The sequence below is a fragment of the Paenibacillus lupini genome (genome assembly GCF_011761355.1).
Classification (GTDB): Bacteria; Bacillota; Bacilli; order Paenibacillales; family Paenibacillaceae; genus Pristimantibacillus; species Pristimantibacillus lupini.
Map to the genome: position 1 here is coordinate 403,700 of NZ_JAASRW010000001.1, position 230,686 is coordinate 634,385.

Annotated in this window: 218 protein-coding genes, 2 pseudogenes and 1 riboswitch (2 of these 221 cut by a window edge); of the genes and pseudogenes, 182 read left to right on the forward strand and 38 right to left on the reverse strand. The window is 46.1% G+C overall.

Annotation, left to right across the window (positions count from 1 at the left end):
* The 3 genes in view from FHS17_RS02055 to FHS17_RS02065 are tightly spaced (at most 1 nt apart) and all read left to right on the forward strand, a layout consistent with a single transcriptional unit that may run on beyond the window.
* A protein-coding gene (locus tag FHS17_RS02055) for an NAD(P)/FAD-dependent oxidoreductase (protein WP_167273531.1) crosses the window boundary here: on the forward strand, positions 1 to 98 show its end. The gene continues 1,090 nt to the left of window position 1, outside the view; 98 of the gene's 1,188 nt are visible here — the last part of the coding sequence; its start codon lies off the left edge, out of view; the stop codon is at positions 96 to 98.
* Positions 71 to 547: an SRPBCC family protein gene (locus FHS17_RS02060; RefSeq protein ID WP_167273536.1), complete on the forward strand. Its 477-nt coding sequence runs from the start codon at positions 71 to 73 to the stop codon at positions 545 to 547. Before FHS17_RS02055 ends, FHS17_RS02060 begins: the two co-directional genes overlap by 28 nt.
* A 1-nt stretch (position 548) precedes the next feature.
* The gene (locus FHS17_RS02065; protein WP_167273540.1) at positions 549 to 1,781 is read left to right on the forward strand and encodes a beta-ketoacyl-[acyl-carrier-protein] synthase family protein; all 1,233 of its coding nucleotides are present in this window, start codon (positions 549 to 551) and stop codon (positions 1,779 to 1,781) included.
* A 44-nt stretch (positions 1,782 to 1,825) separates the two neighbouring features.
* Here the strand turns inward: FHS17_RS02065 and FHS17_RS02070 are convergent, their stop codons facing one another.
* Positions 1,826 to 2,062, reverse strand: coding sequence for a helix-turn-helix domain-containing protein (locus FHS17_RS02070; protein WP_167273544.1), 237 nt, complete (start codon positions 2,060 to 2,062; stop codon positions 1,826 to 1,828).
* 190 nt (positions 2,063 to 2,252) lie between these two features.
* Here FHS17_RS02070 and icmF point away from each other — a divergent pair, with 190 nt between their 5' ends.
* From icmF to FHS17_RS02085, 3 genes are read left to right on the forward strand one after another with little or no spacing between them, the layout of a single operon-like run.
* Entirely contained in the window at positions 2,253 to 5,486 is a 3,234-nt protein-coding gene (gene icmF / locus FHS17_RS02075) for a fused isobutyryl-CoA mutase/GTPase IcmF (RefSeq protein ID WP_167273548.1), read from the forward strand.
* A 49-nt stretch (positions 5,487 to 5,535) separates the two neighbouring features.
* Complete coding sequence (locus FHS17_RS02080) at positions 5,536 to 5,994, forward strand: hypothetical protein (RefSeq protein WP_167273552.1); 459 nt, start codon at positions 5,536 to 5,538, stop codon at positions 5,992 to 5,994.
* A gap of 7 nt (positions 5,995 to 6,001) precedes the next feature.
* Positions 6,002 to 6,145 (forward strand): hypothetical protein, encoded by a 144-nt coding sequence (locus tag FHS17_RS02085; RefSeq protein WP_167273555.1) that lies wholly within the window; start codon positions 6,002 to 6,004, stop codon positions 6,143 to 6,145.
* A gap of 66 nt (positions 6,146 to 6,211) precedes the next feature.
* Here FHS17_RS02085 and FHS17_RS02090 read toward each other — a convergent pair whose 3' ends face one another.
* A complete protein-coding gene (locus FHS17_RS02090; protein ID WP_167273559.1) occupies positions 6,212 to 6,493 on the reverse strand; it encodes a YxcD family protein in 282 nt (93 codons plus the stop codon).
* Positions 6,493 to 6,921, reverse strand: coding sequence for a hypothetical protein (locus FHS17_RS02095; protein WP_167273562.1), 429 nt, complete (start codon positions 6,919 to 6,921; stop codon positions 6,493 to 6,495). The genes FHS17_RS02090 and FHS17_RS02095 overlap by 1 nt, the downstream gene beginning before the upstream one ends.
* 136 nt (positions 6,922 to 7,057) lie before the next feature.
* Here FHS17_RS02095 and FHS17_RS02100 point away from each other — a divergent pair, with 136 nt between their 5' ends.
* Positions 7,058 to 7,591 carry a DUF309 domain-containing protein gene (locus tag FHS17_RS02100; RefSeq protein WP_167273566.1) on the forward strand — a complete coding sequence of 178 codons (534 nt, stop codon included), beginning with the start codon at positions 7,058 to 7,060 and terminating at the stop codon, positions 7,589 to 7,591.
* Between the two features lie 25 nt (positions 7,592 to 7,616).
* Here the strand turns inward: FHS17_RS02100 and FHS17_RS02105 are convergent, their stop codons facing one another.
* Together FHS17_RS02105 and FHS17_RS02110 are read right to left on the reverse strand one after the other, a co-directional pair.
* Positions 7,617 to 8,186, reverse strand: coding sequence for a beta-class carbonic anhydrase (locus FHS17_RS02105; RefSeq protein ID WP_167273570.1), 570 nt, complete (start codon positions 8,184 to 8,186; stop codon positions 7,617 to 7,619).
* 28 nt (positions 8,187 to 8,214) lie between these two features.
* A complete protein-coding gene (locus tag FHS17_RS02110; RefSeq protein WP_167273574.1) occupies positions 8,215 to 8,535 on the reverse strand; it encodes an iron-sulfur cluster biosynthesis family protein in 321 nt (106 codons plus the stop codon).
* Positions 8,536 to 8,669: 134 nt separating this feature from the next.
* Here FHS17_RS02110 and FHS17_RS02115 point away from each other — a divergent pair, with 134 nt between their 5' ends.
* The 7 genes from FHS17_RS02115 (at position 8,670) to FHS17_RS02145 (ending at position 16,196) form a co-directional block, all read left to right on the forward strand.
* A complete protein-coding gene (locus tag FHS17_RS02115; RefSeq protein ID WP_167273577.1) occupies positions 8,670 to 10,184 on the forward strand; it encodes a carboxypeptidase M32 in 1,515 nt (504 codons plus the stop codon).
* A gap of 234 nt (positions 10,185 to 10,418) precedes the next feature.
* On the forward strand, positions 10,419 to 11,429 hold the full coding sequence (locus tag FHS17_RS02120) for an ABC transporter substrate-binding protein (protein WP_167273580.1): 1,011 nt from the start codon (positions 10,419 to 10,421) through the stop codon (positions 11,427 to 11,429).
* Positions 11,430 to 11,537: 108 nt separating this feature from the next.
* Positions 11,538 to 12,335, forward strand: a complete 798-nt coding sequence (locus FHS17_RS02125) for an ABC transporter ATP-binding protein (RefSeq protein WP_167273583.1) — start codon at positions 11,538 to 11,540, stop codon at positions 12,333 to 12,335.
* Positions 12,336 to 12,390: 55 nt separating this feature from the next.
* On the forward strand, positions 12,391 to 13,188 hold the full coding sequence (locus FHS17_RS02130) for an ABC transporter permease (RefSeq protein ID WP_415639904.1): 798 nt from the start codon (positions 12,391 to 12,393) through the stop codon (positions 13,186 to 13,188).
* 37 nt (positions 13,189 to 13,225) lie between these two features.
* On the forward strand, positions 13,226 to 14,194 hold the full coding sequence (locus FHS17_RS30990; RefSeq protein WP_167273592.1) for an aromatic acid exporter family protein: 969 nt from the start codon (positions 13,226 to 13,228) through the stop codon (positions 14,192 to 14,194).
* Positions 14,195 to 14,301: 107 nt separating this feature from the next.
* Positions 14,302 to 14,859 (forward strand): outer spore coat protein CotE, encoded by a 558-nt coding sequence (locus FHS17_RS02140; protein WP_167273596.1) that lies wholly within the window; start codon positions 14,302 to 14,304, stop codon positions 14,857 to 14,859.
* Positions 14,860 to 14,996: 137 nt separating this feature from the next.
* A complete protein-coding gene (locus FHS17_RS02145) occupies positions 14,997 to 16,196 on the forward strand; it encodes a putative amidoligase domain-containing protein (RefSeq protein WP_167273600.1) in 1,200 nt (399 codons plus the stop codon).
* Positions 16,197 to 16,213: 17 nt separating this feature from the next.
* On the opposite strand, the gene FHS17_RS02150 is transcribed toward FHS17_RS02145, so the two are convergent.
* On the reverse strand, positions 16,214 to 17,194 hold the full coding sequence (locus FHS17_RS02150; RefSeq protein ID WP_167273603.1) for a CgeB family protein: 981 nt from the start codon (positions 17,192 to 17,194) through the stop codon (positions 16,214 to 16,216).
* 4 nt (positions 17,195 to 17,198) lie between these two features.
* Positions 17,199 to 18,224, reverse strand: coding sequence for a CgeB family protein (locus FHS17_RS02155; protein ID WP_167273608.1), 1,026 nt, complete (start codon positions 18,222 to 18,224; stop codon positions 17,199 to 17,201).
* Positions 18,225 to 18,437: 213 nt separating this feature from the next.
* Here FHS17_RS02155 and mutS point away from each other — a divergent pair, with 213 nt between their 5' ends.
* The 14 genes from mutS (at position 18,438) to glnA (ending at position 35,632) form a co-directional block, all read left to right on the forward strand.
* Positions 18,438 to 21,140, forward strand: a complete 2,703-nt coding sequence (gene mutS, locus FHS17_RS02160; protein ID WP_167273612.1) for a DNA mismatch repair protein MutS — start codon at positions 18,438 to 18,440, stop codon at positions 21,138 to 21,140.
* Positions 21,141 to 21,172: 32 nt separating this feature from the next.
* Positions 21,173 to 23,188: a DNA mismatch repair endonuclease MutL gene (gene mutL / locus FHS17_RS02165; protein WP_167273617.1), complete on the forward strand. Its 2,016-nt coding sequence runs from the start codon at positions 21,173 to 21,175 to the stop codon at positions 23,186 to 23,188.
* Positions 23,185 to 23,979: a class I SAM-dependent methyltransferase gene (locus tag FHS17_RS02170; protein WP_167273622.1), complete on the forward strand. Its 795-nt coding sequence runs from the start codon at positions 23,185 to 23,187 to the stop codon at positions 23,977 to 23,979. Before mutL ends, FHS17_RS02170 begins: the two co-directional genes overlap by 4 nt.
* A complete protein-coding gene (miaA, locus tag FHS17_RS02175; protein WP_167273627.1) occupies positions 23,957 to 24,964 on the forward strand; it encodes a tRNA (adenosine(37)-N6)-dimethylallyltransferase MiaA in 1,008 nt (335 codons plus the stop codon). The genes FHS17_RS02170 and miaA overlap by 23 nt, the downstream gene beginning before the upstream one ends.
* Positions 24,961 to 25,203: an RNA chaperone Hfq gene (gene hfq, locus FHS17_RS02180; protein WP_015844208.1), complete on the forward strand. Its 243-nt coding sequence runs from the start codon at positions 24,961 to 24,963 to the stop codon at positions 25,201 to 25,203. Before miaA ends, hfq begins: the two co-directional genes overlap by 4 nt.
* A 154-nt stretch (positions 25,204 to 25,357) precedes the next feature.
* Complete coding sequence (locus FHS17_RS02185) at positions 25,358 to 27,946, forward strand: transglycosylase domain-containing protein (protein WP_167273631.1); 2,589 nt, start codon at positions 25,358 to 25,360, stop codon at positions 27,944 to 27,946.
* 17 nt (positions 27,947 to 27,963) lie between these two features.
* Positions 27,964 to 28,587 carry a peptidylprolyl isomerase gene (locus FHS17_RS02190; protein WP_167276303.1) on the forward strand — a complete coding sequence of 208 codons (624 nt, stop codon included), beginning with the start codon at positions 27,964 to 27,966 and terminating at the stop codon, positions 28,585 to 28,587.
* Between the two features lie 229 nt (positions 28,588 to 28,816).
* Complete coding sequence (locus FHS17_RS02195; RefSeq protein WP_167273635.1) at positions 28,817 to 29,368, forward strand: ribonuclease FAU-1 family protein; 552 nt, start codon at positions 28,817 to 28,819, stop codon at positions 29,366 to 29,368.
* Positions 29,365 to 30,024, forward strand: coding sequence for a YdcF family protein (locus FHS17_RS02200; protein ID WP_167273639.1), 660 nt, complete (start codon positions 29,365 to 29,367; stop codon positions 30,022 to 30,024). The genes FHS17_RS02195 and FHS17_RS02200 overlap by 4 nt, the downstream gene beginning before the upstream one ends.
* A 120-nt stretch (positions 30,025 to 30,144) precedes the next feature.
* Positions 30,145 to 31,125: an AAA family ATPase gene (locus tag FHS17_RS02205; protein ID WP_167273643.1), complete on the forward strand. Its 981-nt coding sequence runs from the start codon at positions 30,145 to 30,147 to the stop codon at positions 31,123 to 31,125.
* Positions 31,126 to 31,147: 22 nt separating this feature from the next.
* Positions 31,148 to 32,437 carry a GTPase HflX gene (gene hflX, locus FHS17_RS02210; RefSeq protein ID WP_167273646.1) on the forward strand — a complete coding sequence of 430 codons (1,290 nt, stop codon included), beginning with the start codon at positions 31,148 to 31,150 and terminating at the stop codon, positions 32,435 to 32,437.
* Between the two features lie 39 nt (positions 32,438 to 32,476).
* Positions 32,477 to 33,769, forward strand: coding sequence for a methionine gamma-lyase family protein (locus FHS17_RS02215; RefSeq protein WP_167273649.1), 1,293 nt, complete (start codon positions 32,477 to 32,479; stop codon positions 33,767 to 33,769).
* Positions 33,770 to 33,847: 78 nt separating this feature from the next.
* A complete protein-coding gene (locus FHS17_RS02220) occupies positions 33,848 to 34,258 on the forward strand; it encodes a MerR family transcriptional regulator (protein WP_015844216.1) in 411 nt (136 codons plus the stop codon).
* A 45-nt stretch (positions 34,259 to 34,303) separates the two neighbouring features.
* A complete protein-coding gene (gene glnA, locus FHS17_RS02225) occupies positions 34,304 to 35,632 on the forward strand; it encodes a type I glutamate--ammonia ligase (protein WP_167273653.1) in 1,329 nt (442 codons plus the stop codon).
* 108 nt (positions 35,633 to 35,740) lie between these two features.
* On the opposite strand, the gene FHS17_RS02230 is transcribed toward glnA, so the two are convergent.
* Together FHS17_RS02230 and lexA are read right to left on the reverse strand one after the other, a co-directional pair.
* Positions 35,741 to 35,959, reverse strand: a complete 219-nt coding sequence (locus FHS17_RS02230; protein WP_341805747.1) for a PspC domain-containing protein — start codon at positions 35,957 to 35,959, stop codon at positions 35,741 to 35,743.
* 85 nt (positions 35,960 to 36,044) lie between these two features.
* Positions 36,045 to 36,665 (reverse strand): transcriptional repressor LexA, encoded by a 621-nt coding sequence (gene lexA / locus FHS17_RS02235; protein ID WP_167273657.1) that lies wholly within the window; start codon positions 36,663 to 36,665, stop codon positions 36,045 to 36,047.
* Between the two features lie 168 nt (positions 36,666 to 36,833).
* Here lexA and yneA point away from each other — a divergent pair, with 168 nt between their 5' ends.
* The 4 genes from yneA to FHS17_RS02255 all read left to right on the forward strand — a co-directional run bounded on the left by yneA (position 36,834) and on the right by FHS17_RS02255 (position 38,952).
* Positions 36,834 to 37,196 carry a cell division suppressor protein YneA gene (gene yneA, locus FHS17_RS02240; RefSeq protein WP_167273662.1) on the forward strand — a complete coding sequence of 121 codons (363 nt, stop codon included), beginning with the start codon at positions 36,834 to 36,836 and terminating at the stop codon, positions 37,194 to 37,196.
* A 154-nt stretch (positions 37,197 to 37,350) separates the two neighbouring features.
* Positions 37,351 to 37,542 carry a DUF896 domain-containing protein gene (locus FHS17_RS02245; RefSeq protein ID WP_167273666.1) on the forward strand — a complete coding sequence of 64 codons (192 nt, stop codon included), beginning with the start codon at positions 37,351 to 37,353 and terminating at the stop codon, positions 37,540 to 37,542.
* A 78-nt stretch (positions 37,543 to 37,620) separates the two neighbouring features.
* Entirely contained in the window at positions 37,621 to 38,136 is a 516-nt protein-coding gene (locus FHS17_RS02250) for a hypothetical protein (RefSeq protein WP_167273669.1), read from the forward strand.
* A 27-nt stretch (positions 38,137 to 38,163) separates the two neighbouring features.
* Positions 38,164 to 38,952, forward strand: a complete 789-nt coding sequence (locus FHS17_RS02255) for an HAD family hydrolase (RefSeq protein WP_167273674.1) — start codon at positions 38,164 to 38,166, stop codon at positions 38,950 to 38,952.
* A 170-nt stretch (positions 38,953 to 39,122) separates the two neighbouring features.
* Here the strand turns inward: FHS17_RS02255 and FHS17_RS02260 are convergent, their stop codons facing one another.
* A complete protein-coding gene (locus tag FHS17_RS02260; protein ID WP_167273677.1) occupies positions 39,123 to 39,662 on the reverse strand; it encodes a 1,2-dihydroxy-3-keto-5-methylthiopentene dioxygenase in 540 nt (179 codons plus the stop codon).
* A gap of 146 nt (positions 39,663 to 39,808) precedes the next feature.
* On the opposite strand from FHS17_RS02260, the gene metH reads away from it, so the two are divergent.
* The 17 genes from metH to FHS17_RS02345 all read left to right on the forward strand — a co-directional run bounded on the left by metH (position 39,809) and on the right by FHS17_RS02345 (position 61,877).
* Entirely contained in the window at positions 39,809 to 43,255 is a 3,447-nt protein-coding gene (metH, locus tag FHS17_RS02265) for a methionine synthase (RefSeq protein WP_167273682.1), read from the forward strand.
* Positions 43,256 to 43,357: 102 nt separating this feature from the next.
* Complete coding sequence (gene rnz, locus FHS17_RS02270) at positions 43,358 to 44,287, forward strand: ribonuclease Z (RefSeq protein ID WP_167273685.1); 930 nt, start codon at positions 43,358 to 43,360, stop codon at positions 44,285 to 44,287.
* Between the two features lie 602 nt (positions 44,288 to 44,889).
* Positions 44,890 to 47,139 (forward strand): DEAD/DEAH box helicase, encoded by a 2,250-nt coding sequence (locus tag FHS17_RS02275; protein ID WP_167273690.1) that lies wholly within the window; start codon positions 44,890 to 44,892, stop codon positions 47,137 to 47,139.
* A 34-nt stretch (positions 47,140 to 47,173) separates the two neighbouring features.
* On the forward strand, positions 47,174 to 48,496 hold the full coding sequence (locus FHS17_RS02280; RefSeq protein ID WP_167273693.1) for a ribonuclease H-like domain-containing protein: 1,323 nt from the start codon (positions 47,174 to 47,176) through the stop codon (positions 48,494 to 48,496).
* Entirely contained in the window at positions 48,493 to 49,305 is an 813-nt protein-coding gene (locus FHS17_RS02285; RefSeq protein ID WP_167273697.1) for a TIGR01457 family HAD-type hydrolase, read from the forward strand. The genes FHS17_RS02280 and FHS17_RS02285 overlap by 4 nt, the downstream gene beginning before the upstream one ends.
* A gap of 31 nt (positions 49,306 to 49,336) precedes the next feature.
* Positions 49,337 to 50,152: a DNA-formamidopyrimidine glycosylase gene (gene mutM / locus FHS17_RS02290; RefSeq protein WP_167273702.1), complete on the forward strand. Its 816-nt coding sequence runs from the start codon at positions 49,337 to 49,339 to the stop codon at positions 50,150 to 50,152.
* A 5-nt stretch (positions 50,153 to 50,157) separates the two neighbouring features.
* Positions 50,158 to 50,991, forward strand: a complete 834-nt coding sequence (locus FHS17_RS02295; protein ID WP_167273707.1) for a deoxyribonuclease IV — start codon at positions 50,158 to 50,160, stop codon at positions 50,989 to 50,991.
* Complete coding sequence (locus FHS17_RS02300; protein ID WP_415639903.1) at positions 50,988 to 51,326, forward strand: cyclic-phosphate processing receiver domain-containing protein; 339 nt, start codon at positions 50,988 to 50,990, stop codon at positions 51,324 to 51,326. Before FHS17_RS02295 ends, FHS17_RS02300 begins: the two co-directional genes overlap by 4 nt.
* 41 nt (positions 51,327 to 51,367) lie before the next feature.
* On the forward strand, positions 51,368 to 52,387 hold the full coding sequence (locus tag FHS17_RS02305) for an SAM-dependent methyltransferase (RefSeq protein ID WP_167273712.1): 1,020 nt from the start codon (positions 51,368 to 51,370) through the stop codon (positions 52,385 to 52,387).
* A 139-nt stretch (positions 52,388 to 52,526) separates the two neighbouring features.
* On the forward strand, positions 52,527 to 54,125 hold the full coding sequence (locus FHS17_RS02310) for a serine/threonine-protein kinase (RefSeq protein WP_167273716.1): 1,599 nt from the start codon (positions 52,527 to 52,529) through the stop codon (positions 54,123 to 54,125).
* Between the two features lie 80 nt (positions 54,126 to 54,205).
* Positions 54,206 to 54,904, forward strand: coding sequence for a response regulator transcription factor (locus tag FHS17_RS02315; protein WP_167273720.1), 699 nt, complete (start codon positions 54,206 to 54,208; stop codon positions 54,902 to 54,904).
* On the forward strand, positions 54,901 to 56,256 hold the full coding sequence (locus FHS17_RS02320) for a HAMP domain-containing sensor histidine kinase (protein ID WP_167273724.1): 1,356 nt from the start codon (positions 54,901 to 54,903) through the stop codon (positions 56,254 to 56,256). Before FHS17_RS02315 ends, FHS17_RS02320 begins: the two co-directional genes overlap by 4 nt.
* 77 nt (positions 56,257 to 56,333) lie before the next feature.
* Entirely contained in the window at positions 56,334 to 57,194 is an 861-nt protein-coding gene (locus FHS17_RS02325; protein ID WP_167273728.1) for a carbon-nitrogen hydrolase family protein, read from the forward strand.
* 2 nt (positions 57,195 to 57,196) lie between these two features.
* Positions 57,197 to 57,862 (forward strand): GNAT family N-acetyltransferase, encoded by a 666-nt coding sequence (locus FHS17_RS02330; protein WP_167273733.1) that lies wholly within the window; start codon positions 57,197 to 57,199, stop codon positions 57,860 to 57,862.
* Between the two features lie 195 nt (positions 57,863 to 58,057).
* Positions 58,058 to 58,735 (forward strand): GNAT family N-acetyltransferase, encoded by a 678-nt coding sequence (locus tag FHS17_RS02335; protein ID WP_167273736.1) that lies wholly within the window; start codon positions 58,058 to 58,060, stop codon positions 58,733 to 58,735.
* Positions 58,732 to 59,514 carry an MBL fold metallo-hydrolase gene (locus FHS17_RS02340; RefSeq protein ID WP_167273739.1) on the forward strand — a complete coding sequence of 261 codons (783 nt, stop codon included), beginning with the start codon at positions 58,732 to 58,734 and terminating at the stop codon, positions 59,512 to 59,514. Before FHS17_RS02335 ends, FHS17_RS02340 begins: the two co-directional genes overlap by 4 nt.
* A 422-nt stretch (positions 59,515 to 59,936) precedes the next feature.
* Positions 59,937 to 61,877, forward strand: coding sequence for an endonuclease MutS2 (locus FHS17_RS02345; protein WP_167273743.1), 1,941 nt, complete (start codon positions 59,937 to 59,939; stop codon positions 61,875 to 61,877).
* A 19-nt stretch (positions 61,878 to 61,896) separates the two neighbouring features.
* Here FHS17_RS02345 and FHS17_RS02350 read toward each other — a convergent pair whose 3' ends face one another.
* Positions 61,897 to 62,538 carry a thiamine diphosphokinase gene (locus FHS17_RS02350; protein WP_167273746.1) on the reverse strand — a complete coding sequence of 214 codons (642 nt, stop codon included), beginning with the start codon at positions 62,536 to 62,538 and terminating at the stop codon, positions 61,897 to 61,899.
* 172 nt (positions 62,539 to 62,710) lie between these two features.
* Here FHS17_RS02350 and FHS17_RS02355 point away from each other — a divergent pair, with 172 nt between their 5' ends.
* Together FHS17_RS02355 and FHS17_RS02360 are read left to right on the forward strand one after the other, a co-directional pair.
* Complete coding sequence (locus FHS17_RS02355) at positions 62,711 to 63,334, forward strand: trimeric intracellular cation channel family protein (protein WP_167273752.1); 624 nt, start codon at positions 62,711 to 62,713, stop codon at positions 63,332 to 63,334.
* A complete protein-coding gene (locus FHS17_RS02360) occupies positions 63,331 to 63,804 on the forward strand; it encodes a low molecular weight protein-tyrosine-phosphatase (RefSeq protein ID WP_167273755.1) in 474 nt (157 codons plus the stop codon). Before FHS17_RS02355 ends, FHS17_RS02360 begins: the two co-directional genes overlap by 4 nt.
* A gap of 126 nt (positions 63,805 to 63,930) precedes the next feature.
* On the opposite strand, the gene FHS17_RS02365 is transcribed toward FHS17_RS02360, so the two are convergent.
* Entirely contained in the window at positions 63,931 to 64,668 is a 738-nt protein-coding gene (locus FHS17_RS02365) for an alpha/beta hydrolase (protein ID WP_167273759.1), read from the reverse strand.
* A gap of 292 nt (positions 64,669 to 64,960) precedes the next feature.
* Between FHS17_RS02365 and pdhA the strand changes: the two genes are divergently transcribed.
* From pdhA to FHS17_RS30785, 12 genes are all read left to right on the forward strand, one after another.
* Complete coding sequence (pdhA, locus tag FHS17_RS02370; RefSeq protein ID WP_167273762.1) at positions 64,961 to 66,040, forward strand: pyruvate dehydrogenase (acetyl-transferring) E1 component subunit alpha; 1,080 nt, start codon at positions 64,961 to 64,963, stop codon at positions 66,038 to 66,040.
* A gap of 58 nt (positions 66,041 to 66,098) precedes the next feature.
* A complete protein-coding gene (locus FHS17_RS02375) occupies positions 66,099 to 67,076 on the forward strand; it encodes an alpha-ketoacid dehydrogenase subunit beta (protein WP_167273765.1) in 978 nt (325 codons plus the stop codon).
* A 143-nt stretch (positions 67,077 to 67,219) separates the two neighbouring features.
* On the forward strand, positions 67,220 to 68,524 hold the full coding sequence (locus FHS17_RS02380) for a 2-oxo acid dehydrogenase subunit E2 (protein WP_167273767.1): 1,305 nt from the start codon (positions 67,220 to 67,222) through the stop codon (positions 68,522 to 68,524).
* Positions 68,525 to 68,529: 5 nt separating this feature from the next.
* Positions 68,530 to 69,945 carry a dihydrolipoyl dehydrogenase gene (lpdA, locus tag FHS17_RS02385; RefSeq protein WP_167273770.1) on the forward strand — a complete coding sequence of 472 codons (1,416 nt, stop codon included), beginning with the start codon at positions 68,530 to 68,532 and terminating at the stop codon, positions 69,943 to 69,945.
* A gap of 105 nt (positions 69,946 to 70,050) precedes the next feature.
* Positions 70,051 to 70,542, forward strand: a complete 492-nt coding sequence (locus FHS17_RS02390) for an acyl-CoA thioesterase (protein ID WP_167273775.1) — start codon at positions 70,051 to 70,053, stop codon at positions 70,540 to 70,542.
* 52 nt (positions 70,543 to 70,594) lie between these two features.
* The gene (locus tag FHS17_RS02395; RefSeq protein ID WP_167273780.1) at positions 70,595 to 71,557 is read left to right on the forward strand and encodes a thymidylate synthase; all 963 of its coding nucleotides are present in this window, start codon (positions 70,595 to 70,597) and stop codon (positions 71,555 to 71,557) included.
* 17 nt (positions 71,558 to 71,574) lie between these two features.
* Positions 71,575 to 72,066, forward strand: a complete 492-nt coding sequence (locus FHS17_RS02400; RefSeq protein WP_167273784.1) for a dihydrofolate reductase — start codon at positions 71,575 to 71,577, stop codon at positions 72,064 to 72,066.
* A gap of 217 nt (positions 72,067 to 72,283) precedes the next feature.
* Positions 72,284 to 73,774 carry a glutamate synthase subunit beta gene (locus tag FHS17_RS02405; RefSeq protein ID WP_167273787.1) on the forward strand — a complete coding sequence of 497 codons (1,491 nt, stop codon included), beginning with the start codon at positions 72,284 to 72,286 and terminating at the stop codon, positions 73,772 to 73,774.
* Between the two features lie 129 nt (positions 73,775 to 73,903).
* Entirely contained in the window at positions 73,904 to 74,224 is a 321-nt protein-coding gene (locus tag FHS17_RS02410) for a hypothetical protein (RefSeq protein WP_167273792.1), read from the forward strand.
* A 51-nt stretch (positions 74,225 to 74,275) separates the two neighbouring features.
* Positions 74,276 to 75,415, forward strand: coding sequence for a glucosaminidase domain-containing protein (locus FHS17_RS02415; protein WP_167273795.1), 1,140 nt, complete (start codon positions 74,276 to 74,278; stop codon positions 75,413 to 75,415).
* 18 nt (positions 75,416 to 75,433) lie between these two features.
* Positions 75,434 to 77,764, forward strand: coding sequence for a type IA DNA topoisomerase (locus tag FHS17_RS02420; RefSeq protein ID WP_167273799.1), 2,331 nt, complete (start codon positions 75,434 to 75,436; stop codon positions 77,762 to 77,764).
* 37 nt (positions 77,765 to 77,801) lie between these two features.
* On the forward strand, positions 77,802 to 77,927 hold the full coding sequence (locus FHS17_RS30785) for a hypothetical protein (protein ID WP_279590319.1): 126 nt from the start codon (positions 77,802 to 77,804) through the stop codon (positions 77,925 to 77,927).
* Between the two features lie 128 nt (positions 77,928 to 78,055).
* On the opposite strand, the gene FHS17_RS02425 is transcribed toward FHS17_RS30785, so the two are convergent.
* The gene (locus FHS17_RS02425; protein ID WP_167273803.1) at positions 78,056 to 78,793 is read right to left on the reverse strand and encodes an HAD family hydrolase; all 738 of its coding nucleotides are present in this window, start codon (positions 78,791 to 78,793) and stop codon (positions 78,056 to 78,058) included.
* 143 nt (positions 78,794 to 78,936) lie between these two features.
* Here FHS17_RS02425 and FHS17_RS02430 point away from each other — a divergent pair, with 143 nt between their 5' ends.
* The gene (locus tag FHS17_RS02430; RefSeq protein ID WP_167273807.1) at positions 78,937 to 79,074 is read left to right on the forward strand and encodes a hypothetical protein; all 138 of its coding nucleotides are present in this window, start codon (positions 78,937 to 78,939) and stop codon (positions 79,072 to 79,074) included.
* 74 nt (positions 79,075 to 79,148) lie between these two features.
* Here FHS17_RS02430 and FHS17_RS02435 read toward each other — a convergent pair whose 3' ends face one another.
* Positions 79,149 to 79,373, reverse strand: a complete 225-nt coding sequence (locus FHS17_RS02435; RefSeq protein WP_167273811.1) for a hypothetical protein — start codon at positions 79,371 to 79,373, stop codon at positions 79,149 to 79,151.
* 161 nt (positions 79,374 to 79,534) lie between these two features.
* Here FHS17_RS02435 and FHS17_RS02440 point away from each other — a divergent pair, with 161 nt between their 5' ends.
* The 11 genes from FHS17_RS02440 to FHS17_RS02490 all read left to right on the forward strand — a co-directional run bounded on the left by FHS17_RS02440 (position 79,535) and on the right by FHS17_RS02490 (position 89,899).
* Entirely contained in the window at positions 79,535 to 80,260 is a 726-nt protein-coding gene (locus tag FHS17_RS02440; RefSeq protein WP_167273815.1) for a phosphonate ABC transporter ATP-binding protein, read from the forward strand.
* Positions 80,257 to 80,769, forward strand: a complete 513-nt coding sequence (locus FHS17_RS02445) for a GNAT family N-acetyltransferase (protein WP_167273820.1) — start codon at positions 80,257 to 80,259, stop codon at positions 80,767 to 80,769. The genes FHS17_RS02440 and FHS17_RS02445 overlap by 4 nt, the downstream gene beginning before the upstream one ends.
* Positions 80,770 to 80,784: 15 nt before the next feature.
* The gene (locus tag FHS17_RS02450; RefSeq protein ID WP_167273825.1) at positions 80,785 to 81,396 is read left to right on the forward strand and encodes a DUF3298 and DUF4163 domain-containing protein; all 612 of its coding nucleotides are present in this window, start codon (positions 80,785 to 80,787) and stop codon (positions 81,394 to 81,396) included.
* Positions 81,397 to 81,449: 53 nt separating this feature from the next.
* Positions 81,450 to 81,749: a hypothetical protein gene (locus tag FHS17_RS02455; RefSeq protein WP_167273828.1), complete on the forward strand. Its 300-nt coding sequence runs from the start codon at positions 81,450 to 81,452 to the stop codon at positions 81,747 to 81,749.
* A 112-nt stretch (positions 81,750 to 81,861) separates the two neighbouring features.
* Positions 81,862 to 83,493 (forward strand): amino acid permease, encoded by a 1,632-nt coding sequence (locus FHS17_RS02460; RefSeq protein ID WP_167273833.1) that lies wholly within the window; start codon positions 81,862 to 81,864, stop codon positions 83,491 to 83,493.
* 285 nt (positions 83,494 to 83,778) lie between these two features.
* Positions 83,779 to 84,447 carry an MOSC domain-containing protein gene (locus FHS17_RS02465; RefSeq protein ID WP_167273836.1) on the forward strand — a complete coding sequence of 223 codons (669 nt, stop codon included), beginning with the start codon at positions 83,779 to 83,781 and terminating at the stop codon, positions 84,445 to 84,447.
* Positions 84,448 to 84,461: 14 nt separating this feature from the next.
* Positions 84,462 to 85,463 (forward strand): phosphotransferase, encoded by a 1,002-nt coding sequence (locus FHS17_RS02470; RefSeq protein WP_167273840.1) that lies wholly within the window; start codon positions 84,462 to 84,464, stop codon positions 85,461 to 85,463.
* A gap of 59 nt (positions 85,464 to 85,522) precedes the next feature.
* Positions 85,523 to 86,443, forward strand: coding sequence for a polysaccharide deacetylase family protein (locus FHS17_RS02475; protein WP_167273844.1), 921 nt, complete (start codon positions 85,523 to 85,525; stop codon positions 86,441 to 86,443).
* A 42-nt stretch (positions 86,444 to 86,485) separates the two neighbouring features.
* Positions 86,486 to 87,445 (forward strand): AAA family ATPase, encoded by a 960-nt coding sequence (locus tag FHS17_RS02480; RefSeq protein ID WP_208420196.1) that lies wholly within the window; start codon positions 86,486 to 86,488, stop codon positions 87,443 to 87,445.
* 10 nt (positions 87,446 to 87,455) lie between these two features.
* Positions 87,456 to 88,565 carry a DUF58 domain-containing protein gene (locus FHS17_RS02485; protein WP_167273851.1) on the forward strand — a complete coding sequence of 370 codons (1,110 nt, stop codon included), beginning with the start codon at positions 87,456 to 87,458 and terminating at the stop codon, positions 88,563 to 88,565.
* Positions 88,562 to 89,899: a DUF4129 domain-containing protein gene (locus tag FHS17_RS02490; RefSeq protein ID WP_167273855.1), complete on the forward strand. Its 1,338-nt coding sequence runs from the start codon at positions 88,562 to 88,564 to the stop codon at positions 89,897 to 89,899. Before FHS17_RS02485 ends, FHS17_RS02490 begins: the two co-directional genes overlap by 4 nt.
* Before the next feature lies 1 nt (position 89,900).
* On the opposite strand, the gene FHS17_RS02495 is transcribed toward FHS17_RS02490, so the two are convergent.
* Positions 89,901 to 90,878 (reverse strand): YpdA family putative bacillithiol disulfide reductase, encoded by a 978-nt coding sequence (locus FHS17_RS02495; protein WP_167273858.1) that lies wholly within the window; start codon positions 90,876 to 90,878, stop codon positions 89,901 to 89,903.
* Positions 90,879 to 91,078: 200 nt separating this feature from the next.
* Here FHS17_RS02495 and FHS17_RS02500 point away from each other — a divergent pair, with 200 nt between their 5' ends.
* The 3 genes from FHS17_RS02500 to FHS17_RS02510 all read left to right on the forward strand — a co-directional run bounded on the left by FHS17_RS02500 (position 91,079) and on the right by FHS17_RS02510 (position 95,493).
* Positions 91,079 to 91,612: an ADP-heptose synthase gene (locus FHS17_RS02500; protein WP_167273861.1), complete on the forward strand. Its 534-nt coding sequence runs from the start codon at positions 91,079 to 91,081 to the stop codon at positions 91,610 to 91,612.
* A 308-nt stretch (positions 91,613 to 91,920) separates the two neighbouring features.
* The gene (locus tag FHS17_RS02505) at positions 91,921 to 93,666 is read left to right on the forward strand and encodes an ABC transporter transmembrane domain-containing protein (RefSeq protein WP_167273864.1); all 1,746 of its coding nucleotides are present in this window, start codon (positions 91,921 to 91,923) and stop codon (positions 93,664 to 93,666) included.
* An 18-nt stretch (positions 93,667 to 93,684) separates the two neighbouring features.
* A complete protein-coding gene (locus tag FHS17_RS02510; RefSeq protein ID WP_167273867.1) occupies positions 93,685 to 95,493 on the forward strand; it encodes an ABC transporter ATP-binding protein in 1,809 nt (602 codons plus the stop codon).
* Here the strand turns inward: FHS17_RS02510 and xerS are convergent.
* On the reverse strand, positions 95,490 to 96,593 hold the full coding sequence (gene xerS, locus FHS17_RS02515) for a tyrosine recombinase XerS (protein ID WP_167273870.1): 1,104 nt from the start codon (positions 96,591 to 96,593) through the stop codon (positions 95,490 to 95,492). The genes FHS17_RS02510 and xerS overlap by 4 nt on opposite strands.
* Before the next feature lie 233 nt (positions 96,594 to 96,826).
* On the opposite strand from xerS, the gene FHS17_RS02520 reads away from it, so the two are divergent.
* The 21 genes from FHS17_RS02520 (at position 96,827) to FHS17_RS02620 (ending at position 121,299) form a co-directional block, all read left to right on the forward strand.
* Complete coding sequence (locus tag FHS17_RS02520; RefSeq protein WP_341805774.1) at positions 96,827 to 97,492, forward strand: cell wall hydrolase; 666 nt, start codon at positions 96,827 to 96,829, stop codon at positions 97,490 to 97,492.
* 181 nt (positions 97,493 to 97,673) lie between these two features.
* Positions 97,674 to 98,348: a ribose-5-phosphate isomerase RpiA gene (gene rpiA, locus FHS17_RS02525; protein ID WP_167273873.1), complete on the forward strand. Its 675-nt coding sequence runs from the start codon at positions 97,674 to 97,676 to the stop codon at positions 98,346 to 98,348.
* A gap of 18 nt (positions 98,349 to 98,366) precedes the next feature.
* Positions 98,367 to 99,116, forward strand: a complete 750-nt coding sequence (locus FHS17_RS02530; RefSeq protein WP_167273877.1) for a metallophosphoesterase family protein — start codon at positions 98,367 to 98,369, stop codon at positions 99,114 to 99,116.
* Positions 99,117 to 99,352: 236 nt separating this feature from the next.
* Positions 99,353 to 99,557: riboswitch (cobalamin riboswitch) on the forward strand.
* Positions 99,558 to 99,703: 146 nt separating this feature from the next.
* Positions 99,704 to 103,663 carry an S-layer homology domain-containing protein gene (locus FHS17_RS02535; protein WP_243865148.1) on the forward strand — a complete coding sequence of 1,320 codons (3,960 nt, stop codon included), beginning with the start codon at positions 99,704 to 99,706 and terminating at the stop codon, positions 103,661 to 103,663.
* 71 nt (positions 103,664 to 103,734) lie between these two features.
* A complete protein-coding gene (locus FHS17_RS02540) occupies positions 103,735 to 104,682 on the forward strand; it encodes a DUF4430 domain-containing protein (protein ID WP_167273880.1) in 948 nt (315 codons plus the stop codon).
* Positions 104,679 to 105,569, forward strand: a complete 891-nt coding sequence (locus FHS17_RS02545; protein ID WP_167273884.1) for an energy-coupling factor transporter transmembrane component T — start codon at positions 104,679 to 104,681, stop codon at positions 105,567 to 105,569. The genes FHS17_RS02540 and FHS17_RS02545 overlap by 4 nt, the downstream gene beginning before the upstream one ends.
* Complete coding sequence (locus tag FHS17_RS02550; RefSeq protein ID WP_167273888.1) at positions 105,542 to 107,221, forward strand: energy-coupling factor transporter ATPase; 1,680 nt, start codon at positions 105,542 to 105,544, stop codon at positions 107,219 to 107,221. The genes FHS17_RS02545 and FHS17_RS02550 overlap by 28 nt, the downstream gene beginning before the upstream one ends.
* Positions 107,203 to 107,940, forward strand: coding sequence for an ECF transporter S component (locus tag FHS17_RS02555; protein WP_167273891.1), 738 nt, complete (start codon positions 107,203 to 107,205; stop codon positions 107,938 to 107,940). The genes FHS17_RS02550 and FHS17_RS02555 overlap by 19 nt, the downstream gene beginning before the upstream one ends.
* A 226-nt stretch (positions 107,941 to 108,166) precedes the next feature.
* Positions 108,167 to 109,654, forward strand: coding sequence for a PTS mannitol transporter subunit IIBC (locus FHS17_RS02560; RefSeq protein ID WP_167273896.1), 1,488 nt, complete (start codon positions 108,167 to 108,169; stop codon positions 109,652 to 109,654).
* A gap of 85 nt (positions 109,655 to 109,739) precedes the next feature.
* The gene (locus FHS17_RS02565) at positions 109,740 to 111,818 is read left to right on the forward strand and encodes a BglG family transcription antiterminator (protein ID WP_167273901.1); all 2,079 of its coding nucleotides are present in this window, start codon (positions 109,740 to 109,742) and stop codon (positions 111,816 to 111,818) included.
* Positions 111,818 to 112,252: a PTS mannitol transporter subunit IIA gene (locus FHS17_RS02570; RefSeq protein ID WP_167273904.1), complete on the forward strand. Its 435-nt coding sequence runs from the start codon at positions 111,818 to 111,820 to the stop codon at positions 112,250 to 112,252. Before FHS17_RS02565 ends, FHS17_RS02570 begins: the two co-directional genes overlap by 1 nt.
* Positions 112,252 to 113,403 (forward strand): mannitol-1-phosphate 5-dehydrogenase, encoded by a 1,152-nt coding sequence (locus FHS17_RS02575; protein WP_167273908.1) that lies wholly within the window; start codon positions 112,252 to 112,254, stop codon positions 113,401 to 113,403. Before FHS17_RS02570 ends, FHS17_RS02575 begins: the two co-directional genes overlap by 1 nt.
* Positions 113,404 to 113,433: 30 nt before the next feature.
* Positions 113,434 to 115,152 (forward strand): phosphoenolpyruvate--protein phosphotransferase, encoded by a 1,719-nt coding sequence (gene ptsP, locus FHS17_RS02580; protein WP_167273912.1) that lies wholly within the window; start codon positions 113,434 to 113,436, stop codon positions 115,150 to 115,152.
* Positions 115,152 to 115,415, forward strand: coding sequence for an HPr family phosphocarrier protein (locus FHS17_RS02585; RefSeq protein WP_167273917.1), 264 nt, complete (start codon positions 115,152 to 115,154; stop codon positions 115,413 to 115,415). Before ptsP ends, FHS17_RS02585 begins: the two co-directional genes overlap by 1 nt.
* A 239-nt stretch (positions 115,416 to 115,654) precedes the next feature.
* The gene (locus FHS17_RS02590; RefSeq protein ID WP_167273920.1) at positions 115,655 to 115,981 is read left to right on the forward strand and encodes a DUF2087 domain-containing protein; all 327 of its coding nucleotides are present in this window, start codon (positions 115,655 to 115,657) and stop codon (positions 115,979 to 115,981) included.
* A 65-nt stretch (positions 115,982 to 116,046) separates the two neighbouring features.
* Positions 116,047 to 116,202: a hypothetical protein gene (locus tag FHS17_RS02595; RefSeq protein WP_167273925.1), complete on the forward strand. Its 156-nt coding sequence runs from the start codon at positions 116,047 to 116,049 to the stop codon at positions 116,200 to 116,202.
* Between the two features lie 36 nt (positions 116,203 to 116,238).
* Entirely contained in the window at positions 116,239 to 116,973 is a 735-nt protein-coding gene (locus tag FHS17_RS02600; RefSeq protein WP_243865149.1) for a metallophosphoesterase, read from the forward strand.
* Between the two features lie 237 nt (positions 116,974 to 117,210).
* Positions 117,211 to 118,089 (forward strand): DUF3885 domain-containing protein, encoded by an 879-nt coding sequence (locus tag FHS17_RS02605; protein ID WP_424992008.1) that lies wholly within the window; start codon positions 117,211 to 117,213, stop codon positions 118,087 to 118,089.
* A 76-nt stretch (positions 118,090 to 118,165) separates the two neighbouring features.
* Positions 118,166 to 119,203 (forward strand): hypothetical protein, encoded by a 1,038-nt coding sequence (locus FHS17_RS02610; protein ID WP_167273934.1) that lies wholly within the window; start codon positions 118,166 to 118,168, stop codon positions 119,201 to 119,203.
* A gap of 6 nt (positions 119,204 to 119,209) precedes the next feature.
* Positions 119,210 to 119,638 (forward strand): GNAT family N-acetyltransferase, encoded by a 429-nt coding sequence (locus FHS17_RS02615; protein WP_167273937.1) that lies wholly within the window; start codon positions 119,210 to 119,212, stop codon positions 119,636 to 119,638.
* Between the two features lie 281 nt (positions 119,639 to 119,919).
* Entirely contained in the window at positions 119,920 to 121,299 is a 1,380-nt protein-coding gene (locus tag FHS17_RS02620) for an ABC transporter substrate-binding protein (RefSeq protein WP_167273941.1), read from the forward strand.
* 61 nt (positions 121,300 to 121,360) lie between these two features.
* Here FHS17_RS02620 and FHS17_RS02625 read toward each other — a convergent pair whose 3' ends face one another.
* Positions 121,361 to 122,167: a helix-turn-helix transcriptional regulator gene (locus tag FHS17_RS02625; RefSeq protein WP_167273946.1), complete on the reverse strand. Its 807-nt coding sequence runs from the start codon at positions 122,165 to 122,167 to the stop codon at positions 121,361 to 121,363.
* A 64-nt stretch (positions 122,168 to 122,231) separates the two neighbouring features.
* On the opposite strand from FHS17_RS02625, the gene FHS17_RS02630 reads away from it, so the two are divergent.
* Positions 122,232 to 123,056: a sugar phosphate isomerase/epimerase family protein gene (locus FHS17_RS02630; RefSeq protein ID WP_167273949.1), complete on the forward strand. Its 825-nt coding sequence runs from the start codon at positions 122,232 to 122,234 to the stop codon at positions 123,054 to 123,056.
* Between the two features lie 259 nt (positions 123,057 to 123,315).
* On the opposite strand, the gene FHS17_RS02635 is transcribed toward FHS17_RS02630, so the two are convergent.
* Together FHS17_RS02635 and FHS17_RS31175 are read right to left on the reverse strand one after the other, a co-directional pair.
* Complete coding sequence (locus FHS17_RS02635) at positions 123,316 to 123,609, reverse strand: Dabb family protein (protein WP_167273953.1); 294 nt, start codon at positions 123,607 to 123,609, stop codon at positions 123,316 to 123,318.
* A gap of 184 nt (positions 123,610 to 123,793) precedes the next feature.
* Positions 123,794 to 123,886: pseudogene (locus tag FHS17_RS31175) on the reverse strand (YceI family protein); the annotation flags it as partial.
* Between FHS17_RS31175 and FHS17_RS30355 the strand changes: the two are divergent.
* The 7 genes and pseudogenes from FHS17_RS30355 to FHS17_RS02665 form a co-directional block, all read left to right on the forward strand.
* Positions 123,887 to 123,979 (forward strand): annotated as a pseudogene (locus FHS17_RS30355) (YceI family protein); the annotation flags it as partial.
* Between the two features lie 194 nt (positions 123,980 to 124,173).
* Complete coding sequence (locus tag FHS17_RS30790) at positions 124,174 to 124,392, forward strand: cold-inducible protein YdjO-related protein (protein ID WP_167273957.1); 219 nt, start codon at positions 124,174 to 124,176, stop codon at positions 124,390 to 124,392.
* A 75-nt stretch (positions 124,393 to 124,467) separates the two neighbouring features.
* Positions 124,468 to 126,429, forward strand: a complete 1,962-nt coding sequence (locus FHS17_RS02645) for an ATP-dependent DNA helicase (protein ID WP_341805749.1) — start codon at positions 124,468 to 124,470, stop codon at positions 126,427 to 126,429.
* 144 nt (positions 126,430 to 126,573) lie between these two features.
* Complete coding sequence (locus FHS17_RS02650) at positions 126,574 to 127,104, forward strand: hypothetical protein (RefSeq protein ID WP_167273965.1); 531 nt, start codon at positions 126,574 to 126,576, stop codon at positions 127,102 to 127,104.
* 24 nt (positions 127,105 to 127,128) lie between these two features.
* Complete coding sequence (locus FHS17_RS02655; protein WP_167273967.1) at positions 127,129 to 127,584, forward strand: GNAT family N-acetyltransferase; 456 nt, start codon at positions 127,129 to 127,131, stop codon at positions 127,582 to 127,584.
* Between the two features lie 197 nt (positions 127,585 to 127,781).
* The gene (locus tag FHS17_RS02660; RefSeq protein ID WP_415639868.1) at positions 127,782 to 129,365 is read left to right on the forward strand and encodes a spore germination protein; all 1,584 of its coding nucleotides are present in this window, start codon (positions 127,782 to 127,784) and stop codon (positions 129,363 to 129,365) included.
* Positions 129,362 to 130,585, forward strand: a complete 1,224-nt coding sequence (locus tag FHS17_RS02665) for a Ger(x)C family spore germination protein (protein WP_167273973.1) — start codon at positions 129,362 to 129,364, stop codon at positions 130,583 to 130,585. Before FHS17_RS02660 ends, FHS17_RS02665 begins: the two co-directional genes overlap by 4 nt.
* A 6-nt stretch (positions 130,586 to 130,591) precedes the next feature.
* On the opposite strand, the gene FHS17_RS02670 is transcribed toward FHS17_RS02665, so the two are convergent.
* Together FHS17_RS02670 and FHS17_RS02675 are read right to left on the reverse strand one after the other, a co-directional pair.
* Positions 130,592 to 131,677, reverse strand: coding sequence for a GerAB/ArcD/ProY family transporter (locus tag FHS17_RS02670; protein WP_167273977.1), 1,086 nt, complete (start codon positions 131,675 to 131,677; stop codon positions 130,592 to 130,594).
* A 437-nt stretch (positions 131,678 to 132,114) separates the two neighbouring features.
* On the reverse strand, positions 132,115 to 132,993 hold the full coding sequence (locus tag FHS17_RS02675) for a LysR family transcriptional regulator (protein ID WP_167273980.1): 879 nt from the start codon (positions 132,991 to 132,993) through the stop codon (positions 132,115 to 132,117).
* A 118-nt stretch (positions 132,994 to 133,111) separates the two neighbouring features.
* Between FHS17_RS02675 and zwf the strand changes: the two genes are divergently transcribed.
* The 3 genes from zwf to fsa are packed head-to-tail and all read left to right on the forward strand — an operon-like array spanning position 133,112 to position 137,297.
* The gene (zwf, locus tag FHS17_RS02680) at positions 133,112 to 134,623 is read left to right on the forward strand and encodes a glucose-6-phosphate dehydrogenase (RefSeq protein ID WP_167273983.1); all 1,512 of its coding nucleotides are present in this window, start codon (positions 133,112 to 133,114) and stop codon (positions 134,621 to 134,623) included.
* Positions 134,613 to 136,604 (forward strand): transketolase, encoded by a 1,992-nt coding sequence (tkt, locus tag FHS17_RS02685; RefSeq protein WP_167273986.1) that lies wholly within the window; start codon positions 134,613 to 134,615, stop codon positions 136,602 to 136,604. The genes zwf and tkt overlap by 11 nt, the downstream gene beginning before the upstream one ends.
* A 24-nt stretch (positions 136,605 to 136,628) precedes the next feature.
* Positions 136,629 to 137,297, forward strand: a complete 669-nt coding sequence (gene fsa / locus FHS17_RS02690) for a fructose-6-phosphate aldolase (RefSeq protein WP_167273989.1) — start codon at positions 136,629 to 136,631, stop codon at positions 137,295 to 137,297.
* 61 nt (positions 137,298 to 137,358) lie between these two features.
* Here the strand turns inward: fsa and FHS17_RS02695 are convergent, their stop codons facing one another.
* Entirely contained in the window at positions 137,359 to 137,976 is a 618-nt protein-coding gene (locus tag FHS17_RS02695) for an NUDIX hydrolase (RefSeq protein WP_167273992.1), read from the reverse strand.
* A 107-nt stretch (positions 137,977 to 138,083) separates the two neighbouring features.
* On the opposite strand from FHS17_RS02695, the gene FHS17_RS02700 reads away from it, so the two are divergent.
* From FHS17_RS02700 to FHS17_RS02740, 9 genes are all read left to right on the forward strand, one after another.
* A complete protein-coding gene (locus FHS17_RS02700) occupies positions 138,084 to 139,250 on the forward strand; it encodes a chromate transporter (protein WP_167273996.1) in 1,167 nt (388 codons plus the stop codon).
* 504 nt (positions 139,251 to 139,754) lie between these two features.
* Positions 139,755 to 140,153, forward strand: coding sequence for a hypothetical protein (locus FHS17_RS02705; RefSeq protein WP_167274000.1), 399 nt, complete (start codon positions 139,755 to 139,757; stop codon positions 140,151 to 140,153).
* A gap of 356 nt (positions 140,154 to 140,509) precedes the next feature.
* Positions 140,510 to 141,625 carry a nucleotidyltransferase domain-containing protein gene (locus tag FHS17_RS02710; protein ID WP_243865150.1) on the forward strand — a complete coding sequence of 372 codons (1,116 nt, stop codon included), beginning with the start codon at positions 140,510 to 140,512 and terminating at the stop codon, positions 141,623 to 141,625.
* Between the two features lie 14 nt (positions 141,626 to 141,639).
* Positions 141,640 to 142,083: an NUDIX domain-containing protein gene (locus FHS17_RS02715; RefSeq protein ID WP_167274009.1), complete on the forward strand. Its 444-nt coding sequence runs from the start codon at positions 141,640 to 141,642 to the stop codon at positions 142,081 to 142,083.
* 31 nt (positions 142,084 to 142,114) lie between these two features.
* Complete coding sequence (locus FHS17_RS02720; protein WP_208420201.1) at positions 142,115 to 142,666, forward strand: GNAT family N-acetyltransferase; 552 nt, start codon at positions 142,115 to 142,117, stop codon at positions 142,664 to 142,666.
* Positions 142,667 to 142,744: 78 nt separating this feature from the next.
* Positions 142,745 to 143,215: a pentapeptide repeat-containing protein gene (locus FHS17_RS02725; protein WP_167274013.1), complete on the forward strand. Its 471-nt coding sequence runs from the start codon at positions 142,745 to 142,747 to the stop codon at positions 143,213 to 143,215.
* A 12-nt stretch (positions 143,216 to 143,227) separates the two neighbouring features.
* The gene (locus FHS17_RS02730; protein ID WP_167274017.1) at positions 143,228 to 143,692 is read left to right on the forward strand and encodes a VOC family protein; all 465 of its coding nucleotides are present in this window, start codon (positions 143,228 to 143,230) and stop codon (positions 143,690 to 143,692) included.
* Between the two features lie 23 nt (positions 143,693 to 143,715).
* Positions 143,716 to 144,063: a VOC family protein gene (locus FHS17_RS02735; RefSeq protein WP_208420202.1), complete on the forward strand. Its 348-nt coding sequence runs from the start codon at positions 143,716 to 143,718 to the stop codon at positions 144,061 to 144,063.
* 23 nt (positions 144,064 to 144,086) lie between these two features.
* Complete coding sequence (locus FHS17_RS02740) at positions 144,087 to 144,446, forward strand: glyoxalase superfamily protein (RefSeq protein ID WP_167274023.1); 360 nt, start codon at positions 144,087 to 144,089, stop codon at positions 144,444 to 144,446.
* A gap of 57 nt (positions 144,447 to 144,503) precedes the next feature.
* On the opposite strand, the gene FHS17_RS02745 is transcribed toward FHS17_RS02740, so the two are convergent.
* From FHS17_RS02745 to FHS17_RS02755, 3 genes are read right to left on the reverse strand one after another with little or no spacing between them, the layout of a single operon-like run.
* Entirely contained in the window at positions 144,504 to 145,310 is an 807-nt protein-coding gene (locus FHS17_RS02745; RefSeq protein WP_167274027.1) for a DUF4097 family beta strand repeat-containing protein, read from the reverse strand.
* A complete protein-coding gene (locus FHS17_RS02750; protein WP_167274031.1) occupies positions 145,303 to 145,863 on the reverse strand; it encodes an HAAS signaling domain-containing protein in 561 nt (186 codons plus the stop codon). The genes FHS17_RS02745 and FHS17_RS02750 overlap by 8 nt, the downstream gene beginning before the upstream one ends.
* Complete coding sequence (locus tag FHS17_RS02755) at positions 145,856 to 146,179, reverse strand: PadR family transcriptional regulator (RefSeq protein WP_167274035.1); 324 nt, start codon at positions 146,177 to 146,179, stop codon at positions 145,856 to 145,858. Before FHS17_RS02755 ends, FHS17_RS02750 begins: the two co-directional genes overlap by 8 nt.
* A 257-nt stretch (positions 146,180 to 146,436) precedes the next feature.
* Between FHS17_RS02755 and FHS17_RS02760 the strand changes: the two genes are divergently transcribed.
* Positions 146,437 to 148,551: a WG repeat-containing protein gene (locus tag FHS17_RS02760; RefSeq protein ID WP_167274040.1), complete on the forward strand. Its 2,115-nt coding sequence runs from the start codon at positions 146,437 to 146,439 to the stop codon at positions 148,549 to 148,551.
* Here the strand turns inward: FHS17_RS02760 and FHS17_RS02765 are convergent.
* Positions 148,548 to 148,874 (reverse strand): DUF5658 family protein, encoded by a 327-nt coding sequence (locus FHS17_RS02765; protein ID WP_167274044.1) that lies wholly within the window; start codon positions 148,872 to 148,874, stop codon positions 148,548 to 148,550. The two genes, FHS17_RS02760 and FHS17_RS02765, sit on opposite strands and share 4 nt — an antisense overlap.
* Before the next feature lie 203 nt (positions 148,875 to 149,077).
* Between FHS17_RS02765 and FHS17_RS02770 the strand changes: the two genes are divergently transcribed.
* The 5 genes from FHS17_RS02770 to FHS17_RS02790 all read left to right on the forward strand — a co-directional run bounded on the left by FHS17_RS02770 (position 149,078) and on the right by FHS17_RS02790 (position 158,956).
* Positions 149,078 to 153,493, forward strand: coding sequence for a DEAD/DEAH box helicase (locus FHS17_RS02770; RefSeq protein WP_167274049.1), 4,416 nt, complete (start codon positions 149,078 to 149,080; stop codon positions 153,491 to 153,493).
* Positions 153,494 to 153,530: 37 nt separating this feature from the next.
* Complete coding sequence (locus FHS17_RS02775; protein WP_167274053.1) at positions 153,531 to 155,315, forward strand: ABC transporter transmembrane domain-containing protein; 1,785 nt, start codon at positions 153,531 to 153,533, stop codon at positions 155,313 to 155,315.
* A complete protein-coding gene (locus FHS17_RS02780) occupies positions 155,302 to 157,179 on the forward strand; it encodes an ABC transporter ATP-binding protein (RefSeq protein WP_167274058.1) in 1,878 nt (625 codons plus the stop codon). Before FHS17_RS02775 ends, FHS17_RS02780 begins: the two co-directional genes overlap by 14 nt.
* Positions 157,180 to 157,354: 175 nt before the next feature.
* On the forward strand, positions 157,355 to 158,656 hold the full coding sequence (locus FHS17_RS02785; RefSeq protein ID WP_167274062.1) for a stalk domain-containing protein: 1,302 nt from the start codon (positions 157,355 to 157,357) through the stop codon (positions 158,654 to 158,656).
* 126 nt (positions 158,657 to 158,782) lie between these two features.
* Complete coding sequence (locus FHS17_RS02790) at positions 158,783 to 158,956, forward strand: DUF2642 domain-containing protein (RefSeq protein ID WP_167274066.1); 174 nt, start codon at positions 158,783 to 158,785, stop codon at positions 158,954 to 158,956.
* A 45-nt stretch (positions 158,957 to 159,001) separates the two neighbouring features.
* Here FHS17_RS02790 and FHS17_RS02795 read toward each other — a convergent pair whose 3' ends face one another.
* Positions 159,002 to 159,205 carry a hypothetical protein gene (locus tag FHS17_RS02795; protein WP_167276324.1) on the reverse strand — a complete coding sequence of 68 codons (204 nt, stop codon included), beginning with the start codon at positions 159,203 to 159,205 and terminating at the stop codon, positions 159,002 to 159,004.
* Positions 159,206 to 159,302: 97 nt separating this feature from the next.
* Between FHS17_RS02795 and FHS17_RS02800 the strand changes: the two genes are divergently transcribed.
* On the forward strand, positions 159,303 to 160,181 hold the full coding sequence (locus tag FHS17_RS02800) for a radical SAM/SPASM domain-containing protein (RefSeq protein WP_167274071.1): 879 nt from the start codon (positions 159,303 to 159,305) through the stop codon (positions 160,179 to 160,181).
* A 50-nt stretch (positions 160,182 to 160,231) separates the two neighbouring features.
* Here FHS17_RS02800 and FHS17_RS02805 read toward each other — a convergent pair whose 3' ends face one another.
* Together FHS17_RS02805 and FHS17_RS02810 are read right to left on the reverse strand one after the other, a co-directional pair.
* Positions 160,232 to 160,825, reverse strand: a complete 594-nt coding sequence (locus tag FHS17_RS02805) for a hypothetical protein (RefSeq protein WP_167274075.1) — start codon at positions 160,823 to 160,825, stop codon at positions 160,232 to 160,234.
* 65 nt (positions 160,826 to 160,890) lie between these two features.
* A complete protein-coding gene (locus FHS17_RS02810; protein WP_167274080.1) occupies positions 160,891 to 162,108 on the reverse strand; it encodes a chloride channel protein in 1,218 nt (405 codons plus the stop codon).
* A gap of 155 nt (positions 162,109 to 162,263) precedes the next feature.
* Between FHS17_RS02810 and FHS17_RS02815 the strand changes: the two genes are divergently transcribed.
* The 11 genes from FHS17_RS02815 (at position 162,264) to FHS17_RS02865 (ending at position 174,472) form a co-directional block, all read left to right on the forward strand.
* Positions 162,264 to 162,821 (forward strand): GNAT family N-acetyltransferase, encoded by a 558-nt coding sequence (locus tag FHS17_RS02815; RefSeq protein ID WP_167274083.1) that lies wholly within the window; start codon positions 162,264 to 162,266, stop codon positions 162,819 to 162,821.
* A gap of 27 nt (positions 162,822 to 162,848) precedes the next feature.
* Positions 162,849 to 163,910, forward strand: a complete 1,062-nt coding sequence (locus FHS17_RS02820; RefSeq protein WP_167274087.1) for a M42 family metallopeptidase — start codon at positions 162,849 to 162,851, stop codon at positions 163,908 to 163,910.
* A 2-nt stretch (positions 163,911 to 163,912) separates the two neighbouring features.
* Positions 163,913 to 165,238 (forward strand): sensor histidine kinase, encoded by a 1,326-nt coding sequence (locus FHS17_RS02825; protein ID WP_167274091.1) that lies wholly within the window; start codon positions 163,913 to 163,915, stop codon positions 165,236 to 165,238.
* Positions 165,235 to 165,864 (forward strand): response regulator transcription factor, encoded by a 630-nt coding sequence (locus FHS17_RS02830; RefSeq protein ID WP_167274094.1) that lies wholly within the window; start codon positions 165,235 to 165,237, stop codon positions 165,862 to 165,864. The genes FHS17_RS02825 and FHS17_RS02830 overlap by 4 nt, the downstream gene beginning before the upstream one ends.
* A 354-nt stretch (positions 165,865 to 166,218) precedes the next feature.
* Positions 166,219 to 167,157, forward strand: coding sequence for a DoxX-like family protein (locus FHS17_RS02835; protein WP_167274098.1), 939 nt, complete (start codon positions 166,219 to 166,221; stop codon positions 167,155 to 167,157).
* Positions 167,154 to 167,828 carry a DUF4166 domain-containing protein gene (locus FHS17_RS02840; protein ID WP_167274101.1) on the forward strand — a complete coding sequence of 225 codons (675 nt, stop codon included), beginning with the start codon at positions 167,154 to 167,156 and terminating at the stop codon, positions 167,826 to 167,828. The genes FHS17_RS02835 and FHS17_RS02840 overlap by 4 nt, the downstream gene beginning before the upstream one ends.
* Positions 167,829 to 167,945: 117 nt before the next feature.
* On the forward strand, positions 167,946 to 168,992 hold the full coding sequence (locus tag FHS17_RS02845; RefSeq protein WP_167274105.1) for an HD-GYP domain-containing protein: 1,047 nt from the start codon (positions 167,946 to 167,948) through the stop codon (positions 168,990 to 168,992).
* Between the two features lie 13 nt (positions 168,993 to 169,005).
* Positions 169,006 to 169,902, forward strand: a complete 897-nt coding sequence (locus FHS17_RS02850; protein WP_167274109.1) for a GGDEF domain-containing response regulator — start codon at positions 169,006 to 169,008, stop codon at positions 169,900 to 169,902.
* Between the two features lie 23 nt (positions 169,903 to 169,925).
* Positions 169,926 to 171,716, forward strand: coding sequence for a GAF domain-containing sensor histidine kinase (locus FHS17_RS02855; RefSeq protein WP_167274114.1), 1,791 nt, complete (start codon positions 169,926 to 169,928; stop codon positions 171,714 to 171,716).
* Positions 171,717 to 171,741: 25 nt separating this feature from the next.
* On the forward strand, positions 171,742 to 173,409 hold the full coding sequence (locus FHS17_RS02860; protein WP_167274117.1) for a thiamine pyrophosphate-binding protein: 1,668 nt from the start codon (positions 171,742 to 171,744) through the stop codon (positions 173,407 to 173,409).
* Between the two features lie 130 nt (positions 173,410 to 173,539).
* Positions 173,540 to 174,472 (forward strand): glycerophosphodiester phosphodiesterase, encoded by a 933-nt coding sequence (locus tag FHS17_RS02865; protein ID WP_167274122.1) that lies wholly within the window; start codon positions 173,540 to 173,542, stop codon positions 174,470 to 174,472.
* On the opposite strand, the gene FHS17_RS02870 is transcribed toward FHS17_RS02865, so the two are convergent.
* On the reverse strand, positions 174,469 to 174,669 hold the full coding sequence (locus FHS17_RS02870; RefSeq protein WP_167274126.1) for a hypothetical protein: 201 nt from the start codon (positions 174,667 to 174,669) through the stop codon (positions 174,469 to 174,471). The two genes, FHS17_RS02865 and FHS17_RS02870, sit on opposite strands and share 4 nt — an antisense overlap.
* 93 nt (positions 174,670 to 174,762) lie before the next feature.
* Here FHS17_RS02870 and FHS17_RS02875 point away from each other — a divergent pair, with 93 nt between their 5' ends.
* The 5 genes from FHS17_RS02875 to FHS17_RS02895 all read left to right on the forward strand — a co-directional run bounded on the left by FHS17_RS02875 (position 174,763) and on the right by FHS17_RS02895 (position 181,681).
* Complete coding sequence (locus tag FHS17_RS02875; RefSeq protein WP_243865151.1) at positions 174,763 to 176,301, forward strand: MDR family MFS transporter; 1,539 nt, start codon at positions 174,763 to 174,765, stop codon at positions 176,299 to 176,301.
* Positions 176,302 to 176,435: 134 nt separating this feature from the next.
* Positions 176,436 to 177,665 carry an MFS transporter gene (locus FHS17_RS02880; protein ID WP_167274129.1) on the forward strand — a complete coding sequence of 410 codons (1,230 nt, stop codon included), beginning with the start codon at positions 176,436 to 176,438 and terminating at the stop codon, positions 177,663 to 177,665.
* 13 nt (positions 177,666 to 177,678) lie between these two features.
* On the forward strand, positions 177,679 to 179,124 hold the full coding sequence (locus FHS17_RS02885; protein ID WP_167274133.1) for a spore germination protein: 1,446 nt from the start codon (positions 177,679 to 177,681) through the stop codon (positions 179,122 to 179,124).
* Positions 179,121 to 180,566, forward strand: coding sequence for a Ger(x)C family spore germination protein (locus FHS17_RS02890; RefSeq protein WP_167274136.1), 1,446 nt, complete (start codon positions 179,121 to 179,123; stop codon positions 180,564 to 180,566). Before FHS17_RS02885 ends, FHS17_RS02890 begins: the two co-directional genes overlap by 4 nt.
* Positions 180,567 to 180,598: 32 nt before the next feature.
* Complete coding sequence (locus FHS17_RS02895; RefSeq protein ID WP_167274140.1) at positions 180,599 to 181,681, forward strand: GerAB/ArcD/ProY family transporter; 1,083 nt, start codon at positions 180,599 to 180,601, stop codon at positions 181,679 to 181,681.
* Here FHS17_RS02895 and FHS17_RS02900 read toward each other — a convergent pair.
* Complete coding sequence (locus FHS17_RS02900) at positions 181,678 to 182,712, reverse strand: ParB/RepB/Spo0J family partition protein (RefSeq protein WP_167274143.1); 1,035 nt, start codon at positions 182,710 to 182,712, stop codon at positions 181,678 to 181,680. The genes FHS17_RS02895 and FHS17_RS02900 overlap by 4 nt on opposite strands.
* 102 nt (positions 182,713 to 182,814) lie before the next feature.
* Here FHS17_RS02900 and FHS17_RS02905 point away from each other — a divergent pair, with 102 nt between their 5' ends.
* Both FHS17_RS02905 and FHS17_RS02910 read left to right on the forward strand, forming a co-directional pair.
* Complete coding sequence (locus FHS17_RS02905) at positions 182,815 to 183,825, forward strand: SDR family oxidoreductase (RefSeq protein ID WP_167274146.1); 1,011 nt, start codon at positions 182,815 to 182,817, stop codon at positions 183,823 to 183,825.
* A 135-nt stretch (positions 183,826 to 183,960) separates the two neighbouring features.
* Complete coding sequence (locus FHS17_RS02910) at positions 183,961 to 185,355, forward strand: YheC/YheD family endospore coat-associated protein (protein ID WP_167274149.1); 1,395 nt, start codon at positions 183,961 to 183,963, stop codon at positions 185,353 to 185,355.
* A 283-nt stretch (positions 185,356 to 185,638) separates the two neighbouring features.
* Here the strand turns inward: FHS17_RS02910 and FHS17_RS02915 are convergent, their stop codons facing one another.
* Positions 185,639 to 186,466, reverse strand: a complete 828-nt coding sequence (locus FHS17_RS02915; RefSeq protein ID WP_167274152.1) for a sugar phosphate isomerase/epimerase family protein — start codon at positions 186,464 to 186,466, stop codon at positions 185,639 to 185,641.
* A gap of 161 nt (positions 186,467 to 186,627) precedes the next feature.
* Between FHS17_RS02915 and FHS17_RS02920 the strand changes: the two genes are divergently transcribed.
* The 4 genes from FHS17_RS02920 to FHS17_RS02935 all read left to right on the forward strand — a co-directional run bounded on the left by FHS17_RS02920 (position 186,628) and on the right by FHS17_RS02935 (position 190,842).
* Complete coding sequence (locus tag FHS17_RS02920; RefSeq protein WP_167274155.1) at positions 186,628 to 188,196, forward strand: MDR family MFS transporter; 1,569 nt, start codon at positions 186,628 to 186,630, stop codon at positions 188,194 to 188,196.
* Positions 188,197 to 188,208: 12 nt separating this feature from the next.
* Positions 188,209 to 188,820, forward strand: a complete 612-nt coding sequence (locus FHS17_RS02925) for a PadR family transcriptional regulator (protein ID WP_243865152.1) — start codon at positions 188,209 to 188,211, stop codon at positions 188,818 to 188,820.
* A 311-nt stretch (positions 188,821 to 189,131) separates the two neighbouring features.
* Positions 189,132 to 190,196: a glucosaminidase domain-containing protein gene (locus FHS17_RS02930; RefSeq protein ID WP_167274158.1), complete on the forward strand. Its 1,065-nt coding sequence runs from the start codon at positions 189,132 to 189,134 to the stop codon at positions 190,194 to 190,196.
* Positions 190,197 to 190,281: 85 nt separating this feature from the next.
* Entirely contained in the window at positions 190,282 to 190,842 is a 561-nt protein-coding gene (locus tag FHS17_RS02935; RefSeq protein WP_167274162.1) for a LysM peptidoglycan-binding domain-containing protein, read from the forward strand.
* A gap of 54 nt (positions 190,843 to 190,896) precedes the next feature.
* Here FHS17_RS02935 and FHS17_RS02940 read toward each other — a convergent pair whose 3' ends face one another.
* A complete protein-coding gene (locus FHS17_RS02940) occupies positions 190,897 to 192,039 on the reverse strand; it encodes a hypothetical protein (protein ID WP_167274167.1) in 1,143 nt (380 codons plus the stop codon).
* Positions 192,040 to 192,148: 109 nt separating this feature from the next.
* On the opposite strand from FHS17_RS02940, the gene FHS17_RS02945 reads away from it, so the two are divergent.
* Complete coding sequence (locus tag FHS17_RS02945; RefSeq protein ID WP_167274170.1) at positions 192,149 to 193,117, forward strand: VanW family protein; 969 nt, start codon at positions 192,149 to 192,151, stop codon at positions 193,115 to 193,117.
* On the forward strand, positions 193,114 to 194,358 hold the full coding sequence (locus FHS17_RS02950; protein WP_167274174.1) for a TolB family protein: 1,245 nt from the start codon (positions 193,114 to 193,116) through the stop codon (positions 194,356 to 194,358). Before FHS17_RS02945 ends, FHS17_RS02950 begins: the two co-directional genes overlap by 4 nt.
* A 66-nt stretch (positions 194,359 to 194,424) precedes the next feature.
* Here FHS17_RS02950 and FHS17_RS02955 read toward each other — a convergent pair whose 3' ends face one another.
* Positions 194,425 to 194,571, reverse strand: coding sequence for a hypothetical protein (locus FHS17_RS02955; RefSeq protein ID WP_165930719.1), 147 nt, complete (start codon positions 194,569 to 194,571; stop codon positions 194,425 to 194,427).
* Positions 194,572 to 194,750: 179 nt separating this feature from the next.
* Between FHS17_RS02955 and FHS17_RS02960 the strand changes: the two genes are divergently transcribed.
* On the forward strand, positions 194,751 to 195,077 hold the full coding sequence (locus FHS17_RS02960; protein ID WP_167274178.1) for an L-rhamnose mutarotase: 327 nt from the start codon (positions 194,751 to 194,753) through the stop codon (positions 195,075 to 195,077).
* Positions 195,078 to 195,235: 158 nt separating this feature from the next.
* Positions 195,236 to 195,541 (forward strand): DivIVA domain-containing protein, encoded by a 306-nt coding sequence (locus FHS17_RS02965; RefSeq protein ID WP_167274183.1) that lies wholly within the window; start codon positions 195,236 to 195,238, stop codon positions 195,539 to 195,541.
* Between the two features lie 55 nt (positions 195,542 to 195,596).
* Here FHS17_RS02965 and FHS17_RS02970 read toward each other — a convergent pair whose 3' ends face one another.
* On the reverse strand, positions 195,597 to 197,030 hold the full coding sequence (locus tag FHS17_RS02970; protein WP_167274188.1) for a DEAD/DEAH box helicase: 1,434 nt from the start codon (positions 197,028 to 197,030) through the stop codon (positions 195,597 to 195,599).
* A 137-nt stretch (positions 197,031 to 197,167) separates the two neighbouring features.
* Between FHS17_RS02970 and FHS17_RS02975 the strand changes: the two genes are divergently transcribed.
* On the forward strand, positions 197,168 to 198,739 hold the full coding sequence (locus FHS17_RS02975; protein WP_167274193.1) for an ABC-F family ATP-binding cassette domain-containing protein: 1,572 nt from the start codon (positions 197,168 to 197,170) through the stop codon (positions 198,737 to 198,739).
* Between the two features lie 106 nt (positions 198,740 to 198,845).
* On the opposite strand, the gene FHS17_RS30795 is transcribed toward FHS17_RS02975, so the two are convergent.
* Complete coding sequence (locus tag FHS17_RS30795) at positions 198,846 to 198,980, reverse strand: hypothetical protein (protein ID WP_279590320.1); 135 nt, start codon at positions 198,978 to 198,980, stop codon at positions 198,846 to 198,848.
* A gap of 144 nt (positions 198,981 to 199,124) precedes the next feature.
* Here FHS17_RS30795 and FHS17_RS02980 point away from each other — a divergent pair, with 144 nt between their 5' ends.
* From FHS17_RS02980 to FHS17_RS03080, 21 genes are all read left to right on the forward strand, one after another.
* Entirely contained in the window at positions 199,125 to 199,892 is a 768-nt protein-coding gene (locus FHS17_RS02980) for a MerR family transcriptional regulator (RefSeq protein WP_167274197.1), read from the forward strand.
* Positions 199,893 to 200,062: 170 nt separating this feature from the next.
* Positions 200,063 to 201,178: an acyl-CoA dehydrogenase family protein gene (locus FHS17_RS02985; protein WP_167274201.1), complete on the forward strand. Its 1,116-nt coding sequence runs from the start codon at positions 200,063 to 200,065 to the stop codon at positions 201,176 to 201,178.
* Positions 201,179 to 201,192: 14 nt separating this feature from the next.
* Positions 201,193 to 202,371, forward strand: coding sequence for an acetyl-CoA C-acetyltransferase (locus FHS17_RS02990; protein WP_167274206.1), 1,179 nt, complete (start codon positions 201,193 to 201,195; stop codon positions 202,369 to 202,371).
* A gap of 21 nt (positions 202,372 to 202,392) precedes the next feature.
* Positions 202,393 to 203,256 (forward strand): 3-hydroxyacyl-CoA dehydrogenase family protein, encoded by an 864-nt coding sequence (locus FHS17_RS02995; protein WP_167274211.1) that lies wholly within the window; start codon positions 202,393 to 202,395, stop codon positions 203,254 to 203,256.
* A gap of 27 nt (positions 203,257 to 203,283) precedes the next feature.
* Positions 203,284 to 204,420: an acyl-CoA dehydrogenase family protein gene (locus tag FHS17_RS03000; protein WP_167274214.1), complete on the forward strand. Its 1,137-nt coding sequence runs from the start codon at positions 203,284 to 203,286 to the stop codon at positions 204,418 to 204,420.
* A gap of 14 nt (positions 204,421 to 204,434) precedes the next feature.
* Entirely contained in the window at positions 204,435 to 205,334 is a 900-nt protein-coding gene (prpB, locus tag FHS17_RS03005; protein WP_167274219.1) for a methylisocitrate lyase, read from the forward strand.
* Complete coding sequence (locus FHS17_RS03010; RefSeq protein ID WP_167274223.1) at positions 205,335 to 206,456, forward strand: citrate synthase/methylcitrate synthase; 1,122 nt, start codon at positions 205,335 to 205,337, stop codon at positions 206,454 to 206,456.
* A gap of 36 nt (positions 206,457 to 206,492) precedes the next feature.
* Positions 206,493 to 207,935, forward strand: a complete 1,443-nt coding sequence (locus FHS17_RS03015; protein WP_167274227.1) for a bifunctional 2-methylcitrate dehydratase/aconitate hydratase — start codon at positions 206,493 to 206,495, stop codon at positions 207,933 to 207,935.
* Positions 207,936 to 208,054: 119 nt separating this feature from the next.
* A complete protein-coding gene (locus FHS17_RS03020) occupies positions 208,055 to 209,611 on the forward strand; it encodes an ABC-F family ATP-binding cassette domain-containing protein (protein WP_167274231.1) in 1,557 nt (518 codons plus the stop codon).
* A 177-nt stretch (positions 209,612 to 209,788) separates the two neighbouring features.
* Positions 209,789 to 212,011: a heavy metal translocating P-type ATPase gene (locus tag FHS17_RS03025; protein ID WP_167274236.1), complete on the forward strand. Its 2,223-nt coding sequence runs from the start codon at positions 209,789 to 209,791 to the stop codon at positions 212,009 to 212,011.
* Between the two features lie 99 nt (positions 212,012 to 212,110).
* Positions 212,111 to 212,827 carry a YebC/PmpR family DNA-binding transcriptional regulator gene (locus FHS17_RS03030; protein WP_167274239.1) on the forward strand — a complete coding sequence of 239 codons (717 nt, stop codon included), beginning with the start codon at positions 212,111 to 212,113 and terminating at the stop codon, positions 212,825 to 212,827.
* 194 nt (positions 212,828 to 213,021) lie between these two features.
* On the forward strand, positions 213,022 to 213,960 hold the full coding sequence (locus tag FHS17_RS03035) for an aldo/keto reductase family protein (RefSeq protein WP_167274243.1): 939 nt from the start codon (positions 213,022 to 213,024) through the stop codon (positions 213,958 to 213,960).
* Positions 213,961 to 213,991: 31 nt separating this feature from the next.
* On the forward strand, positions 213,992 to 214,840 hold the full coding sequence (locus FHS17_RS03040) for an NAD-dependent epimerase/dehydratase family protein (RefSeq protein ID WP_167274246.1): 849 nt from the start codon (positions 213,992 to 213,994) through the stop codon (positions 214,838 to 214,840).
* A gap of 179 nt (positions 214,841 to 215,019) precedes the next feature.
* Positions 215,020 to 215,601: an RNA polymerase sigma factor gene (locus FHS17_RS03045; protein WP_167274249.1), complete on the forward strand. Its 582-nt coding sequence runs from the start codon at positions 215,020 to 215,022 to the stop codon at positions 215,599 to 215,601.
* Positions 215,570 to 216,562 carry a hypothetical protein gene (locus tag FHS17_RS03050; protein WP_167274252.1) on the forward strand — a complete coding sequence of 331 codons (993 nt, stop codon included), beginning with the start codon at positions 215,570 to 215,572 and terminating at the stop codon, positions 216,560 to 216,562. Before FHS17_RS03045 ends, FHS17_RS03050 begins: the two co-directional genes overlap by 32 nt.
* Positions 216,563 to 216,695: 133 nt before the next feature.
* A complete protein-coding gene (locus FHS17_RS03055) occupies positions 216,696 to 217,598 on the forward strand; it encodes an EamA family transporter (protein ID WP_167274256.1) in 903 nt (300 codons plus the stop codon).
* Positions 217,599 to 217,622: 24 nt separating this feature from the next.
* Positions 217,623 to 217,820 (forward strand): helix-hairpin-helix domain-containing protein, encoded by a 198-nt coding sequence (locus tag FHS17_RS03060; protein ID WP_167274260.1) that lies wholly within the window; start codon positions 217,623 to 217,625, stop codon positions 217,818 to 217,820.
* A 139-nt stretch (positions 217,821 to 217,959) separates the two neighbouring features.
* Entirely contained in the window at positions 217,960 to 218,127 is a 168-nt protein-coding gene (locus FHS17_RS03065) for a hypothetical protein (protein ID WP_167274264.1), read from the forward strand.
* A 90-nt stretch (positions 218,128 to 218,217) separates the two neighbouring features.
* Positions 218,218 to 219,012 carry a hypothetical protein gene (locus FHS17_RS03070; RefSeq protein WP_167274268.1) on the forward strand — a complete coding sequence of 265 codons (795 nt, stop codon included), beginning with the start codon at positions 218,218 to 218,220 and terminating at the stop codon, positions 219,010 to 219,012.
* Positions 219,013 to 219,027: 15 nt separating this feature from the next.
* The gene (locus FHS17_RS03075) at positions 219,028 to 219,189 is read left to right on the forward strand and encodes a hypothetical protein (protein ID WP_167274271.1); all 162 of its coding nucleotides are present in this window, start codon (positions 219,028 to 219,030) and stop codon (positions 219,187 to 219,189) included.
* Positions 219,190 to 219,263: 74 nt separating this feature from the next.
* Positions 219,264 to 219,713 carry a VanZ family protein gene (locus FHS17_RS03080; RefSeq protein WP_167274274.1) on the forward strand — a complete coding sequence of 150 codons (450 nt, stop codon included), beginning with the start codon at positions 219,264 to 219,266 and terminating at the stop codon, positions 219,711 to 219,713.
* A 47-nt stretch (positions 219,714 to 219,760) separates the two neighbouring features.
* Here FHS17_RS03080 and FHS17_RS03085 read toward each other — a convergent pair whose 3' ends face one another.
* Positions 219,761 to 220,342 carry a TetR family transcriptional regulator gene (locus FHS17_RS03085; protein ID WP_167274278.1) on the reverse strand — a complete coding sequence of 194 codons (582 nt, stop codon included), beginning with the start codon at positions 220,340 to 220,342 and terminating at the stop codon, positions 219,761 to 219,763.
* Between the two features lie 250 nt (positions 220,343 to 220,592).
* Between FHS17_RS03085 and FHS17_RS03090 the strand changes: the two genes are divergently transcribed.
* The 6 genes from FHS17_RS03090 (at position 220,593) to FHS17_RS03115 (ending at position 226,590) form a co-directional block, all read left to right on the forward strand.
* Complete coding sequence (locus tag FHS17_RS03090; RefSeq protein ID WP_167274281.1) at positions 220,593 to 222,068, forward strand: MDR family MFS transporter; 1,476 nt, start codon at positions 220,593 to 220,595, stop codon at positions 222,066 to 222,068.
* A gap of 158 nt (positions 222,069 to 222,226) precedes the next feature.
* Positions 222,227 to 222,502, forward strand: coding sequence for a chorismate mutase (locus tag FHS17_RS03095; protein ID WP_167274285.1), 276 nt, complete (start codon positions 222,227 to 222,229; stop codon positions 222,500 to 222,502).
* 117 nt (positions 222,503 to 222,619) lie between these two features.
* A complete protein-coding gene (locus tag FHS17_RS03100) occupies positions 222,620 to 222,886 on the forward strand; it encodes a hypothetical protein (protein WP_167274289.1) in 267 nt (88 codons plus the stop codon).
* Positions 222,867 to 223,961: a GerAB/ArcD/ProY family transporter gene (locus FHS17_RS03105; protein WP_167274293.1), complete on the forward strand. Its 1,095-nt coding sequence runs from the start codon at positions 222,867 to 222,869 to the stop codon at positions 223,959 to 223,961. The genes FHS17_RS03100 and FHS17_RS03105 overlap by 20 nt, the downstream gene beginning before the upstream one ends.
* Complete coding sequence (locus tag FHS17_RS03110) at positions 223,958 to 225,367, forward strand: spore germination protein (RefSeq protein ID WP_167274296.1); 1,410 nt, start codon at positions 223,958 to 223,960, stop codon at positions 225,365 to 225,367. The genes FHS17_RS03105 and FHS17_RS03110 overlap by 4 nt, the downstream gene beginning before the upstream one ends.
* Positions 225,364 to 226,590, forward strand: coding sequence for a Ger(x)C family spore germination protein (locus tag FHS17_RS03115; protein ID WP_167274299.1), 1,227 nt, complete (start codon positions 225,364 to 225,366; stop codon positions 226,588 to 226,590). The genes FHS17_RS03110 and FHS17_RS03115 overlap by 4 nt, the downstream gene beginning before the upstream one ends.
* A gap of 332 nt (positions 226,591 to 226,922) precedes the next feature.
* Here FHS17_RS03115 and FHS17_RS03120 read toward each other — a convergent pair whose 3' ends face one another.
* On the reverse strand, positions 226,923 to 227,543 hold the full coding sequence (locus FHS17_RS03120; protein ID WP_167274302.1) for a LysE/ArgO family amino acid transporter: 621 nt from the start codon (positions 227,541 to 227,543) through the stop codon (positions 226,923 to 226,925).
* Between the two features lie 120 nt (positions 227,544 to 227,663).
* On the opposite strand from FHS17_RS03120, the gene pdxR reads away from it, so the two are divergent.
* A complete protein-coding gene (gene pdxR, locus FHS17_RS03125; protein WP_167274305.1) occupies positions 227,664 to 229,106 on the forward strand; it encodes a MocR-like pyridoxine biosynthesis transcription factor PdxR in 1,443 nt (480 codons plus the stop codon).
* A gap of 157 nt (positions 229,107 to 229,263) precedes the next feature.
* A protein-coding gene (locus tag FHS17_RS03130) for an acyltransferase family protein (RefSeq protein ID WP_167274308.1) crosses the window boundary here: on the forward strand, positions 229,264 to 230,686 show its 5' portion. It continues 599 nt past the right edge of the window; only the first 1,423 of its 2,022 coding nucleotides appear in the window; the start codon lies at positions 229,264 to 229,266; its stop codon lies beyond the right edge, outside the window.

Genomic DNA, 230,686 nt, shown 5'->3' on the forward strand with positions numbered 1-230,686 from the left:
TGGGGGCAGTACCACTGCTTAGGAATAAGCTGGCGGAAGTAATAGGAGATTGTCCGAAGGAGGCACAGCCATGTATACCCGTAATGAAATCACCATAAATTGCGATCAAGAAACGGCTTTTCAATATGCTCGGCAGGTGGAAAGATGGCCATTGCTGCTTCCACATTATCGGGGAGTTCAGTTTGAAGAGGGCAGCAGCGATCAGGGCGGACTCGTGATGATGAAGGCGGTTAGACCGTTTAAGCCATTCGGATGGCCGGTATGGTGGGTCAGCCAGATGGATATCGATCAGCAGCGCCGCACGGTCTTTTACAAGCATGTTCGAGGTGTGACGGCAGGAATGGAAGTGGAGTGGCAGATTGAGCCGCAAGGGCAGAAGGATCAGGTGAAAGTCGTTATTATCCATCGTTGGCTGCAGCCTCCATTTGGCCGAAAGCTTGCTTCGGGGATGATTGGCGACTTATTCGTCTATGTCATAGCGGATCGGACGCTGCAAGGACTTAAGAGGCAAATCGAACAGCAAGAAAAACAGGAAGAGGTGAGCTGATATGGCAGAGATCAAAGCAGTTGTGACTGGAATAGGCTGTGTAACACCTATTGGTATTGGTGTAGAAGCGTTATGGACAGGGGTACAGCGTGGAGAGAGCGCGGTTAAGCCGATCGATAGGTTTGTACCGGAAGGGCTTCGCAGCCGGATCGCTGCGCAAATCCCGCAGTTTGACGCAACAGCTTTTATGGATAAGAAGCGTGCACATCGGATGGATCGTTATTCGCAGCTAGCGGTAGCGGGAGGCATTATGGCGCTTCGTGATGCAGGGCTGGATGCGCAAGATATAGAGTCGGAGCGGGCTGGCGTATTTATGGGATCTGCTCTTGGTGGAATCGCGTTTGCCGAAGAGCAGTGCGGCCAATATATGCAAGGTGGATTCCGTTCTGTATCACCGACACTTGGTTTCTCGGTATTCGGAGGAGCGGCTTCCTGTAATCTTGCGATGGAATTTGGTTTTACTGGTCCGAATGAGACCAATTCGATGTCCTGCGGCTCTGGAGCTGTTGCGATCGGACGAGCGCTACAGGCTATTCAACGAGGGGAAGCAGATGTTGTTATTGCAGGGGGCTCAGAAGCGCCACTTGCTCCTTTATCGTTTGGTGCATTTGATATGCTGCGCGCCATGTCCACACGTAATGAAGAGCCATCAAGTGCAAGCCGACCATTTGACCGGAATCGTGATGGCTTTGTAATGGGTGAAGGCTCGGCTATTCTCGTCATTGAAGCAGAGCATCATGCCCGTGCTCGTGGCGCACGAATTTATGGAGAGCTAGCTGGATTTGGGTTAACAAACGACGCTCATCATATGAGCGCACCTCTGCCAAGCGGGGCACAGGCGGCCCGAGCGCTGAAGATGGCACTTGCCAGTGCAGATATGTCGCCGGATGATGTCGGGTATGTAAATGCACATGGTTCTTCTACGATGTTAAACGATGTGACGGAATCGAAAGTGATTAGAAGTGTATTCGGCAGCCGGCCTGTTGCGGTCAGCGGTACGAAAGGATTGTACGGTCATCCGCTTGGCGCTTCCGGTGCGATTGAAGCAGCTATTACGCTGCTATCTCTCAGCAATGGCTGGCTTCCGCCAACGACGAATTTGCTTGATCCTGATCCGGAAGCGGAGATCGATCTGGTTGCACGACATGCAAGAGAGGTTCGAGCAGACGCGGCAGTATCTAATTCCTATGGCTTCGGCGGCGTGAACGCCGTGCTTGCGTTCCGCAGAGCATAAATAAAGGGCATCTTCCCAAAGGGAGATGCCCTTTATTTTTTACATTACCCGATACTCTGCGCTTCTTCTTTGAAGGTTGTGCCCTTCGCTGTTAACCGATACAGACCATATACAACAGGATTCACTTGTGCCAATCCTGCCTTCACTAAGTCTTTAAGTGACTGATTAACACTGTATAGATTTCCCGAATCTTTGGGAAGACGTTCGCTGAGCTGCACGGGTGACAACCATTCTTTTGTTAGGGTTAGCAACACGGTTTGTTGAGTTGGAGTCAAATTCATTCTTTCTTCCTCCTGCTTTGTTAGGTCATCATTTATAACTATACGTTCTGATTGACGGATAGATTCAAAGTATATTTAAGCTGCTCAATTAAGCGGCAATAAAGAATGTGAATCGCTCGGCCTGAACTCGAATATTGTAGGAATAAGGAGAAGGGCTGGTATTACTCAGATCGGAAGGGCGGGATTCAGTATGGAAATACCCGTTTATCGCCCGCAATGCCATGTTAGATTCATAACAGCAGCTGCTTTATTTGATGGGCATGATGCATCAATCAATATTATGAGGCGGATTCTGCAAGCATCTGGTGTTGAGGTTATTCATCTTGGCCATAACCGGTCGGTTCAGGAAGTGACGAGCGCTGCGATTCAAGAGGATGTACAGGGGATTGCAATCAGCTCTTATCAAGGCGGACATATCGAGTATTTAACGTATATGTACGATGTATTAAAGCAGGCAGGAGCCGACCATATTAAAATTTTCGCAGGTGGCGGCGGGGTTATTATTCCTTCAGAGATTGAAGCTTTACATCGTTACGGAATTGCAAAAGTATTCTCTCCGGAAGACGGTCGTATGATGGGGCTTCAAGGTATGATCAATTACATGATTGAGGCAAGTGATCATCCTACGCCAAGACAGGCTGAGCAGGATCTTAAGGGGCTGAAATCCAGAAATTGTGGAGCGATTGCTAGGCTTATATCGGCTGCCGAAGATAAAGCGGCCAATCTGTTTTTGGATCACACGACAACAAATGTCCTGCAACAGCTGCATGAGCAAATTCCTGAGACGCCGGTACTTGGCATTACAGGAACAGGAGGAGCGGGGAAAAGCTCACTCACTGATGAGCTGGTCCGCAGGTATCTTGATTATTTTCCATACCGAACCATTGCCGTTATTTCGATTGATCCTACCAAGAGGAAGTCGGGTGGAGCGTTGCTTGGCGATCGGATTCGGATGAATGCGATCCATGATCCAAGAGCTTATATGCGCAGTATGGCAACTAGAAACTCTCGTTTGGAGATTAGTGACGCCACGAAAGACGCCATTGCTGTCGTCAAACAAGCCGGTTATGACTTTATTATTATCGAAACGAGCGGGATCGGCCAAGGTGGTGCTTCGATCGTCGATCTATGTGATGTATCGATGTATGTGATGACGAGCGAATACGGAGCGTCTACTCAACTCGAAAAGATCGATATGATTGATTACGCCGATATCGTCATTATTAATAAGTTTGAACGCCGCGGCTCGGAGGATGCACTCCGGGATGTTCGCAAGCAGTTTAGAAGAAGCAGGCGGCGCCTTGAAGGGGTTCCTAACGAGCAGCTTCCTGTATTCGGGACTATTGCAAGTCAATTTAACGATCCAGGTGTGACGATGCTTTTTCATCATGTGATGAAGCTCATTGAGGACAAAGCAGGTGGAGATTGGCCGCTAATGCGAAATATCCCTTATGAGCAGGCTGCTAAGAAAAAGGCAATCATCCCTCAAGAGAGAACCGGATATTTGCGGGAAATTATACAAACCGTCCGTTACTATAAAAAATTTACCGAAGAGCAGATCGCCGTCGTCCGAACGATTGCCCAGCTGAAAGGCACGCGCCAACTGATTCACGCCAATCAAGGAAGGCTTCTGACAAATGAAGAGACCGTTCTTTTCGCTGAAAAGCTGGATGCCATGCTGATGGAATGGGAGGATGATCTGCATCTGGACTGCCGGAAACAACTGTCGGATTGGCCGGATGTCCGCAGGTCCTATCAGCAATATGTGATGGAATCGCTTTCTGGAAGTCTTGTACCGAAGGTCAGCTTACCAAAGTTTCATGAGGCAGGTGAACTGCTTCGCTGGCTGCTGAAGGAGAATTTGCCTGGTAAATTCCCTTATACTGCAGGCGTATTCGCCTTCAAACGAACCGATGAGGAACCAAAACGCCAGTTTGCAGGGGAAGGGACTCCCGAGCGGACGAACCGGCGTTTTCATTATCTATGCCGGAATGATGAAGCGAAGCGTTTATCCACTGCCTTCGATAGTGTGACCTTATATGGGCAGGATCCAGGCGACCGTCTCGATATCTATGGGAGAATCGGGAATAGCGGAGTTAATGTGTGTACGCTGGATGATATGAAAAAACTGTACGAAGGTTTTGATCTATGCCTTCCTTCCGTCAGCGTATCGATGACAATCAATGGCCCGGCTCCAATCCTTCTTGCCATGTTTATGAACACGGCTATTGATCAGCAGATTAATATATTTGCAAGTGAGCAAGGGCGTCAGCCGGATGAAGTGGAGTATGCATCAATCAAGGCGCGAGCGCTGCGTTCTGTTCGAGGGACGGTGCAGGCGGACATTCTGAAGGAGGACCAAGGACAGAATACCTGTATTTTCAGCACCGAATTTTCTCTGAAAATGATGGGTGACATCCAGCAATATTTTATCGATCATAACGTACGCCATTATTATTCGGTCAGCATCAGCGGGTATCACATTGCAGAGGCAGGGGCGAACCCAATTACACAGCTGGCTTTTACGCTGGCGAATGGATTCACCTATGTGGAATACTATTTGGCGCGCGGGATGCACATTGATGATTTTGCGCCTAACCTGTCTTTCTTTTTCAGTAATGGCCTGGACCCTGAGTACAGCGTGATGGGGCGGGTAGCGCGCCGGATTTGGTCGACTGTCATGAAATACAAGTATGGGGCAAATGAGCGGAGTCAGAAGCTGAAATATCATATACAAACTTCAGGCCGTTCGCTGCATGCGCAGGAGATGGACTTTAACGATATCCGAACGACGCTGCAGGCTTTAATGGCGACTTATGATAATTGCAATTCTCTTCATACGAATGCGTACGATGAAGCTGTTACGACGCCTACGGAAAGCTCCGTACGCCGGGCGATGGCGATCCAGCTTATTATTAATCGGGAGTTTGGGCTTGCGAAGAACGAGAATCCGCTGCAGGGTTCTTTTATCGTTGAGGAGTTGACTGATCTGATGGAGGAGGCTGTACTCGAGGAGTTTCAGCGAATCCATGATCGTGGAGGCGTACTTGGGGCAATGGAAACGCAATATCAGCGGGGCAAAATCCAAGATGAATCACTATTTTACGAGCAAAAGAAACATACGGGGGAGCTGCCGATTATCGGAGTGAATACGTTCTTGAATCCAGAACCGGGAGAAGAGCATTACGAGATGGAGCTTGCACGTTCCACGGAAGAAGAGAAACAAGCGCAAATTCGTCATTTGCAGGCTTTCCAAATGAAGCATCAGCAGAAATGTGCAGAAGCATTGGACAGTTTGAAGAAGGCAGCCAAATCAGACGAGAATCTGTTCGAGACTTTGATGGAGGTTGTGAAATTCGCGTCTATCGGCCAGATTACAAATACTTTATTTGAGGTTGGAGGGCAATATAGAAGGAATATGTAACTCAGGAATAGAAAATATAGGTAAAACAATTCGAATGAGAGGTGAAGACTTGAAACGAATTGTAGTTGGGCTAATGGTCTTCTGCTTAATTATTCTCAGCAGCTGCAGTCATGGTGAAAATGTCTACTCAGGTATTGATAGCAAAGATATTCCTCAAGTAGCGAAGTCCAAGGAAGTCTATTCGTTTCAAGGGCATAGTGATAACTGGGCTGTGTCGGTGTTTATTTATAAGCTTCCAGGAACTGAACGGTATGATTCTGTGAGCTTCTTAAAGTTTCTAGGGCCTAAACCTTTTCCAACAGGAGAAATCAGAACGAATTATGATGGCGGCAGCGGGTTTGTTGGCGGCAGTGGTGCGATTATTACGGAGGATGTAGCTGTAAGCGGGATTTATTTGTTGCTCTTAAACGTAGCGAAAGCTGTACCTGATAAGAATACGGTCATCAAATTACAGGTTATATGGGACGGACAATCCGACTATTTTGACCTAAAGCTTAATCGGAGGTAAATCAATCGTGCTTGTTCTTACATTTCTACTAACGGTTATGAACTCTATTTTATTATTTATCATTTATCTTAATCTTCCAAAACGGGATATTACGAAAGAAGCTATCGATCAAGCATGGGCGAATGACCGTGTGAAGCGGGAAGAGAAGTAGACAGGTATAGAAAAAGCCTCCAACCCCACTCTTGCAGTGGAATTGGAGGCTTCCGTCATTTCTAATCTAATCTTCGATGTCCGCCCACATCTCTTCGTCCACATCCAGCTTAATATTGGAGCGGAAGACGCGGCGGTTGTACTGCCGGTACATATATTGCTCAATCGCCTCGAGCAGATTTGCTTCGATAATATATTGGCTCCGACCTTTAACCCATACTTCTGCGGTGAAGCCGTACTCTTCATCCCAGGACAGCTGCACCTCCACGTCCGAAGGTTGCACGCCTCTGCGATCTGCCATATGCAGACAAACGGCATTAATAATTTCGTCCGTGTAAATTCTTGTCATTAGTAAGGTCTCCGTGTATCGGGATTATTTTTCTTCTTAAACATTCGGAACAGCGAGATAACAATTCTTACGAGCACGAAGATTGCAAGCAAGTTGATGATCAGACCAAAGAACTGACCCATACCGCCCATGCTGCCCATCATGCCGCCAAACAACATACCTGCGATTCCGCCTACGAGCATGCCTTTCATAAAGCTGCCTCCGCCGAAAAAGCCTTTGCTTGCCGTTGTGCCTGTTTTAGATGTTGTTGCACCAGTGTTTGTCTTCGTACCAGAAGTTGATTCTGATGCCGCTGGCTTCTTAGGTGTTGTCGTGTAGCTTTGTTTTGGCGATTTGAATCCGCCGCCTCGTTTTGCAGCATCCGCTTGACCAAGACCAAATGTCAGGAACAAAGCGAAAGCGATCATGACCAGTAACCCTTTTTTCATTGTGTACTTCTCCTCCTGCTTCGATGTGTAGAGTATTCGTTGCTATCATACACATTTACGGCTAATATTAACGGAGGTTTCAAAATTTTTTATACACAATGTTCCAAATCATATATATGAACAGGGGAGAACCCATATGTCTTATCCTTCAGCTTATATCTCCTACTTGGTGGAATTTAATGGTACACGGGATTTTTTCGAATGTCATGAGCTGCTCGAGGAGTACTGGAAAGAGCATCCGGATGATCCGCGGGCATCCATTTGGGTAGGTCTCATTCAACTCGCAGTAGGTCAATATCATGAACGGCGCGGCAACGAAAAAGGCGCAGTCAAGATGTACGAAAAAGCGCTAGAGAAGCTGGATGAACAGTCGATTGACGAATTAGGCCTTGATGGCAGCGATGTTATAGCCGAATTATCACGCCATTATGGTTATTTATCGCGAGGAGAGCGGACGCCTTATCAGGATATGACGTTAAAAGTGACTGATCTGGGTCTAGAACAGCATTGTATTCAGCTATGCGACACGTTAAATGTGCAGTGGGGGAGTATCAGCCCAATGGATGAGGAAGCGCTTATCCACCGACACAAATTACGTGATCGCAGTGAGGTAATAGCAGAGCGGGCCGCGGCAGCAGAAACGAAAAAAAGGAACCGTCCATTGCAATAAGCGCTGGGTCCGGTTCCTTTTTGTTTTATTTCAAATGTGTGTATCCATCTACGATCAGATCCAAAGCACCTGTATCCGGGTGAATGGCCATCCCGTGAACTGGAATATTTGGTGGCAGAAGCGGGTGGTTACGCACGATGCTTACGCTCTTTTCAACGCTTTCTTTCAAGTTGTCAAAGCCGGTCAGCCAGCGGTTAAGGTCAACACCGGAGTTGCGAAGAGTATCGATTGTTTGCTGCGGAATGCCGCGTTCCAGCATATGGCCTACTACCGTATCCGGGTTGATGCCAGTCATACCGCACTCGTGGTGGGCAATAATAAAGACTTCGTCTGCCTTGAGCTCATAGAGAGCAACAAGCACGCTTCGCATAATGTTGCCGAATGGCTGTGTGATGATTGCGCCAGCGTTTTTAATAATTTTTGCATCACCATTTTTCAAGTTCAACGCTTTTGGCAGCAGCTCGATGAGACGGGTGTCCATACAAGTGACTACTACAATTCTGCGGTCAGGAAATTTATCAGTCAGATACTGCTCATAATCTTTGTTTTCTACAAAAGCCTGGTTGTGAGTTAGAATTTTCTCTAAATTGTTCATTTGGAAAGCCTCCTAAATAAGTTGAATATTAGTTCTTTAAAAAACGTAGGTTCAGCGTGTAAATCTGATTGTCGCTCTTAAGACTGTAAAAACCGCTTGATACATTATAATCAATGCGAAGCTCTGGCTCAAAGAAAACTTCATGCCGAGGTTCATACCAGAACGGGAATGGATCGCCTTGTGTCAGCTTGTCATCCGGGCCGCCTTGCTCGATTAATTGGAGAGCCGGGACACCGCTGACCACACAGCCGCAGCCTTCGGTATCATGCAGCAGCTTGAGCTGTTTATGGCCATCCTCTATGTAAGGAGTTAAGGCCTCTACAGCAGGAGCAGTAAAAGTAATGCGCATCGTATGATCCTCTCTTTCTCTCTACTCTACTAAAGACGAAAAGGTTAAAGTTGATTATACGTTTTGTAATCGGTAAGATCAAGTTATGCTCTGCTGAAAATGAGCAATTCGAAATAGGGAAGGTGGATGGAACTATGACGGTACATAATGAAACAACAACAGCAAAGTTTATGGAAACAATCCGTAAAATTAAAAGCTATGAGGAAGCGCTTGGCCTTCTGTATTGGGATCTTCGGACAGGGGCACCGCGTAAAGGCATGGATACTCGTTCGGAAGTAATTGGCGTTTTGTCCGGGGATATGTTCAAGTTATCAACATCGCCAGAGCTTGGCGAATATTTGAACGAACTGGAGCAGCCTGCAGCGCAAGAACAGCTCTCCGAAATCGAGCGTAAACTCGTCAGCGAAACGCGGAAAGACTATGATCGAAGCGTCAAAATTCCTCCAAAGCTCTATCAGGAATATGTTGTCCTATCTTCGCAAGCAGAATCCAAGTGGGAAGAAGCAAAAGCGAATAATGATTATGCCAGCTTCCAACCTTACCTCGAAAAGGTTATCGATTACACGCAACAGTTTATTGATTTGTGGGGGCCAAAGGCAACCCGCTATGATACATTGCTTGATCAATATGAGCCAGGCATGACGACGGCAGAGCTGGACCGCGTTTTTGGCGGCTTGCGTGAACAATTGGTTCCACTTGCTTCTGCGATTGCAGCTTCACCACATCAGCCGGATACTTCATTCCTTGGTCAAAAATATGATAAACAAGCACAGAAAGCATTCAGCCTGTTCATTCTGAATCAAATGGGCTACAACTTCGAAGCCGGACGCCTAGACGAAAGTGTTCATCCATTCGCAACAGGTCTCAATCCAGGTGATGTCCGGATTACCACACGTTATCTAGAGGACGATGTAACGAGCGCACTCTTCGGTACAATTCATGAAGGCGGACATGCACTGTATGAGCAGAATCTGATGCCAGAGCTGATCGGAACGACACTTTGCACAGGTACATCGATGGGTATTCATGAATCACAATCGCGTTTCTGGGAAAATGTGATCGGCCGCAGCAAGCCGTTCTGGGAGCAGTATTTCGGCAAGCTGCAGGAAAAATTCCCTGGACAGCTTGATGTGTCCGTAGAAGATTTCTATCGGGGCATTAACGTTGTTGAGCCATCCCTCATTCGGATTGAAGCGGATGAGCTGACGTACAACCTGCACATTATTATTCGTTATGAGATCGAGAAAATGATCTTTAATGAAGGAGCTAAGGCTGCAGATCTGCCACAGATCTGGAACGACAAGTACAAGGAGTACCTTGGAATCGAGCCTCCATCGAATGCCGAAGGCGTGCTGCAGGATGTGCACTGGTCCGGTGGAGCATTTGGCTACTTCCCATCTTACTCGCTTGGTAACATGTATGCGGCTCAAATCGCCGATACAATGGAGCGGGAGCTGGACGGCTTCTGGAATCTGGTAGGGCGCGGCGAGCTGCTTCCGATCAAGGAATGGCTGACAGAGCGGATCTACAAGTTTGGTAAGCTGAAGTCGCCTTCGGAGCTGATCCAAGACGTAACCGGCAAGCCTCTTGATCCTCAGCATCTGGTTACTTACTTGGAAAGGAAATATAAAGATATTTATAAGCTGTAATTTATGGTTGTCTTAAAGGTGCCGCAGGAGAATATTCCTGCGGTTTTTTTTGTTTTAACGGAGCATTTTGAATGATTCTGTAGAAGCGTTAGCGTTTGTTTTTGTTCACGGATTCCATCCTCGATTTATTTATTCAAGGAATTCAGGAACAACGGCAATCGGAAGAACATTCAAAATGCGGAGTGCATAGGCTATTGTACTTACTTAATTTGAGTATCTACAGGAGGATTAGAGATGAAGAGAAAGCTATGGCTGTCGCTGCTCCTCATTGTGGCGTTGACAACAACGGCTGCATTGGCGGGCTGCGGCAAAGGAAGCTCGGAGAAAACAAAGCTGACCATTGGCGAAGTAACACGGTCGGTCTTTTACGCTCCAGAATATGTGGCTCTTGCAAAAGGCTTCTTTGCAGATGAAGGGCTGGACGTGACGCTGACGACAACAGCAGGCGGGGACAAAACAATGACAGCACTGTTGTCCAACTCGATTGATGTTGCACTTGTTGGTTCGGAAACATCTATTTATGTGTATCAGCAAGGCTCGGATGACCCGGTTATTAACTTTGCGCAGGTGACGCAAACCGATGGTACGTTCCTTGTGGCGCGTAATGATGCGAATTTTGATTGGAACAACTTAAAAGGTTCAACTTTCCTCGGACAGCGTAAAGGTGGAATGCCGCAAATGGCAGGTGAATTTACGCTGAAGAAGCATGAAATTAACCCTCAAGAAGATCTGGAACTGATTCAGAACGTGGATTTCGCGAATATCGCTCCTGCATTTGCTTCTGGTACTGGGGATTATGTACAGCTGTTCGAGCCAACGGCATCTGTATTTGAGAAAGAGGGTACTGGCAAGGTTGTCGCATCATTTGGTGTAGAGAGCGGTCATCTGCCTTATACCGTGTTTATGACGAAACAAAGCTATATTAAGAAAAATACAGCTGTGATCCAATCGTTTACAGATGCTATTCACCGTGCGCAGCTATGGGTACAGGAGAATGACGCCGCGACGATAGCAGAAGTTGTTGCGCCTTACTTCGATAATGTGGATAAAGACATTCTGATCAGCTCGATTGATCGTTATAAGCAGCAAGGCTCTTATGCTACTGATCCAATCATTGATGAAGGCGAATGGAATAACCTGCTGGATGTCATGACTTCGGCTGGAGAGCTGAAGGAACGTACAGAGCATGACAAAATTGTTGATAACAGCTTTGCAGAAAAAGCAATTGAAGATGTGGAGAAGTAAGGCCACTTATGTGGTAATTCTTTAATATGATGCTTACGAAGTAAGAATCACCACAAAATGGCTAATATCAAGCCATTTATGTGGTAATTCTTTTTGGGAGGGACTACAATGGCTGGCGAAGATTATCGACTCGAGCTTAAGGACGTATCCCATGTTTATGTCAACGAGAAGGGGGCTTCCTTGGCCGTCGAGAAATTAAATTTGACGGTACGGCGCGGCGAGTTCGTCAGCCTCGTCGGTCCTAGCGGCTGCGGCAAAACGACCATTCTTAGTATGCTGGCGGGTTTATTTCCTCCAAGCAGCGGACAGGTGCTTCTTGCTGGGGTGCCTGTCCTTGGTCCGTCAAAGCTGGTTGGCTATATGCTGCAGCAGGATTTTTTGTTTCCATGGCGGACGATTCGAGACAACGCTGCGATTGGACTTGAAATAACCGGCGGTAAGACAGCAGCAGCCTTGAAGGAAGTAGATCGGCTTCTGACCGAGCTGGGATTGCCAGGTTCAGGGACCAAATATCCGCATGAGTTGTCTGGCGGTATGCGGCAGCGCGTTGCCTTGGCGCGTATGCTGGCAACCAATCCGGAGGTTATGCTGCTGGATGAACCCTTTTCTGCGCTTGATCTGCATATTAAGCTTCAGCTTGAAGATCTAGTTGATGAAACGCTGACACGTCTAGGCAAAACGGCAGTTCTCGTTACCCATGATCTGGCGGAAGCCGTTGCCATGAGTGATCGAGTGATCGTGCTTGCCGCGAACCCAGGAAGAATCGTAAAGCAGCTTGAAGTACCGGAGGAGATCCGGCAGGTTACCCCGATGGAGGCACGTAAGCTGCCGGGCTTCCAGGATGTTTTTGATCAGCTGTGGGCAGAGCTTAATCGTGTGGAAGGAGGCGGCGGGCATGCCGAATAAATGGCCTAAAAAGAATATTTCGTTATCCGGTATTCAAGAGGATCGCGTAAGTGATATGAAGGAACTTCATACGCAGTATAAGCAGAAGGCAAGACGGCTTACCGCAGCTGTTGGAACCACTCAAGCTGCGATTTTACTGCTGTTCATTGCCCTATGGGAAGCAGCAGGCCGACAAAGATGGATTGACCCGCTGCTGTTCAGTTATCCTACCAAGCTTATTAAGCAGCTGTGGAGCTCCATGGCTGACGGATCCATCTGGCCGCATATTGGGATGACGGTATCAGAGACGATTATCGGATTTTTACTGGGTACACTGGTAGGTACAGCGATTGCTGCACTGCTTTGGTGGTTTCCTTTTCTATCAAGGGTACTTGATCCTTATCTTGTCGTATTGAACAGTTTACCGAAGGTAGCGCTTGGACCACTGTTTATTGTCAGTCTCGGACCGGGTTTCACTTCAATTGTGGCGGTAACCTTATCGGTGACCGTTATCATTACAACGATCAATATTTATAACCGGTTCAGAGAGATAGACGCCGGTTATATAAAGGTTGTCCGATTGTTTGGTGCGAATAGGGCACAGTTGTTCCGCCTTGTAATTTTGCCAGCGTCCTTTCCTGTGATCATCTCAGCGTTAAAAGTTAACGTAGGCCTTGCCTGGATTGGTGTAATTGTAGGGGAGTTCCTCGTTGCGAAGCTTGGACTCGGTTATTTGATGATTTATGGATTCCAGGTATTTAACTTTACCCTCGTACTATCGACCCTGATTGTAATCGCGGTCGTTGCGACCATCATGTATCAACTTGTGTCGATATTGGAACGGAAGTTGACGTCAGGCTGGCGCGAGCGTTAGGATAAGGTATTAATAAATCCGAACGTGAGGGAATTTAGTGGGTATTCGCATTATCAAAACAGCTCTAGCAGCCATTATAGCCATTTATACGGCTGTATATTTTCATTTGGATCCGCCGCTTGGTGCGGGTATTCTTGCTATTCTCGGTGTTGAAGTCAGCCGGATGAAAGGGCTGAAGAGCGCTATTGAGCGTTTCGTCGCTTCTTCACTGGGACTTTTTTTTGCCTCTTTGGCATTTATAATTTTTGGTTTTCATATTTGGGTCGTGGCGTTATTTATCTTAATGACGTTCCCGGTATTGGCACGGTTTAACCTAAAGGATGGAATTGTGACAAGTGCGGTTATCGTTTTCCAGCTGTTTGCTCATGGTGAAGTAACGGTTGATGTGCTTGTGAATGAAGTCCTTCTTATGCTTGTTGGTCTCGGCTGGGCGACGGTCATTAACTTTATCTACATGCCGAAGGATCAACATCTGCTTGAATCGCTCAAAGGTTCCGTAGAACGGCTATTTGGTATTGTTTTTACCGAGATGGCTTTAACACTGCGTAATCCTTCTCACATCTGGAACGGAAGTGAGCTGCTTGAGGCTCACAGGATAATAGAAGAAGGCGCGCGTAGAGCGGTGCTGAACAAGGAAAATCGTTTAATCGGCCAGGAGCATTATTGGTCTACTTACTTTGAGATGAGACGTCTGCAGCTGGAATCGGTTCAAGGGATGCTCGAGGAACTTGCGCTTGTCTATGAGAAGCTGCCGCAGAACGAACCGCTGGCAGAAATATTGGAGCTGCTCTCTGAAGAAGTCAAATCTGAGGTCTACCGGGGGATTACGGAGCAACGCTTGTCCGATCTTAGGCAGATGTACCGAGCAATGGAGCTCCCAAGAACACGTGATGAATTCGAAGTTCGTGCTGCCATTTTGAAGATGAGGATGGAGCTTGAAAGATATTTGGAGATTGCGAAGAGATTAAAGAAAAGAAATGTCATGTTAGACAAAGCGGTGCCATAAAATAAAGAGGGATAAAATTCGTGGCGGCGCGGGAAAAGATTCAGTCACCCTAGACGAATGACCTGCATACACTTTAATTGAATGATTGTATGGAGGAGGTTAAATCGATGACATTTGCAGATAAACAGCTACAAGGTAGAGAGATTATAACGAAAGCTGTCTGCGGGAAAGGTCGTAAGTTTTCCACTGTCTCTCATACCGTAACACCGCCTCATCATCCGACTAGCATCTTAGGTGCATGGATAATCAACCACCAATATGAAGCGGTCAGATCGGGCGACGGCATTGAGGTAATAGGTACTTACGATATCAATATTTGGTATTCGTACAGCAAAAACTCGCAAACGGACGTAGCAAAAGAATCCGTACATTATGTTGAGCATGTTCCTCTTTCTTATCTGGATCCGAAGCATCGGTCTGCTACAGAAGAAGTATCTTCCGATTGCATCCAAGAGCCAAACTGCATTGAGGCGAACATCTCATCGAGCGGTTCAGGTGTTACGGTTCGTGTTGAACGCGAATTTGCCGTAGAAATGATCGCCGAAACGAAGGTTTGGGTAGCCTGCTTCCCAGGCGGCTACGACGACGGTAAAGAACTTGACTTCGGTCTCGGCGACGGGGACTACGAGGATTTGGATCCGGATTTACTGGACGACGAACTGTAATCCGGCTTTCCGCTTCTGTACTGTAAGATATGCCGCGAGAGCGGCAAATTCGAGGGCGAAAGCCCTCTTTTTGTTGAATTCGCACAATTTGGGCATGGGTTACGGGGATTCGAATCGAAGCAGAAGAAGGTGGCGGGATGGCTGGAAACCGGCTGAACCGGCTTGATGCAGCAGTCATGACTGACCAAGAGATGCTCCGCAGGTGGCACCGCGCCGGCCTTTCCCGTGAGCAGCAGGAAGACGAGAGGTTATTTCGTGTTGGTATTGCTAATTTGGCTCTCCTTGAGCTGAGAAGGATTAACAGGTTAGGAAAGCCGATAGGAAGTGAAGAGGCGATTGTGCAGGCTCTAGACCGTCCTGCTGAGTGGCCGGAAGATGGGATGCTTCGTCGTGTCATCCGAACAGCTATTGCCGGTTTATACGCCGTAGGCATTGATATTGGAGAGGCTGATGTTGCACTTGGTACGGACGGACGCGCATCGATGAGAGCAGCACGAAAGATGCGGAAGACTCCTCCAGCAATATGGGAAAAGGATAGCTTACCGCAGCATGCTAAGCTTCTTATCGGGGCTGATCCGGAATTTGTACTGATTCGGCCAGATGGCAAAATCGCACCTGCCTCACGGTATTTGGGTGAAGGCGTTGGCGGTGCTGCGGGCAGCGACGCGATGCTGGTTGGGCGGCGGCTTGTTTATCCCGTCGCCGAGCTTCGGCCTGAGCCAGCCGCCGATGTGGCGGGGCTCGCCGCTAATGTGCGGCGGCTCTTGTTTCGCGCCGCCGAGCTTGTCCGCGACCCGAGCCTCCGCTGGGCCGCGGGTGCCATGCCCGTGCCGGGGCTTGCGCTCGGCGGGCATATCCATCTGAGCGGCGTGCGGCTGACGCCGCGCCTGCTCAGGCTGCTCGACAGCTACGCGGCGATGCCGCTGGCGCTTGTCGAGGATCCTGCCGGACGCGGGCGTCGCCCCCGCTACGGCATCTTGGGCGATTACCGCCTGCAGCCGCATGGCGGTTTCGAGTACCGCACGCTGCCGAGCTGGCTCGTGTCGCCGGCAGCGGCAAAAGCCGCCTTCGCGCTTGCGCTTCTTTGCGCGCGCGAGGCGGATGCCCTGCATGACATACCCGCTCTTGATGAGCGGTATGTCGAAGCTTACTACGCCGGCGACCGCACAGAGCTCGCCGGCTGCCTGGACCGTGTCGCCGCAGCAATGTCGGCGACAGACAGCTACGCCGCGCTGGCGCCGTACATCGAGCCTGTGCTCGATGCGGCGAAGCGCGGCGTTACTTGGGATGAGCGGGCTGACATCCGCGTCAAATGGCGCATCCCGCGCCCTGAATAAGCTTCATTTTTTCAATATTACTTAATAATGCCATGCTTCTTAAGGGCATCAAGCATTTTGCTCGCGCGCTGGGTATACGTATGCGAAGCGATGGCCTGGCGTCCGTTTAATCTTACCCGTTCACGTTCTTTTGGATTGGCCAAATAATGCCGGACTAGTCGAAGGGTTTCTTGAGGAGAAGAAGAAAGCGCCGCATCCCGCCCCGATTGTAGAAGCTTTCTCACTCCACTGGTATTACTGGTGAGCAGGAAACCACCCGAGCCTACGATTTCATAGGTTCGCTGAGTGGCCATATCCGTATAATTTTGCAGTCCAAGCATAATCTTCGCAGAGCTGTATACTTGATTGGCATTTTTGTAGGGAATAGGCTTCTTAATCCAGGACTTCGGTAATGATCGTCCCAGGAAAGGCTTCATCAGATGCCAATTACGTCCGTAGAAATCGATCCGGTATCCCGCCTTGATGAGCGGCCGGATCAGGATATCGATCGTTTTGCGCCTGTATAACTTAGGGTAACGCTTTAGAACATCGGGATAGGCATTGGCTACAACAGCAATGTCTGCTTTATATTTGGCTATTGGACGAACCCGCCTGTGAATATTGGAGTGGAAGCCAAAATCCATATAATCACACGGATAGCCTAATTTACGGAAGGTTACAGCGGTCTTGGCGGAAATGGTGAACACATACTCAGGCTTCATTCGTTTCAATAAAGGCAGTGTAAATTCTTCAGTGAAATTAGGGTCTTCCACCGACCAATAGATAATCGGAATTTTGTGTGTATCAGCTAGCTTTCGTATGAGTGTTTGCTTGGCAGGCGTATGATCATAACCCCACCCCACATAAAAAAACAGATCAGGTTTAAACTCATTTATTTGGGTGGTAATGGAGCGTAAGGTAACAGGTCCTGACATGCGAACCTCATGCCCCAAATCCCTCAGGCCATCGGGGAGTCCGTACCGCCATATCCCGCCGCGTTCCAGGAACAGAATTTTCATACTCTCACCGTCCCTTTGCAGATAATCCGATCTCCTTCTTGCCTAAAATACCTTCCTCATAAAGCTTTTGAAGGATAAAGCCAGCCCGAACCGTGTAGGAGTAGGCTGCCGCGGCTTTAACTGCGTTTGCCCGTATACGCTCCCTCAGTTTGGGCTTTGTTTTGTAATACGCAATTAATCTGGCGGTTTCTTGTTCAGAAGAAGTGACAAGTAAATCCTGCCCCGGCTTGAACCATTTGCGAACTTCTGGTGTGTCATCGGTGATCAACAACCCGCCCGAAGCCAGAATTTCATAGGTACGCTGAGTAAGGCGGTCTCTCGCATTCTGCGGTCCAAGCACGTAGTCGACAGAGCTGTATACTTTACTCGCCTCTTTATAGGGCAAATAGCCATGAATACGGTTCGCGGCAATGGGGCTCTTGAAGATCGATTTCATTTCATTCCAGTACCTGCCATACAGATCGGTCTTATAGGCAGAAGAGAGGAAGGGATTAACCAGCCTTCGCAAAGATTGAAACCGATAATTATGCGGGCGTGTCTTAAATAAATTCGGATACCCGTTTGCAACTAGAGCTGCGGTCCCTTTGTACTTCTGCAGCGGCTTCATACGCCGGTGTACGCTTGAATCACTTCCGAAATCCAAATGGGCGGCTCTTATGCCTAATTGCTTAAACTTAGCGACAGTCGGCCGGTGTATTGAAAATACAAAGTCCGGCTTTGTCCGTTTAATTAATGGAAGGGATACACGTTTCGTAAAACCTGGATCCTCGGTGGACCAGTAAATATAGGGTGCTTTTGCATGCTGAACAAGAGACGCAATTCGCTCTTGTTTTTTTGGCTTGTCATTTGAAGGTGTCCAGCTGATCGCTATGATCAGATCCGGTTTAAATTTATCCAATGCTGCATATGTCATCGTTTGAGGCAAACTGGTCATAACCTCATGTCCCAATTTGCGAAACCCGTTAGGCAGACCATGAATCCACATGGGGTGGTTTTCCAGAAACAAGATGTTAAGCCGATGTTTGCTCATTTCTTCTCCCTCGATTTCGGACCTAGTTACTGGACATTGTATTCATTGACAAAGTTGAGGTATAGGCAGCTTCCCAGCCTGGGAGCGCTTTTTCTGACAATCACCTGTATGGCTCGGACCATCGCAGGTTGGCGCGCCGCAATCCGCTTGGTATAATAGCATGATGATGTTTATATAGGATCAAATAATGCTATTAACCTGGGAGGGGCAACAGTGGCTGGCTATACCCCGATGATTCAACAATATCTTGCGATTAAGGAACAAGCGAAAGATGCGTTCCTCTTTTTCCGTCTCGGCGATTTTTACGAGATGTTTTTCGATGATGCCATTCATGCATCACGTGAACTTGAAATTACATTAACGGGCAGAGAGGGAGGCGGCACGGAGAAAATTCCGATGTGCGGCGTCCCTTATCATTCTGCAGAGAACTATATTGCAAGGCTTGTGGAAAAAGGCTATAAAGTCGCGGTCTGTGAGCAAGTAGAGGACCCGTCCGCAGCCAAAGGCGTTGTACGCCGTGAAATTGTACGAGTAATTACGCCAGGCACGGTGATGGAGACCAAATCACTATCCGACAAATCTAATAACTTTATCGTCTCCGTTGGATCGGTCTCTGCTTCCGCGATGGGGCTGGCTGCTTGTGATTTATCGACTGGCGAGCTGTATGTAACCTCACTTGTGTACAACCTTGATACGCTCATTGATGAGATTAACGTTTACCAGCCGGCAGAAATTGTTGGTGATGAGGCATTACTTACGCAGCTGCGGGAGAATGCGGTCTGGAATCGTCCTGTTCTGCTAACCGCGCGGGAGCCTATGGCAGAGGACAAGCTCATTGAACAATTTGATCGCTCACAGCTCGAAGGTTTGAATGATGCCCGATATCGTGCAGTCAGCCTTTTGACGGGATATCTTGAGGAGACGCAGAAGCGTTCACTTGGCCATGTTCGTACCATACGTACTTATGAACCCAATCAATATATGATTCTCGATCACTATACGCGCCGTAACCTGGAGCTTACTGAGACGGTGCGCGACCGGAGCAAAAAAGGCTCTCTTTTGTGGCTGCTGGACCGGACGCAAACCTCGATGGGGGCAAGGCTTCTCCGCCGCTGGATCGATAAGCCGCTTCTTAACCGTTCCAAGATTGAAGAGCGTTACGAAGCGGTTGATGCTTTATATCGGAATTTAATTGCAAGGGACGATATTCGTTCTGAGATGAATCATATTTATGATCTTGAGCGTCTAGTTGGACGGGTTGCCTTCGGCAGTGCGAACGGCAGAGATATGAATGCACTTAGGAGCTCCATTCGCCGCACGCCTCAACTGGTGGAGCTAGCAAGGAATGCGGGTTCCGAACGGCTTCGCCTGCTTGTGGATGGACTTGATGATTGCACGGATCTCGCGGAAATGATCGAGACGGTCATTGTGGACGAGCCGCCTGTATCGATTCGGGAGGGCGGATTAATTCGTGCCGGTTACGATGATTACCTGGACCAGCTTCGTGAAGCAAGCACCAACGGCAAGAAATGGCTGGCTGAGCTTGAGCGTCAGGAGCGGGAAGCAACAGGCATCAAGACGATCAAAATCGGCTTCAATAAGGTATTTGGTTATTTTCTAGAAGTATCTAAGGGTAGTCTGGCGCTGCTGCCAGAAGGCCGTTACGAGCGCAAGCAGACACTCGCGAATGCGGAACGGTTTGTCACACCGGAGCTGAAAGAGAAGGAACGGCTGATCCTTGAAGCAGAAGACAAAATGGTCGATCTGGAGTATGCACGCTTCATTGAGCTTCGCGATCATCTGGCTTTGCAGCTGCACCGACTGCAGCGTCTTGCAGAAGTAGTTGCTGAGCTTGATGTTTATCAGTCGCTTGCAACAGTTAGTGCAGAGAGAAGATTCACTCGTCCAACCATTACTGATCAGTTTAATTTGGTTATTGAAGAAGGAAGACATCCCGTTGTTGAAGCGATGATGGAAGGTATTCCATTCATCTCTAACTCTACTGCACTTCGTCACGATGAGCAGTCGATGCTGCTGATTACTGGTCCAAATATGGCAGGTAAAAGCACCTACATGCGCCAAGTAGCACTGATTTGTATCATGGCGCAGATTGGCTGCTTTGTACCAGCGAAAGCGGCAGAGATTCCGCTCATTGACCGTATCTTCACACGGATTGGCGCAGCGGATGATCTCATTGGCGGTCAAAGTACGTTTATGGTCGAGATGAAGGATATCCAGCTGATGACGGAAAAAGCGACCGAGAACAGTCTCGTTATCATTGATGAACTTGGCCGAGGGACTTCAACAAGTGAAGGCATGTCGATCGCTCAGGCTGTTATTGAATTCGTCCACCATCATATTGGCTGTAAAGCACTTGTCTCGACGCATTTCCATGAGCTGTCGCATCTGGAAGCCACATTACCGAAGCTTGCGAACGCCTGTATGGCCGTTCAGGAAAGCGGCGATCATGTGACGTTCCTGCGTAAGCTGATTCCTGGTGCTGCAAGCACGAGCTACGGGATTTATTGTGCAAGACTGGCGGGTTTGCCGGATTCAATTATCGACCGTGCTTACGTCTTACTGGAGCACTTGGAAGCCGATGCTGAGAACTTGCTGCAAGTTTCAAGTGACAAGAAGCAGCCCGTGTACAAAGTGGCCGAAGCTCAGACCGTTCCATCTTATATCACCGCGCCTGAACCTGAACTAGCAATCAAAGAGACGGCAGCTGCTGTTCAGCTCTCTATCTTTGATGAGCCTGGTGTGCCTGCGGTGCATCAGCAGGAGCAAGGACGCCGCAAAGCGTCGCCTAAGGCCGAGCAGCTTGCAGATCAGCTTCGGAAGCTGGATCTGTTTAATATGACGCCGATGCAGGCGATGCAATGGTTGAATGAAATGAAACAAAAGATAAATGATTAATTGTAAGTGATTGAGGAAGGAGGGATTTAAAGATGGGGAAAATCCAGGTGCTTGATGAACAGCTTGCGAACCAGATCGCGGCGGGTGAAGTCGTGGAGCGTCCGGCATCGGTTATTAAGGAATTAGTGGAAAATGCAATTGATGCGGGGAGCTCCGTCATTGATATTACGATCGAAGAAGGCGGATTATCGTACATTCGGGTAACGGATAATGGCTCGGGGATCGAGCCAGCCGATATGGAAACGGCGTTCCAACGCCATGCGACCAGCAAAATCTCTTCCAGCAGTGATCTGTTCAGAATTGCAAGCCTAGGTTTTCGCGGCGAAGCGCTGCCAAGTATCGCGGCTGTGTCGCGGCTCGAGTGCGTCTCATCAATTGATTCGAGCGGCCTTGCACAGCGCCTTTATATTGAAGGCGGTACGGTAACGGCTAACGAACCAGCCAATGCTCCTCAAGGCACCGATATGTCGGTGCGGGATTTATTTTATAACACGCCGGCAAGGCTGAAATATATGAAAGCTATCCAAACGGAGCTTGGTCATATTACCGACTATGTCTACCGAATAGCGCTGGCTCATCCGGGTATTGCCGTGACCTTGAAACATAACGGTTCCGTTCTGCTTCGTACGCTTGGTACCGGAGATCGGCAGCAAGTTATTGCAGCTGTGTATGGAACGAATACGGCGAAGGCGATGCTGAAGGTGGAAGGCGAGACATCCGATTATGATCTGCGCGGCTATATTTCGAAGCCGGAGCTGACTCGGGCGAATCGCAACGGGATGACTGTTATCGTGAACGGACGGTATATCCGCAGTCATACGGTGAACCAGGCGATCCTGCAGGCTTACCATACGCTTTTGCCGATTAACCGATTCCCAATTGTTGTACTGGAGATCGGAATGCATCCAAGTCTGCTTGATGTTAACGTGCATCCGTCCAAGATGGAGGTTCGATTCAGTAAAGAAACCGAGCTTCGTACGTTAGTAGAGCAGGCGGTGAAGGAGGCCCTTGGGCAAGTTCGTCATATCCCAGGACCTGCAGAGAAGCAGGAACGCGAGAAGCCGTTATTCGTGCAGGATGCGATCTCTTTCCATCGGCCAGACCCAATGAATCAGACTCAACCGTCCGGTCAGGAGCGGTCACCGTTTGCAAGCCCAGCCCCTTCATCCGGAGGCGGGTTTAGTCCAAATCGTCAGGCATCTTCTTCCTATTCAAGCGGCAGCAGCTCCTCTTACAGCTCAGCTTTCCCGCAGCCTCCAAAGCGTGATTATGTGCCAAAGGATGCAACGGAAAGGCTCTATAAGCCTGCTGAGCAGCGTGAAGTATCGGTGCATGAGGCTGCAGCTCCGTGGGAGCAGGCTGCTCCGGCACTCCAGCAGACGGAAGAGGCATCACAATTACCAAGTAATAATGGAGAGCATCCTTCTGCTAGCGATTCAGAATCAGGGCAGCAAGGCTCTACATTCCCAGAGCTGTACTGGATTGGGCAGCTGCACGGCACGTACATTGTGGCGCAAGCAGAAGAGGGATTGTACCTCATCGATCAGCATGCCGCCCATGAACGGATCAATTATGAATATTACTATCAGAAGTTTGGCAATCCTGAAGCGGCCAGCCAACAGCTGCTTGTTCCATTAACTCTTGAGTTTACTTCAGGAGAATCGGAGCAGCTGCGCGGTATGATTGGATTATTTCAGGAGGCAGGAGTGGAGCTTGAGCCGTTCGGACAGCAGACCTTCCTGGTACGTGCTTATCCGGAATGGTTCCCGCAAGGTGAGGAACAGGCCATTATTGAGGAAATGGCAGAGCTGCTGCTAAGCGAGCGTAAGTCGATTAATATCGCAAAGCTCAGAGAAAAAGCGGCTATTATGTGCTCTTGTAAGGCTTCGATTAAAGCCAATGACCGGAAGACGCGTGAGGAAGGCGAGGTATTGCTTGCTCGTCTTGCCGCGTGTATTCAGCCTTATACCTGTCCTCATGGACGCCCGATAGTAGTCCACATCTCTACTTATCAATTGGAAAAAATGTTTAAACGGGTGATGTCATGATTGTAACAACTTCCGACAAGCCGTCTCAGAAGGCGCTAGCTACCGCCAAGCGGCTTGCGGATGAACTATCAGCTCCCTATGTTGTACGAGGCAGACAGACGCTTCGGCAATTAGCGGAGAAGATGGAGAAAATTGAGCTGATTGTGGTAACGGAGAAGGAAGTCCGATTTTACGACGGTCAGACGGAAACGCCGTTATATTTTCATCCAAGCATGGCTTTTGTTCGCGTGAAGAGGCTTCGCAAGGGTGAGAGCGATCCTCTTATCGATTTGACCGACTGCAAGCCCGGAGATCGTGTTATTGACTGTACAGCAGGACTTGCGTCAGATTCACTGGTATTTTCTTATGCAGTAGGAGAAACGGGAGCCGTAACCGCTATCGAGAGCCAGGCAATCCTCTGTGCAGTTGTACGTGAAGGTTTAGCGGTCTACCAATCCGGCTTGCCGGATGTGGATGTCGCGATGCGGCGTATTCAAATGATAAATGTGAATCATGCGCAATATTTGACCGGACTGCCGGACAAGAGTGTAGATATCGTCTATTTCGATCCGATGTTTCGCCAGCCTATTCATGAATCGAGCGCACTTGAGCCTTTGCGGAACCTCGCTAATGACAGTGAGTTAACAGCTGATGCCGTTCGAGAAGCGATAAGAGTTGCTCGTAAGTCGGTTGTAATGAAGGAGCATCGTGACAGCGGAGAATTCGCACGGCTTGGGTTTGAACGGCGGCATGTGAATACGTCGAAAATAGCTTATGGAGTGATAGAGGTTGCAGGAAGCAGGAACGAATGACCGCAAGCAGCCGCTGCTTGTGCTGGTTGGACCAACAGCTGTAGGGAAGACACAGCTTAGTCTGGATCTGGCCAAAGCTTGGAATGCCGAGATTATTTCCGGTGATTCTATGCAGGTGTACAAGACGATGGATATCGGTACGGCAAAGCTGCCGTTTGCCGAGCGGCAAGGGATCATCCATCATTTGATTGATATTAACGAGCCTGAAGAGGCTTATTCCGTTGCTGACTTCCAAGAGCAATGCCGAGAAGCGATTTCGGATATAGCGGCGAGAGGGAAGCTTCCTTTTATCGTAGGCGGAACGGGCCTTTATATTGAATCGGTCTGCTATGATTTTGAATTTGACGATAACGGGGCAGATCCAGCATTTCGCGAGGAACAGCAGCTTTACGCAGAAGAAAATGGAGCAGAGGCACTTCATGCCCGGCTGGCTCTTGTTGACCCCAAATCTGCGGAACGGCTTCACCCGAATGATCAGCGCCGTATTATACGCGCACTCGAGATTTACCACCTCTCAGGTGAGACAATGACGGCTCAGCTCGAGCGACAGAAAAAAGAATCGCCCTACGAATTATGTATTCTAGGTCTGAATATGGACAGGGAAGTGCTGTATTCACGGATCGAGCAGCGAATTGATCAAATGCTGGAGGAAGGTTTGGTCGAAGAAGTGAAGGGTCTGCTCGAACGTGGTGTACCTGCGGATGGTGTTGCCATGCAGGGGCTAGGCTATAAAGAAATCGTCATGTATTTACGTGGGGATTGCACACTTGAAGCGGCCGTAGAGCTGCTTAAAAGAGATACACGGCGCTTTGCTAAGCGCCAGCTTTCCTGGTTCCGCCGCATGAAGGATATCGAGTGGATTGATATGGGGGAAAATTTTCACAACAATTTACTTCGGATTCATGATATAATAGCAGGAAAGTTTCAAGTCAATCTTGAATATACTTCTAATCAATCTTTTTTAGACGGGGGTAACGTCCAATGAACAAATCGATCAATATTCAAGATACTTTCTTGAACCAACTGCGCAAAGACAACATTCCGGTTACGGTTTTCTTAATGAATGGTTTTCAAATCAGGGGCGTTATTAAAGCGTTCGATAACTTCACGATTATCATTGACAGTGAAGGTCGTCAGCAAATGGTGTACAAGCACGCGATCTCGACGTTTACTCCACAACGTAATGTTTCATTAATGCAAGACAACAGTGCTTCGGAAGCATAGAACGTAATGTTATTTGTGAAACCTTCTATTCACGGATAACGTTTAACTTGATAGCGGAAGGCAAGAACAACCCGCTCCAGCAGGGTTGTTCTTTTCATTCCAGGGTATATTGAAGAATAGAGAAACAGATTTTGGAACAACAGGAGGGAGCCAAATGGCTGAACAACCTAGACGTAGCAAACCTAAGGAGATGAAGCGGGGGACGGCAAAGAAAAAGAAAAGGATGACGCCTCGTAAATGGTTTTTTGCGTTCTTCTTTACCGTCGTGTTTGCAATCGTCTGTGGCATCATCGGATATTTGTTTATTACTCTGAACGGCGAGCGAATCTTGACTGAGAAGGCGGATAAGCTTGAACTTGGCGAAGCGTCGATTATATATGATATGGACGGGAAAGAGATTACAAAGCTCTATGACGCAAACCAGAATCGCGAGAACGCCGAGTATAACGAAATGCCAAAGCTTCTGCTAGATGCTTTCGTAGCAACGGAGGATCAGAGGTTCTATGAGCATTCCGGGATTGACTTCTTCTCCATCGGACGTGCTGTCGTGAAAGACGTTATCGCTAGAAGCAAGGTGGAGGGAGCAAGTACCATCACCCAGCAGCTGGCGAAAAATATATTCCTGACTGCGGACAAAACCTTTTTCCGTAAAGCGACAGAAGCATCCATTGCGGTCGCGCTTGAGAATAAATACTCTAAGCAGGAAATTCTGACGATGTACCTGAACCGAATTCCTTTCGGTAAAGGGATTTATGGCATTAAAGGTGCCGCGGATTTTTATTTCGATACGGACCTGAAGGATTTGAAGATTTGGCAGATAGCGACACTCGCTGGCATGCCGAAGGCGCCTAACCGCTATAATCCAATTAATGATCCAGAGTCCTCTATGGCACGCCGGGCTGTCATTTTGAAGCTGATGTATGACCAAAAATTGATTACAGAGCAGGAAATGGAAGAAGCGAAAGCGGTCGTTTATGAGCCGCCTGCTAATCTGGAAGAAAAGAAAAGCGATCCATATAAAGCTTACGTCGATTATGTAATCGAAGAAGCCGTTAAAGTCATTCCGGATATGACGGAGGAAGAGCTGCGGATTGGCGGTTATAGGATCTATACATCGCTTAATCCAACCGCACAGACGGCCGTTGAGAAAGAATTCGCTGATGATGATAACTTCGAGAAGAGTCCAGACGATCAGAAAGCGCAAGGTGCTATGATCATCATGGATCACCGTGACGGAACAATACAGGCGATGGCTGGTGGACGTGATTATGTCCGTAAAGGCCTGAATCGTGTAGAGGTTCAACGTCAACCGGGTTCTGCGTTCAAGCCGATCGTATCCTATGGTCCGGCGCTTGAATCTGGAGATTATTATCCTTGGACAGTACTTAATCAGGATTCACAAAAATGCTTTGGCGATTATTGTCCGAATGACAGCCATGGTTCAAGTCCAGTGACGATGCAGCAAGCGATTAAGGAATCTCGCAACCTGGCAGCCGTATGGACGTTGAATCAAGTTGGAATCGGCAACGGTATTGCGTTTGCCAAGAAGCTGGGCATGGAGCTGGAGCCGGAAGACCGCAACCTGGCGATTGCGCTTGGCGGCCTTTACAAAGGGGTTACACCTCTGCAGATGGCAGAAGCCTACAGTGTATTTGCCAATGGAGGCAAATCGGTTGACCCGCATACAATTACGAAGATTGAGAACACAGCTAACAAGAAAGTATACACGTACCGTGCTCCACAGGCGAAACAGTTGATGAAGCCGGAAACAGCGTGGTACATGACACAAATGATGCAAACCGTTCTGGAGAAGGGCGGTACAGGTACAGGTGCCCGTATTGACCGTCCTGTAGCAGGTAAGACAGGTACATCACAGCATGGTATACCTGGCTTTACTTCTAGCGCGAATAGGGATGCTTGGTTCGTTGGTTATACACCAGAGTGGACCGCAGCTGTCTGGATGGGCTATGACAAAACTGATAAGCAGCACGTAATTAAGAAGAGCAGTGCGCAATCGGCTGCGATGTTCGGCAAGGTAATGTCTCAGGCGATGAAAGGTGTTCCGAAGTCATCGTTTGTACAGCCTAGCGGCATTAAGCAGGAAGTGAAGGAGCAGGCAGCAGTAAAGGGCTTTAAAGCGGAGTTCCTGCCGGATCAATTGAAAGTTCAGATGTCCTGGACTGCTCCCGCAGACAGCAAAGGTGTAACGTACCGGGTATATCGTAAAGACTCATCTGAATCCGAATTCTCGGTATTCGCTGATGCAGTTACACCACAGATGGATGATATGAGCGTATTCCCTGGCATGTCGTACCAATATTATGTGGTAGCCTATAATGCGGAAGACGATAAAGAAAGCAAGCCTTCTGAAACGGTTACAATCGAAGTGCCGGAGATAGATGTTGAAATTCCTGAACAGCCGATGGAACCGGATCAGCCGAATGACGGCAACCTGCCAGATATTCCGGATGACGGGACGAATGGCGGAATAACGCCAACCCCTACTCCTGATCCGAATCAGCCGGTTGAATCGGAGACGCCAGATAATGGCGGAGTTGATTCACCGGATCCTGGCAACGGTGCCGGTAATGGTAACGGAAATGGGAATGGCAATGGCAATGGGAATGGAGAACCAAGTGAAGGTGCTGGGGGTTCGGTCGATCCGACCGATCCTGGCACCGGCACAACGGGCAAAGGCACTACCGATAAAATTGAAGCCGGAAGTGCTGGCGGCAAAACGTAAGGAGCTGGACGTTGAAGATGGGCAAGCTCAAGAAGATAAGCTGGAGCATCGTCGTGACTTTTACAGTTATCGCTGTATTATTGACGGGCTGCGGCTCATCCGGTAATTCGTCTGATAAACCGATGAAGTGGGACAAAATGCCGGAGATGTCAATCAATTTGAATAAGCAGTATTCGGCCAAATTTACAACCAGCAAAGGTGATTTTACCGTTAAGCTATATGCGGCAGAATCACCGGTTACGGTTAACAATTTTGTTTTCCTCGCCAAGAGCGGTTATTATGATGGTCTTACTTTTAACAGCATTATCGAATCCTTTATGATTCAAGGCGGCGATCCAAAGGGGAATGGCACGGGTAATCCGGGGTACTCCATTCCTGATGAATTTGATACAAGTAACAAATTTGAGCCTGGCGTTGTTGCGATGATGAACAGCGGTAAGCCAAATTCGGGCGGCAGTCAATTTTTTATCTGCACTGGTCCTGATGCGGTCAATCTGAACCAGACACCTACTTATTCGATCTTCGGAAAAGTAGACAGCGGCATGGAAACGGTCATGAATATTGCGAAGACACCTGTCAACGACAAGCATGTACCGAAAGAAAAGGTCATCATCAATTCGATTACGATCTTGGAATCATAAGCTGGATAAGGGATATAACGGACAATCCGTTCTATCCCTTTTTTTTGTTTTTTGGGCAAAAGAAAGTGGCATACATGCTATTTCACATGGAAAAGTGGGGGATGGCTTGGTTTATTTTGCATGCGTGCTGGAGAAGAGCGTTAAGTTATGGTAAGCTTTTTACAACGCTATCCATCATCATCGAAAGCCAAGCATCAAAGGCTTATCTCAACGGAAAGGTACGTTCCGTATGAAACGAAAATTTTCAGACCGGGCTAACTGGCGTCGCATTATACGCAAAAGTTACAATTGTCTGGTGCTCGACAGTGATGAGTTCAAAGGCCTCGTTACGTTTTACCGGATTCATGAGTTGCGCGAGCCGCTTTGGAAGGAATATAACGGGCGGCGTTTATGTCTGGCAGACCGCGGTTATCTTTGGATGCAGCATTTCCCGCGGGGAGAGCATTTTGTCGTAACGACGATGTTTGACGATAAGGGCCGTGTTGTACAATGGTATATCGATATTTGCAAGACGCAAGGGCTGACGGATCAGCACGTGCCTTGGTTTGATGACTTGTATCTGGATGTGGTCGTTCTGCCAAGCGGAGAAGTATTCCTGCTTGATGAGGATGAACTGGAAGACGCCCTGCGTCAAGGAGAGGTAACCGGGAAAGAAGCGGCACTTGCCCGCAAGACAGCTGGAAGATTGCTTTCGAGTATTCGCAATGGCCGATTCCGGTATTTTACACTCAGCTTGAAGCATCGTAAAAGCTTGACGGAGAGAGAGCTTAGAGAATCATGAAAAGTATTGTTCATACGAGGAGCAAGTCACGCAAACGTCGCGGATTGCTCCTGTTTCGTATCTTTGCAGCATTCGTATGTTTGGGAGTATTGTTCTTCGGTTATTTGATTTGGCAGATCAACAGCTATGATGAATCCCAGCCGATTGAACAGGCTGATGCGGCGATCGTGTTAGGTGCTTCATTATGGTCAGACAAGCCTAGTCCTGCACTCAAAGAACGGCTTGATTATGCGGACAAGCTTTATAAAGATGGAAAAGTTCAGATGCTTATCCTGTCCGGCGGTCTTGATCGTAATGGTTCGAAGCTGACCGAAGCGGAAGGGATGCAGGTTTATTTGATGGCGAAGGGTATTCCAGCAGATAAAATGCTCCTGGACAATGCAGCAAGAAGTACATATGAGAATCTGCTGAACAGCAAAGTGATTGCTGCTGATCAACATTTGGATAAGCTCCTTATCGTGACACATGACTATCATGCGCCAAGGGCGATGGAAATAGCTCGTTATCTAGGCTACAAGAATACGCAGGCTGCAGCCTTCCATTCTGAGGTTTTGAACCCATTCCGCAATCAATCACGGGAAGTACTTGCTTACACGAAGTGGAAGGTGGATTCTGTTCTCTTGAAGTTCGGATACCGCTCTCCAGACTCCCTGTAATAAAATCTGTTAATATGACCGATTCCGATAGAATACACTTGTTAGAAGCGGGATATGCCGGGGTTGTTTTCTTTGGCGTACCCAAGCTAGTGACGGTGCGAAGGATAGGTGATGCGATAGATGAGCGGACATGTCATATCGGGATCGAATAATGGAGCAAGGCCGTCCCGTCAGATCAATGTAGTCCTTAGAAGTCAGGAACCCATTCAAATGACGGCTTCTGCGCCTGTAGTTGATAATGAGCCGCTGCCAGCCGTTAAGCCGCTCCCTCCCGGGGATCATTTTGCTGATATTCAGAAAGAGCTGGAACCCATGGTAGGGATGGACAATGTGAAATCTCTTATATATGAAGTCTATGCGCTTTTATATATAACCCGAATGCGTTCGGAAGCGGGCTTGTTTGGCGGATCACATGTCTATCATATGATATTCAAGGGGAATCCAGGGACCGGCAAAACGACAATTGCCAGAATCGTTGCGAAGCTGTTCCAGAAGATGGGTGTACTTTCCAAAGGTCATCTGATTGAAGTAGAGCGGGCAGATCTGGTCGGAGAATATATCGGGCATACAGCACAGAAAACGCGGGATTTGGTGCGCAAAGCGATTGGCGGCGTTTTATTCGTGGACGAAGCGTACAGCCTGGCGCGCGGCGGAGAGAAGGATTTCGGCAAAGAGGCAATTGATACTCTTGTAAAAGCGATGGAGGATCATCGTAATCAATTTGTGCTCATTTTAGCGGGTTATCCTGCTGAGATCGATCATTTCCTCCTGACTAATCCAGGGTTGCCGTCACGTTTTCCGATTCAAATCGATTTTCCAGACTATAATATTGATCAATTAATTCAAATTTCTGAGCTGATGGCGAAGGATCGAGATTATTATTTGATGCCGCAGTCCATATTTAAACTAAGGCAGCATTTAATCCAAGAGAAGATGAATGACTTGTTCTCGTTCAGTAACGCCCGTTATGTGCGGAATTTGATTGAGAAGGCTATCCGATATCAGGCTGTCAGGCTGCTGAATCAATATTCGAACGGGATTCCGCCAAAGCAGGAGCTTATGACGATTAAACCGGAAGACTTTAAATGGGAAATAAAATGACGCCACTTTAGAAGGAGCAATCATGCGAGATAAAACACATAATACGACAATGACTATGCTGGAACGTGCCGTGCTGGTCAGTTTGGTTACACCCGATATTAAGCGCAGCATTAGTGATCCGGAGCATTCTCTGGCGGAACTGGTTGCGCTGGCTGAGACAGCGGGAACTGAAGTGCTGACCACCATGACGCAAAATAAAGAAGCAAAAGATACAAAGTGGTTCATCGGTAAAGGCAAAGTGGAAGAGTTAAGAGCGATTGCTGAGGAAATGGGTGCGACTACTGCGATCTTCGACCAGGAATTGTCTGGCGCACAGGTTCGGAATTTGGAGGAAGCTCTAGATTTAAAGATCGTAGACCGTACACAGCTTATTCTTGATATTTTCGCACAACGGGCTAAGACTCGTGAAGGTATTATTCAAGTTGAGCTGGCGCAGCTCAGCTATTTACTGCCGCGTTTGTCCGGTCATGGCAAGAACTTGTCACGGCTTGGCGGCGGTATTGGTACAAGAGGCCCGGGTGAATCGAAGCTGGAGACGGACCGGAGGCATATCCGGGGTCGTATCACTGATCTGAAAGCCCAGCTTGATGAGCTTGTTCGTCACCGGAAGCTTCATCGGGAGAGACGTAAGAAGTCTGGTGTTATTCAAGTAGCATTGGTCGGTTACACGAATGCCGGGAAATCAACGATGCTTAGGGAGCTTACTAGTGCAGATGTCTATGTAGAGAACCAATTATTTGCAACGCTTGATCCTACATCTCGTACGCTTGAACTGCCTAATGGCCGAGAAGTTATACTGACGGATACGGTAGGCTTCATTCAGAATTTGCCTCATGACCTTGTTGCTGCATTCCGCGCGACGCTTGAGGAAGTACTGGAAGCAGACCTTGTGCTCCATGTCGTGGACGGCAGCTCACCAATGCGCGATGAGCAAATGGCGGTTGTAGAGAAGATCCTAGGTGATCTTGGAGCAGCGGGTACGCCTAATCTAACGATTTATAATAAGAAAGACCTATGTGAAGAGAATAACGTGGATATGCCAATTGCAGGTCCAGATACGCTTGTTATTAGCGCTTATCAGGAAGCCGATTTGACGCTGGTACGGAATAAAATTCAAGATAAGTTGACAGGTGATACGGTAACTTTCACCTTACCTGCAGACCGCGGAGATTTGATTGCACTTGCTTATCGAAGTGGGGAAGTAGTAGAAAATGATGTTAGCGAAGATGGCGAATCGTTACGATTGACCGTTCAGGTCAGCCGTCAGGCATATGAATTACACGGATACAAACTACAGCCCTATATAGAATAAGGATTTGGGTTACGATAACAAAGGGAGAGACAGGCTAGAATGATTGACCATCAGGAGCAAGAAAATGAATCAATATGGAATGATCTGGAGCAATTAGCGGAAGAAGCGGAACAACTAGCTAGCGAGCAGCTGCGCTTGATTGACCGTATTGCTGAACGTAATCAATGGAAAGTAATCCGAGCGTTTCAGCGGCATCAAGTAAGCGATTTTCACTTCACAGGCTCGACGGGCTATGGATACAATGACCGCGGCCGTGAAGTGCTGGATCTTGTATACGCGGATGTATTTGGTGCCGAAGCGGCACTGGTACGTCCGCATTTCGTGTCGGGCACACATACAATTGGCTGCGCTCTGTTTGGAGTGCTGCGTCCTGGAGATGAACTGCTATACATTACAGGGAAGCCATATGACACCTTACACAAAGTGATCGGCAAGCCAGGAGATGGGACAGGCTCCTTGCAAGACTGGGGAATCCGTTATAACGAAGTGGACTTACAGGAAGACGGCAAGCTGGATTGGAATAGTATAGAAGCCGCAATTAATGAGCATACGAAAGTAATTGGTATTCAGCGCTCAAGAGGGTACAGCTGGAGAGCATCATTTACTGTAGATGAGATTAGCGATATGGTTCAGAGGGTTAAGCAAATCAAGCCTGATGTGCTTGTGTTTGTTGATAACTGTTATGGCGAATTTACCGAACTGCGTGAGCCAACTCAAGTAGGTGTAGATTTAATGGCAGGTTCTCTCATCAAAAATCCCGGCGGCGGTCTTGCAGCAACCGGTGGTTATATCGTTGGAACTGCCGCTGCAGTCGAATCGGCAGCCTTTCGTCTGACTGCGCCGGGCATTGGGGGCGAAGTTGGCGCTATGCTGGACACGCTTCGCGGAATATATCAAGGGTTGTTCCTTGCACCACATCTAGTTGGACAAGCTGTGAAAGGAAGCGTCTTCGCCTCGGCAATGTTTGAACAGCTTGGCTTTGAGACTAAGCCTCATTGGTCCGAGCCTCGAACAGATCTTATTCAAGCGGTTAGATTTGGTAGAGCAGAGCAACTGATAGCGTTTGTACAAGGCATCCAACAGGCTGCTGCGGTTGATGCGCATGTCGTACCTGAGCCATGGGACATGCCAGGATATGAACATCCTGTTATTATGGCGGCGGGAACGTTTATCCAAGGCGGAAGCCTTGAATTATCCGCTGATGCACCGATACGCGAACCATTTATTGCTTACATGCAAGGCGGCTTGACGTTTGCCCATGCGAAGTTTGGTGTACTTACAGCGTTACGTCGACTCATTAAGAACGGACTTATCGCAATTAAACGTAATTAAACCTAACACAACTTGACACGTTTTTGGTAGGTGGGTTATTATATACGTATAAATGAGCGACTGGAAGGTTGATGTGAAATGGGTGACGATATACGTAGAAACATGGCCTTATTTCCGATCGGTATCGTAATGAAGCTTACGGATCTAACGGCGCGTCAAATTCGTTATTACGAACAGCATGAATTGATTGTACCGGCAAGAACAGCCGGCAACCAGCGTCTGTTCTCTTTTAATGATGTAGAGCGTCTGTTGGAAATTAAAGCATTGATTGAAAAAGGCGTTAACATTGCTGGCATTAAGCAAGTCATGAATCCGGTTTCAAAAGAATCGGACGACGCTACAATCGTAAGTGAGCAATCAGAAGTGAAACGTAAGGAGCTGTCCGATGCGCAGCTGCATCGCTTGCTGAAGCAGCAATTGCTCGAGAAACGTCCTGGCCAAGCATCCCTTATTCAAGGTCAGTTGTCGCGTTTCTTGAACAAGCGATAATCTAAGTCTTACTAATTTATGAACCAGCAAAAGGAGATGAACGGTGTGAGTTACACGAAAGAGGATATTAAACGCATTGCAGAGGAACAGAACGTTCGATTTATCCGTCTTCAATTTACCGATTTGCTTGGTACAATCAAGAACGTGGAAATTCCAGTAAGCCAGCTCGATAAGGCACTGGACAATAAAATGATGTTTGACGGATCTTCCATCGAAGGTTACGTTCGTATTGAAGAATCTGACATGTACTTATACCCTGATTTGGATACTTGGGTTGTATTCCCTTGGGTTGCGCAAGATCGCGTTGCTCGTCTGATCTGTGATATCTATATGCCTGATGGCACACCATTTGCAGGTGACCCGCGTGGTATTCTGAAACGCTCCCTGCTTGAAGCAGAAGAGATGGGCTTTACAGCGATGAACGTAGGTCCAGAACCGGAATTCTTCCTGTTCAAGACCGATGACCGCGGTGAGCCTACAACAGAACTAAACGACCAAGGTGGATACTTCGACCTTGCTCCTATGGATATGGGCGAGAACTGCCGTCGCGAGATCGTACTTACGCTTGAAGAGATGGGCTTCGAGATTGAAGCTTCTCACCATGAGGTAGCTCCAGGTCAGCACGAAATTGACTTTAAATATGCAGATGCTATTAAAGCGGCTGACCAGATTCAAACATTCAAGCTTGTTGTTAAGACGATTGCGAGACAACATGGTCTTCATGCAACCTTTATGCCAAAACCATTGTTTGGCGTGAACGGTTCCGGTATGCACTGTCACCAATCGTTGTTCCAAGGAAGCACAAACATGTTCTATGATGAGAAAGATCGTCTTGGCCTTAGCCAAACTGCACGTTACTACATGGCCGGTATTCTGGAGCATGCACGTGCAATGGCAGCTATTACGAACCCAACGATCAACTCTTACAAACGGATGGTTCCTGGTTATGAGGCACCTTGTTATGTAGCTTGGTCGGCAAGTAACCGTTCGCCGATGATCCGTATCCCGGCATCCCGTGGCCTCAGCACACGTATCGAGGTTCGTAACCCGGATCCAGCTGCTAACCCATACCTGGCACTTGCCGTTATGTTAAAAGCTGGCCTTGACGGCATTAAGAATAAAACTCCGCTTCCGGCACCAGTAGATCGTAACATCTACATTATGACGGAAGAAGAGCGTTTGGAATCGGGCGTGCCAAGCCTTCCATCCGATCTGAAGGAAGCTCTCGACGAAATGCTCCGCAGTGATGTTGTCTGCGAAGCACTTGGCGAGCACGCTCTGGCTCACTTCTATGAGTTGAAAGAAATCGAGTGGGACATGTACAAAACACAAGTCCACCAATGGGAACGCGATCAGTATCTGACGCTGTACTAGGATTTCTATTATGATGCAAAACACCCTCGACGCTATGTCGAGGGTGTTATTTTTTGTACAAAGAAGGGGGAGGATCAGGAATGATGTTAGCAAGAATCATATAGAAAATTAGATTGGCTGGGATAAAAATGAGAAGATAACTCTCACAAACAAAGCGGAAATATCAAAATAATTAGTGATCCCACCGCACACCCCAGATATTGATCTATTGAATTCTGATTTCGTTAATCGCTTCTTCAATCGCAGCCACCTCTCGGTCAAGAGATCTAATTCCATCACAGAAATAATACCATATAAAGGTAGTTGGGTAATACTATGATTTTCCATTCTAATCCAAATCTAAAAAAGAGGCTGTTCTCACTATCCGAATGAAGCAATCGGATAAGCGGGAACAGCCTCTTTTTGTTAGTCATTAGTGGAAATCACGGAACAACCCAACCACTTTACCGAGAATCGTTACTGTGTTCAAGCGGATTGGCTCCATTGTGGAGTTCTCCGGTTGAAGGCGAATATGGTCTTTCTCTTTGTAAAAGGTCTTCACAGTCGCTTCGTCATCTTCCGTCATAGCTACAACGATATCACCGTTGTTCGCCGTTTGCTGCTGGCGTACGATGACTAGGTCACCGTTATGTATGCCGGCTTCAATCATGCTTTCGCCGATGACATTCAAGATAAATACTTGATCATTTCCGACGAAATGAGCGGCTAATGGGAAATAATCTTCAATATTCTCAGTCGCAGTAATCGGCACGCCTGCCGTTACCTTACCGACGATTGGTACTTGTGCTACAGCAGGGAGGATGATACCGTCAACACCGTCTTGATCTAAAATTTCGATCGCCCGGGGTTTAGTAGGATCGCGTCTAATGAGGCCTTTCTTCTCTAACCGATCCAAATGCCCGTGTACGGTGGAGCTTGATGCCAGGCCAACCGCTTCGCCGATTTCACGAACAGAAGGCGGGTATCCTTTGTCCCGAACCTCATTCTTTATAAATTCAAGAATCGACTGTTGGCGGTTCGAAATCTTAGACACTGAAATCACTCCATTAATATATTTGAAGCAAATTATAACATAGAACCGGAGTTCGTACAAACATAAGTTCCTAAAAACAAAAGTTCGCATTTTTGTTGACTACAAACATTTGTTCGTGTTATTCTAAGAACAGAAGAAAACAGAACAAACGTTCGGGGAGCGATAATAATGATGATGAATCCAGCTTTTTATAAAAGTATCCATAAGGAAGAAGCCGTTAAACCTTTCGAATCGCGAGGCCATATTGTTAAGCGACATGCGTTTAAACTTATAGTAAGTGCAGCCGTGTTCGTCCTTCTCTTTACAAGTTTCCTAATGATGCGTACGAACGCATCATCCGATCATATAGAAGCAGCAGCCTTGAATGAGCAGACTGTGGTTGTTACAGCAGGTGATACACTTTGGGGAATTGCAGACCGTTATCTAGATGGCTCCAAGGATATTAGAAAGTACATCTATAAGATCAAAGAACGTAACCAATTAAGTACCGTTGAGCTGAAGCCAGGACAAGTCATAATTATTCCTCAATAACCTATTTATAAAGATGGACAGGGAGTAGCGCACAGGATGTGCGTTTTATTCCCTGTCCATTTGTCTATTCTTATATCATTACCTTGACAATTGCTCGCGTAAAAAGTCAAAATAGGTAAGAAGAGATGAGTAATGTACAAAAGAGGTGAAGGCAGTGGAAGAAATCATCGCGCGTATTAATGAATTATCCCGCAAAAATAAAACAGTTGGTTTAACTGAAGAGGAAATTGCTGAACGTGCCGTATTGCGTCAACAATATTTGGATAATTTCAAAAGAAATTTCCGACAGCAGTTGGATACGATTGAAATTGTGGACGACGACGAGCAAAAGGGTGTAACCCATTAAGTTGGTCTGTATTTTATATAGTTAGCATTGGCGCCGTTCCATGAACGGCGCCTGCAATATACACTAGGAGGAATAGGCTTGTCACGTACGTGGGAGCGCAAAGTGCGCAAAAATACGAACCAAATTAATAAAGCGCGTAAAAAGCATGGTGTTTCACAGATTGGTACTACATCATCTGGAAAACCCAAAACGGATCGCTTTACCGGCCGTAACTACATATTTCCAATCGTTCTCGTATTGATGATCGGTATGTATACCTTTATGGTAACGTCTGCTCCTGATTTTGAGCCATCAACGATGTTATGGGTAACGATCGGCTGTTATTTATTCCTGGCATTGATCTTCTTACTGCGCCGTCCGTATATTTCGATTGGTAAGGATTATATCCAAACCCGCAAAATGACAGGTGATAAACAGCTTCCAGTGTCGAATATTAAGGGGATCAGCGTACAAAAAGGTGCAGTTATCATCATGCAGCATAAAGGTGCCAATTGGGTATTCTCTCGTCTGCTGAACCGTTATCCTACGGATGAAATCAGCGCTAAATTAAAGGATTTTGCTAAAACACACAATTTGCCTTTTGAAGAAAAATAAAAGCAGAGTAGGAGAGTTATGCGAATTATGGGGAAGCAAGCCGTTTTATTTGATCTTGATGATACTTTGCTGTGGGATGACCGCAGTGTAAAAGAAGCATTTGAAACAACATGTAAAGCTGGAGCTGAAGCTGCTGGTGTAGATCCTGAGCAATTGGAAGAATCCGTACGCAAAGAAGCGCGTGCGTTGTACGAATCCTATGAAACGTTCCCGTTCACGAAGATGATTGGGATTAATCCTTTCGAAGGGCTTTGGGCTAACTTCCGCGAAGGAGAGCATGAGGAGTTCCGTAAGCTTGAGAAGCTTGCACCTGGCTATCGTAAAGAAGCTTGGACTCGCGGCCTGCGTGCGCTTGGTGTAGAGGATGAAGTACTCGGCGCTAAGCTCGCTGAACAATTCCCTGCAGAACGCCGCAGCCGTCCTATCGTATATGATGAAACCTTCCGTGTGCTTGATGCACTAAAAGGAAAGTACAAGCTGCTCCTGCTGACGAATGGTTCGCCTGATCTGCAGCGTGAGAAGCTGGCAGGTGTTCCTGAGCTTGTTCCTTATTTCGACCACATTATTATTTCGGGAGAATTCGGAGAAGGTAAGCCCGCTGCATCGATCTTCCGTCATGCATTGGAACGCCTTGGCATTGAACCGGAACACGGCATCATGGTTGGCGACAAACTGACGACCGATATTCTCGGAGCTAACACCATTGGTATGACATCCGTTTGGGTGAATCGTCATAGTGCTGTCCGCAATGATGACATCATCCCATCGCATGAAATCGCTCATTTGGAAGAGCTTCTGCTGTTGCTGGAGCAATAATGGACAAGACAAAGCCCCTAGAGCCATCTGATGATGGTGCGAGGGGCTTTTTGATTTCCACAATGGAATTTATAAATTTCTGAAATAATAAAATTTGAAATTCTATTTGGCGATAAAACCAACCTTTAAACGCGGTCGCTCATCATCGAATGACTACGATATAGGTTTTCTCATTTTACGAATGCAGGGTCTTCGAATGGATGTGCAATCCAGCCTTCTGTTTCGATGAACAGACGTACCGCTACGATTTGGCGATTGTCCATCAATGTGAAGAAGTGAGGGATTCTCTCTGGTACGGAAATAACGTCGCCAGCTTCAAGCTCAACGTCGAAGTAACCAACTTCTTCTGTACCTTTGATAACGAAGATGCCTTTACCAGCTGTAATGGCACGTACTTCATCTTCCGTATGTGTGTGTACGGATTCGAATTTTTTCAGCAGTTCATCCAGGTTAGGAGTAGCATCGGACAACGTGATGATGTCCCATGTTTTATAACCGCGACGACCAGCGAGATCTGTAATCTCATCGTTAAAGGTAGACAAGACTTCAGCCTTCTCTTCATCGGAGAGAATAAACTTCTCTTTCAATTGTGCAGGCAGCTTAGTAGCGTCCCAATGTTCATACAAAACTTCTTGATTTTCTAAAAATTCACGAACGTTCTGTTCACCAGAAATACGCTCATTTGTATTGCGAATGCGAATTTCAGCCATTCTCAATCCCTCTTTCCCTATAGAAATTAACTGATAAGCCCAATTATAAAGCAAATGTAGTCAAATGTCGATGGATTGCCTTTTCAGCGAGCGGCTATTCTGTTACACTATTTGTTAATGATTTTCGGAGGAAGGGTGTACGAAATTTGTTGAAACCGACCATGCAAGAATTGATGCAGCAACGCATCCTCATCCTTGACGGAGCGATGGGAACGATGATTCAGCAGGCAGATCTAGTTGCTGATGATTTCGGCGGAGAAGAGCTGGATGGCTGTAATGAAATGCTCGTATTGACACGTCCAGATGTTATTTCGATGATCCATGAGAAATATCTGGAGGCTGGAGCAGATATTTTGGAAACGAATACGTTTGGTGCGACAAGCGTCGTACTGGCGGAATATGATATCCCGGAAAAAGCCCGTGAGATTAACCTAGCAGCGGCAAAGCTAGCAAGAGATGCAGCGGATAAATTCTCGACACCTGACCGCCCCCGGTATGTAGCCGGTGCGCTAGGCCCAACAACGAAAACGCTGTCGGTAACAGGCGGTGTTACATTCGATGAGCTCGTTGACAGCTATTATGAACAGACACTTGCGCTCATTGAAGGCAATGTTGATGCCATTTTACTTGAAACATCGCAAGACACGCTGAACGTTAAAGCAGGCAGTATTGGTATTCGGAAAGCGTTCGAGGAACTTAATCGCGAGCTTCCGATTATGATTTCCGGCACAATTGAACCAATGGGAACAACACTTGCGGGGCAATCCATTGAGTCTTTCTATATTTCACTTGAGCACTTGAAGCCAGTCTCGATTGGTCTGAACTGTGCGACTGGACCGGAGTTCATGCGTGACCATATCCGTTCGCTTAGCGAAATTGCAGATTCGGCTGTTAGCTGTTATCCTAATGCAGGTCTGCCGGATGAGAATGGTAATTATCATGAGTCACCTGAATCTCTCGCGCGAAAAATGTCGGCATTTGCCGAGCAAGGCTGGCTGAATATTGCCGGCGGCTGCTGTGGAACAACCCCAGCGCATATTAAAGCGTTGGCTGAGACGATGGCTACTTTCGCGCCTCGTACACAATACGGCACCCATCCTGCGGCTGTATCTGGTATTGATACAGTCTTTATCGAAGAAGACAATCGCCCGATTATGATCGGGGAACGGACGAACATTTCCGGTTCACGTAAATTCAAACGCCTAATTAAAGAAGGCAAGTTTGATGAAGCATCGGAGATCGCCCGCGCGCAGGTCAAAGGCGGCGCACATATTATCGATATTAACCTGCAGGATACGGATATCGATGAAGCTTATGCGGTTCATGAATTTTTACCGCAAGTTGTAAAGAAAATTAAAGTTCCTCTGATGCTCGATTCGACGTACGACCATATTATCGAACTTGGTCTGAAGTACTCGCAGGGTAAAGCCATTATTAACTCGATCAACCTCGAGGACGGCGAATCGAAATTCGAGAAAATCCTTCCGCTTATTCACCAATATGGTGCATCGGTTGTCATGATCCTAATAGACGAACGCGGACAAGCGGTATCCCGCGAAGCGAAGATGGAAGTGGCGGAGCGTTCTTATAATTTGCTCGTTAATAAATACGGTATGAATCCGGAAGATATTATTTTTGACCCGAATATGTTCCCGGTTGGTTCTGGTGACCCGCAGTATATTGGTTCAGCAGTAGAAACCATCGAAGGCATTAAGATGATTAAAGAGAAGTTCCCGAAAGCGAAGACGATTCTTGGCCTAAGTAATATTTCGTTTGGTCTGCCAGATGCTGGCCGCGAAGTGCTGAACTCGGTTTATTTGTACCATTGTACAAAAGCCGGCCTTGACTATGCGATCGTAAATACGGAAAAACTGGAACGGTACGCTTCGATCCCTGAAGAAGAGCGCAAGCTGGCAGAAGACCTCATCTACAACACGACCGATGAGACGCTTGCTGCATTTGTCGCTGCATTCCGTGAGAAGAAAGTCGTGAAGAAAGAGAAAATATCGAATCTTTCTCTGGAAGAACGTCTTGCCTCCTATATTGTTGAAGGTACAAAAGAAGGGCTTATTCCTGACCTTGACCTTGCGCTTCAGAAATATACGGCGCTGGAAACGATCAACGGACCATTGATGCGCGGGATGGAAGAGGTTGGCCGACTGTTTAATGGCAATGAGCTGATCGTAGCAGAGGTGCTTCAAAGTGCCGAGGTTATGAAAGCATCGGTAGCTCATCTCGAACAGTTTATGGAGAAAAATGAATCTTCCGTGAAAGGCAAAATCATTCTGGCAACGGTAAAAGGCGATGTACATGACATCGGTAAAAACCTGGTTGAGATTATTTTGTCAAACAACGGTTACAAAATTATTAACCTTGGGATCAAGGTACCGCCTGAACAGCTTATTGAAGCTTATCGTAAAGAGAAAGCGGATATTATCGGCCTCTCCGGCTTACTTGTAAAATCTGCTCAACAGATGGTGATAACAGCGCAGGATATGCGTAATGCGGGTATTGATGCTCCAATTATGGTCGGCGGTGCAGCACTAACGCGTAAGTTCACAAAGACAAGAATCGGCCCGGAATACGATGGTCTTACGCTGTATGCGAAAGATGCTATGGACGGTCTTGATATTGCGAACAAACTGATGGACAGCACACATCGCAGCAGAATGGAAGAAGAAATGCGTGCTTATAAGGAATCGGGTATAGATGAAGCTGAGGAGAAAAAAGTGCAGCCGCAGCTTACTCGCGTAGCTCGTTCCAAGATCTCGGTTGATGCGCCTGTCTTTATCCCGCCGGATACCGACAGACATATCCTTCGTGATGTACCGATTCCGCATATTATTCCTTACATCAATATGCAGATGCTGCTTGGCCATCATCTTGGTCTTAAAGGCAATGTTGACAACCTGCTGCAAGAAGGCAACGAGAAAGCCGTTCAATTAAAAGAAACGGTTGATGCTATTCTGCAGGAAGGCACAACTAGCGGTATTTTGAAGGCGAATGGGATGTATCGTTTCTTCCCAGCTCAATCGACCGGTAATGACATCATTATTTATGATCCACAGGATCATACGAAAGAGATCAAACGTTTCACCTTCCCGCGTCAGCAAGTGGAGCCTTTCCTTTGTCTTGCTGATTATCTGAAGCCAGTTGAGAGCGGCGTAATGGATTATGTAGGTTTCCTCGTCGTGACAGCAGGGCAAGGCATTCGCGAGCTGGCAACTGAGTGGAAGGATCGTGGCGATTATCTGCGTTCACATGCTTTGCAATCAGTTGCGCTTGAAACAGCAGAAGCGATGGCAGAACGTGTCCATCATATGATGCGTGATGTCTGGGGTTACCCGGATCCAAGCACAATGACGATGAAGCAGCGTTTTGGCGCAAGATATCAGGGCATTCGTGTATCCTTTGGTTACCCGGCATGTCCGAACCTCGAGGATCAAGGACCTCTGTTCGAATTAATGAAGCCTGAGGATATTGGTGTCGAGTTGACGGAAGGCTTTATGATGGAGCCTGAAGCATCTGTATCAGCAATGGTATTTGCTCATCCAGAGGCACAGTACTTCAACGTTGAAAAAGTAGAACGATAGATGCAAGCTAAGCCTCCGTAAGTGGGAGCTGGTATATCCAGCTTCCCTGCGGGGGCTTTCATCCTATATTGCGCAGACTATTTGACGCGAGGTGACAGCAGAATGGAAGTTTGGTTTCTGGGAACAGGCGCAGGCCGGCCGATGAAGCATCGTAATGTTACATCCATTGCACTAAAACTGCCAGACCCGGATTGTTCTTTATGGATGTTTGATGCAGGCGAAGGTACCCAGCATCAGCTGATGCGAACGCCGCTTAAGCTCGGAAAGCTCGAAGCCTTATTCGTAACACATTTGCATGGCGATCATACATACGGAATCCCCGGATTGCTTAGTACACGGTCATATGTAGGCGGCAACGGTCCGCTTCAACTGTTTGGTCCTCCAGGTATCCGGGAGATGATTGAGACAGCATTAACGTTAAGCAGCACGCATCTTGATTATGAGATTACTTACCATGAAGTAAGCGAAGGGGTTATTTTTAAGACGGAGCGATATACCGTTGAAGCGCTGCCGCTTGAACATCGAGTTCCTTGCTTTGGTTACCGTATTACCGAATGCGAGAGCCCAGGGAAACTAAATGTTGAGATGCTTCAGCAATTAGGAGTTCCGGCAGGTCCGTTATTTGGCCGTATTAAAAAAGGGGAGGACATTACGCTGCCAGACGGTACATTGATTCGTGCTGCTGATGTGGCGAGTACCCCGTTATGCGGCAGGACCATTGCTATTGCTGGGGATACCAAGCCATGCGACAACGCAATGCGGCTGGCTCGAAATGCGGATTTGCTTATCCATGAAGCAACCTTTGCTGCAGGGCAAGAGGAGAAAGCCCATTTATACGGTCACTCCACAACCGTTGAAGCGGCGAGAACAGCACTTGAAGCGAATGCTAAGCGACTAATCATGACCCATTTCAGTACACGATTTGGCGATGATGATATTGCCGCTTTGGAAGAGGAAGCAAGGACAATATTCCCAAATTCCTCGGCAGCGTATGATCTCTATCATACTGAGGTTCCTCGAGCTAAGGGATAAGCATCTCCTTACAAAATCATCATTGTTACTAGGCTTCGCTGATCACGTGCATCTCCATGTACAGGAGCATCAGGACGGCTTCGAGGTATCCTGGAAAGACGTCCGCTTCTGGGGTACAATCAAATGGCGTTTGGCTTAAATGTCACGCTGGACCGCGAAATGAACGTTCTGAGGCATCATTTGGGCTGGAGTAAATGTTCAATGGAATCACCACATGTATGGAATTTTTATTAACGGTCGTGTAAAACTACATGGCCGTTTTTTCTGTTGTTTCCTTTCACATATTTAATAAATTTTGTGATGGTTCATAGGTTAATGGCAACGGAGTAATTCGAATGATTCTGGAGAAACAAAGTGTATGCTTACGATGGAGCTTTCTTGCAGAAAGCTTTTAAACGTTCGCTTTTGCTCGGGGATTCCAACTACTTTGATTAATCCATAGGAATCCCCGAGCAATGGCGATCGAAAGAACATCGAAATGCTTAGTTTGCTTTTTAACCTAATCGTAATCACAACTCTCCGGCAAAATATGTCTTTCCCTTCCTCTAGCCAAGCGAACAAATATTCGCTAAACTGTTGGTATCAAGGGGTGACGTCCGATTATGTTCAAGAAGAAAACTTTACCTGAATTAATAGATGAATTACGTTCCAATGAAAATATAGTGAACTGGTACGAGATGCAGCCACAAGAGGCGAAAACAACGCCATTCGACGATAGTGTGGATCCTCGCATTCGTGCAGCATTACAAAAACGCGGGATATCAGACCTTTACACCCATCAGGGAACGGCATTCCGCCTCGCTTCCAAAGGGGAGAATATCGTTGCAGTAACACCAACGGCCTCAGGCAAAACGATGTGCTACAACCTGCCTGTGCTGCAGGCGATTGCGAAGGATGATACAAGCCGAGCGTTGTATCTTTTCCCGACCAAAGCACTTGCGCAGGATCAGAAAAGTGAGCTCAATGAGATCATCAACGAGATGGGGATCGATATTAAGAGCTACACCTATGATGGTGATACCTCTCCGGCAATCCGACAGATCGTCCGGAAAGCCGGTCATATCGTCATTACAAATCCGGATATGCTGCATTCGGCTATTTTGCCTCATCATACGAAATGGGTAAGCTTATTTGAAAATTTAAGATATATCGTAATCGATGAACTTCATACGTACCGGGGCGTGTTCGGCAGCCATGTTGCCAATGTTATTCGTAGACTAAAGCGGATCTGTAAGTTTTATGGAAGCAATCCTACTTTCATTTGTACATCCGCTACGATTGCAAATCCGAAGGAACTGGCTGAACAGCTGACTGGCAGCCCTATGCGGCTTATTGATGATAATGGAGCGCCAAGAGGGCGAAAGCATTTTGTATTCTATAATCCGCCAATCGTGAATGTACCCCTAAATATCCGCAAGAGCGCAACAGTTGAGGTTAATCATCTGGCAAGGGAATTCCTCAAGAATAAAATCCAGACGATCGTATTTGCCCGCAGCCGGGTGAGAGTTGAAATCATACTCAGCCATATTCAAGAGCTTGTGAAGAATGAGATTGGTACGAAGTCAATCAGGGGATACCGAGGCGGTTACCTTCCTAAGCAGCGCAGGGAAATCGAGAAAGGTCTGCGTGATGGTGAAATTCTTGGCGTTGTCAGTACAAATGCCCTGGAGCTTGGCGTAGACATCGGGCAGCTGCAAGTTTGCGTGATGACAGGTTATCCGGGCAGCATCGCGAGTACTTGGCAGCAAGCTGGACGTGCAGGAAGAAGGCATGGGGAAGCGTTGATTCTTATGGTAGCCAGCTCTACACCAATCGATCAGTATATTGTGCAAAATCCGGAGTATTTCTTCGACCGAACGCCTGAATCCGCGCGTATTAATCCGGAGAATCTGATCATTTTGGTTGACCATATCCGCTGCGCAGCTTATGAGCTGCCGTTCAAGAATACAGAGGAATTTGGTCCAGTAGAAGTAAGCGAGATTCTGGAGTATTTGCAGGAGGAACGTGTATTGCACCGCAATGGAGATACGTTCTATTGGGCGAATCAGGCATTCCCTGCAAGTGAGATCAGCTTGCGTTCCGCATCGCAGGAAAATGTCGTTATTGTGGATCAATCCAATGTAGCCGATGTGAGAATTATTGGGGAAATGGACCGGTTCAGCGCGATGACGCTGCTGCATGATGAAGCGATCTATTTGCATGAAGGCGTGCAATTCCAGGTTGAGAAGCTGGACTGGGATCATAAGAAAGCTTATGTGCGTGAAGTGGACGTCGAGTATTACACAGATGCTAATCTGGCAGTGAATCTCAAAGTTCTGGAGATCGATAAGTCAAGAATCTCCGGTCATGGTGCGGTTTATCAAGGTGATGTAGCCGTTACGATGATCCCAACGATATTCAAGAAAATCAAACTAACGACGTTTGAGAATATTGGATCAGGACCCATTCATCTGCCTGAGCAGGAGCTTCATACCCGTGCAACGTGGCTTGAGTTGAAAGATACGGACCCTGAGCTGGGGACGAAGATCCTGGAACAGCTGCTGCTTGGTATCGCAAACGTGATTCAGCATATCGTTCCCATAATGGTTATGTGCGACCGCAGTGACGTCCATGTTACTTCACAGATCAAGGCTGCTCATACAGGGCTGCCAACTATTTTTATATACGACCATTATCCAGGCGGGATTGGGCTTGCCGACGACGTATACAAACGTTTTGACGAAGTGAAGCAGGCCGCTGCCAATCTAATAAAAAAATGCTCATGCAAGGATGGATGTCCATCATGTATTGGAAACGAAATCGAAGGAATAAACGGGAAACAGAAAAGCATTCAGCTTTTATCTTATTTATAGATATCATCCAATTGAATGAAATGGAGGGAGCACGATGAGCAGTTTACGTGACCGTATGAACCGGCTTCGCGGGAACAACGCATCCGCAGCTCCCGCGGTAGAAACGGTTGAAACGGTTGAGGATGTCGTAGCAGCAGAACCAACACCTTCTCCGGCTGCTGCTCAAGATCATTTGGAGACCTTAACTGAGGAATGGTCATCCATGGGGGTAAAGCTTCTTCATAACGAAGCGGGCAGCTTCCTGATTCGCCGACAGATCTATCCTGCTGCTCATAAGCACGGAATACACGGTCTGGATGAGCTTTCTTCATCTGTTGCGGGACTCGCTGCCTTCCATCAGGAGGCGTCTCCGCTGGAAGCAGAGCAACTGCTCTACTTGGATCTAGAGACTACAGGACTTGGTGTAGGGACAGGTAATATTCCGTTTATGGTGGGTCTGGCTTATTGGTCAGGAACAGAATTGATTGTTGAGCAGGCGGTAATCCGTCATCCCGCGGAGGAGCGGGCAATGCTGTTCTATTTGAGCGGAAAACTTGCAGGATATCGATACCTGGTTAGTTACAATGGCAAAACCTTCGATTGGCCCGTCATGCAAACCCGGTTTATTATGAATGGCTACAATCGCAGTTTATGGCAGCCTCTCCATTTAGATTTCCTACATCCCTCTCGAAGCATATGGAAAAATACATTAACCTCCTTAAGGCTTAGCCACGTTGAGGAAGAGAGGCTTGGCATTGAGCGGGTGGATGATGTACCCGGATCACTGGCTCCGCAGCTTTATTTTCAGTTTCTAGCTGATGGTAATCCAGAGCCTCTTAGAGGAGTGTTTGAGCATAATGAAATCGACATGCTTTCTCTCGTCTGTTTGTCTATTCGATTCGGCCATCTGCTTAATGGGGCGGAAGGCGGATATCAGCTGCCAATGCCGCAAGAACCGGAAGAGCTCATAAGGACAGGTTTATGGCTGGAGAAGATGGGACATACAGAGCGTGCGGAGCGGATGTTTGAACTTGCTGTTCAGTCCGAGCGTGCTGCCGCAGCACCACTTTCCATGCTGGCTGCCAGAGACAAGAAGGCTGGAAATTGGGAGCGAGCTGTGTTATTGTGGCAGAAGACTGTTATACAATCCGTCCATTATGGATCTGCTGGTATCAACGCGAGTGTTGAACTAGCCATGTATTATGAACATAAGCTGAAGGATTATGATTCAGCTCTATCATATGTGACAGAAGCACTAGAACAGGCACTTAGCGATCCCCTTGGACGGCGGGATGCTAAGCGCCGCGCCGAACTTGATAGCCTTCGTAAGCGTAAAGAGCGGCTTCTGCGCAAGACGGGAAGGAAGCTTGCTGAATGAATGAACAACTAGCCTCGATGAAAGGCCTGCTCCTAGATTTGGACGGCACTTTATATCATGGTACTCAGCGAATCGATGGGGCAGATCTGTTAATCAAGCAGCTGCGGGAGTGGAAGCTTCCTTATCGTTTCGTGACGAACAATTCGACCGTTTCCCCGGAAACCGTTGCTGAACGGCTGCGGAAGATGGGGATCGATGCCGAGCCTGATGAGGTGTGTACCTCAGCACAGGCTGCGGCGCAATACATAGCAAACAAGAAGCCTGGCGCAGCCGTCCTTGTTATTGGTGAGAGTGGACTGTTAGAAGCGGTTGAAGCAGCTGGGCTTCAGCTTGTTGAAGACCATCCTGATTTTGTCCTGCAAGGACTCGACCGGCAGCTCTCTTATGAACGGTTGACGAGAGCTGTACGTTCGATCCATCAAGGTGCCGAATTTGTATTAACGAATCCGGATTTGCTTTTGCCTGGCGAAGGCGGGTTATTCCCGGGTGCAGGTTCGATTGGCGCGATGCTGACGGCGGCTGGAGGGAAGGAACCAACCTTGATCGGCAAACCTTCAAAGATATTGATGGATTACTCGCTGCGTCAGATTGGCCTGCCTGCTGAACAAACTTGGGTTATTGGCGACAATATGGCGACTGATATCGCTGCTGGTCATGCCACCGGCTGCGGGACACTGCTCGTATTGACCGGATTAACGAATGCGGATAACTTCGAGCATTACGCGGAGCGCGCAGGGTGTAAGCCGAATGTCATTTGTGAAGATCTACATAAGCTTCTCTCGTATATTTCGTCCTCGATCGGGATATAAGAGAAGGAAGACAGGAAGGAAGCGAGCTTGAATGCCTGAACTACCAGAAATGGAAAATTACCGACTGCGTTTATCGGAGCTTATTATCGGCTCGCCGATTTTAGGCACAGAGGTTACGCGGGACAAATCGATTAACGTAAGTGCCGATTTATTCGAAACTGAGCTTGTCGGACGGACGATATGGTTCGTCGAGCGTAGAGGCAAGCATCTTTTATTTCACCTCGATAACGGCAAGCGCCTTGTGCTCCATCTGATGCTTGGAGGCACGATTTTTTATGGAACGGATGAAGAACGTCCAGACCGTACTGTACAGGTGACTATACGGTTTGCCGCGGGGAATTTATACTTTATCGGCCTTCGATTGGGTTATCTCCATCTCATGTCTGTGAAGGAAGCAGATGCGAAATTGTCAGAGCTTGGACCTGATCCTTTTGATAAGAGATTGACGCTGGACCGCTTTAAAGCTCGCTTTGATAAAAAGAGAGGCGCGATTAAGACAGCTTTAGTCGACCAGCATGTGTTGTCCGGAATTGGCAATTGCTATGCGGACGAGATCGCTTTCTCGGCAAAGATTCGCCCAGATGCAAAAATTCCTTCCTTGACAAGTGATACATGGGAACGACTCTATGAATCGATGCATAGTGTGTTAAAGGAAGCGATTTCAAAGGGCGGTTATATGGAACAGCCATTAACGACAGATGATACATTAACCGGTGGTTTTAACGACCATTGCCAAGTGTATGACCGTGGAGGCGAGCCTTGTTTCGTGTGCGGAATGCCAATCGAGCAGATTGAAATTTCGTCACGTAAAGCATTCGTCTGCGGTACTTGTCAGAAGGAACAATAGAACTTATGTATCTCGGCCGTCATCTCAGTATAAAAGAAGGCTACGCTGCCGCTGCCAAAGCCGCCTATATGGGCGGCATTAGTGCTTTTCAGTATTTCCCCAAAAATCCTCGCAGTCTCGGTCTGAAATCATTCGATCGAAGAGATGCTGAGCGTTGTGCGGAACTGTGCAAACAATACGACATCGTTACGATTGCACATTCCCCATATCCAACGAATCTTGCATCTGAACGCGAGGATGTACGCCAAAGAACTGTTGAGTCTCTGCTGAATGACCTGGATATCGCAAACAGCTGCGGCTCAATTGGCGTTGTGGTTCATTTTGGCGTCTATAAAGGGAAAGAACCACTTCTTGGCTATCAGTCCATTATCAGGTCTCTTGATGAAGTGACCAGCAGATGGGACGGAGATGCCAAGCTGCTGATTGAGATTCAATCAGGCGAGCACACCTTTATGGGAACGACCATAGAGGAACTGGCGCAAATTCGGGGGTTATGTTCGCAGTCAGAGAAGCTGGCCTTTTGCCTCGACACCTGTCATATGTTCGCAAGTGGACTCTGGCATGGGGAAGAAGGCGCCGTGTGGCTGAATAAAGCGGCAAAGTTAGGTGTGCTGGATCATGTGGCAGCTATCCACTTTAATGATTCGATGTTTGCTGCAGGAGCTCGCCGGGATCGGCACGCAGCGCTTGGAAGCGGGCATATCGGTGAAGCGGGATTGAAATGGCTTATGACTGTACCGGCGCTTAATAAGGTTCCTTTTATACTGGAAACGCCTTCAGATGAAGACGGCACTTATGCTAGACAATTGAATCTGATGCGCGAATGGGGGACACAATGATGATTCATGTGTATTTGGATGATTACCGCCCATGTCCAAAAGGCTTCGTGCTCGCTAGAAATGTGGAAGAGTGCAAGCTTCTTATCGATTCCGAGTCAATTGATATATTATCTCTTGATTATGATTTGGGCTGGAACGAGCCTACAGGATATGAAGTTGTTCGACATATGGTGGAGTCGGCACGTTACCCGAAGAAGGTATATCTTCATACTTCCAGTACGGCAGGAAGAATGCATATGTATCATATGCTGTCCTCCCATGGGCCAATTGAAATGAAGATAATGAACGGACCTATGCCGGATTCGCTGCTGGATGAGATTGCGGCGAACGGCTAATATAGATTGTTGTTTTGGTGCAGCAACGGAGGGGTGTAGTAGTGAGCCGATGGATTGGTACGGCTAATCAGGGGTATTCCCCTTATGCAATTGAAGAACTTCGGCGGCTGTTAGATGGCGTGAAAGTAACGCCTCTAGCCGCCGGAGAGACTTTTTTATTCGATAGTGAGCTTTCTGCTGAGGAAGTGATCTCAGCAGTTGTGAAGGAACAACCGATTTTCCTGCGGCATTTACAGCCTGTTGACCGGACAATCGAGATCAAAGGCAATGCAGACGATCTGCAGGAGTTGTCGGAGACCGTAAGACGTTCTCAACTGTTGTTTGAGGACAAGCAGGTAGCCATTCATGTTCGCCGAGTCAATAAGACAGCATTCCCTTATTCAGCATCAGATACGAAGGCCGTGCTGGATGCGGTATTAGAGGAAATCGATGCGACACCGGTTGTTCAACAGCCGGATATTATTATTGCTATTTATGCGGCAGCAAGCGAGCTTTTTGTAGGCTTTGGCAAACCGCAGGACATGCTGTCTGATTGGCCAGGTGGAGCCGTCCGCTTCCAGCGGGAGGATGGCCAAATTTCCAGAGCCAAATTCAAACTGCTTGAAGCAGAACGGGAGTTTGGACTGAATTATGCCACATTCCGCAATGCAGTAGATATTGGGGCTGCGCCAGGCGGCTGGACATCGCTTTTACTCGAAAGGGGATTACGCGTTACAGCCATTGATCCAGGGGACATGCATCCATCCTTGGCAGGTCATCCTGCTCTTACTTATCTCAAGCGTAATGCTTCAGATGTTAAGTTCCAAGCAGGATCATTTGATCTGCTCGTGTGCGATATGAGCTGGAGTCCGATGCAGATGTGCCGGTTAGTATTGGATCTGGAGCAAGCCCTTGCTCCGCATGCAACAGCTATCATTACAATAAAACTGATGCATAAGAAGCCTCTGCAGACGATCCGAGAAGTAAAGGAACGTTTCTCAACGGCATTTATTATTAAGCGGGCGAAACAGTTGTTCCATAACCGTGAGGAGATCACTCTCTATCTCGAAAAGAAACAATAGGCGAGCTAAACTGCCCTTTGCTGCGATACTGATATAACGTAATACAGCGGGAAAGCATCCCGGTTTGAACAGGAATCCATAGCGGATTCTTCGTTCAGGCCGGGATTTTTTGTGGATTAATAAAGAGGAGGATGGTTGTATGAAGATAGACGGAATCTGGGGATCCGGGACGATTCTGGGGGAACGGTATCGAGTATTAAGTAAGCTTGGCAGCGGCGGCATGGGAGAAGTATATGCGGCTGAAGATATAAGGCTTCAAGGAAAGCTTCGAGCTATTAAAGTAGCTGAATCTGCACATGCTTCTGAGGAAGCCAAGATGCTGATGCGGCTTAGCCATCCAAGTCTTCCGCATATTATTGACAGCTTCACCCTTGATCGGCAAGGGACGGAAGCCATTGTGATGGACTATATTCATGGCTTAACCTTAGGAGAGTTATTTAACCGGCAGGGAAGGAAGCTTTCTTTTCGTGATGTGCTGCGTATGGCTATTCCTTTATGTTCGGCATTAGTTTATTTGCATCGCCAGTCACCACCTATCATTCATCGGGATATTAAGCCATCGAATATTATGGTTGAAGATAACGGTCATGTTCGGCTTATTGATTTCGGAATAGCGAAGTCAAGAGTGGCCGTTCAGACCCAAACGACGATGAAGCTTGGTACACCTGGCTTTGCTGCACCGGAGCAGCATATGGGACGAAGTGAAGTCCGTACCGACATTTACGGATTTGGTGCATTGCTCTATTACTTACTGAGTGAGGGCAGCTATATTAACCATGCTGCATTCAAGAGGAGCAGCTTTCTGAAGCCGCTGCAGACGGATGTTCCGGGTCAATTTGCAGAGATGATGTGGAGAATGGTTCAGCCGAGTGCAGACGATCGATTTGCACTGATGAGTGAAGTGGAGAAAGAGCTTCAGACTTTCGCTTCCTATTTGCCTGACGGGGAAAACGTAACAAACTGGATGGATTCAGGTAAGTCAAGCTCCTATGGCAGAAGCCGCAATTATAATCGCCTACTACAGATTGCAGTCGTATCATTATCTCCGGGAGCAGGGGCAACCTTTATAGCCATTACACTTGCGAAATTGCTTGGAGCTCGAGGGCTGACCTGTACAGCAGCAGAATTTCCTACAGAACGGCCTGAATGGGCAACTCTGTTACGAAGCAATATGAAGGGACGCGGTCAACGAGAAGATAAGTATTACAGCTGGAACGAGCAAGGTGTATGGTGGCATGCACAGCAGCATCCTTTCCATTTGGCTCAGAGGGATGAGATGGATAAGCTTCACCTTCGGCAGAAAGGGGGAGAAGCGGAAGTGATTATTACCGATCTTTCTGGAGGAGCCAGCCCCCTTCATAAGGAATGGATGCTTCAATCCGATGTCGTGCTTACTGTTGCAGACCCCTATCCTTCCAGATGGAGGACGGAGCAGCTTAAGGAACTGATGCAAATAAGCAGTCAACTGTCCGCAAATGGAGGCACGATGTTGTGGATTGCTAATAAAGATACAAGGTTCGCTGGACGGAACGAATGGATGAGTATGCTGCCGGAATACCCTATAGCGGCAGTTCCTCTATTGCCTGCAGCTGATTGGCTTGACACCATGTGGCGAGGTCAATGGGCTACAGATAAGAAAGTTCTTTGCAAACAATTGGAAAAAGCATTCCTGCCATTGCTTGAATATGCAGCAAAGGAACTGCAAAAGAAAGTTGTTCATGTCAGCTTTAGGCGCTGACCTTGCTTGCATTTGAAATAAACCTTCTTTATGATGAATACGAGTCCATAAGCATATTTGGAAGCAGGTGAACATCCAGAATGAATGAACGAGTTTTGGTAGTGGAAGACGAGGCGGGCATTTCCCGCGTGTTACAACTTGAGTTAGAACATGAAGGATATACGGTCGGTACAGCAGCCGACGGACGTACGGGATATGAGATGGCTTCAACAGGTGAGTGGGAATTAATTCTGCTTGATGTGATGCTGCCTGAATTAAATGGGATCGAGGTGCTTCGCCGACTGCGTCAGGCGGGCAACCCCGTACCTGTTATTTTGCTTACGGCAAGAGATACAGTACCCGATAAGGTAAGTGGCTTCGAGCATGGCGCAAATGATTATATTACGAAGCCATTTGCTATGGAAGAGCTGCTTGCGCGTGTCCGTAACATTTTGCGTATATTCCAGCAGTATCCGAAGGAATCTGAAGGCTCAGATTTGATCAAGGTAGGGGATTTGACGATAGAGCTGCGGACACGGAAGGTGTATCGCAAGGATATTGTTATTGAGCTTACACCACGTGAATTCGAACTTCTTGTCTATTTGGTCGAGAATAAGAACGATGAAAAATCACGTGAAGATATTTTATCAGAGGTTTGGGGTTACGATTTTATCGGAGAGACGAACCTGGTCGATGTCTATATCCGATATTTGCGTCAAAAGCTGGACAAGGGATACCGTCACAAGCTGATTCATACGGTTCGCGGCGTTGGTTACATGATAAAGGAGCCTGACGCATGACGCTTCGCAAACGATTCACGCTTTTTACGATTTTCTGGCTAATCTTTATTCTTATATTGTTTAATATCTTTGTGTACTTCTACGTCATTAAGATTACGACGGAGAGCGAAGAGCGAGTGATTGGGAATAAGGTAAATCTCATGCTGGAAAATCCGAACATCCAAGACGGCAAAGGGATATTCGACCCTGATCTCTTAAACGAATATTATAATGTGAATGAAATGATACGTATCATTAAGCCTGATGGGAAGATTGTTAATATTACCGGCTCGGATCCTGTTTTATTGAATCTTCCGGCGTCCTTTCAGAGCCATCACGATACGGGTATGATCAAAAAGGGTAGCGAGCGGATTATGTATATGCGCGTTCCTATTTATGATGGGGCTAATCTCGTTGCCATGCTTGAGATCAACCGTGTTCTGAACGAGCTTGATGATTATCTGCAAATCTTGGTTGCTGCATTGTCCGTTACAAGTGCGGGTGCTGTTCTATTTGCTATATTCGGAACGTATTGGTTCACCTCCCGGCTTACATCGCCGATGCAGCAGATGATCAATACGATGCGGGAAATTGACCGAAGCGGAAAGCTACGCAAGATTGAGCCGTCAAGTCATGAAGAATCAGCCGAGCTGCAGCAGCTTGTACGTGCGTTTAACCAGATGATAGACAGGCTGGACCGTACTTTTGCGAGACAAAAGCAGTTTGTCGCCGATGCTTCCCATGAACTGAAAACTCCGCTTACCGTTATTAGCAGTTATGCAGGTATGTTGAAGCGCTGGGGACGTGATGATGAGAACATCCGTGATGAAGCGATTGAAGCTATCGATAAAGAAGCAAACCGTTTGCAGAACTTGACGAAGTCCATGCTTATGCTAGCTGAAGCTGAGCAGGAGGATTGGCTGAATCAAGAGATGTTTGACGTGGTTCAGGTTGTGGATGAGCTTGCTGTTATGCTGCAACAGACTTTCCAGCGTCCAATTCGAGTGAAAGCAATGTCCCGTTCTGTTCGCTTGTATGGAGATAAGGATAAGATCCGGCAGCTGCTTGTAATCTTGCTCGATAATGCCATTAAATACAGTAAAGATCCGATTGATGTCACGGTCAGCCTGATCAGAAACATCGTTAAGATCGAGGTCAAAGATAAAGGGATCGGCATACCGGAGAATGAGATTCCGCATATGTTCGAGCGCTTCTACCGGGTAGATGGTGCAAGAAGCCGCGCGACAGGTGGTGTTGGTCTAGGCCTGTCGATTGCCAAACGTATTGTTGACCTGCATGAAGGCAAGATTGATGTATTTAGTCTGCCGGATCTCGGGACGACCATTTCGATTCAGTTCAAACAAAGAAAGTAAAGGAATTAGATACAAGCTTACGAAGTAAGAATTGCCCGCCAAAAGCAGCGGAAATTCTTTTGAAGGGGAGAAGTCTGTTGAAATACCGTGTTGCCTCTGTACAATATCATTTGGAAGACATTACATCATTTGACCAATTTGCATCGCAAGTTACGCATTATGTCCGGAATGCTTCGGAATACGGAACGCAGATTATTTTGTTCCCGGAGTTTTTGACGACACAGTTATTATCAATTGGTGATGAGAACGGAAAGGCACTGTCTATCGACCGTTTACCCGAGTTTACTGAGCAGTATGAAGGATTGTTCCGTTCCTTGTCCAAAGAATACGATATGTATATTGTTGGCGGTACACATGTTGTGGATGCCGGTAATGGCAAACGCCAGAACACGGCTCACTTATTCCATCCGGATGGGAAAATTGATCGTCAAGCCAAAATTCATCTTACACCAACGGAAGTAACCGAGTGGAACATGACACCTGGTGACGGACTTCAAGTGTTTGACACTCCATTTGGCACGATAGCCATGTTGACTTGCTACGACATTGAGTTTCCGGAAATCGTCCGTATGGCGCGTGCCAAAGGGGCGGACGTTATTTTCTGTCCATCCTGTACGGATGATCGTCATGGATTCTACCGCGTACGGTATTGCTGTCATGCAAGAACCGTTGAGAATCAAATCTATATCGTAACGACAGGAACAGTCGGTTCGCTGCGCAAAGTTGATTTCATGCGTGCCAACTATGGTCAAGCAGCGGTAATTACACCTAATGATATTCCATTCCCGCCAGCAGGCATTTTGAGCGAAGGTGTCATTAATGACGATATGCTTATTGTAGCGGACCTGGATCTCCAGCTGCTCGAGGACGTTCGTGCTGCAGGATCGGTGACGACCTGGAGAGACCGTCGGACCGATCTCTATACGGATTGGACATAATTATGCGCAAGCAGTTGTTCGTTATTCATGATGGCGTGCCAACCGAAGCTATTATTCGCACTTATACTTCACAAGATTTTAAAGCCTTAATTGATGTTCAGAGTGAAAGCTTCCCGCCTCCCTACCCGGAGGAGCTTTGGTGGAACGAAGAACAGCTGACCGAACATATTACCCGTTTTCCTGAAGGGGCATTATGCTGTGAAATCGGAGGGAAAGTGATCGGGTCCATGACCGGGCTTATTGTAGATATGTCTCATTATCACGAAGCGCATAGCTGGGAGCAAATTACGGACAGCGGCTATATCCGCAATCACAATCCAGACGGTGATACCCTGTACGTTGCCGATATTTGTGTCGTTCCCGCCTATCGGAAGGCCGGTATTGGCAAATGGCTTCTACAGTCGATGTACGAAACGGTAATACATCTCGGTCTCAAGCGGCTTCTCGGAGCTGGCCGTATGCCGGGTTATCATCACTACGCTGCTGCCGAGACACCTGAGCAATACTTGGAGAAAGTGATGAAGGGCATTTACAAGGACCCTGTGATCACCTTCCTTCTCCGCTGCGGAAGAACTCCTGTAGGAATCGCTGCCGATTATCTGGACGACGAAGAATCCTGCAATTACGCTGCGCTAATGGAATGGCGCAATCCGTTTTTGCAGGTTTAAAGCTGTTATTAAGTTAATCATATTTTTGAGCCTTTGCACGGAGAGAAAGTTTGGAGTTTTCGGAGTGCAAGCGTCCGCCTTTGTTTTTGAAGGTCTAACCGCTGAAAATTTCAATCGAAGACATTCAAAAACAACAGCGGCCGAAAGCCCAAACTTTCTCGTAGTGCATCCCAGCTCAAATTAGGAGTGTTGTTAATGCCATTAGATTATCATCGGATTACATCCATCAACGATCCATACTTCGCATCACTTCACGCGCTGCTCAAACGGATCTTCCCACCTGAAGAGGTGTTGGCATACGAGCTGTGGAAAGAGCCTCTCGAAGACGCAGGCATTCATGTCTACGTAGCCATTGAGGACGGTGAAGTAGTCGGCTCCACAGAGTACCGCTATTATCCAGAGCTTCGTGTAGCGATGACCGACTTTACTATTATCGGCGAGCCAAACAAAGGGATCGGCCGTTTCCTGATGCGGGGACGTGAGAAGGATCTTGCTCGATTGGCACAAGAGTCAGGTACATCCCCAATCGGCATGTTCGCAGAAATCTATAACCCCTATGAAAGTGGAGAGCATGAGTTCGGCGGAGTTACACCGATGAATCCGTATGTACGCCGTGAAGTGTTATCGCACATCGGATATAAAATGATTAATATCCCTTACGTGCATCCGTCCTGGGAGCTTACAGGAGAGGCAGTGGAAGGTCTTAATCTATGCTTCCTGCCTGCTGATGAAGAGTTAACGGCCATTCCAGCAGCGCTAGTCGTTCAGTTCTTAGAAGGCTACTACTCTGCACTTCCTAATAAGCCGCAAGAATGGCTCGATATGATCGAAGGGCTGCGCGGCAAGGAGCAGATCGAGCTGCTGCCGATATGATGAAGATAATTTTCCGGGGAACAGGGGATGCGATGGGTGTTCCTCGTGTTTATTGCGAATGCGAGGTATGCACTGAAGCGAGAACTAGCGGCGTCAATCGCCGCTATCGTTCCCTTGTACAGCTTGAAGATGCTGATATTGGAACCATGATGATTGACTGCGGGCCAGATTGGCGAACACAGATGGAGTCAGCTGGCCTTCATTTTGTGAATCGGATTCTTGTGACACATGCACATTTCGACCATATCGGGGGTCTTCCCGAGTGGGCGGATGCTTGCCGATGGCTAGGGGTAAAAGGTGAAGCTTATGCTTCCGAAGAAGTCATTGCGGAAATTATGCAGCGTTTTCCTTGGCTGGATCGTAATATTCGCTTTATTGCGATCGATACACCTTGTGATTTTGGCAGCTGGCGTGTCTCAACATGGAAAGTTAATCATGGTAAGAACGGTTATGCTTATGCTTTTCGATTTGATCATCAAGAGTCAGGTGAAGCATGGGCTTATTGTTCCGACTCAATTGGGTTAACAGAAGAGCAGCAGAAGCCGCTTTACGGGCTGGATCTGCTTGTGCTTGGGACAAGCTTTTATATAGAAAACTTCGCTTATGAGACACGGTCCGTCTACGATGTGACGGAGGCTCTAGTTTTGCTTCCGATATGGAAGCCCAAAAGAACCTTATTTACGCATATGTCTCATGATATCGATCTGAGGCGAACATACCCGTTGCCTGACTATGCGGAATTTACTTATACAGGTTTGGAAGTTTCTGTAGGGAAATGAATTGACAAATCGTAAGCCTTTAGCGTACATTGTGATTATAGCTAAGAAATTAGCTGCTTAATTGATTGTGTGATTTCGGAAGGGGAAATTTTAATGTTTGCTGGTGTTCTTAACTTCTAATTGGATAAATCGGTTTTGTTTGTTCGTCTGATTGGCTTGCTGATGCAAATTTTTGTCATCATGCATGTCTTCTATTGTGACGTCTCCAGACAAAGACCGATGCCAAGAGTTAAGAACATGAGGATTTCCGCCTGAAGATATTCGGCTGGCTATCACCGTGCTCTTGCAGCACGGTTTTTTTGTGCTTCAAGGGCATTCAACGGGATTGGTCTAGGCCAAATCGATAACAGGAACGGAACGCTTCTTGCGTTCTGTTCCTGTTTTTTTTATACCCAAAAACGATTAAAGGAGCATCTAAAAACATGAATGAAGCTGTATTTCAAAGACTGGAATATGACAAATTGAAGGATAAAATGATCGGATATACGGTATCACCGGCAGGTCAATTATTGGCTGAGCGACATGTACCAAGCACGAACCGGAAGCAAATTAGAGCTTGGCTGAATGAAACAGAAGAGGCAGCGGCCTTGCTCGCAACAGGTGCGAGTGTACCCCTTTCGGCTATGGAGGGAATTGATCCTTTTCTGTCTCTGCTTGGTAAGGGACGAATCTACACGGAATCGGAGCTGGATCAGCTGTTAGCATGGCTCGTATCGATCGCGCAGATGAAGCGTTACATGGATAATAAGCGAATGATTGCACCTACGATTGCCGCCTACGCCGATTCGATGAATGATTGTCCTCGGCTGAAGCAGGAGCTCGACCGCTGTATTCGGTATGGAAGTCTTACGGATCAGGCAAGTGCTGATCTTGGCATGATTCGCCGTCATCTGATCGCAGTGGAAGATAAAATTCATAAGAAGCTGGAAGCTTCGCTTTCCAAGTACAAGTCGGCACTGCAAGATCCGATTATAAGTAGAAGAAGAGGCAGGTCAGTTATTGCGGTCAAGCGAGAACATCGGAAGCTCGTTCCAGGCACGGTGTGGGATGAGTCATCAAGTGGTCAGACGCTGTTTATTGAGCCAATTGATGTTGCAGAATTGCAGCAGGAATGGCAAGAATGGAAGGCGGAAGAGGAAAGGGAAAGAACGATAATTTTATCGCGGCTGTCAGATGAAGCCGAACTGTATAAGCTGGATCTGTTCCAGAATCGGGAGGCGATGGCATCTTTTGATTTCATGCTGGCTAGAGGTAAATTGTCACTTTCCTATAATGGTCAGCCTGTGACATTAAGCGATGAGCCTATAATTAAGCTGGTAGAGGCTCGCCATCCATTGCTGGGGCAACAAGCGGAGCCCATCCATGTAGAGCTTGGCGTTCGTTGGAAACAGCTCATTATTACAGGGCCAAACACAGGAGGTAAGACGGTAGCCCTCAAAACAATCGGACTGCTCGCGCTGCTTGTCCAATCCGGCCTACTTGTCCCGGCTTCACCGGACAGCCGATTTGGAGTGTTCCGGCATATCATGGCCGATGTAGGCGACGGACAAAGCCTTGAGCAGTCATTATCTACATTCTCTTCACACATTGCCGTTCTAAAAGAAATGCTTCATTCAGCAGATGAGCAAACGATTATTCTGCTCGATGAATTGGCAGCAGGGACTGACCCCGGTGAGGGAATCGCCTTGTCGATCGCCGTGCTGGAGGAGCTGCTGCAACGTAAAGCACTAACTGCGGCGACTACCCATTTTAATGAGATTAAGAAGTTTGCAGCAAGTACTGCTGGCTGCATGAATGCGAGAATGGCTTTTGACTCGGAGACATTACGCCCTCTCTATCGTCTTGAGGTAGGGGAAGCGGGAGAAAGCCATGCTTTTGCGATTGCTCGGCGTTTTGGACTTCCAGAGCATGTTATGAAACGGGCAGAGAAGCTGGCAGAAGGTCGAACAGTGATCCGTTTGGAATCCTCTTTGTCCGGGTATGAAGAGAAGACAGTAGGAGTGGTAGTAGAAGAAGCTGTCGATACTATGAAGAGTCCAGCTGTACAAAAAGAAAAGTCCCCAGCGCCTGTTTTCCTCAAAGGTGATGCGGTGTGGATTTATCCCCTTCGACGAGCGGGAATTGTCTTCCAGCCGGCAGATGATCGGGGCGAAGTAATTGTTCAGGTGGAGGGTAAAAAAATGGGCTTTAACCGCAAACGATTAAAGCCTTATATCAGCAAGGATAAACTGTATCCTGGATCTGATTATGATATGGATATTGTGTTCGATACGAAAGATAATCGAAAAAAACGGAAGCTTATTGGTCGGAAGTATGTAGATGGCTTGACGATTGAGACTAAGTCGGATGTGACAGAGAGTTAAGCTGCTTCTCTAATACAGGTTAGTCTTTGCTCTGAATAACGAGCAAGATACCAGTTCGGACGGTTAAGGTACCTACGGGATCTGCAAGTATATTGCTGATCCCTAAGGACTGGCCGATCTGCAGCGTTGCTTCATGCAGCGGATAGGCGAACCCATGGAGAGTAATACCGGTAACCTGTTCAGATAAGGGGAGAAGTGAAATATGGCTGTAATCACTTTGATGAAGTTCTGTTGTTCCAATCTCAGCTAAGGTGATCGTATTATGCTCGTCAGTAATAGATGCTTTAATTCCTTTCTCCAGTGCCAGCTTGAGCAGATGCACATTCGCAAGGGAATGATCGAATCGGCTCCCCAGCGCTCCGAGCATAACGATCTCAGAGGGGGACTGGTCCAGAGCATGACGGAATGCAAGTTCTGTATCGGTATAATCCTTATCAATCGGATCATAGGCAAGTGACTCCCGGCTGTTTGAACGGATAAGCTCAAGTTGCTCTGGAGTAACCGAATCGAAGTCGCCAAGCGCCAGATCCGGTGTAAATCCATGCTGCACGAGGAACAAAGCACCGCGGTCTGCGCCAATTAATGTATCTCCGGGATGGATCAATGGAACCGTCCAGCTACCCAATTGACCGCCAGTACAGATGATGATGCGATTATTCATTCTTTCTCTTCCTTTCGAACTTCAGGTGTTGAAGCCAGTATAATGCGAAAGTTATGTGTAAAACAATTGTCAAACCGAATAAGCGCGGCTAAAATGATGAAGGACAGTACCGACAGGATCGCGTTAGAGAACGCGGATGGGCGGTCATCATGGAAGCGGAGGAGTAGGGAGCTTGGACATCTTTGGCGTTTTCAGTATTATTGGAACGGTCGCTTTTGCAGTCAGCGGAGCGATCGTTGCTATGGAGGAAGAATACGATATTTTGGGCGTATTCGTGCTAGGTCTTGTGACAGCGTTTGGCGGCGGTGTTATAAGAAACTTGCTGATTGGCCGGCCGGTTACGACCTTATGGAATCAAGGTAACTTGCTGGAAATCGCTGTGATCGCCATGACAGTAGCTTTTCTGCTGCCAGTATCATGGATTCACAAGTGGAGGAAAAGCGAGTCATTCTTTGATGCTATCGGATTGTCAGCATTTGCGATTCAAGGCGCTTTGTATGCGACCGAGATGAATCACCCGATCAGTGCTGTACTCGTTGCGGCTATGTTAACAGGTATCGGAGGAGGCATCATTCGCGATGTATTGGCAGGTCGGAAGCCACTTGTGCTCAAGGATGAGATTTATGCGGTATGGGCGATGCTCGCAGGCCTAGCAGTAGGCGAAGGCTGGTTCCATACAACGTTTGAACTCTTGGTCTTGTTCGTTATTGTTATCGTGTTCAGAATGCTGTCGGTATACTACAAATGGAGACTGCCTCGCCGGTCGCTTAATCAGAAGGGAGGAGGCATTATATGAGAAAAGTACGCGTAGTGTTTGTTTGTCTAGGCAACATTTGCCGCTCGCCGATGGCAGAAGCCGTATTCCGCAGTCTGGTGGAGAAAGCTGGTCTTGTTGATGTGATCGAGATTGATTCTGCTGGTACAGGTGATTGGCATATCGGCAAAGCGCCTCATGAAGGAACCCGCAAGCAGCTAGACCTTCACGGCATTTCTTATGCGGGCATGAAAGCCAGACAATTTACAGCCAAAGATGAAGGTTTTGATTACATCGTCTGTATGGATACGAAGAATGAAGCTGATGTCCGTCGTATTATCGGAAGCGCAGCAGATTCGGCAAAAATCATTAAGTTTATGGACATGCTCCCACAACATGCCGAAGACGATGTTCCAGATCCGTATTATACAGGCAACTTCGACTATGTCTATGAACTAGTCGTCGAAGGAAGCGAGAAGCTTCTTGAACGAATTGTTAATGACCTGAAATAAAATGAAATAGTTGAAGTTAGTTGCGAGAAAGCTCGGTCAAGGCATACCTGTCCGAGCTTTTTCACGCTTTATGGCAAAAAAAAAGGGGTGTCTCATCATGTATGATGGTACACCCTCATTCCTACGTTATTCCACTTCGATAAAATGCATCAAGCCATCCGGCAGTTCCTTTTGCCAGAAGCCCCATTGATGACCGCCGTCTTTTTCGAAATAAGTCAGCGTAGCCCCTCTTTCTTCAAGGATGGAGCGGGCTGTACGGTTGATGTCGAGGAAATCAAAGATACCGTGTCCGGTATCATAGGCTGTCTCCCCAAAACCTGCGATCATATAGATCTCTAACCAAGATAGGTCCTTTTGAGCTTCCATAATTTCACGAGAACGGTCATAATAAGCACCGGATAGCGACAATATGCGAGTGAACAGCTCAGGATACGTCAAAGCGAGGTGGAAAGAGATCGTCCCGCCGAGGGAGTCGCCAGCAAGCAAGCGATGCTCAGGTGAAGTGCGCACCGGATATTTACCTTCTATAAAAGGAATAAGCTCTTCGCCGAAGAATCGGACATAAGCTTCATGTCGGTTGCCATCGGGCGAATATTCAGCTGTTCTATACGTCTTGTCGACATCAACGCCAACTATAATGAATGGTTCTATACCCTCATCGAGAATAATGCGGTTCGCCGTTGTTGCAATCCGTCCAAAGTTGAAGAAGTCTTCACCATCTTGGCAGTAGACGACAGGATAGCTGAGCACTTCGTTATAACCTGGCGGTAAATAGATACGCAAACTGCGTTCGCCTTCTGGTAAGTAGCTGCTTTTTACAATTTCTTTCACCACGGTGCGTTTTAAGTAACGTTGATCAGTCATATGTGAATCCCCCTGAATGGAATGGTTAGCTTGTGGGTAAACAATAGTAAGGTAATGAGAATCTGCCCGTACCCAGTCATCATCTGGTTTTGAACCCTGATTGTATTATGCTGTTATACAGAAAAAACAAATCTGTTACATATACAATTCATTGGTGAAATCGGCCAGATTAGCGAAAAAACAACGGTTTTTTTGTTTTTTTCTTTGACCATCTTTGGTAAACAGGTGTATTATGATTCTATAACAGAGAGCTCCGATTTTCAAATATTAATGATCGAGGTGAGCGTTCAAAATGAGCAAAGTGCTTAACAAACTGCCATATGAAGTTCAAACGGAACCTGTAAAACCATTATCCGTGTTGTCGCTCGACGGCGAAGTAGTTAACCCGGAATATATGCCGGAACTGACTGACGACCAATTAAAAGAAATAATGTACCGCATGGTGTTTACGCGCACATGGGATGAGCGTGCCGTTAACCTTGGCCGCCAAGGCCGTCTAGGCTTCTATGCACCGGTATCCGGACAAGAAGCTTCGATGATCGGCAGCGAATATGCGATTAATAAAGATGATTTCATTTGCCCAGGCTACCGGGATATCCCGCAGCTTGTATGGCATGGTCTTCCTATGTATCAAGCCTTCCTTTATTCCCGTGGTCATCAACATGGCGGCCAAATTCCAGCTGATGTACATGTGCTTATGCCACAAATCATAATCGGCGCACAAGTGCTTCATGCAGCAGGCGTAGCAATGGCATTCAAGAAACGCGGCGAGAAACGTGTAGCAATCACTTATACAGGTGATGGCGGTTCCTCTGAAGGCGACTTCTACGAATCTATGAACTTTGCTGGAGTATTCAAGCTTCCAGTTATTTATGTCGTACAAAACAACCGTTATGCCATCACAACGCCGTATGAGAAACAAACAGCAGCTTTGTCTGTTGCTCATAAATCGGTTGCAGCTGGTATCAAAGGTGTTCAAATTGACGGTATGGACGTTCTTGCTGTTATTAAAGCAGTATCTGAAGCGGCTGAACGCGGCCGTAACGGTGAAGGTGCAACATTGATCGAGATGTTGACTTACCGTTTCCGTCCGCACTCCCTGTCTGATGATGCAACGAAATACCGTACGAAAGATGAAGAAGCGGAATGGGGCCTTAAGGATCCTCTTATTCGTTTCGGCAAGTTCTTGGAGAAGAAAGGCCTTTGGACAGAAGAAGATACAGCTCGCGTGAAAGAAGAAGCGAAAGCAGCTGTTAACGAGAACATCAAGAAAGCAGAAGCAACTGAGAAAATGACAGTTGGCGGCTTGATTGATTCTATGTTCGAAACAACGCCTCAGCATCTGGAAGAGCAAAAGGCTGATTTTCAATAATACCCTTGCCTGACGATGGGATTTTGCACGAGCAAAAATGAAGGAGGATCTGACGATCATGGCTCAAATGAATATGTTGGAAGCAATCCGCGACGCTATGCGTGTGGAGCTTAAACGTGATGAGAACGTACTTATCTTCGGTGAGGACGTTGGTAAAGTCGGCGGTGTATTCCGCGTAACAGAAGGTTTGCAAGAAGAATTCGGCGAGGAGCGCGTATTCGATACGCCACTTGCTGAGTCCGCTATCGGCGGTTTGGCAGTTGGTATGGGTATCCAAGGTTTCCGTCCAGTTGCTGAAATTCAGTTCGTTGGCTTCATCTATGAAGCAATGGACCAAATGTTTATTCAAGCGGCGCGTATGCGTTACCGTTCCGGCGGCCGTTACAACTCGCCAATCGTATTCCGTACGCCATTTGGCGGCGGCGTTAAAGCAGCAGAACTACACACGGACTCCCTGGAAGGTCTTGCTGTTCAAACACCAGGTATCAAAGTTGTTATTCCATCCAACCCGTACGATGCAAAAGGTCTTATGATCGCTGCAATCCGCGATAATGATCCTGTATTCTTCATGGAGCACCTGAACTTGTACCGTGCATTCCGTGCTGAAGTACCAGAAGGCGAGTACACAGTTGAGATCGGTAAAGCAAACGTGGTTCGTGAAGGTTCGGACGTAACAATCATTGCTTACGGCATGATGGTTCACACAGCTGTGAAAGCAGCGGACGAGCTTGAGAAAAACGGTATTAAAGCGGAAGTTATTGACCTTCGCTCCCTGGTGCCGCTCGATATCGACACTATCGTTGCTTCGATCAAAAAAACAAACCGCGCAATCGTTGTTCAAGAAGCACAAAAAACTTCCGGCGTAGCAGCAGAAGTTATTGCTCAAATCAACGAAAAAGCGATCCTGCATTTGGAAGCTCCTGTACTTCGCGTTGCTGGTCCGGATACAGTATATCCGTTCGCACAAATCGAAGATACTTGGCTGCCAACACCAGCTCGTATCGTAGATGCGGCTAATAAAGTCCTGAACTTTTAATGTTATTCATCCTCATGGATGATGGATATAAATTGCCCGCTTAATAGCGGGCAAAGTCGTCATTAGGCGACAATAGATGTGAATGCTTACGAGGTAAGAATCACCGCAAAGAGCACGGCAATTCTTTTTAGGAGGATACTACAGTGGCGAAATTTGAATACAAATTTCCAGAGCTTGGCGAAGGCTTGCACGAAGGCGAAATCGTTAAAGTGCATATTAAAGTCGGCGACAAAGTAACGGATGACGATATCATCATGGAAGTACAGAACGATAAGGCAGTTGTAGAAGTTCCTTGTCCTGTAAATGGTGTTGTTACGGAAGTACGCATGAAGGACGGCCAAGTATGCCATGTCGGCGAAGTTGTAGCGATTATTGATGCAGAAGGCGATATTCCTGAGCAAGATACTCCTGCAGCAACTGAAGCTCCAGCGGCAGCGGCTCCTGCAGCACCAGCTGCTCAAGCAGCGGCACCAACTGCAGCTCCTGCTGTACCAGCAGAAGCACCGAAAGCAACAGGCGGCCAAGTACTGGCTACACCTAGCGTTCGTAAATTTGCCCGTGAACAAGGCGTTGACCTGACAACGGTTGCCGGCACTGGCAAAAACGGCCGTATCACGCGTGAAGATGTAACTAACGGCGGAGCAGCAGCTCCGGCAGCGGTTGAAGCTCCAGCAGCTGAAGCAGCAGCACAAGCATCTGATGCACCTGCAGCGGCTAAACCAGCAGCAGCGGCAACTGACGCATACCGTCCAGAAGAGCGCGTACCATTCAAAGGTATCCGTAAAGCGATCGCTAACGCGATGGTTAAATCGGTATATACTGCTCCACACGTTACAATCATGGACGAAGTGGATGTTACAGAACTGGTTGCTCTTCGTACGAAATACAAACCATACGCAGAGAAAAAAGGTTCCAAGCTGACTTACCTGCCATTCATCGTGAAGGCACTTGTTGCGGCATGCCGCCAGTTCCCAATCATGAATGCTACGCTTGACGAAGCTAGTCAAGAAATCGTCTACAAGAAGTTCTACAACATCGGTATCGCGACAGATACAGACAACGGCTTGATCGTTCCTGTTATCGAGGACGCTGACCGTAAAAATATCTTCATGGTTGCAGACAAAATCCGTGACCTGGCTGCTAAAGGCCGTGAAGGCAAACTTACTGCCGCCGAGCTTAAAGGCAGCACAATTTCAATCTCGAACATCGGTTCCGCTGGCGGTATGTTCTTTACACCAGTAATCAACTTCCCTGAAGTTGCAATCCTGGGTACTGGCCGTATCTCTGAGAAACCGGTTGTTCGTAACGGAGAAATCGTGGCAGCACCTGTAATGGCACTGTCGCTGAGCTTCGACCACCGTCTCATCGACGGCGCAACAGCTCAAAACTTTATGAACTATATTAAACAACTTCTGGGTCAACCAGAATTATTCATCATGGAGGTGTAACTACAATGGTAGTAGGAGATCCGTCTTTAGATATTGATACTCTAGTCATCGGTGCAGGTCCTGGCGGTTATGTTGCCGCAATCCGCGCAGCACAACTTGGTCAAAACGTTCTGGTTGTTGAGAAAGAAAATGTGGGCGGCGTTTGTTTGAACGTTGGCTGTATTCCTTCCAAAGCGCTTATCTCGGCATCACATCAATATGAATCCATTAGCCATGCATCGGCGTTCGGCATTACTGCTGGCGACGTGAAAGTGGAATGGAACAAAGTACAAGAGTTCAAGAACGGTATCGTTAAAAAACTTACCGGCGGTGTTGCATCGCTTCTGAAAGCGAACAAAGTGCAATATTTCAACGGTGAAGTTATGTTCATTAACGAGAACGAAGCACGTGTCTTCAACGATCAAGAAGCACCGCGCTACCGTTTCAAAAACTGCATTATCGCAACTGGTTCCCGTCCAATCGAGCTGAAAGCATTCCCGTTCAGCGGCCGTATCGTTTCGTCGACTGGTGCATTGTCCCTGCCTGAGATTCCGAAAAGCATCATCGTTATCGGTGGCGGCTACATCGGTATCGAGCTTGGTCAAATGTACTCCAAATTCGGTACAAAAGTAACAATCATCGAAGGCGGCGACGCAATTCTGCCAGGCTTCGATAAAGATATGGGTTCGATCGTTGCTAAGAAACTTAAAGGCACTAACGTTGATATCGTTACTGGCGCAATGGCTCAAGGCGCTGAGCAAACAGATAAAGACGTTACACTGACTTATAAAGTTGGCGACAAAGAAGAGAAAGTAACAGCAGACTACCTGCTCGTTACAGTTGGACGTCGTCCTAACACAGACGGAGACCTTGGTCTTGAACTGGCTAACGTTAAAGTTGGCGAGCGTGGTCTGGTTGAGGTTGACGCACAATGCCGTACAAGCAACCCGCATATCTATGCAATCGGCGACATCATTGCTGGTCCCGCGCTTGCTCACAAAGCAATGTACGAAGGCCGCATTGCAGCTGAAGCAATCTCTGGTCAGCCAAGCGTTATCGATTACAAATGTGTGCCTGCAGTATGCTTCTCCGATCCGGAATGTGCAGCAGTTGGTCTTTCCGAGAAAGAAGCAAAAGACAAAGGCTACAAAACAAAAGTGGGCAAATTCCCGTTCGCAATCAACGGCCGTGCAATGTCGCTTAACGCGACTGAAGGCTTCGTGAAACTCGTTTCCGATGCTGAGACTGGCCTTGTTCTGGGCGCACAAATCATCGGTCTTGAAGCTTCCAACATGATTGCTGAGCTCGCTCTTGCAATCGAAATGGGTGCTACACTCGAAGATATCGCTCTGACTATCCATGCGCATCCTACACTGGGCGAGATCGTTCTTGACGCAGCAGAAGTAGCGCTTGGTCACCCGATCCACACAGTAGCTAAATAATAGCTCCTCTACTTGATATTTAATCGAAGAGGCCCCGCAGCTTGAACAGCATGCGGGCCTCTTTTTGCATATTATAACTGTACATAGCGTAAGGAGCGGTTGTTTATGGAAAAGCCGGCTAGTGCATCCAGAACGGTAATGACGCAGATCATTTTCCCGCTGGATACGAATCATCATGAGACGATGTTTGGCGGTAAAGTAATGGAGTATATGGATAAAGCAGCCGCTATTGCAGCGATGCGCCATGCTAGAATGCAGGTTGTTACAGCTTCGACGGACAGTATCGATTTTGTAGCTCCGATTAAAGTTGGCGAAGTCATTGAAGTGGAGGCATTCGTCAGTTGGACGAATGACAGCTCAATGGAAGTATGTGTTACCGTCCAATCCGAGAATCTGTATACAGCACAACGAACGACGACGGTCACAGCATTTTTCACATTTGTAGCCTTAAATGATAAGGGCAGGCCAACCAAGGTGCCGAAGGTGTATCCGGAGTCAGAAGGAGAAATCCATTTATTTGCAACGGCTCCTGAACGATATGAATTACGAATGAAGAGAAAACGGGAAAGACAACACGCGGCGAAAATGTTAAAATAGTTAAATAGTTTTGTTCCCTTGTAGATCGAAATTCAAGGAGTTGAAAGAAACCGTGACTGTTCAATCGACAGAAGTCGAATATTTGGAATTACTGCGTCATGTATTAGCTACTGGTGTAAAGAAAGAGGATCGTACCGGTACGGGAACGATCTCGACCTTTGGCTATCAGATGCGTTTTGACTTGAATAAAGGTTTTCCGCTTTTGACGACAAAGCGTGTGCCTTTTAAATTAATCGTAAGTGAATTGCTATGGTTTATAAAAGGGGATACGAACATTCGATATCTTCTGCAGCATAACAATCACATTTGGGATGAATGGGCGTTCAAGAGGTGGGTGGAGAGCACCGATTACAATGGTCCTGATATGACCAATTTCGGCTTACGCTCACAGACGGATGATGGTTTTAATGGCCTTTACAAAGAGCAGATGGAGAAGTTTATCCAGCTTGTGCTGACAGACGATGAGTTTGCAGCCAAATACGGTGAACTTGGCAATGTATATGGCAAGCAGTGGCGGGAGTGGCGTACGACGCAAGGGGAAACGATTGATCAGCTTAAAGATGTAATCGCAACGATCAAGAAGAACCCTGACTCGAGACGATTAATTGTATCCGCATGGAATCCGGAGGATGTACCTTCGATGGCGCTGCCTCCATGTCATACGATGTTCCAATTCTATGTTATTAACGGTAAGTTAAGCTGTCAGCTTTATCAGCGCAGCGGAGATATTTTCCTCGGTATACCATTTAACATTGCAAGCTATGCCTTGCTTACACATTTGGTGGCGCAGGAATGCGGGCTGGAAGCAGGAGAGTTTATTCATACGCTTGGGGATGCTCATATTTATATGAATCACTTGGATCAAATTGATATTCAATTACAGCGGGACATGCGTGACCTTCCAGTCCTTGCGATCAATCCAGATGTGAAATCGATCTTCGACGTTGAGGTAGAAGATATTACGATTGAGAACTATCAGCCACATCCAACCATTAAGGCTCCGGTAGCCGTATAAGAAAGCAGGGTCGCATTATGTCGATTACGATGATTGCAGCCATGGATCGCAGCCGTACGATCGGAATCGGGAATAAGCTGCCTTGGCGCTTACCTGCTGAGATGGCGTTCTTTACCCGTCATACAACAGGCAAAACGGTCGTTATGGGTCGTAAAACCTTTGAATCGCTGCCGAAACCGCTGAAGGACCGCGTCAATGTCGTTATTTCCAGACAATCGGATTACGCCAAAGAAGGCTGTGAAGTCGTTCATTCGGTGCAGGAAGCGATTGACCGCTATGGGGAAGGCGAATTGATGGTTATAGGCGGTGCGGATATTTATAAACAATTTCTCCCCTATGCGAACAAACTGCTGCTCACGGAAGTAGATACTGAAATTGAAGGCGGAGACGCTTTCTTTCCCGAGTTCTCATCCGATGAGTGGGAGCGGGTAGATGCTGAGCAAGTTGAACGAGACGAACGGAACGCCTTTTCTTTTACCTTCCAAACTTTTACTCGTCAAAAGTCGTAAGGAAGCAAAAATAAAGAAATGACGAACGATATGTCATAAAGTGCAAATGATTGTGCGGATAATCCATTAACGACAGAAGACAACAATGATAGGCTTTTTTAATATAATATTCGCGTGTTTAATGAAGTTTTTTGTTGAAATATTTAAAGATACCCGATATAGTTTTAAGAGAATAATATATAGCTTTTCGGGAATATTGGATGGAGGAAATTCGCACATGTCTACACCTACAGGTTTTATGCAGTATCAACGTGAATTGCCGGCCGATCGTGATCCGCTTGAGCGGATTAAGGATTGGAATGAATTTCATAAACATTTGTCGGAAGAGCAGCTGCGTACGCAAGGCGCTCGCTGTATGGATTGCGGAACTCCTTATTGCCATACTGGCATGGAACTTGCAGGCTCGGCATCCGGCTGCCCGGTTAATAACTTGATTCCAGAATGGAATAACTTGATTTATCGGGGATTGTGGCGTGAAGCACTTGACCGTTTGCACAAAACGAATAATTTCCCAGAATTTACTGGCCGTGTTTGTCCTGCTCCTTGTGAAGGATCTTGTACAGTTGGCCTGATCGGTGATCCGGTAACGATTAAGACGATCGAAAATGAGATTATCGAGCGCGGCTTTGCAGAAGGATGGGTTGTTCCTCAACCTCCTAAAGTCCGCACAGGTAAAAAAGTAGCCGTAGTTGGCTCTGGTCCTGCAGGTCTTGCAGCAGCAGCTCAATTGAACAAAGCGGGCCATAAAGTAACCGTATACGAACGTGCTGACCGCTTGGGCGGACTTCTCACTTACGGTATTCCTACAATGAAGCTTGAGAAGCATGTTGTAGATCGCCGCGTGAACATCATGAGAGAAGAAGGTATTGAGTTCGTAACAAGTACTGAGATCGGCAAAGATATTTCAAGAGACGAGCTTCTTAAGGAATTTGACGCTGTCATTATGTGCGGCGGCGCAACGAAAGCTCGCGACGTTGAGATGGAAGGCCGCAGCTTGAACGGCATCCACCTTGCGATGGATTATCTGAATGGAACCATTAAGAGCTACCTGGATTCGAACCTCGAAGATGGCAACTACATCTCGGCTAAAGATAAAGATGTTATCGTTATCGGAGGCGGCGACACTGGTACAGACTGCGTGGCAACGGCACTGCGTCACGGCTGTAAATCGGTTACACAATTTGGTACGGTTGCGAAAGCACCACTGGAACGTGATATCGTGAACAACCCTTGGCCGCAATTCCCTAATGTGTACACGCTTGATTATGCACAAGAGGAAGCAAAAGCCCTATACGGTGAAGATCCTCGTGCATTCTCCGTACTGACGAAGAAATTTGTTGGCGACGAGAATGGCAACCTGAAAGAGCTGCACACGGTACAAATCGAGCGTACAGTTGATGAAGAAACTGGCCGCAGAATTTATAAAGACATCCCAGGCACAGAAAAAGTATGGCCGGCTGATCTTGTCTTTATCGCAGTGGGCTTTGAAGGTCCAGACAGCTCGCTCATCGATTCATTTGGTCTTGAGCAAGACCGTCGTACGAATGTGAAAGCAACTTACGGCAAATATAAAACAAACGTTGATAAAGTATTCGCAGCAGGCGATATGCGCCGCGGACAAAGCCTTGTTGTATGGGCAATCAACGAAGGACGCGAGGCAGCTCGCGAAGTGGATAAATATTTGATGGGATCGTCGATGCTGCCTTAAGCAGGAAGTTAATGTCGATAACTATCTTTAACAGAAAGCGCCTACGGGCGCTTTTCTTGTCGAATACGGATATAAGCATTTGCTTACGAAGCAAGAATGGCTAACCATTCTTTTGCAGGAGGACAGTTGATGATTAAATATGGATTAGATCGTGTAACAGAACTGCGTTTCGAAACGATTAAGGCTGAGATGGAGCGCAGAGACCATCAGTGGGTTGATATTACCCTTCGATTCGAGGTAACGGATGAAACACCTATTCCCGAAGATCTAATTGATTTTAGCGGACTAGTTATCTGTACGTTAGGTGGCGCAATCGCGCAAATCGTCCCTCAGGATGAAGATATCGATTGCGAGTATCAATTTACGACTTTCGAAAAAGAACAAATTCGTATCCTTATCGAAAGTGACGAAATACAGCAGCGTATTGCAAATCTATCCTCCCCGTTGTAAGGAAACTTGTGGTAAAATCGGTTTGAGATGACGTAAAGGGGAGAATTCGTCATGCCGGCCGAACAAGCAGAAGCTTTTGTGTTAACCCCAACCGATGTACGCAAAATCAGACAATACGTTCAGCATAAATATGCGGCTATGCCGCAAGATAAGCGGGCAGAGATTGTAGCAGATGCTGTCAGCCGCATTATCCATAAGCAGCTTCCTTCCTTCGAGGAAGCGATTAAACATGAGGTTACAGCGAGACTGATCCGGACAACCGTGTTGGAGAAGCAAATGCCGGTCCGAGCGGATGATATCTTTGAAGCTTGCTTATCCCTTGATATGACGGATGCCAAAGTAGTTACGCCGCTTCATCAATGGGTAGAGGAGCAGACTGGTGCCGAGCTGGCTTGGGACTTGTTTCATATTCAATTGGACAAGCTGGTGCAGCATCAACAGCCTTCCATACAAGGTGCATGGGAGCAGTTGAAGGAATGGATGAGGTCTGAGCATCTTATAGAGGTGAACATAAGACCGCCGGTTGCTGAACTGGCAGAGGTAGTTCCTCTTCCATTACAGAATGATGGCAGGAAGTTTGCGAAGCCGTATAGGTCGAAGCAAACCTTGACTTATCTTCTTTTATCTTTATTACTGGTTTGTGCATCCCTGCTGTATGGCTGGTCATTATTGAAGCCGTCTCCTAACAAGCTTCAGCCACCTGTAAATTTGCAATCCTTCGAAAAAGCAAAGCCGGTGGTAAAAAATAACGAATTACCGGAAGAGCTTCGTTATGCTGATGTGGACAAGGTCAGTCTTGTTGATTTTTTAAACAGCAGAGATTCGTTATTAGCTGAGCAGCCTTATTTGGATGCCATTATTGATGCCGCTAGAACATTTGATATACATCCCCTCTTTTTATTCGCGATTACCGGTCAGGAGCAGGCTTTTGTGCCGAAGTCGAATAAACAGGCGAAGAAGATCGCCAATAATCCGTTCAATGTTTTTTATAGCTGGAAAGACTATAATACGACCATTCATGACTCAGCACGGATCGCTTCAGAGACTGTCTTGAAATGGAGCAGGAATCGGCCGGAGGGCAAGGACCCGATCGCATGGATCAACCGCAAATATGCGGAGGATCAGCATTGGGCAGATGGCGTGAGTAAAATTTTTGCAACGATGAAAAGCAAAGTGGAACGAACAAGCTAGAGTTAGAGAGGCGATTTGTTGAAGACATTAATTATTGCGGAAAAGCCGGATATGGGACGGACGATAGCTGCGGTTGTTGAACCAAAGGCATCTAATAAGCGGACGTACTTGGAAGGTGACCGTTTTATTATTACATGGGCGATCGGTCATCTGGTTACTTTAGCGGAGCCTGACCAATATGATGCCCGCTATAAAAAGTGGAATGATCAGGACTTGCCAATCATCCCGCAAACATTCAAGCTGTGGCCAAATGCCCGGACAAAGGATCAATTAAAGACGATCGGTGAGCTTGCGAAGCGATGCGGCCGTCTCGTTAATGCCTGCGATGCCGGGCGAGAGGGACAGCTTATTTTTCATCTGATTAGACAATATTTGAAGCTTCCTCAGCCGACAGACCGTCTCTGGATCTCTGATTTGACGCCTGAGACGATTCGGAAGGGGTTTGATACCCTTCGGAGTGATGAAGAGTACGCACCGCTGACGAGGGCAGCACGGGCGCGCAGTGAGGCAGATTGGCTGATTGGGATGAATGCTTCGCGTGCGTTTACAATCCGTCATAAAGCTCTGCTGTCTGTTGGCCGAGTACAGACACCTGTACTTGCGCTGCTGTATGACCGCCATAAGGAGATTACTGCTTTCCAGTCAGATATGTATTATGTGGTGAAAGCTTCCTTCGATCAGAGTGGATTTGGTTACTCCGGTATATGGCAGGGTGATCGGTTAACAGATAAAGCAAAGGCGGAGACATTAGCAGCCAAGACTCAAGGCAAGCCTGGCATTATTAAAGATTATCAGACAGCGGAGAGCAAAGAGTATCCGTTCCGTCTTCATGATCTTACGCTGCTGCAGCGGGAAGCCAATGGCCGTTATGGTTATTCGGCGAAAAAGACGCTTGATATTGCGCAGGCTTTGTACGAGAAGCATAAAGCAATCACTTATCCGCGTACGAACTCTAACTACGTAACGGAAGAAAATTTACCTGTTATGCAGAAGGTGCTTTCGATGCTGCAAGGCAACGATACGTACAGGGAGCTTGCGAATGGTGCAGACCGCAGCCGGGTGCATAAAGGCAATAAGGCTGTTTGTAATCCGGCAAAGGTCGAGGATCACCATGCGATTATGCCAACGCCAAAACGGCCTTCGGGACTTAACCCGGAAGAGCAGAACATCTATGACATGATTGTCAGACGTTTCTTGTCGCAATATTACCCGCCGGCAGTTTATAAGAACCATACGGTGTTAACAGAAGTAGAAGGCGAAACCTTCCGTACGAAAGCGAAGGAATTGCTGGATATTGGCTGGAAGGTTGTACAGCAGGATCAAGCACAAACGGCGAAGAAGACGAGCAAGCGTAAAGGCAGCGAGAAGGACGAAGCTGAGGCTGATGAAGAAGAACTGCTAATGGATAAACCCTTCTCTATTGAGCCGAGCCAAGGTGTACGCTGTGTGAAGTCGGAAGCGCACGAGAAAACAACTCAGCCGCCGAAAGCCTATACTGAGGGGACTTTGCTTAAAGCAATGGAAAGTGCGGGCAAGTCGATGGAAGATGACGAGCTTCGTGAAGCAATGAAGGATACCGGCTTAGGGACGCCTGCTACACGTGCAGCAACGATCGAGCGTTTGAAGCAGGTTGGTTATGTTGGACTAACCGGCAAGAAGCTTGAGATTTCCTCAAAAGGCTGTGCAGCGATTGAATTGATCCGTGGAGCTGGCGTAGATCTGCTGGCATCACCGGAGATGACAGGCCGGTGGGAGCAGCGTCTCCATCAAATTTCACGTGGTGAAGCATCTGATGATCAATTTATAATGAAAGTGAAGCAATTTGCTGCTATGATCGTCGATAAGGTGCGTCAGCAGCGTCCAGCGGCGCCAGGTACGTTCGAAGAACGGGAAAGCGGCGGTAAGCGGACAGCTGCTGCTGGTGCGAAGAAAGGCAACCGTACGACTAAGACAGCCAGCGGAAGTAGAGAGCGTTCTACAGCAGCTTCTGCCTCATCCTCGTCCAGAGCTACATCATCTGGTACACGGACAGCAGCAGCTTCCTCCAGCAGGCAAAGCGCAGCAAGTCCATCATCGACACGAGAACCCATAGCAGCTTGTCCGAGAGCCGGCTGCCATGGTCAAATCATTGAGGGTAAACGTGGTTTTGGCTGCAGCGCGTTCCGAGATGGCTGTACCTTTGTTATCTGGAAGGAGCAGCAAGGGAAGACGATATCGATCACGATGATTAAATCCCTGCTGGAAAGAGGGGCGACAAGTCAACTGACCTTCAAGCGTCCAGATGGCAGCAGCACCAAGAGCAAGTTCGTGCTTATGGACAGGGATATAGGAACGTTAACCGTCCAGTAGATCAGTAGGTGCATGCAATAGGAGGGACGATATGATAATGAGAAAGCTTGCTCGAATAGCTGTAAGCACGGTTATCGTAGCAGTCATTCTGTTATTTGTTCTACTATGCTTAGGCGGGATTCTTTTCTTTTCCGGGGTTTGGTACGAAGCATCGTTTATGTGAGAAAAACTCCTATCGGAGTACTTCGAGGAAGAGCGACCGCGTTTAAGCGGAAGTTTTTATCGCCAATCGGAATGATTTCTTAGTAAAAAAGGAGTAAAGCAGCCAAGGCCGCTTTACTCCTTTCTTTGTTACCCACGGTTAATGTAGTCATGGATTGCAGGAGGGACCTCCAGCAGGTTATTTAAGGTGAAGAAAGCGCCCTTTGGCTCTACTTCGATATTGATAACATTATACTGCCATTCCGATTCTGCCATCATATGGATGGCGTGAATGCCAGCAGTTAACGCCGGAACAACATCCGTGCGGATAGAGTTGCCAATCATCCAGGTTAAGCCACGGTCGTAACCGCCTTGAGCCAAAATTTGCTCCAGTGCCTCGCTGTTCTTATGGCGGCGGATATAAACCCGATTATCGAAGTAGCGTTCCAGATGCATACGTTCAATCTTACGGCGCTGGATCGTCAGCTCACCACCGGTATAAAGATGGAGGATATGACCATCTCCAGCTAGCTTATCAAGCGTAGATTCCATATTGGGATAAGGCTCAGTCTCATGCTCGTAGACGCTAAGACCAAGCTTCCACAAGAAGTCCTGCTCCGTGGAGGAGCGCTTGCGGCCGGTCAGGTCACTGTAGTAGTTATATGTATCGATAAAAGACTGCGGGAAATGCTCGCTCTTAAATCCGAGCACAGCTACACCCGCAATATCAATTTCTGTCTGTTTATTACGCACGGCTTCGGCACTAACGCCTTCGTAACCGGCAAACCATGTCGTCATCGCATCAACAAACTGCTCGATAACGAAATAGAAATATTTATTACAATGGATTAGAGTGTCATCCAGGTCAAAAAAAAGGTTTTGCTTCATATAAAGCACGGCTCCTTTAGTGAAGTTCATCGTATGAACAATCTACCTCATTAGAAGCCCTACGTCAACGAAGGGGCAAATCGGATGTTTAATTCAGGTGAATTAAGCTAATCATTCTCATACAGAGCAGGGAGGTGATGAGCATGCCGTTTAATAAAGCTGATAAAACGCAGAACCGCCAAAACCAATCCAGCAGCAAGTCTGAAGCCATTGGCCTCAAGCTGAACAAAATTGCAAACCGACCTTCAAGTTTAAATGGAATTAATAAACAACTGCCATAACGAAGGCAAACGGAATGCAGGATGCCACTTAAGGTCATCTTGCATTCCGTTTTACATAAATGTATTTAAGCATATTAAGCATATTTCATCTGAGCATTGGTCAATTTATTCTTAATAAAGGCGATACGACGCCGAACATAAAAGTCCATGCTGTCTCCCTTCAAATCATTTGGCGAAATCACCTCCTCTGCAAGATTATCGATAATCTTTAATGTTCCGTCCGTATAAAATTTAAACGTTAAGTCCCGGCGCGGCCATCCTTTCTCTAAATAACGAAAGTTTTCGCAGCTCTTATTCATGGTGATTCAGCCTCCTTCAAATGATTATGGGATGATGGATATTAAGAACACTTGTTCTGTTTTTATTATAGCAAACATTTGTTCGCGTGGAAACTATTTTTTGTTTCTCGTAAACTAGATTTATAGAGTTGCGAAGCGTTTACAAAAAGGGGCATGGACTAATGTTGAAAATAATGAATCTGACACAGCAAATTCCCGGCGGGCCTACCATTCTGAAGAACATCAGCTTTGAAGTATTGCCCGGCCAATTCATTGCGATAAAAGGGGCTAGCGGGAGCGGGAAGTCGATGCTGCTCAAATGTCTGGCATTGCAGCAAAAGTGGACGAGTGGAAATTACTTTTTCGAAGGGGAAGATATATTCAAGTCAGGCCTTTCAGGTAAGCTGAAGATCCGCCGGGCAGTAGCTTATTTGGAAGAGAAGCCCGCACTTCATCAGAATAAGACAGGCCTTAAGAATGTAAGCATCGGGGCGGTTACTCAAACACCGGCATGGCGCAGATGGACAGGGATGCTGCGCAGCGACGATTATATGGGTGCAATGGATACGATTGAAAAGTTAGGCTTGATCGATAAAGCACATCAGAAAGCTAGCACAATGAGTGGCGGCGAACGGCAACGTATTGCCATTGCCCGGGCATTGGTGCACGGCGCGAAGGTTATTGCGGCAGATGAGCCAGTAGCCGGCCTGGATCCGCATACCGCTGACCGGGTGTTATCTGATCTGAAGAGACTTAGCCAGGAGCAGGGAGTGACCGTTATTGCCGTGCTTGATCAAGGGGATTGGGCAGAACGGTTTGCCGACCGGATCATTGGCTTGAATAATGGTGAGCTTGTTCTTGATGTAAAAGGCAGAAGATTGACTGAACGGGAGAAAATGCTGCTGTGAGCAATATCGAGCTTAGACTGATTAAGGAAGACGAACTGGAAGAAGCGCTTTATCTGGAGCAACGCTGTTATGTACCGGATGCTGCGGGCACGCGGGAAGGGTTCCGTTATCGCTTTGATCATTACCCTGGATACTTCTGGTCGGCATGGTCGGGAGATAAGCTGCTTGGCATTACGAACGGCATTCTTACTTCGGCATGGTCCTGCGGCGATGAAATGAAGGGCGACCAGCAGGATGATGAACAAGGGAATAACTTCTGCATCCTGACCGTTGCAGTAGCGGATGAAGCAAGACGGCAGGGGATTGGAGCCATGCTTTTGAACAAGCTGGTTAAGGAATGTGATGCGGCAGGACATGACGCCATTATTCTCATGTGCGAGCCTCATCTTATCCGATTCTATGAGCAAGCGGGTTTTACGTATATTGGAGTATCTTCATCATCACATGGCGGGATAGAGTGGCATGAAATGAGACGTACCCTGCATATAATGGAGCATCTGACCAAATAGGTAGGTGTCTTCGAAATGGCATTTCAGTCTCCAGTTATTGTCCAATCGGCAAGAGCGGCTTCCCCCAAAGCGGAGCTATGGATTCCTTATGTAAGCGGCGGTCCGAATGATGATGCGATCAAGCGAATCAATGAATCCATTCGAAAAGCGGCTCAACAGCTGGTAGACGAGCAGGGCTCGCTGGACGATCCCCGGGCTGAAATGACCGGGTATTACGAAGTGAAGACCAACGAGAGAGATATTCTCAGCCTATCATTATTTAATTACACCTATTCGGGGGGCACGCATGGATTAACGCTGCAGGTATCGCTCACTTTTCGTGTATCGACTGGACACGCCTACAGTCTTCCGCAGTTGTTCAAACCGGGGAGTGCCTACATTCACCGGATATCCGAGATCGTCGATAAGCAGATTAAGGATCGGGACATTAGTACTCTGGAACCGTTCCAATCGATTCGGCCTGATCAGGATTATTATATTGCGGACCGTTCGATCGTCATTTATTTTTCGTTGTACGAGTTGACCCCTTATGCTTATGGGTTTCCGTATTTTCCGATTTCGGCTTATGATCTCCAGGATATCGTGAGTGAGAACGGGCCATTAGGTGTTATGGTACCAAACAACTAAAGCAGAGACGGCAATGGACATGCTAGGGGAGTTGCCAGAAGGAGCTGATCCGAATGGCCAAAAAGAAATGGCTTGGCTTAATCGCACATCTTGTGCTTGGCGCTTTGTTTCCCTACGTACTCATTGGCGGTATTGTACTACTCTATGGATTTATGGCACCATCAACCGGATCCCAAAAGGCATATGGTTTAGTTATAGTTTCGGTCTACACCTTACTCCTTATCGGGGTCAATGTTTGGACACTTAGAAGACTGGATTTTCGGGCTAGATGGCGATGGCTGATCATTCATGTTTTGGCATGGGCGGCGGCTGTTATTACATCATTCGCAATGCTGCGATTCTCGGAATTATAAAAGCCCGGCTGCTTGCCGGCATGGAGGGCTGTCCTTATGGGCAGCCCTCTTCTTGTTGCCTGACATGACCGATCTTACTCCCTCATACATTATCGTAGTAGGGAGGGGTTCGATGATGGTCGCCGTTTGGATTGGTCTCTTGCTGTTTGCTATTGTTTGTGTCTGTGCCTTGATGATTACGGCAAGGGCACAGAATAGTATTTGTGCTTCGAAGCACATAAGTATGATTGCATATGGCGAATATGCCCAGTCACAGCAGGATAAGCATGATCTTAATTTATTTGGGCTCGCCCAACAGCTGCGGAGGCGGTTAGGCGCCGCCGCGTCATTTGGCCTTTCATTTCAATCCATGGGCTTCATTGGAGCCATATTTCTGTTAGCTGGTCCTGCTCTGAAGCAGGGGGGACCCTCAGTCGTCAGCATTGGATTACCGATCCTTGCGTTGTTTGGTCTTCTCGTTAGTGCTTCACTTGCGGAGTTGTCATCAGCCGTACCGACTGCTGGTGGTGTCTATCATTGGTCGTCAGCACTTGGAACAAGGCGGTGGGGCTGGTATGCCGGATGGTTCCATCTCGCCGGACACCTTGCCATCATGACGGTTATGAATGGGGCATGTGCATATATATTGGATAAAATGCTGGCTGTATGGCTCGATTATTCTTCCTCGTGGCTATCAACGGGATTGCTTCTAATCGGGATTACTGCCCTTCAAGCTGTGGTGAACCATTGGGGAACAGGCCGTCTCGGCTCTATGCTGGAAGCAGGGATATTGCTGCAGGCTGCGATTCTTGCAGCCATTATTGGCGGGATCTATATTACTTTCGGGCAAGGCGTGTATTCGCCTGAGCTGCTATATTCCTTTCAAAAATCCACGCTGGACGGTCATGTCACGCCGTGGGCTTTTATCACTGGTGTATTTGTACTGCAGAAGCTGTTTCTAGGGATGGATGGAGCCGCCCAGGCGTCTGAGGAAATTAGGGATCCAAGAGTTCGTGTTCCGTGGGCGATCTATTTTTCATCGGTGTACACGATGATTGGAGGATTCGTTCTCTTGATGTGCCTTACGCTGGTTCTTCCGGCGATCGTGGGAACTACCTTATTTAGCAGTAGTGACAACCTGTTCGCGGCTGCTGCGCTCGATGGCTGGCAGGGCAATTCACTTATTGTTCTGGTTATTGCTGCTGCTTTATGGGGGAGTGGGAACAGCGAGATGCTTGTGTGCTCGCGGGCTGTCTTCTGTTTGGCAAGAGATCAGGCACTGCCATACAGCAGAGTGTTATCTCAAATAACTAGGAAACTTCAAACACCTTTACCAGCCATACTAGTTGTTTCTGTTTTATCCGTTATTTTGTTTGGAGTAGGGAGACTGGTCGATGGGGGAGAGGTGGCTATCTCCAGCTTACTTGGATTAGGAGTATTATGCTTGCAGCTGGCCTATGCGATTCCAATTGGGATTAAGTTAAGATTGCATGGAAGGCATCGCTTGCTGGAGGATGCTCCCTGGCATTTAGGTGCATACAGTCCATTCGTTAATTGGTCGGCGTTTGTATGGCTGATCGTCTCGGGAGTACTTTCTGTCTTTGCGCTTGGGATATGGGGAGCGGTTGGAACGGGGGTGCTGCTTGTGCTCATCATGGTCATGGATCGGAAATACCGGAAGCAGCATCTGGCGAAGCTTCAAAGTCGGTTAAAGCGGCCAAGAGGCGAAATCATCAGAATTGAGCGAAAATTCCATATTCACTGAAAACTTTGGGAAATGAGGAAATATTGCGCCTGATATTTCCCGGGGAAGCGCATAAAACTACACAAACAAAACGTTTTCGACATTACAGGCTCGAATGCTACAAAAGGTGTCGAAGAGTAGTCTTGAAAGACTAGTTACTCATGGCTGAAAAGACTGGTTTTATAGGTGTTTTAGGCTGATTAATGGCATTAATAATAGACAGGCAAAAGATGTTTTTGCCATCTTCTCCCTAATAAGATTATAATAGTGGAAGAGTAGATTAGGACAGGAGGCTAAGAGAAGCAAATGTCTTGGGAAATAAAGAACAGCCGTATTGTATCTCTAAACGTCGGAATTCCTGTAGAGGCCATGCATGGAGCAAAGCCTATACAGACCGGTATTTTTAAGTCGGCATCGAATGACAAACATTATTTAAGCACTACCGGATTGTCCGGTGACGGGCAGGCAGATCTTGTTCATCACGGCGGGCCGGACAAAGCGGTTTGCGTCTATTTCGAGTGTCATTTTCCCTATTGGGAAGAGTGGCTGGGAAATAAACTGAGCTATGGTGCTTTCGGAGAGAACTGGACATTATCGGAATGGTCAGAGCAGGATTTATGTATTGGAGACGTCCTTCAGGCAGGGAATGTTGTCGTGCAAGTCAGCCAGCCTAGACAGCCATGCTTCAAGCTTGGCATTCGTCATGAGCGGCCTGAGCTGACAGCCCATGTTCAGCAGACCGGATTTACAGGCTTTTATTTCCGAGTGCTGCAAGAAGGAGAAATTGGTGCAGGCGAAGACCTCAAGTTGGTTAAGCGGCATCCTGCAGCGATCTCTCTGGCGGAAGCTAATCGCGTCATGTATGAAGGAAAGACTGACCTCGAGGGCATGACTGCTTTGCTTGCGGTAGATGAGCTGTCAGACAGTTGGAAGCAAACGTTAAAGAGCCGTGTGGAGCGGCTGCAGCAAATGTAAGGAGGAAGCACGGTTTGAAAGAGTACGAAATCGCTGCGCTGATTGAGCAGTACCGGCTCGATTCCGATTGGATGATTGTGCCGGGGGACAGCGGGATGAACAACACAACAAGAATGATCAAAGCAGGCGATGAACGTTACGTGCTTCGCATCTACAACAATCACCGGAACAGGGATATTGTTAAGCTGGAGCATCATGTGTTATATGCTCTTCACGAGCAGGAGCTTGGATTTCAAATCCCAGTTCCCGTGTTGAATCAGTCGGGTGAGACAATTTCCCAATGTGAAGATGGGGCACTTGCAGCCATGTATCGATATATTCCGGGAGAACGGCCGAAAGCTGATCACAAAGCACATATTCAATCGCTTGGTCAAATCGCTGCTAGATTGTCTAAAGCTCTTGGGAAACTATCGATTCAGCAAGCTCCTATCTATGATCCGTATTACTTAATTGAAGAGACTTACTCTTCCCTAATCCAAGATGAACTTCCCATGATTATTCAGTCATCTGAGAAGTTTGTGAATCTGGCGGACAAAGCTGCTGTAATCATGACTCAATTAAAAGGTCTATCCGTCAAAATGAGAGAATTGCGAGGATTGCCACATCAATGGATTCACGGAGATCTAAATTTCAGCAATACAGTTGCTGACGGCGATTCCATTATTGGTGTTCTGGATTTTGAGTTTTGCACGATTGATGTAAGACCAATGGAGCTGGTTGTTGCTCTCATTGACTTTTTCAAAGGTGAGGATTCAGAAATTTGGGAGTCGATTCAGCTATTCTGTGAAGGGTATGGCCCAGAAGGCAGTCTGACACAGGAAGAGTTGGAAGCGTTACCGCTTCTCATTAAGCTTCGTGTGCTGGATGTATTTCTCCACTTCACGAACCGCTTCAAGGAAGGGCTCGATGATGCAAACATTCTAGCAGGCTTCATCGATCAGACATACCGGATTTGCGAATGGGTAGACAATAATGAGAAACAGTTGCTCGAGCTGTTTCAAAGTAGGCTTATGTAGGGCAGATCAAGTCAGGCATAGTTCGTTAATGTTGCTAATTGTAGAGAGGATGAGTCGATATGAACGTCGCAGCATCACTTGGATATGGCAGCCAGGAACGATTGTTAATTATTAATGCAGATGATTTTGGGTTATGTCCATCCACGAATAAAGCAATTGAGCAGCTGCTTCAAGAGAATGTGGTAAGTTCGGCAACGATTATGATGCCTTGCAAGTCCTCTAAGGAAGCGGCTCTTTGGAGTGCCAAGCATCCGGGGTACGATGTCGGCATTCATTTTACTTTCACGAGTGAGTGGGATGCTTACCGGTGGGGGCCAGTCAATAAAGGCAGTGATACGCAGTCGCTTATTACTAGTGATGGCTATTTTCCAAAAGATTGTAGAACCTTTGAATTGCAAGCTGATCCGCGGCAGGTAAAAGACGAAATGATTGCCCAGATCGAGGCTGCTCTCGCTCATGGGATAAAGCCTACTCATGCGGATAATCACATGGGAAGCTTGTATGGACTTGAAACAGGCAGACATTTTCTGAAAGAAGTGTTTGAAGTGTGTGCGGCATATGGCTTGCCTTTCCGGCTGCCTCGTAAGGTTGCTGCAGCTAATGAACAGATGGTCCCGCAAGAGCTTGTGGAACAGGCAAGGCAGCTTGGCTTATTAGCACATGCAATGGGCGTTGTCGTCCTTGACTATTTGCTCGGATTACCTTTCCCGCTAAAACCAGGTGAGACGTATCAGTCCGTCAAAGCGGATCTCAAGCAGATGCTTCATCATCTTCAGCCTGGTGTTACGGAACTGTTATTCCATCCATCGCTCGTGACTGACGAGCTGCTTGCTTTCCATGGTCAACCTGAGAAGCGGGGAATGGAGTTTCAATTGTTCCGAGACCCGGAAATCCAGCAGACGCTTAAAGCGGAAGGGATTCGGGTTATTCATTGGAGAGATCTTCAGCAATTGCAGAAGACAGTTTACGGCAGGGCGTAATCACAACTGGAGTCATTCGATAACGAAAAAGGAGTCTTGCACATGTCATTCCAATCGATCAACCAATTAGCAGAGAAGCTGAATACGAATATTGGCCGGGTTATTGTCGGCAAAGATAATGTTACTGAGCTGTTGTTTATCGCATTAATTACTTCTGGTCATGTCCTGCTCGAAGATGTCCCTGGCACGGGAAAAACTCTGCTCGCGAAATCACTCGCACAATCGCTTAAGCTTCAATTCCGAAGGGTACAATTTACGCCGGATTTGCTGCCTTCTGACCTTAGCGGTATTCAATATTATAATCAGAAAGATGGCGGCTTCGAGTTTCGTCCGGGGCCGCTCTTCACTAATCTGCTGCTTGCCGATGAGATCAATCGGGCGACTCCTCGTACGCAATCCAGTCTCCTCGAATGTATGGAGGAGCGCCAGATCAGTGTGGATGGTGAGACCAAACGATTGGACAAGCCATTTATGGTTATTGCTACTCAAAACCCAGTGGAGCATCAAGGGACATTCCCTTTGCCAGAAGCTCAATTGGACCGGTTCTTATTCAAGATCCAAATGGGTTATCCAACAACAGAAGAAGCTCTTCAAATTCTTAAACGATTTAATAATGCCGATCCGCTGGGCCAGCTTGAGCCGGTAGCGACAGCAGCAGATATTGCAGAGGCACAGCGTCGTTACGCGGAGGTTCGTGTATCCGATGAAGTGCTGCAATATCTCTTGCAATTAATTGAACGTACTCGTTCCAGAGAAGATGTTAATATCGGTGTCAGTCCACGTGGCAGTCAAGCTTTACTTCGAGCATCACAGGTGCATGCAATCTTGCGAGGTAGGGATTACGTAACGCCAGATGATGTGAAAGCAATGGCAAAGCCGGTTCTTGCCCATCGTTTGTCTCTTAAAGGTATGCACAGATCTCATAAGCAGGCGGAAGTCATCATCGAAGATATTATCCGGCAAACCGCAGTACCTGCGGAAGCTGGGATCGTCTCCCGATAGTGGTGAGCGGATGATTATATTCTGGGTCGCATTCGCAGCTATTCTTGTGTTTTTTCTGCAGGCAAAATTATTTCATAGTTATGGCTTAAAGCAAATCGGTTATGAGCGAAAATTTCAAAAGAGAGTCAGCTATCGCGGCGAAACCATTGAACTAGTCGAGCAGCTGACGAATGCCAAATGGCTGCCTGTCCCATGGATGAGGGTAGAATCACAATTATCGTCGGACTTATTATTCCATCGTCAAGATAATCTCGAAGTGAGCAGCGGTACGCTGTCTCAAAATCATAAAAGCTTCTTTACCTTAATGCCAAATACTAAGATTACAAGAAGACATCGCATTGTTTGTACGAAGCGTGGCTGGTATAAACTGCAATCGGTTACAATGACAGCCGGCGATCTTTTAGGCTTCATTCATCAAACAAAGCAGATTGCCTTGAATGGCGAGCTGATCGTATATCCTACGCCAGCTGATGTACCCGTTCATGAGCTTCCTTCGCATAGCTGGCAAGGGGAATTATCGGTCAGGAGATGGATTGTTGAGGATCCGTTTGTCGTCATGGGAACACGGGATTATCGTTCCGGCGATACGCATAAGATGGTGAATTGGAAGGCGACGGCTAGAGCAGGTAAGCTGCAGGTGCATCAATATGATTACACCGCTGATCGCAAGCTTATGATTTATTTGAACGTGGAAGACAATGAGAATATGTGGCGGACCGTTAATGATGAAGAACTGATCGAACATGGAATTGAATGGGCAGCTGGAGCTGCTCAATCGGTTATTCAAAGCGGGATGGAAGCGGGCTTCTGCACGAACATGCCGATTATCGGTGAGTTTGGCAGCACACTCATTGAACCGCGCAGCGGCGGCGGACATTTGTCTGAAATATTCGAAGCGATGGCGAAGCTGGAGCTGCTCCGGACAGAGCCGTTTATCGATCTGCTGACTCGGGAAGCAGATAGCGGATATGCGCAGCGTGATGTTTTGGTGATCTCAACCTTCTGGAACGATCAGCTGGAATCTCAAGCTGACAGATTACGGCGTAATGGCAATGCAGTTGTTCATTGGACTCTTACCGAACAGCCTAAAGCAGAGCAGCAGGAAGGTGAAGCGGGATGAACCAATCTAATTCGCATAATCTGATAGGGCTGCGACTGCTTCAAGGAAGTATAGAGACATTATTCTACTTGCCGCTTCTATTTATTGCCGCTTTCTATGCTTCAACCAGCAGCTTTATGGTTTCATGGCTGCTTACGCTTCCAATCGTATATACTTTAGGAGCGTTATGGATTCGCAAAGTGAAAGTAAATCGCAGGATTTACCGTTTGCTTATTGCTATCTTGCTCGGTGCGGGGCAGACGATACTATTATTAGCTGTATTAATAGCATTTAATGCTGAGCTTTCAGGCATAACGGTTCTTATTCTAGGCCTCCTAGGAGCTTTCATTTCTACAAATGGGATGAGAGCAGCTACAAAAGGCTGGTATGTAGCATTCCCGAATACGCTTATGTTTGTAAGTGTCATATTGTACGTGATTCTAACGATCGCAGCTCATCTACGTGAGCAGCTTGAGCCGTATTTTACCTTCCTGACCATATGCGGGATTGCAGCACTCGTTCTTTTACTTTATATCATTAATGAAAGACTACTTACGTACGAGACTCATTCCGGCGGAGCAATCCAATCTGCTACGACTAAGGTATTCAAACGACAAAACCGGTTTATGCTTAGTATCGTAGCTGTATTATTGCTCATTGCAGGGTTGTTCCGTCAGCTCCAGAGCTCCATCGAAGCATTCTTTCACGCTGTCATGAATCGGATCATGGATTGGTTGAACAGATCAGAAGAACCAGTCCAGGAGCCACCTGCAGATACACCACCTCCAGAGCAAAGTATTCTGCCTCCGGTAGAAGCTAATCATCATCCACAATGGTTGATATGGCTGGAGCATCTTGCTAAGTATATTGGCATAACCTTGTTGATCATTGGCGTCGCGGTCCTCTTATTCTTTGTTGGGCGTAAGCTTTATCAGCTCATCAACAAAGCATTGGGCCGGATATGGGAACGTGCAAGTGATAGGAAGGACAGTGCTGAAGGGTATACCGATGAGGTGGAAAGTCTCGTGTCACAGTCCAAATGGACTGACAGGTTCCTTAAACCTGGCAAGAAGAAAGAAGCCCGCTGGGAGGAACTGCGTACTACGGGAGATAAGGTTCGTTATCTGTACCGTTGGTTCGTTGCTGGTGCGACGGGGAAGGGATACTCGTTTAAGCCGCATTTTACCGTTAAAGAAACGGGCTCAGATATTCTTGCTTGGCGTAATAAGCCTCAGACCAATGCAGATGTTGAGCAGCTGACTAGCTTATATGACGAAGTACGGTACGGGGGACAGGAGCCAAACGAAGAACTCGTCCAATCCCTGAGAAAGAGACTGGACGAGCAAAGGAAGTAACTTATTTAAGCGATGCGATATATTGGGCGATCTTTGTACCATGAAAGCGTCCGGATTCAATGAAAATTTCATTCGCTTCATGCTTGGAGGCGACGACACCAGCCAGAAACAGGCCAGGGACGTTCGTCTCCATTGTTGTTTCATCAAAGTAAGGGAAGCCTTCTTCCTCAATCTTCACGCCTGAGCTTGTCAGGAAATCACGGTCAGGATGGAAGCCTGTTAAGGCAAGTACAAAATCATTGGCTACAGAATGACGGCCTTCCGGATTTTCTACGATCACATGATGACTGTCGATTTCAACGACACGAGAATTAAATAGCATACGAATGATACCGTTGTTAACTTTACCTTCAAAGCCTGGTCTTACCCAAGGCTTAATGCTCCTTGAGTAGTCGGCACCACGATAAATTACGGTAACCTTTGCACCAACACGTTCAAGCTCAAGTGCGGCGTCAATGGCTGAGTTGCTTCCACCGATGATCGCAACCTCCATGCCGGTATAGGGATGAGCTTCACGGAAGAAATGCGTCACCTTATCCATTTGCTCGCCAGGGATGCCGAGATAATTCGGATGATCGAAATACCCGGTTGCGACAACGACATAACGCGCTTCATAGTGCTTCTCTACGCCGTATCGATCGGTGCTTGTTAGATGGAATTGGCCGTCTTCCTGGCGTTCAACCCGAAGTACAGTCTCATACGCATTCACGCGAACATTGTTGCGCAGCGCTGCCATCCGATAGTAATTGATCGCTTCGAGGCGGGATGGTTTATCATTTGGGGTTGTGAAGGGGATATCCCCGATTTCCAACTTTTCCGGTGTGCTGAAGAAATGCATATAAGTAGGATACATAGAGATAGAATGGGCAATATTACTCTTCTCAATAATAACGGGATGAAGTCCGATCCGTTCAAGCTCGATAGCAGCAGCGAGGCCGCATGGTCCTGCTCCGATAATGATTGCTTCTTCTTTTATCATGCATGGAACCTCCTCAAATGATAATTTCAAATATAGCGCTGTTGAGCTATATTTAATTACTCATAATTCGTAAACATAGTAACGTTCATTGTACCGCTACCTGCGGATTTAATGCAAATTTGGCGAATGGCTATCTTGTACAGGGTTTGGAATATTGTATAATAATGTGGAACCGTGGTTAGCAGAAGGAGGGGTCAAACATGCGACGGCGATTTGTTATAGAAGCAGTAATGGTTGCAACGTATGGACATCTTCTCATTCCGAGCCGTCCAGTTGATTACGTCGTGCCTTATTCATCGATACTTGAGCTTTACGATATGAGAGACGGGGCGGAACCCGTCATGGATGACTTGGATGACGATGCGCATGTGAAAAGTAAAATTGGGGAGCTCATTACCTTTTTCGAAGATCCTTTGAATCGAAAAAAAATCGAGCGCTCGATGCAGGTGCCGTGGAAAGAAAGCTCTCCGCTCATTTTGAATGATATGATTCATTTCACGATTGTGCATGCTGTAGATAACGCACATTATGGAGAATATTTCGATCCAATCGAGACAGAGCTACTTCTGACAAGTTCGAAGCTGCAAATCCCACTCTTGTCTGATCAGTTCGAGTTTCAAGATAAGCTGCTGGAAGCAAGAGTCCCTGTCCAGATCTATGATATCGAAGACTTCGAGTTTGCGGTGGAAGAAGGCATTTCCATGACGGACGCAAGTCAATTGGGCGATTTGTAAAATAGATAGCGATTCGACAAAATCAGCTATTGCGTTAGTAAGAGTTAGTCTGTTACGATACGAACAGATTATATGAAAAATATTCCGAAGGAAAGAGGTGTCCGGCATGTGGAATCAACAACAACAGGCAATGATTGTTTATGTTCGTTCTTCCAAGCATGCCGTACAGGCCGCCTTCGCGATACGACCACATTAAGCGGGTAACTTCTGCTTTTTGCTGTTCGATCGGTACGAGGATCTCGAGCCTATTTACGGCTCGAGGTCTTTTTTTGTTCTTTTTTAAGCAGAGAGGGGAGGCAGAAACACAAGTGAAAGTACTATTGCGTGTATTAGCTTATGTAAGACCAAGCGCGAAATGGGCGGCTGTAGCGATCGTTATTATGATTTTCGCCACGATGTTTGACCTGGTAGCGCCATGGATATTACGGGAAATCTTCGATGAAGGTATTAAGAAGAGCAATGTATCTGTCATTATGTGGCTGACATTACTCCTAGTTGGTGTTCAGGTGCTCAAAAGTGCAGGGATGTTCCTGCAAGGTTACTCCCAAGAGCTCGTTGGGCAAAACGTAGTGCTTAAGCTTAGGGAGCAGATGTATGCACAGCTGCAGCGGTTATCCTTCTCCTATTATGACAAAGCGCAAACTGGGCAGTTAATGTCACGAATGACTGGTGATATCGATGCGGTCAAGAACTTTGTTGGCTTTGGTGCGATGGGGCTGCTGACAGGATTATTAACCTTTGTTGGTACGATGATCTTTATGTTATGGATGAACTGGCAGGTAACTCTGATCAGCACGGTGACAATTCCGCTTATTCTGCTTGTATTGTGGTGGTTCAGTAACAAGGTAGGTCCGGCATGGTCCAGTATTCGGGAACAGACCGGACGACTGACGACTACGCTGCAGGAAAATATCGCAGGCATCCGTGTTGTGAAATCGTTTGCAACGGAAGAAGCCGAACAGAAGAAATTTGCTGAACGGAACAAGCAAAACTTTGATACCAATATGGAACGTGCAAAGCTGGAAGCGAAAGCCTTCCCTTTAATGGGCTTGTTCGGCGGCCTGACATTTGTCCTGATGATCTGGCTGGGAGCTGTCTATGTCGCTCGTGGTGAGATGACACTGGGAACATTCATGGCATTCCAATGGTATACATGGGGCATTATTTGGCCGCTCAATATGTTAGGCTGGCAGATCAATATTATGCAGCAGGCCATTAAGGCGGCACCACGCGTATTCGAAGTGCTGGATACCCCTTGCGATATTGTATCGCCAGAGGCTGGTATAACGACAGACAATATGCGCGGGAAGGTCTCCTTCCAAGACGTGACTTTTTACTTTAAAGATCAAGATCCCACAAAGGATAATCCTATACTTAACGAGATTAACTTCGAAGTTAAGCAAGGTGAAGTTATCGCCGTACTGGGAGCAACCGGTTCGGGTAAAAGCAGCTTGATCGCCTTGCTCTCGCGATTCTATGAAGTGTCGTCAGGCCGGGTGTTGATCGACGGTGTAGATGTAAGGGAATATGAGCTCGACGGCTTGCGCCGCAGTGTCGGCATCGTGCCGCAGGAGACCTTCTTGTTCTCCGCATCGATCCGAGACAACATCGCATACGGGTATCCGGATTCCACAATGGAGCAAATCGAGCATGCGGCAAGAAAAGCACAAATTCATGATTTTATCGTAACGATGCCTCATGGCTACGATACTTTAATTGGTGAGCGTGGCGTTGGACTATCCGGTGGACAAAGACAACGTGTTGCACTTGCTCGGGCGATCTTAATGAATCCGCCGATTCTGGTACTAGATGAAGCAACCGCAAGTGTTGATACCGCGACGGAGTCTGCCATACATGAAGCGCTGCTCGAAGTTATGAAGGGCAGAACAACCTTTATTATCGCACAGCGTTTATCCTCGATTCAGCATGCTGACCGTATCCTTGTTCTGGAGCAAGGACAGCTAATCGAGCAAGGTACACATAAGGAATTAAGCGAGCGGAATGGATTCTTCCGCCAATTATTTGAGCGCCAGAAGCTTGCAGCCGGACGTTAAGGGACAGGAGGGGAATACATGAGTCAAGTGGAATGGGATGACGACAACGAGATTGAGGAGAAACCGTTTAATCTCGTCTATATGCGAAGGCTGCTTGGATATTTGAAGCCATATCGGAGGCTGCTCAGCATCATTATAGGCGTTGTCCTTATTAATATGATCTTAAGCCTTGCGGAGCCTTTGCTGCTTGGGTATTTGATCGATGAAGGCATTACAAAAGGGGATTTTACAGCTATCCATCTATTTGGTATATCCTTGCTTGGTATCAAGCTGGTCGGCTGGGCCTGCGGCTGGGCGCATACGAAATATATTAACTTTACGGGACAACGTATCTTGTACGATCTGCGCCAGCAGCTGTTTAATCATTTGCAAAAGCTGTCATTCCGATTCTTCGACGGACGTCCAGCAGGTAAGATCATGTCTCGTATCACGAACGATACGAATGCGATCGGCGAGCTTATTAACGGCGGTCTGATCACCACAGTTATGGAAGTCACACATCTTGTGGGGATCGTTGCAATCTTGCTTTGGATGGATTGGAAGCTGGCGTTGTTATCCTTTATTATGATGCCGCTGCTGTATCTGATTGTGAATCGGTTACGTCCTCGGATTGAAGGAGCATGGACTCGTTCGCGTAAGACGATGTCAGCGATTAACGGGCATCTGAACGAAACGATTCAAGGTATTCGTGTTGTGCAAGCGTTCTCTCGCGGGCAAAAGAACAGTATGCGCTTCGAAGGAATCAACCTCCGCAATAAGCAGGCTTTTATGCGGGCCATTATGCTTGAATCTACCGTATACCCGCTTGTTGAGTTGGTCGGGATGATTGGTACATGTATCGTGATCTGGTTTGGAGCGCAACAAGTGATGGATAATGCGCTGACAATTGGTTTCGTCATGGCGTTCATCAACTACTTATGGCGTTTCTGGGGACCACTTAGCGCATTGTCCAAGGTATACAGTCAAGTACTCTCGGCAATGGCTTCTGCAGAGCGGATCTTCGAAATTCTGGATACCGAACCAGAGGTGACAGACGCGGCAGACGCTCGCCGCCTGCCAGCGATTCGTGGTGAAGTGACATTCGAGAATGTATCATTCCGATACGAAGACACGAAGCCGGATGTGCTTCATGGGGTAAGCTTCACCGTCCGTCCGGGACAACGAGTGGCATTAGTTGGTCCAACCGGAGCGGGGAAAAGTACAATCGTCAATCTGTTAATGCGATTCTATGACTCAACCGACGGTAAGGTGAAAATCGACGGGTTAGATGTGAAAGACGTTACGCTGGAATCTTTGCGGAGACAGATGGGTATCGTGCTCCAAGATTCGTTTATTTTCTCAGGGACGATTGAGGAAAACTTACGTTACGGCAATGACGGGGCTACAAGGGAGCAAATGCTGCAGGCAGCTGAAAGTGTAAGGCTGGACCGGGTTGTTGCTCATATGAATGAGGGATATGAGACCGAGGTGGAGGAACGTGGTTCGAAGCTATCCGTAGGTCAGCGGCAATTACTTGCCTTCGGCAGGGTGCTCTTGTCAGATCCTCGAATTCTTATTTTGGATGAAGCCACATCAAGTGTTGATACGGAAACGGAGCAGCATATTCAAGAAGCACTTGAGACTTTGCTGAATGGCAGAACGGCCTTTATTATCGCGCACCGTCTGTCGACAGTACGCGATGCGGATCTGATCTTAGTTGTTGAAGATGGACGAATTGCTGAGCAGGGCTCGCATAATGAATTAATGAGACATGGCGGTATCTATGCAAAGCTTGTGAATACGCAGCTTAACATGCAAGAAGCGGTATTATCACAGGTGCAGGCTTAGTTGGCATTCGCTGCTTCGCTTGCTTGCTTGATCCGGTCGATCGCTTCAGCCATAGTTTTATCTGTAAGGTGGGCATAGATTTGGGTCGTCTCGGGAGAGGCGTGCCCAAGCTGCTCCTGCGTCATATAAATATCATTTCGCAAGTAATAATCGGTTGCAAAAGAATGGCGAAGCTTATGTACACTTAAGTAAGGTTTGCCGAATCGTTTCGCATATTTGATCACCATTTCCTGAATGGCACGTTTCGTCATTCGAGAGCCTTCTTTTTTGCCATTCGCAATGGCAAGGAAGAGGGCTTTTTCGCGTTTTGGCGCTTTGTAATGAGAATCACGCATTTGCAGATAAGCAGTAAGTGCTTCTACGGCTTCCTGACGGAAATAGACAGGTGTCTTGAAGGTATCATCGTTTTTACCTTTGCGATAAACGTAGGCGAGCTTCTTTTTCACATCAATATCGTCCGCGTTCAGATTCACAACCTCCGATACCCGAAGACCGGAATGCAGAATTAAGCTGATAATACAGCAGTCCCTCGTCTGATTCAGCTTGTATGAATAAAGGGCTTGTTTATTAGAAGCAATATCTTTCTCATAGTCAGCATGGATATAAGCGAGGAACTCGGATATCTCCTCTTCCTGCAGCAGTTTCCCCTCTAACTTGGCTGCTGTATCCTTTGGCTTATGTGTCCGCTTAATTGAAACTTTGGCCATCACGTTCCGCTTCAGAAGTGGGTAGAACTCTTCATCCTCCGCAATCTGACTCAAATAATGAAAGAGTGATCGAAGAGAGGAAAGCTTGCGCGTAATGGTTGTTCTTGTATTGTTGTGATTTGGATTGGTCGCAAGAAACATCCTGAAGCTGTCTATGCTGTCCATATGAAGTCTCTCCAGCTCAATGAGTTGAACATCCTTCACTTTCTCCGCGTCAGATAATCCCTCTCCAATAAGCCATCCCATAAACGTCTCGTAATCTCTTATATACTCCAGCAAAGAAGAGGGAGACAAGTCCGGAAGCTTAAAGTTAATAAATTTCTCCACATACCAGGGCATCAATGGAACCCGGCGGTCAAGCTCCTGCCGATCCTTGATTTTGATCACATTCAATGCTGTTCACCTCGCTATCTTTCTTCCTATATTGTACCAATTCAAGCGAAACGGGACAATGCAGGTAAAAGGAAAGCACGGTAAAAGTTAGCTTAGCAAATAAATGTAATTAATGTATTCGGGTTACTATTCCTAATTATCTATGTTAAACTCGTTTGAAACCAGCCGTTACACATCAAAATAATACCAATTCATGATTTCATACAATTATTAATAAAATGAGAGGGGCATTAATATTGATTAATAATCAAATTTATAAATATAGTATTACCATTATTCTAGCATTTATTATGACGGTAGGGCTTCCGCTTCAAGCGGCTCAAGCTGCTGCGCCAGCTACTTTAGGCTATGGCAATTCCGGGCCAGATGTACCGGATTTGCAGTTCCGTCTGAAGACGCTTGGTTATTTCGATAACACAGCGATCACGACATTTTATGGCAAGATGACAGAAGAAGCTGTTCGTAACTTCCAAGCGGATTACGGCTTGCAGCCGGATGGTGTTGCTGGCAAGAGAACATGGAAGGAACTGAAGAAAGCATCCGTTAACCAGGAAGAGCTAGATTTGCTGGCACGGATTATTTATGCGGAAGCACGTGGTGAATCGTACAAAGGCCAAGTGGCTGTTGCCGCCGTTGTGCTTAATCGTCTTGCATCTGACCAATTCCCGAAAACATTAAAAGGTGTTATCGAACAATCTGGAGCTTTCACAGCAGTTGATGATGGACAGTATTACATGAAGCCTAATTCAACAGCCTATAAGGCAGCATCAGAAGCGCTTGAGGGCAATGATCCAACGCAAGGCGCGTTGTATTACTTCAATCCGAAGACGGCCACTTCGAAGTGGATTTGGTCGCGTAAGCAAACCGTTCAGATCGGCAATCACATCTTCGCGGTGTAAGTAGACAAATGTGGGGCTTTGTATGAAGGTTGCCCTAGCTCGGCTTGGTTTATGTGTAAAATAAAGCACATTGCCGCTCTTGGAGTGGTAATGTGCTTTTTGTTATTGTATTTCCTATTATTCACCGCTTTGTTATACTAAAAATTAAATCATTTAAACAAATTATAAAAGGTGATCTAATATGGAATCGAAACGTATTGCAGCAGAAAAAGCAGTTGAGCTTGTGAAGGACGGTATGAAGATCGGATTAGGGACTGGCTCGACCGCCTATTGGGCTATCCAAGCCATTGGCCGTTTAGTGAAAGAACAAGGGCTTGGCATACAGGCCGTTGCTACATCTGTACAATCGGAGCAGCTTGCGAAGGAATGGGGCATTCCCATGATGCCTTTTGCAGAAGTGGATATGCTAGATCTGACGATTGATGGCGCGGATGAGGTGGATGCTGAGCTTAACTTGATCAAAGGCGGAGGCGGCGCTCTGCTGCGTGAGAAGATTGTCGCGGCTGCCAGTAAGCAGCTGATTATTATTGTCGATGAGAGCAAGGACGTTCAGCAACTCGGTAAGTTTCCGCTTCCAGTCGAAATAGTGCCGTTCGCCTATGAACTGACGGTCAAGAAATTGCAGCAATTGGGCTGTGAGCTGAAGCTTCGTCACAACGGTGAAGAGTTATTTGTGACGGACAATGGTAATTATATTGCCGACTGTGAATTTGGTGATATTAAAGACCCTGCAGCACTGCATGATGATCTGAACCGCATTCCAGGTGTCGTGGATAATGGACTATTTATTGATATGGCTAGTCTTGTCATTATAGGTTCCGCTGATGGAGAGATACGGAGCAAAACCCGCCAATAAGATGGGAGGGTACGATTGATGAGCACAAAGATTGCAATTATAACGGATATTCACGGGAATTGGCCTGCGTTAAGAGCTGCTCTCTTTGAAATTGATTCTTTGCATGAGGTCCAGCATATTTACTGTTTGGGGGATATGATCGGTATTGGGCCGGATACGAACGAGGTATTGCAAGCCTTGTTCTCTCGGGTGGATATGTCCTATGTGTCCGGTAATCATGACGAGGCTGTGCTTGCTCTGATCAAGGGGGAAGCTTACCCGGAAAGTCATTTTCATTCCAAGCGGCATCATGAATGGATCGCGGAAAGAATGGACAAGTCATTTGTTCCGCTGCTGGATGGGCTGCCTCGCGTGATCAGAACAGTTGAAGAGGGACAAAGTCAGCTGTTCACCCATTATCATATCGATCGCGATAAGCTTAAGGATCCCATCAGTACCGATCCGTTCAGCCCAATCGTTGAACCAAGTTTGCGAAATTTAGAAATGCTCTTTGACGGATGTCAGGAACAATTAATAGCTTTCGGCCATCATCATCCCATTCATTATTTCCGAAGCGATAAACAGGTGTTTGTGAATCCAGGTTCTTTGGGATGTAATGATAAATCAACCGCAAGATATGCGATTATAACCCTTAGCAATCAGGGGATAGAAGTACAACTGAGGGAAGCAGAATATGATAATTCCGCATTTTTGGCATCGTATGCCAAACTCGATGTCCCGGAGCGGGAATTTATATTACGAATCTTTCATGGGAATCAAGTTCGGTAGAGTATAGGGTCGATGGTGGTACTTGGATTGGATTTTTATGGTCGGGGATGCAGTTTGGGGGACCTTACTAGGTCCTAGCTTAATCGGCTGCTTTCTCTTTTGGCTGTGTGGAATAGTTTTGATCTTAATAGAGATAAAAGAAACGTGGAGTCTCTGTTTTCCTGAGTATGTTTATTTGTTTAGTAAAATTTGCATGACAAAACAGGAATAATTCGTTATGATGAGCAAGCAAATTGAATACGAGATAAGTTTCAGGTGCCAATAATAGCATTCGTCTGATCGATGATGCTATTGGATTGGTTAAAAGGGAAGTGGGTGCAAATCCCACGCGGTCCCGCCGCTGTAAGAGACGAGTCTATGCAAATATCCACTGGGTAACCGGGAAGGGTGCATAGGCGATGACGCTTGAGCCAGAATACCTGCCTGAATCTTTTTACACCACAATTCTACGAGCGATAGGAGGGTGTTCATTGTGCATGCTTATTTTGACATGTTTACATGATGGAACCCTTCAACTGTATTGAGTTGAAGGGTTTTTTGCGTGTTTTTTTATTGTCAAGTGAGAAGATAGAGAGAGGGAGTTTTCAATGAGAAAGAATAGAATTGTAATTTGGATGCTCATTGCGGCATTGATGTTATCTGTATTTTCAACACCGTTGCGTGTAAGCTATGCCGGTCCATCAGATAACCCTGAGGGATACGTCACGTTGGATGTAGAGAATTTGACACTGGCGCAGGATACAACAGCTCCTACAATTACAGTGACTGGTCTGACGAACAATCAGGTTGTTACGGAGCAGCAGCTTGCCTTTACTTTGGATGTAGCGGATAACGTTCCCCAGACGATTGTTCCGGAAGTTACTCTGAATGGTAACTTACTGCAGCCATCAGAAAATCAATATACAGCTGATCTTGTATCGGGTCTGAATACGATCATCATCAAAGCAACAGACAGCTCAGGTAATCTAGCATCTCAAACATATTCCATTGCCTATAAAACAAGTACGGCCGCAACTATTGAGCAATATGTGGACCGTAATTTGGCTTATATATTGTCCCACGCAACCGAACCGATCTTCGGAACACTGAACGGCGAATGGTCTGTTTTGACGTTAGCACGTGGTAATTACCAAGTTCCAGACGGCTATTATGACAGTTATTACAACAAGGTTGTATCTGCCGTACAAGATAAACAAAACGTACTTGATGCAAGTAAATATACCGAGCACTCCAGAGTTATTCTTGCTTTGACTTCCATTGCCAAGGATGTGACGGATGTAGGTGGTTATAACCAATTAGAAAAGCTTGCTGATTTCAATAAGGTTATCGTGCAAGGGATTAACGGTCCAACCTTCGCTCTCTTGGCATTGGACAGCCATGATTATGAGATTCCTGTCGTTGAAGGTGTACCGGTTCAATCAACGAGAGAAAATCTGATTCAATATATGCTGGACAAAGAAGTGAAGAAAGACACTGAAAATGCAGGTGGATGGGGCTTTGGCAATTTTGTTGATGTGGACCTGACCTCGATGGCGCTTCAAGCATTGGCACCTTATTACACCACCAATCCTGATGTCAAATCGGCGGCTGACCGTGCAGTTGCTTGGCTCTCCAAGTCACAAAGCAGCAATGACGGCGGCTATTCCTCAAGCGAAAGTATCGCTCAGGCTATTGTTGCGCTTAGTGCACTGGGGATAGATGCTAATACAGATCCGCGTTTTGTGAAAAATGGCAATTCGCTTATTGACGCCTTCCTGTTATATGCCTTACCGGATGGAGGCTTCAGACATACAAAGACAGGCGGCGTTAATGGGATGGCGACCGATCAAGGCACCTATGCCCTGGTCGCTTATGCTCGCTTCCTGAAACAACAGCATTCGCTGTATGACATGACGGATGTAACCCTTTCAATTGATCCTGACCAGCCTGAAAACCCGGGCGATCTGATTTTGCCTGCAGGTGATTCACCGCAAGTAATGGTTCCTAGTGATTCCACGGATTACCGTATACCGGTTACTGCTGCTGACAGCGGCAAACAAATCAGTATTATAATTCCTAGTGATAAAACATCTGAGGTCAAATTAAGCCTACCACTCAATACGGCGCTTCCGCAGATTGAAGCGGTAAAAGGAAATGCGTCGTTATTGATTCCACAAGGCGCACAAGTAACAGCCGGAGATTCGGGCAGCATTCATTTGTTTACTACATTAAATACATCCGATTCAGCACTGCAGAATCAGATCAAAACGATAATCTCGAATGGCAAACAGCTGGATCAAGTATCACTAGCCTTCTCGATGGGTGGCAATGCTCGAGTTCAATTCAATCAGTTTGTTACACTGACATTCAAAGGAATGAGCGGGAAAAATGCCGCCTACATCGAAGGTGGCGTAGCAACAAAGGTCACCCAATATGCAAGCGATGCATTAGGGCTCGCCAGCGGTAAAAGCGAATATGCCTACAATAACGGTTCTGATCTTGTAATTAAGACAAATCATTTTACGGACTATGTTGCTTTCGCTGAAAGCACAACAGTTGTGGATGGAGGAGGCAGCAATCCTCCGCCGACAGCAACGAAATACGTCACGTTATCCGTTGATAAATTGACGATCAGCAAAGGGTATACCGTTCCAAGTACGAAGATTGAGCTGCGTACAGGTGATAACGCATGGAGCGTACTCAAACGGATTTTGGACAGCAAGGGTATTTCATACGATTACACCTTTACTCCTAAATATAACAGTGTCTATGTACAGTCCATTGCTGGTGACGGGGAATTTGATCACGGTGAAGGCAGCGGCTGGATGTACAACGTGAATGGGGTTTATCCGGACTTTGGGTCCAGCCTATATGAACTTAAAGACGGAGATAAGCTTCAATGGCGTTATACAACGGATCTTGGTCTCGATCTAGGTGTTGAACCGGGAGACTGGGAGACGCCAGATGAAGATGGCGGCAACAACAGTGAAGGTAACGGAAATACGGATGGCGATGGCGAAACAGGGGGTACTGGAGGTACCGTTACACCTCCAGCCTCGAGCGACTTAGAGAAGCTCTACTCAGATGCTTCCCAAATCTCGGATTGGGCGAAACAGGAGATTAAACGGGCATCGGAAAAAGGCATCGTACAAGGAAGCAGCGGCAAGTTCTATCCGCAGGCTTCGGTTACAAGAGCGGAATTTGCCAAAATGCTAGTGTCGGTCCTCACTCTTCCGACGACAGCGCCTGCAGCTGATTTCACAGATGTCACGGCTAAAGACTGGTATTATTCCTATGTGAATGCCGTTGCGCAAGCCGGCTATATGAGCGGTTATGACAAGCATTTTAATCCGAATGCAAGCATCACCCGTGAAGAGATGGCTGCGACAATTGTCCGTGCACTAGGCATTAAAGCTTCAAAACCAAATTCGGCGATTAAAGATCTGCAGAACGCATCCGTCTGGGCGCAATCGGATATTGCGACGATTGTAGAAAGTGGCTTGATGACGGGAGCAAATGGCAAGTTTGATCCACATGCGAAGGTAACTCGCGAGATTGCTGCTGTTGTGGCTATGCGTTCTTATGACTACAAACAATCCGGAAATGGCAGTACTAAGCCGATTGACGCAAAACAGCTCGAAGTACAAGCAAAGATCAAGACGACAGCTGCGTTCCTGCAGCAAGCGGTAACCGACCCTGTCATTGCGAGTGTTGGAGGGGAGTGGACGGTATTAGGCTTGGCGCGTTCGGGCCTTCCAGTATCGGATGCCTATTATTCCAAGTATTACTCGAATGTCGAGCAAACCGTGAAAGAGAAGGAAGGCAAGCTTCACTCGGTAAAATATACCGAATATGATCGTGTCATTCTGGCTCTGACCGCAATTGGCAAAGACATTCACAATATTGCTGGCTATGATTTATTGAAGCCTCTGGCCGATTACGAAACAGTAATCAAGCAAGGGATTAATGGTCCGATCTTTGCACTTATTGCATTAGACAGTAACGGCTATTCCATCCCAACCGATAGCAGCGTAAAGACTCAGTCAACTAAGGAGCTGTTGGTTGATTTTATTCTAAACCGTGAGATTGCAAGCGGCGGATGGGCGCTCGGAGAAAATCCTGATGAAGCAGACGCGGATATAACGGCGATGGTCTTTCAGGCATTTGCACCGTATTATTCAACTGATACGAAGGTGAAAGCTGCCGTTGACCGCGGACTTGCCTGGCTCTCGAAAGCTCAGCAAGCGGATGGAGGTTATGCAAGCGGTGGTGCAGCTAATTCAGAAAGTGCAGCTCAAGTTGTTGTTGCTCTAACGGCACTCGGCTTGGATCCACAGACCGATGACCGTTTTGTGAAAAATGGTCATTCGCTTCTGAATGCATTGCTCAGCTATGCGGCAGCAGGCGGCGGATTCTACCATGTGAAATCTGGAAGTGCGAGTAATGGAGGAGCGCAGCCAGGTGAAGTGGATTTAATGGCAACTGATCAGGCCTTTTATGCGCTTGTCGCTTATGACCGCTTCAAGAGCGGAAATACCCGACTTTATGACATGTCAGACGTACAATAAGCTTGATCTTAGCAAGGGCATTCATATGCCCTTGCTTCGTTATTTTCATCAATGAAAAGGTGGGAAATAGGTTGACGAAGAAAAAATGGCTGTCCGCCTGGCTCATCATTATCGGAGTTTTGGCGGTTGCTTACTTCTGGGGAGGGGATTATGCGAAAAACCCTTCATCCGATTCTACTGGTGTTATTGTCTCAAAGGAAGAACCACTCCCTACTTCGACTCCGATCGAAAGTGCTGATCCGGAGTTGGATTCTAAAGGCACTCCAAGCGCAATAGAAACTTCAGAGGCAACAGCAACTCTGAATGAGCAGCAAAACGGTAACAAAGAGGAACCAGCAAATACCAAGCAAGACAGCCATACAGGTAAAGATCCTGTTAAGTCGAACGATGAGACTAAAGCTTCAGCTTCTCCTTCTTCGACGAACACCCCGGCTGACAGCGGTTCTGGAGCCGTGAAGGAGCCAGATCCGACTTCAACAGCGAAGCCTCCGGCAGCTTCACCAGATGAGAATAAGGATAAATATCAGACGGATCCTGTGCCCTTAGGCAAACCTAAGCCTGTTGAACCGCAGGATACCATTATCGATAAAAAGAAGGCGTTAACCGTTACTTTATCGGTATCAACGGCAACTATTCTGAACAATTTGAACAGCTTCAACAAAGATAAGCTGGAGGTACTGCCGAAGGATGGCGTCATTTATAAAGCGCAGAAGGTCACCTTGTATGAAGGGGAATCGGTCTTTGATGTGCTGCTGCGGGAAATGAAAAAGAACAAGATACATATGGAGTTTGAGATGACGCCTATCTATAACAGCAATTACATAGAAGGCATTAATAATATTTACGAATTTGACTGTGGGGAGCTTAGCGGTTGGATGTATAAAGTAAATGGCTGGTTCCCCAACTATGGAGCAAGTCGGTATGCTTTGAAAGATGGAGATGTAGTGGAATGGGTATACACCTGTGATCTGGGGCGTGACGTAGGCGGTTATGTGGCTGGAGCGGGTGGCAATTCATGAACAGCGGCTTCGCGACCTTTCATCCCTTTGTGAATTTGGTTTATTTTATCGCCGTGCTGCTGTTTGGAATGTGGTTCATGCATCCAGACTTTCAAGCAATCGCACTCGTTAGTGCTATCGTGTATGCCATTGTTCTTCGGGGAAGAGCAGCAGTGAAATTTCAATTGATCTATATGCTGCCACTATTGCTTGTAATGGCGTTAATTAATCCAGCGTTTAATCATGCAGGTGTGACGATACTGTTCTACCTGAAGAACGGGAATCCCATCACATTAGAATCCATTCAATACGGGCTCGCATCAGCTTGTATGTTCGTTACGGTCATTATTTGGTTCTCGTGTTATAACGCAGTGATGACCTCCGATAAGTTTATTTATTTGTTTGGCAAAATCATTCCGGCCCTATCGCTTATTTTCTCAATGGTGCTTCGGTTCGTTCCAAGATACCAGAATCAATTAAAGCGGATTTCATTCGCACAAAGAAGCATCGGCCAAGATATGAGCCAAGGCAACTTGCTGTACAGAGCAAAGAACGGTCTAACAATCTTATCGATCATGACGACCTGGGCGCTCGAGAATGCGATCGAAACAGCTGATTCCATGAAATCCAGAGGCTACGGGCTGCCGGGAAGAACAAGCTATTCCCTATATCGGTTCGATAATCGGGATAAAGGGTGCTTGATTATAATGTTCATTCTTGTCGCAGTTGTCTTGTCAGGACAGGTGAAAGGTGAGAATACAATGCGATTTTTTCCTTCTATAAAAGTGGCAGAGGTTACTCCATTTAGTATCCTCGTCTACATCGCTTACTCCGGTCTATGTATGCTGCCGGTTATTCATTATATTTTGGAGGGAATAAAGTGGAGATCTATCACATCCAGAATGTAAGCTTTACGTTCCCGATGCAGGAGAAGAAAGCGCTTGAAGGCATCAATCTTACCATTCAAGGCGGAGAGTTTATTACGATAGGTGGAAAATCCGGAAGCGGCAAAAGCACGCTGCTTCGCCAAGTGAAGCCTATTTTGTCCCCGCATGGTAAAAGGGAAGGTACACTAACCTATCGCGGAAGACCGATCGAAGACGTCGACCAGCGAACACAAGCTTCGGATATTGGCTTTGTCCTGCAAAATCCAGATAACGGAATTGTAACAGATAAGGTATGGCATGAGCTGGCTTTTGGACTCGAAAGCTTAGGTCTTGATCAACAAACCATTCGGCTTCGTGTAGCGGAGATGGCAAGCTTTTTTGGGATTCAGACCTGGTTCCATAAGTCAGTTACGGAGCTGTCTGGTGGACAGAAGCAGCTGCTCAATCTGGCTTCGATTATGGCGATGCACCCATCCGTACTTCTGCTTGATGAGCCTACCTCCCAGCTTGATCCGATTGCTGCAGCCGATTTTATTGAGACGCTTCGGAAAATCAATCAAGAGCTTGGTACAACCATTATTTTGACCGAGCATCGGCTGGAAGAAGTACTGCCGGTATCCGATAGATTCATCGTCATGGATGAAGGTCGGGTTATCGTCGATGGTACCCCAAGGGAAGCGGGAGAAGCCTTATGGTGTATGGGTCATCCGATGTTTACTGCGATGCCCTCGTCCATGCAAATTTATGCTGGAGTAACGAAGGACACACCATTTCCAGTTACGGTAAAAGAGGGGCGTCAGTGGCTGGATCGGTACTTGGAAGACAAATCGAATGTTCGAGAAGAGGTTACGTTAAATTCTCAAACTTTGAATAATACCAATCAGCTGCCTGCTCTGAGGTTTAAGGATGTATGGTTCAAGTATGAGAAGAACGGGGTTAACATCATTAAAGACCTGTCATTCGAAGTAGCCGAAGGGCAATTGTACTGCTTGGTTGGTGGAAATGGGACGGGCAAGACAACGGCTTTATCACTAGCTGGTGGACTTTATCATCCATACCGGGGGAAAGTGTTAATCGGCGGGAAAAACATTTTATCCATGCAAGCAAAAGAGCTGTTCACGAACAATATCGCCTATCTCCCGCAAAATCCACAGCACTTATTCGTCAAGAAGACCGTCGAACAGGATTTATATGAAATCTTGTCTCGATCGTCAATGTCAAAGGAAGAGAAGGCTAGGAAGATTACCGCTATGGCAGAGTTTCTAGAGCTGGAGCCGCTTTTTGCCATGCATCCGTATGATCTGAGCGGGGGAGAGCAGCAGAGAGCGGCGCTTGCAAAGGTGCTTCTTCTGGAGCCGCGTATTCTCTTGCTAGATGAGCCTACTAAAGGGCTGGACAGCTTCTTCAAAGCAAAGCTTGCTTCTTATTTGAAACAGCTGAATGCAAACGGCGTTACCATTCTTATGGTGTCACATGATATTGAATTTTGTGCAAAATACGGGGATGTGTGTGCATTGTTCTTTAATGGGAGCATTACGACAAGTGGTGCGGCGAAGCCGTTTTTTGCCGGGAATCATTTCTATACAACTGCGGCTAATCGAATGGTACGTCATGTGTGGCGTGAGGGCGTAACGGTGGAGGATGTGATTGCGTTATGCAAGAACACCAGATAGATAACCGAAACGGATGGAGGAATAAACGGACACTAATATCCGCGATCCTCATTCTGCTTGTTATTCCGGCAACTATTATGTTTGGCGTATTTGCTCTTGATGACCGGAAGTATTATTTCATCAGCCTGCTCATCATTCTTTATACGATGCTGCCCTTTACTTTGGTGTTTGAGCGTAGAAAGCCGCAAGCACGCGAGCTGATTGTAATTGCTGTACTAACGGCTATTGCTGTTGCTGGACGAGCTGCCTTTTTTATGATCCCACAGTTTAAACCTGTTGTAGCCATTGTTATTATTGCAGGAGTTAGCTTTGGTCCGGAGGCAGGTTTCCTGGTTGGTGCGACTACAGGGTTTGTCTCTAATTTCTTTTTCGGACAAGGTCCCTGGACGCCTTGGCAGATGTTCTGTTTTGGCATTATTGGATTTCTAGCTGGTATTCTGTTTAGGCGTGGATGGCTAAAAACCAGTAAGCTGGCTTTATGTACGTTTGGCGGGTTAGCGACTTTTTTCATCTATGGGGGCATCATCAATATCGGTTCATTACTAATGTTCACACCTGTACTATCGAGAGATGCTTTAATCGCTACTTATGCCTCTGGCTTCTGGTTTGATATGGTTCATGCCATAGCAACCGTGATTTTCCTTTATTTTCTCTCTCGGCCGATGATCGAGAAGCTGGACCGGATTAAAGCGAAATATGGATTGATTGAATCTAAATGATCGAATGTACATGATGTCTGCCGATTACCTGAGGCCATTCCTTAAATAAAGGAGTGGCCTTTTAGCTTTCTTTTATAAACTTCTTAAATCTTGTCAACAGTATGATTGACAAAACCTCTTTTTCCTTTTGTTGTTCTGGCAGCACGCTTGTTTTACGATGATAGTGGTCAGGCGGCACTGTTGGCCCGACAAAAAGAAAGCGATTTTATAGAGGAGGAACTCCAATATGCAGCAAGCGCAAAATAACTCTCCAACCGGGGGCATTCGGGTGGGAGTACAGAAATTTGGACGTTTTCTAAGCGGCATGGTCATGCCCAATATTGGCGCTTTTATAGCATGGGGTATTATAACGGCGTTGTTCATTCCTACGGGATGGCTGCCGAATGAAACTCTTGCAAAGCTTGTTGATCCGATTATCAAATATCTGCTGCCGCTCTTGATCGGGTATACCGGCGGCACGATGGTTCATAAGCAGCGCGGCGGTGTAATTGGTGCTCTAATGACAATGGGCATTATCGTCGGTACAGATATCCCGATGTTCCTTGGAGCTATGATTTGCGGACCACTCGCCGCATGGGTGCTGAAGCAATTCGATAAATCGATCGAGGGGAAAATCAAGTCCGGCTTTGAAATGCTGGTGAACAACTTCTCACTTGGTATTATCGGCGCCATACTTACTTTAATTTCTTATTCCGGTGTAGGACCCGTAATCGAACAACTAACCAAAATTTTATCGGACGGCGTGGAATTCCTGGTTAATCATAACTTGATTCCGCTGGCCAACATTATTATTGAGCCTGCAAAAATTCTGTTCCTCAACAATGCCATTAACCATGGCGTGCTGAGTCCAATTGCCTTAGAAGAAGCTTCACGTACAGGCAAGTCCATTCTCTTCATGCTCGAGTCCAATCCAGGCCCGGGTCTTGGCATCCTGCTTGCCTACATGATTGCAGGCCGGGGTACAGCGAAGCAATCCGCTTCCGGCGCAGCGATCATTCATTTCTTCGGCGGGATTCATGAGATTTACTTCCCGTATATTCTGATGAACCCGCGTTTGATTTTGGCTGTAATTGCTGGCGGCGTAACCGGTACCTTGACATTCTCGATGTTTGGCGCGGGTCTTGTCGCACCACCATCGCCGGGCAGTATCTTTGCTTACGTTGCAATGGCTCCAAAAGGCGGTCTTCTGGCAGCCTTGAGCGGCGTAGTAACAGTTGCCATCGTTTCGTTTATTTTTGCGGCTCTGCTGCTCAAGACATCCAAGAAAGAAGTTGAGGATGAGGATGGGTTGGAAGAGGCTTCGGCAAAAATGAAGCAAATGAAGGCGGCAGGCAATACAGCTGCAGCAGCAAATGTGGTTGCCGTAAGTGCACCTTCGGAAGCCGGTGAACAAGACATTCAGCCTACTGAAGCTGCGAATGATACGCACAAAGCCAAAGAAGATGTTCAAAAAATCGTCTTCTCGTGCGATGCCGGCATGGGCTCGAGCGCAATGGGGGCATCGATTCTTCGCAAGAAGATGAAAGCCGCAGGTTCGGATGTGACTGTCATCAATACGGCTATCAGTGATATTCCCGGCGATGCCGACATCGTTATCACTCATAAAACGCTGACAGAGCGGGCTATAATTCAGGCACCAAATGCTGAACATATCTCGATTGATAATTTCTTGAAAAGCCCGGAGTACGACAAGCTTGTAGACCGGCTTTCGTAACGGATCCTTTCTCATCAAGGCTGCCTGCGCTGGAGATTATTTTCCGGCGCCGGGGCCATTCTATCGTTATAGGAAGGTTTTGTGAATGCGTATATCCAGCCGGTCACGCCGTATTCTAGAGCTGCTGCTTCGGAATGATCAAGATCTGACAGCGGCACAAATTGCGTCAGAGATTCAAGTTAGTTCAAGAACAGTTCATCGTGAATTGGAAGCGGTCGAGGACATTCTGTGCACGCAAGGTGTTGAACTGATCAAGAAATCGGGTTCAGGCATTCGGCTGCAGGGTGACAAGGCTGCGCTTAATAGATTAGCTCAACTCGTCACCGTGTCGGAGGATATCGAACTTTCTCAAGAGGAAAGACAAATTTACCTGCTATGTTTACTTCTCGAGAGCGCCGAGCCGGTCAAACTATTCACATTAGCGCATGAATTGAAGGTGACGATGCCTACCGTAGCGCATGATCTGGATGATCTTAGCGATTGGGTGCGGAAATTCGAGGTTACCTTGACCCGTAGAAGGGGTTATGGCATAGAGCTTTCCGGCGAGGAGGAGCAACAGCGAGAGATGATTCGTCAAGTCATCAAGTCACGATTTGATGATACGGAGCTGATCTCAAGCCGTAACGAGCCTCCGGCTCATCCGCTTGACCGCAGGTTGTTTGCCATTGCGGGTCAATCGAAAATAGAAGCCGTCGAGAAGATCTTATGGAGCTGGGAAGAGCATGGAGGCAGCCACTTAAGCGAGGATGCTTATACAGATTTGCTAATCAGGCTGTCTATTGCCTTGCAGCGAATCCAGACGGGGAAAACCGTTAAAGTATTTTCCGTCGTCTATCAGGGCAATAGCTTGGTAGTACCTCATGAGTCTGATACGGTGTACCTCACGAATCGGTTAGCGGAGCTTACGGAACAGGATTTTACGCCGGAGGAGACGGCTTATATCGGCAGACTGCTTCGTTCAGCGCAGACAGAGGATCTCTTGGTGCTGCCGGCGGATGACCTGGCCTTAACCGAGATGGTGCGTTCTCTTATCGAGCACGTCCAGAACGCAGTCGGGGCCGAATACAACAAGGATCGTTCTCTACGGGATGGACTAATCCTTCATTTGAAGGATGCCTTGCAGCGGCTCGACGAAGGGACGAATATCCGCAATCCGCTTCTTGATCAAATAAAGAAGGATTACAAATCGCTGTTTGTCATCGTTCGCGAAGCGGCAAATGATGTTCTCTCGGATGTTGTTGTGCCGGATGAGGAAATCGGTTTCCTGGTCATGCATTTCGGAGCATCGCTGGAGCGGCTGAAGCAGCTGCGGCACAATGTTCGTGCCATTCTGGTCTGTTCCAGCGGAATCGGATCCTCTAAGCTTCTGCAGATCCGTCTGCAGAAGGAACTGCCGGAGATTCATATCGTCGACCGCGTGTCTTGGTATGAAGCTTCACGGACGGAGAAAGAAAAATACGATCTGATTATTTCTACGGTGGATCTGCCTCTTGCCAGCGAGCAGTATATCAAGGTCAGCCCACTATTGACGCAGGCAGAGGTGGACAGACTGCGGTCTTTTATCCAAATCGGACTGGGCCATTCGCGAGAAGGTATTCTTGTCAGGGAAGAGAAGATCGGGGCAGAAGCCTCGACCTTCGAACAATTGGTCAGTCTTAAGACCACGCTGGACGAGATGGTGAGTTTGATCGGGCGCTTTGAGGTTGTGCAAATCAAGAAACAGAGCGGAGATTTGCCCGTTATTCTGCAAGAAGCCTGCTCACATGAAGAAGCCAAAGGCGTGCTTGCAGATGCTGGCTTGGTAGCTCAGCGGCTTATACAGCGCGAACAAAGCGGTAGTCAGATGATACCGGGAACGGCGGTTGCCTTATTTCATACCCGCGGTGAAGAGATTATACGTTCTTCGTTGTCATTATACCGATTGGAAAATTCACTTATCATCGAAACGGCATCGCCGTCGCGGTTAAGTCATTTTTTGTTAATGCTGGCACCACGAACCTTATCCAAGGAAGTGCTTGAGGTATTAAGCGAAATAAGCGCCATGCTGCTTGATACGGTCATGATTGATTTGCTTGAGGCCGGCAATGAAGCAGAAATTCGAGACTATTTAACCATACATCTAAGACAGTTTTTCAATATAAAAGCGGAAGCGAGTGACGTATAATGAGTATTTTATCTACAGATAAAGTGAAATTGAATGCGGCGGTAAAGGACAAATATGAAGCTGTTCGTATAGCCGGTCAATTGCTGGTCAATGCGGGCCATGCTGATCCAAGCTATGTTGAAAGCATGGTTGTTCGTGAGCAATCTCTCTCCACTTACATGGGCGGCGGCCTTGCTATTCCTCACGGGACAAACGAATCGAAGGGCTCGATTAAGTCGACGGGCTTGTCCATCGTTCAAATCCCGGAAGGAGTGGACTTTGGCGAAGGAAACATCGCGCATCTGATTATTGGAATTGCGGCTTCAGGAGACGATCATCTGGATATTCTTACGAACGTAGCGATGATTTGCTCCGATGATGACAGTCTGGAACGGATTTTGAAAGCTTCCACAGCTGAAGAAATGATTGAAATCTTCGAAAGCGGGATGGAATAATGAAAGCATTGCATTTTGGAGCGGGTAACATTGGACGCGGATTTATCGGATTGCTTCTGTCGCAGTCGGGATACGAAGTGATCTTCTCCGACGTGAACCAGGCGCTTGTCGCCGAACTTCAGAAGCGCGGAGCTTATACGGTGACGCTCGCTAATGCTGACAAGGATCAGCTGCAGGTAAAAGGCGTAACGGCCATCGACGGGACAAGAATTGACGAGGTGGCGGCAGCAGTGGCAGAAGCCGATTTGGTGACCACAGCCGTAGGCGTCAATATCTTAAAGCATATTGCTGCGGGTATTGCCCGTGGTATCGAGAAGCGATTGGAAAGCGGAAAGGGCCCGCTGCATATCATCGCATGCGAGAATGCGATAGGCGGCAGCACTCAATTGAAAGAGCATGTATACGGGCATCTGGATGCAGAGACACAAGCAAAAGCGTCCGAATGGATTGCTTTTCCCGATGCGGCTGTAGACCGGATTGTTCCCATCCAGCATCATGAGGACCTTCTTGCGGTAACGGTTGAGCCGTTCTATGAGTGGGTTGTAGACGAATCGGCGATGTTCGAAGGGTACAAACCGGTGGAAGGCATCCATTACGTCAGTAATTTGATGCCTTACATCGAGCGCAAATTGTTCACCGTAAACACGGGACACTGTGCTGCTGCCTACTTGGGAAGCCTTCAAGGTTATGAGACCATTCAGCAGGCAATGGCCGATGAGGTCATCACAGACGTAGTGAAGGCGACGCTGAAGGAAACGGGCGCTGTTCTGGTTGCCCAATATGGTTTTGATCAAACTGAGCATGACCAATATATCGAGAAAATTATCGGACGATTCCGTAATGATCAGCTGACAGACGAGGTTACTCGCGTCGGACGGTCTCCTATCCGTAAGCTGTCGCCCAATGACCGTCTTGTGAGGCCTGCTTTACAGGCCCATGAGAAAGGAATGAGGCCTATATATTTGGCAAAAGTAATGGCGGCGGCGCTTTGTTTCCATAACGCCGATGATCCAGAAGCTGTCGAGCTGCAGCAATCGATTAAGGAGAAGGGTGTCGGGAAAACCGTTTCAGACTATACTTCTATTCCGGAGGGACATCCGGTCTATGAATTGATTATGAAAAGCTACGATGCCCTTGCAGACCAGGCGTAAGAAAAAACAAACAGTAGAGAGGTATATCGTATGGCAAATCTAATTACCGGTGTTGCTGCATCACCCGGAATAGCAATCACTAGGGCATTCCGGTACACCAATACACCCTATATCCCGCAACAGCAAACCATAACAGACGCTGATGCAGAAGCGGGCCGCTTCCGGCAGGCGATCGAGAAAGCAAAAAGCGAGATTGAAGAGATCCGCTCTTTAACTGAGCAAAGATTAGGCGCGCAAAAAGCGGAAATATTTGAAGCCCATCTTTTTCTGCTGGAAGACCCTGACCTTGTGGATTCTGTACTCGATAAAATTACTGATGAAAAATCGAGCGCGGAATATGCATTATACGAAGTGACAGCAGGTGTTGTGGCGATGCTTCTTGAGCTTGACAATGAGATGGTCCGCGAGCGTGCAGCTGATGTAAAAGACGTATCCGGGCGGCTAATGAGTCAGTTGATCGGCAAACCGTATGCCTCGTTGACTGGTATTTCCGAGGAGACCATCATTCTGGCTGAGGACTTGACACCATCGGATACCGCGCAGCTGGATCTGAATTATATTCGCGGCTTTGTAACAGAAATCGGAAGCCGAACTTCACATTCCGCTATTATGGCCCGGTCCCTTGAGATCCCAGCGATTGTTGGCGCTGGCGCAGCATCTGCAGCGGTTGCGGATGGAGCCCTGGTCATTATGGATGCAACGGAAGGGAAAGTGATCGTCGATCCTTCGCAGGAAGTGCTGGCCCAATACCAAAAGAAAAAGCAGCAATATGATGTGCGCAGAGTACAGTTGAAACGTCTGGCGCAGCAGCCTTCCGTCACGGCGGATGGGGAGCATCTTGAGCTTGCAGCTAACATTGGCAGTATTGAAGACTTGGACAAAGTGCTGGAGAACGGTGCCGACGGCGTTGGTTTGTTCCGCACTGAGTTTCTCTACATGGGACGAAGCTCCTTCCCGACGGAAGAAGAGCAATTCCAAATTTATAAGCATGTGCTTGAGAAATTAAACGGCAAACGTGTCGTTATTCGTACGCTTGATATCGGCGGAGACAAGGAGCTTCCTTACCTGGAGCTGCCGAAGGAAAGCAATCCGTTCCTTGGACTTCGTGCGTTGCGGCTATGCCTCACGCGGGAAGACTTGTTCCGTACTCAGCTTCGGGCATTGCTGAGGGCAAGCGTATTCGGCAAGCTGAATATCATGTTCCCGATGATTGCGCTACTTAGCGAGCTTCGCGAAGCGAAACGTATTCTTGAGGAAGAGCGCATGAAACTGGAGCAGGAAGGGGTACAAGTGTCTAACTCAATCGAGGTAGGCATGATGATCGAGATTCCGGCCGCTGCAATTGGTGCCGATCATTTCGCGAAGGAAGTGGATTTCTTCAGCATCGGCACAAACGACCTGATTCAGTATACGATGGCGGCAGACCGAATGAATGAATCGGTGGCTTACCTGTATCAGCCGTATCATCCTTCCATCTTGAGACTTGTGAATATGGTCATTAAAGCAGCTGATCGGGCGGGCATTTGGACTGGCATGTGCGGAGAAATGGCTGGCGAACAAACGGCGATACCGCTTCTACTCGGGATGGGATTAAAAGAGTTCAGCATGAGTGCCGGTTCCATATTGCCTGCACGCGAGCTCGTGGGTCTTTTGTCCAAGCAGGAATGGGCAATGCTGTCGGAAGAAGCACTCGCCATGAGCACGCAGGAAGAAGTACAACAATTTGTCAAGCAAAGGAGAACATTATAATGCAATCGCAAACGTATACTGTCATTCATCCGTCCGGGTTCCATGCCCGTCCGTCGAAGCTTTTTGTTCAAGCTGCAACGGAGTTCCCTTGCAGCGTTAAGCTGATTAAAGGCACAAAAAAAGTGAACGGTAAAAGCTCACTTGGCTTATTGACTTTGGGCTTGGCAAAAGGCGATGAGGTTACGCTGGAAGTAGACGGAGAGCGTGAGGAAGAAGCGCTTAGCGTGCTTGGCGCTATGTTGACCAAGATTTACGAAGAGTAGGGTGAATACTGCAGGGGGTGTCTCATAAGTCATTAATATGACGATGGGGCACCCTTTTGTTTTTTGGTTAACCAGCAAAAACTACACATTTAAATGTTCTTCCGATCGACTAGACAGACCCTTTTTGTATGGGTAGACAAGCTGAAATACGGCGAGCAGCGCTAGAATTCTTGACAACCGAATCTAATTTAATTAATATCTAATTAGATACTAGTTAAATTAGTTGGAGGGTACATTAAATGTCGGAACAAGTTACAAACGAATGGTCCAAAAATGAGAAGTTGAAGAACGCCGTCCTGCGGAATTTTTTCACCGAGCAAGGCAGTATAAAGCAGCTTCCATCCCAACTGAAAAAAAGGTTAATTGTACTCGAGCATTTAGCCAACCAGCTTAATGCCAATATTAAGTACACTGAAAAAGAAATAAACGAATTCATTAGGCCTTTCAATGAAGACTTCGCTACGATACGCAGGGAACTTTTTATACACAAATTTGTAAACCGAAATAATGATATATACGAAGTAAACGAACCTGGAGAATGGCGGGATTGGAAAACGCTCAAGTAGCTGCGTGTTCTACTGGATTAATATGGTATTATGGATTGGAGATGACGATTGGATAGGAGGATTATATGAGTATCATTCTTATTATTGCGTTCGTTATTATCACTTTAGGCATAATTAGTATTGATGGGAAGTTGAAGAAACGTTTAGATAATGATGAGCGAATCATTGAACGGCTTGAAATTATAATTCATAATCAAAAGGAAAAGGAAAAGATGGAGTGAAATTGCTCCATCGTTTTTTTATTGGATTAAAAATAAATGAAAAATGACCGAACAGGTTGTGGTGAGATGATCTATATAACGGGAGACATTCATGGAACAATCAGTGTTGCCAAACGTTTAAATATTAAAAACTTCCCGAAACAACGTATGTTAACAAAACAGGATTACGTAATTATCACAGGAGATTTCGGTTTAGTATGGAAGCTTGACGCTGAAGATAAATTCTGGCTAAAGTGGCTCAATAAACAAAAAACATTCACCACACTTTTCATTGATGGTAATCATGAGAATTTTGATCTATTAGAGAGTGCCTATCCTATAGAAGAGTGGAATGGTGGAAAAGTTCATAAGATTAACGACAGTGTTTTTCACCTAATGAGAGGGCAAGTATTTCATATAGATGGTTTGAAATTCTTCACTTTCGGTGGTGCTGCTTCACATGACAAGGAATATCGTACAGAGGGAAAATCTTGGTGGAGTAGAGAGATGCCTTCAGAGGCTGAATATGAAGAGGGAATTCAAAATCTTGATAGGCATAACTGGGCCGTTGATTATGTCTTAACACATACATGCTCAGTTGATGCTTTGGAGTGGCTTACACACAGATTTGGTTTAAAATATGAGGTAGATCATATGCATAGTTACTTTCAAGTAATTCAGAAACGCCTCAAATATCGTAAATGGTACTTTGGGCATTTTCATCAAGATACTGAACTAACGCATAATCAACGTTTAGTCCATAACGATATTATTGAAGTAAATGGAAACTGAATTTCAAGGAGCAGTCAAAATAAATACTTTAGAAACAAAACCCTCAAGTAGATCTGATTTTAGGCCTATTGGCGAATCGGAGAAAAACACAAAATTTGCTGATTTAATAGTTGATGGGAAATCGCTTTGTAGGTTAGCACATTTGGAACTGCAGGAATTCAATAATTAGTAACTCAAGGCGAAAGGAATATTTGGATTGAATAAGTAAAAGAAATAAGTGCTCATAATGGTCCCTACATTCGTTTTGAACTAGGACTCGCAAAGTTGAAGGATGAGGTTTATCGCCGCGAAAGTCTTCGTCGCGCTTATGTTATTTATCGTTCCATTTTCTCTCCCGAGGATGATGTGATTTTTATTCATCGGACTTACTATAGAATAGACGAAAAACGATTCAGTAAAATACGATTAAAGCGATTTTTCATCACGAGTTTGGAAAATCTGCGATCGTGCATTTGGCCCTATGAATTTGATGAATCCGATGAGGAGTTTTACACGAAAGAATGGTCAGTTGCAGTAAAAGCGAAAGAAATCCGTATGCCATATGTACTTGAATGTATTGTAAATGATGACTTTATGCGTAAACCGAATTCCGGTGGCCGGGTTTACCTTTATAACCAAACAAAAGGCATTTTATTTCACATGTATGACGATCGTGGTTGTGATATTTTTAGTGCCAACAAAGATACTCTATTACCTTTCTACCATTTACACCGAAAATGGATACTAGATTATAATCGATATCAAATTGATCATCTATTAGATGAAGGGCTTGCCGGTATCAATGAAACAGACGATGAACGGAAGGTTCGATCTGAACTTAACGATAAAAAAGTCATTGATTCAAGAATCAATTTCGGGCAAAACAATACATGTCACATAATGCATCATTTCGAGGTTCCGTTCGTAAACGCCGATAAGTTTGAAAAAGAGATCTCTTTTACATCGTTTGTGATTCGGCGTAGTTCCATAATGAATGACATGGTCACTTTTTCAGCGGCCAAAACGGAGGCCCTAGCTCTAATAGATTACCAAACACATCTGATGAGCATGTACGGAAAAAAATATGGCACCTATATCGGTTGGAGCTATGAAAGGCTTGATCAAAATAAGGAGTAGTTTGCTGCGGCAGCTGCTCCTTTCTTTATTCAACTAAACTAGTCGCAGTCATAAATAGAGGATATACTGTTAATATATGGAGGCGTTTGCGTCGAGAAAGCTAATTCTATTAATCGGAATAAGTATTATAGTCATTCTTTCTGCTGGTTTGTATATTCGTCAACAGTATGTATTTAATCCTATTTCATTCAAAAAAGATGATGTTGTTATTCATGATTGGTCTGATTATCGGTATCCTCTCGTCATGGAAATCTCCAATGTAGATGAGGGCTGGACATCAACGTCCATATCAAATAGGAAAGATATCAAATTTGTTTACAATGAGCTGCGTTCAGCGAAAATGTTATCAGCGAATACAGATGATACGTCATCAGGCACTCATTTTGCAATCACCATTAAGAGTTCCGGATCAAAAGGCCATATTCTCGATCAATTCGATGGTTATATGGATGGAATTACACGCATTAATAATGGGAAAAAGATTGAAGTAACAAAAGAACTACGTAAATACATAGAGGATTCCTTTAATTCCAATGAGACTGTAATGAAAGATATAAGCAGAAAGTTATCCGTTGAGGAAGCGGAAAAACTTATAGCAGCAAGTCAAAATATCGCTCAGTCGAGCGATAAGAACGCTGAAATTAAAGAAATTACTTCCGCTGATACTTGGGATAAAACAAAGGTTCAGCTGTTTAGGATTGCAGAGGAAACTTTTATCATAAAAAATCAAAAAGTTATTCATATAGGTAATGGATTTGGTGGGAATGGCGTCACTAGCGCCGTGCCTTACGATGTCAATAAGGATGGGATAACGGATATTATTTATGCCTACTCATTTGGTTCAGGTATGCATAGATCTATGATTTCGTGGATAGATTTAAAAAGTTTTGAAGAGCATATGGTAGGAGACAAGCCTAAGAAAACAGAGTTTAGAATGTATGATTTGATATTAAAAAATGAGAAGGATACAACAGTGGTTTATCGAGTCATGAATCCAAGTGAAATAAATACGTATCCAACTGAACAGGAGATAAGTCAAATGTCATTACAAAGGGATGGGATTCTGATTTGGGAAAACAACGAATTATACAATAAACAAGATATAAAGGAGTAGCATTCAATGATTCGAGTGGCAGAAAGATCGGATAGGGACAAATTATATGTACTCTATAGAATGCTGGTGCCGAACAGTAAGAGAATGACTGTCATAGAAGATCAAATTGAGGCAATCAGACTAGACTCTAGTAACTTTTTGCTTGTATATGAGGAAAACGGTGAGTTGCTCGGCACCGTCACATTGAATGTATGTATGCAGGCTCTGTATGGCTTTAATCCTTATGGAGTAGTGGAGAATATCGTTGTGCATGATGATCATAGGGGCAAACATATCGGACAAAAATTGCTGCAGTACATTGAGGATTACTGCAGATCAATTGATTGTCATAAGATTATGTTATTAAGCAATTCTACACGTCATAGGGCACATCAATTTTTTGAACGAGAGGGATATAGTGGTTCAGTCAGTAAAGGATTCAAAAAGTATTTGTGAGTGGTTCGTGGAACTTTAGAAGATGGGAAGCTGCCGGCGTTAGTTACTTATATCTATTAGAAATAAAATAAGCCTGTTCCTTTGGAACGGGCTTATTTTATGTTTGTAAGTCAATATGAATGAGTCTATTTGCCATTTTCAGTTTTGATATGGAACCAATGTTTAAAACTTACAAATTCAATTTAAATTCTCCATGGTTTGTTTGCCGCAAAGCAGATAACATTCTATTGTAAGCGCTGTACTTTAGCCGAGACAGCCAAATTATAAGGGGGATGTTACATATGCGGAATAGTAAATTTCTGCTCCTGTCTTTCGTTCTGATTCTGCTATTTGCTTCAGCATGCAGCAGCAACGGTAGCAGTAACAAGAATAACAACACAGGAGTTAACAGTACGCCTTCACCTTCGGAATCGGCGGCCAACGAGGCGGCTCCTGAAGCAACCGAGGAGGAGAGCGGAACCCCTGAGATGGATTTCGACATGGGCGGGAAAACGATTAAATGGGTTTCCTGGTATGATGAGTCCATTAAGGAAGATAATCCGGACAACATTCAGCGCAAGCAGAATCTAGATGAACTCATGAAAAAGCATAATTTCAAGATTGAATATGTCACGGTCGATTATGCGGAATACGCGAGTAAGGTTACGGCGTCCCTCCTAGCAGGAGAGCCAATCGGTGAAATCATTCGCATGGCTAGGCCTTGGATGATCCCATCGCTTGCAAAGCAGGATCTGTTCCACCCAGTAGATGAATATACAAAAAATGATAAGGTCTTTATTCAGCAATATACTAACGATTATTCGCAATATGAAGGAAGAGGTTACGGATTCCGCTCTGGAATTAACGGTGCAGCATCAGGAATTTTCTATAACCGTACTCTGATGAATAAATTAGGCATGAAACCGCTTCAGGATTATGTGAATGATAACGACTGGAACTGGGATACTTTCATCCAGGCAGCCAAAGAAGCAAACAAAGATACGGACAATAACGGCAAGCTGGATACATGGGGTCTAAGTACCGCTTCTATTTTGGTACAGGCATTAGCTTCTAATGACGCCAATCTAGTTGCTGGTGATAAACAGAATCTGGAGGATCCTAAAACAAAGGAAACCTTAGAATTTATAGGTAAGCTAGCAACGGAGAATATTGCAAGACCAACTGAAGGCGGAGATTGGACAGAACCTGGGCAATTCTTCCGTCAAGGTAATACTTTGATGTACGCGGGCAGTGATTATGAGATGGATTCCTTCAAAAAGGATATGCCAGATTTGGACATCGGCTTCGTTCCATTTCCCAAAGGGCCAGATGCTTTGGAATATTATTCTCATCTGACGATTCCGAACTACTTGACCATCCCAAAAGTGGTCGATCATCCAGAACAACTGGTCTATATTTACGAGAAAATTAATGATATCGATTCTATTTATGATTACCCGAAGCAAGCATCACTGGAAACATTATTCAGCAACGAGGATGATATCAATAATGCCAAGACAGCAGGGGAGATTATTAATAGAGTAGATGGTACGGATGGATACCCCAACATGCCTTATTATGAATTAGTTGGAGAAATTCTGGACGGTGTATCGGTATCTACCGTAATTGACAAGTACAAAGTGCCATTTCAATCATCTATTGATGAGGTATGGAAGAAATAATGAACGTTTGGAATGACATAAAAAAAAAGCAGGTCCCCTTTACAGATAATGGGGGCCTGCATTACTGGTAGTTCTCAAGTACAAATTTCATTTTCTTGGCATTAGACGGAGAATATCCCTTCAACTCCTTGAATATCTTGCTGAAATAATAGATATCAAGAATTCCGCAGCGCTCTGCGGCTTCCTTTACGGTGAAATCACCGGAAGATAGCATCATCTCTGCATTATTAATCCGGATGCGATTAACATATTCCTTAAACGACAGTCCGGTATTTTGCTTGAATAACTTGCCAAAGTAGACGGGATGAAGCCCTAACCCTCCCGCCAGATCATTAATAGCAATATTTTCAGAATAATGCTCCGTTATATAGGTTGTTAGCTTCTTTATCCGAGGATCAATAGTGTTAGGAATATTTCGGTAAAAATTGCACAATAGACGGTGGAGGATTAATTCAAATATTGCGCGTGCTTGAATTTGATAATAGGGCTGCTTATTCATCCAAACATGATTAAATTCATGCAAATAGCTTAGAATTTCTTTCGTGACGGCTCTTTTTGTTACTCCCCTGAAGGGGAGCTGAACATGATTATGAGGATCTGCCCAATAGAAATTAAAGGGATAGGAATGCATTGGAGATTCATTGAACGTATGAGCCTCTCGGATGCTTCCCCCGGGCACATAGATGAGATCTCCTGCTTCAACGGTGAATTTCTCTCCGTCTATGTAATAACTAGACTTTCCCTCGACAACAAAGGTAAGATCATGGAAACTAATTCTTGATTTTTGAATGGTCCAATTCGGAAAACATCTTCTGTCAACAAACAAAAAGATATTGGGAACAAGATAGGGATGATATTCTAGTTCCATCCTGGTTCGCCTCCTATGCAGATGAAGTAAGCATACTGTCTACAATGAAAGGGAGATCATTCGTATGATAACGCTAACAGGTTTTGCTGATGAAATATCAACTGATTTGGAAAAACAGCTAAATGTTCTCGAATCGGAACAAATTTGTCATCTTGAGCTTAGAGGAGTATGGGGTAAAAACATTTTGCAGCTTACGGATGAGGAAGCCTTTAAAGTAAAAGCAATATTGCAGAAGAGGGGATTTAAAGTATCATCTATCGGCTCTCCTATTGGAAAAATCAACATAACGGATAATTTTGAGCCGCATTACGAAGAGGCTAAGAAGGCAATTCGGCTGGCTGCTTTTTTTAATGCCCCATACATCCGTATTTTTTCTTTCTATATTCCTGCAGGTGAACATGTCCACTATCGATCGGAAGTGATTTCCCGCATGCAGAGTCTTGTACAACTGGCGGAGAGAGCGGGCATCGTACTGCTGCATGAGAATGAAAGCCATATTTATGGAGATACCGGAGAACGCTGCCGTGACCTGTTGGAATCCATTGCTTCATCTCATTTGAAAGCAGCGTTTGATCCGGCTAACTTTGTGCAGTGCAAGGTAATGCCCGTATCTGAGGCATATCCGTTATTGGATGAATATATTACTTATATTCATATTAAAGATGCTAAACTGAATAATGGTTCCGTTGTCCCATCGGGTGAAGGGGACGGACAGATAAAGCAGCTTCTTCAGGTGCTGGATCACAAAGGCTACCATGGGTTCATGTCATTGGAGCCGCATTTGCAAGCCAGTGGTAAGTTTACCGGATTTAACAGAGCAGAATTATTCATTGTTGCAACAAGAGCGATCAAGCAATTATTAAATGAACAGAATATAGCTTGGTCATAATGTTATAAAACAACAGGTAATCTGCGTTAGGATGTTTTGTTTTATTTCTTTTATGATATGGTTGCAGTTATAAGATTTCAACATTTTCAGGAAAACCCTATAATTGCTGAGGTGAAAAAGCTATAATTCCTCAGGTGAATGGCTTATTCTAACCCAGGCTATTGATGTTGTTGGGTTCGGAGTCTGGAAGAAAAAGGGTGAAAACTTACTTGCAAATAAAAACAGCGAACGCTTCGTAAAGCGCATCGCTGTTTTTGTGTTACACTTCGATATTGGCAGCAATGCTATCCTCTCGGCCGTACTCACGGATGAGTGCTGCTACCTCTTGGTGGTGCGGGTTCGGGCCATATGCTTCAAGCGCTGCTTGGTCTTCAAATCTGACACGTAGCACGAGTTGGTAGCCTTTGTTGTTGTCAGAGAAATTAACACCTGCGTTTACTTCTACGACACCAGTCAAGTGTTGTTTCAATGCTTTAAAACGCGCAACGATTTCCTCCAATTGTGTGAGGGTTGTTTGCTCGCCGAATTTTACTAAAATAGTGCGATCGATCATATAAAGATCCTCTCCTTCCTCAAAATCTATAGCCTTAAGCAATATAGCATGAAAAGTGAAAGCTTTTCCAGCTCATTATACGAACATCTAATAGGAACGGCTTAATCTTGAAAAATAGAATAACAATTCGTTTGTTGTTATCGACGTATTCGGATTGTGGTCAATTGTGTCTGCATTGGAAGTGTAGGTCGTAATCGCTGCGTTTGATGGAGCCTTTACCGCTGAAGCAGGCTTTCTCATTACCCCAAGGATCTTTGCCCGCACCTTCAAAGGTTACTTGACTTATAATGCAGCACTGGAAACAAGCGGCGTACTGATTGGTGACGAAGTGAAAATTTCGATCGAAATCGAAGTCGGAAAACAAGCATAATTCTGAATAAATGACAAGGGGATTCACCTTATATAGAGGTGAATCTTTTCTTTATTTAAGGCGTAAGCGGTACCTATTATGAACGGTGCTGCCGTTTACGTTTTTCCTGCGAAGATCCTTTGACTTAAGCGCCTTTAAAGTGATATATTTAGCGGAGTTTGTTTTTACGTGTTAAGGAAAGGGATGCAAAACGAGTGACCACAAGCGAAGACATCACGAAACCGAAATTAATACCTACAAAAATTTTAAAATGTAAAAATCCTGAATGTAAAGCATGGATCAGGGACGAAATGGCAGCGGGAGATGCATTATGCCCGATGTGCAAAGGTCCTATGGCCCGAAGCATGAAACACTTGCCGGCTCTACAAAAGAAAGCAAAGCCAAAGCCGCGTAAACCAAAATCGGATTTTTAAACTTTCAACTATGGGGGAAAAGCCGGACGGCTGCGTACGAGACGCAGCCGTTTGTGCGTTATGGAGGGACGATTAGTGAGTAGTCATTATCCATTTGAGTTTGATCCGAAGCTGCCGTTCATTCAGCAGGCAAGTGATTGGATTGCGGACGTCTTTTATGAACAATTGCCTGAAGCGGGATTCGAAGTTCGCGATGAACAGATCTATATGGCATTCCAGCTCGAGAGAGCCTATGCCGAGAAACAGACGATCTTCGCAGAAGCTGGAGTAGGCACGGGGAAAACACTTGCTTATTTGCTGTACGCCATCAGCTATGCCCGTTATACAAGAAAACCGGCCATAATTGCCTGTGCCGATGAATCACTCATTGAGCAGCTTGTGAAGCCCGAAGGGGATATCGCGAAGCTGGCTCGGTATTTGGACTTTACGATTGATGCAAGGCTTGGAAAATCACCTGATCAATATATTTGTTTAAATAAATTGGATGATGCGAGAGCTGCGTTTGATGATGATGTTGAAGCTTTTGATGAAATATTCCGTGGGCTGCCGTCTTTCGTGCATGCCCCGGTAACGATGCAAAGCTTCCATCCTTACGGCAACCGCAAACAATATCCGGAGTTAAATGATGGGCAATGGGCCAAGCTGGGTTGGGATGTATTCCAGGATTGTCTCGTCTGCAGCAGAAGACATCGCTGCGGTCAGACGTTGTCACGTGATCATTACCGCAAAGCTGCCGATCTCATTATTTGCTCGCATGATTTCTATATGGAGCATGTGTGGACTTACGAAGCACGTAAGCGTGAAGGACAGCTTCCATTGCTGCCTGAACATAGTTCGGTAGTCTTTGACGAAGGACATCTGCTCGAGACGGCTGCTCAGAAGGCACTAACTTATAAGCTGAACCATGGAGTGTTCGAGAGTATCATTACTCGACTTCTGCAGGACGAGATCCGGGAATCTCTTGCGCTGGCAGTTGAAGAAGCCATTGTACAAAGTGATCATTTATTCGCATTAATTGCTCGCCAGAGTAAGGCCGTACCGGCTTCTAACCGCAAGGAAGTACTCTGGAATGATGAGTTAGTCCGCGAAGTGAATCGTCTGCAGGACATACTTAGCTCGATCGAAGAGGAGCTTGTCTTTGAGAGTGGTCTGTTCACGATCGATGATTATCAGCTTAAGATTGTTGAAGAGCATATCGAAATGATCCAATTCGCTTTGTCTCTGTTCAAGAGAGATGAGAAACCGATTAGCTGGGCTTCGGAGGACAAAGATGGTTTCACACTTGTCATCATGCCAAGATGGGTGAAGGAAGTGCTGAAGGAGCAGGTCTTTGCGAAGAAAATGCCTATCGTCTTCTCATCGGCTACCTTATCTGTCGGCGGTTCTTTCGATTATATCAAGGACAGTCTAGGGATTGATCAGGCTATGTCATTCTCTGTTCCATCTCCGTATGAATACGAAGAGCAGATGAAGGTCTTGATGCCAAATGAGTCTGAAGCTGAGATGACATGGACGGACAAGATGAGTACGGCAACGAAGCTGCTGGAGCAAAAGGGCGGACGTACCTTGTTCCTATTCCCATCCATGGAGGAGCTGGTGAATTTCCGCGAGCAAGCGTCTGAGCTTGGTTTGACGAACGGCTACCGATTCTTGTTCGAGGGTTCTGCTGAGATCAGCCATCTGATCGCAGAATTCCAGAACGACGAGACCAGCGTACTATGCGCGGTTACCTTGTGGGAGGGACTGGATATTCCAGGTCCATCCTTATCACAAGTCATCATGTGGTCGCTGCCATTCCCGCCGAATGATCCGGTCTTCCAAGCTAGACGCAGTGATGCTGCGAATCCGTTCGCAGATGTGGACATGCCATACATGCTGCTGCGCTTAAGACAGGGCATAGGCCGACTCATAAGAGCGCGTGAAGATCGTGGCTCGATTGTTATTTTCGGACATGAGCTGAAGGATGAAGCCGTGCGTACGCAGGTGCTGAGTGTATTGCCAGCAGGTGTTTCAATCGAGGATGTCAATCAAATTTAACATTAAAGTGACCAAGAAGAGCCTTGTGCTGTTCTTGGTTTTTTTGTATCTACTCAGAGTATATCCGTATTGGGAGTTATTTGGTAAAATGTAGGAGGCACAAAACAATTGATTAAGAGGTGACATTTTATCCGGATTATAATATTGTTATTGCTTACCCTAACTGTATTGTCAGGATGCAGTTACTCGACACTAGATGAGGCCATTCAGAAGAAATGGGATGACCGTATTGAAGTGCTTTACGTTGATGAAGAACATCAAAGTGTCATTTTTCTTGATCCGTCGAAAGATAACCCAAACCATAGTGTGTATGTGTATAGTACATATAAGAAAAGCGGGAATGCTTACCGGTATTCAACGGACCCGGAACATGGTACTTCATTCAGTGTTTCAAGCGATCTGATCCCATTTTTATTCAAATGGAACGGTGGAGACAAGAAGACGGATAATGTGATCTGGGGAGCGATACGCTCCGATATAACGGTGAAAGAAATTGCGGTTACATGCACACCAAGAAATGATGAAAGCAAAGAGATTAAGTTTAAGATTCCTGTTCATAATCAAGTTTTTATCTATTATCCAGAATTAGATTTTCAGAATTCCCCATACTCGTGGAGAGTCAAAGCGGAAGCCCTTGATGAGAACGGAAAAGTGATCGCTGATTCGGGGTATTAGGACGGAGAAGAAAGGACGATATACATGATTCAATTGGAAAGAGTTTCTGCTGACCATACTGATTTTCAAGAATTAATAACACTTCTGGACAAAGACCTATGGAGCAGATATCCGGATACGCAGCAGTTTTTTGATGTGCATAATAAGGTCAGACTTGATGCAAAAGCGGTTGTTGCCTATGTAGATGGAATACCTGTAGGCTGCGGCTGTTATCGGGAGATGAGAGATGAACAAACCGTTGAGATCAAGCGGATGTTTGTAAGCGAAACAGCAAGGGGCAAGGGTATAGCTCAATCCATTGTTAGAGAGCTTGAAAAGTGGGCGGTAGAGGAAGGAAAGCAGCAGGCACTACTAGAAACAGGGACTAATCAGCCTGAAGCCATATCGCTGTATAAGAAATTAGGGTATGTACAAATCGCTAACTATGAGCCTTATATTGGCAGTGAAGAAAGTGTTTGTATGGGAAAAGAATTGGCATAAAGAAAATATCACCATGATTATAAAAGAGAAGCCTGAGGGGTTTCTCTTTTATTTGTGTTTACTACTAAAAATTTTATAATTTAAGATTATTGAAAGTGATTTCAAATGTCAGCACAATAAACTTTGGAACTATTGGATATAATACACAACTGGACGCTTGCTTAAACGTTTTGAGGAGGGATATACGCGTGCGGTGGATAAGAAGTCGAAAAAAACTAATTCGTAACAAAAACTCTAACCGGTTTGGATCGACATTTCCTTCCCTTTCTCCCGATCAAAATGCAGAATTAAGCACAAGTCTCACTATAAACGAGATGATGCTCAGAGAAATTTTTCTCAATAGTTCCGATATCATTTTTCGTTCAATCAGCAGCAATCCCGAAGTACTTATCATATATATTGATGGTTTAATTGACACAACAACGCTGGATAAAGTTATGTTAACGCCAAACCTATTTGAAGAAACACCTAGCGGGTTGAATGCAACTTCTATTTCAGGGCAGATCATTCAAAAGAAACTCGTGGCTATCTCCCAGATTAAAACGGTTTCTACAATCAACGAAGTAACGGATGGAATTCTGAAGGCGAATATCGTTCTTCTTGTCGACGGAGAAAACAAGGCTATTGTAGCTGATCTTAAAGGATTCGAGAAACGCGGAATTGAGGAGCCGGCCGCCGAAGTTTCTATCCGCGGTCCCAGGGACGGATTTACGGAAACGTTACGAATCAATACAAGCTTAATCCGCAGACGAATCCGTAGTCCAAAGCTGAAAATTGAATCCATTACAATTGGTCAGGTTTCCCAGACCGATGTTGCTATCGTATATATTGATGGAATTGTCTCGAACACGGTCCTGAAGGAAGTCCGTGATAGAATTAGCCGAATCGAGATGGACGGGGTACTGGAATCTGGATTTATCGAAGAGTTTATTGAGGATGCCCCTTGGTCTCCTTTCCCGCAAATTCAAAATACCGAGCGGCCCGATATCGTTTGCGCAAGTTTACTTGAAGGGAAAGTCGCGATCCTTGTCGATAACACCCCGTTTGTGCTGATTGTTCCTATGACTTTTTGGACTGGTTTACAGGCGGTAGAAGATTATTACGAACGATCAATCTATACGACATTTATTCGATTCGTCCGATACTCCTTATTTAATATCGCACTGCTTCTTCCGTCTTTGTACGTGGCACTCTCAACCTTTCATCAACAGCTTATCCCAACGAACCTGCTCATCAGCATTTCTAATTCCAGAGAAGGAGTCCCATTTCCGACGTTTGTCGAGGCATTGTTGATGGAGTTTATGTTTGAGGGGCTTCGAGAGGCTGGAATTCGCATGCCTAAAGCCGTTGGTTCGGCGGTCAGTATTGTGGGTGCGCTTGTCATTGGACAGGCTGCCGTACAAGCAGGTATTGTATCCGCCCCTGTTGTTATTGTTGTGGCAACGACCGGGATCGCATCGTTTGCCATCCCACGATATAATTTCGGTACCGCCTATCGACTTCTTCGCTTCCCGATGTTGATATTAGCGGGAATGCTGGGCTTATATGGCATAATAAGCGGAGTATTTCTGTTGATTATACATCTTCTAGGCTTGCAGTCGTTTGGAGTTCCGTACATGAACCCGGTAGTTCCGAGTATACCTCAAGGCTTGAAGGATGTATTATTACGTGCACCAAGGTGGAGTATGACCCGGCGTTCCGCACTTTTCTCAGGGAAAAATAAAACTCGCATCCCCGAAGGCCAACAACCAATTTCAAAACAAGGGAAGACAGACGAATGAAAAAGTTACGCAGGACCAGCTTGATCTCCCTGATTCTTTCTCTTACATTTGTTTCTGGCTGCTGGGATAATTCGGAAGTAAATGAGATTGCGATTGAACTTGCGTGGGGGATTGACAAAGCCGAAAATAAGAAAATTATGATCAGTGCTCAAGCCATCCTTCCGATGAGAATTAGTGGCGGACAGGAAAGTATAAGCGGAGAAAGCAAGAATAAGCCGTTCTTTGTCGTCTCGGGTAATGGAATGAATACACTCGATGCAGTACAGCAGATGCAGACTAAGCTGTCCAGGCAAGTGTTTCGCGGTCACCGTCGGGTCATTGTGATAGGCGAATCTATGGCAAGACAGGGGGTTAAGGAGGTGTTCGATACCTATACGCGCGATCCGAACCTCAAACTCCGAACCGATATATTTATTGTCAGGGGAGGCACTGCAAAGAATTTTTTGGAAAAATCATACCCATTAGAAAATATTTCTGCTCTTGGGGTTTTGGGAGAATATGGTCAGATGGGAACACCTGTAGAAATGGGATTGTTGAACTTTTTACATGCTGCAACCAGTGATGGAGCTTGTCCAGTCGTACCTGCAATTGCCATTGGTATGGACACTAAGTCACAAGATCAAGACAACCAGAATGAGCAGACGAATTCGGACAAGGAAGGATTCCGGCTTGCAGGAGCAGGGATATTTAATAAAGATTTGAAATTGGTTGGTTATTTGAATGCAGAGGAAAGCCGGGCGATGCAATGGGTAACCGGGAATTTAAATAAGCTGACGGTTCCTGCAACAATACCTCATGAAGGAGGTAATGTCAGTATTATTCTCTATAGGATGCACAGTAAGATTCAGCCGGATATCCAAAGCGGAAAGCTTAAAATTCTTGTTACGTTAACAGGGAAAGGCGCTATTCGTGAGAATAACACTAGGCTTGACTTGACACAGACTAATAATATTAGCGTAGTGCAAAACGCATTAGAACATCACGTCGAAGAAGCCGTATTACGGACGATTACCAAAGTGCAAAAAAAGTACGGGACAGATGTGTTCGGATTCAGCAGTACTATTAAAAGGAAAAACCTTACATTATGGAAATCGATAAGGAATGATTGGGAAGAAGAGTTCCGGGAAGCAGAAATTTCTGTAAATGCGAACATAACGGTTCGACGGATTGGTGTAACGGGACCAGCATTGCAATTAAAAGCAAGCGAGATTGAGAAATGAAGATGTTCATTTCATTGATTGCCGCAGCCAAGTAACAATGAGAAGAATCGTAGGCAAGACCAAGTACATGGGCACCCACACATAAGGAACTAGTATTTCAAAGTGTTGACGGTAAATGTGCTCCGCAATATTTTTGGACATCGTCATTCCAAGAATGAGGGAGAGCGCGCAGGACGGGATGACTAGTACACGGTAGCCCTTCATATTCGTTAATTGTTGAATGCCTTTGACCGCTGCGAACATTAAGACAATGCATTTTAAGAGCGCCGTCATTAATAAATAGAGTACACCGAACATTTGTAAGTTTTCAATAAATTTTCCGATACTGATCAAACTAAGCAAGGTGTAAAGAGGGTACAGGAAACCCGAGAACATATCTCCAAAAACGGAAATAGCCATCACATCAAATAGAGTAACCATAATTCCGGACAGTAAAGTAGCGAGAATCGTAATTTTCATTACTTTATTAGGCTCTTTGGTCTCCGTCCAAAACATAGCAAATATGATGGTTTCTCCAAAGGATTGAGTGATACCAGATGGGTAAACGGTCTTCAAGACAGGCTCCCACCCATATTCCAAAACAGGAAGTAAATTATGGACATGCATAACTTTAGAGCCTAAAAGAAGAATGACTTCAATACAAAACATGAGCAATACGATGGGGAGAAACACTTCCCCCAACCGGGAAACGCGTTCAAGTCCGCCATATACGCAATAAGCAATAATAAAGACAAAAACTCCTGAGATGATGATAAGCGGTGTATTAAATAAGATGGTTGTTGAAACCATATCCCTGATATCCGCTATAACCCGTCCAACAATATATATAAACAAAACGGGGTACAGAAAGGCAATTGGCGTTCCGATCCAGCGCCCAAATTGTGCAGGAAACCATTGGACAAGAGTTAGCCCCGGATTCATTCGCATTAAGGCGATGTAGATCAGAATCAAAAAAACCCCAAGGAAACAGGATATTAATTCTCCAATCCATGCATCCTTTCCGGCATGACCGCCAAAACCGAATATAATAGTAGTGCCTAATTGAAAAATAAAAGTGATTGTAAATAACTGATAGACCGTAATTTTACTCATAGGAACCTAGTAATATCTTGAATGTAACAGCCATTAGTATCAGATAAAGAACAAAATTTAGGATAAGATCAACTCCATAGATGAATTGGTAGGGAATATCATTACTTATTTTACCAATTTCAGCCTATTTTATTCTGGTCGGTGTAAGTATAATGGGAGTGGAAAGTATGGTTGTATTCAGATGAAGCAGAAGTGGGATTAGAGGCTTTAATTTCATAACAAAGGAGAATTTCATATGGGTTTCAGTATCACCGCAGCGATTGCACAATTTGTGTTCGTAGGAATTCCAATCATCCTATTGGTATTATACTTCGTTAGAAAAAGTCAGAAGAAACGGAACATGAAAGATGCTTAATGATGACGCGCATCGTTAAGCATCCTGTTGGTAATTGTCAATGAGGTCACCAATCGTTCATATTAATGACTATGGGATTCCATTACCTGAACTGCTCAATAAACTTCGTGGCTGCACTGGACAGCGGCATATTCCGCATATTCATCATACCGATGTGAGAAGGAGGGAGCGGGATGTCCAAGTGAATCTCGAACAGGGAGCCTTCCGCAAGCTCCTTCGCTATAAAATCACGCGTTACATACGAAATGCCAAGGCCTCTCCGTGCAAATTCGATCAGCAGATCGACGCTTCCGACCTCAATCTCCGGTTTGATCATATATCCATAATGATTAAAAATCTCTGTTATGGCCATCCGAGCCCGGCTGTTACGGGAGAACAGGATAATGGGATATTGCAGAAGCGTACTGAGCGACAGCACTTTATTTTTCAAGTCACTGTATACAGCCCCCGCAACAAAACAGTCTTGCAGCTGGATGCTTTCTTTTACTTCAAGCTGTGGATCGACGATTGGCATACGAACGACCCCTAGATCTATTTTGCCCTCTTTCAGGAAAGTAATTACTTCTGGCGTAGTGCCATGATTTAGATGGAGCTTAATTCCGGGATATTTCTTGATGAAATCCTCAAGATAAGGCAGCAGATAATGCTTGAACAAGGAGTCACTCCCTCCAATTCGAAGCTCACCATTGTCCAAATTTTTAAGGGCGATCATTTTTTCCTCAGCGGAATTGATCAGAATATGAGATTGCTCGATGTAGGAGTACAGAATGGTCCCTTCCTGAGTAAGGGAGACGCCTTTGGAGGTCCGATAAAACAGCGTCAGCCCAAAGCTTTCCTCGAGCTGTTTAATGGCATGACTAACACTTGGCTGAGTGAGGTACAGCATCTTGGCGGCCTGAGTCAAACTTCCTGTTTTGGCTGCCCAATAGAACACTTTGTATAGTTCATAGTTATTGGTCATAGACGTGGTCGATAGCTCCTGTAAAATATATTAATTACTTGTATAGCTCCTAAACGTATTATAGTGGAATTACAGAAAAAAAACAGAACTTTTCGTTCTGCTGGAGGGAGAAGAAACGATGGAACCCGTAACGTATGTGTTATTTGGTGCAACTGGCGACTTAGCTAAAAGAAAAATATATCCTGCATTATACAATTTATTCGTTGATGGAAAGCTTCCGGATTCTTTTTCTCTAATAGGTCTTGGAAGAAGAGACTGGTCGGATGAGTATTTCCAGACTAGTGTGGAGCAATCACTCCGGAATTTCTCTAGACGTGAACTTGTAAATCCGGAACTTGTACAATCATTTATCAGTAAATTCCGCTACTCGGTTCTTGATATCGGCCGTACAGAAGACTATAAGAAATTGCTCGGAATTATTGAAGAACGCGAGAGCACGCTGGGGCTTACGCCAAACCGTCTCTTTTATTTATCAGTAGGTCCAGAATATTTCACAACGATTGCTTCAAATATTGCCGAGAGTGGCCTTGGCTCCACAGCAGGCTGGAAACGCCTCGTTATTGAAAAACCATTTGGCCACGATTTGCAGTCAGCTCGGGAATTGAATGAGCAGCTTAGCAAATCGTTCACTGAAGACGAAATATTCCGAATTGATCATTATCTTGGTAAGCCAATGGTTCAGAATCTTGAAGTGTTGGAAAGTGCGAACCCGATCATTCAAGCTCTGTGGAGCAATCGATATATAGCTAATGTACAGATTACTGCAAGTGAGACCGTCGGCGTTGAAGAACGGGCAGGCTACTACGATCATGTTGGTGCTGTGAGAGACATGTTCCAGAATCACATGCTTCAAATGCTTATGATGCTCGCGATTCACCTGCCACATAACAGCAACGCTCAAGAAGTACGGAAGCATAAGAAACAAGTCATGGAGGCACTCATTCCTTTATCGAAATCGGATGTGCGTGCGAATGTCATTCGCGCTCAATACGCAGAAGGTTCCCTTGGAGGCAATCCGGTGAAAGGATATCGTGCTGAGCCGGGTATTGCAGCTGCCTCTATGAATGACACTTACATCGCGGCTAAGATTCAAATTGATGATTTCTTCTGGCGGGGAGTACCGTTCTATATCCGGACCGGGAAACGAATGAAGGAGAAATCAACTCGTATTGTGGTGGAATTCAAGGAAGCTTTAAACCAAGCCTCCTCAGTCATTAACGGCGGAGCACCAAATCTTCTTCATATTGAGATCAGCCCGAACGAAGGTATTATGCTGCAGCTCAATACGAAGGAGAACGGAGAACTGAAACCAGTTCAAATCCAGCTGCATGAAAGCAGCAAGGAGATTCCGGAAGCTTATGAAAACCTGATTTACGATGCGCTTGTGGGCAATCCTACGTTCTTTGCGCATTGGGATGAGGTGGAACTCGCTTGGGCTTGGGTGCAGCCGATCCTGGATGCTTTCCAGGATAACCAGGTTCCGCTTCACTCCTATGAAGCAGGTTCTAATGGTCCAGCTGAAGCTGATGCTTTATTAGCAGAGGATGGCTTCCATTGGTGGTTTGATACGAAGGATGAATCGAAGGAAAAGCAACAAACGAAACGGAAGGATGAAGAATATGCTTACTAAATTGGACATTGATCAACTATCCGTCGATACGATCCGTACTTTATCGATCGATGCGATTAACGCTGCAAACTCCGGTCACCCTGGTCTCCCGATGGGAGCGGCACCGATGGCTTACGCACTGTGGGGCAAATTACTCTCCCACAATCCAGCGAATGCCAAATGGTTCAACCGCGACCGGTTTGTATTATCTGCAGGTCACGGTTCGGCCTTGCTTTACAGCCTTCTGCACTTGTCGGGCTACCAAGTATCTATTGATGACTTGAAGCAATTCCGTAAGCTGAACAGCAAGACGCCGGGACATCCGGAATTTGGTCACACAGATGGCGTTGATGCAACAACTGGACCGCTTGGTCAAGGGATTGCGAATGCTGTTGGTATGGCGATGGCGGAAGCTCACTTGGCTGCGAAATATAACCAGGAAGGTTTCCCGGTTGTTGACCATTATACGTATGCGCTTGTTGGAGACGGCTGCTTGATGGAAGGGATCTCTTATGAGGCGATGTCCATGGCTGGACATATGAAGCTTGGCAAATTAGTTGTCCTGTATGATTCGAACGATATTTCGCTCGATGGTGATCTTAACTTGTCCTTCGGTGAGAATGTAAGGAAGAGAACAGAATCTGCACAATGGGAATACTTACGTGTAGAGGATGGCAATGATCTTGCTGCGATTACGGAAGCAATCTCTAAAGCGAAGCAAAATCAATCCCAACCTACTCTCATCGAGGTTCGTACGACCATTGGTTACGGCAGCAAGGGAGCAGGCACGCACAAGGTGCATGGCAATCCACTTGGCAAGGAAGAAGCGATCGCTACGAAAGCCGTTTATGGCTGGCAGTATGAAGAAGAATTTACTGTTCCTGAAGAGGTAAAAGCTCATTTTGCTCAATTGAAACAAAATGGCGGAGAGAAAGAAGCAGCATGGAATGACCTGGTTGCTTCGTTCAAAGCACAATATCCTTCGCAAGGCAGTGAATTCGAGAAGGTGCTGGACGGTTCATTAACCCTTGAAGCAGCAGACATTCTTACCTTTGATACTTCGAAGCAAATCTCGACTCGTGTAGCAAGTGGTGAAGCGATTAATCATTTTGTGAAAATTGATCCTTCGATCTTCGGCGGCAGTGCCGATCTCTCGCACTCGACGATGACGGATATCCGTGGAGAAGGCAAATTCGCCGTTGATTCCTATGCAGGACGTAATGTTTACTTTGGTGTTCGTGAGCATGCAATGGGCGCTGCCGGCAACGGTATGGCACTGCATGGCGGCGTAAAACCTTTCGTCAGCACGTTCTTCGTATTCAGCGATTACTTACGTCCGTCGATTCGTCTTGCTGCCCTGCAAAAGCTTCCTGTGATTTATGTCTTCACACATGACTCCATTGCAGTAGGGGAAGATGGACCTACCCATGAGCCAGTTGAGCAGCTTGCTGCTTTGCGTACGATTCCTGGTCTTACTGTCATTCGTCCATCCGATGCTAATGAAACAGCAAGCGCTTGGGCTTATGCGCTGCAGCAGCAGAATGGTCCTGTAGCTTTGGTGCTCAGCAGACAAAATCTTCCGATCTACGAAGAAACAAAGGCTAACGTTGAGTCCGTTGCAAAAGGCGCCTACGTCTTGACGGAAACAAACAGCCAGCCGGATGTCATTCTGATTGGTACAGGCTCTGAGGTTTCACTCGCTGTAAACGCGAAAAAAGAGCTCGAGCAAGAGAATATTTCCGTTCGTGTCGTTGCAATGCCAAGCCGAGAGCTGTTCGACCGTCAGTCGGAAGAATACAAGCAAAGCGTGCTTCCTGATGCAGTAACGAACCGAATTGCGATTGAAGCGGGTATTTCGTTAGGCTGGGAACGCTACACAGGTAAACAAGGCAAAGTGTTATCGGTTGAAACCTTTGGTGCTTCGGGTTCAAGTGCAGATGTGCTGGAATACTTTGGATTCACAACGAAAAACGTAGTAAGCTTGGCAAAAGAATTCAACTAATAATATTATTCGGAGGTTGTTCATATGAAATTTTTCATCGATACAGCAAACTTGGAAGATATTAAAAAGGCTTATAAAGTCGGCGTTTTGTCTGGTGTTACAACAAACCCTTCGCTCGTAGCAAAAGAAGGCGTGAAATTCGAAGATCGTATTGAAGAAATTTTGCTTGCAGTACCAGAAGTTGAATCGGTATCTGCAGAAGTAACACCTGACGCTTTGACAGCAGAAGAGATGATTGCGCAAGCTGATGAATTGATCAAGATCAATAACTACGATAAAAACATTACGATCAAATTGCCAATGACACTTGCTGGTCTGGAAGCTTGCCGTTACTTGACGCAAAAAGGCGTGAAAACAAACGTAACGCTGATCTTCACTGTTAACCAAGCTCTTCTCGCTGCTCGTGCTGGCGCAACTTATGTATCGCCATTCCTTGGACGTCTTGATGATATCTCGGAAGACGGCGTTCAATTGGTAGCGAAAGTTGCTGAACTATTCCGCATTCATAACCTGGATGCTCAAATCATCGCTGCATCTGTTCGCCACCCGGACCATGTTACTCGCGTAGCAATGGCTGGAGCACATATCGCAACGATTCCATTCTCCGTTATCGAGCAAATCTCCAAACATCCATTGACGGATCAAGGTATGGAGAAATTCGCAGCTGACTGGAAGAAAACAACACAACTGTAATCTTTATGACTTAAAAAAACACGCTGATCATATGATCGGCGTGTTTTTATATTCTAAGCTATTAATCAACAATGACTTCTTTATTCGGATTATGTAAATATTCAAACATCAGCTGTACCTGCTCCAAGGTATTTCGTTCAACGGATAGCTCAGGCAGTTCGTCTAATCCGAAAAACCCAACATCACTGGTTTCAACACCAGCTATCGCCTTGCCGCCTATGATTTCGCATAGAATAAACATTTTATAGACATGGTAAGGGCTTGGCGGGTGGTTGTGGAACTTCTTGTCCAGTACGGCTAGTAAGCGTACCGCAGCTGTATCGAAACCGGATTCTTCTTGCGTTTCTTTGACCGCAATCTCTTTCGGAGAGTATCCGATATCGCTCCAACCGCCTGGCATCGACCAAGCGCCGTCCACTTTTTCCCGAACAAGAAGGATCTTATTATCTTGAAAAACAACCGCACGAATATCGACCTTTGGGGTTGTGTATCCATTATCACTTGCGAAGGCAAGGGATATTTTATCATGGCTTACGGAAGTATATTCAGCCAATATTTCAATACTCATCTGCCGTAACGCTTCATAACGCTCGATATCATATACATCTGTCGCATACGTCAGCCCCGTCTGAGCCATCGCTTGCATCTGTTTAGCCCAATCTAACCATTTGAGTTCCATACTGGATATTCCTTCTTTCATCCTGGACTTTAAGTAATTGTAAAAGGGATTAACGAGGTACTCGTATATTTATATAATAAGGGAAAAGATAGGGGGGAACAATTCGTTTGAAGGCTCTATTTGAAGTACTTATCGTATCATTTAAACTAGGATGCACATCCTTTGGCGGTCCAATTGCACATCTAGGCTACTTCCATAATGAATATATCAAGCGACGGCGTTGGTTAGATGAACGAAGTTATGCTGATCTTGTCGCTCTTGCGCAGTTTCTTCCTGGACCTGCAAGCAGCCAAGTCGGGATAGGTATCGGCTTGCTTCGTGCCGGTTGGCTAGGGGGAGTGGCAGCTTGGATCGGATTTACACTGCCGTCAGTCATTCTATTGCTGTTATTTGCACTATTCATGCAAGGTTTTGATCTAGGAACTTCCGGCTGGATTCATGGATTGAAGATCGTAGCGGTTGCTATTGTTGCACAAGCTGTACTTAGTATGGGGCAAAAGCTTACGCCTGACCGTAATCGAGTGACAATTGCGATACTTGCAGCAGCGGTCACGTTATTGTGGCAGACAGCCGTGAGTCAGCTGTTCGTTCTCGTCGTAGGAGGGGGAATCGGATATTTCTGGTATCGGCAGAAATCTGGAGCAACCATCCATTCGTTAACGGTTCCAATAAGCAGAGGTGCTGGTGCTGTCTGTTTAAGCCTGTTTTTTATTTTTCTTGTTGGCTTGCCAATTCTGCGCCACAGTTATGAGGCTGACTGGCTGGCGTTAATCGAAAGCTTCTATCGGTCGGGATCGCTGGTGTTTGGTGGAGGGCATGTTGTATTACCGCTGTTGGAAAGAGAAGTCGTTCCAACTGGCTGGATCAGTAAAGCTGATTTTTTGACAGGTTACGGTGCGGCGCAGGCTGTGCCCGGCCCTCTATTTACGATAGCAGCCTATCTTGGTGCTATGATTAACGGGGTAAAAGGTGCGATATTGGCAATCGTTGCCATATTTTTGCCAGCATTCCTGCTCATGGCCGGTACGCTGCCTTATTGGAATACGCTAAGGCAACATGAGAAAGTACAGGGAGCTCTAATTGGTGTTAATGCGGCAGTTGTTGGCATTTTATTAGCAGCGCTCTATAATCCTCTGTGGTTGAGTGCAGTTGATTCATCAAGGGATTTCGTACTGGGCTTATTACTATTCGGCATGCTTGTGTATTGGAAATTACCGCCTTGGATCGTTGTGTTGGTTGGGGCAGCAGGCGGAGAATTATTGACTCTCCTATAAACGAAAAAGGCGTGGAAGTGTTCGCATTTCTCACGCCTTTTTCGTTTATAGGATAGAGCTTAATCATGTGTGATTTCATGACTCTCAAGCTCACCGTTCTTATTGAAATAGAGTCGCAATAAACTGTCATCTACTCCTAACCCTGCACGTCCTAAGTAGTATACAAACTGAGGGGATGGTTCATCAAGCATTTGTTCGGGTTCTCCTAGTAAATCAATAATCTCTGTATTCGTCATTCCAACTAGTTCATATATTAATCAGATTATGCACCATGTTATTTCTTTTCTCAGGTTCCTTTGACCAGGTTTCCTTATCAAATGGAGCACTGCATGAACAGAGAATGAGCAGCAAAAGGAAGGATAATAGTAACTTCTTCATTAAAGTATATCACCTATAATATGTAATTTCTTGTTGGAATTAAGTTTTCGGTGCATGGGACCAAGAGATGTGATAATCTTGTATTTACTGGAAATAACATGGAATTGATAGAGAAAGGAAGAGTATATGAGTAGGAAGAGAATAACCATATTGACTGTTGTATCGTTGTTTTTAATCGTCTATGTATGCTATGGATTTTGGATTGCAAAGGATGTTAAATCTATACTGACTGTTGGGATGCAGCCAGATAGCAGTTACGAGAAGTATATGAGTGATCAGGCTTACAACCGACTAAATCCGCTGCGCAATCATATGACAGCTTCATCTTATACCTATAAACCTGAGGATCACAGTGTAGGCCCTGTATTCCTGTTCCACTTCTTCTTTGTTGCAAAATCGTCGACCAAGCAAAGCTTTGAGTTTCATGATGCTTCTCCTACATTCGGCGGAACAGAAGTTGTAAAGATGACAACGAAGCTTAAACATGGCAGATGGTATGCAACGAAGGTGTACATCGCAGCTTAATTGTTAATCGGAGAGGAAGGGAATCCGTTTGAAAATGAGAGGCAGGATGGCTATCTTTCTTGGAATCGGATTTGTTATATCAGCGTTCTTAAGTTTGTACCTTGTGCAAGTGGATAAGAAGAATCATTATGTCAGTCCACTGATGACATTGACGTTAGTCTTGTTTTGGTTCGCACTAGGTAATGGAATGGTTTATTTGGTGAAGAAGCGAAGGAATAGAGAAAAAACCACTTAAAAGATTCTTTCGCTTTCCTTTATATGGATGTAATTTCATAATGAAATTATTATTATCCACTATACAAGTCGCATTAGCAAAGTTCTAGTGCGACTTTGTTTTGATGCAAAGGAGGATTTATATGCTTAATGTTTTTGAGGTTGCTGATACATTAGTGGAGCACATTAAATCCAACTTTCTAGAAGAGATTGCGATTATCGGTTATTACGGCTCTTATGCACAAGGAACGGCGACCGAGCGGTCGGACCTGGATTTCTTTTTCATTCCTGCAAGTTCAGATGGTTATCGCCACAGTGTGCAATTTATCGTGGATAACATCTGCTTTGACTTTTGGCCGATTAGCTGGGAGCGGGCTGAAAGGATGGCTGCCTTTGAAGAATTAAATGTGTCTATTATTGCAGATTGCAAATTATTATACGTTCGTTCGGACGAAGACCGGAATCGCTTCATGAAATTGCGAGAGCAAATCGCAGCCGCGCCATCGCAAGGAATGGCATTTCTTAATAAAGCTGAAGCCCAACTGAAAGATGCTTGTGTCCATCTGAGTAACATGATGAGGGTTCATACCGAGCACAAGTTAACTCAATTCCGTCATGAAGCAAGGGAGATACTAGTTTACGTGTTGAACAGTGTTTCCTTGATCAATCGGACTTATTTTAAAAAAGGCTGGGGTAAAAATACGGAGCAAATAAGAGAGTTTGTACATAAACCGGATCAGCTCGAGGAGTTGATGCAGACCATTATGCAATCTGGTTCAAGTACTGTAGTCGTTGAATCTTGCGAGCAGTTAATTCAGAACACTTCGAGATTGTTGACTCTGCAGAAGGAATCATATGTCGATGGTCCCAACTATTCGGATCGAATGAAGGGCTTTTACGAAGAGATCAAAGGGATATTCGATAAAGTATTAACGGCTTGTGAAAGGAACGATTACACTTCAGCCTATTTTTGGGGAATAGGTGTGCAGGCAGAGATAGCACGTACTCTCTATTTTTCGGAAAAGGGATATTGGCCAATTTCTACCGATTCAGAATTAGAATATATGGATGTTTATAAAAAGTTGGGATTTCCTGACCTAGCCGCACTTCTTGATCCTAGTGACTTACAACCACTCTTTGAAGCTGTAGAACGTTTGGATACCTTGCTAGAGGAGCATCTAAGACAGCATGGTGTTGCTATTAATCGATTCCGAGATGTAGCAGAATTTAAACAGTATCTCAATTCATTCATCGTGTAGAGGAGTATGAGACTATGCTCAAACCACTGTTTGGAGTTTTGCCAACGGATAAACGTATCGCAGGAATTCATAGCATACCTGTTACAGATGAAGGATCAATCGTTATGGTTTGGGATAAATACGAGAAGAACCTGACAACGGTTGGAGGCAGACTGGAGAGTGGGGAGAAACTTGATGAAGCACTTGACCGCGAGACGGTTGAAGAAGCGGGACTGCTGTTAGAAGCAGAACGGGTTCCTATTGCAGCTTGGTATTGGGAGAACACAGATACGTATACCGTATTTGTAATAGCGAAGGTGAAGCAATATGTGGAGATGCCGGATGGCTTCGAGACGACGGGCAGAGTGACGATGAATATCGAAACGGCTCAGCAGCTGGTGTATAAGCTCGAAGGCGAAGGGCTGCGGACAGAGCTGCTAGGGATTGTAGAGCTGGAGCTTAGAAGTGAATGGCAATAAACCATAAAAAATAGAAATAGCAGGAGGTCTCATGATTAATAACTATATTTGGGCAGGCAAAAAGGTTAGGCTGCGACCGGTCCAGGCTTCAGACTGGGACAAGTTTCATCATAATGATATGGATTCAGAAAATGCCAGACTATGCGATGAGATACATTTTCCAAGATCGGAAGAAGGTACGAGACAGTGGGCGGAGCACCAAGCGGCGAATACCTATGACGGGGATAATATTTTCCTCGCAATCGAGACATTAGACGGCACGCACATTGGAAGTATCTGTACAAATAACTGTAATCCGAGACACGGAACGTTCAAGTATGGAGTATCCATTTTCCGCGAGCATTGGCGTAATGGCTATGCCACCGATGCGGTCATGATCCTGCTGAGATATTATTTTAAAGAATTACGGTATCACAAAGTTAATGCTCATGTTTATGCTTTTAACGAGGGATCTATTGCTCTACAGGAGCATCTTGGCTTTGTCCAGGAAGGCAAACTTCGGAACATGATTTATACGATGGGTAAGCAGCATGATGAATATATTTATGGTCTCACAAAGCTTGAATATGAGAAGTTAAAGTAATGGTTAATAAAGGTAAAGGCCGGAGGCTTGTAGAAGATATAGAGGCAGCTTAAATTTGTAATTCGAAGGAGATAGGTCATGAGTTTAAAGATTGAGCCTTTGGATTTGCATCAAGCGGATATATCAGGATCGAAGTGGCAGGAAGTTAAGGCGGAGGAACTCGATATTGATAATGTCAGCTTGGCCAAGACGAGAATTAATAACGTAAACATGCATGCAATGAATTTGAATAATGTAAATATGAGTGAGATTACAATCTCGGATGCGAATTTGACAGGTGTTAGCATTAAAAGCGCTAACTTAAGCTATGCCGTTATTAACTATGTCAATCTATTTGGAACAGAATTTCATAATGTTATTCTTCCAATGGAAGGGGATAGACTTCACAAACCTGACGGGCAATATAAGCCAATAAGTTTCCATAATTGCATTTTACCTTATACTCAATTCAATGGTTGTGATCTATCCAATGTGGAGTTAACAGACTGTGACATCACGGGCCTTAGAATCAATGGGATCTTAATTTCTGACTTAATCAAAGAGAAATAAAAGGAGGAACTTATGAGCGAACAGGTGATTGCGCAGAAAGAAAAATCTAGAATTACTCTGGGAAAAGCGATCCAAGTTCGCCTAGTGTCTGACCTTGAAAGATCGCAGGAGTATTACCGTGACTGCCTTGGATTTTCAGTGGATGGCTGGGGCCATGCCGAGCGTGATGAAGTGTGCTTTATTCTTCAGCAAGCCGTATCGTTGGACGATGTTAGACCAAATGCTAATTCTGCTAGACGTACGAATTATCCAACAGAATGGGAAGGTCCAGATCGTGGCTGGGATACCTTCCTGCATATCGGTTGGGATGAAATAGATATGCTTGTCGATGAAATACGCGCAAGAGGTGCTGTCATTGGACCTGAAGATTTCGAAGGGTCACATGGCGGCTGGGAATTCAAGAATGTTCATATCCTTGATCCTGATGGCTACAACATTGTTCTAGGTGCGATGCGTAAAGTAGTAAATAACGATTAGCTCAAACTCAAAGGAGAAAAGTGATGAATCCCATTTCCAATAAAATCAATGGAGTCTTTATTCCCGTTAGCGACATTGAAAATGCCCGGGATTGGTATTCTGACATTTTAGGCCTGCCTGCAACTGGTGAACTGTTTTTTGGTCACATCTATGTTTTGCCAATGGAAGGACCCGATATTGTATTGGACAGCAAGATATACTCTCCGGAGAATGTATATACGGTGCCGGCTTTTCAATTTCATACGGATGATATTGATAAGGCCTATGCCTTTATGAAAATGAAGAATGTAGAATTAGTTACAGGAATTGAAAATGGTCATTGGTTTAATTTTAAAGATCCTGATGGCAATCTGCTTATGGTTTGTAAGTAAGGTTTAGTTTGGAGGCTAATTGCATGGAGCTTAAGCAGCTTGTACCGATCCTTCGTATATTTGATGAGGGAAAGGCGAAAGAGTTTTACTTGGACTTTCTTGGGTTTACGCTGGATTGGGAGAATCGGTTCGAACCGGGCACGCCGGTATATATGCAGATCTCCAAAGGCAATGTAAGGCTGCACTTGAGTGAGCATTATGGCGATTCTAGTCCTGGATCAACGATACGGATCGAAATGACGGGTATTAGTGATCTGCATAAGGAACTGATGGAAAAGAAATATAAATACGCAAGACCTGGTCTGGAGAAGACACCATGGGAAAGTGTAGAGTGCAAGATTAATGATCCATTTGGTAATCGAATATTATTTTGTGAATTCTAATGAACAGAAGAGATACCTATGAAAGAAAGCCGCCCCAGATGGGACGGCTTCTTTCGTTTATTGTTTTTCCACCGATATACTGCCATTATCGGCCGTTAGTTTAACGACCGTTTTCCCCTCTCCAATAACCGTATCCTCTTTATACTTGTCGAAGAGATTAACTCTTCCGTTGTCTACATGAGTGAGAAAGGATACGTTATTTGGTTCGGTCTCGGTTTGAAGCGAAATTCTGCCATTGTCCGTTTCAAGCGTGATATTTTGATTAATCTCTTTGGTCAGAACCGTAATAGAACCATTATTGGCTCTCCCATTAAGCACACCAGTGACATGGTTGAGTGTGATTTTTCCGTTGTCGGTTTTTACTTTCACATCCTGTGCTGTGCTTTCGTTTAACTCAATTCGTCCGTTATCTGTTGTTGCCTGAATGGAAGTCGCTGTAAGCTTCTGAGCCAAAATATACCCGTTATTATTTGCGATCTTAAACGCATTATATTGTTTTTCCGGCAAGTAAACTTTAAGGGTTAGCTTGTAATCATGAAAATTAAAGTTAAACCATTTGTTCTGATCTTCATCTAAAGTAATAAACAAGGTTGAATCTTCAACGTTAGCAGTGAACAGCGGCTTTACGTTAGTTGCTGTTTTACCGCTTAATTGAATATCTACATCCTGTTCCGTAGTTGGCCATATTTCAATACGGGAATTGTCTGAGTTAATATCTAAGGCAGTCACTTGTGAGCCGGTGATAGTCTTTTGTTCAGAGACCTCATTGAATTCATTTGTAGACTGGTAAGTGATCAGGCTTCCAACAAGGCCAATTACCAATAATCCCGCTGCAATCGCAGATAACTTTTTCTTATTAGTCATGTTTTAACCCGCCTTTTACCAAAGAAACGTTATATTTCAGATAACTGATCGATGCATTTTTCCCAAGCTTAGAGACGTACAGCATTCCCATCCCAAGGAAGATGCCTAAGCCGCAGGTTGCAAGGGAGAAGAAGAGATCAAATAGTAAGAAAGTGCTTGGATGCACAACCGCATTAACGATGACAAGAAGAGGGGAGAGTACCAATGCTAAGGCTGATGCCCATCCGGCGACTATGACTCCAGCGACTCCAACAGCAGGGCCAAGAACTATCACCAGGTTGAAGAAACTGAGTCCAATGACAGCCCAAGTTGCCCGAATAATGCTGCCAGCCGATGTGCTTACTGTCGCTCGTTTTACATGATAGTTGGCAAGCAGCTCTTTGGCGATCTGGGAAGGTGAGCCTAGCGCACTTGCAATTTCTTCTTCTGATTTTCCTGCCTCTATTGCGAACATAAAATGCTCTTCATAATCGTGTATGACATCAGCACGCTCAACAGCGGGAATTCCTTTCAACTCGTGCTCCAATTGCTGTAAAAATATATGTTTATTCATTGTTCACACCTTCCTTTATCAATTGATTCACGCCACTTGCAAACTCATTCCATTCGGTAATAAGTTCATACAGGTAGGTTCTTCCTTTGTCTGTGAGCCTATAGTATTTTCGCGATGGTCCTTCTGTGGACTCTTGCAGATAAGTCGTAAAATATTCGTCATTCGTTAAACGGCGGAGAATGGGGTAGATGGAGCCTTCAGAGATTTCGATTTGACTGGATATTTTTTGAACTAACTCATATCCATATCGATCTTTCTTGTCTAACATGACAAGTACACACAGTTCTAGAACTCCTTTTTTAAATTGAACATTCAAATCGTAAGCACCTCGTTTGGTTAATGGCTTTAGTACTATATATTGAACAGTACCTGTTTATGAATATTGCTTCGTTGAATACAATATACCATTCAGTACTATTTATTGCAAGGTACCGTATTATAAATGGGCGAATGTCTAGTGCTTTCAATCTGACAATAGTCCATGCCCAGTTAACTTCATGTCATATTCCCCCTTATTTCCAGCATACGAATAGTGAGTTGATGTAAAGCACTGGGAAAGGGGACCTAACGCGAATGGACTGGATAAACGATCAGATTATTCGATTGGCACAATCTTCGCTGCCTCAAGGTGCAGAGCTGGTCATGATGGATCATCCTTCGAATGAATATGCCATCTATCCGCAGGATTTGAGCGGGGATGGCGTTCCAGAGCTCACGGTTATCTATCGCTGGGAAAATGAGCTTTATGTTCACATTTTGCAATACCGTCATATCGGTTGGATGATTGCAGCAGCGGCAAAAGGGGAAGGTTATGGCGTTGCAGAGCTGACAGCAGCTCCCGTGACAACCCGCATGGTTAATAATCTTATTATTAATTGGCGTACTGGAGAAGAGCAGACAAAAAGAGCCGTCTATGAATGGAGTCCGCTTGGCTTCCGTAATGTGGTACCTGATGATCAAGAGCTGGAAACAAGGGCGATATCGCTTTATCCGGGATCGGAGAAAACAACCCGCGGAACAAAATGGGGATACATTAATGGGATCGGGACGATGGCCATTCCTGTCCGTTTCAACTATGCGGAGGATTTCCAGACAAATGGGCTAGCCATTGTACAAGAGGATAATGGAAGCGGGTTAATTAATACGACTGGGGCATATTTTGTTAGGCCGAAATACAGCTATATTGCTCCTTTCTCGGAAGGAAGAGCGGTTGTGATCGACGAGAAGGGTCATTATCGACTAATGAATGATTCAGGTGATATTCTCACGAGCAAAGATTACTCCTATATGGCCGATATACATGACGGAAGAGCAATGGTCAACAACCAGCAGGCAGATGGTAAAACGATGTACGGTTATATTGATCGTTCTGGTAAAGAAGTGATTCCACTTCGTTATGAGGATGCCAGCGATTTTGCTAACCACCGCGCTATCGTGAAGGTAAAAGATAATCAATATGCCTTGATTCGTCATGACGGGTCGACTGAGGCGGAATATCATTTTCCATTCGTTGGGGTGCTTGGAGATGGATTATTGCCTTTCCAGCAGACGGTTAATGGGAAATACGGGTATATCAATGAGAAGGGCAATGTGCGGATTCAACCGGCATATTCCACCGCTTTTCCATTCCAGAACGGGCGTGCGATTGTGAATAACGCGGATGATTTTGGCTCGGAATACGGCTTGATTGACACGAGAGGTAATGTCGTTATTCAAACCATCTACAACGATATTCAAGCTTTAGGCCAGCAGCGTTACGCAGTTGGAAAAGCAATTGACCCGGACCAGCCGTTCCTCGGATCGATGTATGCGATATTTGATGCGGATGGTAAGCGGCTGACTGAGTTTATTTATACGAATGTCATGGAATACAAGAGAGGACTCGCTTCCGCCAGTAACGGTAAAACAACCTTCTTCATTAATACAAGCGGTAACCCTGCTCCTGGCTATCCACAATTTGAGGGGAGCGGGACGCTGAAGCTGGAGGATGATCTCATACAGGTCAATATTGACCAACGTATTAAATATGCGGCCCGTAATGGGCGGATTATATGGGAACCTAACACGGTTATTCCACTTCGTCTTCCTTATTACGTGAGGGAGCATAAGTATAAACCAAACAAGGATTATGTCGTCTATTATCCGGCTGTTGAAGGAATTCCCGATCATGCCGCGCAGGAACGGGTGAACGAAACGCTTAAAGTGCTGTCCCAAGTGAAGCCGATTCCAGGAGATGAGCAGCTTGGTTATACGTATTCGGGAGATTTTGACGTCACCTTCTTCAAGAAGAACCTGCTTGAAATCGAGATGACAGGTTACAATTATCCTGCCGGAGCAGCGCATGGCATGCCAACTCAGGTGTATTCACATATCAATGTGACGAATGGTGCGATGTATGCCTTGAAGGACTTGTTTAAGCCGGGCAGTAATTATGTAAAAGTACTCAGTGATATTGTAGGCGAGCAAATTAAGACAGATCCGCAATATGACTATGTGTTCCCGGATACGTACAAGGGGATAAAGCCGGATCAGCCGTTCTTCGTTACGCAGGATGCGCTGCATTTGTATTTTCAGCCCTATGATATTGGCCCTTACGCTGCGGGATTCCCGACGTTTAAGATACCGTTCGAAGAGATTAAGAGCATCATTGATGAGCGGGGTGATTTCTGGCGAGCGTTCCATCCTTAATGGGCTTGAATGAGGGCTAGTGTGACCCATAACAAATGATACAAGTTCACGAATAAGTACAGCAGGAATAAAGCGACAGCTGAGACATGCATCCATTGACGGCTTTTCAATTGGGGAAAGAGCAGGAGAAAGAGAAGCGGCAGGATCAGTTTAATGCCATAATAAGCTGCAAAATGCCAATCATAGAGCCAAGAAACGAATGGATTCATCTCGGTTATGAGATTTAATCGAATACCAATATCGGTAAAGACAGCGTCGGTAAGGCTGAAAAAGAAGAGCCACATGAGCATGGCACGCATCGGCAGCCGATGGATGACAGACATTCCAACACATCCCGTTCTTGTAAATAATGTTATACTATAATGATACATTTTGTATCAAACCAAAGCAAGCAAGCGCATGGAGATTCCCTACCTATAGGGGATTTCGATGCGCTGTTTTTCATTTTGGCGCTGACTAAGTTGTGCTGGTATAATAAGGTGGTAAAAGAAATGTATTCGACACTACTCGGATGGAGCTGAGAAACGTGCAAAGCTCGCCATTATCTTCCTTTCATCCATCGCTTGCGGAATGGTTCGGAGCTAAATTTGGGGATCCGACCGATGTGCAAAAACAAGCATGGAAAGCGATTGCAGCAGGCGAAAACACGCTGATTGCCGCTCCAACGGGGTCGGGCAAAACATTGGCGGCTGTCCTTCCATGCCTTGATGCGATCGCACGAATAAAAGCTCAGAAGCATGAGGCCGGAGTTCGGCTTATTTATATTACGCCACTGAAAGCATTAAACAACGATATTCACGATCATCTGGTTGCCTTTATCGAGCAGATTGATAAGCATGCGGCTTCAGCGGATAACAGCTGGCCAGGTCTTCGCAGCGGGGTCCGGACAGGAGATACTTCCAGCTCAGTTCGATCCACTATGTATCGGAAACCACCGGATATTCTGGTCACGACGCCGGAGTCACTCTACATTCTGCTGACCTCCGAGAAGGGAAGGCAGATGCTGAAGACGGTCTCCTTCGCTATTATTGATGAGATTCATGATCTGGCAGCAGATAAAAGAGGATCTCATCTTTCTTTATCTCTGGAACGGCTGGAGTTATGGTGCGGCCGGCGTATACAACGGATTGGCGTATCGGCTACGCAAAAGCCATTGGAACGGGTGGCCCGTTTTTTAGGAGGCTGGCAGGAAGCACCTAACAGCGTGGAAGAAGGAATAGCAGAAGAAGATAACATAGAGCTGTTCCGTCATCCGCTTGGATACCATCCTCGCCCGGTGACGATTGTGGAAAGCCATATGGTTAAAAAGCTTGAAGTCACATTAACGATGCCTGATCAATCGCAGCCCATGCAGACCCGTGATGCGGTCTGGCTGCCGATACTGGACAGGCTCTTTGCACTGATGACCGATTGCTATTCGGTCATTATCTTCGTCAACAGCCGCCGCCTCTGTGAGCGGCTATGCCTTCGGCTGAACGACCATGCTGGCTATGAGATGGCGAGGTCCCATCATGGCAGCATTGCGAAGGAGCGCAGGCTGGAAGTTGAGCGGATGCTGAAGGCTGGCGAGCTTCGCTGCATCGTGGCCACCTCCTCGCTGGAGCTTGGCATCGATGTTGGGCATATCGAGCTGGTTATCCAGCTCGATTCGCCGATTGAAGCCGCATCCGGCATTCAGCGGATCGGCAGGGCAGGGCATGCCGTCGGCAGCGCCAGCCGCGGCGCCCTTGTTGCCCGGCAGCGAGGAGTGCTGCCGGAAATGGCCGTGCTCGGCAAACAAATTGCCGAGCGTGACATTGAGCCGATTCGGATCCCAAGGGATCGGCTTGATGTCCTATCACAGCAGACGATTTCTATCGTCGCTGCGGAGGACATGGCTGTAGGCGATCTGCATCGGCTGATCGCCCGCAGTGACAGCTACCGCAGCTTCCCGATGGGGAGGCTGCGCGGAATGCTTCAGGTGCTGGCGGGCTTTTACCCGTTTGCCCGGCCGCGGCTGGATTGGAACCGCGATACGGATACGCTCGTGAAGCGGAAGAATACGATGATTGGCGCGCTTACTGGCGCAGGAACGATACCCTCCAGCTCGGCTTATCCGGTGCATCATGTGGACAGCCGCGTCCATCTAGGTGAGCTCGATGAAGAGTTCGTTCAGGAGAGCCGCGTAGGTGATGTGTTCCAGCTTGGCATGAACGGCTGGATGATTCGACGGATTGATAAGGATCGTGTGTATGTGTCTGAGGCGGGCAATCGCTTTAGTGAGATACCGTTTTGGCGTAATGAAGGACTTGGACGTTCCTATTCCCTTGGGAAGAAGGTTGGAGCGTTTATTGCTGAGATAGAGCGGCGTTTGCTTGAAGGGGAAGATGACAAGCTTCTGGCTTGGATCACCGAGAACTACCAGATGGATGACTACACTGGTGAGCAGCTGTTGTCCCTTATTCGTTCCCAGCAAGCTATCTGTGACCTTCCGACGGATAAGCGGATTGTAATCGAGACTTATCGGGATCTCATGAACCAGACCCATGTCATTATGCATAATCCGTTTGGCAGAAGGCTAAACCGAACTTGGCTGCTCGCCATTGAGCGGCAGTTCGAGCTGCTTCTGCCCTACCGGCTGTACGGCAATGCGAAGGATAACGGCATCGAGTTCGTCCTGCCCGAATGGGATTCCTCCTGGCTGCAGACGATCTGGCAGGTTACACCTTCTAATGTAGAGGCACTGTTGACCGAAGCGATTACCGGGTCACCGCTGCTAGCCATTGCATTCCGGCATATTGCCGAGACTTCGCTGCTGTTATCACGCAGTTTCGGAAGGACGCCGCTGTGGCAGAAAAGGCTGCGCAGTGAGGAATTGCTTCGCGAAGCGCTTCCTTATGCCGAGCATTTTCCTTATTTGACGGAAGCGATGAAGGAATGTCTTCATGATTATTTGTCGCTTGAGGATCTTCGCGCGCTATTAACTTCTATTCAAGATAATGAGATAGAAGTTGTGGTGAAGGAGACGGAATATCCTTCTCCGATGGCAACGCAGTTTCTTGCTGATTATGTAAATATGCGGATCTATGAAGGTGACGGACTTGATCCCGCCATTCAGATGCAGCTTATGAATGTAAGTAAGGATCTGGCTGGCCGATTGTTTGGTGAAGAAGCGGTGCGTAACGCCATTCCTCAGCAAGTGCTGGAAGCAGAGCGGGAAAGACTGTCGGAGCCGGAGCTTGAGATACGCGAAGCTCGAGATGTCGTAAGCCTGCTGAAACGACGTGGTGATTTGGCAGCTGATGAACTTATACAGCTGGCTGGAACAGAAGCTTTGCAATGGGCAGAGCAGCTTCAGCGAGATGGTGAACTTACAAGCTACTTGCCCTCTGAGGATATGCCTCAGGAGGAGCAACGGTGGATTTGCAGGGATGAGCAGGAGATCTATTCGAGCTTCCCTGCTACCGATGAAGCTTCGGCTTTCATAATTCGCCGGTTTGCCGACAATCGGATCTCATTTACCGAAATAGAGCTGTGTGAACGGTATCCAAAGCTGACTCTTGCAGAGGCGAGAAGGCTCGTCGATAAGCTGCGAGAAGAAGGCAGCTTGGAGCAGGCGCCATTCGCTGCTTCTCCTGAGGAGCGGATCTGGTCGAGCCGCCGCGCTGCAGAGCGTATGATCCGCTTGTCCATAGGCGAAGCACGCAAGCAGGTGCAGCCTGCATCGCCTATAAGATGGTGCGTTCAGATTGCCCTTCGCCAGCATGCGCTGCAGGGGGCTCAGCTTCGCGGAAGCGAGGGGTTAAGGCTTGTGATCGAGCGGCTTCAGGGGATTTATTTGCCGTTATCCCATTGGGAATCCATTATTTTCCCTTCTCGTGTTGCGGATTACAGGAAGGAAGAACTGGATTTGCTCTGCGCAGCCGGTGAGGTGTTGTGGTTAGGCAAGAAACAGCCGGAAGAGAAGGAAGGAAAGATCGCTTTCTTCCTTGCAAGCAGCCGTTCGATCTATGAGCCCTATTTGGCAGAAAGTAAAGAGAAGAAGTCTTCACATCCCGAACTCCTGGACATGCTGCAACGTAACGGGGCTAGCTTCTTGACACGCCTAGCAAGGGAAACAGGACAACTACCTACTGAATTGTTATCAAGCTTGCTTGATCTGGCTTGGGAGGGCCAGGCATCCAATGACCAATTCGCGCCGCTTCGATTGTTAACCTTGAAGAAAGGAAAGGATTGGGCAAAGACAGGCTCAGGTCTAGGAAGATGGTATTGGGCTGCAAGCTTGATTGAAGATTTGCCGCTGCAAGAGGTTCCTGCTCCCGGGAATCACAATTCAGACCCACCGGAAATGTACTGGATTCGCCACTTGCTGGACACGTACGGAATCGTGACCAAAGAGCTCGCTTCATCGGTTACTCCGTACAGCTGGGATCGTCTCCAGCCCGTACTGCGCAGACTTGAGGAGTGGGGGACACTGACACGCGGATTATTTATCGAAGGTGCGGTCACGATGCAGTTTACAACTCCGGATATGGCCGATGCCATTCGCAAGCCGCTTCCTGCAGGAGCACGCAGCAATACGGCTCTCACCTTGCTCTCGGCTGTTGATCCAGCAAATCCGTTTGGTCTCATGATGGAATGGCCGGAGCGTCAAGGCTGTACATTTGCACGCAAGCCGGGACATTTTTTAATTATTCGTGGGGATCAGTGGCTATACTGGATCGAAAACAACGGGAAACGAATTCATTCCATGCAGCCGAATGATTCGGACGCCCTTCCTGCTGCAGATGAGTTGAAGTTTATCTTTAAGACACTGCTGCACAGACAGCATCTCACTAAGATTGTGGTTGAACAATGGAACGGCGAAGCCGTTACATTAACCCAAGAAGGTGCGTTGCTGAAGGAAATAGGAGCAGAAAGCGATAAAAAGTCTCTGGTCTTATGGCAAAGCCAATTGAAATAGAAGCAGTCGAACTAGTCAGACGAAAGGGGATCATTACGTGCGGCATATGATGAAATATGTCAAAAAATACGGGCTGCTGTTTATTGTTTCCGTATTGTTAGTAAGCATCGAAGCGCTTGGTGATTTGCTGCAGCCAACCATGATGTCCCATATCGTGGACGAAGGTGTAGCGAACAAACAGATGGATACGGTGCTGCGATTTGGCGGCTGGATGCTGCTTATAACACTTGGTGGTGCGCTTGCGGCCTCTGGCCGCAATATCGTTTCGAGCATCGTGTCCCAGCGTTTTGGTGCGGAGCTGCGCCAAGATTTATTTGAGAAAATACAAGGACTCAGCTTTGAAAGTGTGGATCGTTATGACCGCGCTTCGCTTGTAACAAGACTGACGAATGATGTGACGCAAGTGCAGAACTTCGTCAACGGCATGATGCGTATTTTCGTCAAAGCACCTATGCTCTGTATCGGGGGCTTTGTTATGGCCTTCCGCTTAAATCCTTATTTGTCCATTGTTCTAATGATTGTTATTCCAATTGTCGGCTTAATGATTGTGCTGAATATGAAGGTTGGACTGCCATTATTTCTTAAGGTACAGAACGCTCTTGATCGGCTTAACGGTGTAATGCGCGAATATTTGTCAGGCGTAAGGGTGGTCAAAGCGTTTAATCGGTTTGATCTGGAAGTCGGCAAATTTAATGGCATCAATAAGCAATATGAGTCCCGTGCAATATCCGCACAGCGGGTGATGGCGGTGTTCAGCCCAGGTGTAACGCTAACGATGAATATCGGGATTGTGGCGGTTATCTGGCTGGGAGGCATTCGAGTCAATAGTGGTCACACACAAGTGGGACATATTATCGCGTTTGTTAACTATATGACACAAATCTTATTCTCGCTGACGACCATGACGATGATCTTCAACATGTTTGTACGGGCAAAGGCATCGACAGGCCGTATCGTAGAAGTGCTTGCTGAAGTTAATACGATGGAAAATCATTCGACACCAATGCCAATGCAGTCAATGCAGTCAATGCAGTCAATGCAGTCAATGCAGTCAATGCAGGGTAAAGGAGCTATTGAATTTGACAATGTCAGCTTTTCTTATGAAGGGCCGGATGGAGAGCCTGTTCTTAAATCTATTAGTTTCACCTGCCAGCCTGGTGAGACATTAGCCATCATTGGTTCAACAGGTTCAGGCAAAAGCACATTGGTCAATTTAATTCCACGTTTTTATGATGTTACGGAAGGTTCTGTGAAAATAAACGGCGTTAACATTCGCGATTTGGACACGCATGAGCTTAGGGAGAAGATTGGGATTGTACCTCAAAAGTCGATTTTGTTCACCGGACCGGTCATCGATAATCTCCGAATTGGTAAACAAGATGCTTCCGTAGATGAGGTAGTTGAAGCGGCCAAAATGGCTTCCGCACATTCCTTTATTTCTGAATTGCCGGAGCAGTACAATACGTTGATCGGCCAAGGCGGCGTAAACTTCTCAGGCGGACAGAAGCAGCGGATCTCGATAGCGAGAGCTCTTATACGGAAGCCAGAAATTCTCATTTTGGACGATTGTACAAGCGCACTGGACAGCGCGACAGAGGCATCTATCAAACGTGCCATTAATGAATACGCCAAAGATGTCACTTGTCTGTTAATTGCTCAGCGGATCTCGTCTGTGAAGGATGCCAATACCATCCTTGTTATGGATGACGGAGAGATTGTAGGCATGGGAAGCCACGACAGTCTGCTGCAAACTTGTCATGTCTATCAAGAAATTTATCGCTCTCAAATCGGCAAGGAGGTGGACAATCATGCCTCAGCCTAATTCAAATCCAGCAGTTAATGGCGGCGGAGCTCCAAGTCAGGAAGTGAACGTCCCGCCAATGGCTGGACGGCCAGGCGGGCCAGGTGGTCCTGGGTTCGGAGGACGCGGAGGACCTAAGCAAAAACCAAAAAATTTCAAAGGCACCTTGTTTCGGCTTTGGGGTTATCTAAGCGGCGAACGCAAACAGCTGGGTATTGTATTTGGTTTCATCCTTATTGATTCGGCCATTATGCTGTTAGGTCCATATCTGATTGGTGTAGCAGTTAATGCAATGGTAGGTGGAGATAACACAGTTGATTTCAAGCTGCTGCATATCGTTCTCATCGCGTTGGCAGCCGCTTATGTGGCAGATGCTTCCTTGTCCTTCCTGCAAGGATGGATGATGGCAGGCATCTCCCAGCGGATTGTCAGCCGTCTTCGCCGAACCTTATTCCAGAAGCTGCAACGGTTGCCGCTTGTCTATTTTGACACCCGAAGACATGGGGAACTAATGAGCCGGCTGTCCAATGACATCGATAACGTCAGTACTTCTGTCTCACAGACAGCTGCTCAACTCATGAGTGGATCTATCGCCTTGCTTGGCTCACTCATTATGATGCTTGTGCTTAGTCCGCTGTTGACGCTTGCCAGCCTGATAACGGTGCCTCTCGTATTTTTACTCGCTAAGACGATTACGAAACGTACGAGTGCGTTATTTAAGAACCAACAGGCTCAGCTTGGCAGGCTGAATGGTCAAATTGAAGAGACCATTACAGGTTTTCAGGTCGTAAAAGCATTTAACTATGAAGAGCCGTCCATTGCTGATTTCCGCAAGGATAATGATGAGCTGTGCAAAGTAAGTACGAAAGCTCAAATCTGGTCGGGCTTTATGATGCCGCTGCTCAGCGTAATTAGTAATATCGGATTTGCTGCGGTGGCGATCGTAGGTGGTGTGATGGCGGTAAAAGGAATGATTACAGTTGGCGTTATTGCCAGCTTCCTCAGCTATTCCCGTCAATTTGTCCGCCCAATGATGGACCTGGCGAATACTTATAACGTTCTGCAGTCGGGGATCGCAGGGGCTGAACGGGTATTTGAAGTATTGGATGAGAATGAGGAAGTCGAAGATCGTCCTCATGCAATCGAGTTAACCAATCCGAAGGGTGAAGTTGTCTTCGAGAACGTTCAGTTTGGCTATCGCAGTGATGTGCAAATCCTGAAAGGGATCAGCTTCAAAGCAGAAGCTGGCAGCAGCACAGCTCTCGTTGGACCAACAGGGGCGGGGAAAACGACGGTCATCAACATGCTCAGCCGTTTTTATGATGTAACGGGTGGACGAATCTTAATTGATGGCAGTGATATCCGGGATTATACGAGAGATAGTCTCCGCCGAAGCTTCGGAATTGTGCTGCAGGATACGTATTTATTTTCAGGTACAGTGAAAGAGAATTTGAAGTACGGCAATCCGAATGCAACAGATGAGGAAGTCCGCAGGGCAGCACGCACAGCGGGAGCAGATGGCTTCATTCGCCGCTTGCCGCAGCAATACGATACACCTCTGACGGAAAATGGGGGGAATCTAAGCCAAGGACAGCGTCAGCTGCTCGCCATCGCAAGAGCGATCCTGGCGGAGCCATCTATCCTCATTCTCGATGAAGCAACAAGCAGCATTGATACTCGTACTGAGCTTCGGATTCAGGCTGCTATGCTTCAAATGATGGAAGGGCGCACAAGCTTCATTATTGCGCACAGACTGTCCACGATTCAGAATGCCGACACGATTCTTGTCATCGACAAGGGAACCATTGCAGAGCAGGGTTCGCATCATGAATTGATGGAGAAGGAAGGCATTTATTACGGGATGCACCGGAATTTAACGGTATAGGAGAAGAGCAGGATCAACTCAGCTGGAGTGGTCCTGTTCTTTTTTTTTGCTACCCTATCACTCTACCGTCATTATTCTATCATTTGTGATCTCTAGTAGAAGTTGATATACTAGACAAATGCTAAACTTCCACTTGTTGGTAGATAAAGGATAGAGCATGGGAGGCTTGTAAGTAATGAATCAATGGGGAATTAAATCAGCAGCTGCGCTGCTGGCGCTGGCTTTACTGACGAGTAATTTGACGACAGATCAGGCCAATGCCGCAGCTGCTGCAACAACAGCTTCAACCGTTCCAGCAAAAACGACGATTCTATTAGATGATATTGAACTGCCTTTTGACACACCACCTATCATTGTGAAGGGCGTTACCTTTGTACCGTTCCGTACGATTGGTGAGGCACTTGGCCTTCAGAAGGTCGTGTGGAGTGATGCTACTCAGACGGTTACAGCGGAAGGTACAAAGCAAGGGAAAGCTATTAAGCTTTCGATGAAAATTGGCAGCAGCACAGCGGTTGTTAACGGCACTAATGTTAAGCTGCCAGCAGCGCCTATGATGAAAAATAATCGAGTTCTCATTCCATTAAGCTTTTTCAGCACGCAATTTGGTGCTCAGGTTGGCTGGAGCCAAGCGACCAATACTGTAACGATTAAATCGCCGCAAAAGGCGATCCATCTTCGTACTTTCTATGCTTTATCATCATTTGCAGAACGGGATCTGGTGGATTCCGCTAACTCTGTTGCATTTGGATGGAGCCGTATTGACAGGGATGGTCATTTCACGCTTGAGGGTTCTGAATATCGTGTGCCGCAGCCAAGTGGAGATGTTACGCCTCAGTCGCTGGTCAGTGATGCAACATCCAAATCGATTAAGCCTTACTTGATGGTGTATTCGCTTGATGGGCAAAATGAATTAACGAATATGATGAGTAACGAAACGCTGCGTACAAACTCCATCAATGGGATTACGAAAGCGATCACTGATTATGGCTTTGGCGGAGTAGTATTGGACTTTGAAGGGTTAGGTTTTCAACTCGACAAAGTTGAGCAGCAGAAGCTTCTGAATGTGTATGCGAAGCAGTTAAAGGATGCTTTGCCTCAAGGTGCAGCTTTATCGCTTGTCGTTCATGCGCCTAACAGCGCATACCAAGGGTATGATTACAAGACGCTTGCTTCCATTGCTGATGATCTTATTCTAATGGCGTACAAATATAATCCATCAGGTACAGGTCCTCAGGTGCCAGAGCCTAATAACAAGGTTAATGATGCGATTCAGCAAGCTTTGAAGGCCGGTGTGCCTAAATCCAAGCTGCTGCTTGGTATCGATCTGAGAGCCGAAACACCTCAGTCTATCGATGATAAGCTTGGTCTGGTGAAACGTTATCAGTTAAAAGGTGCAGCACTTTGGCGCTTAGGCTTGTTCCGCCAATACTCACCGGATCTAATTGCAGCAATCAACAAGTCAGTTATTAAACAATAGATTTGCAGTAATAAGCGGTAGAATGGGACGAAGGTCCGACTCTACCGCTGTTTTTTTAGATTAGCCCGAACCCTATTCTCTCCTCCTCATATTAATAGAGTAGTAGAGTTGATAGGGGGGGATTCCATGGTTGAAGCAATCAAACTGGCTCACGGTAAAGTTGTTGTTTTAAAGACGGTTTCTGGCGAAGAGATCGTTGGCAAAGTTGTTAAAGTGAAAAATGGTATCGTTGTACTTAAATTATTTAAAGCAACGATCTATGTTGCTATTAACAAAATTATTGCCGCAGTCATTCGTTAATGGAACAAACAATAAAACCGCGTATCCCGCGGTTTTTTGTTTGGCTTAACAACCCGGATAAGGCAAAATGTCATTAATATCATTAAAGCTGTAGTGGAAAGTAGCGAACTGCGTGGCGTACATATATTGCATGATATAGACCTCTCCGCCTTGTACTGAACAGATGACACCGGATACGCCTTGCCCGTTGCGAAGAGAGATCCCGACTGGGCGGCCGATCATCATCATTGCTTTTTGCTGAATGGACATTTGACCTGGCATTAACATTCCAATCAACCTCCTGATTGACTTTGATGGTATAATGTTGGATAGACTGTCAGCATCGTGAAGAATGGAGCTTTGAAGTATGAAGAAATTCAAGAAATTTTATATCGAAATTACGAGTATCTGTAATTTATCCTGCTCTTTCTGCCCGCCAACTGAGCGCGCGAAAGGTTTCATTAGCGTAGAGGATTTTACAAAACGATTAGAGCAAATCAAGCCGCATACGGACTATATATATTTTCATCTGAAGGGCGAACCTCTGCTTCATCCGAAAATTGACCAATTGCTCGATATTAGCCATGAACATGGCTTTAAGGTGAATATTACAACGAACGGAACGCTGCTTCAGAAAAATAAACATAAGCTTCTGTCGAAGCCAGCGCTGCGTCAGATGAATTTCTCACTGCATAGCTTTGACGGACATGAAGGGTCAACAGATAAAGAGGGATATATTGGTGGTGTGTTATCTTTCGTCCGCGAAGCGATGGATCAGACAAACATGATCGCTTCATTCCGTCTCTGGAATCTATCCCAAGATAATATGACGAATGCAGAAAAGCAGCGGAATCGTGAAATTTTAGAAATGATTGAGAAGGAATTTGAACTCGATTATTTCATTGAAGAAAAGGTCGTTCCAGGCAGCGGGGTCAAAATTGCCGATCGTGTCTACTTGAATCAGGACTATGAGTTTGAATGGCCGGATCTTAGAGCGAAAGAGGATGACGGAAAAGGCTTCTGTTACGGGCTTCGCAATCAGGCTGGCATTCTGATCGACGGTACAGTAGTGCCATGTTGCCTGGATGGAGAAGGCGTCATTAATTTGGGCAATATTAATAATCAGCATTTCTCAGATATTGTTGAAGGTGAGCGCGCGAACAATCTGGTAGACGGCTTCTCAAGACGAGAAGCAGTTGAAGAGCTTTGCCGCAAGTGTGGGTACCGCCAGAGGTTCGGCAAATAAGAGAACATACGGACAGCCGTGAACGTTATACGTTTACGGCTGTTTTTCTTTTAACACAATGCAAATAGGATCGTAAAGTCAAGTACGATACATGGCGTTAAAGATGGGAAACAGTAAGCAATTACAAAACCGAATAGATTCGTTACCGGGAAGAACAGGTAGACATCGTTAAATGTAAAAGCTAACGTCCATCGGTTGTAGCAAAAGCCAGGCAAAGCTCGATCATTGGGATTCCTTGGCCCCATTGAACCAAATTGTGCAAGCTGAAGGCCTTGCGAAAGCGATTGCGGGCGCTGTTGAATGAATGATTGCAGCATGGAAGGATTGCCTTTCAGCATATTGTACAGATTAACCATATCTTGTGGAGGTCTTGCCCCTGGACGTGGATGCTGGACTAATATATTTTGCAGATTGGTTCCTTGTAATTGGGGTGGCACGCCGCCTCCGGATGGTGGCATTGTACCGGGCTGCATAGGAGGGAATGGAGGAAGACCTCCTCCACCGCCGCCAGGAATACCAGGAGTGAATGGCGGTAAACCGCCCGGACCAAGAGGGCTGCCTGGGCCGCCCGGAACCCCTGGCAATGGAAGGCCTGGCTGAAAGCCGCGAACCGAAGCTTTTTTGGGTGATGTCTTACGTTTCATGAACCGTATGCACCCTTTCGTCAAATATACTTCTTCATCCTATGAAGGTATTTGCCTAAGGGTGATTAGCCCATTAATTCTTTAAAGTAACGTCTTGCACGTTGAGAGGAGTAGATGGCTGGAACACCGGAACAGAGGTAACCAATTGCGCATCCGATCAGCATGTACAGCCAGCCATAGCCATGCAAGCCAAACAGCTCGATGCCAAGAATGAAGCTTGCAAGTGGTGTGTTAGTTGCCCCGCTGAAGACGGAGATCAAACCGATTCCGGCTAACAATGGGACAGACACAGAGAGAAGCTGCGCTAAGGCGCTGCCAAGCGTGGAGCCAATGACGAATAGTGGAGTGACTTCTCCGCCTTGGAATCCGGTTCCAAGGGTAAGAGCGGTAAAGATAGTCTTCCACAGGAAGGCAAATGGCGATGATGCCTCCTCGAAGGAGTGTGCGAGCAGCGGTAAGCCAAGCCCCAAGTAGTCTCGCGATCCGACGATATAGACAAGTGCGATAACGATTAGGCCGCCAACAAAGCTTTTCATCATCGGATTAGGCAGTTTCTTGGCGAACCAAGCTTTCAGACGATGCGTTAAGGTTACGAATAAGAGGGCAGCTAGTCCAAAGAGGACAGATGCGGTAACCATTTTGAGCAGCAGTAAGCCACTTAGAGCCGGGACATGGCCAATCGAGTAATGATGGTGATGAACACCCCAAGCTAAGGTCGTAAAGTGGCCAATATAACTTGCCAGAAAGATTGGCAGGATCGATTCGAGTGAAATAGCGCCAAGAGCTGCTACTTCTAGGGCAAATATCGCTCCTGCGGCAGGTGTTCCAAAGACAGAGCCAAAGCCGCTGCTTATTCCGCATAGCAGGATGATTTTGCGTTCGGCTGAGCTAAGATGGAATCTTTTGCTTACGAGCTCTGCGAAGCTGCCACCCATTTGAACGGCGGTTCCTTCCCGCCCAGCCGAACCGCTGAACAGATGCGTGACGAGAGTACCAAAGAGGACAAGTGGTGCCATACGAAACGGGACTGCCGTTTCACCGCCATAAATCCGATCGAGCAGCAGATTGTTTCCTTTTGCGGCGTCTTTGCCATATTGAAGATAAAGCCAGCTTACAAGCGCTCCACCGAGAGGTAAGAGCCATAGGAGCCAAGTATGCGACAGCGAAGTTGAAGTAGCCCATTCTAGGGTCGTAAGGAATAAGGCAGATGACGAGCCCGTACATATTCCAATGATGACGGCGAGTGCTAGTCGTTTGACGTTTATTTTAAGAAAGCTTGCCATGAATGGTGAATCTCCTTACTAAAGGGAATATAGCCGAGAACAAGTATTTACTTACTATCGTACATTTTGAAAATAACGTCAATAAGATGAAGAAATGTTACACTAGAGGAAGAGAGCTGGAGTGGATGATAAGGATAAAGGAGACTGCATGAATTATGTTGTTTACAACCTTAGAACAACTGGATAATCAGCTGTGGCCGCTTGCCGAGGAGTTGTATCACCGTTCCTTCCCGAAGGAAGGCCGTAAACCTGATTCGATTATAACTGGAATGTTTACGAGAATGACTTGTTATCTTCATACCCTCACAGATGGCGGTACCGTAGAGGCGATGGCGTTATCCGGGTTAACTGGCGGCGGGAGAATCCTGCTCATTGATTATATCGCTGTCTCTGAAAGTAGAAGAGGAGAAGGAATTGGTTCTCAGCTCATTGAAGCGATTACGGATTGGGCTCATAATGAAAAACAGCTTGATGGCCTTCTTATAGAAGTAGAGTCCGAGCGGACACCAGTGAATGAGCAGCGTATCCGGTTCTGGGAACGGAATGGGTTCACCATTACTGATTATGAGCATCCTTACATTTGGGTACCTGAGCCATATCGCGCGATGTACAAACAACTGAATCAAGAGACTGGCTGGATTGGAGACGGAAGTGGCAAAAAGTTATTCCGGTACATAACCGTTTTTCATGAAAAGGCGTATTCTAAAAAATGAGTCATTCAAATAAAGGAGGACATTCAGATGGATACCAAATTAAATACAACGTTAAATCGGAAATATATTATAGGGCTGCTTGATGAATTGCTTCGAATCCCTAGCCCAAGCGGCTACTGTATGGCTATTATGAAGCGCCTCGAAGAAGAAGCACAGAAGTTTGGTTATACGATGGAACGAACACCAAAGGGCAATGGCATCATTACCATTCCCGGCAGTGGACCTTCAACGGAAGCGATTGCCTACACCGCCCATGTCGATACCCTGGGTGCTATGGTTCGTTCGGTTAAGCCAAATGGAATGCTGCGTATTACACCAATCGGCGGATATAACATGCATACCGTCGAAGGAGAGTATTGTCTTGTACATACAAGAGATGGACGTCAATATGAGGGGACGGTCCTGTCGACGAAAACCTCTGTCCATGTCTACCCGGATGCTAGAGAGTGGAAACGGGAAGAAGCTAATATGGAGATCCGGATTGATGAATTGACTTCCAGCAAAGAAGAGACGGAGCGGCTCGGCATTGCCCCAGGTGATATTGTATCATGGGATCCTCGGGTTCGGATTTTGCTGAACGGCTGGGTGAAATCTCGTCATCTCGATGACAAAGCTAGTGTCGCGGCTTTATTTGGTCTTCTGGAATGGCTGAAGCGTACTGGCAAACAACCGGAGCGAACTGTCAAGCTGATCATTTCAACATATGAGGAAGTTGGTCACGGTAATTCGTATGTGCCTGAGGATGTTACGGAGCTTATTGCGGTTGATATGGGCACCATAGGTGACGATTTGTCCACGACTGAAAGGGATGTCTCGATTTGTGCAAAGGATTCGTCCGGTCCTTATGATTATGAAATGACATCAAGACTGATTGAACTTGCCAAGCAGCATCAGCTTCGTTATGCAGTAGATATTTATCCGCAATATGGCTCTGATGCTTCTGCTGCGCTGCGGGGAGGAAGTAATATTCGCGCGGCACTCATTGGCCCAGGTGTGCATGCGTCCCATGCGATGGAACGGACACATACGGAGGCCATCATAAATACGGCAGCCTTGCTGCTCGCATATTTAGGACTCACCGTCTCCTAAATATGATTTATTACTTTTTTGCGCTGCTTACGGCCGCGGTCATTCTGCTTGCGAATAATCCCCGGAGCGAGATGAACCGATGGGCAGCCTTTTTCTTAAGTTCAGCTGCGATTGGCGGACTGACAGATGTATTGCTTGACCAAGGTTATAAAGAGCTGGCTAATATCGAGCAGCTGCTAAACCATATGTTAACGCCTTATGGTATTCTGATCTTTAGCTTGGTGTACTCGGAGCTCGTGAAGAGCAGCAGGGCCAGACTGTATCTTAAGCTGGTTTTGCTGCTTTTGCCTATATGGATGATGTTGACGACTCCCTTACAACCAGAGCTTACGGTGAATTTCAGGTTCCTGCTGGGCTGGGCTGCACCTTATTACATTACCTCATGTTTGCTGCTGATGATATCTCTATGGAAAGAGACGAACCGCCGCAAACGTCGAAACCGGTTTATTGCCACCATTATTATTGTGCCAACCATTCTTGCGGCGCTCCTATTCATTAATGTAGCTGCTGTTCTTACGCCGGATATTGATGCTTTCCGATACGTCTCTTTGTTTATTATTTATTCACTTTCTGTCGCACTCATCTGCACATTCATTTATGGTGTACTTGGCGTAAAGCTGCGTTTTGAGAAGGATCCACTCGAAGGTACGATGAAGGCAGTCAGTTCAGGAGCAGTTCAGCTTAATCACTCGATTAAGAATGAAATAGGCAAAATCGCCATTAGCTCAGATAACTTAAAGAGAGAGCTGAGTGCTCAACTGCCTGATACGGGAACGTTATCGCATATTGAAATCATTGAAGCTGCATCCGAGCATATGCTGGGCATGGTGAACCGGATTCACAGCCAAATGAAAGATATTTTCCTTGTAGAAAAGTCTGTTAGACTCGATCAACTGGTCGACAATTGTCTTCGTCTGAATCAAGGGTTGCTCGATCGGAAAGGCATTCAGATTCAAACCATTTATAACGGTGAGCCCGTTGTAAAATGTGATCCCGTACATTTATCAGAAGCAATCAGCAATGTGTTGACCAATTCGGTGGAAGCGATGCATGAAGGCGGGAAGCTGACCATTGAATTAGTACAGGTGAAGAAAATAGTCCAGCTCTCGATTCAGGATAATGGCAAAGGGATACCCGCACAGCAATTGGAGCGAGTATTTGAGCCGTTCTTCAGTACGAAGAACCGTTCAGATAACTTTGGGCTTGGACTATCTTACGTATATAACGTCATGAGGAAGAGCGGCGGTTCTGTAGAAGTGATCAGCAAAGTGAATGAAGGAACTACCGTTGTCTTTCATTTTGCAGGTAACAGGAGGATCAAGGGATGACAGTAATCAAAATTTTTCTTGTCGAGGATGATCCAGACTGGATTAAAGCGATGACGGCTTATCTGAACAGCGAACCAGACCTTGAAGTTGTTGGTGCTGCGACTTCCTCTCATGAAGCAATTGAGAAAGCGGGGCAGCTCGAGTTTGATGTGGTCCTGCTGGACATCCAATTGACGGATTATAACGAGGAAGGCATCTATACCGCCATTGAATTGAATGACATTCATCCTGCGAGAATCATTATGTTAACCTCAATGAAAGATGAATCCATCATTATGCAGGCCTTTACGGCGGGAGCCGTTAACTATGTGGAGAAGTCCAACTATAAGGATTTGCCCCATGCCATCCGAAGCGCTCACCAGCATCCTCGTGCAATGGACGCCTTGTTGAAGGATTACGCCAGGCTGAAGCGGGAAGAGCAGCTCAAGGCGCTGACCTCAGCCGAACGCGAAGTGTTCGAGTTAATTGAGCAGGGTTATACGCAACCTCAGATGGAGAAGAAGCTGTACAAGACGGAAAGTACACTCAAAAACCAGGTTAACAAAATGCTGAAGAAGCTTGGCGTAACCAGCCGGAAGCAAGCGGTGGAAAAGGTTCGCCGTAGAGGATTGCTTCCTCCAAAATGATTATAAATGGTCGTGCGGTGAAAAACCGTTACGGCCATTTTTTTTTGTTTCTTTTTCAGTTATTGCCTCAATGCAATGCAATCATTGATTTTTTAAAATATGTTGTACAGGTTAATCCAAACGGAGCATTCGAATGATTCTGTAGAAGCGTTAGCGTTCGCTTTTGCTCGTGGTTTCCAACATTTTTTCGTCCAATCAAGGAATCCACGAGCAATGGCGATCGAAAGAACATTCGAATGTGCAGTTTGGAATATAACCCTCGATCATTTTTAACAATCAAGGGTACTAAAAAACTTAGAACTGCCCCGTCTCGCCTCCTCGCCCTAGAATGAAAGGGAAAGGAGCGAACAAACAATGAAAAGAAAACCGATCTATGTGGAACTAAAAATGAAGACGGATATGGACCAAATCTGGGCTTGTACACAAAAGGCTGAACTTCATCAGCAATGGGATTTAAGATTTTCAAGTATTACTTATCTGTCCCGCAAGTCAGAGGAAAGTCCACAATCCTTTCGATATCAAACACGTATTGGCTTTGGACTTCATATTAGCGGAAACGGTTTGACCAGGTCATCAATTAATGAAGTAACAGGCGTTCGAGTCTCGACACTTGCGTTTGGTTCTGATCAGCCAATCTCCTTAATCCGGCATGGAGCGGGTTATTGGCAGTATCGTCCGAATCCGCAGGATGACTCTATATCATTTATTACCAAATACAACTATGAGACAAGGTTTGGTGTGCTTGGTCAATGGTTTGATCGAATCTTGTTCCGTCCGATATTCGGATGGGCGACCGCGTGGAGCTTTGATGTGCTGCGGCTATGGTTGGAAAAGCAAATTCCTCCTGCAGTTAGTATACAGCGAGCAATTATCCATTACTTGAGTGTAATCTTGCTTTGCTTCCTCTGGTTATACGAAGGTATCGTGCCGAAATGGATGTATCCAGGAGCGGGTGAGCTCGGCGTGATGCAGAGTATTGGAGTGTTCGCCGGCAATGAGCCTGAACTATTGAAATGGCTTGGAGGTGCTGAGATAATACTTGGCTTCACCCTTCTAGGTTTCCATCGCAGGCGTTCCGTCTTCAACTTACAGATCGCTTTGTTGCTGGGACTAGCCGCGGGTGCAATTGCTGGTTCTCCAACCTTGCTTGCGCAGCCTTTTAACCCGGTGGTCTTAAGTGTTGGAATGATCGGTCTTTGTATCATTGCTCATTTAACCATACGTGATTTGCCAAGAGCGGGACATTGTATTCGGACTATGCCAACAAAACCTAAGGGGGAACAAGAACTATGACAAGATCGATCTACGAACAAGCTTTGGCCTCACAATTTGATAAGCTTCATCCCCGGATTCAGGAGCGTTTTGGATTCAGCAGTAAAGATCAGGCAGCTTCTATCGGGCAAGGTGTCATGGAGAGAATCTGGTTTGCGAAATGGGCGGTTTTGCCGCTTGCCTTAGGTGCATCACGTCATATCATGTTTCCGCAAGGCGGGAGCCATATTCCATTCACCATTGAGAACTATGCCTACCAAGATAAGTTCGGTCGAGAGACGATAACCTGGATCCGTAAGTTTCAATTCAAACGGACAATCCGTCATTTCGATGCAACGATGATCTACAGCGAGGAGAGACGGCAGATTGTAGATTATCTAGGTAATAAGCAGCATCTGGCTGTGGACCTGGACATTACAGCAGCCAGCAATGGAGGAATCCGAATCCGGTCCGGTGATCAGCGCTTTTATGAAGGAATTCTTCAATTTACTTTTCCGCCGCAATTAACGGGAATCGCTGAGGTTATGGAGTGGTATGATGATGAGCTGGAGAAATTCCGCATCAGCGTTCATGTTTCAAATCCTATGTTTGGGAGTGTTTTCCATTATGAAGGAAGCTTTGAAGCACAATTGATTTCACTAAACCATATTCCACTTGACGCCATGCCTCTTAGACAAGAAAAAAGAGAATAATTATTTAATTTGCAAAAAACGACATTTTTTATAGTTCAAATAGAGGAGAAAATGACTAGATGTCGAATAAAACAAGGATTAAAGCTTCATGTATTCATGAGAAATAGAGGTTGAAGCATGCATAATTCGGTGTTTTTCAAGAGTGTCATTAACTCAAACTCGCTATTTGATTCAATGGGGCTTCTTGGCCAATATTTAAAAGATACGATCGGCTGCGAGCAAATTTGTTTATTTCTAATGGAAGATTCACAGCGCCAGGAGCCTGCAGCGTATTCGTATAATATGCTGCAGTTTGATATAAACCAGCTTCAGCAGATAGCTGTTCAGGCTGATTTTTTTGAGCGTGTACCGGATGGAAGGCCTCTTAGCGAAGACGACAAGTTAGATGGAGCCAGTTTGAAGGAAACATCATTCCACACGATATATCCCTTCCATATTAATCGCAATTCAACGAATGGTACTCTCCTGCTTTGTTTTCAGTCACAAAGATCGTTAACATCTGAAGAGCTTCAAATTTGCCGAATTATCAAATTACATATGGATCAGCTCGTCGACAAGATTTATTTCCGTAAGCAATTTTTGAGACAGCAATCCTACGAAAGCTTGTTTAATACCCTGCGGATGAAAGACAGCTTTACAGTGGACCATTGCTATAACGTCGCCTTTTATTCTTCTTTGTTAGGTGAAAAGGTTGGTCTAAGCTCTAATGAGCTCGAGCTGCTGAAGCTGGCTGCTTTATTGCATGATATCGGAAAGCTGGCTATTCCCGATCATATTCTTATGAAGCCGGGACGTTTGACCGATGAGGAGTTTGATGTGATTCGTCAGCATCCTGCTATTGGTTATGAATTATTAAAGGATCTGCCTGAAGTACATGACATTCTTCCAATTGTCAGATGGCATCATGAACGAATAGACGGGAAAGGTTATCCCGATGGCCTTAAGGGGGATGAAATTCCATTTCTTGTCCGGATTGTCAGCTTAGCGGATGCTTTCGATGCGATGACTTCTACCCGTGTATACCGCAGTTCCCTGCATGTGAAGGAAGTAAGAAAACAGTTGGTGACGAATGCCAATACTCAATTTGACGAACAACTCGTCCACCAGTTTCTTGACATCATCGATGAGCAGATGACGATGAGGACCTTAATCAATGGTGAATAAATCGGAGGGAAACATGTCATTGCGTGAAAAAATTCTCATCGTTGACGATGAACCGCATAATGTACAAATTCTTCGTATATTTTTGAACTCTCTAAACTACAGCATACATACGGCAGAAAACGGCACAGAGGCACTTGCGATATATGATGAGGTTCGTCCCGATCTCGTGTTACTGGATGTGATGATGCCAGATATGTCAGGCTTTGATGTCTACAAGCACTGGATGAGCCGGGAGGGCTTTGATACCCCAATCATCTTCTTGTCTGCTAATGTACAGAAGAAAGATATTCTTCAGGGCTTGCAGCTTGGAGCTTTCGATTATTTAACGAAGCCATATGATCTTGATCTTCTTGAGATGAAGGTGAACTTTGCTATAGAGCAGAAACAAAAGCTTGATAGGCTGATGACTGCAAAAGCAAAGTTGTCCGAGAGAGCGAATACGGATGCTTTAACAGGACTATATAACCGGATGTATCTAAATGAAGTGCTTCTTGAGTCTTCTGCTCGGTTAAACGATTTCCAGGCTATGCTCATGATCGATATGGATAACTTCAAGTCGATTAATGATACATTTGGACATCTTGTGGGCGATCAGGTACTTAGAGCAATCGCATCGATTATTCAGAAGGCGATAACACCGGAGAGTGATCTTGCATTCCGGTTTGGCGGAGACGAGTTTCTGGTCCTGCTGCAGCAAGAAGAGGGTGCAGAAGAAATGGCACAGGAGATTATTCGCACGGTGAATGAGCTGGCCATCGGCTCACTAGTTGAACAGGGTGCGAATGCATCGGTCAGCATCGGAATAACGAAGAAAGTGAATAAACATTCTTTTGAACACATGATAGGTTTTGCCGATCAAGCTTTGCTGCAATCCAAACAAGGTGGTAAAAATCAAATCACGATCTATTAAACGGACAGATAGGTGGATAATTTATGATGGAATTAAAGAGCTTCAAAAAATTGTTTCTGATGACGAAAGTAATCAATTCACAATTTGAGCTTTCAGACATTCTTCAAGTGTTCGTAGATGCGATTGCCAGCGAGATTACCCAAGCAGACTTGGTCGGATTTTTCCTGAAACAGCCTGACGGAACCTTTACAGGTTACAAAGGAAATAAGATGTCCATTGATATTACTGAGCTCTTGATCGACCCGCAGAAGGATGCCTTTGTCCGAGATATTCTGGAGAGAAGAGCTAGTGAATACATTGGAGATACAAATATTGATGAGCGGATCGATGATGATAAGAAGCTGCTTATGAAGATTCAATCCATTCTTGGTATACCTGTTATTGTGAATGATTCCATCTTTGGCGTTGTATTTGTTCATGATTTCGGTAAGCCGATGAATTTGACGCGTGAGCAGATTGAAGTAACGGAAGCGTTCGTTAATATGGTCAGTGTAGCTATTCATAATATCCAGATGTTCGAAAATACAAAAAATCTCGTTGAAAAACAGCAGCTGCTGCTGGATGCGACAAAGGCATTGTCCAAATCATTGTCTGTCCGCGAAGTATTAAAGACCTGCTTCCATTATATGAAACGGGCAACAGGCTCCGACGAGGTTGGTATCCACCTTTACAACGAGAAAGATCGTACAATTGAGCCTTATCATATTTCCTCTGTCAGCGTAACGGAAGAGGAGTGGAAGAATCGACATCGCGAAGAAATCAAACTTAGTATCGATAAGGACAAGCTGTTCTATGAGGTTGTAACGGAGAAAAAAGCGGTAGCTATCTCTGATGTCTATGCAGATCCACGTCCGGATCACCGTGCTTGTGAGATGTTTAACATTATGAGTCTGCTTATCATCCCATTAGTAGCGAAGGATCGCGTATTTGGTGATGTTGTCATCCCGACTATGAGCGTAAGCCGTGAGTATGAGCAGGGCGAGATTGAATTTTGCCAATCCATAGCAGATGTGACTGCGACAGCACTTGCGAATGCCATTCATACAGAGAATCTCGATTATTCTGTTAATGTTCGGTCTATGGAGCTGCAGCAGGCGAATTTCAAGCTCGAGGGTCTTGTGAAAGAGCTGGAATATTTGAATGAGCTGAAGAGCGATTTCATTGCAACGCTATCCCATGAGCTTCGAACACCTATTACGGCGGTAAAAGGCACAGTTGATATTTTGCGTAAAGAAGTACTTGGCAAACTGAATGACTCCCAGCTGGATTTGCTTGAAACGGCAGGGAAATCAATCGAACGCCTGCTCAATCAGGTGAATGAGCTGCTTGATTTCGCGAAGATGGAGAATGGCAAATTCGAACTCAGCTATTCGGAATTTGATTTCGAAGAATTGATTCGTGAAGCTACCCATATTGTGGACTCTCTCATTAATAAGAAGAAGCTGGAGCTTGCTGTTGAGATTCATGCTGGCGGGGATAAAACCATGCGTGCTGACCGTGAGAGGATCCTGCAAATTTTGCTGAATCTACTCTCAAACTCCATTAAATTTACTCCGCAGTGGGGTAAGATCACGATAAAAGCGTATATGGAAGACAACGGCATGACGATCGAGGTTGGCGATAGCGGCATTGGTATACCGATTGAGAAGCAGAAAAATATTTTCACTAAATTCTATCAAGTCAATAATCAAATTAATGGAACAGGGCTTGGCTTAGCTATTTCCAAACAGCTGATTGAAATGCATGGAGGTAAAATATCGTTTGAATCCTCCGAAGGGGAAGGCTCTGTATTCAAAATTACGGTTAAGAAATAAGTGATGAGAGAAAAAGGAGAGTAAGATGAGAGCAATCGAAGCTGGATTAAGATTTATGGTAAATCAAGGGGTCAAATATATTTTCGGAGTCCCGGCGGGCTCTATTAATGCATTGTATGATTGCTTGCATGAACTTCCAGAATTAACATCCATTGTAGCTAAGCATGAGTCAAGTTCAGGTTATATGGCAGCAGCCTATACAAGAATTACAGGTATTCCTTCCGTTTGTGTTGGTTCCAGTGGTCCTGGAGCAACAAATCTGGTAACACCTGCTGCTAATGCATGGCGCGAGAAGCTTCCGGTTATTTTCCTTACAGGTGCTATCCCTACGACTAAATTCGGCAGAGGCGGCGGTCAGGAATTACATGCTGATCCAATCTTCGCTTCCATAACTAAACTAAGCAAGACCGTAACAAATCCAGAAGACTTGCCTCGCGTAATAGCTGAAGCGTACAATACGGCAATTAGTGGAATACCTGGCCCGGTACATATTACGATTCCGATTAATATGCAAATGACAGACATCGGAACTCCTGAAGTGTTATCGGTATCGGCGGTTCAACCCGTTTCACCGGCTCAGGAAGACGTTGATGCAGCAGTAGCTGCAATAGCCCAAGCAGGCCGCCGTGGGGTATTATTGCTTGGTCATGGCGCCAAGGAGTTTAAAGATACGATGCTGCGGTTCGCAGAGCTTACTGGATGGCATGTGGCAACAACGCCACGGGGCAAAGGTGCATTCCCGGAAAATCATCCGCTTGCACTTGGTGTATATGGTCTGGCGAGTAATGATTCTGCCGTTGAATATTTGCGTGGCGATCAGCATGACTTATTAATGATTGTTGGTTCAGCCCTAGGGGAATCCGCGACAAGCAGTTGGGATGAGCGTCTGGTTGATGGCAAACAGCTGATCCACATTGATCACGACAAGCGTGAGCTTGGCAAAAACTTCGAGACGGACTACCCGATACATGGCGATATTGAGCTCGTTGTCTGGCAGTTGATTGACCGATTGACTATGAGCATGAGTGAAGAGGGGCTCCAAGAGATTTCTTTGGCCTACAAGGAAGCTGCGGCAGCTTCTGTAGTGACTGAGCCGGCTTCAGAGGATTGGAATACTCGGACGGCAATCCGTCAACTTAATCTTATCGCTCCTGATAATGCCCGTTATTATGTAGATATCGGCGAATTTATGACGTACTCGATTCAGAATCTCATTATTCGTGAAAATCAAGCCTTTGATATCAACATCAACTTTGGTGGGATGGGATCTGGTATCGGCGGTGCATTAGGTGCGCAGCTTGCAGAGCCTGAACGTCCAACGATTTGTATTACAGGCGACGGCTGCTTCTTTATGCATGGACTCGAAGTATTAACAGCGAAAGAATATCATTTGCCGATTGTTTTTGTTGTTATTAATAATGCACGGCTTGGTATGGTATATCACGGGCATATGATGCAGTACAAACGCTGCTTGGACGATTTCTCACAGCAGAGGACAAGCATTGCAGATGTCGCTAAAGCGCTTGGCATTCGGTATGCACAGGCCAATTCGCTGGAGGAGCTTCAGCCTGAACTGGCGAAGTCGTGGTTTGATCAATCGCAAGGGCCAATCGTTATTGAGGTTAATGTCGAGGGAAACGAAATTCCTCCGATGGGCGAGCGAGTTAAGTTTTTACAAGGTGCAACGTATTAAATAGGATGAAGCTGTTCCAAGAAATTGGAGCAGCTTTTTTTATTTTCCAGTCCCTGCATTTAACTGCAAATCGCATAAAAAGGGAAATGACGTGAAACGTTAAGGGCAACGGAAGGGAGGCTTTTGGCAAATGAGAAGGAAAGAGATATCATCTTTTTATTTCTATATGCTGCATGGCTTACTTATTGCCGTCGTCCTGATCCTTATCCTGACTTTCGCGGAACATCCGGCTGTTGCAGGACAACGGTTCACGAAACCTGCGTCCATTATCGCTCATCGCGGCGCATCTGGGTATGCACCTGAACACACGATTGCCGCATACCGCAGTGCAATTGACTCCGGGGCGGATTATATCGAGATAGATCTTCAACAGACGAAGGATGGCGAGATCATCGCCATGCATGATGATAGCGTCAATCGTACGACAAATGCAAAAGGCAAAGTAGCCGCAATGACCCTTGCTGACATCCAGCAGCTTGATGCAGGCTCTTGGTTCAATAAGCATCATCCGATGTATGCCAGGGATGAGTTCACGAGACAGCAAGTTCCGTCATTACGAGATATATTTACTACTTTTGGCCACGACACACGTTATATTCTTGAGATCAAAGATACAGAATTTAACCCGGGAATTGAGGAAAGGCTGCTTCTATTAATTAAGCAATTCCGCCTTGAAGACCATGTCATTATCCAGTCGTTTAATTCCAAAAGCTTGAAGAAAATTCATCAATTAAACGATCATATCGTGCTGTACCAACTGATGTGGTATAACACTCCTGCTCGAATCAGCAGTGCTTCGCTGCACAAAATTAAGAAATATGCAAAAGGGATCAGTCCGAATTTTCCAAAGATTAATGCCGCCTATGTTAAAAAAGTTCAAAAATCCGGCCTGCGCATTTACCCGTACACGGTTAATTATCAACTGAACATGGATCGTGCTTTGAATTGGGGAGTAGATGGCATCTTTACTGATTACCCGGACCGATTCCGTGAAGTTCTGCAAAAGAACAGCAGCTTTGTTTATTTGCTTCGTCATACTCTTGCCCAGTGGTTGAACAACTAGCGGCGAGAACGAAATTTAAGCGAGCGCCGAATAAGCATTGGAAGAGCCATGCTGCCGGCGCTTGCGGTTATCATCGAATGGAAGGGAATGACGAGCGCGTAATAAGCAGCTGTACTGATAATGATGTCAATCAGGATAAATTTTTTCACTTCTGCGATCGGTATAACGACTACAATAATATTCTGTTTATTCCCCATCAAAGCTCCTCCAACCATAGTAATCTCTAATTCTCATCCTATTTCAGCCCCACTTTGTCCCATTCGTTTAAATTCCGTTTAAATTCGGAGGGTATGATGATCCCAGTTAAACGAATTAGTGAGGTGCTGAATGTGAAGCAAAATAGTAAAACGCTTGTCCTGATCGGTTTGCTGCTTGGCCTTATTTTTGCTGAGATGGATGAGACGGTCGTATCAACCGCTATGCCTACGATCATTAGGGAGCTGCACGGCTTATCGTTATACGGCTGGGTTGCTGGTGTGTATATGCTCACTATGACAATTGCGATGCCAATCCTGGGAAGACTTGCGGATGTATTTGGGCGAAAAAAAGTCTACATGAGCTGTATGGCTCTATTTTGTCTAGGTTCGATCATTTGCGGCTCGGCAGACTCGATGGCACAGCTTCTTATCGGCAGAGGTGTTCAAGGGATTGGAGCAGGTGGTTTAATGCCAATCGCTCTGGTTATTATAGGAGAGACGTTCCCGCTTGAGCAGCGTGCGAAGGTGCAAAGCCTTATTGGTCCTATGATGATACTCCCACAGCTGATCGGACCCACGATTGGTGGTTATTTTGTCGGTAATTTAAATTGGCACTGGTTATTCCTGATCAATATTCCGGTAGCTGTTGTTGCTGTAGCTTTCCTGTTCAAAGGGCTGCATGAGTCTAGAGGGGAAGAGAAACACACGATTGACTGGGCTGGCGCTGGCACTCTTGTTGCTGCATTGCTATCGTTCCTGCTTGCCCCCGTATTGATCGACAATCAGGGACTGAGCTGGACTTCACCCATTATTATCGGTCTGTTAGTCTTGTCGGCCTTATTAATTACCTTATTCATTCGGATTGAATCCAAAGCGAAGGAGCCAATCATTCCGCTTCATCTGTTCCGTAACCGGAATGTTGTTGTCTTATCACTTATCGTATTTACTCTTATGTTGGGGTTAATGGGCGGAATTTCGACCTTCCCGTTCTTTGCGCAAAATGTAATGGGCCTGACACCAACGGCGGCTGGTTATCTGATGTTCGCCTTTATGGCTGGAGCTATCCCATCGAGTATTCTTATCGGATTCTTAGTTACTCGAGTTGCTTATCGTAATCTGTTTATTATTTGTTTCATACTGCCGTTAGTAGGGATCTACCTGCTATCTCAGATCGCTGTAAGTACAACCGTTCTTTACATCATTATTGCTTTCTTTATAATGGGTCTTGGCATGGGGGCGCTGTTCGGCAGTGATAACCTGATCGTGCAGGAGTCCGTAGCGAAGGAGCATAGCGGGGTAGCGCTTGGTACGGTGCAGCTGTTCCAGTCACTTGGAGCTACAGTTGGACTTAGTGTACTTGGCAGTGTCCTGGCGAAAAATATTAAGGATGGTGTAAATGGCTTATCAAGTGGTATTGATCCGCAAACGGTAAATACCATTCAAACAGGCGGCATACCGGCTGGCTTGTCGTCAGATCTGGTGTTAAAGATCCAAACGGTATTTGCTAATGCCTTTGACCATATCTTTGTTATTGCCTTGGGGTTTGCTGTTGTGTCATTTGTCCTCTGTTGGTTCTTGAAAAAGGAAGTGCTCACAAAGCGTGAGGAAGTAGAAGAAGAGGTAGCTGCCTAGAATGCTTTGAATAACACGATAAGAAACGGTCATCTTATTCTTGGATAAGATCGCCGTTTTTTGTGCTTTTGTTACATAATGGAATTCAATCCAGGGCACATTGTAAGTATTGAAAAGCTGGAGGAACTATCAACATGAGCGAGACTACTTTATTCCGTGAACCCAAAACCCGGAAGCTGCTATTAAGCGCCGGATTCAGCTGGCTGTTTGATGCCATGGATGTGGGGTTGGTCTCGTTTATTGCGGCAGCACTAAGCGTAGACTGGAACCTGAGCGCACAGCAGATCGGACTGCTCGCTGCAATTAATTCTACAGGGATGGCATTTGGCGCAGCTGTATCCGGATCACTCGCTGATCGATATGGACGAAAGGCAGTTTTACTTTGGACGTTGCTCCTATTTTCCGTGGCTAGCGGATTGTCCGCACTTGCACCCAATCTACTCGTACTAAGCATTCTGCGCTTTATTGCCGGGTTTGGATTAGGTGGAGAGCTTCCGGTTGCTTCGACGCTGGTATCGGAATCGGTGCCGGAGAAAGTGAGAGGAAGGGCCATTGTCCTTCTAGAAAGTTTCTGGGCGGGCGGCTGGATATTAGCAGCGCTAATCTCCTACTTCTTTATTCCGCACTATGGCTGGAGAATGGCACTTGTTATTGGTGCTGTACCAGCGATTTATGCCTTGTTCCTAAGAAGAGCGATCGAGGACTCGCCTCGTTATAAAGAGCAGGCAGGGAAGAAGAAGCTGACCTTCAGCGAACGTATGGCATCCATCTGGTCTGCCAAATATCAACGGGCGACGATTACGCTCTGGATATTATGGTTTACGGTTGTGTTCTCCTATTACGGGATGTTTCTATGGTTACCTACCGTGATGGTTATGAAAGGATATACGCTGGTTAAAAGCTTTCAATACGTATTGATCATTACATTAGCACAGCTGCCGGGTTACTTTACTGCCGCCTATCTGATCGAGAAAGTAGGGCGGAAAGGGGTATTAGCTGTCTATTTGCTTATGACCGCCATCTGTGCGATTTGGTTTGGCAATGCGACTACAACGGGGATGCTACTTACTGCAGGTATTTTCCTGTCATTCTTTAACCTGGGAGCATGGGGTGCGATGTATGCTTATACGCCTGAGCTGTACCCAACAAGCGTTCGCTCTACTGGAGTTGGCTTTGCCGCTGCTTTCGGGCGTATTGGCGGCATAATTGGTCCGTATCTTGTTGGAATGTTAATTGATAAGGGCACAACTATTACCAGCGTGTTTGTGGTGTTCTTTATTGCGATTGTTATTGGCGCACTAACGGTCTTGTTCTTTGGAGTGGAGACCAAGGGAACGGATCCGGATCGCATCGTTAAGGAATGAAGGAGGGCTGTTAATGGCATCGAGTGAATTTTCACCTCTCTTGCATGCAAATATAGAGAGAATGAAGCTAATTATGGGCTTTAGCTCGGATTTTATCGTTCGTGAATTGGTCATTTCGAACAATCGGAAGACTGCGATTTTTTATTTAGATGGTATGGTTGACAAGAATGAACTTCAAAGTGGTGTTATAACCGCTTTGCTTGATCGAACACCGTTGGATTCAGTTAATCTCAATGTTCTGCGAGAGCATGTCTTGGATGCTGGTGAGGTGACCCCGATTCGCACGGTTGATGCTGCCTTGGAGCAGATCTTCTCAGGCAGCTTATTGATTATGCTGGACGGGGAGCCGGAAGGGCTAGTCGTTGCGATGCCAGGATGGGAAGATCGTTCCATTACAGAATCGAAGACTCAGTCCGTTGTGCGTGGGCCGCAAGATTCCTTCACAGAGACGTTGCGTACCAATACGACATTAGTTCGACGCCGCGTGAAAGACAAGAGAATAAGGCTGATCACGCTTAAAGTCGGCAAAATGACGAAAACGGATGTGGCCGTCATGTATATGGATGGTTTGGCTAATGATAAGCTGGTTCGCCAGCTTATCAGACGTCTGCAAACCTCCAAGCAGGATCGTGTGCTCGAAGGCGAGTATCTGGAAGAGATTTTGCATGAAAAGAAGCAGTGGACAATCTTCCCTACGATCTACAACACAGACAGGCCGGATACGATAGCTGCCGGCATCATGGAAGGGAAGGTTGCGCTGTTCATCGACGGTACACCGTTCGTTATAATGACTCCAGCAATATTCATTGATTTTATTCAATCGGCCGAGGATTATTATCAACAGCCTCTGTACAGCACTTTGATTCGGTTGCTTCGATATGCAGCGCTTGCCATCTGTTTACTTGTGCCGTCCGCTTATATCGCACTCACCACATTCCATCAGGATATGCTGCCGACACAGCTGCTTCTCAGTCTTGCGGCTCAGCGGGAGGGCGTGCCTCTGCCGGCTTTTATTGAAGCATTGCTGATGGAAGGAACGTTCGAAATCTTACGGGAAGCGGGCATTCGGATGCCGCGAACGATTGGGCAAGCTGTATCTATTGTTGGAACGATTGTAATTGGCCAGGCTGCTGTAGAAGCAAGCATTGTATCGGCCGCAATGGTGATTATTGTAGCGATTACGGCCATATCCAGTTTTGTCATTCCAGCTTATTCGATGTCAATCCCGATTCGGATCATACGCTTTTTGTTTATGGCCTTATCAGCTTCATTTGGCATTTACGGGCTAATGATCGGCATCATTATACTTGTCGTACATCTTAGCCATCTGCAGTCTTTTGGCATTCCTTATTTAAGCCCAGCAGCACCATTTCAGGCGAACAATCAGAATGATGCCATCTTCCGGATGCCGTTTTGGAGGTCTACGCAAGGACAAACGAAGCAGGATAACTCATCATGAATGCTTTCAAACGGATTGGGGCTGTAATAACGGCCATTCTGATTATCATTATGTTCTTATCTGGCTGCTGGAATCGACGGGAACTGAATGCCATCTCCGTTGTGCTTGCGATGGGCATAGATTGGGTAGACAACCAATATGAAATAACAGTCCAAGTATCTGATCCCTCACAGATGTCGATAAATCGATCTACCGGTCAGCGTTCGCCAGCTATTATTTTCTCGGAGCGTGCTCCAACGATTTTTGAAGCGATACGCAAAATTACTACGAAAGCTTCCAGAAGAATGTATCTGTCGCATATGCGAATCGTCATTATTGACGAGGTTGTGGCAGAGAGGGGAATCCGTAATCCATTGGACTTTTTGTTTCGGGATCATGAGGTCCGCCCGGATTTTTACATGGCGATTGCGAAAGGCTGTTCAGCAAAGGATATTCTTGCTTTTGTTACGCCCATGGAAGTACTGCCTGCAATGGATCTGTATAAGTCACTTAAAGTATCGGAGCATGCTTGGGCACCTACTTCGGCCGTTAACGTTGTTGATATGATGCAAAAGTTGACAAAGGATGGCATTGATCCCGTGCTGACAGGCATCACTCTCATTGGCAATCGAAAAAAAGGAATGAAGATGGATAATGTCAAGCAGCCAGCTTCTTATGCAGAGTACAAATATACTGGGATCGGCGTTCTGCTAGATGATCGGATAGTTGGATGGCTTAATGAATCGAAAAGCAAGGGCTACAGCTATATCACGAACAATGTACATAACACCGTAAGCCATATATCTTGTCCAAATTCGAAGGAAAATTTTGTGATAGAAGTATACAAATCAAAGGCCAAGATAACTCCTTCTATTAAGAACGGGAACCCATTCATTAAGGTTGAATTGCGGAGTGAGGCAAACATTGGAGAGTATCACTGCCAAGCTGATTTAGCAGATGAACAAATATTTAACCAGTTGCAGGAGGCGGCAAGACAAGAGCAGAAGAAGACGCTTGAAGACAGCATTGCTTATGTTCAGCAGAAATTTGGAGCGGACATTTTTGGATTTGGGGAGTATTTCCATGAGAAATATCCAAGACAGTGGCAAGCGTGGAAAATGGTATGGCCGGAAGTGTTTAAGAATGAGCTGAAGGTTGAGGTTATCGTTAAGAGCGAGCTGCACAATCAATACCATTCACAGGCAGCCAAAATGAAGAGAGGGGCAGCACGGGTGGTGAACATGATGATTTTGCTGCTATTCCTGATTGGAGCTTATTTGCAATATCGTGCCTTGCTGAAGCGACGGGCTATCCGTGACATTGTCATCAGCTCTTGTTTTCTGGTTGTGGGCGTCTCCCTTGTATTGCTGAAACAGTTCGAGGTGACATTGCCCAGCCCGATGACAGGTATTGAAACGATGTTCAAACCTTTTGAAACTTTCGTATCCAAGCTGCTAAGTTAGTCTAGATTCGTAGAAGGGAGATGTGGGATGACATGAATTCCGAAAAGCTTACGATCCGGCAGATGACATTGTGGTTTATCTTATATCAGCTCGGCAGCGCATTTCTAGTTTTGCCTTCCAATCTCGCTTCTATTGCTAAACAGGATGCCTGGATTTCCTTATTGCTAGTTCTGGCTGTTCAAATGCTGATGATTATGGTCTATGCAGGAATTGTAAAGCACCTTTATGGAGTTCCGTTTGAGCAGTACATACAGACTCTGTTCGGCAAATTGTTCGGAAAGCTGTTTTTGCTGTTGTTTACTTTAATGTTTCCTTTCCTGATCATGAGCCTTTCCCTACGAGATCTGGGTGAATATATTACAACGGTCATTATGCCGGAAACTCCGATGGAAGCTATATTTGTCATGATGCTGGGAGCTGTGATTTATGTCGTATACTGCGGTGTTACAACAATTGGACGTGCGGCTGAAGTGTTGTTTTTCCTTGTAATGGCTCTGCTTGTTTTAGGCTACCTATCATTAATTCCGACCGCAAAGGTTTCTAATTTGCTACCGGTATTGGAATTTGGGTGGAAGCCAATTGTACATGCCTCATTAACGACCATCGCTTTTCCATATATCGAGAGTGTATTGTTCCTCTATTTTACCACTCAGCCGGACAAATGGAGGAACATTGTTATGAAGAGCTCGCTGTTTTCAGGCGTCTTATTTATGTATGTAACGCTGGTCGTAATTGCCGTTCTTAGTCAGGGCGTAGTATCAACCTTAACTTTTTCGAGTTATTTTGTCGTACGGACCATAAGCTTCAGCGATTTCTTCGAACGGTTTGAAGTTGCAGTGTCTGTCGTTTGGTTCATTGCGATTTTTTTTCGATTATCCTTGCTGATGTACGTAAGTGTAAGGGGGCTAGCTGCGGTATTCCAATTAGAGAATTATCGCACGCTATTAATACCGCTGGGGTTAATAGCGTATGTAATTGCGGGAGTATTATGGCCAAACACGGCTGTATTACTTACAAGCTACCGTATTTGGCCGTATTATACGATGATCTTTGGGATCATCTGTCCAATTCTGATTTGGACTGCGGGGCAGATCAAACGAAGTGCAGCCAGTTAATTGGCTGCTGCGATGGACTTCAGCTTATCCCATTCTTCGGTATGGGAGCGCAATTGCTCTAATAGAGCGTCCATTCTGCGAATAAGCTCAGCTCTTTGCTCTGCATCCATCTCCTGTAAGGATAAAGCTGCTTCATCCGGCAAGGGAGAGAAAACAGGCAGGGCGGAAAGCAGCTGATTCAGTTTCGTATCCATGGCTGCGTAAGGATTTTCTGGTGTAGGAGCAGCTTCTACGGAGACAGCGAATGTCTCGGTTGGGATATCGAGTTTAGTAGCCTTTTCTGTTTTTGGTGGCTTTGGTTCCGCAGGTTTAGCTTTTTCAGCCTTATTACTCTGTTGGATGGACCAGGTTTCAAGCAATCCAGGACCAGATTTGTATAACAGCTTGTCCTTGGTAGAAGCCGAAATATCTTTGTCCTTGAAAAGCTTAGCGATCTTCTTCACATCACTTGGCGGCATTTCATCTTTGGCCATAATAAGCGCCAGCGGATCACGATGCTCCATCGGCAAGTCCTTAAGCGGCAGTAATTGATCTTCGGTCAAACGATCCTTGCGAATCTCGGTACCGCCAATAATAAGCTTGCGAACGGCATTGCTGAATTTCAGAAGCTCACATTTATTTTTTATGTAGGATTCCGGTTTGCCGAATTTACTTGCCAGAAATTTGACCGAGCGGTTAAACTTCGGATCTGTCATCAGCTTATTAAAGGCTTCAGCTTCCTCAATTGGAGAAAAGCCTTGCCGAGTGAGATTTTCTGCGATTTGCTCCATATAAATATCCTGCTCATCGGTCATGCTCGTCACAATGCAAGGAATAGCTGGCAGGTCAAGGCGTTTGCATGCTTTATATCGACGGTTGCCATAAATGATCTTATAACGTCCGCCTTCAATGGTTCTTACTTTGATGGGAGAGAGAAGACCGATTTCTTCAATATTGCGCATCAGCTCTACAAGTGCTTCCTCGTCGAACTGATAACGCGGCTGGTCCGTATCCTCGTCAATCATGGCTAGGGGAATTTGTACAATGTCCATAACTTGTCTCCTATTCTTCTGTTCTATCTTTCTATTATACCGTAAACATTGCTCCTGTTGCTTTAAAGCTTTAAACTGTACATTGAAGGGAGCGATGTTCAGATGAAAGTATTGTTTATCGGAGGTACTGGCTTAATCAGCCAGGCGGTATCGAAGCTTGCTGCTGAGAAAGGTATTAAGCTCTATTTGTTTAACCGTGGTAATCGGGATGGCTTAGTCCCGGAAGGCGCAGAGATTATCGTAGGAGATATCCGTGATAAGGAATCTGCTGCAGCTGCACTAGATGGATATGAGTTCGATGTTGTTGTCGACTGGATCGCTTTCACACCGGAACATGTACAGACTGATATTGAACTATTCCGGGGACGTACGAAGCAATATATCTTTATCAGTTCTGCATCTGCCTACCAGAAGCCGCTGAAGCATTATATCATAACCGAGGAAGGTACGCCGCTTGAAAATCCATACTGGCAATATTCACGAGATAAAATCGCTTGTGAAGAGCTGCTGATGAAAGAGTATGCGAATGCCGGCTTCCCGGCAACCATTGTCCGCCCTTCGTTTACATACGGCGATACAATGATCCCTGCCTCGCTGAACAGCTGGCCTCATCCATGGTCACTTGTTGCGCGTATGCGTAAAGGGCTGCCAATTATCGTTCATGGAGACGGCCAATCGTTATGGACAATGACGCATAACAGTGATTTTGCAAAAGGTTTTGTAGGCCTGCTTGGCCAGCAGTCTGCGATAGGTGAAGCTTATCATATTACATCAGATGAAGTACTTACTTGGGACCAGATCTATGATGCGATTGGTGCTGCTGCAGGCGTAAAGCCTAATCTTGTACATATTTCTTCCGAATTCCTAATCTCTTATGATTCGGAGCTTGTTGGAGGATTATTGGGTGACAAAGCCGTAAGCGCTGTGTTCGACAACAGCAAGATCAAGCAGCTTGTACCAGAGTTTATGGCTACTTTACCTTTTGCAGAAGGCATCAAGCGGACGATTGAATGGTTCGAAGCACACCCGGAGCGTTGTACGGAAGATGAAGAGTGGAATAAGCAAATGGACAAAATCATTGCTGCGCACTCATCCGGTTTTAAGAAAGGTTAGTTAATTATAAATAGAGGCCGTACGGGGATTAATCTCGTACGGTTTTATTTTTGTTTGCACGATTAGGCATTGACCGTGTCCGATAGACTTCTGCCCCATATTTTAATAATAGTAGGGGAAGAGGGGGGAACACCTTTGTATAATGAAGCCCTTGTTGAAGTCACTAGTAACAGCAAGCAAGGCATGAATCAAGTGGCCATAAGTCGAAGTCTTATGAATAAATGGGGATTAATGGCCTCTACAACGATAAAAGTGAATATCGGGCATCTTGCGATACAAGCGAACGTGATCCCGATTAATAGTAATACACCAAAAATCGTGTTATCCAAGGCGCATAACGCTAAGCTTTCCATTCCGAAACCATGCAAGCTATATGCTTACTATAATCAAAAATCTATTCGGCTCGGGCCGGTCGTTGGCGTAGTTGTGAGTAGCCCGAAATTTGAAGAGGTCAGCACTCATTTTCTGCAGTCCCATACAACAGGACGACCAATGCTGCTCTATAAATTCAGGCCGCAGGATATTAATTGGAGGAGTCGGAAGGTTAACGGAAGCTTCCTGCAGCGGTCTGGTAAAGGGATGCGGTGGCATAAGGCAACCGCTCCATTCCCGAACGTCATCTACAACCAAATTATTTCTAGAAAATTCTATAGTACGCCGTTGTATAAACGGTTCTTCGAGCGTGTCTACCATACGCGCAGTACCATCTTCAATCATAAAAACTTCAATAAAAGCGACATGTATACGTTTATATCAAATGATCCAGAGTTGAAAGCTCATTTGCCGCTCATGCATATCTCTCCGTCCATTCATCAAATCGAGGAACTATTAAAAAACTCAACCTCCGTCTTCCTCAAACCACTTAAAGGAAGTGGTGGCCAGGGCATCTATAAAATCAGCCGAAGATCAAGCTCACGTCAATACTATTGCGAAGCCATATTTGGTACGACGAAGGTCAGTAAGCCATATTCCTCCCTGACGCAATTGATTCGCAATCATATTCCGAAGCTGTCGTCCTACTTGGTCCAACAAGGTGTGGAGCTGAAGCGTTACGGAGAAGATTTCTTTGATTTGCGCGTCCAGCTTAATAAGAATGGCAAGAACGAATGGGTGGTTGCAGCCATCGGGGCTAATATCAATCATCCCAGCAAAATTACGACTCATGGCGGCTGGATTAAGACAGGGCCTTATGTATTAAATGAAGTATTCAGGCAGAGAGCAGGCGTTATCGAGGATAAAATAAAAAAGGTATCGAAACGAATCGGGTATGTGCTGGAAAAAGGGTATGGACATGAGCTTGGTGATCTAGGCATTGATCTTGGCGTTGATCAGGATGGACGTGTATGGATATTCGAAGCGAACAGCGCTCCGGGCCGACACATATTTAAACATGAGCTTCTTAAGCCGCTTCATCGGAAGTCCGATCACCTTATGATGGACTATTGCCAGTATCTGTTCAGGAAGCAGAACGATAAGTTCTTTCCAAGCATGCGTAGTACACGCGTGGCAAAACTTAGGAAGCTGAAATGAATAAGGGGAATATAGAAAATAGCGGTGCAGGAAAAACTCCTGCACCGCTATTTTATGATTTGATCTCTTTTTAATTTTCTTAAAGTATTGAAGCAGAAATCTGCGAAATTCCCATTTTTTTATATATTTCTATTGATTAGGTTAATGGCAAACGGAGCATTTTGAATGATTCTGGAGAAGCGCCAGCGCTCGCTTTTGCTCGGGGAATCCAACCTTACTTCTAATTCATAGGAATCCCCGAGCAATGGCGATCGGAAGAACATTCAAATGCGCAGCTTGATGATTAACCATAAGATGCCGCGATTCGTTTCACTCGTTCAAGGCCTTCCCACATATCGCCTGGGCCATCGTAGATCAGGACGAAAGCGCCGTTAAATCCGGCTGCAGAGACAGCGTCCAGACATTTGCGGAGCTCCGTTTCATCCGGAATACCGTTCTCATCATATTGAGGCTTCACATGAATGGATACGCTTAAAGGTGTTGTGAGTGCAAGCTCCTCATATTTATGAGCGCCATGGAAGTTTCCGAAGTCCGTAATGGTCGAGGCATGTTCACCCCAGGCATCAAACAACTTTTTGCAGCTCGCTCCGGTTGAAGTCAGTGACTTGAAATTTTCTGTTACAACCTTAACTCCAACTGTTCGTCCATAAGCAGACAGCTCTGACAGTCTTGAGGCGGAAGCCAAGATTGCCTCTTCATCCGTCGGCAATGCCTCACCAGCTACTACTCGGATTTGTTTGGCACCGCAAAGGGAAGCGATATCGATCCATTCTCGAATTAGCGACAGATCGGCGGTTACACGGCGATCATTTGATGAAGTGATATCGCCATAATCAAGCAGCAGGGTGTCGAAGGACAAGCCAGCTGATTCGAAAGCTTGTTTGACGTCCGCCAAGTATGCCGGTTCCGTTGAAGGGAAGTGGAAGTGGCATACTTCAACGGCCTGATAACCACGTCTGGCCGCTTCTGCTGGGAGTTCAAGCAGCGTGTGAATCAATGGCTGTTCCTGAACAGAAGTGTTGTGCTCGCCCGTTTCTTCATTCCAAATCGTCCAGCGAAGTGGACCTAAATTCCGGTGAAGGCTCCAAGTACTTAATGATAAATAAGACATATGTAATCCCACCTTATCCAAAGATCTCCTTGCCATTATACACCAGAAGACTTACAAAACCTTTAAACATTTTTAGATTGATTAATACTCAAATTTGAGTATAATAGGCGAAGGGTATTCAAATTTGAGTACAGCCAATTGATAAAAGAAGGGAAGTTCTTATGGACGCGAAAAAAAGTAGTGTCAAATTAGTTATCGCGGGCTTGCTGCTTGGTCTGTTCATGTCGGCATTAGATCAGACGATCGTTTCGACCGCTATGACTAAGATTATTGAGAAGCTTGGCGGGATGGATAAATTCGTATGGGTTTATTCCGCTTATATGATCGCGATGGTGGTGGCAACACCAATCTTCGGTAAACTATCCGATATGTATGGACGCAAACGTTTCTTCATCTCAGGTTTAATTTTCTTCCTCCTTGGTTCAATCCTGTGTGGTACAGCTACTGATATGAATCAGCTCATTATTTACCGTGCGATCCAAGGTATCGGCGGTGGTGCTATTATGCCAATCGTATTTACGATTATCTTCGATCTGTTCCCAGCGGAGAAACGTGGCAAAATGATGGGTCTGTTTGGTGCCGTATTTGGTATTTCCAGCGTATTTGGCCCAATTATGGGCGGTGCCATCACGGATAATATCAGCTGGCGCTGGATTTTCTACATTAATGTACCGATCGGCATCTTGTCGCTGATCTTCATTATGAGAGGTTATCAGGAATCGAAAAATCACCGGAAGCAAGTCATTGACTGGGCTGGTGCTATTCTTCTGATGGCTGCCGTTCTGCTTCTGATGTTTGGCCTTGAGCTTGGTGGTACAGATGGATGGGCTTGGGATTCAGCGAAAACGATCTCGCTGCTTGCCGGAGCAGCTATTCTTGCAGTTGTGTTCCTCTTTGTTGAGAAAGCAGCCAAAGATCCGATTATTCCGCTTCACTTATTCAAGAAACAGCTGTTCACAAGCAGTATGATGATAAGCATGCTTTATGGCGGCATTATGCTTGCCGTTGCTACTTATATTCCACTGTTCATGCAAGGCGTATTCCATTTGTCCGCGACGAGCACAAGTACGGTCCTTACGCCGATGATGCTTGGTGTTGTAGTCAGCGCACAGGTTGGCGGCCGGATTGCAAATAAATTCCGGTTCCGTGATGTGATGATCGTATCGTCCATTATCCTTATGGTAGGAACCTACTTACTTGGCTATGTAATGGATACATCGTCCAGCCGCGGTTTGATTACCGTGTTTATGGTCATTGTTGGTCTCGGAATTGGTGTATCCTTCTCCTTGCTCAATATCTCGACGTTGAATTCCGTTCCACCGCAATATAAAGGATCGGCGTCTTCGCTTATTACCTTCTTCCGTACCATTGGTTCTGCCCTGGGAATTACCGTATTTGGTACCATGCAGAAGTCGCATTTCCAAAACTCGCTGCAGGATGTACCAAACATGAATCCTGATATGGCTGCTCAAATTAAAGGCGGTCAGGCATTGCTTGATCCAACCGTACAAGCGAAAATGGGTCTGCCAGCAGATTTTATCAACGTATTGATCGGCAATTTGTCCGATTCTATCCTGTTTATTTTCCAATGGAACGTCTTGCTGCCAATTTTGGCTTTCGTATTCGCGATTCTTATGGGCCGTTCGCGTCTCGAATTATCGGCATCACCAAAAGCAGCACCTTCCGGTGATGAGGCTGGCAAGCCGAAACCATCCTATTCAGGGAGATAAGGGATGATGTCAATGAAGCTGTTAATTCTTGGGCTTCTGATGGAAAAAGACAGACATCCCTACGATATCAGACAAACCATCAAGCAGCGGAACTGGAATGAAAGCTTCAGGCTGCGGGATGGCTCCTTGTATTATGCAGTTGATCAACTGCGTGATAAGCAATTGATTGAAGCGGCGGAGATCGTAACGGTGCCGGGTGACAATCGCCCGGATAAGACGATTTACCGCATTACGGAGAAAGGGAGAGCTGCCTTCCATAAGCTGCTGTACGATCAGTTCAGCGAGGTATCTTATCCTCAGCATCCGGTATTTTTATCCTTGCCTTTCGTGCGTCATGGAGAGCAAGAGCAAGTTGTAGAGCTGTTGGTTAAGCAGCTGGACGCTTGCGAGAACCGCATTAAACGAATGGAAGCCGTCCTTGCTTTCAAAGGCGATATCCTTCCAAGAGGATCGGTTATGATGATCCGCGGGATCATGAAGTTTGGTGAGGCGGAGAAGGAATGGCTCCTTGAATTAATCGAGGAAGCAAGGAGCGGTCAACTACTGCAAGGTACAACATGGACTCCGGAGCAGATCGAGGAGTATCTTCGAACCCACAGCAAACCGCACAAGTCGGAAGAATAATACAATTAAGGCTAGTGAACCGCACAGTTGTGCGGTTCTTTTGTTTTTCTTTTGTTTTTATTTACCTTATTTGCTCGTATAGGGTCATATTGGCGTAGCTTTTTCGGGTAAGTTACTGATCAAACGATTAGAATGGACGGCATTTGTCGATAATCCTCTTTTTCAGCCAAAATCCAACTCTTTTGTCCGACAAAGAAACAAGAAACCCGCACAGGATATTTGACACGTTTTTCAATTCCTCCTATGTACAATCTAACCTATACCGAAACACAGGTATGTCTGATTTACAAAACGATGGAAGAGGTGTAACGATGCATACAAAACTAAATCGTCAAGTGCTTGTTTATGTACTTTGTATAGCTTTGTTCATGACCTTGGGCACGCGTTTTCTACCTTCAAATAAAGTCTCAGCTGACGTGACAGACAACTTATCGGCAAGTCTTCTGACAATTACGGACGGCAATATTATCATGGGTGAGACCTTACAGCTATTCTCACCGCAATTATCGGAAACCACGAATTTGATCCAGCCAGCCCTGCAAGAAGAAGTGTCGGAGCCTATTACGAATTCCTCCCTCGAAATACATAGCGCGATCGTGCCGCCCTCTGTGCAAGAACCATCGATTCATACATATGAAGTAACCGCGTTTTATCTCAATGTCCGCGAACAGCCGGATGCAAACTCCAATATTATCGAAGTACTTAAGCAAGGTGATACGATCGAGGTTAGTCAAACATTAGATAATGGATGGCTTGCGTTGAAGGATAAAGGCTTTGTCCATGGGCGTTATGCGGAAAAGATGGAAGAGAGCGAGGCCGTAACCACTGTGGCTGCAGCAGCACCGGAAGTATTAGCGAAAGCGAATACAATAGTGGCAGAATTGCCGCTTAACGATACGTTAAAGATTAAACCGTCACAGACCCCAGAACCGTCTGATCCAGAGAAACCAACATCCACCGTTGAGTCAGATTCCGGATTGACGGAAGAGCATATCGCCAAGTTATTTGAGAAAACTGCTCTTGCAGACCACGGATTAGAGAAGGCCGTTCTCGACATTGAACAGGAATACGGCATTAACGCATACTTCACTATAGCGGTTATGAAGCTGGAGAGCGGTAACGGGAAGAGCACACTCGCGAAGAAGAAAAACAATCTGTTTGGTCTTAATGCAATCGACAGCGACAAATATAACAGGGCATTTTCCTTCAAGACGAAGGGAGATAGTGTCCACAAGTTTGGACAGCTGCTGGCCAAAAACTATGTAGACAAAGGATTTACAACGATAGATAAGATAGCAAGAAAATATTGCCCGGCAAATCCCAAGTGGGCAAGTCTTGTAATGAATATTATGAAGAAGGATTACAAGAAGTTATAAGAACAACTTGCTGGGAGAGAGGAACCTTTTGGCCCATGATTCAATAAGTTATATAGTCAAATGACTATGTAACGGAGGTAACTCGATGGATAATCGTGGATTTGTTCCTTTTGGTGGCGGTGGTTTTGGTGGTGGTGGCTTTGGAGGTGGCTTTCACGGTGGGTTTCGTCCTCCATTCCGGCCATTCCCGCATCCGTTCTTCCCAGGTCGTTTCTTGTTCCCTTTCTTCTTCTTCTCGCCATTCTTCTCTCCCTTCATCCGGGAAGATGACCGCAATTACTATTACGCCCATCATCAAGTGCAGGCAGGAGATACGATGGAGCAAATCGCCCATGCGTACAATATTCCAAACACACTCTTAGAAGAAGCTAATCTCCACCTCTCCAGTCCAAAATCACTTAAACATGGCGAAACAGTTGTTATACCACGTATCTCTAATATGTATTGCCACAAAACGTACATGGATCTGCCTGCTAACCAATCACCTGCTCAAAGTAATGCACAGCCAAATGTTCAGCCCAACATGGTAAGCCCAAACAGTGTTGGTCCAAACAATGCTAATCCGAATATGGTAAGTCCAAACATGGTAAGCCCGAACATGGTTAATCCAAATATGGCTAACCCGAATATGCATATGGGCCACTAAAAACAAATAATGACCACCACCTTCTTATTCAAGAAGGGAGGTGGTCGTTATTTGTTAGGAGAGATTTAATTCCTTCAGCTCCCAGGGACTAATCGGACTTGTTCTTACGAAATGAGATTGTACTTGCAGCAACCTTACACCGCGGGTTATATGCATTGTTTCGGCTTCGAGCTGAACATCAGACAACAATGATTCCTCTTGGGGCAACTCACGGCCATCCTTCCGCCTGATGGAGCTCCAATCTTGTTTATGCTGCAGCAGTGCTGCAGACTGCTCCTGGGACAACCCTTCTGTTAGTGTCTGGACCATCTCCGAATCGTCATGATGCAGGGCTTCAATGAGACTTTGACCTAACTGAAGAGGGGAGGAGTCAGCAAAATAATTTCTCAACATTCCCGCGGCTTTATACACCATGAGCTGATGTGGCAAATCCGGAGCATCCGATTTATGCGTGGAGCTGTTCAGGAAATGAATGCAAAAATGCCCCGAAAATCCATTCTCCGGAATCCCGTCCCCACCATGAGGCATCCCATTCATCGAGGCAGCGATTTGTTTGCCGTCTTTCTCAGCAATAATTGCTTTCCGATCCCAAGTCCAGCCTTTGTTATAAATTTGTTTCATTACTTCCGTATCTGCTTTCGTAACGGGCTGGACATCGGCATGATCATGTCCGGCTCTGCGCTGCACTCGAAACGTTAAGCCGGTCTCCATATCCTTAATCACAAAGATCGACTTGCGGGAAAAGAGCTTCTCTGCCTCTTGCCAATCCAGTAATTTACCGTAATGCTGCTGGTGAAGGGCGTCGGCAGCTTGTCTCAGCTTCATAACCGCCTTGCTGGGCAGTACAAGCCTCATCTTATAGGTTTCGTCCCACAATTGGCCGCTCGTATCGAGACGAAGCAACGGGGCGCCTAAGCGCTGCTCGTTCACATACAGATCGCTAAAGCGTGGTACTTCGCTTGTTAGTTGCCACTTCGGATTTTTAACAGCGTTCATCATATCGGGATCCGTGATGAGCTGATGGTTCTCGAAAAGGGCAGTTGGGCTTGTTCGGACGGATAATACGAGACCTGACTCCTTCTTTGCTTCTGCCAGTAACGCAGACCTCGCATGGAGGACACTCTCCGGTAACCAAGCAAGGCTCATAATGAGCATGATCAGACCGGCAGATAGGCTGCGGCTAAGTCGAATAAACATAATATCCTCCTATTTCAAAATAATTGAAGCGTTAGCGAACCATACTATCCCTTGTCCATTATTATTCACAGCTGTAATAGCGCTTATGTGAAGATAGGAGAAGTGAGGAATGGGATTGAACGGAATATGGATAGCTGGCCTCGCTATCCTGCTGCAGCAGCCAGTAGCGCCAATATCGACTTCTGGCCAATTAACAATTGAACATCAAGGTAAGCAGCTTGCTTCTATAGAAAGGCAAGACTACGGGTTACCAGGGACATCATTCTTGGACATTACGAAATATAACCAGCTCCAAAAAAAGCTGGAGAAAATCGTGAACATTCCACCGGCTAACGCTTATATCGCTGATCGAGGGAATATCGTTCCTGAGAAACCGGGCTATATGCTCGATCATGATCAATTTGCGAAGCTATTTTACGCTTATTTTTTCAATAATGAGCCCTCTAACATTGTTGTCCCTCTTGCTCAAGTTCATGCGAAGGTGGACAGTGAATTACTTGCCAGCATTAAAGAGAAGCCGATTGGTCATTACGTCACTTACTACAACAGCAACAATAAGAATCGCTCCCATAATATTTCGCTTGCGGCTAAGGCTATTTCGAATGTTGTGGTGTTCCCTGGTGAGACCTTCTCGTTTAATCAAATCGTAGGACAGAGAACGGTCGAAAAAGGCTATTTGAGTGCACCGATTATTGTCAGGGGAGAGCTGTCAGAAGGAGTAGGCGGAGGCATATGCCAAGTATCCTCAACCTTGTTTAATGCCATTGACAGCGCTGGCCTGAAGATTATCCAGCGGTATTCTCATAGCCGTCATGTTCCTTATGTGATGCCTGGACGTGATGCAACCGTCAGCTGGGATGGGCCGGATTTCGTATTTCGGAATGAATATAACCAGCCTGTTCTTATTCGAGCATTTGCAGGCAGCGGACGCGTCTTTGTATCCGTGTATTCTTCCGAGCTTATTGAGTATAAGCATCGGGATGTCCCAAGTATGTCGAAGAAATTGCCTGAGGAAATTGTATTCAAATTGCAGCACGTTGATCGTTTTGCAGATGAAGGGATGGAGAGTATGCCATGAGAAGAAGGTTAATCGGACTCCTGCTTAGCATTACTGTTGTTGGTTTACAAGCGTTCACTTCAACAGACGTGGCGGCAGAAGGCGAGCGGGAAGCGCGGCAGGCTGCTTTTATACGGAATAATGATCTGTGGCTTGCCATCGATGAAGTGCAAAAACCGCTCACAAAAGGGGAATATATCCGTTATCCGGATTGGTCTAGTGATGGGAAATGGCTGACGTTCCTCCGGGATGAGAATAGACCCGAAGTGTGGTCATACGAAGCGGCAACAGGCGGTATGCGCAAAATTGGAGAGGGCAACGATAAGAAATGGGATCCGCATAGTCATCGGTTAGCGATATTGTCAGGCAGAAACCTTAGTGTGGTCTCTGCAGAAAAGCCAACCGATCATTCACAGGATCGAATTATGGACAATGTAGGTGAGTTCTCATGGATTCCGGATGGCAGCGGACTTCTTGTCTCAACTGCTGCTGAACTCATGCCTGACGGTCAATGGTCAGCTGTTGAGCTGTACATCTTGAAACAAGATGCTTCTGGCGCTTGGGTGAAACAGCTGTTTTATCGATTGCCAACCCAATCGGATGATTGGTTCGCCGTACAGACAAGCCCGTTCAAATGGTCGCCTGACGGAAGATGGATCGCCTTTATTGCTAAGCCAACAGCTTCGTTGTCTGCGGATGCGAATACGCTGGTCTTATTATCTACAGATGGGAAGAGCTTTCTGAAAGCCGGGCAGATACTTGCTTATACGAACTGGTTCGAGTGGGCGCCAACTAGCGGGCAACTAGCATTCATCGAGGGGACGGGAAGGGAAGCGACCTCGAATAAGAAGCTGACGATTGTCGAAGACATCGCCTCACTGAACAAACGAGTCATAACCCCTGCTGGATATGCAGATAATGATTTTACATGGGACCGTGATGAATCGATCATCGTCTCCAGACGGAAAGAAGCGGATTGGTCCAGTGATGAAGAGGATCGAACGCTGCCTATATTAGTGCGTGCAGATCTTCAATCTGGCAAACAAAAAAATCTGACCCGTTCGCTTGATGGGTATGGAGATTATGCGCCATCATTGGTGAATAACGAAGTGCTCACTTGGATTCAATCTGGACAAGGCTCTGCTGAGGTGAAATATGTTGGAGATCGAGCTAGGCGTCCGTTAACTTGGATTCCCAAGCTGACCGTTGCTTCTGATTATTATGGCAGGATGAATTGGAACGAAGTAATTGATTATCAATAAAAAGGAGTGGCCGGACACCTTGACGAGCAAGATGGTCCGGCCATTTGTGCATCATATTACGGATGTCTAGCCTGTTGATGGGCTGTTCGGAACATGACCTTTTTGATTGCGGTTCCGGTCTGTTGAGCCCGCCACATTATTTTCAGCTTCTAATGAGTTGAATTGCAGTGCATGCATTTTACCTTGGAAAGACCGTCGTTTATTATGCGACATAAATTTCATTCCTCCCTGCGATAGAATGGCGCCTACATCTTGTGGCGAGATTAGATTGCCCGCTGACTGCTCGGAATATCGCGTGAAAAATCTTCTCTTTACACCTTTCTCTGGATAATTTATATTTGAACCTGTCAGCATTTCTTGAAAACGTCTTCATGAGGAGTGGGAGGAAACACATGGAAAACAGCAATAAATTTGCTTGGACTTGGAAGATCAAAGAGGAACTGCTTGAGGAATACATAGCAATGCATCTGGCACCATGGCCAGAAATTATGGAAGAGCACACACGTGCAGGATTTCGGAATTATTCGATTTTTCAAAATGGCAACCAGTTTTTCTACTGCTTCGAATGTGATGATGTCGAGAAGGCATTCAGCATTATCGCTGAGAGCGAACCTTGCAACCGCTGGAATGCGATCACCTCACAAATGGTGGAAGGCTCCTTCGATTTCAAGGAAGCTGAACCGATAAAACCTTTAAGGGAAGTCTTCTACTTGAAATAAATAAGAACGTATATGGACGGCCCGACGCGAGATGCGAAGGGCGGTCCTTTTTCATGCGCCAATGCTTCCACTTTGCAGAAAGTCGAATTTCGTCGTATTATATAGATTAGAAATCATTCAATGTTATTTTTTAAGGTCTGAGAGGAGCATTCATACAAATGAGCGAGTTGGTTCATTACGGTATTCAATTAACGGCGCAAACGATACATGCTAAGCAGTTCGAGAAGAAGATGAGAGGCTACAACCAAGAGCAGGTTGACGAGTTCCTCGATGAGATTATTAAGGACTACAGCCGGATGCAGGAACTGATTGTGAAATTTGAGGCCGACCTGGCGAATATACATAAAGAATTGATGAAGGACAAAGAAGCATTCGATTACTTTATGGTTAAACGCCGCCTTGAAGATCTGGAGCAACGTGTATTTGGTGAAAAAAGAGAGACCCTTCGTCCTCGCGTTATGTAAAAAAAGAGCCGCTTAAGATCTATGTCAGTCAACATAGAGCCTAAGCGGCTTTTTATTATTTATTTCCTCTGCGTACCTTTAATTGCTTGCCTTTAACCGTTGTATTCTTCATAAGCTCCAGAACAAGCGATCCTTTGCCGTTCAGAATCTCAACATCGGTCACATGGTCGAGAATGGTGATGATCCCAATATCGTCAGCGGTTACCCCTTCAAGCTTAGCGATGGTCCCCACGAAATCTACAGCTCTGAATTTCTTTTTCTTCCCGCCATTAAAGTTCAGCTTCATAATCTGCTTGTTCAGCTGCTCGCGCCGATCTTTTTTTAGCTCAACTCCAACATTAATTTTGCGTTCAAAATCTTCCCGGCGGCGGTCGACCGCTTCTTCGGAAGGAGCTTTCACTCTCGGAATCGCAAATCCAATATAGTCTTCAATGTCGGCTAGACGTCTGCCGTCGTTAGGTGCGAGGAAGGTAATTGCCGTTCCGTTTTTACCAGCACGACCTGTACGGCCTGTACGATGGACATAACTTTCCTTCTCAAGCGGGATATCATAGTTGATAACATGGGTAATGTTCGAAATGTCGATACCTCTGGCCGCAACATCCGTTGCAATAAGGTAACGGAATTGACCTCTTCTGAACGCATTCATTACTTCGAAGCGCTCTTCCTGCTCCAAGCCGCCATGGATACGGTCGCAAGGATAGTCGAGCTCAGCCATCGCCCGGAACAGCTTATCGACATTCTCTTGTGTCCGGCAGAAAATAATACAGCTGTCCGGATTCTCCACAATAAGAACATCTTGCAGCAAGGCCAGCTTGTCCGCTTCTCTCACTTCAATAAGGGAATGTTCAATCGTTGCTGTCGTTAACCCGCTTGCTTGGATCTCGATCTGCGCAGGGTTGTCCATATAACGACGTGACAGCTTGGCTACATCCTCAGGGAAGGTAGCGGAAAATAACATCGTGACCCCGTCACTTGGCAGGGCTTGAATGATCGCTTGAACCTGCTCGATGAATCCCATATTCAGCATTTCATCAGCTTCATCAATCACGAGATAAGCAAGACGTTCCAATGCAAGTGTGCCGCGCTCAATATGATCGAGAACACGTCCTGGCGTACCAACAACCATATGTGTTCTTTGCTTTAGTTCAGCTTTTTGCATATGAAAAGGGGATTTCCCGTATAGGGCTGTTGCTTTAATTCGTTTGAACCGTCCAATATTCGTGATATCTTCCGTAACCTGAACGGCAAGCTCACGAGTTGGTGTCAAGATTAAAGCCTGCGGCTTATTCTCGTTCCATTCCACAAGTTCACAGAGAGGAATGCCGTAGGCGGCAGTTTTACCGCTGCCGGTTTGTGATTTGACGACCAGATCTTTTTTCTCAAGTGCAATCGGAATGACCTTCGACTGTACTTCTGTTGGGGTGTCAAAGCCCAAGCTAGTTAATGCCATTGTAATTTCCTTGCTTAATTCTTTAAATGCTGTCATTTTCAACCTCTTCTACACGATTTTCGTTTTATCTATACATACAGATTGCCACCGAACATTCTACATATACTTGTCCATTATACTCGGAATCCTTCTGATAGTGTTATAATCGTTAGACGAACGGAAGGATGATAGCGATGAGCGTAATTAGGCTGGAAAATGTAACGAAAAAATATGAAGATGCGATGATCTTCCGCGATATTTATTTTCGCTTAAGTCAAGGGGAACGAGTTGGCCTGATCGGACGGAATGGAGCCGGTAAGTCGACGGTATTCAGACTTATTATGGGGAAAGAAGAGCCGACATCCGGGAAAGTAGAAATTGATCCTCAGGTGAAGATTGGATACTTCTCGCAGTTCTCGGAGCTCAGCGGCAGCTTATCCGTCCAGCAGGAGCTGGAGATGTGCTTTGAGCAAGTAGCCCTTATTGAACGTGAGCTTCAAGAGGTGGCAGAGAAGCTGGGGACGGTCACGGATGACAGCGAGATGGACAAGCTGCTGACGAGGCAGGCAGAGCTGTTTGAGCAAATGGATCATTTGGACGGCTGGAATGTATCTGTGGAAATTAACACCGTTCTTACGAAGCTGGGCTTTAATGATAATTCGCGGAATCAGCCGGTAGATGAGTTGTCTGGAGGCTGGAGAAACCGCGCGGCGCTGGCCAAAATGCTTATTCAATTGCCGGATGTTGTTCTGCTCGACGAGCCTACGAACTATTTGGATATGGAAGGTATTGCGTGGCTGGAGCAATGGCTGTACCGGTTCAAAGGCGCGATGATTCTGGTATCCCATGATCGGGAGTTTATCGACAAAGTGGTTACGAAAACAATTGAGATTGAGAATTATCATTTCCAGGAGTACGACGGCAATTATACCGATTATATCCGTAAGAAAAAAATGCGCAAGAAGGAGCTGGACCGCCAGTTTGAGTGGGAAGAGGAGCTTCTCTTAATGGAGTCTGAAGCCATCGACAGCCGCAGCAGCAAATTAAAATCAAAAGACCGGCTTTCTCGTCAACTGGCCGACAACAAGAAGCGGATCGAGCCGCATCCTGTTAATGTGCTCATCACCGATATTTACGAGAAGCTGCGTTTTCCAGATAAATTATGTGAAGTGAAGCATATTAGTCAGACCTATGATGGCAGACAGATTTTCCAGCATGTCAGCTTCGATATTCAGAAGGAAGACCGTCTCGTCATCGTTGGTCCTAATGGCAGCGGGAAATCGACAATGATTAAAGTACTGACAGGACAGGAAAAGCCGGAGTCGGGTGAAGTTGTCTGGGAGAGAGGCGTCAGCTACGCTTATTTCAATCGGATGTGGGAAGAGCTTGATCCGAAGGATACGGTTAGCCACGCGGTGAACACGTATGGACTAGGACTTGATGCACCTCGGAAAAAGGTAAATAAATTCCTGTCCATGCTTCAATTCTCGGAGATGGATTTAAGCAAATTTATTGGCAATCTGTCTGGTGGACAGAAGGCTCGTGTGGCACTGGCCAAATGTCTTCTCTCTGGTGCTGCTGTCATTATATTAGATGAACCAACCAATCATCTGGATTTGACGAGTATTCAGGTGATGGAACAAGCGTTAATTCATTTCCCGGGTGCGGTAATTACGGTCAGTCATGATCGATTCTTTATCGATAAGATCGGGACGAAGATGCTCACCTTCGATCCAGAGGCTGGAGTAATCGAGCAGAGTTTATAAGGAAAAGGTCTGTGAAGGAATTATATATGGACGATGCGGCGGTTGAAACAGCTGCGATGAAGTCATAGCTTGAAGGTGGGCTGCCCTAGCGGGGCAGCCCGTTGTTTTAGCAGTTGTTGTTCTTTTTCGGTTTCTTTGGTACGTTTCCTGAGTTATCGGCCAGCTTATCGCCAAATTGATCGAGGCGTGATGGGCTAGCTGCTGGTCCATCATTATCGGGCTTATTGTTGCGTCCAGTCATGATTGCTCACCTCCAACCTTACTAGGTTGAGCGTACGGGAACCCTTTCATGCATTGTATAATGTTCCTAAGAAATCCTATAGAAATGGGTGTTGACCTTCACGTAACGTCAAGGTGTAAAGTAAGGTTGTCGGGAGGTGAGCAGATGGAATATACCGTTCAGAAGCTAGGGCAGCTAGCAGGTGTAAGTACTAGAACGCTGCGGTATTACGATGAGCTAGGCTTATTGAAGCCAGCAAGAGTAAACTCGTCGGGGTATCGTATCTATGGCCTGGCGGAGGTGGATTTGCTGCAGCAAATTTTATTTTTCCGTGAGCTTGGATTAGGGCTTGATGCGATTAAGCAGATTCTGGATGATCCAACCTTTGATAAAGCTAAGGCGTTGAAGGAACACCGCGAGCAGCTTCTCGACCGTAGACGACAGCTGGATGCTCTCATTCAGAATGTCGACCAATCCATTGAACATGCGGAGGGGAAAATAACAATGACGGATAAGCAAAAGTTTGAAGGCTTTAAGCAGAAGCTGATTGATGAGAATGAGAAGAAGTATGGCAAAGAAATTCGAGAGAAATATGGCGATGATACGGTGAATGCGTCTAATGCCAAGCTGAGTAGTATGACGCAGGAACAGTACGATGAAGTTACACAGCTGGCGAATGAGGTTCAATCGACACTTGCTGAAGCATTTGAGACAGGAGATCCTGCAAGTGACATCGCGCAAAAAGCTGCCGATCTGCACAAACGCTGGCTGATGTTTTATTGGAAAGAGTATTCGAAGGAAGCCCATGCCGGGCTTGCCCAAATGTACGTGGACGATGAACGCTTCACTGCATACTATGACGTTGATCAGCCAGGCACTGCCGCTTTTCTGCGCGATGCGATTCATATTTATACGGGAGTGAACCAACCGTAGCCTAACAAGCATGGTCAGATAAGCGAATAACCTCACATCTATACACCGTAGCCTATAAGCTACGGTTTTTTATTGTCTGCGGCATGTTAGAGGAATGCTCCAACATATATTTGAAGTAAGCTCGGAATTCGTCGAACAGTTTGTCCTTTTGAAGAAAGGGGGAGGGGGAGATGCGGTTTCAGCTCGATGAGGAATATGATTTAACCCGAGCAGCAGTACGAGATTACGCAGATGGTGAGCTTGCGGGTGGTGCTCTAGAGCGGGATGAGCAGGAGCAATTTGATCGGAGCTTATTCGATAGTATGGCAGCTATGGGACTCACGGGAATCCCGATATCCGAGCAGTGGGGAGGGGCTGGAAGTGACCTGCTGGCTTATACGATCGTACTGGAGGAAATTTCACGGGTATGTGCTTCAGCTGCCTCCATTCTTAGAGCACATACGACAGCGACTTGGACAATCGGCCAATATGGCAGCATGTTAGAAGAAGAATTAATGTCGTTAACTACAGGTGCCAGACTAGGTGCCTTTACTTTCACAGGGCAAGATTTGAGGCGCAAAAGAGTGATTCATGGTTCTTATATTCTGAACGGCAAGATTTCATCGGTTGATCAGGCAGGAGCTGCAGATGACTACCTTATTCTTGTGAAACAGGCAAACGGACGGGTATCACTAAGTGTTGTTCCCAAAGAAATCACTGGTCTTTCCGTAGGCACAAAGATGAATAAGCTTGGTCTTCGCAGTGTTCCCACAGCTGAATTGTGTTTTCAGTCCTGTCATTCTCAATTCATTAATGCAGTTAATAAAGAGTCGGAAGCTCTGTCTATTAGAGCGAACGGAAGCCTTATAGTTAATGCCATTAATGATATGCAGAGTATAGGCTTGGCTGCGCAAGCGACGGGGATTGCTCAAGGGGCATTAGACAGATCTATCGCTTATGCAAAGGAACGAACACAATTTGGCAGGCCGATTGGACGTCAACAAGGTGTGGCTTTCAAGTTAGCAGATATGGCGGCTAATGTTGAGGCATCAAGATGGCTTGTCTATGATGCGGCGTGGTCCATGGATAAAGGACTCTCGAGCAGTGGGAAAGCAATGATGGCCAAAAGGTTCGCTTTGAAGCAGGCGGTTGCCACAGCCATTGAAGCGGTTCAAATTTTTGGCGGCTATGGATACATGAAGGAGTATCATGTTGAACGTTATTTGCGAGATGCCAAGTGTCTCGAAGCAAGCAGCGATGATGAACTGGAATACGCTGCTATTCTTTCAAGCTTAGAGACGGAATAGGAGGAACTGACGGTATGTCGACTCGTCAGTCAGTCATTGTTGCAGGTGCTAGAACGGCTTTTGGTAAATATGGCGGCCAGTTTAAATCCGTGTCTGCCGCTCAGCTTGGAGCGACAGCGATTAAAGGAGCTTTACAAAGGTCTGGCATTGGCGCCGATCAAGTGGATGGCGTCGTTATGGGAATGGTTCTGCAGGCAGGAGCCGGACAAATCCCTTCACGGCAAGCAGCTAGGCTAGCTGGACTAAGCTGGGAAGTACCATCCGAGACCATTAATAAGGTATGTGCATCGGGCTTAAGAGCCATTACAATGGCTGATCAGATCATCCGATCAGGTGATGCGAAGACTCTTGTAGCAGGCGGGATGGAGAATATGAGCCGTGTTCCTTATGGAGTTCCTTCAGCTAGATGGGGAGCAAGAATGGGGAATACCGTGATGCTTGATCTGATGAACAATGACGGGTTATTTTGTGCCTTTCATCAAGTCCCCATGGGGTCTCTTGGCAACCGTGTGGCGGATGAATTCGGTATCGGGCGGGTTGAACAGGATGAATGGGCACTTCGGAGCCACGTTCGTGCGGTTGCTGCAATCAGAAGTGGTCGTTTTGCTGAAGAGATTGTACCTGTTACCGCAGAGGACGGCACGCTGCTCGCAGTTGACGAATGTCCTCGCCCGGATACGGATGCTGCTAAACTAGCTAAATTGAGGCCGGCCTTTGATCGTAACGGAACAATTACTGCCGGCAATGCTCCAGGCGTAAATGACGGTGCGGCAGCTGTTACGGTTATGAGCGCAGAGGAAGCTGCAAAGCAAGGGTTAAAGCCACTTGCGACCATACTCGGCCATGCCTCAGCAGGTGCTGAAGCCGCATATCTTGCAACTGTTCCGGCATTAGCGATCCGTAAACTGCTGCAGCAAACCGGCGTAAATCTCGAACAGATCGATCTATTCGAAGTGAATGAAGCTTTTGCTTCTGTCTTGCTGATTAGTGGTCAAATGCTTGGATGGGATCCAGAGAAGGTGAATGTGAATGGTGGTGCCATAGCGTTAGGCCATCCAATTGGAGCAAGTGGCGCCCGCATCGTCTTAACCCTCATTCATGAATTGAAGCAGCGGGGTGGAGGACTTGGCATCGCTGGCATATGCAGCGGTGGAGCACAAGGTGATGCAATCCTACTGAAAGTCGAGGGATGAATAAGACCGAGGTGAGGCGTTATGGAGCTGTCGAAGCGTATTCAGCAGGTTACCGTACTGGGAGCCGGTCAGATGGGAAGTGGTATTGCTCAGACCTTTGCGCAGCACGGGTATAACACGGCGCTCTATGATATTACCGAAGCTGCTGTGCAGCGTGGAATAGCTGCAATCGAAACCTCTCTGCAACGTTTGGTGAATAAAGGACGACTGACGGAAGAACAGCGGGATGCTGCCCGAAGTAAGCTTACACCAGTTAACACGCTTGAAGCTTGCCGGGAATCTGATCTTGTCATTGAAGCCGTGCCGGAGCAATTGGAGCTCAAGCAAAAGTTATTCCGTGAGCTGGACAACATTTGTCCGCCAAATACACTGCTGGCGACTAATACTTCCTCCTTATCGATCACAGCAATTGCAGCAGTGACCAAACGTCCAGAGCAGGTGATCGGTATGCATTTTATGAATCCAGTTCCGATTATGCCGCTTGTGGAAGTGATACGAGGTTTGGCAACGACCGAAGATACATTGCTGACGATCGTGGAATTGGCGGAGTCGCTTGGAAAGACAGCCGTAAAAGTTGAAGACTATCCGGGCTTCATCTCCAACCGGATTCTCATGCCGATGATTAACGAAGCAATCTATGCGGTCTATGAAGGGGTTGCATCACCAGAAGCTATTGATCAGATTATGAAGCTTGGCATGAATCATCCGATGGGGCCGCTTACCTTGGCGGATTTTATTGGCTTAGATACCTGCCTTTCGATTATGGAAACCTTACATGACGGATTTGGGGATTCAAAGTACCGGCCATGTCCATTGTTGAGAAATTATGTATCAGCTGGGTGGTTAGGGAAGAAAACCGGGAGAGGGTTTTACAACTACGAATAAAGTCGCACCTGAAAGGAGCGATGAACCGTGGAACTCCGGTTTACACAAGAGCAGACAGAATTACAGAAGGAGATTCGGCAATTTGCGACTACAGAGATTGCTTCAATGGTTCCCGTAATGGAGGCGGAGGAACGATTCCCTATTGCGATCATTCAACAAATGGCGGAGAAACATTGGCTAGGTATTCCGATTCCAAAGCAGTGGGGCGGAGCAGGCGCTGACTTTATATCCTACATGATTGCGATTAATGAAGTATCCAAGATTAGTGCGGCGGTTGGCGTTATTTTATCGGTGCATACATCAGTCTGTACGTTTCCTATTCTGTATTACGGCTCGGAGGAACAACGGCAGCTTTTCGTTCAAAAGCTTGCGACTGGCGAATGTATCGGTGCGTTTGCTCTAACCGAGCCGCATGCCGGGTCAGATGCTGCTGCGATTCGCACGTCCGCTGAACGAAAAGGCGATCATTATGAGCTAAACGGATCAAAGCTGTTTATTACAAATGCGGGTGCGGCAGGGGTTTATCTCGTATTTGCGGTGACAGACAGTGCCAAGGGAGCAGGTGGAATTTCGGCTTTTATAGTGCCAGGTGACACGGAAGGCTTACAGATCGGAAAGCCGGAGCGGAAAATGGGTCTGCATGGCTCAAATACTTGCGAGCTTCATTTCGAACAGCTGCGGATTCCAATTGCCTATCGGCTGGGGCGTGAAGGGGAAGGCTTCGCAATTGCCAAAGGATCATTGGATGGCGGCAGGATTGGAATCGCTGCTCAAGCACTAGGGATCGCGCAAGCGGCAGTTCAGCTCCTTCAGGAGCAGTTACTGCCTGTTATCCAGCAGCGATCAGGTAAACAAATATCCAGCCGTTATGCAGAGCTTGCCGAGCTTATGGCAAGAACGGAGGCCGCAAGACTGCTCGTTTATCGGGCGGCTTCTATGCGTCAGGAAGGCAGGCCATGCACGAAGGAGGCCTCTATGGCCAAAATGTTCGCATCGGATACTGCAGTTGCCGCATCTGGGGCTGCTGTACGTTTGTTAGGTGCGGAAGGAATATCCAAGCTGCATCCTGCGGAGCGTTTGTTCCGGGATGCGAAGGTTACACAAATCTATGAAGGCACGAATGAAATTCATCGCATTGTCATTAGCAGCAGGCTGATGAGATAAAGAGGGTGATTGTTATGGCGAGTAGTCCCGGACTCAAGCTTCGGGAAGCAGTAGCGGCCGAGCAGCCGCTGCAGGTTGCAGGAGCAATTAATGCTTATGCGGCAATGATGGCGGAGCAGGTCGGCTTTCGTGCGCTGTATTTATCTGGCGCCGGAGTAGCGAATGCTTCATTTGGCCTGCCCGATCTTGGCATCACCACCTTACAGGATGTACTTGAAGACATCCGCCGTATTACAAGTGTTACAGAGCTGCCATTGCTTGTAGATATTGATACGGGCTTCGGCGGAGCTTTCCAGATCTCTCGTACGATTAAAGAAATGCAAAGAGCAGGTGTGGCAGCCGTCCATATCGAGGATCAGGTGTCAGAGAAACGATGTGGACATCGACCGAATAAAGCAATGGTGAGTACCAACGAGATGGTTGATCGGATTAAAGCTGCAGTTGATGCGAAGACAGACAGCAGCTTTGTTATTATGGCTCGTACGGATGCGCTTGCCGCAGAGGGGATGGAAGCAGCGGCTCTGCGCGTGCGAAAGTATGTGGAAGCTGGAGCCGATATGATTTTTCCTGAGGCTGTCGGCAGCTTGGCGCAATATAAGCAGTTTGCTGAAGCGGCACAGGTGCCTATTCTCGCGAATATCACGGAGTTTGGCCAAACGCCGCTTTTTACAATTGAACAATTACGCGAAGCTGGTGTTGGTCTTGCGCTTTATCCATTATCAGCGTTTCGGGCGATGAATGCGGCGGCGCTGCGAGTCTACCGTACAATTCGTGAGGAAGGAACCCAGCAGCAGGTTGTGGATCTGATGCAGACTCGGGCAGAACTGTATGATTTTCTCCACTATTATGACTATGAGAACAAGCTTGATGAGCTGTTTGGAACGGTGAAGAAGGAGGAGAAGGGGGAGGGGTAAATGTCGGCAGCAAAGCAAGGGGGACTTGCGGAAGTGATCGCCGGACAGACTGGTATCTCAACCGTCGGCAAGGAAGGAAAAGGATTATCCTACCGCGGTTACTCCATCTACGATTTAGCGCAAAATGCCACCTTTGAGGAAACCGCCTACTTGCTCTTATACGGAAGATTACCTTCTGCAGAAGAGTTGAATGCTTATACGAAGGAGTTGGCCTCCCATCGCCTTCTCCCTCCAGCCATATATGCCGTACTCGAGTTATTGCCGGGTCATACACATCCGATGGATGTTCTAAGGACGGCTTATTCCGCACTGGCATCCTTTGAACCTGAAGAGGAGGGGCGTTCTGCCCTCGATATCACTAATCGATTAATTGGCTGCACCTCATCGATCCTGTTGTATTGGTACCACTATCAGCTAAATGGCAAACGAATAGATACTGAGCTTGGCAATGGTGGTATTGCTGCCCATTTCCTTCAGCTGCTGCATAATCGGGAGCCTGAAGAGGAGCAGCATGTGAAGGCGCTGGATGTCTCGCTCATTTTGTATGCGGAGCATGAATTTAATGCTTCTACTTTTGCTGCGCGGGTAACGGCCTCGACGTTGTCCGATTATTATTCAGCCATTACAACCGGCGTTGGCACGCTGCGGGGCCCACTGCATGGCGGTGCCAATGAAGCGGCAATGGAGTTGATTGAGCGTTATTCAGATCCGGATGATGCTGAGCAAGGATTATTAGAGGCACTACAGAAGAAACAGCTCATCATGGGCTTTGGCCACCGTGTATACAGCATCTCTGATCCGCGGTCTGATGTGATTAAGACCTGGTCGCTCACGTTGTCGGAGCAAGCAGGAGACCGGAAGCTGTACGATATTTCAGAACGAATAGAACAGGTGATGCGCCGGGAAAAGAAGCTGTTTCCGAATCTCGATTTCTACAGTGCATCGGCTTACCATCATCTAGGAATTCCTACTTCGTTATTTACTCCCGTGTTTGTCCTGTCCCGAATTACAGGATGGTCTGCTCATATTTTGGAGCAGCGGGCAGGCAATCGGATTATCCGGCCAAGTGCCGATTATATTGGTCCTGATCCACAAGTGTGGCTGCCGATCGGGCAGCGTTAGAAAGGTAATAACCCGTGAAGGGGGAATAAAGCAAGTATGTCTGGAGCGATCGACAATAATCGTCCTGATCCCGATCCATTATTGGTCGAGATCGCAGAGTATGTACTGGATAAAGAAATCACAAGCACCGAGGCTTATAACACCGCGAGATTGTGCCTAATGGATACATTAGGCTGCGGACTGCTGGCACTACGTTATCCGGAGTGCATCAAGCTGCTTAGCCCTCTAATACCCGGCACCGTAGTGCCAAATGGTTCGAGAGTGCCGGGTACATCCATTCAGACGGATCCAGTAACGGCTGCTTTCCAGATCGGCAGTCTGATCCGCTGGCTTGATTATAATGATACCTGGCTTGCTGCGGAGTGGGGACATCCGTCAGATAACCTCGGAGGGATTCTCGCCGCTGCTGATTATGTAAGCCGCAAAAACATATCGGAAGGTGCTCCTCCGTTAACGATGCGAGATGTACTAACGGCCATGATCAAGGCCCATGAAATTCAGGGTATACTGGCGCTTGAGAACAGCTTTAACCGGGTGGGGCTAGATCATGTTCTGCTCGTTAAAATCGCTTCAACAGCCGTAGTTACGCAGCTTCTTGGCGGCAGTAAAGAAGAGATCATCAATGCCGTATCTCATGCTTGGCTGGACGGTCATGCTTTACGTACTTATCGCCATGCTCCTAATACAGGGACAAGAAAATCATGGGCGGCGGGCGATGCGACCAGCCGAGCGGTGTGGCTTGCTTTTATGGCTTTGCGGGGAGAGATGGGTTATCCTTCTGTGTTGTCAGCTCCAACATGGGGCTTCCAGGATGTCTTATTTAAGGGGAAACCACTGCTCAAGTCACGCTCGTTCGAATCCTATGTGATGGAAAATATTTTGTTCAAAATATCCTATCCAGCTGAATTTCATGGGCAGACGGCCGTTGAAGCGGCGATCCATCTGCATCCACTTGTGAGGGACCGCTTGAGTGAGATTGCCTGGATCGACCTCACTACACATGAATCTGCTCTGCGTATTATCGATAAGCGCGGGCCACTTCATAATCCTGCTGACCGTGATCACTGTCTGCAATATATGGTTGCTGTCGGCCTTTTGCATGGCGGACTGACAGCAGATCATTATGAAGATTCAGCTGCCAAGGACCCTCGGATTGATGAGCTGCGCGGTAAAATGCACACGAAAGAGGAGCCAAGATATACGGCGGAATACCTCGCCGCGGATAAACGATCCATTGCAAATGCGATTCAAGTTTTTTTCACTGATGGCTCATCGACAGACCAAATCGCAGTAGAATACCCGATCGGCCACCGGAGGCGAAGAGAGGAAGGTATTCCGCTGCTAGTGGAGAAATTTGATGCCAATTTGCGGACGCGGTTTCCAGCGAAGCAGGTGGATCAGATAGCAAGTCTTTGCCAAGATCAGGAGGGGCTAGAGGGTATTGCAGTGCAGCAATTTGTCGATCTATTCGTCATATAACGAGGCGACCTTCAAAAGGTCGTCTTTTTTCATGTTTTCTTGACATCCTTCATTGAGTTATGGGCACCATACCGCTTATAATATAACGAGAAAAAAGTTTAAAAAGAAAAGGTGCATTCATGAGTATATTAAACGTAGAACGATTAAGCCATGGCTTTGGCGACCGCGCGATTTTTAACGATGTATCTTTCCGACTGCTCAAAGGGGAGCATATCGGCCTGATCGGCGCGAACGGCGAAGGCAAATCAACCTTCATGAACATTATTACAGGCAAGCTCCAGCCGGATGACGGCAAGGTGGAGTGGTCCAAACGGATGCGCGTTGGTTACCTCGACCAGCATGCGGTACTCAGCAAAGGGCTGACAATGCGCGATGTTCTTAAAGGCGCTTTCCAATATTTGTTTGACATGGAACAAGAGATGAACGATATGTACGGCCGTATGGGCGACGTATCACCTGAAGAGCTGGAGAAGCTGCTTGAGGATGTTGGCACGATTCAAGATACGCTGACGAATCAGGATTTCTATTTGATCGATGCGAAAATCGACGAAACGGCACGTGGCCTTGGTCTGACTGATGTTGGTCTGGACAAGGATGTTCATGATCTGAGCGGCGGTCAGCGTACGAAGGTATTGCTTGCGAAGCTTCTCCTTGAGAAGCCAGACATTCTGCTCCTTGACGAGCCTACCAACTATCTCGATGAGCAGCATATCGAATGGCTGAAGCGTTATCTGCAGGAGTATGAGAATGCCTTTATTCTAATCTCCCATGATATTCCGTTCCTTAACAGTGTAATCAACTTGATCTACCATATGGAAAACCAAGAGCTGACTCGTTATGTAGGCGACTACGATCATTTCCTTGAAGTTCACGAAATGAAGAAGCAGCAGCTGGAATCCGCGTTCAAACGCCAGCAGCAGGAAATTTCCGAGCTGAAGGATTTCGTTCAACGTAATAAAGCAAGCGTTGCGACACGTAATATGGCGATGTCCAGACAGAAGAAGCTCGATAAGATGGAAGTTATTGAGCTGGCGAAGGAAAAACCGAAGCCGCAGTTCAACTTTATTGACGCTAGAGCTTCCAGCAAGCTGATTTTTGAGACGAAGGATCTTGTTATCGGTTATGATTCGCCGCTCTCGAGACCACTTAATCTCCGTATGGAGCGTGGTCAGAAGATTGCCCTGGTTGGTGCAAACGGTATTGGTAAAACAACGCTTCTTCGCAGTATCCTAGGTGAGATTCCAGCACTTGAAGGTTCGGTCCAGCTGGGCGATATCCTCAGCATCGGTTATTTCCAACAGGAAATGAAAGAAGCGAATAACAATACATGTATCGATGAAATTTGGAATGAGTTCCCGTCATATTCCCAATTCGAAGTACGTGCAGCACTGGCGAAATGCGGCCTTACAACGAAGCATATTGAGAGCAAAATCGCGGTACTGAGCGGCGGCGAGAAGGCGAAAGTTCGTCTCTGTAAGCTGATCAACCGTGAGACAAACCTTCTTGTGCTTGACGAGCCTACGAACCATTTGGACGTTGATGCGAAAGAAGAACTGGCACGTGCACTGAAAGCTTACAAAGGAAGCATTCTGCTCATCTCCCACGAACCGGAATTCTACAAGCAAGTCGTTACTGATACGTGGAATTGTGAGACGTGGACGACGAAAGTATTCTAAGCCATTTGTGCATAATAGATAGAACTGAACCTGCCTGACAGCTGTTGTCAGGCAGGTTTTTTTTTGGACTTGGGAGCATACGGATATACCCCCTATAGGTATTTTTAATGATTGACGTATATACGGGTGGGGGGTATACTAAAGCCAATCAGATGATTTAGAAATGGATGTGAGAGTATGCCTCCCGTACAATCGAGTGATCAGACTACTTTAGATATAACCGGTATGACCTGTGCTGCCTGTGCGAACCGTATTGAGAAAGGGCTTAATAGATTGCCCGGCATTACCTCTGCTACGGTCAACTTCGCGATGGAAACCGCTAGAGTCGAATACGCACCAGGTGAAATTACGATTGAAGATATAGAGCGGAAAGTCGAACAGCTTGGTTATGCTGCAGTTGAACGGGTTGAACGAAATGCAGACGAGCGACAGCCAGATCGTACCGCTCAAATTCGCAAGTTAATCTTTTCTGCGTTGTTGTCTCTGCCGCTAATCTGGAGTATGGTGGGGCACTTCTCCTTTACCTCGTGGATGTATGTTCCTGAGCTGTTCATGAACCCTTGGTTTCAGCTAATCCTAGCAACCCCGGTACAACTGTACATTGGCGGTTCGTTCTATGTCAGTGCCTATAAGGCACTGCGGAACGGTGGAGCTAACATGGATGTCCTTATTGCGTTAGGCACGTCGGCCGCCTACTTCTACAGTGTGTATGCAACAATCAAATGGGCAGCAGACGGTGCATCCATGCATCATGCGCCAGAGCTGTATTTCGAGACCAGCGCCATCCTGATAACGCTTGTACTGCTTGGGAAGCTTTTCGAGACATTGGCGAAAGGACGTACTTCCGAAGCGATCAAGTCACTTATGGGGCTTCGTGCTAAGACGGCAACCGTCATAAGGGAAGGTCAAGAAATCAGCATTCCCGTAGAACAAGTGTTAAAAGGGGATATCGTTATTGTTCGTCCCGGTGAGAAGATTCCGGTTGATGGGGTCGTGGTAGAAGGCTTCTCAGCAGTAGACGAAGCGATGCTGACGGGAGAAAGCCTGCCGGTTGAGAAGAAAGCTGGTGAACCGGTGATCGGAGCAACGATTAACGGTAATGGCGTGTTGAAGGTCCAAGCGACAAAGGTTGGAGCAGAGACGGCTCTTGCTCAGATCATTCGGGTCGTGGAGGAAGCGCAAGGCTCCAAAGCTCAAATTCAGCGGGTCGCAGATGTGATCTCAGGAATCTTTGTCCCTATTGTGACAGGTATAGCGGTTGTTGCTTTCCTGGTTTGGCTGATCTTCATCGAGCCTGGTGATGTGACGTCCGCACTTGAGACAGCTATAGCTATCTTGGTGATTGCCTGCCCATGTGCGCTTGGTTTGGCAACTCCTACCTCGATTATGGCGGGATCAGGCCGTGCAGCTGAGTTAGGTATATTGTTCAAAGGCGGAGAACATCTCGAGCAGACGCATAAGGTGAATGTGATCCTCTTGGATAAGACAGGAACGGTGACGAACGGTAAACCTTCCCTGACCGATATTGTTGTAGAAGGCTGGGAAGAAGAGCAGTTCCTTCATCTCGTAGGCAGTGCTGAGCAAATGTCGGAGCATCCATTAGCGGTAGCCATTACAGATGGGATACGGGAGAGGGGTATCACGCTTACGTCAGTGGATTCGTTCGAAGCGCTGCCGGGCTATGGCATTCGAGCTGTCGTGGAAGGGAACTCCTTGTTGATTGGTACCCGCCGACTGCTGGAAGAGAGCGGTATTCTCGCCAATCAAGCTTACACCAATATGGCTGAGCTTGAGGAAGCAGGAAAAACAGCGATGCTTGTTGCGATCAATGGCCAATATGGAGGAATTCTCGCGGCTGCCGACACAATCAAAGACAGCTCTGTATCTGCGGTAAAACGATTGAAGGAGCTTGGGCTTCAGGTCATTATGGTGACTGGTGACAATAAGCGGACTGCTCAAGCTATCGCGAAGCAGGCTGGAATAGATCAAGTGCTAGCAGAAGTATTGCCGGAAGGCAAGGCAACAGAAGTGAAAAGGCTGCAGCAGCAAGGACATATTGTAGCCATGGTTGGAGACGGCATTAATGATGCGCCGGCACTCGCAACCGCTCATATCGGCATCGCGATAGGGACAGGTACGGATGTGGCGATGGAAGCAGCGGATGTGACATTAATGCGGGGAGATCTGGAGAGTATTCCAGATGCAATCTATATAAGCCGAATGACGATGCGGAATATTAAGCAAAATCTTTTCTGGGCGCTGGGTTATAACACGCTTGGTATCCCAATTGCAGCAATTGGACTGCTGGCTCCATGGGTAGCAGGGGCAGCGATGGCACTCAGCTCGGTTTCCGTCGTCTTGAACGCCTTGCGGCTGCAAAAGCTCCAGGTAAGAAAATAAGAGAGAGCAGATCAAACACCACAGTTGGATTAGGAGTTGTCCAATACAACCAAAAGCCGTTATAATAGGCTTATAGAAAATTGAAGAAAGTGGTGCAGCATGGGTCGTAAGTGGAATAATATCAAAGAGAAAAAAGCTTCGAAAGATGCGAATACTAGCCGTATTTATGCGAAATTTGGTCTTGAAATTTATGTAGCAGCGAAGAAAGGCGAGCCAAATCCGGAGTCCAATGGCGCTCTGAAGTTCGTCCTTGAACGCGCGAAGACGTATAACGTTCCGAAAGCGATTATTGACCGCGCTATTGAGAAAGCAAAAGGCGGCTCGGATGAGCAATATTTCGAGCTTCGTTATGAAGGTTTTGGTCCAGCTGGTTCGATGATTATTGTCGACGCTCTGACAAACAACGTAAACCGTACAGCTCCTGAAGTACGTTCCGCTTTTAACAAAGCTGGCGGTAACATGGGTGTCAGCGGATCGGTATCTTATATGTTCGATCAAACGGCTGTTATCGGTGTGGAAGGCAAGTCTTTGGATGATGTACTGGAATTGATGTTGGAAGCTGATGTTGATGTCCGCGATATCGTAGAAGAAGACGAGACCATCATGGTCTACGCAGCACCTGATCAATTTAACGCCGTACAAGAAGCATTCAAGACCGCTGGTATTACGGAATTTGTTGTTGCCGAAGTAACAATGCTAGCACAAAACTTCGTAACACTTCCGGAAGACGCGGTAGCTTCCTTCGAGAAGCTGATTGATGCTCTTGAAGATTTGGAAGACGTTCAACAGGTGTATCATAACGTTGAATTTGAATAGGTAATAAGAGATGACGGTCGCCAATTTGGCGGCCGTTTTTTTGTTGCTGCTGGATTAATAATTAGGTATATCCAAGTATAGTAGGTAACCTCAAACACATCTAATGAAAAACATTTCAGTTCTTTTCATCCTTCTAGAAGTCCTTTAGAATGAGGTTGGCTTCATAACTTACAGTTGAATGGAGGAACAATACAATGAAATATCGGAAACTTGGCGGTACAGGTCTGAAAGTGAGTGAAATCAGCTTAGGCAGCTGGCTTACATATGGTGGTTATGTGGAACGTGAGAATGCGGTTAACGCGATTCGCACAGCTTATGATCTTGGAATTAACTTTTTTGATACAGCAAATGTGTACGAGCGTGGCGGTGCAGAGGTATTAGTCGGTGAAGCGCTCAAAGCTTATCCTCGTGAATCGTATGTGCTTGCAACAAAAGTATTCTGGCCGATGGGTGAAGGTCCAAATGACCGCGGCTTGTCCCGTAAGCATGTGATCGAGCAGGCGAATGCAAGCCTTAAGCGTCTTGGTCATGATTATATCGATATTTTCTACTGTCATCGTCATGATCCAGAGACACCGCTGCATGAAACGCTGCGCGCATTGGACGATCTCGTTCGTTCAGGCAAAGTGCTGTATGTGGGTGTAAGTGAATGGCAGGCTTCGCAAATCGCGGAAGCACTTGGTGTGGCAGATCGTTATCTACTTGACCGTATTGTTGTTAACCAACCGATCTATAATATGTTTGAGCGTTATATTGAGAAGGAGATCATCCCGCTCAGCGAGCGTTCCGGTATCGGTCAAGTCGTATTCTCACCACTTGCACAAGGTCTCTTGACAGGTAAATATACCTCTACAACAGACTTCCCGGCTGACAGCCGTGCTTCCAAAATCGATTGGATGGGCAAGGGCATCACAGAGGAGAAAATCAACAAAGTACGCCAGCTTGAAGCGATTGCATCTGAGCTTGAGATCAGTGTCGGCAACTTGGCGCTTGCTTGGATTCTCCGCCAACCGAACGTTGCGAGCGCACTTGTTGGCGCAAGTCGTCCGGAGCAAGTGACCGAGAATGCGAAAGCGTCCGGCATTATGCTTAGTGAAGACGTACTTACCCAAATCGAAACAATTCTGAAATAAATCAGGAATTGATCTGAAGGAGCTAGAAGGAATGGCTAAAGTTGTAGTAACCGGTGGCAGCGGGATGCTTGGGCGCTGGATCGTCAAGCATTTTGTTGAACAGGGATATGAAGTATTAAACGTAGATACCCGACATCCGGAAGAAGCGATCTGCAATACGCTCATTGTTAATCTCGAGGACTTGGGTCAGACCTACGGTGCACTTGCAGGGGCCGATGCGGTGGTGCATATGGCTGCGATTCCAAGAGCAGGAATGGTACCGCCAGAGGTTACTTTCCGCAACAATGTCATGGCGACTTATAATGTGCTTGAGGCAGCGGCTGGTCTGGGTATTCAAAAGGTCGTTATCGCTTCCAGCGAATCTTCCTACGGGATCTGCTTCGCAGAGCATCCGTTTGGCCCGCAATATGTACCGATGGATGAAGCTCATCCACAGCTGCCACAGGATAGCTACGGCTTATCCAAAATCGTTAATGAAGCAACGGCTGACATGTTCCACCGCCGTACTGGCATGCAGGTCGTATCGCTGAGGCTCGGCAATGTCATTCCACCGGAATGGTATGAGCGCTTCCCTTCGTTTATTCATAAACCAGAGGAGCGGGAGCGCATCTTGTGGAGCTATATCGATACACGTGATGTTGCTGAAGCCTGTGAGCTTGCCATCAAAGCTGAAGGGCTTGGCTCAGTAGCTATCAACCTTGCTAACGATGAATCGAGTATGGATATGACGAGCCGTGAGCTGATGGCAGCTCGTTACCCGGAAGTGACCGATTTCCGCGCACCACTGGAAGGGTACGAATCACTTCTTAATAGTGATAAAGCAAAGAAACTGCTGGGCTGGCAGCCGAAGTATTTCTGGCGTGAGCAGCTTGGTAAATAGGTAGTGAAATGTTCGTTCAAAAGGGCCCTTATCGCATTGCGATAAGGGCCCTTTTGAATTTTGCACATATCGAAATCTCTAAATATGGTAAAATTTATGAGTTATATTTAAAGGGGATGTCACATTACGGACTTTGCCGTTGTTATACAGGTAATTAAAGAGAGAAGAAAGGAGAGTTTATGGAATCTATTCAACGGGAGTTTGCCGAGAGAATCGAAGAATGGGTTGAGGAAGTGCAGAAAGGGGAGTCGGAGCAATATCGGGCGATTGTGCTGCATTTTCAGAGGAGAATACATCTGTATTGTTTCCATATGCTGGGGAATCCGTCAGAAGCAGAGGATGCGGTACAAGAGGTTTTTCTAAAAGCCTACACCTCTATAGCCACTTATAAACCAATCATATCGTTTTCTGCCTGGCTATATCGGATCGCTCATAATCATTGCCTGAATCTGATTAAGCAACGTAAGAAGCGGCTGCAGCTGTATAACATTATTGTGCGCCTGCAGGTTCATGAGCCTGCCAGTCATGCGGCTAATCTAGTTGAGGAATTACTGGAGAGTCTGTCCGTCCATGATCGTCAATTAGTGATTTTGAAAGTCATTGAGGAACGAAGCTTTGCGGAAATCTCGGAAATTACAGGGGATAAAGAGGCGACATTGCGCAAACAATTCGAGCGCCTGCGTAAGAAAATCGTACGATCCTCAGATTGGAATAGGAAGGAGCTGCTAGATGAAAACCAAGCGATTTGTACGGAGAGCTGATTCTTTCGAACAAATTCACGCCGCTGTCTGTCACCCTGTGGAGATTGATTTCTCTGAGCGAATCATGCAGAAAATTACTGCTCATCATGTATCTGAGCCTGCTGCGCTGTCCACACATCGAAAGTATAAGCCTAATCGAGTAACTTTATTAGTTGCTATTATCGCAATAAGCTTCGTTGTATTAAGTGGTTTCATGTATGCAGCGGTATCATCAGGGTGGGTCACTCTTAAAGATAAGAACGGTAAGGTTACGCTGACGGTGGAATCGAACTTGCAGGGTCCAGTAGATGAGGAATCTGTAACTCAAATGAAGCTTTCGGAGGGAATTATAAATTTACTCAAACCGGGAGAATCTGCAGTCATTGCATTCGGGGAAGATGCAGGGACAGTTGAGCGCACAGGGCTGCCCATATATACTTCATCGACGTCAAAGCCATTTATCTACAACTCAGTGAGAGAGATCTCATCTGCTTTTATGAAAGAAGTAAATAACATCGCGCCGCCAATCCAATCCATTGGGAAAGCTGTTTTAACAAATATAAAATTACAAACGCTATACGATTCCTATTTACCAAACAAAGAGGAATGGATCTACGATAAGGATGAAGCAACCGGATATCCTTACGCTTATCAAAAGATTCATACACCTGTCCATATATCTGGAGTAGTCTATGAGTATTCAGATACGAAGGCAACCTATCAAACATGGATTGACAACAACAATATGAATTTAGGATCGATACTTGTTGACAATCCGTCATCCTCCAATATTATTCGTATAGAAGGGCAAGAGATATACAGGAACTTAAGGAAGGATTCGAAAATAAAGCAATACTTTTGGTCAGCACAGAGAAATGCAGAAAGTGACCGCTATAATTACATGGTAAACAGCAGCGATGCATCAGATAAGGAACTAAGATCATTCACAAAGGCTTTTATTAAAGCATACCAGTTGAAATAAAGAGAATCTGGCTGTACCGTATTTGATCGGTGCAGCCAGTTTTTTTGTATAGACGCAATTCCCAGTGGAGGAGTATACTTTATTAGCTTACATAATTGAACAAACTTATGGACATAAGAAGGTGCAGCTGCTTGTGAGTTATGTGTATTTATTCCTGGCAACATTAGCATGGAGCTTTGTTGGGGTCTTGGTTAAGACAGCATCAACGATGGTAGACAGTTCGATCATCACGTTATGCCGGTTTTTCTTTGGCGTTGTGGTGCTGGCAATCTATCTGCTTATGAAGGATGGCCGGATTCAATTCCGTGCCCGTATGAAATGGCTATGGTTTGGTGCGGCCGGCAAATCAGCCAATTATGTATTCGAGAATATCGCCCTCATGATTGGGTATTCCTACGGCAATATTCTTGTACAACCGGTGCAGACCGTCGTGCTGCTGATTTCTGGCAGCATTATCTTCAAAGAAAAAGTGACAAAGGCTGGATGGCTGTCGGCTGCTCTATGCGTTATCGGTGTTATTGTTGTTGGATGGAACGGCGTTCCGCTGGATGAACTGCTCGGCAGTAGTGGATTAACAACGTTACTCTTCACCTTGGCAGGGATCGGGGCGGCTATTCACGTTTTAAGTCAACGAATGCTGGTGAAGACGATGGACAATGGTAACATGAACTTCTCGGTCTTCTTATTGGCGACCTTGATGGTATCTATACCTGTGCCATTTCAGATTCATGGATTTACGGGACCAATAACATTTGGAGCATGGGGGGCGCTAATCCTCTTGGGGATTATTACAGGACTTAGCTTCTTCTGGTTCGCGGAAGCGATGAGGCGAGTACCGTTTGCGGTCGTGGCCATTGTGGGCAACAGCTCGGTATTATTCTCCATCCTATGGGCGTATATTTTCTTCCGTGATCCGATTACAAGCTATATCATTGTTGGTACACTAATCTTCGTAGCAGGCTTCCTGCTTCTTAACTTCTCGGGTCCCAGGAAGAAACCGGTGAAGCAAGAAAGCAGTGCTGAAGCAGCGTTATAACCTGTTGAATGGAGCGAAATAACCATGGAACAAACAAGCAACCTTCCAAGCAAACTAAGCAAGCCTGCTATGCGGGCATTTACTGGAGCGGGCTACGTAAAGATTGAGCAGTTTGCTGAACTGACCGAAAAAGAAGTGCTGGAGCTGCATGGCGTAGGGCCAACAGCCATTGTTCTGCTTCGCCAAGCATTGGCAGACAAGGGCTTATCTTTTCGCAAATAAATAGAAGTGCTAGGGCAGTGATGATGGTATCGCTGCTCTTTTTTTATGAGGAAATATATAAGCAACTGTTTCATAATTTGGATTCCTTCGTTATATATTTGTAAGCATGTGACCATGATGGGTAATGGAGGGATCCTAGATGTTCGGTAGCAGTAAAAAATCGGCAAAGCTCCAGCTCCGCATTGCATCGCAGAAAACGATCCGTACAATATGCGGCCGGGAACTGGTCGAAGCAGAGATTAAGACAAATAAACCGATTCCACCTGCCTCACATGGTACGGTTCGATTACTCGGCAAACAACAATAATACATCTTTAGCCCCTATTAAAAGGGGCTTTTTGTTGTTGGTAGAAAATCTTTCCATCTAGTATACTGAATGAGGATGGGAGGGGAAACCTTGAAAAAATTCGTACAAGCCGTCTTCCGAACAGTCCCGGGGCAGATCATCTTTTGGGTCATCGTTAGTATTATGCTTCCCGCCATTCTCGAAGAGCTCTTTGCTCTTAATGACATGTTATCAATCCCGCTTAAACATCTAGCCGAATGGAAGGCAGATAGCACCCTTGAGGGCCGTCTGAAATTTATTCTATTATTTATTGTATACGCTTCACCAATTGCAGTAATTGCTGGATTTCTTGCTTCCAGACGTAAATCTGGAGAGACTGCAGTGCCGCCATATCGATCACGTAATAATTACGAGAGACTGATCGCTGATGTGAAGGAAACCGTGAACAGCCGAGAAGCGACTAATCAACTGAAGGCTGAGAAAATCAACCTCTTGTTTGATGCCCTGATTGAGGATGTCTGTCATCTCTTCCAGGTGCAACGGTCAGGAGTGCGAGCGGTGCTCGTCATTAATAATCGGGGCAGACATAAGCTGACAAGCTGGCGGTGGGGACGAGCCTGTACGCCGGATCAAGATCGGATGGACTATAAGGCGATTGACAAATTTCTTGAAACTGAGCTTACCTATCCAACATGGGAGCAGGTGAAAAGCCATTTTGACCATACCGATTCCGACACGCTTCTGTTTATTCGTAATAGTGGGAAGCTTGGGCTTGGCTGCCTGATCGCCATTGAGAATTCGATCGATCTTGAGAAGCATATGCAGGAATGGGAGCATATCGTAAGTCCCTTTACGATGCTGGGACATATGGACAAGCTTGTAAGATTTGTCGTAAACTATACATAGAGGAGGCGATTCCAGATGACCTTATTCGATCGACTATTCGGAAGTAAATCGAAGAAAACACCGGTAAAAATCGTTCGAAAAGTGAAGCACTCGGATAAGCCGGCCTTAACAAATGCCAAGCATGGAACGGTCATATTGCGCGGTAAGATTGAAGATGATTATAACTTGGCGAAATAACGATAAGCCCCTTTGCCGCAGTACAGGCGGAGAGGGGCTATTTTTCTGCGAAGATTGCAGGAGGAGGTCACTCTATGAACGCAAATGCTAGGCATTTTCCAAAGCCTGTCTATTTCATTATTCTGGTACTCTTCACCATTTACTGCCTCATCATGATCAAGCTGCTGTTTATCCGAGGTAATAACTTATGGCCGACTTATAATTACAACATCATCCCATTCCATACGATCAAATCGCTGGTCTACCACCGGGAATATTATAATACCGATACTTGGGTGAAAAATTTATTCGGAAATATCGTCATGTTCATCCCGCTAGGTGTCTTCATTCCTGCGCTCAATCGCAAGCTGCTTAGGCCAGGTGTGTTTCTATTCGTAATTGTCCTTATTCTGTTTCTTGTTGAATCGACTCAATTAATTACAAGAGTAGGGAGCTTCGATATAGACGATATTATCTTAAATACGCTGGGAGCAATGATAGGTCTGGCATTTCTGAAAAGCATCACACCTCGAGTACCGCGATAAAAAAAACCGCGCCATTGGCACGGTTTTTTTGTTTGTCTACAATAGTTTTATTTCTTCAAAATCCCTTCAAAGAACACTTGGAAGGAGATCAGTAATTGGTCGCCAAAGCTTTCCTCCGACATCCCCATAACCCAAGTAAGCATGACGCCCATATAGATCTGCATCGTAATATGAGCCATCGTTAGAGCAGGAATAGTTGTCGTGAACTCACCCGTCTGCTGGCCTTTCTCAAAGATGGGAACTAGACTATCGATGATAAAGCAGAACCCTTCCTTGCTTTCTTCAATGTTCTGATTGTTGGCCAGCATACCTTGGATCGACAAAAGAAGCATACTGTGATTCACAGCCATCGAGTCACCTAAAGTCTTGACTAAAGCAAGAAAGCGGGGAGCGTATGGGCCAGGTTTATCCTTCAGATTTATTAATTCATCAATAGCGACTAATTTGTCCAGCTTGCCACGGACTTCCTCTTTAGTTTTGAAATAGTTAAAGAAGGTGCCTTTAGCAACGCCGGCAGCTTCTGTGATTTGAGCAACTGTGGTGGCCTCAAAGCCATGTTCAGCAAATAAGCACATCGCCGCTTCAAGTATGCGATTTTTTGTCTCGAGTTTTTTCTCTTCTCGGTTCACAGCCATCATCCTCCATTATTGCCTACAGTATAGCATATCCATTATGGATTTGGGTCCAAACATTTAATGACCGTCAGTATAAGTTTTGATGAATATACTCATTTTTGGTTTAGAATTTATGAATGAAAGGGGTTAAATTCCTTATATATTAACATAAAAACAAAAATGACCGTCGGTACAAAAATAAGTTGACCGTTGGTCATTTTATCGCTATAATCCGAAGTACATGAAACAGGAATGGAGGATTTACATGTCTCAATCTGCTCAACATGCTGTACCGGACGCGAGCACGTTCACCATTAGGTCGATCATCGCGCCGCTGATCGCAGTCATAATCGGATTATTTATGGTTATTCTGGATGGGACCGCGATGAACGTTGCCTTAAGCGGCTTTATGAAGGAATTTGGCAAGGATTTGTCTGTTGTCCAATGGACGACTACGGGGTACGCATTAGCTCAAGCCGCTGTGATCCCGCTGGCCGGCTGGTTATCGGATCGATTCGGAGCAAAACGAATTTTTCTAGTATCCATCGGGATGTTTACGGCAGGCTCAGTGTTATGTGCATTTGCCGGTAATATCGAGATGCTCATTTTATTCCGCGTCATTCAAGGGATTGGCGGGGGAATGGTTATGCCGATTGCCTTCGCGATTATTTACAGACTAAGTCCGCCCGAAAAGGTTGGATCGGTCATGGGTATGCTGGGGATTCCGGTTCTGATTGCTCCGGCATTAGGCCCGGTTGTTGCGGGAGCGTTAATTGATTATGCTTCTTGGCAGTGGATCTTCCTGATCAATATCCCGTTTGGGATCATCGGCATTCTGGCTGGTCTGCGTACGCTGCCGAACTTTGAACGTCAGTCGGTTGGATCGCTTGATATTCCTGGGATCATTTTTGGTCCACTTGCCTTTGCAGCTCTATCATATGGGGTAAGCGAAGGAGGCACGAGTTGGACTTCCGCTCAGACTTTAACAGGATTAATTGTTGGGGCTGTCACACTTCTGATTTTTATTTTCGTAGAACTTCGTAGTAAACAGCCGTTATTGGAGCTTCGCGTGTTCAAATCTAGAGATTTCAGTAAAGGCATCATCGTGCAGTGGATTACACAAATTGCTCTTATGGGAACTTTTTTCTTAATACCAATGCTGTTGATTCAAGTGCAAGGTCATTCAGCAACCGAATCCGGGCTTATTATGCTGCCACAGGCAATCGCATCAGCGATCTTCATGCCAATCGGAGGGCAATTATTCGATCGGATTGGTGCGAGACCGCTGCTGGTAACTGGACTTAGCATTGTTGGAATTGCAGCCTATTTCTTAACGAATATATCCGCTGATTCCGGGTTGTCGTTAATCCTAATTACATCCGGCATGTTTGGCGTAGGTATGGGGCTTTCCATGATGCCAATGAATACGTATTTAATACAGGCATCGCCGCCAAGTCTTGTTGGACGCGTAACTGCTCTTACCTCTGCTACCCAACAGGTTATGACTTCCTTTGCAATCGCGGGTCTGAGCACGTATTTGACAACCAAAATTAAGGATCATGTGGAACCTGGTCAAACGCCTGCTCCGAATGCTTTCTATGATTCGTATGGGGAGACCTTCCTCGTTATTGTTGGTGTTGCTATTATAGGTGCCATTCTAGGATTATTGCTGCGGAAACCGATCAGATCGCCGGAGGATGAGGGTAAAATTGTAGAAGCACCAATTATGATGGGGCATTAATCATTAATCCGAACGAAATAACCATTTATTTCTGAAATGTTCAGGAATAGATGGTTTTTTTCGTTTACAGACGATCTATTCTTGTGTTATCTTCTATATATAATGTTTGCTTTACCGCTATAAAGCGTCTACGCGACATCAGACTACGGAGGGTGCACATGACAGCATTAGATGAACTGCGATCGGCCATTGATAAGACGGATCAACAGATTGTTGCTTTATTAGCTCAGAGGTTTATCTATACAGAGGCAGTCGGCGAGTACAAAGCGGAGCATCAGCTTACTGCGCAGGATCCTAATCGTGAAACTTTGCAATTCAGGAAGATAGCAGAGATCTCTGAACAGTACGGTTTAAAGCCTGATTATGCCCTGGATATTTATCGGAAAATTATGGATATCGTGATTTCGAGACATCAAGAGCTGCACTACAAATAATGCTGTCTAAAGCACCATGATTGTAACTTCGGTTACGATCGTGGTGTTTTTTTTGTACATATTTCCATCCATATTGGAGCAAAATGACAGTAACTTAAACGATAGGGAGGGTGTCATATGATCATCCTCGGGATATTGGTTATGATGGTGCTTGGCATATTGCTGATGGCCATGCTGGATGTACTGGTCTTTCAACAGCCCTTTTTTACTGTACTCGTGCAATTGCTTCCGGTATATCCAGATACGTCAACGATCTATATGATTATAGGCGCATTTGTAATTGCAGCATGGGTCAACTTCAAAATGACCGACCGCCTAAAAAAGAAATATGGCAGCAAATCAAAGAATCAAGGTGGGGAGAAGCGTGACACTAAGCAAAGTTAACACGGTCGATACCTTTACGTTGCAGCTTGTTTTTTTGCTGAGCACTTCGATTATTTTTGGGACGCCAAGCGTTGTTCCAGATTCGTGGCTCGTTGGTATTGTCGCCTTTTTTCCAGCTTGTTTGTTGATTGTTATTTATAGCACCATGTTAGCGTTACAAGAAGACAGAGGACTTTATCCCATGCTTGAGAAAGCTTGGGGCAAGGTGATAGGTAAGGGCTTTGTGCTGATTTATTCGACTTATTTCTTATATATTGCAGCTCGTAATATTAGGGATATGATCGAGCTGATTATGAGTACGCTGCTTCGAATGACGCCGGTTCCCCTCTTAACCACTATGTTCGTGCTGTTAATTGCTTACACCGTGTTAGGGGGGCTGCATGCGATTGCCCGCTTTGCTTCCTTAATCTTATGGCTCATTCTGTTTATGCTGCTCACACTCGCTATATTGCTGATGTTCAGCAGCTCAATCATTCTGGAGCAAATGTTGCCGTTCTTATCAAAGGGAATGTGGCCGGTTGTTAAATCGGCATTCAGCTTTTCAATCTGGTTCCCCTATGGAGAGATAATAGTCTTCCTTGTTTTTCAACCGCAGCTAGGCGGGGCAAAAGGGTTCCGGAAAATTACTCTATATGCCTTCTTGAGCACATGTATCATCCTATCTCTAACGGATCTTATCCAGATTTGGACCTTGGGACTTGAGGATAAAAAATACTCGGTGTTTGCGTTGCTCGATGCAGCGAGATTAATTAATATTGCAAACATCATTACCCGGATGGATGCGATAATCGCTTTGATTATTATTTTTGGCACTTTGTTGAAATGTACCGTCTTCCTCCTTGCCTGCACAGAAGGGGTAGCACGTGTCTTCAATAGAGAGGCGAAGGATTTCGCTTTTCCACTTGCCGTTGTGGCAGGAGCATTCTCCATTCTCGTTACGCGTAACAGCGCTGAGCATGTCACAGAAGGCTTGAAATACGTTATTTATACGCTGCATATTCCACTTCAGCTGTTGGTGCCGCTCTTGACGCTGCTGCTGATTCGAATCCGTTACCGGAAAGGAGCGACTACATGAATACGGACAATCTCACAACTGCAGGAGAGGAGCTTAGCAGCTTAGAGAAGGTGAAACAAGGCTTAAAAGATATTTTTGGTCAAACGACGGATCTTGCTGTAGTGTCTGTTCATGTTGGGCAGTATGAGGGATTGCTATGCTATCTGACTACCATGACAAGTACGGATTTCATTACGGGCAAGATCGTGAAGGAGCTTTCCTTGTCTGAGGACAAGGAGCAGCTTAGCAAAGAGGAGACCTTCCGGGAACTAGAAGACTGTCATTTTTCCGGTCTTAAGCATGAAACCTTGCAGAACATGGAAGACAGTTCTAATAAAATGGTTCTTGGGTATGCGGCTATATTTGTAGATGGATTGCCTCTTGTTCTCGCTGTAGACGTTAGGTCGCTGAGTTCCCGTTCGGTCGAAGAGCCAACATCGCAAAATGTAGTCCGAGGCCCCAAAGAGGGGTTTACGGAATCGGCGGATACGAATATGAGCTTGATTCGAAGACGATTCAACAATGTAAAGCTGCGATTTGAAAAATTTGAACTCGGCTATATGACGCATACAGCAGTCTATATTGCTTATCTGGATGGCGAGGTCGAAGAACATATCTTGGAGCAGGTGCGTGAGCGGCTGAACAGCGCGTATATAGACAGCTTGTTTGATTCCGGACGTATTGAAGATTTACTTCATTCAAAAGGGAAAAGCATGCAATTGTTTCCCACTATCTGTAATAGTGAACGCCCTGATGCTGTCTGCAGCTACATGATTAACAAAAGAATAGCTGTCATTGTAGATGGAAGTCCATTTGTGTTAATTGTTCCATCGATCTTTACAGATTTCTTCAAATCTCCGGAAGACGAATATCAATGGTTTGTTATTGGCTCATTTGCCCGTTATCTGCGCTACTTTGCTTTTATATTGTCTTTAATCGTACCCGGGCTCTATATCGCTGTGACTAGTTATCATCAGGAGTTGATTCCAAGTATTCTGCTTACCAGTATAGCGGCACAGCGAGAAGGCATACCGTTTCCTGCTGGTATCGAAATTCTATTGATGGAGATAACTTTTGAAATATTGCGTGAAGCAGGTACACGGATGCCTCGGATTGTTGGTCAGACGATTTCCATTGTAGGAGCCTTGGTGCTTGGGGAAGCTGCCGTCCAAGCAGGAATTGTCTCCAACATTAACGTAATCGTCGTTTCGCTGACGGCTATCTCAGGCTTTGTTGCGCCGATCTACACTTTTGGTGCGAAAGTGAGGTTTTTCCGATTCGGAATGATTATTCTTAGTTCCTTGATTGGGCTGTATGGGCTTGTATTAGGCTGCTGCTTGCTAATGGTACAGTTAACAAGAATTGAATCCTTTGGTGTCCCCTATTTGTCCTTGTTTTCCAAATGGGATAAACGGAGGGTCACATGAACTCGCTGCGCAGCCTGTACATTCTCATGTTATGCCTCTCTTTGATGTTTATGGGCACGGGGTGTTGGGATCAGGTTGAGCTTAACCGTGCTTCTCTAATAACAGGGATGGCTTTGGAACCCGGGCAAAATATGAAATACCGAGTGACCTTCGAAACCGTTAACGCTTTGGAGACTGATCCAAACAAAGGGGGGAAGGGAGGCACGCCTACAGCCCTTTATACCAAGGAAGGTAATTCTATAGCCGAAGCAACCTCCAGATTAAATGAAAGTCTGGAACGCATGCCGCTGCTTGCTCATATTCGTGTCATTATCATTGACGAGAAGCTTGCAAGAGAGGGAATCAATCAATTTATGGACGTGCTTCAACGTAACCGATATGTGCGTGAGGATGTTCTTGTACTGGTAGCCAAGGGGTATCCTGCTTCAGATTTCTTGAAGACGGTGTATGCGAGAGGGCAATATGCAAGTTATAAAATTCAAACCCAAGTTGAGACTTATCGTCAAGTATTTGGTGGAATTCCCCGCAGTCATCTCTATGATATCGCACAGGCTCTTCTGACCGAAGGCCGGGTGTTAATGCTTGGGGCGATTACAATATCCGGTGATGTAGAGAAAAGCGAAAGTCTGGATGCGATAAAAACCGTATATCCTGCTGCAGTTGTCAGAACCGCTGGAGCAGCGGTATTTCGAGGGGATAAGCTGATTGGTTACCTCTCTAATGAACAGACACGCATGGTTATGCTGGCCAGCGATTATGTCAGTAATACTTTATTTTCCTTGCCTGGTCCAGGTGGTAAACCAACAAGTCCTGGTGCCATTGGCGTACAGTTCTACCATATGCATAGCCATATGCATGTCAGCATGGATGGCGACAAGCCGATATTCAAGCTTCATGTTGAAGGAGACGGCAAAATTACGAGTATCGACCGCAACATCAAGCTGACTAAAATACAAGGCTTTAATACGGTTGAACAGCTGACTTCCGATTATGTGAATGAAAAGATGCAGGAGACGTTCACTTATGTCCAGAAGGAGTTTGGTGTTGATGTGTTTGGGTTTGGTGAGCATTATTATCGCTATCACTTCCGTAAGTACAAGCCTCTTGCAAAGGAATGGAACACGTTGTTTTCCAGGGCTGACTTGGATGTGAAGAGTGACTTTACGTTAAGGCGTCCTGATCTCAAGACTCAGAAGATTGAAAAAGAAGGGATTGGGCCATGATTGGAAAAGTCTTTGAGCGGTTAAATAGCAAACTACGCATTCGAATGTTCTTCCGATCGCCATTACTCGTGGATTCCTTTATTAGAATGAAATACGGTTGGAATCCACGAGTAAAAGCGAACGCTGACGCTTCTCCAGAATCATTCGAATTGCTCCGTTTGCGATTAACCGTCATTCAATTCCTTTGTCATCAATCTCGGCTAAAGAAACAGAGAGGTGAAATGATAAAATGGCCTTGCTAATTAATCGTAGCAAGGCTATTTTATATAAATTTATTTAATCGCAGTATTCTTTTCATATTTAACCTTTTGAGAAGACCTATTCTTTGCTTTCTACTTAAAGAGGTCACCGGCATTCATGACGAGCATCATAATGGCTGATGCCCAAATGAGAAGAGCCGAAATTTTGTTCATCATCTTCATTAGTTTTCCGCTGGAATCCAGCTTCCCGAGAATACGGCCTGCCAAAGCGAGAGAGAAGAACCATAGCCAGGAAATGAGAATACAAGCCAGCGTAAACAGCCATCTGTCTGCACCACTATAATGCAAGGAGCTTGTGCCGATGACTCCAATCGTATCCATGATGGCATGGGGATTAAAGAGGGAGACGGAGACGGCAAGCAGGATCTGCTTACGGGGGGAGAAGCGCTCAGCTTCCTTTACCGTTTGCTGCCCGCCGCCAGAACGCCAGGTCATCCAACCAATGTAAGCTAGAAATAATACACCAGCCACAATAAGGATGGTCTTCAGAATAGGGATATTTATAATAAGGACGGAGACACCGAGTATAGCCAATAGAATCAAGATCGTATCACAAATGGCAGCTGCAATGATAACAGGCAGTGCCATACGAAATTTGGGCTGAAGTGCGCCTTGTGAGAATATAAACACATTTTGCGCTCCAAGTGGCAGAATAAGTCCAATCGCGAGCAATAAACCATGCAGGAACGGCAAAGAAAACACAGCCTTTCGTTAGTTGTAAATATGGACTCATTGTATAAGGATCGTCTATAATTGTCTCCATCCAATTGGTTGGTTAGTGTACCAACCAATGCCTATAAAGAGGGGTATAACATGAAGTTTGAAACGAACTGGAAGCCGGATCGACAGAGCGGGATTCCCTTATACCGGCAAATTGCAGAATATATGCGGGATAAAATTATAGGCGGTGAGTGGCCGCCCGGAAGCCGTATCCCAACTGAGAGATCCATTGCACAGGCATTTGAGGTAAACCGAAGTACGGTAGTCCAAGCATTCGCAGAGCTCACGGCGGAGGGGATGATTGAGGGGAAAAGCGGAAGCGGGACACTTGTTACTCATGCTATAGAGAATAGGGACATTCCTAAGCTTCCGGATTGGGAATCGTATGTGAAGACGGGTACTCATAAGCCAAATCATCGTACAATACAAGATATCAATCATGCAGAGTTTCTCCCGAATATAATCCGGCTTGGGACAGGTGAGCCTTCGCCCGATTTATTCCCCCAAACGCTTGGGCCTATTCTTCAGGAGCTGCCAGCACAAATGAAACATTTTGGCTATACCGAGCCGCGTGGACTCTATGAGCTTCGTGAACAAATAAGCCGGCATATGGGACGTTACGGTGTGAAAGTGTCTCCTGATTCTGTACTCATCGTTTCAGGGGGCTTGCAAGCTCTTCAACTTATCGCACTTGGCCTATTAAAGAATGGTTCCACCGTACTGGCTGAATCACCTTCATATCTACAGTCCCTTCAAGTCTTCCAATCGGCCGGGATGAGTTTGACTGCTCTGCCGATGGATGCTGATGGGGTGGATATGGCTACATTGGAGCAATATGCAAGAAGCGGAAGAGGTACCTTCCTTTATACGATTCCAAGCTTTCATAACCCTACTGGCATTGTGATGTCGGAGCAAAGAAGGCAGGAGATCTATAAGCTAGGTATGCAGTATAAACTGCCGATTATTGAGGATGATGCCTATCGTGATCTGTGGCTGGATGAGCCGTCACCTCCACCGATCAAAGCTCTGGATCAGAATGGACTTGTACTTTATATTGGCAGCATGTCGAAGTCACTCAGTCCGGGTCTAAGAATCGGATGGGTTATAGGACCGGAACAGGTTATACATCGTCTGGCGGATGTGAAGATGCAGTCGGATTACGGGGCAAGTACATTGTCTCAATGGACGGTCATGCATTTTCTCAAGCAAGGGTTGTATGAGGAGCATCTTGTCTCTCTGAGGAAGGAGTTGAAGATCCGGCGTGCGTATATGCTTCAATTGCTGGAGCATCATTTAAGGGCTAAAGCCACCTGGCATATTCCAACTGGAGGTTTTTACATTTGGTTAAGGTTAAATGGTGATCAAGCAATTCCTTCTTTATTCGAAGCCGCACTAAAGGAAGGGGTGCTTCTAAACCCCGGCTACTTGTATGACAAAACAGATCAGAATCACCTCAGACTATCCTATTCCTATGCCTCTTTGGAACAAATGGAGAAGGGAATTTGTCTGCTTGCAGAGTTGATTCAAGTTGATTGAAACATAAAGTTCTCATCGTAGTTATGGCAGCATTCCTTAAGGATAAGGGATGCTGTTTTTGTTTTATATTTCCATCTGTAAATCGCAAACTTTTTCACTCCTTAACACGTCTTGAATACATAGTTAATTAATCGATAAGTAAGGGACGGAAGCAGCAATGGAAGACAACATGAACAGTATGAAACGTTATATGCCGGGAATTGACGGATTACGAGCCTTATCGGTACTTGCCGTCATCGCTTACCACTTGAACATGAAGTGGGCGCAAGGTGGATTAATTGGTGTAGCAATTTTCTTCGTTATCTCTGGGTACCTCATTACCGATCAAATCCTTATTCAGAAACAGCGTTACGGTAAACTTAATTTAAAAGATTTCTGGATAAGAAGAGCACGCAGACTGCTTCCGGCCATGTTCTGCATGCTGCTGTTCGTCGCCATTTGGCTGTTGTTCCTTAATCCCAACCGACTCCTACATTTGCAAGGCGACTACTTGTCATCCTTGTTCTATGTTAATAACTGGTGGCTCATTTTCCACCAGGTCTCGTATTTCGAAAGCTTTGGCCCACCGTCCCCAATCGGTCATTTATGGTCCTTGTCGATTGAAGAGCAGTTTTACTTGCTATGGCCGCTTCTGCTTATGTTAACTCATCGAAGAGGTAAGCTATTTCTCTTTATTCTTATTGGTGCTATCGCATCCGCTGTTATTATGGCTTTTCTGTACCAACCTGGTGCAGACCCAAGCCGCGTCTATTACGGAACGGATACCCGAATGTTTGGCCTGTTGATTGGGGCCGCACTTGCTGTGGTATGGCCGAGTCATAAATTGAAACAGGCGGTATCAAGAAGCGCTCGTTATTCCATGAATATCATTGGGGCAACTGGCTTGCTGGCTCTCATTTACATGATGTACAGCATGAATGAATATGATGCTTGGTTATATCGTGGTGGTTTTCTTCTGTTGTCTGTTATTACGGCTGTGGTTATTGCTGTTCTTGCTCATCCGGCAAGCAGACTTGGTAAAATAATGGGCGTTCGTCCACTCAAATGGATTGGCGTACGTTCTTACAGCCTTTACATTTGGCATTATCCGGTTATCGTATTAACTTCACCCACCAATCAAGCAAGCGCTCCCAATGTCTCACTAGTGGTCGTGCAAGTTGCTGCAAGCTTTGTTTTGGCGGCCTTGTCCTATAAGTTTATTGAAGAGCCGCTTCGCCGCGGGTCATTTAGAGAAATAGCGCGGAAAGTATTGTCCGTTAGATGGTTTGGTTTGCAGCCGATTGCACTTATGTTAATTATTCCTTTATTGCTTACACCAAACTCTTTCGGAGGATATCTCCTGAAAGCTAAGCCGGCCAATACGCCAATTGTTTCCCAGCCCAATGAACCGGACTATGAGGTGCAGCCTGTTACAACTCCTGATGGAAATGAAACGGGTAAGGGCGAAATCATTCATGTTGATCAAGATCAAACAACAAAAAATGAACATGCCACAAAGGATGAGGATCCACCAAAAGAAACACCTCATGAACCAGTTGCGACAGAAACACCGACAGAGGCTTCGACACAAACGCCAGAAC

Bases quoted from the DNA above. Each gene is read 5' to 3' on its own strand.
- FHS17_RS02060 (WP_167273536.1), top strand. From the start codon at position 71: ATGTATACCCGTAATGAAATCACCATAAATTGCGATCAAGAAACGGCT.
- FHS17_RS02065 (WP_167273540.1), top strand. From the start codon at position 549: ATGGCAGAGATCAAAGCAGTTGTGACTGGAATAGGCTGTGTAACACCT.
- FHS17_RS02070 (WP_167273544.1), bottom strand. From the start codon at position 2,062: ATGAATTTGACTCCAACTCAACAAACCGTGTTGCTAACCCTAACAAAA.
- icmF (WP_167273548.1), top strand. From the start codon at position 2,253: ATGGAAATACCCGTTTATCGCCCGCAATGCCATGTTAGATTCATAACA.
- FHS17_RS02090 (WP_167273559.1), bottom strand. From the start codon at position 6,493: ATGACAAGAATTTACACGGACGAAATTATTAATGCCGTTTGTCTGCAT.
- FHS17_RS02095 (WP_167273562.1), bottom strand. From the start codon at position 6,921: ATGAAAAAAGGGTTACTGGTCATGATCGCTTTCGCTTTGTTCCTGACA.
- FHS17_RS02100 (WP_167273566.1), top strand. From the start codon at position 7,058: ATGTCTTATCCTTCAGCTTATATCTCCTACTTGGTGGAATTTAATGGT.
- FHS17_RS02105 (WP_167273570.1), bottom strand. From the start codon at position 8,186: ATGAACAATTTAGAGAAAATTCTAACTCACAACCAGGCTTTTGTAGAA.
- FHS17_RS02110 (WP_167273574.1), bottom strand. From the start codon at position 8,535: ATGCGCATTACTTTTACTGCTCCTGCTGTAGAGGCCTTAACTCCTTAC.
- FHS17_RS02115 (WP_167273577.1), top strand. From the start codon at position 8,670: ATGACGGTACATAATGAAACAACAACAGCAAAGTTTATGGAAACAATC.
- FHS17_RS02120 (WP_167273580.1), top strand. From the start codon at position 10,419: ATGAAGAGAAAGCTATGGCTGTCGCTGCTCCTCATTGTGGCGTTGACA.
- FHS17_RS02125 (WP_167273583.1), top strand. From the start codon at position 11,538: ATGGCTGGCGAAGATTATCGACTCGAGCTTAAGGACGTATCCCATGTT.
- FHS17_RS02130 (WP_415639904.1), top strand. From the start codon at position 12,391: ATGAAGGAACTTCATACGCAGTATAAGCAGAAGGCAAGACGGCTTACC.
- FHS17_RS02140 (WP_167273596.1), top strand. From the start codon at position 14,302: ATGACATTTGCAGATAAACAGCTACAAGGTAGAGAGATTATAACGAAA.
- FHS17_RS02145 (WP_167273600.1), top strand. From the start codon at position 14,997: ATGGCTGGAAACCGGCTGAACCGGCTTGATGCAGCAGTCATGACTGAC.
- FHS17_RS02150 (WP_167273603.1), bottom strand. From the start codon at position 17,194: ATGAAAATTCTGTTCCTGGAACGCGGCGGGATATGGCGGTACGGACTC.
- FHS17_RS02155 (WP_167273608.1), bottom strand. From the start codon at position 18,224: ATGAGCAAACATCGGCTTAACATCTTGTTTCTGGAAAACCACCCCATG.
- mutL (WP_167273617.1), top strand. From the start codon at position 21,173: ATGGGGAAAATCCAGGTGCTTGATGAACAGCTTGCGAACCAGATCGCG.
- FHS17_RS02170 (WP_167273622.1), top strand. From the start codon at position 23,185: ATGATTGTAACAACTTCCGACAAGCCGTCTCAGAAGGCGCTAGCTACC.
- hfq (WP_015844208.1), top strand. From the start codon at position 24,961: ATGAACAAATCGATCAATATTCAAGATACTTTCTTGAACCAACTGCGC.
- FHS17_RS02185 (WP_167273631.1), top strand. From the start codon at position 25,358: ATGGCTGAACAACCTAGACGTAGCAAACCTAAGGAGATGAAGCGGGGG.
- FHS17_RS02190 (WP_167276303.1), top strand. From the start codon at position 27,964: ATGGGCAAGCTCAAGAAGATAAGCTGGAGCATCGTCGTGACTTTTACA.
- FHS17_RS02195 (WP_167273635.1), top strand. From the start codon at position 28,817: ATGAAACGAAAATTTTCAGACCGGGCTAACTGGCGTCGCATTATACGC.
- FHS17_RS02200 (WP_167273639.1), top strand. From the start codon at position 29,365: ATGAAAAGTATTGTTCATACGAGGAGCAAGTCACGCAAACGTCGCGGA.
- FHS17_RS02205 (WP_167273643.1), top strand. From the start codon at position 30,145: ATGAGCGGACATGTCATATCGGGATCGAATAATGGAGCAAGGCCGTCC.
- hflX (WP_167273646.1), top strand. From the start codon at position 31,148: ATGCGAGATAAAACACATAATACGACAATGACTATGCTGGAACGTGCC.
- FHS17_RS02215 (WP_167273649.1), top strand. From the start codon at position 32,477: ATGATTGACCATCAGGAGCAAGAAAATGAATCAATATGGAATGATCTG.
- FHS17_RS02220 (WP_015844216.1), top strand. From the start codon at position 33,848: ATGGGTGACGATATACGTAGAAACATGGCCTTATTTCCGATCGGTATC.
- FHS17_RS02230 (WP_341805747.1), bottom strand. From the start codon at position 35,959: ATGGAAAATCATAGTATTACCCAACTACCTTTATATGGTATTATTTCT.
- yneA (WP_167273662.1), top strand. From the start codon at position 36,834: ATGATGATGAATCCAGCTTTTTATAAAAGTATCCATAAGGAAGAAGCC.
- FHS17_RS02255 (WP_167273674.1), top strand. From the start codon at position 38,164: ATGGGGAAGCAAGCCGTTTTATTTGATCTTGATGATACTTTGCTGTGG.
- FHS17_RS02260 (WP_167273677.1), bottom strand. From the start codon at position 39,662: ATGGCTGAAATTCGCATTCGCAATACAAATGAGCGTATTTCTGGTGAA.
- rnz (WP_167273685.1), top strand. From the start codon at position 43,358: ATGGAAGTTTGGTTTCTGGGAACAGGCGCAGGCCGGCCGATGAAGCAT.
- FHS17_RS02275 (WP_167273690.1), top strand. From the start codon at position 44,890: ATGTTCAAGAAGAAAACTTTACCTGAATTAATAGATGAATTACGTTCC.
- FHS17_RS02280 (WP_167273693.1), top strand. From the start codon at position 47,174: ATGAGCAGTTTACGTGACCGTATGAACCGGCTTCGCGGGAACAACGCA.
- FHS17_RS02285 (WP_167273697.1), top strand. From the start codon at position 48,493: ATGAATGAACAACTAGCCTCGATGAAAGGCCTGCTCCTAGATTTGGAC.
- mutM (WP_167273702.1), top strand. From the start codon at position 49,337: ATGCCTGAACTACCAGAAATGGAAAATTACCGACTGCGTTTATCGGAG.
- FHS17_RS02295 (WP_167273707.1), top strand. From the start codon at position 50,158: ATGTATCTCGGCCGTCATCTCAGTATAAAAGAAGGCTACGCTGCCGCT.
- FHS17_RS02300 (WP_415639903.1), top strand. From the start codon at position 50,988: ATGATGATTCATGTGTATTTGGATGATTACCGCCCATGTCCAAAAGGC.
- FHS17_RS02310 (WP_167273716.1), top strand. From the start codon at position 52,527: ATGAAGATAGACGGAATCTGGGGATCCGGGACGATTCTGGGGGAACGG.
- FHS17_RS02315 (WP_167273720.1), top strand. From the start codon at position 54,206: ATGAATGAACGAGTTTTGGTAGTGGAAGACGAGGCGGGCATTTCCCGC.
- FHS17_RS02320 (WP_167273724.1), top strand. From the start codon at position 54,901: ATGACGCTTCGCAAACGATTCACGCTTTTTACGATTTTCTGGCTAATC.
- FHS17_RS02330 (WP_167273733.1), top strand. From the start codon at position 57,197: ATGCGCAAGCAGTTGTTCGTTATTCATGATGGCGTGCCAACCGAAGCT.
- FHS17_RS02335 (WP_167273736.1), top strand. From the start codon at position 58,058: ATGCCATTAGATTATCATCGGATTACATCCATCAACGATCCATACTTC.
- FHS17_RS02340 (WP_167273739.1), top strand. From the start codon at position 58,732: ATGATGAAGATAATTTTCCGGGGAACAGGGGATGCGATGGGTGTTCCT.
- FHS17_RS02345 (WP_167273743.1), top strand. From the start codon at position 59,937: ATGAATGAAGCTGTATTTCAAAGACTGGAATATGACAAATTGAAGGAT.
- FHS17_RS02350 (WP_167273746.1), bottom strand. From the start codon at position 62,538: ATGAATAATCGCATCATCATCTGTACTGGCGGTCAATTGGGTAGCTGG.
- FHS17_RS02360 (WP_167273755.1), top strand. From the start codon at position 63,331: ATGAGAAAAGTACGCGTAGTGTTTGTTTGTCTAGGCAACATTTGCCGC.
- FHS17_RS02365 (WP_167273759.1), bottom strand. From the start codon at position 64,668: ATGACTGATCAACGTTACTTAAAACGCACCGTGGTGAAAGAAATTGTA.
- pdhA (WP_167273762.1), top strand. From the start codon at position 64,961: ATGAGCAAAGTGCTTAACAAACTGCCATATGAAGTTCAAACGGAACCT.
- FHS17_RS02375 (WP_167273765.1), top strand. From the start codon at position 66,099: ATGGCTCAAATGAATATGTTGGAAGCAATCCGCGACGCTATGCGTGTG.
- lpdA (WP_167273770.1), top strand. From the start codon at position 68,530: ATGGTAGTAGGAGATCCGTCTTTAGATATTGATACTCTAGTCATCGGT.
- FHS17_RS02390 (WP_167273775.1), top strand. From the start codon at position 70,051: ATGGAAAAGCCGGCTAGTGCATCCAGAACGGTAATGACGCAGATCATT.
- FHS17_RS02400 (WP_167273784.1), top strand. From the start codon at position 71,575: ATGTCGATTACGATGATTGCAGCCATGGATCGCAGCCGTACGATCGGA.
- FHS17_RS02405 (WP_167273787.1), top strand. From the start codon at position 72,284: ATGTCTACACCTACAGGTTTTATGCAGTATCAACGTGAATTGCCGGCC.
- FHS17_RS02410 (WP_167273792.1), top strand. From the start codon at position 73,904: ATGATTAAATATGGATTAGATCGTGTAACAGAACTGCGTTTCGAAACG.
- FHS17_RS02415 (WP_167273795.1), top strand. From the start codon at position 74,276: ATGCCGGCCGAACAAGCAGAAGCTTTTGTGTTAACCCCAACCGATGTA.
- FHS17_RS30785 (WP_279590319.1), top strand. From the start codon at position 77,802: ATGAGAAAGCTTGCTCGAATAGCTGTAAGCACGGTTATCGTAGCAGTC.
- FHS17_RS02425 (WP_167273803.1), bottom strand. From the start codon at position 78,793: ATGAAGCAAAACCTTTTTTTTGACCTGGATGACACTCTAATCCATTGT.
- FHS17_RS02430 (WP_167273807.1), top strand. From the start codon at position 78,937: ATGCCGTTTAATAAAGCTGATAAAACGCAGAACCGCCAAAACCAATCC.
- FHS17_RS02435 (WP_167273811.1), bottom strand. From the start codon at position 79,373: ATGAATAAGAGCTGCGAAAACTTTCGTTATTTAGAGAAAGGATGGCCG.
- FHS17_RS02440 (WP_167273815.1), top strand. From the start codon at position 79,535: ATGTTGAAAATAATGAATCTGACACAGCAAATTCCCGGCGGGCCTACC.
- FHS17_RS02450 (WP_167273825.1), top strand. From the start codon at position 80,785: ATGGCATTTCAGTCTCCAGTTATTGTCCAATCGGCAAGAGCGGCTTCC.
- FHS17_RS02455 (WP_167273828.1), top strand. From the start codon at position 81,450: ATGGCCAAAAAGAAATGGCTTGGCTTAATCGCACATCTTGTGCTTGGC.
- FHS17_RS02460 (WP_167273833.1), top strand. From the start codon at position 81,862: ATGATGGTCGCCGTTTGGATTGGTCTCTTGCTGTTTGCTATTGTTTGT.
- FHS17_RS02465 (WP_167273836.1), top strand. From the start codon at position 83,779: ATGTCTTGGGAAATAAAGAACAGCCGTATTGTATCTCTAAACGTCGGA.
- FHS17_RS02475 (WP_167273844.1), top strand. From the start codon at position 85,523: ATGAACGTCGCAGCATCACTTGGATATGGCAGCCAGGAACGATTGTTA.
- FHS17_RS02480 (WP_208420196.1), top strand. From the start codon at position 86,486: ATGTCATTCCAATCGATCAACCAATTAGCAGAGAAGCTGAATACGAAT.
- FHS17_RS02485 (WP_167273851.1), top strand. From the start codon at position 87,456: ATGATTATATTCTGGGTCGCATTCGCAGCTATTCTTGTGTTTTTTCTG.
- FHS17_RS02490 (WP_167273855.1), top strand. From the start codon at position 88,562: ATGAACCAATCTAATTCGCATAATCTGATAGGGCTGCGACTGCTTCAA.
- FHS17_RS02495 (WP_167273858.1), bottom strand. From the start codon at position 90,878: ATGATAAAAGAAGAAGCAATCATTATCGGAGCAGGACCATGCGGCCTC.
- FHS17_RS02500 (WP_167273861.1), top strand. From the start codon at position 91,079: ATGCGACGGCGATTTGTTATAGAAGCAGTAATGGTTGCAACGTATGGA.
- FHS17_RS02510 (WP_167273867.1), top strand. From the start codon at position 93,685: ATGAGTCAAGTGGAATGGGATGACGACAACGAGATTGAGGAGAAACCG.
- rpiA (WP_167273873.1), top strand. From the start codon at position 97,674: ATGGAATCGAAACGTATTGCAGCAGAAAAAGCAGTTGAGCTTGTGAAG.
- FHS17_RS02530 (WP_167273877.1), top strand. From the start codon at position 98,367: ATGAGCACAAAGATTGCAATTATAACGGATATTCACGGGAATTGGCCT.
- FHS17_RS02535 (WP_243865148.1), top strand. From the start codon at position 99,704: ATGAGAAAGAATAGAATTGTAATTTGGATGCTCATTGCGGCATTGATG.
- FHS17_RS02545 (WP_167273884.1), top strand. From the start codon at position 104,679: ATGAACAGCGGCTTCGCGACCTTTCATCCCTTTGTGAATTTGGTTTAT.
- FHS17_RS02555 (WP_167273891.1), top strand. From the start codon at position 107,203: ATGCAAGAACACCAGATAGATAACCGAAACGGATGGAGGAATAAACGG.
- FHS17_RS02560 (WP_167273896.1), top strand. From the start codon at position 108,167: ATGCAGCAAGCGCAAAATAACTCTCCAACCGGGGGCATTCGGGTGGGA.
- FHS17_RS02565 (WP_167273901.1), top strand. From the start codon at position 109,740: ATGCGTATATCCAGCCGGTCACGCCGTATTCTAGAGCTGCTGCTTCGG.
- FHS17_RS02570 (WP_167273904.1), top strand. From the start codon at position 111,818: ATGAGTATTTTATCTACAGATAAAGTGAAATTGAATGCGGCGGTAAAG.
- FHS17_RS02575 (WP_167273908.1), top strand. From the start codon at position 112,252: ATGAAAGCATTGCATTTTGGAGCGGGTAACATTGGACGCGGATTTATC.
- ptsP (WP_167273912.1), top strand. From the start codon at position 113,434: ATGGCAAATCTAATTACCGGTGTTGCTGCATCACCCGGAATAGCAATC.
- FHS17_RS02585 (WP_167273917.1), top strand. From the start codon at position 115,152: ATGCAATCGCAAACGTATACTGTCATTCATCCGTCCGGGTTCCATGCC.
- FHS17_RS02590 (WP_167273920.1), top strand. From the start codon at position 115,655: ATGTCGGAACAAGTTACAAACGAATGGTCCAAAAATGAGAAGTTGAAG.
- FHS17_RS02595 (WP_167273925.1), top strand. From the start codon at position 116,047: ATGAGTATCATTCTTATTATTGCGTTCGTTATTATCACTTTAGGCATA.
- FHS17_RS02600 (WP_243865149.1), top strand. From the start codon at position 116,239: ATGAAAAATGACCGAACAGGTTGTGGTGAGATGATCTATATAACGGGA.
- FHS17_RS02610 (WP_167273934.1), top strand. From the start codon at position 118,166: ATGGAGGCGTTTGCGTCGAGAAAGCTAATTCTATTAATCGGAATAAGT.
- FHS17_RS02615 (WP_167273937.1), top strand. From the start codon at position 119,210: ATGATTCGAGTGGCAGAAAGATCGGATAGGGACAAATTATATGTACTC.
- FHS17_RS02620 (WP_167273941.1), top strand. From the start codon at position 119,920: ATGCGGAATAGTAAATTTCTGCTCCTGTCTTTCGTTCTGATTCTGCTA.
- FHS17_RS02625 (WP_167273946.1), bottom strand. From the start codon at position 122,167: ATGGAACTAGAATATCATCCCTATCTTGTTCCCAATATCTTTTTGTTT.
- FHS17_RS02630 (WP_167273949.1), top strand. From the start codon at position 122,232: ATGATAACGCTAACAGGTTTTGCTGATGAAATATCAACTGATTTGGAA.
- FHS17_RS02635 (WP_167273953.1), bottom strand. From the start codon at position 123,609: ATGATCGATCGCACTATTTTAGTAAAATTCGGCGAGCAAACAACCCTC.
- FHS17_RS02655 (WP_167273967.1), top strand. From the start codon at position 127,129: ATGATTCAATTGGAAAGAGTTTCTGCTGACCATACTGATTTTCAAGAA.
- FHS17_RS02665 (WP_167273973.1), top strand. From the start codon at position 129,362: ATGAAAAAGTTACGCAGGACCAGCTTGATCTCCCTGATTCTTTCTCTT.
- FHS17_RS02670 (WP_167273977.1), bottom strand. From the start codon at position 131,677: ATGAGTAAAATTACGGTCTATCAGTTATTTACAATCACTTTTATTTTT.
- FHS17_RS02675 (WP_167273980.1), bottom strand. From the start codon at position 132,993: ATGACCAATAACTATGAACTATACAAAGTGTTCTATTGGGCAGCCAAA.
- zwf (WP_167273983.1), top strand. From the start codon at position 133,112: ATGGAACCCGTAACGTATGTGTTATTTGGTGCAACTGGCGACTTAGCT.
- tkt (WP_167273986.1), top strand. From the start codon at position 134,613: ATGCTTACTAAATTGGACATTGATCAACTATCCGTCGATACGATCCGT.
- fsa (WP_167273989.1), top strand. From the start codon at position 136,629: ATGAAATTTTTCATCGATACAGCAAACTTGGAAGATATTAAAAAGGCT.
- FHS17_RS02695 (WP_167273992.1), bottom strand. From the start codon at position 137,976: ATGGAACTCAAATGGTTAGATTGGGCTAAACAGATGCAAGCGATGGCT.
- FHS17_RS02705 (WP_167274000.1), top strand. From the start codon at position 139,755: ATGAGTAGGAAGAGAATAACCATATTGACTGTTGTATCGTTGTTTTTA.
- FHS17_RS02710 (WP_243865150.1), top strand. From the start codon at position 140,510: ATGCTTAATGTTTTTGAGGTTGCTGATACATTAGTGGAGCACATTAAA.
- FHS17_RS02715 (WP_167274009.1), top strand. From the start codon at position 141,640: ATGCTCAAACCACTGTTTGGAGTTTTGCCAACGGATAAACGTATCGCA.
- FHS17_RS02720 (WP_208420201.1), top strand. From the start codon at position 142,115: ATGATTAATAACTATATTTGGGCAGGCAAAAAGGTTAGGCTGCGACCG.
- FHS17_RS02725 (WP_167274013.1), top strand. From the start codon at position 142,745: ATGAGTTTAAAGATTGAGCCTTTGGATTTGCATCAAGCGGATATATCA.
- FHS17_RS02730 (WP_167274017.1), top strand. From the start codon at position 143,228: ATGAGCGAACAGGTGATTGCGCAGAAAGAAAAATCTAGAATTACTCTG.
- FHS17_RS02735 (WP_208420202.1), top strand. From the start codon at position 143,716: ATGAATCCCATTTCCAATAAAATCAATGGAGTCTTTATTCCCGTTAGC.
- FHS17_RS02740 (WP_167274023.1), top strand. From the start codon at position 144,087: ATGGAGCTTAAGCAGCTTGTACCGATCCTTCGTATATTTGATGAGGGA.
- FHS17_RS02745 (WP_167274027.1), bottom strand. From the start codon at position 145,310: ATGACTAATAAGAAAAAGTTATCTGCGATTGCAGCGGGATTATTGGTA.
- FHS17_RS02750 (WP_167274031.1), bottom strand. From the start codon at position 145,863: ATGAATAAACATATATTTTTACAGCAATTGGAGCACGAGTTGAAAGGA.
- FHS17_RS02760 (WP_167274040.1), top strand. From the start codon at position 146,437: ATGGACTGGATAAACGATCAGATTATTCGATTGGCACAATCTTCGCTG.
- FHS17_RS02765 (WP_167274044.1), bottom strand. From the start codon at position 148,874: ATGTCTGTCATCCATCGGCTGCCGATGCGTGCCATGCTCATGTGGCTC.
- FHS17_RS02780 (WP_167274058.1), top strand. From the start codon at position 155,302: ATGCCTCAGCCTAATTCAAATCCAGCAGTTAATGGCGGCGGAGCTCCA.
- FHS17_RS02785 (WP_167274062.1), top strand. From the start codon at position 157,355: ATGAATCAATGGGGAATTAAATCAGCAGCTGCGCTGCTGGCGCTGGCT.
- FHS17_RS02790 (WP_167274066.1), top strand. From the start codon at position 158,783: ATGGTTGAAGCAATCAAACTGGCTCACGGTAAAGTTGTTGTTTTAAAG.
- FHS17_RS02795 (WP_167276324.1), bottom strand. From the start codon at position 159,205: ATGTCCATTCAGCAAAAAGCAATGATGATGATCGGCCGCCCAGTCGGG.
- FHS17_RS02800 (WP_167274071.1), top strand. From the start codon at position 159,303: ATGAAGAAATTCAAGAAATTTTATATCGAAATTACGAGTATCTGTAAT.
- FHS17_RS02805 (WP_167274075.1), bottom strand. From the start codon at position 160,825: ATGAAACGTAAGACATCACCCAAAAAAGCTTCGGTTCGCGGCTTTCAG.
- FHS17_RS02810 (WP_167274080.1), bottom strand. From the start codon at position 162,108: ATGGCAAGCTTTCTTAAAATAAACGTCAAACGACTAGCACTCGCCGTC.
- FHS17_RS02815 (WP_167274083.1), top strand. From the start codon at position 162,264: ATGTTGTTTACAACCTTAGAACAACTGGATAATCAGCTGTGGCCGCTT.
- FHS17_RS02820 (WP_167274087.1), top strand. From the start codon at position 162,849: ATGGATACCAAATTAAATACAACGTTAAATCGGAAATATATTATAGGG.
- FHS17_RS02825 (WP_167274091.1), top strand. From the start codon at position 163,913: ATGATTTATTACTTTTTTGCGCTGCTTACGGCCGCGGTCATTCTGCTT.
- FHS17_RS02830 (WP_167274094.1), top strand. From the start codon at position 165,235: ATGACAGTAATCAAAATTTTTCTTGTCGAGGATGATCCAGACTGGATT.
- FHS17_RS02835 (WP_167274098.1), top strand. From the start codon at position 166,219: ATGAAAAGAAAACCGATCTATGTGGAACTAAAAATGAAGACGGATATG.
- FHS17_RS02840 (WP_167274101.1), top strand. From the start codon at position 167,154: ATGACAAGATCGATCTACGAACAAGCTTTGGCCTCACAATTTGATAAG.
- FHS17_RS02845 (WP_167274105.1), top strand. From the start codon at position 167,946: ATGCATAATTCGGTGTTTTTCAAGAGTGTCATTAACTCAAACTCGCTA.
- FHS17_RS02850 (WP_167274109.1), top strand. From the start codon at position 169,006: ATGTCATTGCGTGAAAAAATTCTCATCGTTGACGATGAACCGCATAAT.
- FHS17_RS02855 (WP_167274114.1), top strand. From the start codon at position 169,926: ATGATGGAATTAAAGAGCTTCAAAAAATTGTTTCTGATGACGAAAGTA.
- FHS17_RS02860 (WP_167274117.1), top strand. From the start codon at position 171,742: ATGAGAGCAATCGAAGCTGGATTAAGATTTATGGTAAATCAAGGGGTC.
- FHS17_RS02865 (WP_167274122.1), top strand. From the start codon at position 173,540: ATGAGAAGGAAAGAGATATCATCTTTTTATTTCTATATGCTGCATGGC.
- FHS17_RS02870 (WP_167274126.1), bottom strand. From the start codon at position 174,669: ATGGGGAATAAACAGAATATTATTGTAGTCGTTATACCGATCGCAGAA.
- FHS17_RS02875 (WP_243865151.1), top strand. From the start codon at position 174,763: ATGATGATCCCAGTTAAACGAATTAGTGAGGTGCTGAATGTGAAGCAA.
- FHS17_RS02880 (WP_167274129.1), top strand. From the start codon at position 176,436: ATGAGCGAGACTACTTTATTCCGTGAACCCAAAACCCGGAAGCTGCTA.
- FHS17_RS02885 (WP_167274133.1), top strand. From the start codon at position 177,679: ATGGCATCGAGTGAATTTTCACCTCTCTTGCATGCAAATATAGAGAGA.
- FHS17_RS02890 (WP_167274136.1), top strand. From the start codon at position 179,121: ATGAATGCTTTCAAACGGATTGGGGCTGTAATAACGGCCATTCTGATT.
- FHS17_RS02895 (WP_167274140.1), top strand. From the start codon at position 180,599: ATGAATTCCGAAAAGCTTACGATCCGGCAGATGACATTGTGGTTTATC.
- FHS17_RS02900 (WP_167274143.1), bottom strand. From the start codon at position 182,712: ATGGACATTGTACAAATTCCCCTAGCCATGATTGACGAGGATACGGAC.
- FHS17_RS02905 (WP_167274146.1), top strand. From the start codon at position 182,815: ATGAAAGTATTGTTTATCGGAGGTACTGGCTTAATCAGCCAGGCGGTA.
- FHS17_RS02915 (WP_167274152.1), bottom strand. From the start codon at position 186,466: ATGTCTTATTTATCATTAAGTACTTGGAGCCTTCACCGGAATTTAGGT.
- FHS17_RS02920 (WP_167274155.1), top strand. From the start codon at position 186,628: ATGGACGCGAAAAAAAGTAGTGTCAAATTAGTTATCGCGGGCTTGCTG.
- FHS17_RS02925 (WP_243865152.1), top strand. From the start codon at position 188,209: ATGAAGCTGTTAATTCTTGGGCTTCTGATGGAAAAAGACAGACATCCC.
- FHS17_RS02930 (WP_167274158.1), top strand. From the start codon at position 189,132: ATGCATACAAAACTAAATCGTCAAGTGCTTGTTTATGTACTTTGTATA.
- FHS17_RS02935 (WP_167274162.1), top strand. From the start codon at position 190,282: ATGGATAATCGTGGATTTGTTCCTTTTGGTGGCGGTGGTTTTGGTGGT.
- FHS17_RS02940 (WP_167274167.1), bottom strand. From the start codon at position 192,039: ATGTTTATTCGACTTAGCCGCAGCCTATCTGCCGGTCTGATCATGCTC.
- FHS17_RS02945 (WP_167274170.1), top strand. From the start codon at position 192,149: ATGGGATTGAACGGAATATGGATAGCTGGCCTCGCTATCCTGCTGCAG.
- FHS17_RS02950 (WP_167274174.1), top strand. From the start codon at position 193,114: ATGAGAAGAAGGTTAATCGGACTCCTGCTTAGCATTACTGTTGTTGGT.
- FHS17_RS02955 (WP_165930719.1), bottom strand. From the start codon at position 194,571: ATGTCGCATAATAAACGACGGTCTTTCCAAGGTAAAATGCATGCACTG.
- FHS17_RS02960 (WP_167274178.1), top strand. From the start codon at position 194,751: ATGGAAAACAGCAATAAATTTGCTTGGACTTGGAAGATCAAAGAGGAA.
- FHS17_RS02965 (WP_167274183.1), top strand. From the start codon at position 195,236: ATGAGCGAGTTGGTTCATTACGGTATTCAATTAACGGCGCAAACGATA.
- FHS17_RS02970 (WP_167274188.1), bottom strand. From the start codon at position 197,030: ATGACAGCATTTAAAGAATTAAGCAAGGAAATTACAATGGCATTAACT.
- FHS17_RS02975 (WP_167274193.1), top strand. From the start codon at position 197,168: ATGAGCGTAATTAGGCTGGAAAATGTAACGAAAAAATATGAAGATGCG.
- FHS17_RS30795 (WP_279590320.1), bottom strand. From the start codon at position 198,980: ATGACTGGACGCAACAATAAGCCCGATAATGATGGACCAGCAGCTAGC.
- FHS17_RS02980 (WP_167274197.1), top strand. From the start codon at position 199,125: ATGGAATATACCGTTCAGAAGCTAGGGCAGCTAGCAGGTGTAAGTACT.
- FHS17_RS02985 (WP_167274201.1), top strand. From the start codon at position 200,063: ATGCGGTTTCAGCTCGATGAGGAATATGATTTAACCCGAGCAGCAGTA.
- FHS17_RS02990 (WP_167274206.1), top strand. From the start codon at position 201,193: ATGTCGACTCGTCAGTCAGTCATTGTTGCAGGTGCTAGAACGGCTTTT.
- FHS17_RS02995 (WP_167274211.1), top strand. From the start codon at position 202,393: ATGGAGCTGTCGAAGCGTATTCAGCAGGTTACCGTACTGGGAGCCGGT.
- prpB (WP_167274219.1), top strand. From the start codon at position 204,435: ATGGCGAGTAGTCCCGGACTCAAGCTTCGGGAAGCAGTAGCGGCCGAG.
- FHS17_RS03010 (WP_167274223.1), top strand. From the start codon at position 205,335: ATGTCGGCAGCAAAGCAAGGGGGACTTGCGGAAGTGATCGCCGGACAG.
- FHS17_RS03015 (WP_167274227.1), top strand. From the start codon at position 206,493: ATGTCTGGAGCGATCGACAATAATCGTCCTGATCCCGATCCATTATTG.
- FHS17_RS03020 (WP_167274231.1), top strand. From the start codon at position 208,055: ATGAGTATATTAAACGTAGAACGATTAAGCCATGGCTTTGGCGACCGC.
- FHS17_RS03025 (WP_167274236.1), top strand. From the start codon at position 209,789: ATGCCTCCCGTACAATCGAGTGATCAGACTACTTTAGATATAACCGGT.
- FHS17_RS03030 (WP_167274239.1), top strand. From the start codon at position 212,111: ATGGGTCGTAAGTGGAATAATATCAAAGAGAAAAAAGCTTCGAAAGAT.
- FHS17_RS03035 (WP_167274243.1), top strand. From the start codon at position 213,022: ATGAAATATCGGAAACTTGGCGGTACAGGTCTGAAAGTGAGTGAAATC.
- FHS17_RS03040 (WP_167274246.1), top strand. From the start codon at position 213,992: ATGGCTAAAGTTGTAGTAACCGGTGGCAGCGGGATGCTTGGGCGCTGG.
- FHS17_RS03045 (WP_167274249.1), top strand. From the start codon at position 215,020: ATGGAATCTATTCAACGGGAGTTTGCCGAGAGAATCGAAGAATGGGTT.
- FHS17_RS03050 (WP_167274252.1), top strand. From the start codon at position 215,570: ATGAAAACCAAGCGATTTGTACGGAGAGCTGATTCTTTCGAACAAATT.
- FHS17_RS03060 (WP_167274260.1), top strand. From the start codon at position 217,623: ATGGAACAAACAAGCAACCTTCCAAGCAAACTAAGCAAGCCTGCTATG.
- FHS17_RS03065 (WP_167274264.1), top strand. From the start codon at position 217,960: ATGTTCGGTAGCAGTAAAAAATCGGCAAAGCTCCAGCTCCGCATTGCA.
- FHS17_RS03075 (WP_167274271.1), top strand. From the start codon at position 219,028: ATGACCTTATTCGATCGACTATTCGGAAGTAAATCGAAGAAAACACCG.
- FHS17_RS03080 (WP_167274274.1), top strand. From the start codon at position 219,264: ATGAACGCAAATGCTAGGCATTTTCCAAAGCCTGTCTATTTCATTATT.
- FHS17_RS03090 (WP_167274281.1), top strand. From the start codon at position 220,593: ATGTCTCAATCTGCTCAACATGCTGTACCGGACGCGAGCACGTTCACC.
- FHS17_RS03095 (WP_167274285.1), top strand. From the start codon at position 222,227: ATGACAGCATTAGATGAACTGCGATCGGCCATTGATAAGACGGATCAA.
- FHS17_RS03100 (WP_167274289.1), top strand. From the start codon at position 222,620: ATGATCATCCTCGGGATATTGGTTATGATGGTGCTTGGCATATTGCTG.
- FHS17_RS03110 (WP_167274296.1), top strand. From the start codon at position 223,958: ATGAATACGGACAATCTCACAACTGCAGGAGAGGAGCTTAGCAGCTTA.
- FHS17_RS03115 (WP_167274299.1), top strand. From the start codon at position 225,364: ATGAACTCGCTGCGCAGCCTGTACATTCTCATGTTATGCCTCTCTTTG.
- pdxR (WP_167274305.1), top strand. From the start codon at position 227,664: ATGAAGTTTGAAACGAACTGGAAGCCGGATCGACAGAGCGGGATTCCC.